This window comes from Acidovorax sp. YS12 (assembly GCA_021496925.1).
In the GTDB taxonomy this organism is placed as follows: Bacteria; Pseudomonadota; Gammaproteobacteria; order Burkholderiales; family Burkholderiaceae_C; genus Paenacidovorax.
Window position 1 is genome coordinate 3,617,971 of the sequence record CP053915.1, and the last position, 230,686, is coordinate 3,848,656.

The following is a 230,686-nucleotide window of genomic DNA, read 5'->3' on the forward strand; positions in this document are numbered from 1 at the left end:
GGCCATGAACAGGGGCACGCCCACCAGCGCGGTGATGATGCCGATGGGCAGCACCACGCCGGGCACCAGCGTCTTGCTGAGGATGGACGCGCCCGAGAGCATCAGCGCCCCGGCGAGCGCGCTGCCCGGCAGGTAGTAGCGGTGGTCCTCGCCCAGCAGCAGCCGCGCCATGTGCGGCCCCACCAGGCCGACGAAGCCGATGGTGCCGACGAACGACAGCGCCGTGGCCGCGAGCAGCGACACGCGCAGCAGCGTCACCAGGCGCAGCCGCTCCACCGCGATGCCGAAGCTGCGCGCCTGGTCCTCGCCCGCGCGCAGCGCCGTGAGCAGCCAGGCGCTGCGTGCCGACCACAGCGCGCACAGCAGCAGCACGCAGGCCACCAGGCCGATCTTGTTCCAGGTGGCGCGCGCCAGGCTGCCCATGGACCAGAACACGATCTGCTGCAGCGCGTTGCTGTCGGCGATGAACTGCATGAGCCACAGCAGCGCCTCGAAGGAAAACAGCAGCGCGATGCCGAACAGCACCACCGTGTCCACCGTGGCGCCGTAGCGCCAGGCGAGCAGCTGGATCAGCAGCGTGGCCGCCGCCGCGCCGGCGAAGGCCGAGAGCGGCACCGCCAGGTTCTCGCCGAAGGCCATGAGCGTGAAGCCGCCCACCACCGCCGCCGACGCGCCCACGGCGGCTGCGGCCGACAGGCCGAGCGTGAACGGGCTGGCCAGCGGGTTGTTCAGCGCCGTCTGCATCTCCGCGCCCGCCAGGCCCAGCGCCGCGCCGACCAGCAGCGCCATCACGGCGTAGGGCAGGCGCACCTCCCACAAAATGATGCGCTGCTCCAGCGGCAGCGCGGCGGGCCGCAGCAGCCCGGCCGCCACGTCGGCCAGCGGCATGCCCGAAGGGCCGGTGGCCAGGTCCAGCGCCAGCGTGGCGCACAGCGCCGCGGCCAGGGCGGCCAGCAGCCAGCGGCGCAGCGCGGCGAAGCGGCGGTAGCGCGCGGCCAGCGTCATGGCCGCAGCGCCGTCCAGTAGGTGCCTTCGAGCGCGATGGGCTGGAAGCGCTCGTACATCGTCTGCAGCGTGGCGCGCGGGTCGAGCCCGGCGAACAATTCGGGGTGCAGCCACTTGGCGAAGGCCTGCACGGCCACCACGTTGAACGGCGAGTTGTAGAAGTGGTGCCACATGGCGTAGGCGCGGCCTTCGCGCACGGCTTCGAGCTGCGCGATGCCGCGGCGCTGCACGGCGCGCGCCAGCGAGGCCTGCGCCGCCTCGGGCGTGGCGTCGGCGCCGAGCACCACGCGCAGCGGCGTCTTGTGCGCCGTGGCCAGCGCGCCGATGCCGGTGCCGATGTAGTAGCGCGGCTGGCGCGCGATCAGGAACTCGGGGTTCAGCGTGCCGGCCTCGCCGGGGATCAGGCCCTGGGCCACGTTGCGCGCGCCGGCGGCGTCGAGCAGCTTGCCCACCAGGCCGACCATGGTGTCGCAGCAGCCTTCGGACAGGCCGACGCGGTTTTCCAGGAACACCGTGGGCGCCTCGGGGCGCGCCTGGGCCAGGCGCTGCGTCACCAGCGCGAGCTGCGCGCGCCAGAACTGCACGAAAGCCTCAGCCTCGGCCCGCTTGCCCAGCACCTCGCCCAGCAACAGCATGCTGCGCGGCGTGTTCACCAGCGGGTCGTGGCGGAAGTCGATGAACACCACGGCCACGCCCGCGGCCTCCAGGCGTGCCAGGGTCTCGCGGTCGCGCTCGCTCGGGCCGTGGCCGCCGGCCAGGCCAAGGATGGCCACCTGGGGCCGCAGCGCGATGGCCTGTTCGTCGCTGAAGCTGCCGCTGCTGCCCCGGCCGACGCGCGGCACCTTGTCCACCTGCGGAAAGCGCCGCGCCCACTGCGCGTAGCCGGGCGCGTCCAGTTGCTCGAACTCGCCCATCATGGCGACGACGCGGCGCACCGGGTCGTCCTTGTCGAACACGGCCAGCGCGGGCAGCAGGCGCCCCTCGCCAAGCAGCACGCGATCGACCTGCGCGGGCACGCGCACGGTGCGGCCCGCGAGATCGGTGACGGTGACGGCGGCCGGCTGGGCCTGGGCCGTGGCGGCCAGCGCCAACAGGGCGCCGCTCAACCAGCGGCGCGCATGGAGCAAGAGAGAAAGCATGGCGGTAGACGGTGTTGCAAATCCGTCATTCTATTGAGAATGATTTGTATTAATTGGCATGGATTGCTAGCATCGCAGGTTTTGCCGCCGCCGGTGTTTGCCGCGCCAACGAAGATGTTTGTGCCGCCTGCACGCACCGTGCGCCGCGTTTGCCATGCCCGCCTTGTCCCCTCCCATGCCTGCCGACGTTCCCCAGCCTCCCGCGGATCCGGCGCTGCGCGCGCACCTGGCGCGCCTGCGCGAGCTGCGGCCCGGCCTGTGGCTGCACTGCGACGACGCGCACGACCCCTGCGACCTGACGGCGCAGGCCGAGATCGGCGTGGGCCTGCGCATGGTGGTGCTGCTCGACGGGGCGCTGGACGTGTCCTACGGCACCGCGCGCGTGGCGCTGTCGCACCACCGCGCTGGCGCCAGCGCGGCGCTGGTGGCCGTGGCCGAGCCGGACCGCTTCACGCGCCGCACGCGCCAGGGCGTGTACTCGCGCCGCATCAGCCTGGGGCTGTGCGGCGACTGGCTGGCGCAGGCCGGCGGCGACATGGCGGCGCCCGAGCTGGGGCAGTTCATGCGCCGCCACCTGGCCACGCGCCGCTGGCAGCTCTCGCCGCGCGCGGCGGCGCTGGCCGAGCAGATCGTGCGCCCGCCGCCGCTGGTGCCGCTGCTGCAGCACATGTACCTGGAAAGCCGCACGCTGGAGCTGGTGGGCGATGCCCTCGGCGCGCTGTGCCAGCATGCCGCGCCCGCCCCGGCGCTGCGCCCGCGCGAGCACCAGCGCCTGCGCGAGCTGCATGCCTTCCTGGCCTCGGGCCGGGCCGACGCGCTGTCGCTCGACGACATCGCGCGCCAGGCGGGCGTCAACGCCAACACCCTGCAGCGCCAGTTCCGCGCCGTCTATGGCACCACGGTGTTCGAGCACCTGCGCGAAGGCCGCCTGCAGCGCGCGCGCCAGGCGCTCGAGCGCGACGGCGTCACCGTCGGCCAGGCCGCGCTGGTGGCGGGCTACACCAGCGCCGCCAACTTCGCCACTGCGTACCGGCGGCGCTTCGGCACCCCGCCCAAGCTGGCGCGGGCGCGGGTGTAGAGGCCATTCACCCGCGCCTGCTGCGCGCCGCCCGGGGCGCAGACCGCGCCGCACGCGGGCTGGAGCTGCTGGACAAGGCGGCCGGGCGAGACGGATGCGGGATTTGGGGCGGCGAACGTGGGTGTCTGGCGCACACCGCCGTGAAGCCCTGCGCCGCCATAATCCGGCCATGCAGATCGCACCGCCCCTCCAGTCCCGCATTGCGGACATCTGCCGGCGCTACCACGTCCGCCGGCTGCAAATGTTCGGTTCGGCCGCCGTAGGGCAGGAGCGCCCCGACAGCGACGTGGACCTGCTGGTGGAGTTCATCCCTGGCGAGGCACCCAGCGGCTTTGCGCTGGTGGATATGCAGGACGAACTGTCCGCCGCCTTCGATGGCCGCCGGATCGACCTGGCGTTCCCTTCCGTGCTCGACAACCCGTTCCGGCGCCGTGCCATCGAGCCGCAGTTGCGTCCCCTGTTCCAATGATGGTGGATCGCACACCCGCGCATCTGGCCGACATGCTGCGATTCACGCAGGAGCTTCGCTCGCTCGCCACGGCACAGACGGCGGAAGATTTCGCGCGGCAACGCATCGTGTGCCTGGCGGTGGAAAAGCTGTTCATCAACCTGGGCGAGGCTGCCTGCCGCATCGATGCCCGGCGTACCGGGCAGATGCCGGACATTCCCTGGCGCAAGGTGATCGGCCTGCGCAACATCCTGGCGCATGGCTATGAACAGGTGGCGCACGAAATCCTGTTCAAGACCATTACCGATGACCTGCCCGCGCTGGAAGCCGCGCTGCGGCACGCGCTGGCCGCGCACTGAGAGCGGACGCCAGCGCTCGGCGCACGCGCGCCTTCCGTGATGCTCCTGAAAAAAGAGCTGCTGGCGCGCTCTGCCAAACGGTTTTCAAAGGATTTCACGCCTAAACCCTTACCAGCCAAGCGCCAGCAGCTCACTTTTCCATAGTTCCCCCGGGGTACGCCCCGCAAACATCTTTGTTGGCCGCGCAAACACGGGGGGCGGGTGAAGATGGAATCATTCGCATGCATGCGCCATGCACCCCTGGCATGCCGGAGCGGGGCATGGCGCTTCGCTGTTTTCAACTTTCTCGTTCATCCATGAAGCCGTTTCACCCCAACACCCTGTGCGCTGCCATGGCGCTGGCCCTGAGCACGCCGCTGTGGGCGCAAGAGCGCCACCTGGAGCAAGTCACCGTCATCGCCAACGGCGAGGAACAGGTGGAGGCCACGGGCGGCGCCGTGGTCACGCGCGAAGACCTGGAGCGCCTGCAGCCGCGCGACACGGCGGGCATCTTCCAGCGCGAGTCGGGCGTGTCGGTCAGCGGCGGCGCGCAGGTGGCGCAGCGCGTGTATGTGCTGGGCTTCGAGCAGTCGATGCTGGCCGTGACCATCGACGGCGCGCGCCAGCCCGGCACCGCCTGGCACCACGCGGGCAACATCCTGGTGGACCCCAGCTTCCTCAAGCGCGTCGAGGTCGAGGCTGGCGCCGCCGCCGCCGACGCGGGCTTCGCCGCCGCCGTGGGCGCGGTGCGCTACGAGACGGTGAACGCGCTCGACCTGCTGCAGCCCGGCCAGGCCCTGGGCGCCCGCGCGCGCCTGGGCTACGGCAGCAACGGCACTGGCTTCACCACCAACCTCTCGGCCTATGGCAAGAGTGGCGCGGTGGACTGGCTGGTGATGGGTGCGCGCCAGAACGGCAGCGACTACCACGACGGCAGCGGCGCCGCCGTGCTCGGCACGGCGCCCAAGCTCACCTCCGGCCTGGCCAAGCTCGGCCTGCAGCAGCCCGAGGGCCACCGCTACGAGCTGACGCTGGAGCAGAACCGCGACGACACCGAGCGCACCACGCGCATGAACATGGACAGCGCCGGCGGGCGCGCCAACACGCCGTACCCGCTCAAGCTCGTGCGCAGCACCGCCACCGTGCGCTACACCACCACGCAGCCCGGCGGCAACTACGACCCCGAGCTGGTGCTCTGGTACAACCAGAGCGACATGGAGCGCCCCAACGCCATGGCGGGCGCCAACAACACCGACTTCAACAACTGGGACAAGGCCTGGGGCCTGAAGGCGCAGAACACCTTCCGCGTCGACGCCGGCAAGGTCACCGTGGGCGTGGACGCCAGCCACACCAGCGTGGACGTGGAGCGCTACGACGACGGCGTGAACGCGCCCAAGGGCCACATCCGCGAGCACGACAGCCAGCAGGGCCTGTACGGCCAGGCGCGCCTGCGCTTCGGCGCGCTCGGCCTGTCCGCCGGCGCGCGCTACGACCGCCACGCCATGACCCTGCAGGACGGCGCCCGGGCCAGCGACGGCGGCCTGAGCGGCAACGCCACGCTGAGCTACCTGCTGGGCGAGCACGCCGAGGCCTACGTGGCCGCGTCGCGCACCTTCCTGGGCTACCAGTGGTCGCAGACCGGCTACTACCACGCGCGCAACTACGCCACCGCGGCGGACTACGCGCCCGCCACCGCCCACAACCGCAAGCTCGGCCTGAACGTCTTCGGCGAACAGTGGAAGGCGGGCATCGGCTACTTCGACACCCGGCTGCTCGCCCCCACCGTGCTGAGCGTGGAGGCCAACAACCGGGGCCTGCGCACCAACGGCCCGCGCCTGCGCAGCCACGGCTGGATGCTGCACGCCCTGTACCAGTGGCAGCGCACCACGCTGGGCCTGAACGCCACGCTGGCCAGGACCAGCAAGGGCGTGCCCGACACGCTCGAACCCGACGGCGGCGACCTCATGCCCGTGGGCGACACCGCCACGCTGTTCGTCGAGCACCAGTTGCCCGCCTGGCACACCCGCCTGGGCGCCACCCTGCGCTACGCCGGCAAGCAGAGCTACGCCGGCGCCGTGCGCGCCGCCGGCTACGTGGAGCAGCCGAGCTACACCGTGGTGGGCCTGTCGGCCGACTGGAATCCCGGCGGCCGCAAGGACCTGACGCTGCGCCTGGGCGTGGACAACCTGTTCGACCGCCAGTACTACAACCGCGGCAGCTACCCGCGCCACCAGATCCGCAGCGTGGTGCCCATTCCGGCCGCCGGCCGCAGCGTGCAGGTGGGTGTGACCTGGACGTTCTGACCGTGCCGCCAGCGGGCGGCTCCAAGGTATTCGGCCTGCGCTGCGCAGGCCGTTTTTTTGCCGCCTGAGGAGCCTTTTCGCTCAGGTCCCGCCCACGTAGGGATTGCTGCGGCGCTCGCGCCCGAAGGTGCTCTCCGGCCCGTGGCCGGGGATGAACACCGTCTCGTCGCCCATGGGCCACAGGCGCTGCGTGATGCTGTCGATCAGCTGCATGTGGTTGCCCTGCGGGAAGTCGGTGCGCCCGATGCTGCCCGCGAACAGCACGTCGCCCACGAAGCAGCGCTGGATCTGCGGTGCGTGGAACACCACGTGGCCCGGCGTGTGCCCGGGGCAGTGGCGCACGTGCACCGTCTCCTGGCCGATGGCCACCGTGTCGCCGTCGTGCAGCCAGCGCGTGGGCGCGAAGGGCAGGGCGGGCGGAAAGCCGAACATCGCGCTTTGCTGCGGCAGGCCGTCGATCCAGAACTGGTCGCCCTCCTGCGGGCCGACGATGGGCAGGTCCAGCTCGCGCGCCAGCGCGCCCGTGCCGCCGGCGTGGTCGATGTGGGCGTGCGTCAGCCAGATGGCCTTGAGCGTGATGCCCAGGCGCTGCGCCTGCGCCAGGATCTGGTCGAGGTCGCCGCCGGGGTCGATGACGGCCGCTTCCTGGGTCTGGTCGCACCAGACGAGCGAGCAGTTCTGCTGGAAGGGCGTGACGGGGATGGTGTGGTAGTGCAGCATGGCCCGATGGTTGGGTGTTACTAACAGAGATCGAGAGATCGAGAGATTGGCGATTGCAAGCCTGGATTTGCATTGCCTTCGCCCGCCAGGAAGCGCTGGGTGACCGCTGCCCGGAAGCAGCCCTGCCCCTCTAGTCTTGACCTGCCGGGGCTTCTTCGGGAAACGCCCCCGAATGAGACATTCTGACGGGCTTCAGGGGACTGTTGGCGATGCGCTCTGCGCTGTTTGCATCCAGTCCCAGTCCGCGCAGAGCGGCAGCGGTGCTCTGCTCCGCGAAGTCGGGCTCGCAGTCAGGCTCCAGCATGCGAATCGTCGCGCCAAGGCTGGCACCGGTCACGATATTGAGGGCCAAGGCGATGGGCATCTGCGCGAACCGCCCTTGACGGATGCCTTCCTCCAGATCCCGTTTCACGAAATCGAGCAGCAAATGCGGACTTCGAGAGTCCGGCCAGCCGAGGCGCGCGAGGAATGCTGCTGCCAGCGGGCGCTCGATAGCGAGCCTGGAGACGATGCGCAGGCCGACAGCGACCCGCTCCGCCGGATCGGCGTAGCTCTGCACGGCGGGTTCGGCCATCTGTATCAACGCATTGGCGATCTCGACCGCCAGGTCCCGGATCAAGGCGTCAGGGGACGGGAAGTATTTGTAGAACGTTCCCCGTGACACCTGGGCCGCGGATATCACGTCATCGATCGATGTCGCCCCAGGCCCCTTCTCGGCGATCAGCTTCATCGCACTTGCATACAGGCGGGCGCGCATTCGGTCGCGTCGCTCGGCGGCGACGCGCTGACGGTGATCGGATGTCGGCGTGGTCGTGGGAGGCATGTGCGGATTGTGCCTTGCCGGTTTGCATAGGTGTAAACGATAGGTTTTCAATAGTGACGATCGTGTCATGATGACAATTAGTTCACTGAACATTGATCAAACTCATCATTTACCTTCCTCAAAGGACTTCACGATGTCTGGATGCTCTGAACGCTGCCAACTCCTGGCGGCGCTCGCTGTGGTTTTTATTCATGCCGATGCGGTTGCGGTCAACGGCGCGCTGCCCGGCGGCTATGGCATCAAGAATGCGTCCATGGGGGGCGCGGCGATCGCGCTCCCGCTGGATGCCGTGGCTGCAGCCAACAACCCTGCGGGCATGGCTTTTGTGCCGGCTTCCACGACATTTGGCCTTCAGGTGTTCCGCGGAAACTCTTCTGCCAACTACGCCATGCCAGGCAACCATCTTGAGAACAGCCAAACCGAGCTGGCTCCCGAGGGGGGAGTGAACTGGCACATGAGTCCCCAGATCACACTGGGACTGAGCATCGCGGGCTCCGGGGCCGGATCCGATTACGGCCGGCCTGCCCTGCCCGTGCCCGGCGCCGGCACAGCCCAGTCGACGCTGCGCGTTGCCGAGATCATCCCCGCCGTGGCCTGGAAGCCCCGGCCTGATCTGGCCCTGGGCGTGGGCCTCACCTTGGCGCGGCAACAGTTTGACGCCGATGGCGTCGTGGTGCCCGCGCCGGTGCCGGGCGGCCTGATGCCGCTGTCTGGCCATGGACGGCAGACCGCAATGGGCGCAGGCGTTCGGCTCGGCGCACTTTGGAAAGCGACGCCCGATTGGTCGATTGGCATCAACGTGAAGTCCCGGACACACATGGGCCGTCTCAAAGGGTACGACCGGGACTTGCTGGCCTACAGCGACGGACGCCTGGATGTGCCTGCGCAGTATGGCGTCGGCGTTGCCTGGCAGGCCACGACACGGCTTCTCCTAGCGGCCGACTGGCTTCGCATCCAGTGGGGCGATATCAAGGCCATGCAGGATCCAGGCGGCTTTGCCTGGCGCAACCAATCGGTCTTGCGCTTTGGCGTGGCCTGGACGCTGAATGACCGCTGGACCTTGCGCGCCGGGTACAGCCGCAACCGAGGCCAGATCGACAGCTCGCGCGCCGCGCAGAACCTGCTTGTACCGTCGATCCATGAAGAAGCCTACACGGCAGGCGTGAGTTGGCGACTCACGCCTCGTTCCGAGCTGAATGCCGGCTACGAGTTGAACCCGCGCACCACGCTCACAGGCACGGGGCCCAGCGCGGGAACCGCCCTGACGAGCAAGGTCCAGATGCTTCTGCTCGGCTTTCACCACACGTTCTGAATCAGGGGGCCGTAGTGAACAACGCGACTGTGCTTCGGCAGGCCGAATCGATTCCGGAAAGCCGGTTGCCTGCCCACATCCAGGCGGTTGCCCGTCCGCCAGCGCTTGGCCGGGCCATTGAGCTGGCTTTCCTGCGCTGGGAAAAGCGCCGGCTGGCCGCCACGGAACGTTTCTGGCGCGACTTCGGCTTTCATCTCGTCAGCGCTGGGCCGCAGCGCCTGATCGCACGCGGCACGGGGACGGCGCCCTGCATCGCCATTGCCGACGCGGGCGCCCGCGATCGATTCGTCGGCCCCGCATTCCTCATGTCCGAGGACACCGATCTGCACCGCTACGTTGAGCAGATGGGCGCGCGCTGGCTGACGCCCGACCAGTTGCCCGCAGGCGGCCGTGGTATCGAGCTGTTCGACCCCAGCGGACGCAGCGTCTGGCTGCTGCAGGACCAATTGCGCGTGCAGCCGCTACCGCAGCGTGCATCGGTGACTCCCAGCACCAACACAGCCTGCGACAGCCCCCGCGTGAACCGCACCGTGCGCACGCCCATCGAGGCCGCACGCGTCGTGCGAATCGGCCATGTGGTGTTGCAGACGGTGGGCTTCGCCTGCATGGCGCAGTGGTACATGCGCGTGCTGGGGGTGATTCCCACGGACGTGCAATACCTTGCCGACGGCAGTCCGAACCTCGCGTTCTGCCGCCTGGATCTGAAGGATCAGCCTGCGGATCACCACACCCTCGTGATCGTGGGCGGCATCGAGGAAAAGATCGAGCACAGCGCTTACGAGGTGCTGGACCTGGATGCACTCGGGCAGGGGCAGCAGGTGCTGCGGGCACAGGGCCATCGCCACATGTGGGGTATCGGCCGCCACTTGCTCGGCAGCCAGTTGTTCGATTACTGGCTCGACCCCGACGGATTCGAGTACGAGCACTACACCGATGGCGACCTTTTCACCGCCGATGTGGAGACCGCCTACTCGGCACTCGAATTTGGCGGCATCTGGGCGTGGGGCGACGACGCGCCTGCCTCCATGAAGCCCAGGAAGAACCTGCACACGCTGTTCCACGTGCTCCGGCTCATCAGGAAGAAGGCGATCACACCGCAACGATTGAAGCTGCTGAGCGCTGCACTCGATGCACCGGCGCGCCCCTGGCTGTAACCCTTTTTTCAATCACATTCATGCCACGATCCATCATCCGTTATGCCGACGCCGGCACACCCCGCTGGGGCGTTCAGTTCGAGCGCCATATCGCTCCCCTGGACATCGACGCAGCCACCACTGGCGACCTGCTGTCCGCGCACTGGGACCTGCTGTGGTCCATCGAGCCAGAGCATGCAACCGTGCCCCCGGAGCGCGTGCGGCTCCTCTCGCCAGTCACATCGCAGCAGCAATTCATCTGCCAGGGCGTCAACTACAGCAGCCACATTGCTGAGTCAGGGCTGCGCGTCGAGAACTTCCCCTTCAACACGATCTTCACCAAGGCGCCCTCCAGCATCACGGCGGCCGATGCGCCGGTGGCATGTCCCGCACACGTGCATCTGCTCGATTACGAAATCGAATTGGGCCTGGTGCTGCGCAGGCCTCTGCCGGCAGGCATCACGGTTGGCTTGCAGGATCTGCACCAGTGGCTGGCGGGCGTGACGATCGTCAACGATCTCTCTGCCCGCGACGTGCAATTGCCCCAGGGCCAGTTCTACAAGGGCAAGAGCTACCGCGGCTTTGGCCCGGTGGGGCCTGCCCTGGTTTTGCTGACCCCGCAGGAGTGGGCGCGCTGGCCCGAACTGCACATGCGCCTTGCCGTCAACGGCCAACTGCGGCAAGACGCCTATTGCGCCGAAATGCTTCATGGGCCCGCCGCCACGCTGACGGAACTGGCAGCGCTGCAAGACCTGAACGCGGGTGATCTCATTGCCACTGGCACGCCCGCGGGCTGCGCGGCACGTGCCCCTGGCAAGTTGACGATGTTCATCCTCAAGCACTTCATGAGCGATGCAGGCAAGTGGCGCGCCTTCATCGGGAAAGGCCGTTCCAACCCTGCTTATCTGCGTCCAGGGGACCGCATCAGTGCGTCGATCCGAACCGATGACGGCGCAATCGACCTTGGCGAACAGACAACCTCCATCGTTGCACCATGAGAACATCATCTTCGGAAGCCGCGGCACGGGCAATCGACACGGACGTCCTGCTGGTTGGCCTTGGCCCTGTCGGTGCGGCGCTGGCCAATCTGCTGGGCCGCTACGGCGTGAACGTGCTGGCGATTGACAAGGCCACGGCCATCTTCGAGAAGCCGCGCGCCATCGCCCTGGACAATGAGGCCTTGCGCATTCTTCAGCTGGCTGGCGTACACGAAGGCGAGCTCGATACGGTGGCCATCGCGCAGGTGCACTACCAATCGCCCATGTTCGGCCGCTTCGCGCGCATCAACAGCGCTGGCATCGTCGACGGTCACCCGGCGCTCGTCACCTTCTTCCAGCCGCAGCTGGAGCAACTGCTGCGCTCCAAACTGGCGCAGTTTCCTGGCGTCGAAGTTCGGCTGGGTGTCGAACTGGAGGGTTTCGTGGACGACGGCCAATCCGTCAGCGCCCGGCTGAAGGACGCTGCCGGACAGCAGATCCAGGTGCGCGCGCGCTACCTCGTCGGCACCGATGGGGCGAGTTCGCTGGTGCGGCGTGCGCTTGGTCTGGAGTTCGAAGGCCGCAGTTTCCAGCAGGACTGGCTGATCGTCGATGCCCTGGACGTCCCCGATCCGATCGACCATATTGAGTTCTGTTGCGATCCGAAGCGCCCCACACCGCGTATGGTGGCGCCCGGCGGCAGGCAGCGGTGGGAGTTCATGCTGCGTCCCGGCGAGAACCCGGAAGAAATGGAGCGGCCGGAATCGGTGCGGCGGCTGCTGGCTCCCTGGTGCGACAGCGAGCGCATCCGCATCGAGCGCACCGCGGTTTACCGTTTCCATGCGCGCGAGGCCCGGCAGTTCTCCAAAGGGCGTTGCTTCCTCGCGGGGGATGCTGCGCACATTACACCGCCCTTTGCCGGCCAGGGACTGGTGGCGGGACTGCGCGATGCCGCGAACCTGGCCTGGAAGCTCGCGGCCGTGGTACGAGGGCAGGCAGGCCCCCAACTCCTTGCCAGCTACGACGCCGAGCGCAGGCCCCACGCCAGGAAGATCATTCGCCTTGCGCTCCAGCTCGGTGCCCTGGTGATGCCGCAGAACCGGGCGAAGGCATTTGCCGTGCATGGACTCATGAGCCTGTTGCGTTTGCTCCCTGCTGGACGTGCGTTGTTCGAAGATTTGAAATTGAAGCCGCAGAACACCTTCGATGAAGGCTTGTTCTGGCGCCAGCACGGCCGCGAGCGGCTGCGGGCGGGCGCCATGCTGCCGCAAGGCTGGGTGCGCCCGGCCCGAGGTGACCGGCCGATACTCAGCGATGACGCCTTGGGCCTGCAGTGGGCGCTGATCGGCTTTGGCGTCGATCCGTCCGCGGGGCTGCCGGCCGAGTTGCTTCAGCGCTGGCAGGCGCTTGGCGGCCGGGTGTGGCAGTGGTGCCATCGCGCCCAGCGGCAGCATCTTGGCGCACCCGGGATCCGGTTGGAAGCGCTTGATGAGACATTGCTGCCACGCAAGGTCCCCCTGGGCTGGGTGGCCATCGTCAGGCCGGACCGCTGTGTGCTGTGTGAAGGGCCGGCCGCAGAGGTCGAGACGATGCTGAAGCAGGCGCTTCAGCGCGTCGCGCCGCCCGAGGCCACAGCGCCGGAGGCAATCACGTCCCTTCCGAAAGAACGGTATGCGGCGTGAGCTGGTCTGCACCGAGGCGGCCTCGCCGCCGCACCTGTTGGTGCGCACGGTCCAGCGGCCTCGCCCCGGCGCCACCGAAGTCCTGGTGCGCGTGGAGGCCACCTCTGTCAACCCGATCGACGCCAAGCGCGCGGAGGGCTATGGGCGGCGCCTGCTGGGGCTCAAGGGCGCGGGGCGCTTTCCGCTCGTGTTGGGCAACGATGTCGCGGGCGTGGTCGAGGCTGTCGGCGCTGGCGTAAGGGGCTTTGCGCCGGGGCAGCGCGTATTCGGGCTGATCGGCACCGGGCGGGCAGGCGGTGCGCATGCGTCGCACGTCGTCGTTCCGGAGAAACAGTTGCTGCCCGCAGCGGATGGCGCCGATTCGCATGCGCTGGCTGTGCTGCCTTACTCGTTCACGACGGCATGGCTCGCGCTGCGCGGCATCGGTATCGGCGCGCACAACATGCGGGGCATGAAAGTACTGATCCATGGTGCCACCGGAGGGCTGGGGCGCTTGGCGATGCAGGTGCTTCAGCCTGGGGGCAGCCGGATCACAGCGATCTGCGGCAAAGGCCAATGCCAGGCGGCGCTGGATCTTGGCGCCGAAGTCGCAGTGGAGCGCGGGCCCGCGTGCATTCCATCCTTGCCCAGCGACTTTGATGCGATCCTGAACTTTGCCGCTTGGGACGACGATGCGCTGCTGGCCTCCCGCCTGGGCCCGCGCGCGCTGGGCCAGGCGACCACGGTGCACCCCTTGCTGGCCCACTTCGACCGCCGGGGATGGCCAGGCGGTGCATGGGCCTGCCTGCGCGACCGGCGGCATGTCCGCGCCATCGTCACCTCCCGCGCCCCCAGGGCGCGGTATGGCTGGGTCGTTTTCAGGCCTGATCTGCAGGCGCTATCGGTGCTCGGCCAGATGGTTCACGCGGGCTCGGTCTCGCTGCCTGTTGGCATCTGCACCTCCTTCGACAACGCCATCGCGGCGTTCAACCACGTTTGCGCGGGCCGTCCTGGCCGCGCCCTCCTATGGCCGTAAGGCCGTTCTTTGTAACCGCACGCCACCATGAACGGAATCTCCTCCATCGCCGATGTGCTTGCTCTCGAAGCCGCCCCCGCTCCACGGCTGCCCGGCAGTACCTATGAGCTGATCGGCGCTGCTGCCCAGCGGCATCCCGATGCACCTGCACTCTCTTTCTTCCAACGCATCGAAGACCATGCGAAGCCACAGGTCTGGTCCTACCAGGCGCTGTTCTCGCACATCACGGCGACCGCCAATTTCCTGCATGAACTCGGCGTTCGCAGCGGCGACGTGGTTGCCTTCGTGCTCCCCAACCTGCCGCAAACCCACCTCGCGATCTGGGGCGGGCAGGCGGCTGGCATCGCCTTTGCGATCAACCCCATGCTGGAGCCTTCCGCCATCGCCGATCTGCTGGCAGCAGGCGAAGCCCGCGTGCTGATCACGGTGGCGCCCGTGCCCGGGATGGAACTGTGGGCCCAATTGCAGCCAGCGCTTGAGCGCGTCGGCAGCTTGCGGCATGTCGTATTGATCGACATGGCCGGGCACGCTCCGGCGGCAGTGCGCCAGGAACTGCATGGCGAGTCAGGCGGGTACGAGGTGCACGACTTCGCCCAGGGCCTTGCACGGCAGCCCCAGGATCACCTGGTCAGCCGCCGAACCATCCAGCCCAGCGACCAGTCGTCCTACTTCTGCACGGGCGGCACGACCGGGGCGCCGAAGATCGCCATGCGCACGCACGCCAACGAGGTCTTCAACGCCTGGAGCGTCGGCCAGTTCATTGGCGATGGCATTGCGCAGGGCAAGACGCTCTTTTGCGGCCTGCCGCTGTTCCACGTCAATGCAGTGCTGGTGACCGGCCTGCTGCCGTTTCTGCGTGGCGCCCATGTGATTCTCGGCACGCCTTCAGGGTACCGAGGCGCGGGTGTCATCCAGCGCTTCTGGGAGTTGGTGGAGCACCACCGCATCAACTTCTTCAGTGCTGTTCCGACGGTCTATGCAGCACTCATGCAGCAACCGATGCAGGGGCATGACCTGCGCTCGCTGGAGTACGGCCTGTGCGGCGCTGCGCCCCTGCCGCAGGAGCTGATGCGATCGTTCCAGGATTCAACGGGCCTGAAAATCCTCGAAGGCTACGGCCTGACTGAGGGAACCTGCGTCAGCACCTGCAACCCCCCGCTGGGCGAGCGGCGCGTGGGCTCCATCGGCCTGCGCCTGCCGCTGCAGGCCATGAAAGCGGTCGTGCTGGATGAGTCTGGCGCCTATGTGCGCGACTGTGCGGTGGGCGAGCCTGGCGTGCTCGTGATCAGCGGCCCCAACGTGTTTGCCGGCTATCGCGATGAATGCCAGAACGCCGGCCTGTGGCTGGAGCTGGGCGACGGCCGTCGCTGGCTGAACACTGGTGATCTGGGCCTGCAGGATGCGCAAGGCTACTTCTATCTCACGGGCCGGAAAAAGGAACTCATCATCCGGGGCGGCCACAACATCGACCCCGCCAGCATTGAAGAGCCGCTGCACCGGCATCCGGCCGTGCAGCTCGTGGCAGCGGTGGGCCGACCCGACGTCTACGTCGGAGAACTGCCGGTCGCCTATGTTCAGCTGCGGCCTGGCATGGCGGTGACTGAAGATGAGCTGATGTCTTTTGCGCGCGAATACATCGGTGAGCGTGCGGCGATGCCGAAGGCGATCCGGCTCGTCGCGGCCTTGCCTTTGACTGGGGTGGGCAAGATATTCAAGCCCGACCTCAAGCAGCGCGAGACCCTGGACGCCCTTGGCGCGGCGCTGAACGAGGCAGGGATACCGATCTTCCGCCTTGGGGTTGCCAATGACCCACGCCTCGGAACCTGTGTGGAGGCCATCGTGGGGGAGGAGCGCTTTATCGACCGTGCGCGGGACGTTCTTGGCCAGTTTCCATTCCGTTTCGAGGTTTCATCGACAGGGCGTGCGTAGGCATCCGTGCCCATGGCCGGTGCAGGCCTCGGCATGCGCCTGAACAGGGGGGTCAGAACTGCGCCACCCCGTTGAGCTCGTAGGCATTGGGCTTGCCGCTGCCGCGCTCTGCGATCAGGCGGCCGATGTGCTGGCACGCCACCAGGTCGAAAAACGCCGTGGCGTGGCCTGCCGCCATGAAGCGGCGCGCGAACGCCTGCTCGAAATGGCCCGCGCCCTCGTCGAAGGCGCCCAGCGCCTGCAGCTTGCGCGCGTCCATCAGCGAGGGCTGCAGGGAGAAATGCGGCCACCACATGTTGCTGCGCGCGCCCTGCGGCTGGCGTGCGAAGAACGCGGCGTGCCCCTCGGGCGGCACATGCTCGTGCAGCACGTAGCGCTGGCCCGTGGCCGGGTGTTTGCGCGCCAGACCGCCGGCCAGGGTGCGGTCGGGCAGGGTTTCGGCGTAATTGCGGTTGAACAGCACCTGGGCCACGCCCGGCTCGGCCTGCAGGATGCCGATGGCGCGGCCGACGTAGGGCAAGGGGGCGAGGAATTCCCAATCGTCCTCCAGGTGCAGCCAGTAGGGCGTCTGCACGGCGTCGCGCAGCAGGTTCATGCTGCGCGCGTGGCCCTTGTCCTGCGGTCCCTTGAAAATGAAATCGAAGAACGGGTAGCGCTGCCGCATGCGCGCGCGGTCGGCCTCGCTGGAGTTGTCGTCCACGCACACGAAGCGCTGGATGCGGTGCAGGTCCTGGCAGCAGTTCAGGAACGAATCCATGGTGCGCTCGAACAGGTCGAGCCGCTTGCAGGTGGTGACGGTGAGTGTCGCCTCGCCCGTGGCCTCACCCTCGGCAGGGCCCGCCTGACGCCTTGCCGCCAACTGCTGCACGATGCCGGCGGGGTACTGCGTGGTGCGTGCCGCCACGGCGGGCGCGGCGAAGTCACGGTTGGCCTCCACGCGCGCGCGTTCGCCCTCGGGCAGCAGGTCGCCGTCGAGCAACTGCATGCACAGCCGGAAGCTCTCCAGATGGTCGCCCAGCCAGTAGGCGGCGATGGCAGCCTCGTCCAGCGCGCCCCAGCGGTACGCGCCCTCGTCCATGAACAGAATGTCGGCGGGCCGGGGCAGGCCCACGGCCGCGCGCGCGTAGAGCTGGGCCATGGCCCACTCCTGGCGCTGGTTGTGCCAGCGCGCCAGCGCCACCAGCGGCTCGGCGCGCGCGGGGCGGTATTGGTAGGCAGCCAGGTAGGCGGCCTGCACCTCGGCCGCGGGGTGCTGCAGGCGCTCGGCCAGCACGGCGGCCTGGTAGAGCGCATACCACACCTCCTCGGCCCAGCCGCCCATGGCCGCGCGTGCCAGGTAAGCCTGGCGGGCCTTTTCGGGCTCGCCCGCATCGCGCCAGCTTTGCGCCAGGTAGAAGGCGTAGCGCGCGTTGCCGGGTTCCTGGCGCAGCGCGTCTTCCAGCAGGGCGGCGTCCTTGCGGAACGTCAGCGGGTCGCGGCTGCGCGCACCCTCGTGGCGCCGCTCCACCCAGGGGCCGTCCAGCGTTTCGATGGTGTGGGGCGCGTCGGTGGCCAGGTATTCGTGCAGCACCCCCACCCAGCGCCAGGGCAGCGCGTCGCGCACCAGCAGGCACTGCCGGTAGCGCGTGCCGCTGCTGTCCACCTGCAGGTGGTAGGCCGGGGCAGCGAGGGCGGGCCAGGCCCAGCCGGGGGGCGCGTGGAAGAGGTTGTCTGCATCCATCACCAGCACGTAGTCCGCCCGGCCGCGGGCCAGCGCCAGTGCCTCGCTGCGGTTGTGGCCGAAGTCGCGCCAGGGGCGTTCGTGCAGCGCGCCGGGCACATCCGCCATGAAGCGGCGGATGATGTCCTGCGTGCCATCGGTGGAGCCCGTGTCCACGATGACCCAATGGGTGACGAAGGGCTTGACCGAGGCGAGGCAGCGTTCGATGACGCTGGCCTCGTCCTTGACGATCATGTTCAGGCAGATGGACTGCGGCATGGCGCCTGGGGTGGCGGGCCGACGTCTGCCATGCATCATGGGGCGCAGATGGCCTGTGCCGTTATTGTGGGAGCTACTCCTGGATCCATGTAGTAGTCGCAAGCCCATTTGTTGGCGCTGGAGCGATAGCCGCCAAAGAATGAGCTGTTTGTAGGGTCGCTGATCCTGCATCCCCCACCGATGGCGATTTTTGGGGCGCAGTCGGCCTCGACAGTCGATACCAAACCTGCACCGGCAACTAGCACGGGATTTTCGGCAATCGAGATAGACCCGATGCCCCCAGTGGGCCCGATTGGCCCGGTATCTCCCATGGGGCCTGTGGGGCCCGTAGGCCCGGCGCTGCCCGTAGGGCCTACAAATCCCAGCAGGCCTTGCGGGCCTTGCGGGCCTTCGGCCCCGGTGGCCCCGGTGGCCCCGGTGGCCCCGGTGGCTCCAACCGCGCCCGCTGCTCCGGTCGGGCCGATCAGGCTCACGCTGCTTCCAGGCCAGGTGCCCGCTGCCTTGGGTCCATAGACGGCGGTTGCCGCACTGTCGAAGTAGAAGTCGCCATCCTGGCCCTGTGCGTTGCTGGGCGCGCCGCTGCCGGTCAGCATGCCAGCACCCGTCGGCCCGATTGGGCCGGTTGGGCCCGCCGGACCTGTGGGGCCCGCGGCGCCGGTAGCGCCAACCCCTGCAGGCCCGGTTGCGCCCATTGCGCCCGGTATCCCTTGTACGCCCTGTATGCCCTGTGGCCCTGTTGGTCCGGCCGGCCCGGTGGGGCCGCCTGGTCCTGTGGGCCCGGTTGCGCCCTGTGCGCTTGCGCTGCAGGGGCCGAGCTGGCCGGTGCCCGCGTCGAAGCAGGCGGCCGTGCCCTGGGGCGCAGCGCTGCCCAGCGCGGGCACCAGCACCGTGCCGCTGTCGGTCACGCGCAGGCGGTTGGTGCTGTCGGCGGCATCGCGCACGGCAAAGCCGCCGCTGGCGGGCGGCACGACGGTGACGTCGGCGGCCATGCCGGTGTGGGACAGGGCGCCCAGGCACAAGGCCATGAGCAGCCGCGAGGGCGTGGTGGTGGGGGAGTGCATGGAGGGTTCTCCGCGGTGCTGAAAGAGAAAAGGAAAGGAACGGAAGCCGGGTGGCGTGGGCCGGTGTGCAATGGTTTTGATAGCTGCTGGCGCTTGATTGGCAAGGGCTGGAGGCCCAAAACCCTTCAAACCTGGCGCCGCCGCGCGTTGCGCAGGCCCAGGGCGGCAGCCAGCAGTGACAGCAGCGCCAGGCCCCATTGCGACAGCGTGGGAATGCGGGCGGGCGTGCTGGGCGGCGCGGGCGGTACAGGGCCGAGCTGCACGTTGCCACCCACGGTGGCGTTGGATCGAACGACCTGGGCGCCCGGCCCGAGGTTGACGACGGCGGTGCCGCCGCCGGAAGATTGCAGCGTGATGGGATTGCCCGGCGCGCCTTGCAGTGTCAGCGTGCCGTTGACGGTGATGTTGCTGCCTTGGGGCAGCACAAAGGTGCGGCCGCTGTTGCTGCGCAGCGTGAGGTTGTTGAAGACGGTCTGGCCCGAGAGGGTGATGGGGCCTGTGGCGCAACCATCGTCGAAAATGACGGACCCGCTGCCTGCAACGAAGGTGCCCGCGTTGGACCAATTGCCGCTGACATGAATGGTGCTTGCTCCACCGTTCACGCCACCGCCGGATTGGATCAACACCCCTCCCGCGTCGTTGACCGTGCTGGCGGTGAGGTCGAAACTGCCGGATACATCAAGCCTGACGCAGGCCAGATTGAGGGAACTGCCGGGCGGCGCATTCATGCTGGCGCCGGTGGGGACGGTGAATTGCGCCCAGGTGGCGGGGGCTGCCGATGCCATCAGGGCGGCTACGGCTGCGGCCCTTGCTGTGTGCGTGAAGTCCATTGTGGTTCCCTCGTTGGAGGGTGGTTTTTACAATGGTTGACATTCTTTGCATAGCGCAAAGTGCGCATCGTTGCTATGGCGCCAATCAAATGATGGGCGCGGGCGTGCCGCCCGGGCGGCTACAGCGCCAGCGCGTAGCCGATGGTGATGGGCGCGTGGTCCGAGAACTTCTGGCTTTTGTAGATGGCCTCGGTGCGCGCCAGCCGGGCCAGCGCCGGGGTGGCCAGGTGGTAGTCCAGGCGCCACCCCACGTTGTTGGCGTAGGCCTGGCCGCGGTTGCTCCACCACGTGTAGCAGGCGTCGGTGGTGGTGGGCTGGAGCTGGCGGTAAACGTCCACCATGCCGCCGTCTGGCGCATTGTTGTCTAACAACTTTGTCATCCAGGCCCGCTCTTCGGGCAGGAAACCGCTGTTTTTCTGGTTGCCGCGCCAGTTCTTCAGGTCGATCTGCTGGTGCGCGATGTTGATGTCGCCGCACAGGATGAATTCGCGCTCGGCCTTCAGGCGCATCAGGTGCGGGTGGATGGCGTCGAGGAAGCGGTACTTGGCCTGCTGGCGTTCCTCGCCCGAGCTGCCGCTGGGAAAGTAGGCGCTGATGAGCGAGAGCTTGCGCGCGGGGGTGTCGAAGCGCAGTTCCACGTAGCGGCCCTCGGCGTCGAATTCGGCGGGGCCAAAGCCCGTGAGCACGTCGCTGGGCAGGTGGCGCGTGTAGATGCCGACGCCGGAGTAGCCCTTCTTCTCGGCGAAGTGGAAGTGCCCGGCCAGGCCGGCCAGTTCCTCGAAGCGGCCCGCCATGTCGGCGGCCTGGGCCTTGATTTCCTGCACGCAAATACAATCGGGCCGCTCGGCAGCCACCCAGTCGTGCAGGCCTTTGCTGGTGGCGGAACGGATGCCGTTGAGATTGAGGCTGGTTAACTTGAACAAGGAATTTCCCATGGTGGATGTTGGTGCGCAGACCCCGGAGCAGGCCCGTCTGGCGCAGGAGTTCGTGCGGTTCGCGGTCGAGTCCGGCGTGCTGCGGTTCGGGGAGTTCAAGACCAAGGCCGGGCGCATGAGCCCGTACTTCTTCAACGCCGGGCTGTTCGACGACGGCGCCAAGATGGGCCGGCTGGCGCAATTCTATGCACAAGCCATCGTCGCCAGCGGCATCGAATTCGACATGGTTTTCGGCCCCGCGTACAAGGGCATTCCGCTCGCGGCCACGGTGGCCGTGGAGCTGGCGCGGCTGGGGCGCAACGTGCCTTTCGCCTACAACCGCAAGGAGGCCAAGGACCACGGCGAGGGGGGCACGCTGGTGGGCGCGCCGCTGCGCGGGCGCGTGCTCATCGTGGACGATGTGATGAGCGCCGGCACGGCGGCGCGCGAGTCGATCGCGCTGATCCGCGCCGCCGGCGCCACGCCCCACGCCGTGGCGATTGCGCTGGACCGCCAGGAGATGGCCACGGAGAATGGTCAGGACGTGGCGTACAGTGCCGTGCAGTACGTGCGCGGCCAGCTCGGCATGCAGGTTTGCGCGATTGCCAAGCTGGCCGATTTGTTGCTTTACTTGGAGGCCAGCGGGGGCGATGCCATGCAGGCCCACCATGGGCGCGTGCTGGCCTACCGCCAGCGCTACGGAGTAGACGGAGGGACATGATTTGACACAGGCGGCACGCATCATTGCAGTGGGGCTCTGGCTGGCCAGCCTGGGCATGGGGGCGCAGGCGCAGAAGGCGGCGCCGGCCGGCCCTTCCAGTATCTACAGTTGCATCGATGCCAGCGGCCGCCGCATCACGGCCGACCGCCCGATTCCCGAGTGCGCCGACCGCGAGCAGCGCGTGCTCAGCCCCTCGGGCATGGTGCGCGAGCGCCTCGGGCCGGTGCTGACCGACCAGGAGCGCAGCGCGCGCGAGGCGCAGCGCCGCAAGGAGGCCGAGGAAAACGCCCGCGTGGCCGAGGAGCGCCGCCGCGAGCGCGCCCTGATGGCGCGCTACCCGAACCAGGCCGCGCACGACGCCGAGCGCACCGCCGCGCTGGAGCAGGTGGACCAGCTCACGGCCGTGGCCGAGAAGCGCATGGTGGAGCTGCAGGTGCAGCGCAAGAAGTTCGACACCGAGATGGAGTTCTACGCGCGCGACCCGAACAAGGCGCCCATGCACCTGCGCCGCGCCGTCGCCGAGAACGACGACGCCATGGCCGAGCAGCAGCGCTTCGTGGCCGGGCAGGCGCAGGAAAAGCGCAACGTGCACCAGCGCTTCGACGTTGAGCTGGCACAACTGCGCAAACTGTGGGCGACGCGCGCCGCGCCGCCGCCGGAGCCGGCGGACGGCACGGGCAAGCCCTAAACAATCCCCGGATTTTTCAGCGAACCTGCCGCACCGCGAACGTCTCGGGCGGGTGCACGTAGGCCTCTTGCGCCTGGATGAGCTGCAGCTCGCGCGCGCCCGACTGGTGCGTCATCCGCAGCAGCGCGAACACGCTGGCGGTGGTGCGCGCCAGGGCCGTGGCGGCGCTGCCGGTGGTGCGGTAGTGGGCGGTGAACAGCGCCGCCGTCACGTCGCCCGAGCCATTGGCCTTGAACGGCAGGTGGGGCGTGGCCACCAGCCAGGCGCCGTGGGCGTCGGCCGCCAGCATCTCCAGCGTGCCGGGCGCGCGCTCCGGGCGCTCCACGCTGGTCACCAGCACGGTGTGCGGGCCCATGGCCATCACGGCATCGACGGCCTGCAGGGTGGATGCGAGCGTGCTCGCCTCGCACCCGGCCAGGGTGCCGAGCTCGAACTGGTTGGGCGTTACCAGGTCGGCGGCGGGCACCACGCGCTCGCGCAGCAGCGCCGGAATGGCCGGGTTGACGAAGCAGCCGGATCGGGCGTTGCCCATCACCGGGTCGCAGGTGTAGCTGGCACGCGGGTTCAGCGCCTTGACGCGCGCCACGGCGTCGAGGATGGCGCCGGCAATGTCGGTGCCGCCCTGGTAGCCGCTGAGCACCACGTCCACCTGCGCCAGGGCGCCGCGCGCTTGCATGGCGTCGATGATGGCCGTCACCTCGCTGGCCGCGATGGCCGAGCCGCCCCAGGCGCCGTAGCCGGTGTGGTTGGAGAAGTTGACGGTGTGCACCGGCCAGACTTCGTGCCCCAGCCGCTGCAGCGGAAACACCGCCGCCGAGTTGCCGACGTGGCCGTAGGACACGTGGGATTGGATGGAGAGGATGTTCACGCCGGGGTCCAGTTGCTATTGAATGGGTAGCTGCAAGCGCTTGCCAGGTGGGCGTTTTAGCCCAGTTTGGCTTTCAACAGCTCGTTCACCTGGCCCGGGTTGGCCTTGCCCTTGCTGGCCTTCATGGCCTGGCCGACCAGCGCGTTGAACGCCTTGTCCTTGCCGGCCTTGTACTGCTCCACGTTCGCGGGGTTGGCGGCGATCACCTCGTCGATGATCTTCTCCAGCGCGCCGCTGTCGTTCATCTGCTTGAGGCCCTTGGCGTCGATCACGGCGTCCACGTCGCTGCCTTCGCCGCTCCACAGCGCCTCGAACACCTGCTTGGCGGCGTTGTTGCTGATGGTGTTGTCGGTGATGCGGCCGATCAATGCAGCGAGCTGGGCGCTGCTCACCTTGACCGCCTCCATGCCGATTTCCTCGGTGTTCAGGCGGCGCGAGATCTCGCCCATCACCCAGTTGCTGGCCAGCTTGGCCTGGCCGCAGGCGCGGGCGGTGTCCTCGAAGTAGGCGGCCATGGCCTGGCTTTGCGTCAGCGTGGTGGCGTCGTACTCGGGCAGGCCGTAGTCGGCCACGAAGCGCGCGGCCATGGCGCGCGGCAGCTCGGGCATGGCGGCCTTCACGCGCTCCACCCAGTCGGCGCCGATCACCAGCGGCGGCAGATCCGGGTCGGGGAAGTAGCGGTAGTCGGCCGCGTCTTCCTTGGTGCGCATGGCGCGGGTTTCGCCGGTGTCGGGGTCGAACAGCACGGTGGCCTGCTGGATGGCGCGGCCGTCCTCGATTTCCTCGATCTGCCAGCGGATCTCGTAGTCGATGGCGATCTGCATGTTCCTGAACGAGTTCAGGTTCTTGATCTCGCGGCGCGTGCCCAGCGGCGCGCCGGGTTTGCGCACCGAGACGTTGGCGTCGCAGCGGAACGAGCCTTCCTGCATGTTGCCGTCGCAGATGCCGATCCAGGTGACGATCTGGTGCAGCGCCTTGGCGTAGGCCACGGCCTCTTCGGTGGAGCGCATGTCGGGCTCGGTCACGATCTCCAGCAGCGGGGTGCCAGCGCGGTTCAGGTCGATGCCGCTCATGCCGTGGAATTCGTCGTGCAGCGACTTGCCGGCGTCTTCCTCCAGGTGGGCGCGCACCAGGCGCACGGTCTTCTTTTCGTCGCCGAGGTAGAAGCTGACTTCGCCGCCCTGCACCACCGGGATCTCGAACTGGCTGATCTGGTAGCCCTTGGGCAGGTCGGGGTAGAAGTAGTTCTTGCGCGCGAAGATGCTCTCGGGCGCGATGTGGGAGCCCAGCGCCAGGCCGAGCTTGATGGCGCAGGCCACGGCCTCGCGGTTCATCACCGGCAGCGCGCCGGGCAGGGCCAGGTCCACGGCGCAGGCCTGGGTGTTGGGCTCGGCGCCAAAGGCGGTGCTGGCGCGGCTGAAGATCTTGCTCTCGGTGGCGAGCTGGGCGTGCGTCTCGAAGCCGATGACGACTTCGTAGCCCTGGATGAGGGATGGAGTGCTCATGGGTGCAAATGTTGTAGCTGGGCCTTGTCCAGGATGTTCTGGGTCAGCGTTTGAAAATCGGTGTAGGCCGTGCGCACCGTGGTGATTTGGGAGCCGCTGACGCCGTCCGCGCTTTTGAGGTTGAACATGGGCTTGCGTGCTTCCTGGCTGATGGGAACGATGCTTTTGTAATGCCGGAGCAATGCCAGGCAGTAGGGGTCGTTCTCCACCTCCGGAACAGTGGGCGGATTTTCATTCAGTACGTAGGTTCGGTAGTCCTTGGGGATGCGGTCGATCCATTGGCGGTAAGCCCTGACCGGACGGTACAGCCGCTCCTGATGCTGCATGGCGACGTAGCCCAGCATGTTCATGTCGCCAGCGGGCAGTGCGTAGTCGGAAAAGGGCTTGTTGCGGCGCGTTTGCCACGATTTTTGCCAGGAGCGCAGCGAAGCGCCGATGTTCTGCAACCCCCGCAGCGAAAACAGATCGGCACCGAGGACGGCGATGATGTGATCGGTTCCCAGCAGTACGGAGCGATTGATGGCGCCCAGGTTGGGGCCGATGTCGAAGATTACGAGGTCGGCCTGGCATGACTGCGCGCTTTGCTGTGCGCAGCGCCAGAAGGCGGTCAGGATGTCCAACGCGCGCCCATAGGTGTCTTCGGAATCGGAGTTCGCGTTGTTCCACTGCTCGGACAACTGATCCTCGAAGGAGGACAGCAACAGATCGCCGACGAGCAGGTGAAGCCGGTCGTTGATGGCGGTGAGCTGCGGTGGCGCGTAGTCGCCCCTGCGTACCATGGGCTGTACGCTGCGATAGATGGTCGTGGTGTGCTGCGTGTCGTTCCACAGCTCTTCGAGCGTATCGTCGGGCAGGAAGGCTGCGCTGAGATTGGCCTGTGGATCGCAGTCCACCACCAGGACGCGAACGTCCAACTGCGCCAGCATGTGCGCGACGTGGTAAACCAACGTGGTTTTGCCGACGCCGCCTTTGTTGTTGAAGAAGGTGAAGGTGGGGATGTTCATGCCTGAACCCGGGGAATGGTGGCAACCACCATGGTCTGGCTTGGTTCGAACCGGGGTTCGCCATTGCCGTTGTCGGCGAGGAGCTTTCGGGCATTCTGGATGCCGAACCCGAATTTTTGTACGAACTTCAGGTTGAACAACACCTCTGCCACCACAGGGTTCCGGTAGTCCGTGGCATAGGGTTTGCCGAAATTGTCCACGGTCACCGCGCCGTAGGGGCCGCCGGGGTTGGCAATTTCGATGCGGTCGTCAAACCAGTACACCCGCACGGGCGCATTGGTGCCTTCGTAGTTGCGATGCAGGATGGCATTGCGGAAAAGCTGCTGCAAGGCCGCCAGTGGATAGTCGGCCTGGCGGCGTTCGCGATCCTGCCCGGTAATGTGCACGGCGGTCTGGATATGGGCCTTGAAAATCGCCTCGGTGCCGTTGATGACATCCTCCAGATTGCCGGTGATGCGTTTTTCGTCCACGATGTCGCCGCCATGCTCGATACCGGCATAGCGGATGAACTGCACATAGGCGCCCGCCAGCCAATCCTGGGGGGACAGCGCGGTGGTCAAAAGGCCTGCGACGGTGGGAATGACCGGCGCCATGCCAATGGCCATGCGCGTGGCGACAAGCCGCTCTTCCCATGTCCGTCCGTTGGCGTCCAGCATGTCCTGCGCGACGGCCTGTGGCAGATAGGTCGATTCGAAATAGGTGCGATTGAGATCCCTGAGCGATGCCTGTGGCACGCCCTCGCTGTCAAATGACCGGCCGCTGGCGGCACGGCGCCGTTCAGCCAGCAGCCGTTCGTCTTCCTTGCTGGCCAATTGGGTGGAGGCGGCCATGCGCACCCAGATACGCCCGTCATAGGCCACGGGCGGCAGGGACGAGGGGGCGACAACCAGCGCAATGAGTGCCTTGCCCTCGTGCATGATCTGGCGCACGGTCAGGCTGGGCAGCGGCTGGATTTTCCCTTCCGCCTTGATTTGGTCGATTTTTTGCAGCAGCGTGTCGGTAGCGTCCAGGCCTGCAACCCGTCCATCGTCGGCGATGCCTAGCCACAAGAGCCCTGGCTTGCGCGTGTTTGCTAGGTCATTGGCGAATGCGCAGAGGGTCTTGCAAATCTTGTCCTTGTCGGAAAAGGAAGCCTTTCGCTCCAGGCCGGCGGATTCTGGCGCCGATACCAATGAGGCAAGCTGGTCGTCGGTGTAGGACACGGGCTGTTCTTTCAAACAGGGCTGCGCTGGTGCCAGTCCGTGGTTTGCTGCAGCCGGTGCGCGGCATTGAGCAGCCGCGCCTCGCCGAAGTAGTTGCCGATGAGCTGCAGCCCCACGGGCAGGTTGCCTGCGCCGAAGCCCACGGGCACGCTCATGCCCGGCAGGCCGGCGAGCGAGGCGGGCAGGGTGTAGATGTCGGCCAGGTAGTTGGTTACCGGGTCGGTGTGGCTGCCGAGCTGCCAGGCGGTGGTGGGCGCCACGGGGCCGGCGATCAGGTCGCACTGCTGGAAGGCGGCCTGGAAGTCGTCGGCGATCATGCGGCGGATCTTCTGCGCCTGCAGGTAGTAGGCGTCGTAGTAGCCCTCGGACAGCACGTAGGTGCCGATCATGATGCGGCGCTTGACCTCGTCGCCAAAGCCTTCGGCGCGGGTCTTCTTGTACATGTCGAGCAGGTCGGAATACTGATTGGCGCGGTGGCCGTAGCGCACGCCGTCGAAGCGCGACAGGTTGGACGATGCCTCGGCCGGCGCCAGGATGTAGTACACCGGCACCGACAGCTCGGTGCGCGGCAGCGCGATGGGCACGAGCCGGGCGCCGAGCTTCTCGTATTCCTTCAGCGCGGCATCGACGGCGGCGCGCACGTCGTCGGCCAGGCCCTCGCCGAAGAACTCGGCCGGCACGCCGATGCGCAGGCCGTCCAGGCCGTCGTTCAGCGCGCGGCCGAAGTCCTCGGCCGGGCGGTCCAGGCTGGTGGAGTCGCGGTCCGGGTCGGGGCCGCACATGGCCGAGAGCAGCAGCGCGCAGTCCTCAGCCGAGCGGGCCATGGGGCCGGCCTGGTCCAGGCTGGAGGCGAAGGCGATCATGCCGTAGCGGCTGGCGCGCCCGTAGGTCGGCTTGATGCCGGTGATGCCGCAGAACGATGCGGGCTGGCGGATCGAGCCGCCGGTGTCGGTGCCGGTGACGGCGGGCGCCAGGCGCGCGGCCACGGCCACGGCCGAGCCGCCCGAGGAGCCGCCGGGCACGCGCGTGGTGTCCCAGGGGTTGCGCACGGGTTGCGGCGCGTCGAAGCCCACGGGGGCCGCGGCGGAGTTCTCGTTGGTGCCGCCCATGGCGAATTCGTCGCAGTTGAGCTTGCCCAGCGTCACGCAGCCGGCTTCGGCCAGCCTGGCCACCACGGTGGCGTCGAACGGCGAGCGGTAGCCCGCCAGCATGCGGCTGGCGGCGGTGGTGGGAAAGTCGCGCGTGACGAAGATGTCCTTGTGCGCGATCGGCACGCCCGCCAGCGGCGCGGCGGTGCCGGCGGCGAGCGCCGCGTCCTGCGCGCGCGCCTGGGCCAGCGTAGCGTCTTCGTCGATGGCCACGTAGGCGCCCAGGGCCTGGTGCTGCCTGGCGCGGTTCAGGAAGTGCTGGGCCGCCTCGGCGGCGCTCACCTGCTTGGCGCGCAGCGCGGCCGCGAGCTGGGCCACGCCCAGGTCATGCAGTGCAGTGGAAGTCATGCTCATTCGATCACCTTCGGCACGAGGAACAGCCCGCGCTCGACGGCGGGGGCGCTTTGCTGGTTGGCTTCGCGCTGGTTGGGCTCGCTGGCGACGTCGTCGCGCAGGCGCAGCTGCACCGGCTCGATGGCCGCCACGGGGTGCGGCAGGGGCTTGATGCCGGTGGTGTCGACGGCCCGCATTTTTTCCACGATGCCGAAAAAGCCGTTGAGCTGCGTGAGCATGCGCTCACCTTCAGACTCGGACAGCTCCAGCCGCGCCAGGTGGGCGATGCGCGCGATGTCCTGGGGAGTCAGTGCCATAGGATGAAAAATCAGGGGGGAAAGTCTAGATGTAAAAGCTGTGTCCCGCCCCGGTGGAGCGGGAGTTATTCACAGGGGATGCGGTATTATCCCGGCTTTGCCGCATTGCCCCTGCATGCGTCGGCATTTGCGCGGAAAAAGCTCCCAAAACACCCCCTATTCCTAACCCCGGCGACGGCCCAGCCGGTGCGCGAGCCGTGCCCCAGAGGACTTTTTGCATGTTCGGTTCCTTCCGTCGGTACTTCTCCACCGACCTCGCCATTGACCTTGGCACCGCCAACACCCTGATCTTTGCCCGCGACAAGGGCATCGTGCTCGACGAACCCTCGGTCGTCGCCATCCGCCACGAGGGCGGCCCGCACGGCAAGAAAGTCATCCAGGCCGTGGGCCACGAGGCCAAGGCCATGCTCGGCAAGGTGCCCGGCAACATCGAGGCCATCCGCCCGATGAAGGACGGCGTGATCGCCGACTTTGTCATCACCGAGCAGATGATCAAGCAGTTCATCAAGATGGTGCACCCGCGCTCGCTGCTCACGCCCAGCCCGCGCATCATCATCTGCGTGCCCTGCGGCTCGACCCAGGTCGAGCGCCGCGCCATCAAGGACGCGGCCGAGGCCGCCGGCGCCACCGCCGTCTATCTGATCGAGGAGCCCATGGCCGCCGGCATCGGTGCTGGCCTGCCGGTGAGCGAGGCCTCGGGCTCGATGGTGGTGGACATCGGCGGCGGCACCACCGAGGTCGGCGTGATCTCGCTCGGCGGCATGGTCTACAAGGGCAGCGTGCGCGTGGGCGGCGACAAGTTCGACGAGAGCATCATCAACTACATCCGCCGCAACTACGGCATGCTGATCGGCGAGCCCACGGCCGAATCCATCAAGAAGAACATCGGCTCGGCCTTCCCCGGCTCCGAAGTCAAGGAGATGGAAGTCAAGGGCCGCAACCTTTCCGAAGGCGTGCCGCGCAGCTTCACCATTTCTTCCAACGAAGTGCTGGAAGCGCTGACCGAGCCGCTGAACCAGATCGTCTCTGCCGTGAAGAACGCGCTGGAGCAAACCCCGCCCGAACTCGGCGCCGACATCGCGGAGCGCGGCATGATGCTCACCGGCGGCGGCGCGCTCCTGCGCGACCTGGACCGCCTGCTGGCCGAGGAAACCGGCCTGCCGGTGCTGGTGGCCGAGGAGCCGCTGACCTGCGTGGTGCGCGGCTGCGGCATGGCGCTGGACAGCCTGGACCGCCAGGGCAGCATCTTCACCAGCGACTGAAACACCTTCTGAGCGCGTTCGCCCATGGCCCTTGGCACCCTGGAGCGCAGTGCGCCCTCGTTCTTCAAGCAGGGCCCGTCGGCGCTGTCGCGCTGGGCCGTGTACGGCGCGCTGGCGCTGTTCCTCATGGTGGCCGACGCGCGCTTTCACCTGACCGACCCGCTGCGCAAGGCCGTCGGGGTGGTGCTCTATCCGGTGCAGTGGCTGATGCTGCAGCCGGTGGAGCTGATCGGCCGGGGCGCGGGCTACTTCGAGGCGCTGCAGCGCGCCCAGCAGGAGGCCCAGCAGGCGCGCGAGCGCATGGTGCAGCTGGCGCAGCGCGCCAACCAAGCCGAGGAGCTGCTGCAGGAAAACGCCCAGCTGCGCCAGCTGCTGGCGCTGCGCGAGCGCCTGGCGCCGCCCTCGCAGGCGGCGCAGGTGGTGTACGACGCCGCCGACCCGTACACGCGCCGTGTGGTGGTCGATAAAGGCCAGGTGGCCGGCGTCGAGCTGGGCTCCCCGGTGCTCGACGAACTCGGCGTGCTGGGCCAGGTCACGCGCGTGCTGCCCTTCGTCAGCGAAGTCACGCTGCTGGTGGACCGCGACCAGGCCATTCCCGTGCTCAACCCGCGCACCGGCGCGCGCAGCGTGGCCTACGGCGACCCGGTGGCGGGCCACGGTGGCAGCATGGAGCTGCGCTTCATGCCCAGCAACGCCGACGTGCAGGAGGGCGACCTGCTCACCACCAGCGGCGTCGATGGCCTGTACCCGCCGGGCCTGCCCGTGGCGCGCGTGCGCCGCGTGGACCGGCGCGCCGACTCGGCCTTCACCCGCATCTATTGCGACCCCGTGGCCCAGGTGCATGGCGCGCGCCACGTGCTGCTGCTGCAGCCGCTGGCGGGGCTGAAGCCCGAGCGCCCCGAGCCCGCGCCGGCCCCGGCGCCCGCGCGCAAGGGCGCGCGCAAATGAAGGCCATGAAGGAGTTGTCCGCATGATGATGCCGCGCGGCCAGGAGCTGCTGCAGCCGGTCAACCCGGCGTTCATCGTCGTCAGCCTGCTGGCGGCGCTGGCCATCAACCTGCTGCCGCTGGGGCGCGTGGTGTGGCTGCCCGACATGGTGCTGCTGCTGCTCGCCTTCTGGGGCGTGCACCAGCCGCTGCGCGTGGGCATGGGCATCGCCTTCGTGCTCGGGCTGTGTATGGACGTGCACCAGTCGGCCCTGCTGGGCCAGCATGCGCTGGCCTACGCCACGCTGATGCTGGGCACCAGCCTGATCCACCGGCGCCTGGCCTGGCTGGGCCTGTGGGAGCAGGCGCTGCAGATGCTGCCGCTGCTGGCGGCGGCCCATGCCGTGGCGCTGCTGGTGCGCATGGCCTCGGGCGGCATCTTCCCGGGCCTGGGGCTGCTGGCCGCGCCGCTGATCGAGACGCTGCTGTGGCCGCTGGCCAGCTGGGTCCTGCTGGCGCCGCAGCGCCGCCCGCCCGACCGCGACGAGAACCGTCCCTTGTGAAGCAATGACCGAACTGCGCAACAGCGAGCGGGACGCCTGGCGCTTTCGCGTGCGCGTGCTGGCCATGGGGCTGGTGGTGTTCCTGGCCTTCGGGCTGATCGTGGCGCGCCTGCTGGTGCTGCAGGTGCAGCGCCACGAGGACCTGGCCGACCAGGCCGAGAGCAACCGCACGGCGGTGGTGCCCATCGTGCCCAACCGCGGGCAGATCCTCGACCGCAACGGCGTGGTGCTGGCCACCAACTACTCGGCCTACACGCTGGAGATCACGCGCTCCAAGCAGGGCGACCTGGACGACACCATCGAGGAGCTGTCCAAGGTGGTGGACATCCAGCCGCGCGACAAGCGCCGCTTCAAGCGCCTGATGGAGGACGCGCGCAGCTTCGAGTCGCTGCCTATCCGCACGCGCCTGACCGACGAGGAGGTGGCGCGCTTCGCCGCCCAGCGCTACCGCTTCCCGGGCGTGGACATCAAGGCGCGGCTGTTCCGCACCTACCCGCTGGGCGACGTGGGCGGCCACGCCATCGGCTACATCGGCCGCATCAACCAGCGCGAGAAGGAGCGCATCGACGACTCCGACGACGCGCCCAACTACCGTGGCACCGAATACATCGGCAAGCTCGGCGTGGAGCAGTCCTACGAGCAGCAGCTGCACGGCACCACCGGCGTGGAGCTGATGGAAACCTCCGCCGGCGGCCGCGTGGTGCGCAAGCTGCACAGCCGCCCGGCCACGCCGGGCCACAGCATCATGCTGTCCATCGACATCAAGCTGCAGAAGCTGGTGGAAGACCTGTACGGCGAGCGGCGCGGCGCGCTGGTGGCCATCGACCCGCGCAACGGCGAGATCCTGGCGCTGGTGTCCAAGCCGACGTTCGACCCGAACCTGTTCGTCGAAGGCATCGACCAGGAAAACTGGCAGGCGCTCAATGAATCCATCAACAAGCCCCTGCTGAACCGCGCGCTGCGCGGCACCTACCCGCCTGGCTCCACCTACAAGCCCTTCATGGCGCTGGCGGCGCTGCAGTTGAACAAGCGCTCGCCCAGCCTGGTGGTGAACGACCCGGGCTACTACAACTTCGGCGGGCGCACCTTCCGCAGCCACGAGGGCGGCCTGGGCGGGGTGGACATGGTGCGCGCCATCCAGTTCTCCAGCAACACCTACTTCTACTCGCTGGGCGTGGAAATGGGCGTGGACACCATCCACGACTTCATGGCGCCGCTGGGCTTCGGCCAGGTCACCGGCATCGACCTGGGCGGCGAACTGCGCGGCGTGCTGCCCAGCACGCAGTGGAAGCGCCAGGTCAACAAGCGCCCCGAGGCCAGGCGCTGGTTCCCGGGCGAAACCGTGTCGCTGGGCATCGGCCAGGGCTACAACAACTTCACCATGCTGCAGCTCGCCCTGGCCGAGGCCACGCTGGCCAACGGCGGCACGCGCTACCGCCCGCACGTGGCCAAGGCGGTGCGCGACCCGGTCACCGGCGCCGTCACCGAACTGGAGCAGCCGCCGGGCGAGAACCTGGGCTACCTGCCCAAGAACGTCGACGTGGTGCGCCGCGGCCTGGTGGCCGTGAACGAGGCCGGCACCGGGCGGCGCGTGTTCGCCGGCGCGGCCTACAGCTCGGGCGGCAAGACCGGCACGGCACAGGCCGTGAGCCTGGGGCAGAACGTCAAGTACAACGCCAAGGCGCTGGAGGAGCACAAGCGCGACCACTCGCTGTTTGCCGCGTTCGCCCCGGCCGACAACCCGCGCATCGCCGTGGCGCTGATCGTGGAGAACGCCGGCTTCGGCGCGGCCAGCGCCGCGCCCATCGCGCGGCGCGTGTTCGACTACTGGCTGCAGGGCCTGTACCCGAGCGAGGAAGACATCGCCGCCACGAGCAAGGGCCAGACGGCCGCGCCGGTCGGCCCGATGCGCCAGGCCGCCGAGGTGCCGCTGCGCATTCGTGACCGGCCGGGGCTGGAAGCCAACTGAGCCGCTGCGCGAATCCTGCGGCGTTTGCTCATTTTTTGCTAGCTGCTCGCGCTTGATGAGTAAGGGATAGATCCCATTTCCATGCCGAGCCTGACAGGCGGCGCAGCAGATCGACGGCCAGTTGCGCGGTCTGCCCGTTCCGGTCGCGCAAGGGGTTCAGCTCTACCAGATCGACCGAGCCGACCGCGCCGCTGGCGGCCAGCAGGTCCATGCACTGCCGCATGGCGCCGGCGCCGAGGCCATCGGGCGCGGGCGTGCTCACGCCCGGGGCCAGGGCCGGGTCCAGGCAGTCGAGGTCGAGGCTGACGTGCAGGTGGTGGGTGCCGGCACCGATGCCGCGCAGCACCTGTGCCATCGTCGCTTCCATGCCCAGCGCCCGCACCTCGGGCATGCGCCACACGGGCAGGCCGCGCTGGCGCAGGTAGCACTGCTCGCCCGCATCCACGCTGCGTATGCCGACCAGGCGCAACTGCGCCGGCTGCAGTGCCGGCGGCCCGCCGGCCAGCGCCGTGAGCGCGGCCGGGCCATCGCCCAGCAGGCAGGCCACGGGCATGCCGTGCAGGTTGCCGCTGGGGCTGGTAGCGGGGGTGTTGGCGTCGGCGTGGGCGTCGAGCCAGAGCACGCACAGCGCCTTGCCGGCCTGCCGGCAGTGCCGGGCCACGGCGCTGATGGAGCCCACGGCCAGGCTGTGGTCGCCGCCCAGCAGCACGGGCAGGCGCCGCGCCGCCAGGATGCCGGCCACGGCGTCGTGCACCGCGCGGCTCCAGGCCGTTACGCAGGCCAGGTGGTGCGGGCCGTGGCGGGCCTCGTGCGCGGGCGTCGGCGGGCCGGCGAGGTTGCCCAGGTCCTGCACCGCATGGCCTTGCGCGCGCAGCGCCTGGGCCAGGCCCGCGCCACGCAGCGCATCGGGCCCCAGGTGGGCCCCGGCCACGCCTGCACCCGCGTCGGTGGGGGCGCCCAGAAGGGTCAGGTGCCACATGGCCATGTCACTTCAGAAAGGCGTCGTAGCCCGTCTTGAGGATGAGCACGCTGACGACCAGGATGAAGATGGCGCGCACGAAGCCCGTGCCGTGGCGCAGCGCCATGTAGGTGCCCAGCATGCTGCCGGCCACGTTGGCAGCAGCCAGCGGCAGGGTGAAGTGCCACCAGATGTGCCCCTTGGCGGCGAACAGGATCAGCGCCGACAGGTTGGTCGCCAGGTTCAGCAGCTTGGCCGAGACCGAGGCGTTGAGGAAGTCGTAGCCCAGCAGGCGCACGAAGGCGAAGACGAAGAAGCTGCCGGTGCCGGGGCCGAAGAAGCCGTCGTAGAAGCCGATGACCGCGCCAATCGCGCAGGCCGCCAGCGCCTCGGCGCGGCCGCTCCAGCGCGGCTGGTGGTGCAGGCCCAGGTCCTTCTTGAGCAGCGTGTAGGCCAGCACGGCCACCATGACCAGCGGCAGCAGCTTGCGCAGGAAGTCGGGCGAGGCTAGCGTGACCGCCCAGGCACCGAGAAAGGCCCCGGCGAACCCCGCGCCCGCCGCCGGCAGCATGGTGCGCCAGGGAATGCGCACGCGGCGGCTGAACTGCCAGGTGGCCATGGCCGTGCCCCAGACCGAGGCGCTCTTGTTGGTGCCCAGCAGGGTGGCGGGCGGGGCGCTGGCGAAGGTGGCGAACAGCGCGGGCAGCAGGATCAGCCCGCCCCCGCCCACGATCGCATCCACGAAACCGGCCAGCAGCGAGGCCAGCGAGACGAGCATCCATTCCATCGGTGCGATTCTCGCCCGTGCGCGAAAACCTTGGGGCATCCGGCATGAATGCACAACAAAAAGGCGCCGGGGGTGCCGGCGCCTTGTGCAAAGAGGCATCTCATGACGGATGCTGTTTTTATGGATTGGTTGTGGTTGTCGAGATGTCTCCTCGGGCTCCTCTCATGCACACCGCAGTGCGCTATAGAGTGGCGTGACTGTAACGGCTCGCACTTGCTTGGTGCATTGGTGGTTTCCCGCCCCCCCGGATCGGGGCGATCGGCCCCTGATGTGGCTGGCATGCCTCTTGCGGAATCTTCTGCGTCAGCAACCAGAACAGGAGAATGCACCATGCGGGAGGTGCCACGCAGGATTGGGGCAGCAGGGGCCATGTGGCTGGGCGCGCTGGCGCCGGGGTGGGCGCAGGCGCCGCAGGGCGGCACGGCCGCGCCCACGGCGCCCGCGCTGGTGCCGTTCGATGCCATCAGCGGGGCCGACACGGCCTGGCTCATGACCGCCACCGTGCTGGTGCTGCTGATGACGCTGCCGGGCGTGGCGCTGTTCTATGCCGGCATGGTGCGGCGCAAGAACGTGCTCAACACCATGGCCAGCGTGGTGGCCATCGCGGCCGTGGTGAGCGTGTGGTGGTTCGTGGCGGGCTACTCCTGGGCCTTCACGCCGGGCTCGGCCTGGATAGGCGGCATCGGCCGCATGGGGCTCGCGGGCCTGGACTACGACCTGGGCGCGCGCCTGGTGGCCGTGAGCCACATCGCGCCGCACGTGCCGGAGGCGGTGTACGCCATGTTCCAGCTCAGCTTCGCGGTCATCACCGCGGCGCTGGTGGTGGGCGCCTTCGTCGAGCGCATGCGCTTTTCCGCGTTGGTGATTTTCATCAGCCTGTGGACGCTGTTCGTCTACGCGCCCGTTGCGCACTGGGTGTGGGAGCCCGGGGGCTGGCTGGCGCGCCTGGGGGCGCTGGACTTCGCGGGCGGTGCCGTGGTGCACGTGAACGCGGGCATGGCGGGGCTGGCCTGCGCGTGGCTGCTGGGCAAGCGGCGCGGCTATGGCAGGGAGCCTTTCGCGCCCTACAACCTGGGCTGGACCATGGTGGGCGCGGCGCTGCTCTGGGTGGGCTGGTTCGGCTTCAACGCGGGGTCGGCGCTGGCGGCCGACGGGCGCGCGGGCCTGGCGCTGGCGGTGACGCACATCGCCGCGGCGGCGGGGGCGCTGGGCTGGATGGCCGGGGAATGGGTGGTGCGCGGCCGCGCCTCGCTGCTGGGGCTGTGCTCGGGCCTGGTGGCGGGGCTGGTGGCCATCACCCCGGCCGCCGGCTACGTGACGCCGCGCGCCGCGCTGGCCATTGGCGTGGTGGCCGGGCTGGTGTGCTACTGGGGCGCCACGGGCCTCAAGCGCTGGCTGCATACCGACGATTCGCTCGACGTGTTCGGCGTGCATGGCATCGGCGGCGTGGTGGGCTCGCTGCTCACGGGCGTTTTCGCCAGCCGCACGGTGTCGGGCGTGGAGGCGAGCGTGCTGACCCAGGCCGTGGGCGTGGGGACGGTGATGATTTTCAGCCTGGTGGGCACGGCGCTGCTGCTGTGGCTGACCGGGAAAGTGGTGCCGCTGCGGGTGGATGAAACCAGCGAACTGGAGGGGCTGGACATCGCCGAGCACCGCGAGCACCTGGGCAGTTGAACGAAGGAGGTGGATTGCCATGAACAACCATGCACCGGCCGAGGGCAGGCTGGCCATTGCTGCCCACCTGCACGTGCTGCTGCGCCGCAAGACCGGGCGCGTGACCGACACCGAATGGATGGCCGCGAACGCCGAGTACGCCCAGGCCATCGTGCGCTTCGCGCGCCAGCGCGGGCTCGCGGATGGCGCGCCGGAACTCGTCGAGTGGGCCGACAAGCTGGCCCACGCCATGGGCGAAGGGGCCGCGCCGGCGCAGCAGCCGCCCGTGCCGCCGCCCCGGCCCGCGCGCGCCGCGCCTGGGGTGCCGCGCTACGTGGGCGGCATTCGCTGATGCGTTGATGCGCTGACGGCTACGCGCCCGCCTGCTGGTCGGCGCGGATCCACTCGGCGGCCTTTTCCGCCAGCATCAGCGTGGGCGCGTTGGTGTTGCCGCTGGTGATGGTGGGCATGGCGCCCGCGTCCACCACGCGCAGCCCGGCGATGCCGCGCACGCGCAGGCGGCTGTCGAGCACGGCCTGCGGGTCGCCGTCGCGTCCCATCTGGGTGGTGCCCACGGGGTGGAAGATGGTGGTGGCGATGTCGCCCGCCAGGCGCGCCAGGTCCTCGTCGCTCTGGTACTGCACGCCGGGCTTCCATTCCTCGGGCTGGTACTTGGCCATGGCGCCCTGCGCGACGATGCGGCGCGTCACGCGCAGGCTGTCGGCGGCCACCTTGCGGTCCTCCTCGGTCGAGAGGTACTGCGGCGCGATGGCCGGCGCGTCCTCGAAGCGCGGGCTGCGCACCTGCACCGTGCCGCGGCTCGTCGGGTTGAGGTTGCACACGCTGGCCGTGAAGGCCGGGAAGCCGTGCAGCGGCTCGCCGAAGGCGTCGAGCGACAGCGGCTGCACGTGGTACTCGATGTTGGGGTAGGGCTGGCTGGGGTCGGAGCGCGTGAACGCGCCGAGCTGCGACGGCGCCATGCTCATCGGCCCGCTGCGCGAGAGCAGGTACTGCAGCCCGATGCGCGCCTTGCCCCACAGCGAATTCGCCATGGTGTTCAGCGTGGGCACGCCGCTGACCTTGTAGACCGAGCGGATCTGCAGGTGGTCCTGCAGGTTGGCGCCCACGCCGGGCAGGTCGTGCACCACGTCGATGCCGTGCTGGCGCAGCAGCGCCGCCGGGCCGATGCCCGAGAGCTGCAGCAATTGCGGCGAGTTCACCGCGCCCGCGCTCAGGATGACCTCGCGCGCCGCCCGCGCGTGCACCAGTTCCTGCCCGGTCCACACATGCACGCCGGTGCAGCGGCGGCTGCCGTCGGGCTGCGTCTCGACCACCAGGCGCGTGGCCTGCGCCAGGGTCCACATCTCGAAGTTGGGGCGGCCATAGCAGGTCGGGCGCAGGAAGGCCTTGGCGCTGTTCCAGCGCCAGCCGCTTTTCTGGTTCACCTCGAAGTAGCCCACGCCCTCGTTGCTGCCGCCGTTGAAGTCCGTGGTGGCCGCGATGCCGGCCTGCTGCGCCGCCAGGGCGAAGGCGTCGAGCACGTCCCAGCGCAGGCGCTGGCGCTCCACGCGCCACTCGCCCGTGCTGCCGGTGGCGCGGTTGCCGTGCAGGCGCCTGAAGGCGTCGTCCGCCGTCCCGGGCTGGTCCAGGCGCCAATGGTCCTCGTGGCGGCGGAAGGCGGGCAGCACGTTGTCCCAGCGCCAGGTGTCGTCGCCGGTGAGTTGGGCCCACTGCTCGTAGTCGCGGGCCTGGCCGCGCATGTAGATCATGCCGTTGATGCTGCTGCAGCCGCCCAGCACCTTGCCGCGCGGGTAGCGCAGGCGCCGCCCGTTCAGGCCGGCGTCGGGCTCGGTCTGGTAGAGCCAGTCGGTGCGCGGATTGCCGATGCAGTACAGGTAGCCCACGGGGATGTGGATCCAGTGGTAGTCGTCCTTGCGTCCGGCCTCGATGAGCAGCACGCGGTTGCGCGCGTCGGCGCTGAGCCGGTTGGCCAGCAGGGCCCCGGCGGTGCCGCCGCCGATGATGATGTAGTCGAAGTGGGTGTCGCTCATGGGGTGCCGAAGGGAAATGGGAGTGCCGCGCCATTGTGCAAAGCAGCGTGCGGCTGTCGAGCGGGTAATCCCAGGATGCTATTGTTTAAATAGCTGCTGGCGCTTTATTGGCGGGCGCTACGGCCATTTTTGATATTAATTTCACGCGCCGCGCGCACTTTCGTGCTTGCCAGCATGGCCGCCGGGGCGGTTATCCTGCGCACCTTTGGCACTCTGACCGGCATGCATATTCCCCTTCCCCAACTGCTCCGCACCGACACGCCCGACGGGCCGTGCGCCGTGCTGCAGGGGCGCTGGGGCGCCGCCGAACTGGGCCAGCGCGCGCAATGGCGCGTGCTGCGCCGCCAGCTGGCCGCGCTGCCACCCGCGCCTGGGCTGGGCTGGGACCTGAGCGGCCTGCAGTGGCTGGACCACGTGGGCGCGCAACTGCTGTGGAACCACTGGGGCCGCGCCTGGCCCGAGCGCCTGGTGGCCGGCGACGCGCACCGTGCCATGCTGGAGCGCGTGGCGCGCCTGAGCGTGGCGCCGCCGCCGCCGCGCCCCCCCTGGCGCCTGATGGACCAGGTGCACCGCCTGGGCGAGCTGGTGCTGCACGCCATGGAACACCTGCGCTTTTTCGTGCAGCTCGTCGGCCAGCTCGGGCTCGACGTGCTGCGCCTGGCGCGCGCGCCGCGGCGCGGGCCGTGGCGCGACCTCTCCGGCCACCTGTACCGCATGGGCACCACGGCGCTGCCCATCACCGCGCTGGTGGGCTTTCTCATCGGCGTGGTGCTGGCCTACCTCATGGCGCTGCAGCTGCGCCAGTTCGGCGCCGAATCGTTCATCGTCAACATCCTGGGCATCTCGCTGATCCGCGAGCTGGGGCCCATGCTCGCGGCCATCCTGGTGGCGGGGCGCTCGGGCTCGGCCATCACGGCGCAGATCGGCGTGATGCGCGTGACCGAGGAGCTGGACGCCATGCGCGTCATGGGCATCCCGCAGGGCTTTCGCCTGGTGCTGCCGCGCGCGCTGGCGCTGATGCTGGCCATGCCGCTCATCAGCGTGTGGACCACGCTGGCCGCGCTGGCCGGCGGCATGCTGGCGGCCGACCTGACCATGGGCATCACCCCGGCCTACTTCGCCCAGGCGCTGCCGCGCGCGGTGCAGGTGTCCAACCTGTACCTGGCGCTGGGCAAGTCGGCGGTGTTCGGCGTCATGATCGCCCTCATCGGCTGCCACTGGGGGCTGCGCGTCAAGCCGAATACGCAGAGCCTGGGCGAGGGCACCACGGCCTCGGTGGTCAACGCCATCACCGTGGTCATCCTGGTCGATGCGCTGTTCGCCATCCTCTTCAAGAACGTAGGAGTCTGAATGCAGGCGTCCTCCGAACCCGTGGTGCGCATCGAGGGCCTGTGGTCCATCTTCGGCAAGGGCGAGTCGGCCTTCGCCGTGCACCAGGACCTGATGCTCACCGTGCAGCGCGGCGAAATGCTCTCGCTCGTCGGCGGCTCGGGCACCGGCAAGACGGTGCTGCTGCGCCAGATGCTGGGCCTGCTGCAGCCCTCGCGCGGCAGCGTCACGGTGCTGGGCCGCCCGGCGGCCGAGATGAGCGGGGAGGGCGCTGCTGCCCGCGTGGGCATGCTGTTCCAGCAAGGCGCGCTGTTCTCGGCCTTCAACGTGCTCGACAACATCGCCTTCGCGCTGCGCGAGCTGGGCACCCTGCCCGATGCGCTGGTGCGCGACGCCGCCATGGCCAAGCTGCAGCTCGTCGGCCTCAAGCCCGAGCACGCCACGCGCATGCCGGCCGACCTGTCGGGCGGCATGGTCAAGCGCGTGGCGCTGGCGCGCGCGCTCATCATGGACCCGCCGCTGCTGCTGCTCGACGAACCCACCGCAGGGCTCGACCCCAACAGCTCCGATGACTTCTGCGCGCTGCTGCGCGAGCTGCACGCGCAGCTCGGCCTCACCGTGGTCATGGTCACGCATGACCTGGACACGCTGTTCGCCCTCTCCACCCGCGTGGCCGTGCTGGCCGACAAGCGCGTCATCGTCGACGGCGCGCCGCTGGAAGTGGCGCAGTTCGACCACCCCTTCATCCACCATTTCTTCCAGGGCGAGCGCGGCCGCCGGGCCATGGCGCCCGTGCATGGCGCCGTGCCGCCGGAGGCTTGAACCATGGAAAACAAGGCCCATGCCCTGGCCGCGGGCACATTTCTCATCGTGGTGACGGCGCTGCTCGCCGCGCTCGCTCTGTGGCTCACGCGCGACAACACGCGCTACACGCTGTACGAGCTGTCGAGCAAGGAAAGCGTCAGCGGCCTGCAGCCCCAGGCCAGCGTGCGCTACAAGGGCGTGGCCGTCGGCAAGGTGACGGATATCGGCTTCGACCCGCTGGTGCACGGCAATGTGCTGATCCACATCGCCGTCAACGCCGACGCCCCCATCCGCCCCACCACCTTCGCCGTGCTTGGCTACCAGGGCGTGACGGGCCTGGCCCACGTGCTGCTCGACGATGCCGGGCAGCCCCTGCCGGTGCAGCCGACTGGCCCCAGCGGCGTGCCGCGCCTGCCGCTTCAGGCCTCGTCGTTGACCAAGATGGCCGAACAAGGCCCGGCCGTGGTGGCGCAACTGCAAGCCGCCGCCGAACGCATCAACCGCCTGCTCGGCGACGAGAACCAGGAACGCTTCAGCCTGGCGCTGGACAACATTGGCAGCGCTGCCGGGCAGATCGCGCAGCTCGGCCAGCGGCTTGACGCCACCGTGCGCCTGCGCCTGGACCCAGCCCTGGCCGCCGTGCCCGGACTGGCGCAGGACGCGCGCGCCACGCTGCAGGCGCTGCAACAGGCTGGCCAGAGCGCATCGGCAGCGGCCGACGGCCTGGGCCAGACCACGCGCCGCCTGTACGCGCCGGGCGGCTCGCTGGAACAGATCGAGCAAAGCACCCGCGCCCTGGCGCGTGCGGCCGACAAGTTCAGCGACGCCACGCTGCCGCGCGTGAACCGCGCCAGCGATGAGGCTGCGCGCGCCGCGCGCCAGTTCGGCCGCGTGGCCGACGGCATGGCCGACAACCCGCAATCCCTGCTCTACGGCCCGGGCACGCCGCAGCCGGGCCCGGGCGAGCCTGGTTTCAAATGAAGCACCCCCTGAGTCGCCTTCGGCGCCTTCCCCCTCTCTCGCAGCGCTGCGCGCTGCGGGAGGGGGACGCAGCCAGCGGCCTGGCAAAGCCAGCTCCGCGGCTGCCTGGCCTGGGGCGCGCCAGTTTTAGGCGCTGCGGGTGGCGCGCAGCGCCGTGGAAAACTGACATCGAAGGAACCGCTCCATGAAAACTCATCTTTTGATAGCTGTTCGCGCTTGCTGCATAAGCGCTGCGGCCGTTTTTTGCACTATTTTCATGGCCGGCTGCGGCGCGCTGCCGCAGCCCCCGGCGCGGCCCCAGCTCTACGACCTGGGGCCCGGCCCCGCCACGGCGCCCGCCGCGCCCGCCACGGGCCTGCCCGCGTTGGCCCTGGCCGACATGGAAGCACCCGGCGGGGCGGGCAGCGGCACCGCCGTGGTGTACCGCCTGGCCTATGCCGACGCGCAGCAGCTACGGCCCTACCAGCTGGCTCGCTGGAGTCAGCCGCCCACGGCCCTGGTGCTGCAGCGCCTGCGCGAGCGCCTGGGCGAGCAGCGCGCCATCGTCCAGCCGCTGGATCGCCCGCTGGCCCCGGGTTCTGACAAACCGCCCGTGGTGCTGCGCCTGGACCTGGAGGAATTCAGCCAGGTCTTCGCCAGTCCCGAGCGCAGCAGCGGCCTGCTGCGCTTGCGTGCCACCCTGGCCGAGCCGGTGCCCGGCGGCGAGCGCCTGCTGGGCCAGCGCGTGTTCGTGGTGCAGCGCCCCGCGCCCAGCGCCGATGCCGGCGGAGGCGTGCGCGCCCTGGCCGAAGCGGCCGACCAGGCCGCCGGGGAACTGGCGCAATGGTTGCAGGGGATGGAACGCTGAGGCTTGTGGCTGGGGACGCATAAAAAAGGCCGCTGATGCGGCCTTTTTTGCAGGGCACTGACGGCGCAGGGGCCGAGGGGGGTTACACCCCGGCGGCGTGTGCCTGCTGGTCGGCGTGGTAACTCGACCGCACCATGGCGCCCACGGCGGCATGGGAGAAGCCCATCTGGTGCGCCTCGGCCTCGAACATCTTGAAGGTGTCGGGGTGCACGTAGCGGCGCACCGGCAGGTGGCTGTTGCTGGGCGCGAGGTACTGGCCGATGGTCAGCATCTCGATGCCGTGCGCGCGCATGTCGCGCATCACCTGCAGGATTTCCTCATCGGTCTCGCCCAGGCCGACCATCAGGCCGCTCTTGGTGGGCACTTGCGGCACCAGGGCCTTGAACTTCTGCAGCAGGCTCAGCGAGAACTGGTAGTCGGCGCCCGGGCGCGCTTCCTTGTACAGGCGCGGCACGGTTTCCAGGTTGTGGTTCATCACGTCGGGCGGCGCGTCCTTGAGGATGGCGAGCGCGCGGTCGTCGCGGCCGCGGAAGTCGGGCACCAGCACCTCGATCTGCGTGCGCGGCGATTGTTCGCGGATCTGCTGGATGCAGGCGGCGAAGTGGCCCGCGCCGCCGTCGCGCAGGTCGTCGCGGTCCACGCTGGTGATGACGGCGTATTTCAGCCGCATCTGGGCGATGGTGCGCGCCAGGTTGCCGGGTTCGTCCTGGTCCAGCGGGTCGGGGCGGCCGTGGCCCACGTCGCAGAACGGGCAGCGGCGCGTGCACTTGTCGCCCATGATCATGAAGGTGGCGGTGCCGCTGCCGAAGCATTCGCCGATGTTCGGGCACGAGGCTTCCTCGCAGACGGTGTGCAGCTTGTTGGCGCGCAGGATGTCCTTGATTTCGTAGAAGCGCGTGGTGGGCGAACCGGCCTTGACGCGGATCCACTCGGGCTTCTTTAGCACCTCGCCGCGCTCGACCTTGATCGGGATGCGCGAGAGCTTGGCGGCGGCCTTCTGCTTGGCCAGCGGGTTGTAGTCAGCGGTGGATTGCGCTTCGCGCACGACGTCGGAGGTGCTCATGGCCTTGGCGGTTCAGGGGGACAGGCGCGTGGCGAGCTGGTGGCCCAGCCGTGCGGCGGCTTCGTCCCATGTGGTGTGGACGCCGATTGTAGAAAGATCGACCGTGGCCAGACCCGCGTAGCCGCAAGGGTTGATGCGGGCATAGGGCGCCAGGTCCATGGCGACGTTCAGGGCCACGCCGTGGTAGGTGCGGTGCTGGCTGACCTTGATGCCCAGCGCGGCGATCTTGCCCAGGCCGGTGAAGTCCGGCGCGGGGGGGGCGAGCGCACCCTCACGGCGTTGCGGGCGCTGGGGCAGCATGGCGTGGCTGCCCGGGTCGTCCAGGCGCACGTAGATGCCCGGCGCGCCGGCCACGCGGTGGCCCGTGACGCCGTAGGCGGCCAGGGTGCGGATCACGGCTTCCTCGATGCGGTAGACGTATTCCTTCACGTAGTAGCCAGCGCGCCGCAGGTCGATGAGCGGGTAGGCCACCACCTGGCCCGGGCCGTGGAAGGTGACCTGGCCGCCGCGGTTGGTGGGCACCACGGGAATGGCTCCGGGGTTCAGGATATGGTCGCTTTTGCCCGCCAGGCCTTGTGTGTAGTGCGGTGTGTGCTCGCAAATCCAGAGCGTGTCGGGGGTATCGTCGGTGCGCTCCGCAGTGAAGTCCTGCATGGCCTGCACCGTGGCGCGGTAGTCGGTGCGGCCCAGGATGCGGATGTCCATGGTCAGCTCAGAGGACGACCTTGACCAGCGGGTGCGCGGTGAGCGCGCGGTACAGGTCGTCGAGCTGTTCCCGGCTGGTGGCGGTCACGGTGATGGTGACGCCCAGGTACTTGCCGCCGCTGCTGGGGCGCAGCTCGATGCCGCTGGCGTCGAACGTGGGGTCGAAGCGGTGGGCGATGTCGGTCACGGCGTGCACGAAGCCGTCCTGCTGCAGGCCCATCACCTTGATCGGGAACTGCGAGGGGTATTCGATCAGCGAATCCTTGCGCGGATCGGGGGCGGAGCCGTTGGCGGTGGAGGGGGCGGAGGTCATACGTGCTTTCAAATCAATAGCTGCTGGCGCCCGTGGATTGTGCGCCAACGGGCGATTGGGCTGCATGCGCGGAGGCGCACCGGGGGCGGGCAGCGGCGGGCACCGCAAGCGTGGTGCGCAGGCATGTGGCGCACCGGCGTTGTGCGGGCGCGCCAAAACCTTGCCGAGCGTCTCGGGTTTTTACTTATAATCGCGCGGTTTTGTCGTTTCGGTCTGATACAAGCGTGGGCACCAAGAAGATGAACAACCTTGCCCATGAGACTGAAGCTGAGGACGAAGAACCTGACTTCAAGCCCCTGACGGCCCAAGAGGCCCAGGAATGGCGCCGCCGCAATCCGCCGGTTTCCGTTTGGCGCATCGTGGCAGGTCAGGCGCTGGTGGGAGTGGCCGTCGCCGTCTTGGCGTGGCTGTTCTCCGGCAAGCCTTCCGTGGCATGGTCCGCTGGCTATGGCGCACTCTCGGTAGTGGTTCCCGCTGCCCTGTTTGCGCGTGGCGTGGCGCGCCAAAGCGGCTCCGCCAACGCGGGGGGCGCCATGGCAAGGTTCTTCGTGTGGGAGCTGGCCAAGCTCGTGCTCACCGTCGCCATGCTGGCGGCGGCGCCGCGGCTGGTCAGGGATTTGAGCTGGCTGGCCTTGCTGGTCGGCATGGTCGTGACGATGAAAACTTACTGGGTGGCGCTGAAGGTGCGGCCCGGTGTCCGAAAAACCGATTGATTTTTTGAGAGAAGAGTAAGCAATGGCCGCAGAAGCGCACGGACCGACTGCCAGTGAATACATCGTTCACCACTTGCAGCACCTCCAGAACATCAAGCAGAAGTCCATCGTGGATTTCTCGGTCATCAATTACGACTCCATCGCCGTCGGCCTGATCCTGGGCCTGCTGGCGCTGTTCGTGTTCTGGCGCGCCGCCAAGAGCGCCACTTCCGGCGTGCCGGGGCGCTTCCAGGCCGCTGTCGAGATCCTTGTCGAAATGGTGGACAACCAGGCCAAGGCCAACATCCACAACGCCGAGAGCCGCAAGTTCATCGCGCCTCTGGCCCTCACCGTGTTCGTCTGGATCTTTTTGATGAACGCCATGGACATGCTGCCCGTCGACCTGCTGCCCCTGCTGTGGCAAGGCGCCCAGGGCGACCACCACGCCTACCTGCGCGTCGTGCCCACGGCCGACCTCTCCACCACGCTGGGCCTGTCCTTCGCCGTGCTGATCCTGTGCTTCTACTACAGCCTGAAGATCAAGGGCGTGGGCGGCTGGGCGCACGAACTGGTGACCGCGCCGTTCGGCACCAGCAAGAATCCCGTCTTCGCCCTGATCCTGGGCGTGGTCAATCTGCTCATGCAGATCATTGAATACGTTGCCAAGACCGTGTCGCATGGCATGCGGCTGTTCGGCAACATGTACGCTGGTGAGTTGGTGTTCATGCTGATCGCCCTGATGGGTGGCGCGGCTGCCATGTCGCTTTCCGGTGTGTTGCTCCCCGTGGGGCACATCATTGCAGGCTCGATCTGGGCGATCTTCCACATTCTGGTGATCACCCTGCAAGCCTTCATTTTCATGATGCTTGCGCTGATCTACCTCGGCCAGGCGCATGAAGCTCACTGATCCTTCCTTTCCTTTTTTCAACCTTTCTTTTCATCCCTAGGAGTCATCATGGAAAACATTCTCGGTCTCGTCGCTCTGGCTTGTGGTCTGATCGTGGGTCTGGGCGCTATCGGCGCTTCGATCGGTATCGCTCTGATGGGCGGCAAGTTCCTGGAATCTTCCGCTCGCCAGCCTGAGCTGATCAACGAACTGCAAACCAAGATGTTCATCTTGGCCGGTCTGATCGACGCCGCTTTCCTGATCGGCGTGGCCATCGCCCTGCTGTTCGCGTTCGCCAACCCCTTCCAACTGGCTGCCTAAGCACTCCGATCAACGCCAACGATAGAAAGGTGTTGCCGTGAGTATCAACGCGACCCTGTTCGTTCAGGCCATCGTCTTCCTGATCCTGGTGTGGTTCACGATGAGCTTCGTGTGGCCCCCGATCGCGAAGGCGCTGGATGAGCGAGCCCAGAAAATCGCCGATGGTCTCGCCGCTGCCGACAAGGCCAAGTCCGAACTCGCCGCTGCCGACCAGCGCGTGAAGAAGGAACTGGCAGCCGCCAGCAACGAAACCGCCACGCGCCTGGCCGATGCCGAGCGCCGCGCACAGGCCATCATCGAAGAGGCCAAGGCCCGCGCCAGCGACGAAGGCAACAAGATCGTCGCCGCGGCCCGCGCCGAAGCCGAGCAGCAAGCGATTGCCGCCCGCGAAGCCCTGCGCGAGCAGGTGGCGGTGCTGGCAGTCAAGGGCGCCGAGCAGATTCTCCGCAAGGAAATCAACGCCGGTGTCCATGCCGATCTGCTGAACCGCCTCAAGACCGAGCTGTAAGGAACGCAACATGGCTGAACTCGCCACCATTGCACGCCCTTACGCCGAGGCGCTGTACAAGGCTTGCACTGGCGCCGCCGGTGCCGACCTGAACGGCGCCGCCGCCTGGGTGGACGAGCTGGCGGCGATTGCCGCCAACCCTCAATTGCGCCAACTGGCAGACAACCCCAAGGTGACTCCCGAGCAGGTGCTCGGCGTTATCACGGGCGTGGCCCGCACGGCTCTGCCGGAGATGGCCAAAAATTTCCTGCGCACCGTGGTCGACAACGGCCGCGTGCAGGCGCTGCCTGAAATCGCAGCCCAATTCCGCGCGCTGGTGAACCAGAGCAATGGCAGTTCCGATGCCGTGGTCTACAGCGCTTTCCCGCTGGATGCCAATGCCCTGGCCGAGCTGGGCGCCACGCTGGACAAGCGTTTTGGCCGCAAGCTCAACCTCACCGTGCAAACGGACGAGGCGCTGATCGGCGGTGTCCGCGTGGTGGTGGGCGACGAGGTGCTCGACACCTCGGTCAAGGCCCGTCTGGAACAAATGAAAGCGGCCCTCACGGCCTGAGCGGCTGGAGGTCTGGGCTAATTAAAGAAAGAAGGAAAGAGTCATGCAACTCAATCCCGCAGAAATTTCTGAACTCATCAAGAGCCGCATCGAAGGGCTGGCCGCCAGCAGCGACATCCGCAACCAGGGCACCGTGGTGTCCGTGACGGACGGTATCGTGCGCGTGCATGGCCTGTCCGACGTGATGCAGGGCGAAATGCTGGAATTCCCCGCCGGCAGCGACGGCCAGCCGAGCTTCGGCCTGGCACTGAACTTGGAGCGCGACTCGGTCGGCGCCGTGATTCTGGGCGAGTACGAGCACATCTCCGAGGGCGACACCGTGAAGTGCACGGGCCGTATCCTGGAAGTGCCCGTGGGCCCCGAACTGGTGGGCCGCGTGGTGAACGCCCTGGGCCAGCCGATCGACGGCAAGGGCCCGATCAACGCCAAGATGACGGACGTGATCGAGAAGGTCGCCCCTGGCGTGATCGCACGCCAGTCCGTGGACCAGCCGCTGGCCACCGGGTTGAAGTCCATCGACTCCATGGTGCCGATCGGCCGTGGCCAGCGCGAGCTGATCATCGGCGACCGCCAGACCGGCAAGACCGCCGTGGCCATCGACGCCATCATCAACCAGAAGGGCCAGGGCGTGACGTGTATCTACGTCGCCATCGGCCAGAAGGCGTCGTCGATCAAGAACGTGGTGCGCGCCCTGGAACAGGCCGGCGCCATGGACTACACCATCGTCGTGGCTGCATCCGCATCGGAATCCGCCGCCATGCAGTACGTGTCGGCCTACTCCGGCTGCACGATGGGCGAATACTTCCGCGACCGCGGCCAGGACGCGCTGATCGTCTATGACGACCTGTCCAAGCAGGCCGTGGCCTACCGCCAGGTCTCGCTGCTGCTGCGCCGCCCGCCGGGCCGCGAAGCCTACCCTGGCGACGTGTTCTATCTCCACAGCCGCCTGCTGGAGCGCGCTGCCCGTGTGAACGCCGACTACGTCGAAGCCTTCACCAAGGGTGAAGTCAAGGGCCAGACCGGCTCGCTGACCGCGCTGCCGATCATCGAAACGCAAGCCGGCGACGTGTCCGCGTTCGTGCCGACCAACGTGATCTCGATCACCGACGGCCAGATCTTCCTGGAAACCAGCCTGTTCAACGCCGGTATCCGTCCTGCCATCAACGCCGGTATCTCGGTGTCCCGCGTCGGCGGTGCAGCGCAGACCAAGCTGATCAAGGGCCTGTCCGGCGGTATCCGTACCGACCTGGCGCAGTACCGTGAACTGGCTGCGTTCGCGCAGTTCGCTTCCGATCTGGACGATGCCACGCGCAAGCAGCTCGACCGCGGTGCCCGCGTGACCGAACTGCTCAAGCAGCCGCAGTACAGCCCGCTGCCCATCAGCCTGATGGGTACCACGCTGTTCGCCGTGAACAAGGGTTTCCTAGACGATGTGGACGTGAAGAAGGTTCTGTCCTTCGAATCCGGCCTGCACCAGTTCCTGAAGACCAGCCACGCCGCCCTGCTGGAGCGCCTGGAAAGCAACCGCGCCTTCGACAAGGAAGGCAAGGACGAGGCCGAGCTGACGCAAGCCATCACGTCGTTCAAGAAGACGTTCGCTTAAACCGGACGAGGAGCCCTCATGGCAGCAGGCAAGGAAATACGCGGCAAGATCAAATCGGTGGAAAACACCAAGAAGATCACCAAGGCCATGGAAATGGTGGCCGCGTCCAAAATGCGCAAGGCGCAAGACCGCATGCGCGCTGCTCGTCCCTTTGCCGAGAAGGTGCGCAACATTGCCGCCCATCTCGGCGAGGCCAACCCCGAGTACGTGCATCCCTTCATGAAGACGAACGACGCCAAGGCGGCGGGCGTCATCGTGGTGACGACGGACAAGGGGCTGTGCGGCGGCATGAACACCAACGTGCTGCGCGCGGTGACGACCAAGCTGCGCGAACTGCAGGCCCAGGGTGTCGAAACGCAGGCCGTTGCCATTGGCAACAAGGGCCTGGGCTTCCTGAACCGGGTTGGCGCGAAGGTGGTGGCCCATGTCACCAGCCTGGGCGATACGCCGCATCTGGAGAAGCTCATCGGCCCCGTCAAGGTGCTGCTGGACGCTTACGCCGAAGGCAAGATCAACGCGGTGTACCTGAGCTACACCAAGTTCATCAACACCATGAAGCAGGAGTCGGTGGTGGAGCAACTGCTGCCGCTGTCCTCCGAGCGGATGCAGGCCGACAAGTCCGGCCCGAGCTGGGACTACATTTACGAGCCCGATGCGCAGGCCGTGATCGACGAGTTGCTGGTGCGTTATGTCGAGTCGCTGATCTACCAGGCAGTGGCGGAGAACATGGCCTCCGAGCAGTCTGCCCGCATGGTGGCCATGAAGGCCGCCACCGACAACGCTGGCAACGTCATCAACGAGCTCAAGCTGGTCTACAACAAGACGCGCCAGGCCGCGATCACGAAGGAACTTTCGGAGATCGTCGCGGGTGCCGCAGCCGTCTAGGCCGCCTCGCGGTCTCGGTTTAAATTTTTGGAGCAAATCAAATGGCTCAAGTGCAAGGCAAGATTGTTCAATGTATCGGCGCCGTGGTGGACGTGGAGTTTCCGCGCGACCAGATGCCCAAGGTGTACGACGCCCTCAAGCTCGACGGCTCGGCCCTGACGCTGGAAGTGCAGCAGCAGCTCGGCGACGGCGTGGTGCGTACCATTGCCCTGGGGTCGTCCGACGGCCTCAAGCGCGGCATCATGGTGACCAACACCGCCAACCCCATCACCGTGCCCGTGGGCAAGGCCACCCTGGGCCGCATCATGGACGTGCTGGGCAACCCCATCGACGAGCGCGGCCCCGTGGACCAGGCCCTGACGGCTTCCATCCACCGCAAGGCGCCCGCCTATGACGAGCTGTCGCCCTCGCAGGAACTGCTCGAAACCGGCATCAAGGTGATCGACCTGGTCTGCCCGTTCGCCAAGGGCGGCAAGGTGGGCCTGTTCGGTGGCGCGGGCGTGGGCAAGACCGTGAACATGATGGAGCTCATCAACAACATCGCCAAGGCGCACTCGGGTCTGTCCGTGTTCGCCGGCGTGGGCGAGCGTACCCGTGAAGGGAACGACTTCTACCACGAAATGGCCGATTCCGGCGTGGTGAACCTGGAGAGCCTGGGCGATTCCAAGGTGTCCATGGTCTACGGCCAGATGAACGAGCCCCCGGGCAACCGTCTGCGCGTGGCGCTGACCGGCCTGACCATCGCCGAGTCGTTCCGCGACGAAGGCCGCGACGTGCTGTTCTTCGTGGACAACATCTACCGCTACACGCTGGCCGGTACCGAAGTGTCCGCCCTGCTGGGCCGCATGCCCTCCGCCGTGGGCTACCAGCCGACGCTGGCCGAGGAAATGGGCCGCCTGCAAGAACGCATCACCTCCACCAAGGTCGGCTCGATCACTTCCATCCAGGCCGTGTACGTGCCCGCCGATGACTTGACCGACCCGTCGCCCGCCACGACCTTCGCCCACTTGGACTCCACCGTGGTGCTGTCGCGCGACATCGCCGCCCTGGGTATCTACCCCGCCGTGGACCCGCTGGACTCCACCAGCCGCCAGCTCGACCCGCAAGTGGTGGGCGAAGAGCACTACAAGGTGGCCCGCGACGTGCAAGGCACGCTGCAGCGCTACAAGGAACTGCGCGACATCATCGCCATTCTGGGCATGGACGAACTGGCGCCCGAGGACAAGCTGGTCGTGGCCCGCGCCCGCAAGATCCAGCGTTTCCTGTCGCAGCCGTTCCACGTGGCCGAAGTGTTCACGGGCTCGCCTGGCAAGTACGTGCCGCTGTCGGAAACCATCCGTGGCTTCAAGATGATCGTCAACGGCGAGTGCGACCACCTGCCCGAGCAGGCCTTCTACATGGTCGGCACCATCGACGAAGCCTTCGAAAAGGCCAAGAAGCTGGCGTCCTGATGCAGCAGGCCGCCGGGTTGGTTCCTGGCGGCCGGCACATCGAACCCAGTCCCCGCTTTTTCTGAGGAGCAACGATGAATACCCTCCACGTCGATGTGGTCAGTGCCGAAGAGTCCATCTTCTCCGGCCAGGCGCGCTTTGTCGCCCTGCCGGGCGAGGCTGGCGAGCTGGGCATCCTGCCCAAGCACACGCCCCTGATCACGCGTATCAAGCCCGGCTCGGTGCGCATCGAGATGGCCGACGGCAGCGAAGAATTCGTCTTTGTGGCCGGTGGCATCCTGGAAGTGCAGCCCGATTGTGTGACCGTTCTGTCCGACACCGCCATCCGCGGCAAGGATCTGGACGACCAGAAGGCCCGCGAAGCCAAGGCTGCGGCCGAGGAAGCGCTCAAGAACGCCAAGAGCGAGATCGACCTGGCGCGCGCCCAGTCCGAGCTGGCCATCATGGCAGCCCAGATTGCCGCACTGCGCAAGTTCCGCCAGAAGCGCTGAAAAGCCCGTTGCGCCGTGCGTGCGCACGGTTGCCAAGGAAGAACCCGGCCCAGGCCGGGTTTTTTCATGGCAAATCGGGCTCAAAGCCAATACTGGCAAGCGCTAGCAGCTATCAAATGAGAAGCGTGTCGCGCCCTTGTGCACAATAGCGTCCATGGATGACATCGTGAAACAGGCACTGGCCAAATGGCCGAATGTGCCGGACTGCTATGGCTGGCTCGGGCTGGATGCGCGCGGGCATTGGTATCTGCGCGATGCCGCCACCCAGGCCAGTGGCCCGTTTGCCCAGGCCAGGGGCCAGAAGCTGGCGCATGAGAAGCTGATCGGCTTCATTGGGCGCAACTACGATGCCGATGCGCGCGGTTGCTGGTTCTTTCAGAATGGCCCGCAGCGCGTGTATGTCGAGCTGGAGGCAACGCCCTTCATCTACCGCATTGGCTGCGATGGCGTAGTGCGGGCCCATACCGGCCAGGAGGTAGCGCCGGATCGCTGTTTGCTGGATGAGGAAGGGCGGGTCTACTTGGTTTCGGCGCTGGGCGTTGGCTTGGTGCATTCCCTGGACGTTCCTGCCTTCGCGCAGGCACTGGAGCAAGGGCGCTGGCTGGCGCCCATCGACGTGGCGGCGTCAGACTTGCCGGGCCATTACGGCTTTGTGCGCAGTCCCGAAGCCTTGCAACGGGCGTAAAAAAGCCGGCGCTTGGCCGGCTTGGGAATTTTGCGCGTGCCAGCGATTATTTCGCGGCGGCATCGCCCTCTGCGGCCGGAGGTGCCGGCTCGGTGAAGCTAGCACCTGCGGCGTTGGCCATGTAGGCCACGCCACGGGCAATTTCGGTGTCGTTGAAGTCCCCGCCACCCTGCGGGGCCATGGCGCCCTTGCCCTTGAGTGCGGAATGCACCAGGGCGTCGAAGCCGGTGGCGATGCGCGGTGCCCAGGCTGCGGCTTCGCCAAACTTCGGGGCACCTGCTGCGCCGGTGGCATGGCAGGCGGCGCACTGGCCCTTGAACACCTCCTCGCCGGTGCGCAGCGGCCGGTTGGCATTGCGGATTTCCACCATGCCGACCTTCTGAAGGCGTTCGGCCTTGGCCTTTTCCGCATTCACCCCGCTGGGCGCGGGTTTGTCACCGGAGACGACGAACGTCACCAGGGCGATGATGACGAAGATGGGAACCACGAAAGAGAAGAAACCTGCCAGCAGGACTTGTTGTGGCGACTTGATGGGGCCGGTGTGCGCACCCTCTTGCTGTGGGTCTGTCATGGTTTCCTCTGTGATCGGGGGCGTTTTTGTAACAGCCTTTGATTATATCTGTGCCCCGCGCAGCCCTTTCAGGGCCGCGCGGGCTCAGGAGGCGCTTTTCCCCGCGGGAGCCGTCTCGCGCCAGCCGCCACCCAGGGCCTTGTAAAGCTGCACCTGGTTCTGCAGCTGCGCCAGGCGCACCTGCACCACGGCTTGCTCCAACGCGAACAGCGAGCGCTGCGCATCGAGCAGATCGAGGTAGCTGGCCACGCCATTCTGGTAGCGCAGGTCGGACAGGCGCAGCCGCTCTGCCTCTGCAGTGGTCTGGGCTTGCTGGGCGCGCGATTGTTCGGCCAGCAGGCTTTGGCTGGCCAGGGCATCGGACACTTCCCGGAAGGCGCTTTGAATGGCTTTCTCGTACTGGGCCACCGCCATCTCGCGGCCGGCCTTCGCGGCCTCTAGTGCGGCTTGGTTGCGTCCGGCATTGAATACCGGGAGCAGTGCCGACACCGTCGGCGTGAACGCCCAGGTTCCGCTCTTGAACAGATCCGATAGCTCGGTACTGGCCGTGCCTGCCTGGGCCGTGAGCGTGATGCTGGGGAAGAAGGCCGCGCGCGCCGCGCCGATGCTGGCGTTGGCCGCGATCAACTGCTGCTCGGCCTGCCGGATGTCCGGCCTTTGGGTGAGCAAGTCCGAGGGCAGCCCCGCAGGCAAATCGGCCATGGCCGGCGTGGCGGCCAGGCGGCTGCCCGCCAGGCTGGCGCGAATGTCGTCGGGCACCGGCTGCCCCAGCAGCAAGGCCAGGGCGTTTTCGTCGAGCGCGCGCTGGCGCTGCTGCTGCGCCAGCGTGGCACGCGCGGCTTCGGTCAGCGACTCGGCCTGGCGGTAGTCCAGGTCCGAGGCCAGGCCGACGTCACGGCGCATCTTGGCCAGCGCCAGGGAGTCCTCGCGCGTGGCCAGGGTACGGCGCGAGATGTCGAGCAGCTCTTCGTCCGCCTGCAGCGCGAGCCAGCCATTGGCCACGCCGGCCACGAGGCTGACCTGCAAGGCCTTGCGCCCTTCTTCGCTGGCCAGGTATTGCGCAAGGGCCTGCTCCTTCAGGCTGCCCAGGCGGCCGAAGAAGTCCAGTTCCCAGGCCGACAGCACGCCGCCAACGCTGTAGGTATTGGTGAGCGTGCCCGTGCTGGCACTGGGCGCGCGGGAGGCCGTGGCGCCCACGCCGACCGATGGCCATTGCGCTGCCCGCTGGATCTGGAACTGCGCGCGCGCCTGCTCGATGGCCAGGGCAGCGACGCGCAGATCGCGGTTGTTGGCCAGGGCGGCGTCTATCAGCCGCTGCAGGCGCGGGTCGGTGAAATAGTCCTGCCAATCCGTGCTGGCCGCGGCGGCGGCGGATGCGCCGGCATGGGCGTAGGACGCGGGCACCGGGGCTTGCGGGCGCTCGTAGGTGGGGATGAAGGAGCAGCCGCCCAGCAGCAGGGCTGCCAGGGCGATCGGGGCGACGAGGGTTTTATTCATGGGCGGAAATCCCCACTTCTTCGGCATGACGCCGGTTCAGTTCCTGCTGGCGTGTGCTGCCCTTGAAGAGCGAGCGCACGATGACGAAGAACACAGGCACGAAAACGACGGCCAGCACGGTCCCCGTGAACACGCCGCCGAGCACGCCGGTGCCGATCGCGCGCTGGCTTGCGGAGCCGGCGCCCGATGCGATCACCAGCGGCAGCACGCCGAGGCCGAAGGCGAGCGAGGTCATGATGATGGGGCGGAATCGCAGATGCGCCGCTTCCAGCGCCGAGGTGATGACGCTCTTGCCTTGCGCTTGCAGGTCTTTCGCGAACTCGATGATCAGAATGGCGTTCTTCGCGGACAGGCCAATCACGGTGATCAGCCCCACCTGGAAGTACACATCGTTCGAGTAGCTGCGCAGCAGCGTCGCCAGCAGCACCCCGAGCACGCCCAGGGGCACCACCAGGATCACGGCGAGCGGAATCGACCAGCTCTCGTAGAGTGCCGCCAGGCACAGGAACACGGCGAGCACGGCGAAGCCGTAGAGGATGAGCGCTTGCGCGCCCGCGAGCTTTTCCTCGCGCGACTGTCCTGACCATTCGAAGCCGAAGCCCGCCGGCAACTGGGAAGCCAGCTTTTCCATTTCGGCCATGGCGGCGCCGGTGCTGTAGCCAGGGGCTGGCGCGCCGGCAATGCGCATCGCGGGGTAGCCGTTGTAGCGCACGGTCTGCTGCGCGCCCTTGATCCAGCGGACGCTGGCGAACGAGGACAGCGGCACGAGCTGGCCTTGGCTGTTGCGCACGTTGATCTGCAGCAGGTCTCCTTCTTGCATGCGTGCGGGGGCGTCAGCCTGCACCACGACGCGCTGCAGGCGGCCCTGGTTCGGGAAGTCGTTCACATAGCTCGAACCCAATGCCGTGGAGAGCGCCGAATTGACCGAATCGAAAGGCACGCCCAGGGCGTTGGCCTTGTCGCGGTCGATGTCGATCTGCAACTGCGGCGCGTCTTCCAGCCCGTCCGGACGGACCTGGGTGAGGATCTTGCTCTGCGATGCCATGCCCAGGAGCTGGTTGCGCGCGTTGACCAGCGCTTCATGTCCCGCGCCGCTGCGGTCCTGCAGGCGGAAGGTGAAGCCGGAAGCCGCGCCCAGCTCAGGAATGGGCGGTGGGCTCAGCGCGAAGATGAAGGCGTCGCGCACACCCATCAAGGCACCCATGGTGCGGCCCGCCAGGGCTTCGGCAGAGTGCTCGGGGCCTTTGCGTTCGGCCCAGTCCTTGAGCGTCACGAAGGCCAGGGCGGCGTTCTGGCCTTGGCCAGAGAAGCTGAAGCCCAGCACGCCCACCATGCTCTTGACTTCCGGCTGCTTGAGGACGAAGCCTTCCACCTGCTGCATCACGGCCAGCGTGCGCTCCTGGGTGGCGCCTGGAGGCAACTGCACGTTGACGATGATGTAGCCCTGGTCTTCATTCGGCAGGAACGAAGTCGGCAGGCGCGTGTAGACGACGGCCACGGCGCCCACGATGGCGGCGTAGATCACCAGGTAGCGCACGGCCCGCTGGAGTATGCGGGCCACCATGCCCTCGTAGGTTTTCGCGGTGCGGCTGAAGCCCCGGTTGAACCAGCCGAAGAAGCCTTTCTTTTCGTGGTGATGGCCTGCTTCCACGGGCTTGAGCAGCGTCGCGCACAGCGCCGGTGTCAGCGACAGCGCCATGAACGCCGAGAAGCTGATCGAGGCCACCATCACCGTGGAGAACTGGCGGTAGATATTGCCGGTGGAGCCGGCGAAGAAAGCCAGCGGCACGAACACGGAGATCAGCACCACGGTCACGCCGATGATGGCGCCCGAAATCTGGCGCATGGCCTTGCGCGTCGCTTCCAGCGGGGGCAGACCTTCTTCGCTCATGATGCGTTCGACGTTCTCGACCACCACGATGGCGTCGTCCACGACGATGCCGATCACCAGCACCATGCCGAACATGGTCAGCACGTTGATCGAGAAACCGAGTGCCAGCAGCACGGCGAAGGTGCCCAGCAGGGCAATCGGCACGACGATGGTTGGAATCACCGTGTAGCGCCAGTTCTGCAGGAACAGGAACATCACGAGAAACACCAGCGCCACGGCTTCCAGCAGGGTGTGCACCACCTGGGTGATGGAGATGTCGACGAAATTCGAGCTGTCATAGGGGATGGACCATTCCACGCCCTTGGGGAAATAGTGCTCTAGCTCCTTCATCTTGGCGCGAACGTCCTTCGCGGCCTGCAGGGCGTTGCCGGTGGGGGAGAGCTGCACGCCAATGCCCACCGCAGGCTCGCCATTCAGGCGGGCAGAGGTGGCATAGGCCTGGCCGCCCAGTTCGATGCGCGCCACATCCTTCAGCCGGACGGTGGAACCATCGGGGTTGGCACGCAGCACGATGTCGCCAAACTGTTCCACCGAGGTGAGCTGGCCGTTGACCACCACCGTGGCGGAGATGCCTTGCCCTGCCACGTTGGGCAGATCGCCGATGGTGCCGCTGGCCACCTGCGCGTTCTGGGCGCGGATCGCCGCCGTGACATCCGCCGGGGTGAGCTGGTAGCCCGTCAGCCGCGTCGGCTCGATCCAGATACGCATGGCGCGTTCCGCGCCGAACAGCTGTGCTTGCCCGATGCCAGGCAAGCGCTGCAGTTCGGGAACGACGTTGCGTGCGCCGTAGTCGCCCAGCGCGACGGTGTTGAACGCCGGATCCTTGGACGACAGCATGGCGAACAGCAGGAAGTTCGAGCGCGATTTGTCAACGCGCACCCCTTGCTGCGTCACCACCGCCGGCAGGCGCGGGGTGGCCCGCGAGAGCCGGTTTTGCACGTCCACCTGGGCCAAGTCGGCGTTGGTGCCGGGCTGGAAGCTCAAGGTGATGCTGCCGGAGCCGTCCGCCTGAGCAACCGACTCCATGTAGATGAGCCCGGGCGAGCCATTCATTTCGCGCTCGATCACCGACAGCACGCTGTCTTCGAGCGTCTGGGCCGAGGCGCCAGGATATGCCGCGCTGACCACGATGGTGGGCGGGGCGACAGGAGGGTATTGCGCGATCGGCAATTGTTTGATCGAAACAATGCCGAGCACGATGATGAACAGCGCGATCACCCATGCAAAGATGGGGCGGTCAATAAAGAACTTGGCCATGGAGCGGGCCTCTGTTTATTGGGCGGTAGCCGACGCGGTTGCGGCGGGGGCTGCTGCGTTCGCGGGTGCGGTAGCGCCCGGCGGTTGCCAAGGCACGGCCTGCACGGGGGTGCCCGGTGGCAGCATCATCAGCTTCTGGAAGCCATCGACCATCACCTGCTCGCCGGCCTGCAGCCCTTCCTGGACGAGCCAGCGGTTGTTCTGGGCCATGGTGACCTTCACGTTGCGTGGCGTGACCTTGCCATCGTCGCTGACCACGTTCACGCTGTCGCCTTGCTGCGTGCGTGTCACGGCCTGTTGCGGCAAGGTGATAGCGTTCGACGCCTGTGCTTGCTCCACGCGCACGCGCACATACAAGCCGGGCAGCAGCTCGCCCTTGGGGTTGGGGACTTCTGCGCGCAGCGTGACCTGGCCCGTGGTCGGATCCACAGACAGGTCAGTGAACAGCAGCTTGCCCGGCAGCGGGTACTCGCTGCCGTCGGCAAGCATCACGCGCACGCTGGCTGCCTGGGCGCCTGCGGCACGCTTGAGCTGGCCAGCCTCCATGGCGCGGCGCAGGTTCAGCACGTCGGTGGAGGATTGGGTGAAATTCACGTACACCGGATTGATCTGCTGTACCAACGCTAGTTGGGTTGCTTCTCCCTGTCCCACCAAGGCACCCTCTGTCACCATCGCACGGCCGATGCGCCCGCTGATCGGGGACGTCACGGCGGTGTAGCTGAGGTTGATTTCGGCTTGCCGAACGGCTGCCTTGCCGGCTGCCACGTCGGCCAAGGCAGCCTTCTGCGACGCTTCGGCGTTGACGAAGTCTTGCTTGCTGACGGCATTGGCCGCGACCAGGGGGCGCAGGCGCTCAAGCTGGGCCGAGGCCTGGGTCCAATTGGCCTCGGCGCGCGCCAGGGTGGCGCGGGCGCTTTCCAGTGCTGCGGTGTAGGGCGCTGCATCTATCTTGAAAAGCAGCTGGCCTGCCTTGACCTCGCTGCCTTCGCGGAAGAGGCGTTCTTGCAGGATGCCTGCGCTCCGGGCGCGAATTTGCGCCGTGCGCACGGCCTCGACGCGGCCGGGAAGCTCCGTGACCAGCCCCACATCACCCGGGGTGGCTTTCACGACGCCGACCTGAACGGGAGGCATCTTGGGGCCGCCACTTGCCGCCGGGGCATCGCCCTTGCCGCCGCAGGCCCCCAATGCCATAGCGCATGCAAGGGCAAGAAGGGTGTATTTCAGGTGGTGGACTGTCGTCGTGTCTTTGTCTGCAGGGGCGCGCGTGCTGTGCATGGAGAGTCCTTCCGTTAGGGCCGCATATCGTCAGGTGAGCTGCTATGCGGCGCTGGCCTGGCGGGGAATGGTGCTGCAAAAAAGTCTGGCATTATACATACATTCATGAATGTATAATGCAGGACTGCACAGGGTCCATGGTGTTTTCTGAATGTGACAGGGAGGTGATTGCGATGGTGCGCAGAACCAAGGAGGATGCGGTAGCTACGCGCAATAGCCTGCTGGATGCGGCGGAGCAAGTCTTTTATGACAAAGGGGTTTCCCGTGCTTCGCTTGGTGACATTGCGCAGGCTGCTGGTGCCACCAGGGGGGCTATCTATTGGCACTTCAAAGACAAGGCGGACTTGTTCAATGCCATGATGGACCGCGTCACGCTGCCATTGGAGTGCGCTTATGGGCTTGGGGGCGTGGATGTGGAGGAGGGGGCGTCTCTGTGGCGCCTGCGGGGGGCGGTGCAGGGGGTGTTGCGTGCGGTGGCGACGGATGAGCGGGCCCGCCGTGTATTCGAGATCGCCATGTACAAGGTCGAGTACGTTCAGGAGCTGGGCGCAGTGCGTGACCGCCATGTAATGGCGTGCGAGGGGTTTCGCGCGAAGCTTCGGGAGGATGTGGCCTCCGCTGCGAAGGCCCAGGAGCTGATGCTGTCCATGTCGGCGGATGTCGCGGCGATGGGGCTCTGGGCGTTGTTTGACGGGCTGTTGCAGGGCTGGATGCTCAATCGCGGGGGCTTCGATCTGCTGGAGGTGGGGCGGGTTACGGTGGATGCTTACCTCAGGGGGTTGGGTTTTGAGTTGGGTGTGGACTGACGCTGCGGCGGGCTGGTCCATGCGATAATCGCCGACTCGCTCCATTGCGGGGTATGCGGCTGTAGCTCAGTGGATAGAGTATTGGCCTCCGAAGCCAAGGGTCGTGGGTTCGATCCCCGCCAGCCGCGCCACACGCTGTTCCTGTTGAGAAATCTCCGGATCTTGTGTGCGGTAAAAATGCTGCTATACTTCGAGTTTCTCCGGAGGGATGCCCGAGTGGCTAAAGGGGGCAGACTGTAAATCTGTTGGCTTACGCCTACGCTGGTTCGAATCCAGCTCCCTCCACCAGAAATGGTGTGGAGAAGTTCTCAAGGTTTTCCTTGGGTTAAGCACGATCTGTGCGGGAGTAGTTCAATGGTAGAACCCCAGCCTTCCAAGCTGATGACGCGGGTTCGATTCCCGTCTCCCGCTCCAGGTTTGCTTGAGTGAAATTTTCCGGTCTGCATTCGTGGATTGGGTATGCCCTTGTGGCTCAGTGGTAGAGCACTCCCTTGGTAAGGGAGAGGTCGCGGGTCCGATTCCCGCCAAGGGCACCAGAATTTGGGCGCACTCCATGCTGGGGTGCGCCCATATTGTCGAGTTGGGTTAGTAGTTTTTTTCGGAGTCGAAAAAATGGCAAAAGGTAAGTTCGAGCGGACCAAGCCGCACGTCAACGTAGGCACGATCGGCCACGTGGACCATGGCAAGACCACCCTGACGGCGGCAATCGCCACCGTGCTGTCCGCCAAGTTCGGCGGCGAAGCCAAGAAGTACGACGAAATCGATGCGGCCCCCGAAGAAAAGGCCCGCGGCATCACCATCAACACCGCCCACGTCGAATACGAAACGGCCAACCGCCACTACGCCCACGTGGACTGCCCCGGCCACGCCGACTACGTCAAGAACATGATCACCGGTGCTGCCCAGATGGACGGCGCCATCCTGGTGTGCTCGGCCGCCGACGGCCCGATGCCCCAGACCCGCGAGCACATCCTGCTGGCCCGCCAGGTGGGCGTGCCCTACATCATCGTGTTCCTGAACAAGTGCGACATGGTGGACGACGAAGAACTGCTGGAACTCGTCGAAATGGAAGTGCGCGAGCTGCTGTCCAAGTACAGCTTCCCCGGCGACGACACCCCATCATCCGCGGCTCCGCCAAGCTTGCCCTCGAAGGCGACAAGGGCCCCCTGGGTGAGCAAGCCATCGACAAGCTGGCTGAAGCACTGGACACCTACATCCCCACGCCCGAACGCGCCATCGACGGCGCCTTCCTGATGCCCGTGGAAGACGTGTTCTCCATCTCCGGCCGCGGCACCGTGGTGACCGGCCGCGTCGAGCGCGGCATCATCAAGGTCGGCGAAGAAATCGAAATCGTCGGTATCCGCGACACGCAAAAGACCACCTGCACCGGCGTGGAAATGTTCCGCAAGCTGCTCGACCAAGGCCAGGCCGGTGACAACGTCGGCCTGCTGCTGCGCGGCACCAAGCGCGAAGACGTCGAGCGCGGCCAGGTGCTGTGCAAGCCCGGCTCCATCAAGCCGCACACGCACTTCACCGCCGAGGTGTACGTGCTGAGCAAGGACGAAGGCGGCCGCCACACCCCGTTCTTCAACAACTACCGTCCGCAGTTCTACTTCCGTACCACCGACGTGACCGGCTCCATCGAGCTGCCCGCCGACAAGGAAATGGTGATGCCCGGCGACAACGTGTCCATCACCGTGAAGCTGATCAACCCCATCGCCATGGAAGAAGGCCTGCGCTTCGCCATCCGTGAAGGCGGCCGCACCGTGGGCGCCGGCGTCGTGGCCAAGATCATTGAGTAAATTTGCTCATTCGTAGGGGTATAGCTCAATTGGCAGAGCGTCGGTCTCCAAAACCGAAGGTTGTAGGTTCGATTCCTACTGCCCCTGCCACCTAAAAGTGGCAACCAGAAAGCCCGCCAGAGTCTGGCGGGCTTCAGTGTCTTGTGCATGGCACCTTCAGTGCCAATAACGATCCGATATGGCCACTACTCAGATTGATACCGTCAGCACGGGTGCCGACAAGGCAAAGCTGGCCGCCGTCGTTGCATTGGTGGTGGCATCCCTCGCTGGTTTTTACCTGTTGGGCAAGCAGGGTGCTTTCGTCCAATGGGCCGTGCTGCTGGTGGGGCTGGCAGCTGCGGTGGGTGTGTTTCTCACGTCCGAGTGGGGGCGTCAGTTTGTCGGCTTTGCGCGTGATGCCGTCAAGGAAGTCAAGAAGGTTGTATGGCCGACACGCAAGGAAACCTTGCAGATGACGGGCTATGTGTTCGCCTTCGTTGTGCTGATGGCGCTTTTTCTCTGGTTGACCGACAAGACCCTGGAGTGGGTGTTGTACGACTTGATTTTGGGCTGGAGGAAGTGATGAGCGAATCCCTCGTGACAGGTGGATCGCAGGCACCCGAGGCTGCGGGTTCGACTGTGAATCCAGATCTGCGCTGGTACATCGTGCATGCCTATTCGGGTATGGAAAAGGCGGTCGAGCGCAACATCACGGAGCGCATCATGCGTGCAGGGATGCAGTCCAAGTTCGGGCGCATTCTTGTCCCGACCGAAGAGGTCGTGGAGATGAAGAATGGCCAGCGCAAGACGACGGAGCGCCGCCTGTTCCCGGGATACGTCTTCGTCGAGATGGTCATGGAGGACGACACCTGGCACCTCGTGAAGCACACGAGCAAGGTCACGGGCTTCGTGGGCGGTGCCAAGAACCGTCCGGCACCGATCTCCGAGGAGGAGGTGCAGAAGATCGTCAGCCAGATGCAGGAAGGCACGGACAAGCCGCGCCACAAGGTCGAATTCATGGTGGGCGAGATGGTTCGTGTCAAGGAAGGCCCGTTCACGGACTTCAATGGCACGGTGGAAGAGGTCAACTACGAAAAGAACCGTCTGCGTGTTTCCGTGATGATCTTTGGCCGTTCCACGCCCGTGGAGCTGGAATTCGCCCAGGTGGAAAAAACCTGAGCTGAACCAAGGGATAGCCGTCCCTGAGAGAATCTCGCGCTTTTCGACTCGGCGCAAATCACATCAATGAGTCGGTAACCCCGGGGAGCCTGTCGCGTTTTGCGGCGTGGCGTTTGTACCCGCAAGGAGCTTTCAATGGCGAAGAAAATCGTCGGCTTCATCAAGCTGCAAGTGCCAGCTGGTAAGGCCAATCCCTCTCCCCCGATCGGTCCCGCGCTGGGCCAGCGCGGTCTCAACATCATGGAGTTCTGCAAGGCGTTCAACGCGCAGACCCAGGGTGTCGAGCCGGGCCTGCCGCTGCCCGTGGTGATCACGGCATTTGCCGACAAGAGCTTCACTTTTGTCATCAAGACGCCGCCGGCCACCGTGCTGATCAAGAAGGCGATCAAGCTGGACAAGGGCTCTTCCAATGCGCTGAGCACCAAGGTCGGCAAGATCACGCGCGCACAGCTCGAAGAGATCGCCAAGACCAAGCTGAAGGACATGAATGCCGCGAGCGTGGACGCTGCCGTGCGTACGCTGGCTGGCTCTGCCCGTTCCATGGGCGTGACGGTGGAGGGCCTCTGAAATGGCGAAGCTGACCAAGAAGCAAAAGGCCCTGCAGGGCAAGGTGGACTCCACCAAGCTGTATCCCTTCGCCGAGGCCGTGGTGCTGGTGAAGGATGCCGCGACCGCCAAGTTCGATGAGTCCATCGACGTGGCCGTGCAACTGGGCGTGGACGCCAAGAAGTCCGACCAAGTGGTGCGTGGCGCCGTCGTGCTGCCGCACGGCACTGGCAAGACCACCCGCGTGGCTGTGTTCGCCCAGGGTGCCAAGGCCGAGGAAGCCAAGGCCGCAGGCGCCGACATCGTCGGCATGGACGACCTGGCTGCCCAGGTCAAGGCCGGTGACATGCCCTTCGACGTGGTCATTGCCGCACCCGACGCAATGCGCGTCGTGGGTACGCTGGGCCAGATCCTCGGCCCGCGCGGCCTGATGCCGAACCCCAAGGTCGGCACGGTGACGCCCGACGTCGCCACGGCCGTGAAGAATGCCAAGGCGGGTCAGGTGCAGTTCCGCGTCGACAAGGCCGGCATCATCCACAGCACGATCGGCCGCCGTTCTTTCGACAACGAGAAGCTGCAAGGCAACCTCGCTGCGCTGATCGACGCGTTGAACAAGGCCAAGCCGGCCACGAGCAAGGGTCTGTACCTGCGCAAGGTGGCTGTGTCCTCGACCATGGGTGTCGGCGTTCGCGTCGACACGCAATCCATCGCAGCCTGATTGCGGTGAATCTTGAGGCGCTCGCAAGAGTGCTTCAGTGGTGGGCTGGTGCGGCGTTGCCGCATCGGGCCATCCAAGACCGCTGGTGTGCAGTTGGCTGCACTTAAATCCACAGAGCCAGCGCAGATGGCGATCCCGCTGCAGATGGAATGCATGTTCCGAAACAGTTGGTCGCTGCTAACCAAGAGCGCGCACGGAGGCTTGCCCGAAGTGCGCATATGAAGGAGTAGACCTTGAGTCTTAATCGCAGTGAGAAAGAAGCGGTCATCAACGAAGTGACCAGCCTCGCCGCTAAAGCTCAAACGCTCGTGATCGCGGAGTACCGTGGCATCACGGTCGCCGACATGACCAAACTGCGCGTTGCCGCACGCAGCCAAGGCGTTTCCCTGAGTGTTCTGAAGAACACCCTGGCACGCCGCGCTGTGGCAGGCAGTCAGTTCGACGTGGTGGCCGACCAGATGACCGGTCCCTTGATCTATGGCTTCTCCGAAGACGCTGTGGCCGCCGCCAAGGTGGTGGCCGATTTCGCGAAAACCAACGACAAGCTGGTGATTCGCGGTGGCGCTTTCGGTGGCAAGGCCCTGGACGTGAACGGCGTGAAGCAACTGGCCAACATCCCTTCCAAGGAAGTGCTGCTGGCCCAGCTGTGTGGCTTGCTGATGTCGCCGATCTCCCGCACCGCCGTGGTGCTGGGTGCCCTGGCGGCCAAGAAAGGCGAAGGCGAACCTGCTGCCGCTTGATGCGGCCTGGCAGACGTCCCCCTCTTAAACCAATTGTTAGGAAATCAAAATGGCATTCGATAAAGACGCATTCTTGACCGCGCTGGACAGCATGACGGTCCTGGAACTCAATGACCTGGTGAAGGCCATTGAAGAGAAGTTCGGTGTGAGCGCTGCCGCCATGGCTGCTCCCGCTGCCGCCGGTGGTGGCGCCGCCGCTGCTGCCGCCGAAGAAAAGACCGAGTTCAACGTCGTGCTGACCGAAGCCGGCGCGAACAAGGTGTCGGTCATCAAGGCCGTGCGCGAAATCACCGGCCTGGGCCTGAAGGAAGCCAAGGACCTGGTGGACGGCGCGCCCAAGAACGTCAAGGAAGGCGTTGCCAAGGCTGATGCCGAAGCCGCCGTCAAGAAGCTGGTGGAAGCCGGCGCAAAGGCCGAACTCAAGTAATTGGGTTTTCGTCGCCGGGCTGGAGGTCTTGTCAAGGGCCTCCAGCCTTTGGTGCTTATGGGTCATGCGATGGGCATGCGTCCCCAGAGCACACCAAAAAATGGCCCCGGGGCTATTTTTTAGTGTCTTCTGAACCGTCCGACAGCGGAAGACGCCTTGGTTCGGGCGATGTGCAATGCATCGCCGTCCGCCATGGTTGGTAGTGGCCAACCGCCAAGCCCGCAGAGCATGCCGTTTCTGTGGGGCAGTCGTCGAAGACCTCATTCCATGTCTTTGCCCGGAGATCTCATGGCCCAAACATCCACGTACAGCTACACCGAACGCAAGCGCATCCGCAAGAGCTTCGGTAGCCGTGACAGCGTGCTCGAAGTGCCTTACCTGCTGCAGATGCAGAAGGACGCATACACAGCCTTCCTGCAGGCCGACACTCCTCCCAAGAAACGCAGCGGCGATGGCCTTCAGGCCGCGTTCAATTCGGCATTCCCGATTGTCTCGCACAACGGCTTCGTGGAAATGAAGTTCGTCGAGTACAACCTGGCCAAGCCCGCGTTCGACGTGCGCGAGTGCCAGACGCGCGGCCTGACCTTCGCCTCGGCCGTACGCGCCAAGGTGCAGCTCATCATCTACGACCGCGAGTCTTCCACGTCGCAGTCCAAGGTGGTCAAGGAAGTGAAGGAGCAGGAGGTCTACATGGGCGAGGTGCCCCTGATGACCGACAAGGGCTCGTTCATCATCAACGGCACCGAGCGCGTGATCGTCTCGCAGCTGCACCGCTCGCCCGGCGTGTTCTTCGAGCACGACAAGGGCAAGACCCATAGCTCGGGCAAGCTGCTGTTCAGCGCGCGCATCATTCCCTACCGTGGCTCGTGGCTGGACTTCGAGTTCGACCCCAAGGACATCCTGTATTTCCGCGTCGACCGCCGCCGCAAGATGCCGGTGACGATCCTGCTCAAGGCCATCGGCCTGAATCCCGAATCGATCCTGGCGAATTTCTTCGTCAACGACAACTTCCGCCTGATGGACAGCGGCGCGCAGATGGAGTTCGTGGCCGATCGCTTCAAGGGCGAAGTGGCGCGCTTCGACATCACCGACAAGTCGGGCAAGGTCATCGTCGCCAAGGACAAGCGCATCACCGCGCGCCACACGCGCGAACTGGAACAGTCGGGCACCACGCACGTGAGCGTGCCGGAAGATTTCCTGATTGGCCGCGTGCTGGCGCGCAACATCATCGACGGCGACACCGGCGAGATCATCGCCAAGGCCAACGAGGAACTGACCGAGGCGCTGCTGAAGAAGCTGCGCGCCGCTGGCGTGCAGGAAATCCAGTGCATCTACACCAACGAGCTCGACCAGGGCCCGTACATCTCGCAGACCCTGCGCATCGACGAAACTGCCGATGAGAACGCGGCGCGCGTGGCCATCTACCGCATGATGCGCCCCGGCGAGCCGCCAACCGACGACGCCGTGCAGGCGCTGTTCCAGCGCCTGTTCTACAGCGCCGACACGTACGACCTGTCGCGCGTCGGCCGCATGAAGTTCAACGCCAAGATCGGCCGTGACGAGTCCACGGGCCCGATGGTGCTGTCGAACGACGACATCCTGGCCGTGGTGAAGATCCTCGTGGACCTGCGCAACGGCAAGGGCGAGGTCGATGACATCGACCACCTGGGCAACCGCCGCGTGCGCTGCGTGGGCGAACTGGCCGAGAACCAGTACCGCACGGGCCTCGCGCGCATCGAGAAGGCTGTGAAGGAACGCCTGGGCCAGGCCGAGCAAGAGCCGCTGATGCCGCACGACCTGATCAACTCCAAGCCGATTTCCGCGGCGCTCAAGGAGTTCTTCGGCGCCTCGCAGCTGTCGCAGTTCATGGACCAGACCAACCCGCTGGCCGAAATCACGCACAAGCGCCGTGTGTCCGCACTGGGCCCGGGCGGTCTGACGCGCGAGCGCGCCGGATTCGAGGTGCGCGACGTGCACGTCACGCACTACGGCCGCGTCTGCCCGATCGAAACGCCGGAAGGCCCGAACATCGGCCTGATCAACTCGCTGGCCCTGTACGCGCGCCTGAACGAGTACGGCTTCATCGAAACCCCGTACCGCCGCGTGGCGGATGGCAAGGTGACGATGGACATCGACTACCTGTCGGCCATCGAGGAAGGCAAGTACGTCATCGCCCAGGCCAACGCCACGCTGGACGCCGAAGGGCGCCTGACCGGCGAGCTGGTGTCGGCGCGCGAGAAGGGCGAATCGACGCTCGTTTCCGCCGATCGCGTGCAGTACATGGACGTGTCGCCGGCGCAGATCGTGTCGGTGGCGGCGTCGCTGGTGCCGTTCCTGGAGCACGATGACGCGAACCGCGCGCTGATGGGCGCCAACATGTCGCGCCAAGCCGTGCCCGTGCTGCGTCCCGAGAAGCCCCTGGTGGGCACAGGCATCGAGCGCGTCGCGGCCGTGGACTCCGGCACCGTGGTGACGGCCAAGCGCGGCGGCGTGGTGGACTACGTCGATGCGACCCGCATCGTGATCCGCGTGCACGACGCCGAGGCAGTGGCCGGCGAAGTGGGTGTGGACATCTACAACCTCATCAAGTACCAGCGTTCCAACCAGAACACCAACATCCACCAGCGCCCCATCGTCAAGCGCGGTGACGTGCTAGCCAAGGGTGACGTGATCGCCGACGGCGCATCGACCGACCTGGGCGAGATCGCCATCGGCCAGAACATGCTGATCGCGTTCATGCCCTGGAACGGCTACAACTTCGAGGACTCGATCCTGATCAGCGAGCGCGTGGTGGCCGAAGACCGCTACACCTCGATCCACATCGAGGAACTGGTGGTGATGGCGCGCGACACCAAGCTGGGCGCCGAGGAAATCACGCGCGACATTCCGAACCTGTCGGAACAGCAACTGAACCGCCTGGACGAGTCCGGCATCATCTACGTCGGCGCCGAAGTGCAGCCCGGCGACACGCTGGTCGGCAAGGTCACGCCCAAGGGCGAGACCACGCTGACGCCCGAAGAGAAGCTGCTGCGCGCCATCTTCGGCGAGAAGGCGTCCGACGTGAAGGACACCTCGCTGCGCGTGGACCAGGGCAGCTCGGGCACCGTGATCGACGTGCAGGTGTTCACCCGCGAAGGCATCCAGCGCGACAAGCGCGCGCAGCAGATCATCGACGATGAACTCAAGCGCTTCCGCCTGGACCTGAACGACCAGCTGCGCATCGTCGAGGCCGATGCCTTCGACCGTATCGAGAAGTTGCTCGCCGGCAAGGTGGCCAATGGCGGCCCGCAGAAGCTGGCCAAGGGCACCAAGATCGACAAGGCCTACCTCGACGGCGTGGAAAAGCACCACTGGTTCGACATCCGCCCAGCCGATGAGGCCGTGGCCGCGCAGCTCGAATCCATGAAGAACGCCATGGAGCAGACGCGCCACAGCTTCGACCTGGCCTTCGAGGAAAAGCGCAAGAAGCTCACGCAAGGCGACGAGCTGCCGGCCGGCGTGCTGAAGATGGTCAAGGTCTACCTGGCCGTCAAGCGCCGCCTGCAGCCCGGCGACAAGATGGCCGGCCGCCACGGCAACAAGGGCGTGGTCTCCAAGATCACGCCCGTGGAAGACATGCCCCACATGGCCGACGGCACGCCCGCCGACATCGTGCTGAACCCGCTGGGCGTGCCCTCGCGCATGAACATCGGCCAGGTGCTGGAAGTCCACCTGGGCTGGGCCGGCAAGGGCCTGGGCCAGCGCATCGGTGACATGCTGCGCGACCAGGCCGCCGCCGCCGAGGTGCGCCAGTTCCTCGAAGAGGTCTACAACACCCGCGGCCGCAAGGAAGACCTGAGCCAGCTGTCCGACGCCGAAGTCATGGCCATGGCCGGCAACCTGACCCACGGCGTGCCGTATGCATCGCCGGTGTTCGACGGTGCCTCCGAGGCCGAGATCAAGGACATGCTCAAGCTGGCCTATCCCGAGGACCTGAAGGCGCGCAAGGGCCTGACCGAGACGCGCACACAAGCCTACCTGTACGACGGCCGCACGGGCGATCGCTTCGAGCGTCCGACGACCATCGGCTACATGCATTACCTGAAGCTGCACCATCTGGTCGACGACAAGATGCACGCGCGCTCCACCGGCCCGTACTCGCTGGTCACGCAGCAGCCGCTGGGCGGCAAGGCGCAGTTCGGCGGCCAGCGCTTCGGCGAGATGGAAGTGTGGGCGCTGGAAGCCTACGGCGCGTCCTACGTGCTGCAGGAAATGCTGACGGTGAAGTCCGACGACGTGCAGGGCCGTACCAAGGTGTACGAGAACATCGTCAAGGGCGAACACGCGATCGAGGCAGGCATGCCCGAGTCGTTCAACGTGCTGGTCAAGGAAATCCGTTCCCTGGGCCTGGACATCGAGCTGGAACGTTCCTGAGCAGGATCGAGTTTTTAAAAAAGTGAGCGGCTGGCGCTCGCCACATCTTGGTTTGCAAGTGTTTTGTGTTGCGAACCCTTATGCAGCAAGCGCCAGCAGCTATGTTTTTAGGTGAAAAGGAAAGAGTCACATGAAATCGCTACTCGACCTGTTCAAGCAATTCACACCCGATGAGCATTTTGATGCCATCAAGATCGGCCTGGCATCGCCCGAGAAGATCCGTTCCTGGTCCTTCGGCGAGGTGAAGAAGCCCGAGACCATCAACTACCGCACGTTCAAGCCCGAGCGCGACGGCCTGTTCTGCGCCAAGATCTTCGGCCCCATCAAGGACTATGAGTGCCTGTGCGGCAAGTACAAGCGCCTCAAGCACCGCGGCGTGATCTGCGAGAAGTGCGGCGTCGAAGTCACGCAGACCAAGGTGCGCCGCGAGCGCATGGGCCACATCGACCTGGCCGCGCCCTGCGCGCACATCTGGTTCCTCAAGTCGCTGCCGTCGCGCCTGGGCCTGGTGCTGGACATGACGCTGCGCGACATCGAGCGCGTGCTGTACTTCGAAGCCTACGTGGTGACCGACCCCGGCATGACCCCGCTGAAGAAGTTCAGCATCATGAGCGAGGACGACTACGACGCCAAGTGCCGCGAGTACGGCGATGAATTCGTCGCCAAGATGGGCGCCGAGGGCATCAAGGACCTGCTCGAAGGCATCGACATCGACACCGAGATCGAGCGCCTGCGCGGCGACCTGACCGGCTCCGAGGTCAAGGTCAAGAAGAACGCCAAGCGGCTCAAGGTGCTCGAAGCGTTCAGGAAGTCTGGCATCAAGCCCGAGTGGATGGTGCTCGACGTGCTGCCTGTGCTGCCGCCGGACCTGCGTCCGCTGGTGCCGCTGGATGGCGGCCGCTTCGCCACGTCGGACCTGAACGACCTGTACCGCCGCGTCATCAACCGCAACTCGCGCCTCAAGCGCCTGCTGGAGCTGAAGGCGCCCGAGATCATCGCGCGCAACGAAAAGCGCATGCTGCAGGAAGCCGTGGACAGCCTGCTGGACAACGGCCGCCGCGGCAAGGCCATGACGGGCGCGAACAAGCGCGCGCTCAAGTCCCTGGCCGACATGATCAAGGGCAAGAGCGGCCGCTTCCGCCAGAACCTGCTGGGCAAGCGCGTCGATTACTCCGGCCGTTCGGTGATTACCGTGGGCCCGACGCTCAAGCTGCACCAGTGCGGCCTGCCCAAGCTGATGGCGCTGGAGCTGTTCAAGCCCTTCATCTTCTCGCGCCTCGAAGCCATGGGTATCGCCACGACCATCAAGGCCGCGAAGAAGGAAGTGGAAGCCGGCACGCCCGTGGTGTGGGACATCCTGGAAGAGGTCATCAAGGAGCACCCGGTGCTGCTGAACCGCGCGCCCACGCTGCACCGCCTGGGCATCCAGGCGTTCGAGCCCATCCTGATCGAAGGCAAGGCCATCCAGCTGCACCCGCTGGTGTGCGCGGCGTTCAACGCCGACTTCGACGGTGACCAGATGGCCGTGCACGTCCCCCTGTCGGTGGAAGCGCAGATGGAAGCCCGCACGCTGATGCTGGCCTCCAACAACGTGCTGTTCCCGGCCTCGGGCGAGCCGTCCATCGTGCCCTCGCAGGACGTGGTGCTGGGCCTGTACCACGCCACGCGCGACAAGATCAACGGCAAGGGCGAGGGCCTGGTGTTCGCCGACACCGGCGAAGTCCAGCGCGCACTCGACGCGGGCGAGGCCGAGCTGCACGCCAAGATCAGCGTGCGCCTGACCGAGTGGACCCGCGACAAGGCCACGGGCGAATTCGTGCCCGAGACCAAGCTCGTGGACACCACCGTGGGCCGCGCGCTGCTGAGCGAGATCCTGCCCCGCGGCCTGCCCTTCAGCAACCTGAACAAGGCGCTGAAGAAGAAGGAAATCTCCAAGCTCATCAACGCCAGCTTCCGCAAGTGCGGCCTGAAGGAAACCGTGGTGTTCGCCGACAAGCTGCTGCAGAACGGCTTCCGTCTGGCGACGCACGCCGGCTTCTCGGTGGCCATCGACGACATGCTGGTGCCGCCGCAGAAGGCCGACATCCTGGCCCGCGCCGAGGCCGAGGTGAAGGAGATCGAGCAGCAGTACGTCTCCGGCCTGGTCACGTCGGGCGAGCGCTACAACAAGGTCGTGGACATCTGGGGCAAGGCCGGCGACGACGTGTCCAAGGTGATGATGGACCAGCTCAAGGTGCAGAAGACCATCGACCGCCACGGCAACGAAGTCAACCAGGAGTCGTTCAACGCCATCTACATGATGGCCGACTCGGGCGCGCGGGGTTCTGCCGCCCAGATCCGCCAGCTCGCCGGCATGCGCGGCCTGATGGCCAAGCCGGACGGCTCGATCATTGAAACGCCTATCACCGCGAACTTCCGCGAAGGCCTGAACGTGCTGCAGTACTTCATCTCCACCCACGGCGCCCGCAAGGGCCTGGCGGATACGGCGCTGAAGACCGCGAACTCGGGCTACCTCACGCGCCGCCTGGTGGACGTGACGCAGGACCTGGTGGTGAACCAGGAGGACTGCGGCACCAGCAACGGCTCGCTGATGCGCGCCATCGTCGAGGGCGGCGAGGTGATCGAGTCGCTGCGCGACCGTATCCTGGGCCGCACCACGGCCGAGGAAGTGCTGCACCCCGAAACCCGCGCCGTGCTCGCTCCGGCGGGCCGCATGCTCGATGAAGACCTCATCGAGGAGCTGGAAGCCGTGGGTGTGGACGAGGTCAAGGTGCGCACCGCGCTGACCTGCGAAACCCGCTTCGGCCTGTGCGCCAAGTGCTACGGCCGCGACCTGGGCCGCGGCGGCCTGATCAACCTCGGCGAAGCCGTGGGCGTGATCGCCGCGCAGTCCATCGGCGAACCCGGCACGCAGCTGACCATGCGCACGTTCCACATCGGCGGCGCTGCTTCGCGCGCCGCCATCGCGTCGAGCGTGGAAGCCAAGTCGAACGGCCTGGTGGCCTTCAACGCCACGATGCGCTACGTCAGCAATACCAAGGGCGAGCTGGTGGTGATCGCGCGTTCCGGCGAGATCATCATCCAGGACGACCATGGCCGCGAGCGCGAGCGCCACAAGGTGCCGTACGGCGCGGTGCTGACCGTCAAGCCCGACGAAGCCATCAAGGCCGGCAAGATCCTGGCCAACTGGGACCCGCTGACGCGCCCGATCATCACGGAATTCGCCGGCCAGGTGAAGTTCGAGAACATCGAGGAAGGCCTCACCGTGGCCAAGCAGGTGGACGACGTGACCGGCCTGTCCACGCTGGTGGTGATCGACCCCAAGCGCCGCGGCTCCGCCAAGGTGGTGCGCCCGCTGGTCAAGCTGGTGGACGCGAACGGCCAGGAGGTGAAGATCCCCGGCACCGACCACTCGGTGGCCATCGGCTTCCAGGTGGGCGCGCTGATCCAGGTGCGCGACGGCCAGGACGTGGGCCCCGGCGAAGTGCTGGCGCGCATTCCGGTCGAAGGCCAGAAGACGCGCGACATCACCGGCGGTCTGCCGCGCGTGGCAGAGCTGTTCGAGGCCCGCACGCCCAAGGACAAGGGCACGCTGGCCGAGATGACCGGCACCATTTCCTTCGGCAAGGAAACCAAGGGCAAGGTGCGCCTGCAGATCACTGACCCGGACGGCAAGGTGTGGGAAGAGCTGATCCCCAAGGAAAAGAACATCCTGGTGCACGAAGGCCAGGTGGTCAACAAGGGCGAGCACATCGTGGACGGCCCGGCCGACCCGCAGGACATCCTGCGCCTGCTGGGCATCGAGGAACTCTCGCGCTACATCGTCGATGAAGTGCAGGACGTGTACCGCCTGCAGGGCGTGAAGATCAACGACAAGCACATCGAGGTGATCGTGCGCCAGATGCTGCGCCGCGTCGTGGTCGAGAACCCGGGCGAGTCCAGCTACATCGGCGGCGAGCAGGTCGAGCGCAGCGAGATCCTCAACACCAACGAGGCGCTGCAGGCCGAGGGCAAGATTCCCGCCACGTACTCCAACGTGCTGCTGGGCATCACCAAGGCGTCGCTGTCCACCGACTCGTTCATCTCCGCCGCGTCGTTCCAGGAAACCACGCGCGTGCTCACCGAGGCGGCCATCATGGGCAAGCGCGACGAGCTGCGCGGCCTGAAGGAAAACGTCATCGTGGGCCGCCTGATCCCGGCTGGCACGGGCCTGGCCTACCACCAGGCGCGCAAGGTCAAGGATGCCATGGACGACGCCGAGCGCCGCGCCATCGCCGAGGCCGAAGCCGCCGAGATGGCTGCCGTCACCGAAGGCGCCGATGAGCCCGAGGTGAACGCCCACGCGGGCGACGCCGCGGACTAAGCCACCGCGGCGCTACGACGCTGCGATGCTCCCGCCCTGCCTGGCAGGCCGGGAGCTTTTTTTTTGCCATCCACGACGCCATGCCGACCTCTCCCGTTTTCTGGGGCCTGTGCGCCCTGACGCTGTTCTGGGCCGTTGGCGCCTACAACCGCCTGGTGCGGCTGCGCTCGGCGGTGGTGCAGGCGTTCGGCGGGCTCGATGCCCACCTGGTGCGCCTCCTGGCCCTGCTGGCCGAATGCGGTGCCGCCCACGAGGCCGCGCACCCGGCCGCGCAGGGCGCCGTGGGCCAGGCGCGCACCGCGCTGCAGGCCGCTGCCACGCAGTTCGGCGCCTCGCTGGCGGTGGCGCGGGCGCGGCCGCTGCAGGCCGACGCTGCCGCCGCGCTGGCCGCCGGGCGCGAAGTGCTGTCTGCCGCCTGGCAGGCCTTGCTGCGCGTGCGCGAGGACGAGGACGGCCCCGCCGCCTGCGCCCCGTGGCGCCAGCAGTGGGATGCGCACCAGGCGCAAAACCTGCTGGCCCTGCAGCAGTTCAACGACGCCGTGGCGTGCTACAACGCCGCCATTGCCCAGTTTCCGCCATGCCTTCTGGCCTGGCTTTTTGGCTTCAAGCCTGCGCGGCCGCTATGAATCCTTCCCCGCCCTCCACGCCTTCCTCCGTGCCGCTGTGGCAGCAACTGGCGGCCACCGCTGCCGCGCTGCAGGCCGTGCGCGCCGGGCAGTCGGCCACTGCCGCGCTGGACGCGCACGGCGGCCCGCTGCGCCCCGGCGTGCAGGCCCTGCTGTTCCAGGTGCTGCGCCAGCTGGGCCGCGCCCAGGCGCTGCGCCGCCAGCTCGCGCCGCGCAACCCGCCGCCGCGTGTCGATGCGCTGCTGTGCACCGCGCTGGCGCTGGCCTGGGACGAAGGCAGCGCGCCCTACGCGCCGTTCACCTTGGTCAACCAGGCGGTGGAGGCCGCCAAGCGCGGCGCCGCCACGGCCCAGGCCGGGTTCGTCAACGCCTGCCTGCGCCGTTTCCTGCGCGAGCGCGATGCGCTGGTGGCCGCTACCGACGCCGACCCGCAGGCGCGCTGGAACCACCCCGCGTGGTGGATCGAGCGCCTGCGCCAGGACTGGCCGCAGCACTGGCAAGCCATCCTGGAAGCGAACAACGCGCATGCGCCCATGGCCTTGCGCGTCAATCAGCAAAAAGTGGCTCCAGCCCAATACCAGCAAGCGCTGGCAGCTATCAACATAGAAGCGCATGCGGTGGGCGCCTGCGGCCTGCTGCTGCGCCAGGCCGTGCCGGTGCAGCAGTTGCCCGGCTGGAGCGAGGGCTGGGTGGCGGTGCAGGACCTCGCGGCCCAGCGCGCCGCGCCGCTGCTGCTGGACGGCCTCCAGCGCCCGGCCGGGCGGGCGCTGCGCGTGCTCGATGCGTGCGCGGCGCCGGGCGGCAAGACGGCGCATCTGCTCGAATGCGCACGCCCCGATGCGCCCATCGCCGTCACGGCGCTGGATGTCGATCCGCAGCGCTGCGAGCGCATCCACGGCACGCTGCAGCGCCTGGGCCTGCAGGCCCAGGTACTGGCGCGGAACGCGGGGCGCCCGCAGGACTGGTTCCAGCCGCACTGCGGCGGTGTGCCGTTCGACGCCATCCTGCTCGATGCGCCATGCACGGCCTCCGGCATCGTGCGCCGCCACCCGGACGTGCGCTGGCTGCGACGTCCCGGCGACGTGGCGCAGCTCGCTGCCGTCCAGGCGCGCCTGCTCGACGCCCTGTGGCCGTTGCTGGCGCCGGGCGGGCGCCTGCTGTACGCCACCTGCTCGGTGTTCAGGGCCGAGGGCGATGCGCAGGTCCAGGCGTTTGTTGCGCGCAACACCGATGCCCGGTGGCGGCCGTCTCCTGGCCATTTGTTGCCCGGCGGCGGCGGCGCGGGCGGCGCAGTCCGGGACAATCCAGCCTGTGACCACGACGGCTTCTACTACGCACTGCTGGACAAAGCGCCCGCCTGAGCCCGCCACGGCGCGGGCCTGGCTGTGGGCCGCCCTGCTGTGCCTGCTGCTGGGCTGGGCCGCGCCCGCCCCGGCCCAGGTGCCGGGCGAGGTGGTGCAGATGCAGCTCGAACGCACCGACGAGGGGCTGCTGCTCAGCGCCAGCCTGAACTTCGAGCTGCCCGAGCTGGTCGAGGACGCGCTGCGCAAGGGCATTCCCATGTATTTCACCACCGAGGCCGAGGTGCTGCGCGAGCGCTGGTACTGGTCGGACAAGACCGTCGCGCAGGCCCACCGCTACCTGCGCCTGTCGTACCAGCCGCTCACGCGCCGCTGGCGGCTGCAGGTGGCGTCCGCGCCGTTCACCAATGCCGGCCTGGGCGTGGCGCTGGCGCAGCACTTCGACGACTACGACGAGGCGCTCGCGGCGATGCAGCGCATCGCGCGCTGGAAGATCGCCGAACCCTCCGAGCTGGATGGCGGCGTGGGCCATGTGGTGCAGCTGCGCTTCCGGGTGGACATGTCGCAGCTGCCGCGCCCGCTGCAGATCGGCGCCCTGGGCCCGCGTTCGGGCTGGAACCTGCTGGTGGCGCGCAGCCAGCGCCTGCCTGCGGAGCATGCCCCATGAGCGAGCTGCCGCCCGCCGATTCCCACGGCGCTGCGCGCCCTTCGCGCACCGTGCGCTGGGCGCTGGCCGTGGGCGTGGCCGTGATGTGCGCCATCGGCCTGGTGCTGCTGTTCCTGCTCACGCTGGCCACCAACAACCGCGCGCTGTACGAGCACAACTACGCCTGGCTGTTCGGCGTCAACGTGCTGGTGGCGGCCTCGCTGCTGGGCGTGCTGGTGTGGGTGGCGGCGCGCCTGGCGCTACGCCTCAAGCGCAAGCGCTTCGGCAGCCGCCTGCTGGTCAAGCTGGCCGGCATTTTCGGGCTGGTGGGGCTGGTGCCGGGGCTGCTGATCTACGTGGTGTCGTACCAGTTCGTCTCGCGCTCGATCGAGAGCTGGTTCGACGTCAAGGTCGAGGGCGCGCTGTCGGCGGGCGTGAGCCTGGCACGCGTCACGCTCGACACCATCGCCACCGACATGGCGAACAACACGCGCCAGGCCAGCGCCCAGCTCAGCCAGGTGCCCGATGCCGCCGCCGGCCTGGTGCTGGAGCGCATCCGCGACCAGCTCGGGGCCACGGACCTGGTGCTGTGGAACGCGGCGGGGCAGGCCGTGGCCGGCGCGGGCCAGTCGCGCTACACCATCAGCCCCGAGCGCCCCAGCCCGCAGCTACTGCGCGCGGCGCGCCAGCAGAGCCAGGTGTTCCAGATCGAAGGGCTGGACGACACCACCGACCCGGCTGCGCTGCAGAACGCCCGCGTGCGCACCCTGGTGCAGGTCAGCAGCACGCAGGTCGGCCTGCTGCCCGAGCCGCGCTTCCTCCAGGCCACGCTGCCCCTGCCGGCGGCCCTGGTGGCCAACGCCGTGGCGGTGCAGGAGGCCAACCGGGAGTACCAGGAGCGCGCGCTGGCGCGCGGCGGGCTGCGGCGCATGTACATCGGCACGCTCACGCTGAGCCTGTTCCTGGCGGTTTTCGGCGCCGTGCTGCTGGCCGTGCTGCTGGGCAACCAGCTGGCGCGCCCGCTGCTCGTGCTGGCCGAGGGCGTGCGCGAGGTGGCACAGGGCAACCTCAGCCCCAAGGCCGTGCTCCAGGGCCGCGACGAGCTGGGCGGCCTCACGCGCTCGTTCGCCCTGATGACGCAGCAGCTCGCCGACGCCCGCTCGGCCGTCGAGCGCAGCATGCGCGACGTCGACGCCGCGCGGGCCAACCTGCAGGCGATGCTCGACAACCTGACGGCGGGCGTGGTGGTGCTGGATCCCCTGGGCATCATCCAATCGGCCAACCCCGGCGCCACGCGCATCCTGCGCGCGCCCATGGCCGCCTACGCGGGGCGCGGGCTGGGCGAAGTGCCCGAACTGGCCGAGTTCGCCGCCGCCGTGCAGCAGCAGTTCGATGCCTTCGCCGCCGACCGCAGCGTGCTGCATGGCCTGGACCACTGGCAGCAGTCCTTTGTGCTGCACGCGCCGCCCGGCGGCAACGCGCACAGCGGCACCAGCCTGGTGGTGCGCGGCGCCGAGCTGCCCGATGGCTCGCGCCTGCTGGTCATCGACGACATCACCGAGATCGTCTCGGCCCAGCGCACCCAGGCCTGGGGCGAAGTGGCGCGGCGCGTGGCGCACGAGATCAAGAACCCGCTCACGCCCATCCAGCTCTCGGCCGAGCGGCTGCAGATGAAGCTGACCGGCAAGCTGCCCGAAGCCGAGGAGGCGGTGCTCGCCAAGTCGGTGCGCACCATCGTCGACCAGGTCGGCGCGATGAAGCGCCTGGTCAATGAGTTCCGCGACTATGCGCGCCTGCCTGCCGCCGAGCTGCACCCGCTGGACCTGAACGCCCTGGTGGCCGACGTGCTGCAGCTGTACGGCAGCGAAAACGCCACGGTGCCCGTGGCGGTGGAGCTGGATCCGCGCTGTCCGCCGGTGGCGGGCGACGCGCAGCAACTGCGCCAGGTGGTGCACAACCTGCTGCAAAACGCCCAGGACGCGACCGAAGAGGCCGCACGCAAGGGCCAGGCGCCGGCCGAGCCGGTGCGCATCGGCACGCACTGGAGCGAATCGTCGCGCCGCGTGCGTCTCACCGTGAGCGACAGCGGCAGCGGCTTCGCGCCGAACATCCTGCAGCGCGCGCTGGAGCCCTACGTCACCACCAAGTCGGGGGGCACGGGCCTGGGGCTGGCGGTGGTCAAGAAAATCGCGGACGAGCACGGCGCGCGTGTCGATCTCGTCAACCGTATGGAAAACGGCATGGTGCGAGGTGCCCAAGTGTCGCTATCATTCGCGCCTGAGCGCGCGGTGGCGCTTTAACAACACCGCATCGCAAGACAAGGCGCTTCACAGACATGGCAAACATATTGGTGGTGGACGACGAGCTCGGCATTCGGGATCTGTTGTCCGAAATCCTCAACGATGAGGGGCACAGCGTGGACCTCGCCGAGAACGCGACCCAGGCCCGCAGCGCCCGCACGGACGCCACCTACGACCTGGTGCTGCTCGACATCTGGATGCCTGACACCGACGGCGTCACGCTGCTCAAGGAGTGGGCCGCGACGGGGCTGCTGACGATGCCCGTGATCATGATGAGCGGCCACGCCACCATCGACACCGCCGTCGAGGCCACGCGCATCGGCGCCTTCTCCTTCCTGGAAAAACCCATCACCCTGCAAAAGCTGCTCAAGGCCGTGGAACAGGGGCTGGCGCGCAGCCAGGCCAACGCCGCGCCCGCCGCGCTGGCGGCGCACAAGCCCCTGGCCGCGCTGGGCGATGGCGCGGTCGCTAGCCTTCCCCTGCACAGCCCGGTGATGCCTGCCGACATGGGGCCGCTGGCACACCAGGGGTTCGACCTGGACCGTCCTTTGCGCGAGGCGCGCGATGGCTTCGAGAAAGCCTATTTCGAGTTCCATCTGGCACGCGAAGGCGGCTCCATGACGCGCGTGGCCGAGAAAACGGGCCTGGAGCGCACCCACCTGTACCGCAAGCTGCGCCAACTGGGCGTGGAACTGGGGCGCAACAAGCGCGGATAAATTTCGTGTGGAGAATCAGAGGCGGTTTTTTCTGGCTATAATTGAAGTCTTGGCTCGGTAGCTCAGTTGGTAGAGCAGCGGATTGAAAATCCGCGTGTCGGTGGTTCGATTCCGCCCCGAGCCACCAGGTTCAAAAGCCCCAAGCTCTCCAGTTTGGGGCTTTTTTATTGCCTTCTCCCTGGTGGCATATGCTTCTGAATCAATAGCTATCAGCGCTTGCTGAATAAGCGCTGAAGCCGTTTTTCATGGAGTATCGCCGTGCTTCAGCGCCAGCGCTGCGGCGTACAGGGCGTTGCGGGGTTCGCCTGTGATCTCCGCAGCCAGGCGCACGGCGGTTTTTACGGGCAGCTCCTGCAGCAGCAGGCGCAGCGCGCGCAGGCCCTCGCCAGCGTCGCCCTCCGCGGCGGCTGGGTGCAGCAGCACCACGAATTCACCGCGCGTGCGCTGGGGCCCGCCGGCGAGCCAGGCGGGCAGCTCGCACGCGGGTTGTGTCACGACTTCCTCGAACTGCTTGGTCAGCTCGCGACCGAGCGTGACCGGGCGCGGGCCGAGCGTTGCCAGCGCCTGCGCCAGCTCGGCGATGCGGTGCGGGGCCTCCAGCAGCACCACGCAGCGCGGCTCCTGCGCCAGCGCTGCCACGGCCTGGGCCCGCTCACCTGGCTTGGTCGGCAGGAAACCAGAGAACACGAAGCCCGACCCCTCGACGCCCGGGGCCACCGCGCCCGCCACGCTCAGCGCGGTGGTCACGCTGCTCGCGCCGGGCAGCGGCAGGGCGCGCAGGCCTGCGGCGCGCACTGCGGCCACCAGGCGCGCGCCGGGATCGCTCACGCCCGGGGTGCCAGCGTCGCTCACGTAGGCCACGCGCTGGCCGGCCTGCAGGCGCAGCACCACGGTTTGCGCGGCCTCCTGCTCGTTGTGCTGGTGCACGGCCAGCAATTGGCTACCCGGGCGTTCCAGCCCGTACGAGCGCAGCAGCGCCTGGGTGTGGCGCGTGTCCTCGCAGGCAATGGCATCGGCGAGCTGCAGCACGTGCAGCGCGCGCAGCGTGATGTCGGCCAGGTTGCCGATGGGCGTGGCCACGACGTACAGCGCCCCTTGCGGATAATGCTGCGCAGCCGCCGCCTCGCGGGCGGCGCCAAGGGCGGAAGCGAAAGAGGCGCTCAATGGATTTCCTTGAAAAAATGGGGCTGCGCGGCCGCACCACGCGGGCCGTGGGGCAGGCGGCCGAAGACCTGGCGCTGGCTCATCTGCAGGCGGCGGGCCTGCGCCTGCAGGCGCGCAATTATCGGACGCCCGGGCGCGGCGGCGGCGAGATCGACCTCGTGCTGCGCGCGCCCGACGGCACGCTCGTTTTCGTCGAGGTGCGCAGCCGCGCCCAGGCCAGCCATGGCGGCGCCGGGGCGAGCATTGGCGCCGCCAAGCGCCGGCGCATCGTCCTGGCCGCGCGCCACTACCTGCTGCGCTGGCCATCGCCGCCGCCGTGCCGCTTCGATGCCGTGCTGGTGGAAGGCGGCCAGGTGCAGTGGCTGCGCGCGGCTTTCGACGCCGACGGCTGACCGGCATGGCCGGGTGCCAACGCTTTGCTACAGGGCCTGTAGCAATGGGCCGCTATCATTGCCGCCCATGCTTGAGCAACGCATCCAACAGCATTTCATCGACAGTGCCGACCTGAAGTACCAGGCCGCGCAGGCGCTGAGCCAGCCCATTGCGGCGGCCGTGCAGGCCGTGCTGGCGTGCGTGACCAGCGGCGGCAAGCTGCTGGCCTGCGGCAGCGGCCCGTCCGCCGCGCAGGCGCGGCAGTTTGCCGCCCTGTGCGTGGCGGGTTTCGAGCGCGAGCGCCCGGAATTGGCGGCGCTGGCGCTCAGCGCAGACGCGGCGCTGCATGTCTCGCCTTCGGGCCAGATCGACGCGGAGCAGGGCCTGGCACGGCAGGTGCGCGCCCTGGGGCAGGCGGGAGACGTGCTGCTGCTGCTGTCGGTGGCGGGCAACGATCCCGCGCTGCTGGCGGCCGCCGTCGCGGCGCACGAACGCGACATGAGCGTGGTCGCCCTCACGGGGCAGGCGGGCGGCGATCTGGCGGCCCTGCTGCGCGAGACCGACGTATGGATCGCCGTGCCGCACGAGCGCGCCGCGCGCGTGCGCGAGGTCCATGGCCTGGCGCTGCACTGCCTGTGCGATGGCGTGGATGCGCAACTATTGGGTGAACAGGAGGTACCGTTATGAAGTCTGAACGAAACCGCAGCGTCTGCATGCTGCTTGCCGCGGCCGCGCTGGCGGGGGGGCTGTCGGCCTGTGTGCCGCTGGTCATGGGCGGCGCCGCCGTCGGCACCCTGGTGGCGGTGGATCGCCGCACCTCGGGCACGCAACTGGAGGACGAGGGCATCGAGTTCCGCTCGGCCAACCGCCTGCATGGCATGTACGGCGACCGGGCCCACGTCAACGTCACGAGCTGGAACCGCCAGGCGCTGCTGACCGGCGAAGTGCCGACGCAGGAGGACCGCCAGAAGGTCGAGCAGACCGTGCGCGAGGTGGAGAACGTGCGCTCGATCGTCAACGACCTGGTGGTGGCGCCGCCCTCGTCGCTGTCGCAGCGCTCGAACGACACCCTCATCACGGGCAAGGTCAAGGCCAGTTTCGTCGATGCCAAGGACCTGACCAGCCCCGCCTTCAAGGTCGTGACCGAGCGCGGCGTGGTCTACCTCATGGGCCGCGTGACCCAGCGCGAGGCGACACGCGCCACCGAAATCGTGCGCGGCGTCAGCGGCGTGACCAAGGTGGTGCGCGTGTTCGAGATCATTTCCGAAGAGGAGCTGAGCCGCAACTTCGCCAACCCCCAGCCCGCGCCGGTGGTGCGCGACCCCGACCCGCTGACCCGCGCGCCCTGAGCGGGGCTCACTTCGTCAGGCGCGCGATCAGGCTCGACGTGTCCCAGCGGTTGCCGCCCATGCGCTGCACGTCGCCATAGAACTGGTCCACCAGCGCCGTGACGGGCAGGCGCGCGCCGTTGCGCTGCGCCTCGGCCAGCACCAGGCCCAGGTCCTTGCGCATCCAGTCCACGGCGAAGCCGAAGTCGAACTTGCCTTCGGCCATGGTCTTGCCGCGGTTGTCCATCTGCCAGCTCTGCGCCGCGCCCTTGCCGATCACGTCGAGCACCAGCGGCATGTCCAGGCCGGCCTGCATGCCGAAGGCCACCGCTTCGGACAGCCCCTGCACCAGCCCGGCGATGCAGATCTGGTTGACCATCTTGGTGAGCTGGCCCGCGCCGCTGTCGCCCATGCGCGTGAAGGCGCGCGAGAACGCCATCGCCGTGGGCCGCACGGCCTCGAAGGGCGCCGAGTCGCCGCCGCACATCACCGTGAGCTGGCCGTTCTGCGCGCCCGCCTGGCCGCCCGAGACCGGGGCATCGACGAACTGCAGGCCCAGGGTGCGCGCGGCGCGGTACAGCTCGCGTGCCACTTCGGCCGATGCCGTGGTGTGGTCGACGAAGATGGCGCCCGGCTCCATGCTCGCGAACGCGCCATCGGCGCCGAGCGTGACGGCGCGCAGATCGTCGTCGTTGCCGACGCAGCAGAAAACGATGTCGACCCCCCGCGCGGCTTCACGCGGTGTCGCGGCCTGTGCATGGTTTTGGCCTCCAGCGCCCGCGTATTCAGCGCACCAAGCTATTGATTTGATAGCGGTGCGGTTGTACACCGTGACCTGGTGCCCGGCCCGTGCCAGATGGCCCGCCATGGGGGAGCCCATCACCCCCAGGCCAAGAAAGGCCACCTTGCGTGCGGGCGTGGGTTCGTAGGTGCGGGAAGGGGTGCTGGACATGGCGGGCTTTCAGGGGGGGGAAGGAAAGGAGAAAGGAAAACGCCCCTTGCGGGGCGCGGCGTGCGGGGCCTGGAGGGGGGGCTCAAACGATGGCGAAGTTCTCGGTACCCGACGCCAGGTCGATGGTCTTGGCGCGCTGGCTGCTGAGCTTGATCTGCAGCCGCAGGTCGTTGAGCGAGTCGGCGTTGCGCAGCGCGTCTTCGTAGCTGACGATGTTGGCCTCGAACAGGTCGAACAGCGCCTGGTCGAAGGTCTGCATGCCGAGGTTGCGGCTCTTCTTCATGATCTCCTTGATCTCGACGACCTCTCCCTTGAAGATCAGGTCGGCGATCAGCGGCGTGTTCAGCATCACCTCGACCGCTGCGGCGCGGCCCTTGCCGTCCTGCTTGGGCAGCAGGCGCTGCGACACCATGGCGCGCAGGTTCAGCGACAGATCCATCAGCAACTGCGCGCGGCGCTCCTCGGGGAAGAAGTTGATGATCCGGTCCAGCGCCTGGTTGGCGCTGTTGGCGTGCAGCGTCGCCAGGCACAGGTGGCCGGTCTCGGCGAAGGCCACGGCATGCTCCATGGTCTCGCGGTCGCGGATCTCGCCCATCAGGATCACGTCGGGCGCCTGGCGCAGCGTGTTCTTCAGCGCCGCCTCCCAGCTCTCGGTGTCCAGCCCCACCTCGCGCTGCGTGACCACGCAGTTCTTGTGCGGGTGCACGAATTCGATCGGATCCTCCACGGTGATGATGTGGCCGAACGAGTTCTCGTTGCGCCAGTCCACCATGGCGGCCAGCGTGGTCGATTTGCCCGAGCCCGTGGCACCCACCAGGATGCACAGGCCGCGCTTGGTCATGGAGATTTCCTTCAGCACCTGCGGCACGCCCAGGCCGTCGACGGTGGGCAGGGTCAGCGGAATCGTGCGCAGCACCATGCCCACGCGGCTCTGCTGGATGAAGGCGTTGACGCGAAAGCGCCCGATGCCCGAGGGCGAGATGGCGAAGTTGCACTCCTTGGTGCGCTCGAAGTCCGCCACCTGGCGGTCGCTCATGATGGAGCGCGCCAGCGTCATGGTGTGGGCGGGCGTGAGCGGCTGGGGCGACACCTTGGTCACCTTGCCGTCCACCTTGATCGCGGGGGGGAATTCCGCCGTGAGGAACAGGTCGCTGCCGCCTCGGCTCACCATGAGTTTCAGCAGGTCATTGATGAACTTGCTGGCCTGGTCGCGTTCCATCAGCGCTTCTCCGTGGGGTGCCCTGGGGGCGGGTTATTGGCGGTGCTCGCTCAGGCGCGCGCTCACGACGCGCAGGCGCAGCGACAGCTTGCGGGCCAGCAGCGCGATCAGGCTCGCGGCAAGCTGGGGGTCCTTGCTCATCATGTCGTCCATGGCTTCGGCGGAGAGTACGGCGATCTCGCAGTCGGTCAGCGTGGTGCAGGCCGAGAAGCGGATGCCGCTGTCCAGCAGCGACATCTCGCCCAGGATGTCGCCGGGCCGCGTCTCGGCCAGGCGCAGGTGCTCGCCCCAGGGCTGCACGCGATCCACGGCGATGGTGCCGGTAAGCAGCACCACCATGAAGTTGCCGTATTCGTCCTGGCGGATCACGTCGCGGCTCGGCGGTATGGCGGCGAACTCGAAGAAACGCTCCATGCGCTCCACGGCGTCCTTGTCCAGGTGCGCCATGTACTTGTCCTTGGACCACAGCGCCTGCAGCAGCTTGCCGCCGCGGCTGGTGGGCAGGCGCTTGGCGCCGACTTCCACGGCGCGCGCCTCCCAGGGCACGAGCAGCGAGTCGTCCACGCCCTGTCCGGCGAAGGCCGTGGTGAAAAAGACCGAGTCGCCGCTCTCCTCGGAGGGCTTGTGCGCCGAGGTTTTCGAGCGCAGAAGGCTCAGAATGCCTTTCATAGGATGCTCCTGGGCGGCCGCCGGGGCCGCGGTAAGGGGTGAGTCAGGCTCAGCCGGGGAAGTTTTCCGGGATCTTGGCCTTGCTGCGGGCCTCGGCGGGGCTGATGATGTTGCGGCGCACCAGATCGGTGAGGTTCTGGTCCAGGGTCTGCATGCCCATGCTGTTGCCGGTCTGGATGGTGGAGTACATCTGCGCCACCTTGGCCTCGCGGATCAGGTTGCGGATGGCGCTGGTGCCCAGCATGATCTCGTGCGCGGCCACGCGGCCCGAGCCGTCCTTGAGCTTGCACAGCGTCTGCGAGACCACCGCCTGCAGCGATTCGGACAGCATGGCGCGCACCATCTCCTTTTCTTCCGCCGGGAACACGTCGATGATCCGGTCGATGGTCTTGGCCGCGCTGCTGGTGTGCAGCGTGCCGAACACCAGGTGGCCCGTTTCGGCGGCGGTCATGGCCAGGCGGATGGTTTCGAGGTCGCGCATTTCGCCCACCAGGATGGCGTCCGGGTCCTCGCGCAGCGCCGACTTGAGCGCGGCGGCGAACGACAGCGTCATCGGCCCCACCTCGCGCTGGTTCACCAGGCACTTCTTCGACTCGTGCACGAACTCGATCGGGTCCTCGATGGTCAGGATGTGGCCGTACTCGGTCTCGTTCAGGTGGTTCACCATGCCCGCCAGCGTGGTGGACTTGCCCGAGCCCGTCGGGCCCGTCACCAGCACCAGGCCGCGCGGCTTGAGCGCCAGGTCGGCGAAGATCTTCGGCGCGTTGAGCTGTTCCAGCGTCAGGATCTTGCTCGGAATGGTCCGGAACACGGCGGCCGCGCCGCGGTTCTGGTTGAAGGCGTTGACGCGAAAGCGCGCCAGGCCCTCGATCTCGAAGGAGAAGTCCACCTCCAGGAATTCTTCGTAGAGCTTGCGCTGGGCGTCGCTCATGATGTCGTACACCATGGCGTGCACGGTCTTGTGGTCCAGCGGATCGACGTTCAGGCGGCGCACGTCGCCGTGCACGCGGATCATGGGAGGGAGCCCGGCGGACAGGTGCAGGTCGGAAGCCTTGTTCTTCACGCTGAAGGCCAGCAGTTGGGTAATGTCCACGAAATCCCTCTATCGTTTGCTACGCTGCCGAACATTATGACCACGATTGCCAACAACCTCCAAAAGGTTCTGGGCCGGATGGCGCAGGCCTGCCAGGACGCCGGTCGCGCGCCCGCGGGCGTCGCGCTGCTGGCCGTTTCCAAGACCTTCGGCCCCGAGGCAGTGCAGGGCGCGGCGCTTGCCGGCCAGCGTGCCTTCGGCGAAAACTACATTCAGGAAGCCGTGGAAAAAATGGCCGCGCTGCGCGCGCTGGCACCCGAGCTCGCGGCCGGGCTGGAATGGCACTGCATCGGCCCCATCCAGAGCAACAAGACGCGCCTGGTGGCCGAGCACTTCGACTGGGCGCAGACCGTGGACCGCCTCAAGACCGCGCAGCGCCTGTCCGACCAGCGCCCCGCGCACCTGCCGCCGCTCATGGTATGCATCCAGGTGAACGTGGACGGCGGCGCCACCAAGTCGGGCGTGGCACCCGACGAGGCCGTGGCGCTGGCCGAGGCCGTGGCCCGGCTGCCCCGGCTGGTGCTGCGCGGCGTCCTGAGCATTCCGGACGATGCGCCGGGTTTTGAAGCGCAGCGCGCGCTCCACGCCAGGGCCGCGGCCGTTTTCGAGCGCATCAAGGCGCAGGGCTTCGCGGGGCTGGAGCGCTTCGACACCCTGTCCATGGGCATGACCGGCGACCTGGAGGCTGCCGTCGCCGCCGGCAGCACCATGGTGCGCGTGGGGCGGGGCATCTTCGGCGCGCGCACGTATCCGTGAGCGCCGCCGCTCAGGTGCCGCCCAGCGCCTGGTACAGCGTGGCGTGGTTGACCAGCCGGTTGAGCCGGTTCTCGGCCAGCGCGATCTCGGCGTTGCGGCGCTTTTCCTGGGCGTCGAGCCAGGGCTTGAGCGCCACCGCGCCGGCGCGGTAGCGCACCTCGTACAGGCGCTCGGCGCGGCGCGCGTCGGCCAGCGACTGTTCCAGTTGCGTGGCCTGCGCGGCGTACTGGCGGCGTGCCGAGAGGGCGTTGTCCACGTCCGCCAGCGCCTGGTACAGCGTCTGGCGGAAATTGACCACCGCGCGCTCGTAGTCGGCCTGGGCGATGGCGGCGTTGGTGCGCATCTCGGTCTGGTTCAGGAACGGCAGCACCAGCCCCGCGCCCAGCGTGGCCACGGGGTTGGCCAGCACGCTGCCGAGCGCGCTGCTGCTGCCGCCGAGCGCACCCGTGAGCGACAGTTGCGGGTAGTACGCCAGCCGCGTGGCGTCGCCGCTGGCCAGCGTGCCGCGCAGCCGCAGCTCGGCCGCGCGCAGGTCGGGGCGGCGCGCCAGCAGTTCGGCGGGCAGGCCGGGGGCCACGCCGGGCAGCGCGCCATCGGGCAGGGCCTGCGGTGCGCGCCAGCCCGGCGCGGCGGGGCCGGTGGCGGCGCTGTCGAACAGCAGCGCGAGCGCGTTGGCGGTTTCCACGGCCTGCTGCTGCAGTTGCGCCAGGGCGGCGCGCTGGCTCGCCAGGCTCTGGCGCGATTCGGCCAGCTCCAGCGGCGAGACCGCGCCCGCCTCGTACTGCGTCTGCACCAGCGCGAGCGTGCGCTCGGCGTAGCCGATGCTCTCGGCCGCCAAGGCCAGGCGCTGCCGGGTGTAGGCCAGCCGCCAGTACAGCGTGGCCGTGGTGCCCGCCAGGGCCTGGGCCGTGGCCTCGCGGTCCTCGGCGCTGGCCTGGGCCTCCCAGCGCGCGGCGTCGTGCGCGGCGTCCAGGCGGCCCCACAGGTCCAGCTCGTAGCTCACGCCGAGCGAGGCGCTGTTGGCGCGCGTGATGCCGGCGCCGCCTTCCAGGGCGCGCCCCGCGCTGGTGCTGAGGCTGGCGTTGACGCTGGGCCGGTGCTCGGCCAGCCGCGCCTGCAGCTGCGCGCGCCGCACCTGCAGCGCGGCCGCGGCCAGGTTGTTGTTGTGCGCCAGCGCGGCATCGACCAGGCTGTCGAGCTCCGGGTCGCCGAAGGCGCGCCACCAGCCGCCGGTGGCGCTGTGCGCGTCGCGCGCGCCGGCCTGGGCGTGCGGCCACTGGGCGGGCACGGCCACGGCGGGCGCCTCGTAGGGCGTGCGCGGCGTGGCGCAGCCGGCGAGCGCCAGGGCCAGGGCCAGTGCGGCGGTGCGAAGGTGTGCGGTCTGTGTCATGGGCGGTCAGCGGAAAATACAAGCCAAATCGGCCTCCAGGCCAATACCATAAAGCGCTGCCAGCTATTGAAAAAATAGCTATTCACGCGCCAGCGCCTGCACCGGGTCGAGCCGCGCGGCGCTGCGCGCGGGCAGGAAGCCGAAGACCACGCCGATCAGCGTGGCGCAGGCGAAGGCCGCCAGCATGGAACTGGTGGAGTAGGCCATCTGGAAGTCCTTGCTGGCCTGCGCGAACACGGCGCCGAAGGCCAGCGCCAGCAGGATGCCGAGCACCCCGCCGATCAGGCACACCAGCACCGCCTCGATCAGGAACTGCTGCTGGATGTCGCCCTGGCGCGCGCCCACGGCCATGCGCACGCCGATCTCGCGCGTGCGCTCGGTCACGCTCACCAGCATGATGTTCATCACGCCGATGCCGCCCACCACCAGCGAGATCACGGCGATCGAGGAGACCAGCAGCGTCATGGTGCGCGTCGTGGCCTCGATGGTCTGGCGGATGCTGTCGGTGTTCAGCACGAAGAAGTCCTTGCGCCCGTGGCGCCGCTCCAGCAGCTGGTTGATGCCCTGCTCGGCGGCGTCGGTGGGCGCGTCGTCGCGCACGCGCACGGTGATGGAGCGCAGGTAGTCCTGGTTGACGATGCGGCTCATGGCCGTGGTGTAGGGCACGAAGACGTTCAGCGCCTCGCTGTTGCCGAAGGCCGAGTCGCTCTTCGCCGCCACGCCGATCACGCGCACCGGCACGCTGCCCAGCAGCAGCACCTCGCCCACCGGGTCGGGTGTGCCCGGGAACAGGGTCTTGCGCGTGTTGTCGTCGATCACGGCCACCTGGTCGCGGCGCGTCACGTTGTCGGCGTCGAAGGCCGTGCCCTGGGCGATCTTCACGCCCTTGACGCGGAAGTACTGCGCGCCCGCGCCCATCACCGTGGCCGAGGCCTCGACGTTGCGGTAGCGCGCCGTGACGGCGCTGCTGAGTGTGGGCGTGACGCTGTCCACGTAGCCCTGCTGCGCGAGCGCGTCGGCATCGGCCGGCACCAGGGTGCGCACGGCGGCGGCGCGCCGGTCGCCGAAGCCCGCGCCCGAGAACACCTCGATGGTGTTGGTGCCGATGGCGCTGATGTTCTTCAGCACCTGCTGGCGCGAGCCCTCGCCCAGCGCCACCACGGCCACCACCGAGGCGATGCCGATGATGATGCCGAGCATGGTCAGGAAGGTGCGCAGGCGGTGCGCGTTCATGGCGATCAGCGCCATCTGGAAGGCTTCGAGGAAGCGGTCGCGCCAGGCGCCCAGGCCACTGCGCGCGGCGGGGCGTGGCTGGGGCGCGGCGGGCGGCGGGGTGGCCGCGCGCGCCGTGGGCCGGTCGCCGATGATGCGGCCGTCGCGGATCTCGATGATGCGCTCGGCGTGCCCGGCCACGGCCATGTCGTGCGTCACGAGGATGATGGTGTGGCCCTCGGCGTGCAGCTCCTGCAGGATCTTCATCACCTCCTCGCCGCTGGCGGTGTCGAGCGCGCCGGTGGGTTCGTCGGCCAGGATCACGCTGCCGCCGTTCATGAGCGCGCGCGCGATCGACACGCGCTGCTGCTGCCCGCCCGAGAGCTGGCCGGGGCGGTGCCCCATGCGGTCTTCCAGGCCCAGCCGCGCCAGCAGCGCGGCGGCGCGCGCGTGGCGCTGCGGCGCGGGCACGCCGGCGTAGACGGCCGGCACCTCCACATTGCCGCGCGCCGTCAGGTCGCCCAGCAGGTGGTAGCGCTGGAAGATGAAGCCGAAGTGGCCGCGGCGCAGCGCGGCGAGCGCGTCGGCGTCGAGCTCGCGCGTCTCGCGCCCGCCCACGCGGTAGCTGCCGGTGGTGGGCCGGTCCAGGCAGCCCAGGATGTTCATCAGCGTGGACTTGCCCGAGCCCGACTGGCCGACGATGGCGACCATCTCGCCGGCGCGGATGTCGAGGTCGATGTCCTGCAGCACGGCGATGGTGCCCTCGCCAGCCGGAAACTCGCGGCGCAGCCCGCGCAGTGCGAGCAGCGCCGGGCTTGTGGCAGAGGTGGCGGCGGTGCCGCCCAGGGTGGAGGAGGGGAATTCCTGCTTCATCGCGCCGGCCTCACAGGCGCATGGGCGGGCGCGGCATGCCGCCCTGCGGCGGCGCGCCCGCCGCGGCCTCGCCCAGCACCACCTTGTCGCCTTCGGCCAGGCCCTCGGTGACCTCGGCGGTCACGTTGTTGTTGATGCCCACGCGGACCTGGCGCGGCGTGGGCTGGCCGTCCGCGCCCAGCACGCGCACGCTGTGGCGGCCGTCCTTGCCGCGCGGGCCCAGCGCCGACGCGGGGATGGTGACCGCGCCCTTGGCCTGCGCGCGCACGATGGAGACCTGCGCCGTCATCGAGATGCGCAGCTGGTTGTCCGGGTTGGGCACGTCGAACAGGCCGTTGTAGTAGATGGCCGTGGTGGTGCTGGTGCCCGTGCTGCTGGACGACGCGCCCGTGCCCTCGGTGAGGATGGCGTCGGTCGCGGGCTCGATGGTGCGCAGCTGGGCGTGGTAGCGCTGGTCGGGCTGGCCCAGGATGGTGAAGTACACGGGCAGGCCGGGCTGCACCTTCACCACGTCGGCCTCGGAGATCTGCGTCTTCACCGTCACCGTGTCGAGCTGCGCCACCTTGATGATGGTCGGCGTGGTCTGGTTGGCGTTCACCGTCTGGCCCTGCTGCACCACCAGGGCCACGACGATGCCGTCGATGGGCGAGACGATCTTCGTGTAGCCCAGGTTCACCTTGGCCGTGTCGGCGGTGATCTCGGCCTGCTTGATCTGCGCCTGCAGCGCGGCGATGTTGGCGCGCGTGGTGGCGAGCTGGGCCTCGGCGGCCTCGTAGTCGGCGCGCGCGCCCGCCTCGTTGTCGAGCAGGTGCTTCTGGCGCCGGTAGCCCAGTTCGGCCTGGACCAGCGCGGCCTTCTGCGCCGCGAGCTGCGCGCGCACGTTCTCCAGCGCCGCCTCGGCGTTGCGCACCGTGTTCTGCTGCGTGGTGGAGTCGATCTCGGCCACCGGCTGGCCCTTCTTCACGCGCTGGCCCAGCTCGACGAACAGCGTCTTCACCTGGCCCGACACCTGCGCGCCCACGCTCACCTGCTTGAAGGCCTGTACCGTGCCCGTGGCCAGCACGGCGTCCTCCAGATCGCCGCGCGTGGCGGTGGCGGTGACGAAGCGCGGCGCGGGCGGCGCCGAGAAGAACAGCAGCTTGGCGCCGATGGCGGCCGCGGCCAGCACGGCCGCCAGGGCGGCGATGCGCGCCGGGGTGAAGGACTTGCGGGTCAGGGGCATGGTGCGAAGGAGGAGGGCGAACAAAGCCAGGACGCCCGGAGTGTGCCAAGGCCGCGCGGACAGGCTGTGGCGCAGGGGTAAAGTTCCGGTAAACCCCTGGGGTTTACCCGTGTGCCCTGGCGGGCCGCAGCCCCAGCACGCGGCCTGCGAGCTGCGTGAGCTCGCGCACCACGGCGTCGGGCGGCAGGCGCCCGTCGGGCCGGTACCAGGCGTACAGAAAGCCGGGCAGGCTGCAGGCCGCCTGGGCCGTGATGCGCGTCTCGCCGAAGTCGAAGGTCCCGGCGCGGCGCCCCTCTTCGAGCAGCGCGCACAACTGTGCGTAGAAGTGGTTGGCCAGGCGCTTTTGCGCGGCCAGGTACTCCGGCCGGTACACCTGCGGCTCGCGGTAGGGAAAGAAGGCCGCAGGGTAGTGCGCGATGGTCGCGCGGATGAGCCGCTCCAGCCCCTCCATCACCTTCTCGTGCGCGGGCCGCGCGTCGTCCGGCGCGAAATCCATGGCCGTGAAGCAGGCCACCGCGGGGCGCCAGGACAGCACCTCGAAGATGTCGCGCTTGTCGCGGAAGTAGTAGTACACGTAGGGCTTGGTCACCCCCAGCGCCTGCACGATCTGCTCCATCGTGGTGTGGGCGTAGCCTTGGGCGGCGAACAGGCCCTGCGCCACCTGCAGGATGCGTTCGCGCTTGGCGTCCGAGCCCGGCGTGGCGGTCCGCTGGCGCCCCCGGGCGGGCGCCGGGCGGGCCGGAGTGTCTGGCCTGGCGCCAGGTGTCGCGTTGGTTATACCCATAGGTATGATTGTTCTACCAAACGGTATATGCTGGCAAGGCCATGGCACGGCGCCGCGCGGGCGGCACCGGCGCCCGCGGCGGCAGAACACCTCCAGGAGACAAGGCCATGAACGCTTTCGCACCGGCGCAGGACGCGCCGGCCTCGCCCTACGCCCCCGCCGTGCCCTTGCACGACCTGCTGCGCCAGCACGCGCGCGCCACGCCCGGGCGGGCCGCGTACCTCTGGTACGGGCGCGCCATCACCTGGGCCGAGCTGGACGCCGCGAGCGACGCCTTCGCCGCCCGGCTGCAGGCGCTGGGCGTGCGCCCGGGCGAGCCCGTGGCCCTGTTCATGAACAACTGCCCGCAGTACCTGATGGCGCACTACGGCATCCAGAAGATGGGCGCCATCGTGTGCCCGTGCGGCCCGCTGAACAAGGAGCACGAACTCGGCCACCAGCTCGGCGACCTGGGCGCGCGCGTCATCGTCGCGGCCGACACCTTGCTGCCGGTGGTGGAGAAGGTGCGCGCCTCCACCGCGCTGGCGCACGTGTTCGTGGTGCGCCATGCCGACTGGCTGCCCGAGGGGGCGCCGGCCATCGACGTTCCCGCCGAACTGCTGGCCCAGCAGGGTGCGGCGGCGCCCGTGCCCGCGGGGTGCGAGGACTTCCGCGCCGTGGTGCAGGCCGGCGGGCAGCCGCGGCCCGTGGCCATCGGCCTGGACGACGTGGCCCTCATGACCTACACCTCCGGCACCACCGGGCTGCCCAAGGGCGCGATGCTGAGCTACGCCAACGCGCACTTCAAGACCGCCGCGTCGGCGCTGTGCAACGACGTGCAGGCCAGCGACGTGCTGCTCGCCGTGGCGCCGCTGTACCACATCGCCGGCATGGTGATGGGCGTGAACCTGCCCGTGTTCACCGGCGCCACCTGCGTGCTGCTCTACCGCTTCGACCCGATGGCCGTGGCCCAGGCGCTGGAGCGCCATCGCGTGACCTGGTGGTACAGCATCGCCCCCATGAACGGCGCGCTCATGCAACTGCCCGGCGCGCGCCAGATGGACTGGAGCGCGCTGCGCCGCAACCCCGTCACGAGCTTCGGCATTACGTTCACCGAGGCGCTGGCGCAGCAGTGGCGCGGCTTCGCGCCCCACTGCATCGCGCACGAGGCCGCCTACGGCCTGAGCGAGACGCACACCGTGGACACCGCCATGCCCGCGCAGGCCATCCGCTGGGGCAGCCAGGGCAAGGCCGTGCCGGGCAACGAGATCCGCATCATCGACCCGGCCAGCGGCGCCCCCCTGCCGCCCGGCGAGGCGGGCGAAATCGCCATCCGCGGCCCCGGCAACTTCAAGGGCTACTGGAACAACCCCGAGGCCACGGCGCAAACCCTGCGCGACGGCTGGGTGCACACCGGCGACATGGGGCGCCTCGACGCCGACGGCTACCTCACCTTCATGGGGCGCTTCAAGGAGATGATCAAGGTCTCGGGCTACAGCGTGTTCCCCGAGGAAGTCGAGGGCATCCTGGCACGGCACCCGGCGGTGGCGCAGGCCGCCGTCATCGGCGTGCCCGACCCCGTCAAGGGCGAGGTGGTGCGCGCCTTCGTGGTGCGCCGGCCGGGCCAGGCAGCCGATGCCGAGGCCCTCGCCGCCTGGTGCCGCGACAGCATGGCGCCCTACAAGGTGCCGCGCGAGGTGCACTTCCTCGACGCCCTGCCCGCCACCGGCGCCGGCAAGGTGCTGCGCCGCCTGCTGCGCGACATGGGGTGAAAATCCACTCCAACCCTTTTCCAGCAAGCGCTGGCAGCTATCGAATCGGAAGCACTATGTTCCAAAGAGTCTTGGTCGCCAACCGTGGCGAAATCGCGCTGCGCCTGGTGCGCGCGCTGCAGGAGCTGGGCGTGGCCAGCGTCGCCGTGTACGCGCAGGACGACGCCGGGGCCCCCCATGTGGCCGCCGCCGACGTGGCCGTGCCGCTGCAGGCCAGTGGCCCCGCCGCCTACCTCGACGGCCGGCAGCTGCTGCGCATCGCCACCGCCCAGGGCTGCGACGCGCTGCACCCGGGCTACGGCTTCCTGAGCGAGAACGCCGCCTTCGCCCAGGCCTGCGCCGGCGCGGGCGTGCGCTTCATCGGCCCCACGCCCGCGCAGCTCGCGCTGCTGGGCGACAAGGCGCGCGCCCGCGCGCTGGCGCAGGAATGCGGCGTGCCGCTGATGCCCGGCAGCGCCGAGGCCGTGACGCTGGACGAAGCCCGCGCCTTCCTCGCCGCGCAACTGGCCGAGGGCGCCAGCGGCATCATGGTCAAGGCCGTGGGCGGCGGCGGCGGGCGCGGCATGCGCGCGGTGCGCAGCGCCGCCGAGCTGCCCGCCGCCTACGCGCGCTGCCGCAGCGAGGCCAGCGCCGCCTTCGGCGTCGATGGCGTGTACGTCGAGCGCCTCATGGCCGGCGCGCGCCACATCGAAGTGCAGGTGCTGGGCGACGGCAGCGCACGCCCCCTGGCGCTGGGCGAGCGCGAATGCACGCTGCAGCGGCGCTTCCAGAAGCTGGTGGAAATCGCCCCCAGCCCGAGCCTGCCGCAGGCGCTGCGCGCGCGCATCACGCGCGACGCCCTGCGCATGGCCGCCGCGCTGCGCTACGAAAGCCTGGGCACCTTCGAGTTCCTCGCCGACCTCGCGTCCGAGGCGCTGCCCTACGTCTTCATCGAGGCCAACCCGCGCCTGCAGGTCGAGCACACCATCACCGAGGAGGTGTTCGGCGTCGATCTGGTACAGGCGCAGATCCGCCTGGCGGCGGGCGCGTGCTGGGCCGACCTGGGGCTGGACCCCCAGGCCCCGCCCGCGCCGCGCGGCTACGCCATGCAGTGGCGCATCAACGCCGAGACGCTGGCGGCCGACGGCAGCGCCCAGCCCGGCGGCGGCCGCATCGGCGCGCTGGCCTGGCCCGCCGGGCCGGGCATCCGCATCGACAGCCACGCCGCGCCCGGCGCCAGCCCCTCGCCGCACTACGACACGCTGCTGGCCAAGCTCATCGTGCACAGCCCGGCGCCGCGCTTCGGCGACGCGCTGCGGCGCGCGCGCCGCGCGCTGGCCGAATGCCGCATCCCCGGCCTGGCCACCAACCTGGCGCTGCTGCGCGCGCTGGCCGCGCGGCCCGAGATGGACACCCAGGCCGTGCACACGCGCTGGCTCGAAGAGGTGCTGCCGGAACTGCTCGATGCTGCACAAACGATAGCTGCCAGCGCTGACCAGGAAAGGGCCGAGGCCACTTTGGAGGAGAAATCCGAAGCGGCAGCCCCGGCGCCCGAGGGCGCCGTCACCGCCCCCATGCCCGCGCGCATCGTGCAATGGTCGGTGGCCGAGGGCGCGGTGGTCGCCGCCGGGGCCGAGCTGGGCATCCTCGAAGCCATGAAGATGGAGCACGTGCTGCAGGCCCCGCAGGCCGGCGCCGTGCAGGCGCTGCTGGCGCCGGCGGGCAGCTACGTGGTCCAGGGCCAGCCGCTGCTGGTGCTGGCCGCCGCGCCGGGCGAGGGCGCGCAGGCGCAGGCGCCGGAGGCGGCGCCCGATCCGGCGCACATCCGCGCCGACCTGCAGCGCGCCATCGACCGCCATGCCTTCACGCTCGACGCCGCGCGCCCCGAGGCCATGGCCAAGCGCCACGCCCAGGGTAGCCGCAGCGCGCGCGAGAACATCGCCGACCTGTGCGACGCGGGCAGCTTCATCGAGTACGGCGCGCTCGCCATCGCCGCGCAGACGCGCCGGCGCAGCATCGACGACCTGGTGGTCAACACGCCGGCCGACGGCATGGTCACCGGCATCGGCGCCATCAACGGCGCGCAGTTCGGCGAAGAGAAGTCGCGCGCCGTCGTCATGGCCTACGACGCCACCGTGCTCGCCGGCACGCAGGGCCTGCGCAACCACGCCAAGACCGACCGCATGCTGGGCATCGCCCTGGCGCAGAAGCTGCCCGTGGTGCTGTTCGCCGAAGGCGGCGGCGGGCGCCCCGGCGATACCGACGTGCCCGTGGTGGCGGGCCTGCACGTGCACACCTTCGCGGCCTACGCCGCGCTGTCCGGCCAGGTGCCGGTGGTGGGCATCGCGCACGGGCGCTGCTTCGCCGGCAACGCGGCGCTGCTGGGCTGCAGCGACGCCATCATCGCCACGCGCGCCAGCACCATCGGCATGGGCGGCCCGGCCATGATCGAGGGCGGCGGCCTGGGCGTGTTCGCGCCCGGGCAGGTCGGCCCCAGCGGCGTGCAGCACGCCAATGGCGTGATCGACATCCTGGTGGACGACGAGGCCCAGGCCGTGGCCGCGGCCAGGCAGTACCTGGCCTTCTTCCAGGGCCGCAGCGCCGGCTGGGCCGCGCCCGACACGCGCCTGCTGCGCCAGGTGGTGCCCGAGAACCGCCTGCGCGCCTACGACACCCGCGCCGCCATGGCGCACCTGGTGGACGCGGGCAGCCTGCTGCCGTTGCGCACGGGCTTTGGCGTGGGCATCCACACCGCGCTGGCGCGCATCGAGGGCCGCCCGGTGGGGCTGCTGGCCAACAACCCGGCGCACCTGGGCGGCGCCATCGACGCCGACGCGGCCGACAAGGCTGCGCGCTTCATGCAGCTGTGCAACGCGCACGGCCTGCCGCTGGTCAGCCTGGTCGACACGCCCGGCTTCATGGTCGGCCCCGACACCGAGAAGACCGCCCAGGTGCGCCACGTCAGCCGCCTGTTCGTCACCGCCGCCAAGCTGCGCGTGCCGTACTTCAGCGTGGTGCTGCGCAAGGGCTACGGGCTGGGCGCCATGGGCATGGCGGCCGGGAGCTTCCACGCCCCGGTGTTCAACGTGGCCTGGCCCACGGGCGAGTTCGGCGCCATGGGGCTGGAGGGCGCGGTGCGGCTGGGCTTTCGCAAGGAGCTGGAGGCGCTGCCCGAGGGCGCCGAGCGCGACGCGCTGTTCCAGAAGCTGCTGGCGCGGCAGTACGCGCACGGCGAGGCGCTGCACATGGCCAGCACGCTGGAGATCGACGCCGTGATCGACCCGGCCGACACGCGCGCCTGGCTGGCACGCGGGCTCGCGGGGAGCCGGGTGCGCGAGGCGGGGGCGGGGTTTGTCGATACCTGGTGAGGTGGTGCTTTTCCGGTTTGGAGCCTATGCCTTTCAAGGTTGTTGGCTGCTCTCGTTTTTGTCTTGCTGTGGGTTTGCTTCCCGGGGCCGGGACTCGCCCCGGCGGGCGACTCCCTTTTCTTGCTCGTGCAAGAAAAGGAAGCAAAAGAAGCACGCCCCTGCTGCCCGTATCCCCTGCGCTTCGCTCCGGGGCAGCCTGCGGTGCTCGGGCATGGGGCGGTGCCGCGTAACTCACTGCGCGCTGCGCGCTCCGTTCAAACAGACGCGGCAAGTCAGATCACGAAGCGCGTGTGTCCTGCGGCACACGCGCCCGCCCCACGCCCTGCGCTCCTCGGTACGGCCAGAAGGGGTTTGAAGCCCCGCACGGGCCATCGCTACGCTCGGCCCCCAACACGCAGGCGCGACGCGCCGCGCGCACCAGGCCGAGCGTAGCGATGGCCCGTGTCGGTCTCCACCCCCTTTCAGGCTGCGCCTGGGGCGAGGCGGTGGCGGGGTGGCATGCGCGAAGTCGCGCATGCTTCGTGAACTGACTCGCTGCGGTTGTTTGAGCGCAGCGCCGCAGGCGCGCAGCGAGTTCCGCAGCGCACCTCGCCAGCGTCTCGCCCCAGGTGTGCCCCCACGCGCAGCGTGGGGGTCGCAGACTGCGGGGCGCGTTTCTTTGGGTACTTTCTTGCCGCGCGGCAAGAAAGTACCTCGCCCGCCGGGGCGAGTCCCGGCTCCGGGAAGTAAACCCACCACAAGCATAAAAACAGCCAAAAACCCTTACCAGTAAAGCGCATCCAGCTACACAAACAGTAGCGATTGCCAGCGAGTAAGTGATAACGGTTAGCATCGCCCCATGTCCCAGCCCTCCATCCGGCGCCTCGCGGCCTCCGTCCTCCCCCTGGCCCTGCTGTGCGCCTGCGCCACCCCCACGCCGCTGGATACGGCCTGGCTGGCCGCGCTGAGCGCGCAGCCCCCGACACCCTTGCTGCTGCTGGGCGAGCAGCACGACGCGCCCGAACACCAGCAGTGGGAACAGGCCACGGTGCAGTGGCTCGCCCAGCGCGGCCAGTTGGCGGCGCTGGTGATCGAGATGGCCGAGGCGGGCACCAGCACCGAGGGCCTGCCGCCCACGGCCAGCGAGGCCGAGGTGCGTGGCGCGCTGCGCTGGCCCGACGGCACCTGGCCCTGGGCCGACTACGGCCCGGTGGTCATGGCGGCGGTGCGGGCGGGCGCGCCGGTGCTGGGCGGCAACCTGCCGCGCGCCAGCCTGGCCAGCGCGCGGCGCGACGTGGCGCTCGAAGCCCGGCTGCCGCCCGAGGCGCTGGCGCGCCAGCACGCGGACGTGCGCGAGGGCCATTGCGGGCTGCTGCCCGAGGGCCAGATCCCGGCGATGGCGCGCATCCAGCTGGCGCGCGACCAGAGCCTGGCACAGACCGCGCAGCGGGCCCTGCGCCCGGGCCGCACCGTGGTGCTGGCGGCGGGCCACCAGCATGTGCAGCGCAGCCTGGGCGTGCCCGCCTGGCTGCCCTATGGTTTGGACTACAAAGTGGCCATAGCCCAGGCAGGACAAGCGCGAACAGCTATCGAAAAAGAAGCGGACTACATCCAGAAAACACCCGCCTTGCCGGCCCGCGACTACTGCGCCGAACTGCGCGCGCAGTGGTCGTCCGTGCCGGCTCCGGCGGCTACGCCGGCATCTGCGCCTGCTGCTGCAGCAGCGCCGTGAATTCAGGCGCTGGCAGCGGGCGGCTGTACAGGTAGCCCTGGTAGGCGTCACAGCCGCGTTCGCGCAGAAAGGCGAGCTGCTCGGCGGTCTCCACGCCCTCGGCCAGCACCTGCAGGCCCAGGCTGTGGCCCATGGCGATGATGGCGGCACTGATGGCCATGTCGTCGGCGTTGTGCGGGATGTCGCGGATGAAGCCCTGGTCGATCTTCAGCACGTCGATGGGGTAGCGCTTGAGGTACGACAGCGACGAGTAGCCCGTGCCGAAGTCGTCCACCGCCGTGCGCAGGCCGAGCTGCTGCAGGCGCAGCAGCACCTGGCGCGCTTCTTCGGGGCGCTCGGCCAGCGCGGTCTCGGTCAGCTCGAACTCCAGGCAGCGCGGCGGAAAGCCCGAGTCCGCCAGCGCCTGGGCCGCGCAGCCGGCCACGTCGGTCAGGTGGAACTGGCGCGGCGAGATGTTCACCGCCAGCGTGATTTCGGGCAGGTCGGCATCGCGCCAGCGCTGGCCCTGCTGGCAGGCCTCGCGGATCACCCATTGCCCCAACTGGCCGATGACGCCCGAGCTCTCGGCCACGGGAATGAAGCGCCCGGGCGAGATGACGCCTTCCTCGGGGTCGATCCAGCGCACCAGCGCCTCGGCACCCACCAGGCGGCCCGTGGCGATATCCACCTGCGGCTGGTAGTACAGCTGCAGGTGCCCCTGCGCCAGCGCCACGCGCAGGCGCGCCTCCAGCTCCAGGCGCTCGCGCGCGGCCTGGGTCATGTCCTCGTTGAAGAAGCACCAGGCGCCACGTCCGCGCGCCTTGGCGCCGTACACGGCGGCGTGCGCGCCCTGCAGCAGGCCCTGGGCCGAGTCGGCGTGCTCGGGGAACATGCAAATACCCACGCTCACCCCGGCCACCACCTCGATGCCGTCGGGCGATGTCCAGGGCTGGCCCACGGCGGCGATGAGGCTGCGTGCCACGGCCGCGGCGCCGTCGGAGTGGCGCAGATTGCGCGCCACCACCGCGATCTCGTCGCCCGCCATGCGCCCCACCAGGTCGCCCGGGCGCAGGGCCGAGCGCACCTGGCGCGTGATGTGCTTGAGCACCTCGTCGCCCACGGCGTGGCCGTAGCTGTCGTTCACGTCCTTGAAGCGGTCCAGGTTGAGCAGCAGCACTGCCATGGTCTCGCCGCCGGCCTGCGCCTGCTCGACGCTGGCGCTCAGTTGCTGGCCAAACCACAGGCGGTTGGACAGGCCGGTGAGCGGGTCGTAGTGCGCCAGGTATTCCAGGCGTTGGCGCTGCGCTTTTTCCTCGGAGATATCGGTGAACATGCACACGTAGTGCGTGATGTCGCCCTTGGGGTCGCGCACCGCCGACAGCGACATGTGCTCTGGGAACACCTCGCCGTTCTTGCGCCGGTTCCAGATTTCGCCCTGCCAGTGGCCGGTGCGTTGGATGCACTCCCACATGGCCTGGTAGAACGTCTTGTCGTGGCGGCCCGACTTGAAGACGCGCGGCGTGAGGCCGCGCAGCTCTTCCTCGGTGTAGCCCAGCAGGCGCGTGAAGGCGGCATTCACCGACAGGATGCGGTTCTCCGCGTCGGTCACGACCACGCCCTCGGTGGTGTTGTCCACCACCGTGGCGGCCAGGCGCTGGCGCTCCTCGGCGGCGCGGCGGTCGGTCAGGTCGGTGAGGATGCCGGAAAAGCGTTCGGGCTCGCCCTGCGTGTTCAGGTGGCGCTGGCCGCGTGCCTGGAACCAGCAGTATTCGCCGTCAAAGCACTGCAGGCGCGCTGTCTCGTCGAAGGGCTGGCCCGTGGCCAGCGAGCGCTCGACGGCGCGGCGTACGCGCTGGCGGTCGTCGGGGTGCAGGCGGCGCAGCAGGTGCAGGCCATGGGACAGCTCGCCGCCCTTGTAGCGCAGCAGGCGCACCAGGCCCTGCGAGTAGGTGGAGCGGCGCTGCGCCAGGTCCCAGTCCCACATGCCGCTGCCACTGCCGTCCAGTGCCAGGCGCAGGCTGTTCTCGCTGCGCACCAGCGCCGCGCGCGTGGCGCCGACCTCGCTCATGTCCAGCAGCAGGCACACCAGGTGCGCCGGCGTGCCGCCGGTGGCGGGCACGTGGCTGACGTTGCACAGCACGGGCAGCGGCGGGCGGCCGTCGGCGCGCAGGCACAGGCGCTCGGCCTGGTAGTAGTTGATGCGGCCGTCGAGCAGCTGTTCGAGCTGCTGCTGCGCCCGCGCCTGGTCGTCGGGCACCACCCATTCGCGGAAGCTCGCCTGCAGCGCCGCCTCGGGCGGCATGGCCAGCCACTGGCACAGGCGCTCGTTGGCCCAGAAGATGCGCAGCGTGCCCAGTTCCACGCGCGCGATGCCCGCGGGCGCATGGCCGGCGATCTGCGCCAGCTCCTGCGACAGCGCCCAGCGCGCGGCCTCGGCCGTGCGCATGCGCCGCAGCAGCCACCATGCCAGCACGCCGGTGAGGAGCACGTAGAGCCAGCCCTTCATGGTCTGGCCGCGCGCCAGCCACAGCGGGTCGGTGATGAGCACGGCCAGCAGCGCGTCGCCCACGGCCACCCAGACCGCGCCCACCGCCAGGTAGAGCACCATGCCCCACCATGGCGCCATCCGCAGCCTGTGCTCCGGTGTGTTGATTTCCATTGATTCGCTCCGCTGGGAGCCCGAAGACGGCGCTGCCCCACCCCACCACACGATACGCCCTGGCCGCCTTCCCGCCCGCGCGCGCCCCACCGCCGCCGCAGGCCCGGCGGATGCCCGGCAGCCCCTGGAGGCTGCTGCGACAATCCGCAACCATGACCCAAACCTACATTCTCACCCTGTCCTGCCCCGACCGGCTCGGCCTGGTGCACGCCGTTTCCGGCTTCCTGCTGGAGCACGGCTGCAACATCGAGGAAGCCGCCCAGTACAACGACCACGCCACCGGCCTGTTCTTCATGCGCGTGCAGTTCGCCTGCGCCCAGCACGACGGCCCGGCCCTCAAGGGCCAGCTCGCGCCGTTCGCCGAGGGCTTCCAGATGCGCTGGAGCCTGCACCCGCGCGCCGAGGCCATGCGCACCGTGCTCATGGTCAGCCGCGAAGGCCACTGCCTCAACGACCTGCTGTTCCGCGTCAAGAGCGGGCTGCTGCCGATCGACATCCGCGCCATCATCAGCAACCACCGCGACTTCTACCAGCTCGCCGCCAGCTACAACATTCCCTTCCACCACATCGCGGTGACCAAGGACAACAAGGCCCAGGCCGAAGCCCGGCAATACGAGATCATCGAGGCCGAAGGGGCCGAGCTGGTGGTGCTGGCGCGCTACATGCAAGTGCTGTCCAACGACCTGTGCACCAGGCTGGCGGGCCGGGCGATCAACATCCACCACAGCTTCCTGCCCAGCTTCAAGGGCGCCAAGCCCTACTACCAGGCGCACGACCGGGGCGTGAAGCTCATCGGCGCCACGGCCCACTACGTCACCGCCGACCTCGACGAGGGGCCGATTATCGAACAAGATGTTACACGTGCCGACCATACCGACACGGTGGAGGACCTGACGTCGCGTGGCCGCGACACCGAAAGCCTGGTGCTGGCCCGCGCCGTGAAGTGGCACAGCGAGCACCGCGTGCTGCTCAACGGGCACAAGACCGTGGTCTTCCGCTGAAGGCGGCGCACCGGGTGGTGCTATGAAGAACATAGCTGCTCGCGCTTGATAGGTAAAGGTTCAATGCATAAAAGGCATTGAAACCTTTGCGCAGCAAGCGCCAGCAGCTTTGCTTTCGATAGCGGCCGTTCAGCCGCCCGCGTGCGTCCAGCGGCGGCTCAGCAGGCGCGCCAGCGCATCCAGCGCGAAGCCCAGCACGCCCACGGTGAGGATGCCGGCCGTCAGCTCGTCGTAGGCCAGGCGGTCGCGCGTGTCGAGGATGAAGTAGCCCAGCCCGGCCGACACGCCCAGCATCTCGGCCGGCACCAGCACGATCCAGACGATGCCCAGCGCCAGGCGAAAGCCCGTGAGCACGTGCGCCACGATGCCCGGCAGCACCACGCCGCGCACCGTCTCCCAGCGCGTGGCGCACAGGCTGGCCGCCAGGCGGAGCCAGGCCGCGTCGAGCGCCGCCACGCCGGCGGCGGTGTTCAGCATCACCGGCCAGACGGCGGCGAACGCCAGCAGGAACACCACCGGCGCCTCGCCCACGCCCAGCGCCATCACGGCCAGCGGCATCCACGACAGCGGCGACACCATGCGCAGGAACTGGAACACCGCGCCCGTGGCGCGCGCGAAGCGCGGCGACAGCCCGAGCCACAGCCCCAGCGGCACGCCCAGGGCCAGCGCCAGCCCCAGCGCCAGGGCCACGCGCTGCAGGCTGACGGCCATGTGCGGCCACAGGCTGCCGCCGTGCAGCAGCCGCGCCCAGGCGGCCAGCCCGGCCTGGGGCGAGAACGCCGTGCGGATCGCCTCCACGTCGGAGAGCTGGCGCGCGCCCAGCGCCCACAGCGCCAGGGCCACGGCAAAGCCCAGCAGCGGCCAGCCCAGACGGGCGCCCCAGGCGCGGATGGCGGGCGCGGCCATCAGACGGCGATGGTCTCGGTGCGCGTGAACCCCGCCGGCTGGCCGAACGCCGCCAGCCCGCCGACCTGCGCCAGCGCCGCCTTGACGAAGCGGTCGTCCACCAGGTCGCGCGCGGCGAAGGCCGGATCCAGCCGCTGCAGGAAGGCCGCGTCGCCCTCCACCTGCGTGGTCTGCAGCGCGCGCACCAGCGCCTCGGTGTACGACGGGTAGGGGTAGGGCTGGAAGTCGATGCGCCGCTGCGCCCAGTCCGCGTGCCGCACCACGCCGGAGCGCTCGTAGCCGGCGTAGTCCGACGCCGCCAGCACCTTGGAGAGCACCGGCAGCCCGTGCGGCGTGTACTTGCCCTCGCCGGTGCTGGCCAGCAGCTTGGCGGTTTCGAGCTGGTTGTTGCGCGTCCACAGCTGCGCGCGGACGATGGCGCTGGTCACGCGCTGCGCCCACTCGGGGCGCTCCACGGTGTCGCGCTCGGCCAGCGTCACCAGGCAGCAGGCGTGGTTCTTCCAGACGTCGCCGACGAAGCGCAGCACCTTGCCCGCCTGGAGGTTCTCGGCCGCCGCATTGAACGGCTCGGCCACGATGTAGCCTGCCACCGACCGCGCGGCCAGTGCCGACACCATCTCCGCCGGCGGCAGCACCACCAGGTTCACCTCGCGCGGGCCCAGCGCGGCGCTGCGCGGGCGGCTCACGGGCGTCAGCCCCTGGGCGCGCAGCAGTTGCTGCAGCACGATGTTGTGGATCGAGTACCAGAACGGAATCGCCACCGTCTTGCCGCCCAGCTCGGCCACGCTGCCGATGTCGTTGGCCACCGTGAGCGCCGAGCCGTTGATGTGGTTCCACGCCACCACCTTGGCCGGAAATTTCGACCCATAGCGCACGAACAGCGTGGTGGGCGAGAGCAGGTGCACCACGTTCACCTGGCCCGCGATGAAGGCCTCGACGATCTGCGCCCACGAGCGGAACAGGCGCGGCTTCTCGGTGCGCAGGCCCTCGGCCTCGAACAGCTGGCGCGCATGCGCCACCAGCAGCGGCGTGGCGTCGGTGATGGGCAGGTAGCCGATGCGCACCGGCACGTCGTCGCCATTGAAGGCCTGGGCGCGCGCGTCGCCCGCGCGCAGCAGCGGCACGGCGGCCGCGCCGCCCAGCGCGGCGATGCGCAGCCAGTCGCGCCGCGACATGCCGCAGCCGCACTGGCTGGAGGCGCAGAGGTGCCGGTAGGAAACCCGGTCGCTGGAGGGGGTGGGCATGGGGAACGCGCCTTTCTTTGCTTCTTACGTCGTCGAGGGAATGGCGTGCACGTCGTGCAGCGCCTGCAGGATGTCCAGGTGCAGCGCCGTGGCCGCGGCCGGGTGGGCGTGGCGCGGACGCGCGATGTCCACGCGCCACTCGCGCACCACGCCGGCGGGCTGGCCGGCCACGCCGTCCTGCGGCCCCATGAGGAGGATGCGGTCGGCCACCAGGATGGCTTCGTCGATGTCGTGCGTCACCAGCAGCGCGGCGGTGTGCCAGCGGTGCACCACGTCCACCAGCAGCGCCTGCATGCCGGTGCGGGTGATGGCGTCGAGCGCGGAAAAGGGCTCGTCGGCCAGCAGCAGGCGCGGCTCGCGCGCCAGCGCCCGGGCCAGCGCCACGCGCTGCGCCATGCCGCCCGAGAGCGCCGCCGGGTACAGGTGCGCCTTGCCCGCCAGCCCCACGGCTTCCAGCGCCGCCTGCACGCGGGCCTGCAAGGCGCTGCGCGTGGCGCGCGGCTGGTGCGTGAAGCCGAGCCCGAAGCCGGCGTTGGCCGCCACGTCGAGCCAGGGCAGCAGGCTTGGCTGCTGGAACACCACGGCCGCGCGCGGGTGCGGCGCGGCCAGCGGCGTGCCCAGGAACTCCACCTGCCCCTGCGTCGGCGCCTGCAGCCCGGCCAGCGTGCGCAGCAGCGTGGACTTGCCGCAGCCGCTGCCGCCCAGCAGGGCCACGATCTCGCGCGCGCCGATGTCCAGCGACACGCCGGCGAACACCGGCGCGCCCTGGCCATAGCGGCAGCCCAGGCCGCGCCCGCGCAAGGCCACGGCGTCGGGCGCTGTTGCCTGCGCCGTTGCCTGTGCCGTCACGCCGGGGCCTCCAGCGCCACGCCCGCCTGGGCCAGCGCCGCCTGCAGCTGCGTCAGGCTGGGGGTGATGACGGGGATGAAGGCCGCCTCGCTCCAGCGCCGGCCGAAGTCGGGCGCGCGGTCGCGCAGGTAGGCGCGCCCGCCGGTGGCGAGCAGCTCCAGCTGCAGGGCCTCCTGCACCAGCGCCGCCAGGCGCAGGCGCACCTGGAACAGCGGCACCGGCTGGTGGGCGAATGTGCCTTCTGCCAGCCCCTGCTCCATGGCCTGCACGGCCGCCTGCAGCGCCGCGTGCGCCGCGCGCAGGCGCGGCTCCAGCACCCCGCGCGCCTCGCCCATGTGCGCCGCCGCCGCGTCCAGCGCCGCCTGCGCCAGCCCCACCGACATGCCGCACTGCATCGCCAGGAAATGCGGCCGCGCGGCGCGCAGGAACTGCGGGCCGTCGAGCGCCAGCACGGCATCGTCGGGCACGAAGGCGCGCTCCAGGTCGATGGCCGCGGTGTGGCTGCCGCGCAGCGCCAGCAGGTCCAGGTCGGCGCTGCGGCGCACCCCGGCGCTGGCGCTGTCGAGCGCCACGATGAGCGGGGCGCTGCTGCCCGCCACGCGCGCCGCCGCCGCGACGGCGAAACCGTCCACGTGCAGGTTGGTCACCCAGTGCATGCGCCCGCTGACGTGCCAGCCGCCCGCGCCGCGCTCGGCTTCGAGCTGCAGCGGCTCGATGCACGAGAGGTATTTCATGGCGTTCGACAGGCCCGTGGCCCCGGCCTGGCGCCCGTCCAGCAGCGCCGCCAGCCAGTGCGCGCGCGGGCCCGGGTTCTCGCTTTGCAGCACGAAGTCGATGAAGCAGCGCTGGCCCCACAGCACGAAGGCCGCCGCCAGCGACAGCCGCGCCACCTCGGCGATGGCCTGCGTGGCATCGCGCGCGTCGCCGCCCGCGCCGCCCAGCGCGGCGGGCACACCCACGCGCAGCAGCCCGGCCTGGGCGAGCTGCGCCAGCACCTGCGGGGCCAGGGCGTCGCTGGCGTCGAGCGCGGCGGCGTGCGTGCGCAGCCAGCCGCGCGTGTCCGCCGGCACCCAGCGGTAGGCCAGTCCGGCGCTCATGCGGCGAAGGTGCCGCGGGCGAACGGCAGCAGTTGCGGGTTGATGGCGCTGCCCGCGAGGTTGTTGGCGAAGTTGCACAGCGTGGCCAGGCTCACGCCCAGCACCACCTCCAGCGCCTGCGCGTCGCCGTAGCCGGCGCCGCGCCATGCGGCCAGCGCCGCGTCGGGCACGGCGCCCCGGTGGGCGATGACGGCAGCGGTGAAGGCGGCCACGGCGTCCAGCCGGGCGTCGCCCGTGGGCTGGCCGTGCTGCAGCGCCAGCACCTGGGCTGCGGGCAGCCCGGCCTTGCGGGTGGCCACGGCGGTGTGCCCGGCCACGCAGAAGTCGCAGCCGTGGATGCGCGCCGCCGTGAGCTGCACCACCTCGCGCTCGGCCAGCGGCAGGCTGGCGCGGGCGTTGATGCCGCCGACGGTGAGGTAGGTCTCCAGCGCCACGGGCGCGCCAGCCAGCACGCCGATGAGGTTCGGCAGGAAACCGTTGTTGGCGATGGCGCGCTCCACCAGCGGGCGGCTGGCGGCGGGGGCGTCGTCGGGTGTGTGCAGGGGAAGTCGGCTCATGGTGCGCCATCAGGCAGTGAAGGGATGCGGTCGATTGTGGGCGCCGCCGTGCGCCGGCGGGCGCCCCAGCGTCGCTGGTTTATGCCCGGGCGTCTCTGCTTAGTGGGGCGGTGTGGCACCAGGCTGCGCGCGCTGGCGCTGCCAGGTGCCCGGCTGCAGGCCGGTGGTCTTCTTGAAGGCGCGCGAGAACGCCGCGTACGACAGGTAGCCCACCTGCTCGGCGGCGCGCGCCACGCTTTCGCCGCGCTCGATGCGCTGCGCCGCCACCTGCATGCGCAGCGTGGTCAGGAACTGCCCCGGCGCCTGCCCGCAGGCGCCCTGGAATTCGCGGAAGAAACGCGCGCGCGACATGTGCACCACGGCGGCCATGTCCTGCACGCTCCAGGCCTGGCCCGGCGCGTCGAGCAGGCGCGCCAGCAGCGGCGCCAGCGCCGGGTGGCGCAGCAGCCGCCACAGCCCGGCGGGCACCTCGGCCGCGCGCACGGCGTGGCGCACCACGTAGAAGAACAGCAGGTCGGTCAGCCGCGCCATCACGGGCGAGGTGGCGGCATCGCCGCCCGCGCCGGCCTCGGCCTCGGCCTCGCGCAGCATGCACTCCACCAGGGCGGCGGCCGGGGCGGCGCCGTCGGCGGCGCGCAGCACCAGCACCTCGGGCAGGGCGCGCACCATCATGTGGCTGAGCGCGCCGCTGAACTGGAAGAAGCCGCAGGCCAGCCCGGTGCCCCGTCCGTCCCCGGGAAGCAGGGGCGCCATGGCCTGGGGCGCGCACAGCGCGGCGTCGCCGGCCTGGGCCGTGAGGCTGTGCGGCGTGTCGCCCAGCAGGAACACGCCGTCGCCTGCCGCCAGCGCCACCGGCGCCCGGCCCGGCCGGTGCAGGTGGCACTGGCCCTGCAGCACGATGTGAAAGCCCGCCAGCGCGTGCCCCGCCGTGGAGGCGCGCCAGCGCTCGCCGCAGTAGCGGCCCACGTGGAACACCGTGGTCTGCCACTGCAGGCCGGCGAGCAGGCGGTCGATGGTGCGGTCCAGTTCGGCGGGGGCGATGGCGGTCATGGCGTGCGGCCGGAGCGAAAAGACGAAAAGGGGCCCATGCTCGCCGCCGCCGTCCGGCGCGTGAACTGCTTTGTTCGCATATGCTTTCTCGGATTCCGCCCGCCACTGCCACCCGCCTTGCCATGCCCGCGCTCCCCCACCTGACCACGGCACGCCGCATTCCGCCCATCCAGTGCCTCATCACCTTCGAGGCGCTGGCGCGCCTGCGCAGCGTGACGCAGACGGCCGACGAGCTGTGCGTGACGCCCAGCGCCGTGAGCCACCGCGTCAAGCAGCTCGAACACATCCTGGGCACGCGCCTGTTCGGCCGCAGCGACTTCTCCCTCACGGCCGACGGCAGCGGCTACCTGGGCCAGGTGCGCGAGGGGCTGGCCGCGCTGCAGCGCCTGCCCGGCGCTGCCGTGGCGCCGGGGCGCAAGCGCCTGACGCTGGCCGTCACGCCCACCTTCGCGCGCGCCATCCTGATTCCGCGCCTGCGCCAGTTCACCGAGGCCTACCCCGAGATCGACCTGGCGCTGCAGGTCTCGGTCCCGCTGCTCGACGGCGTGGCCGAGGACGCCGACCTGGTGGTGCGCTTCGGCCCGGGCCACTACGCCGACATGGAGCACGTGGAGCTGGCGCGCGACGTGCTCACGCCCCTGGCGTCGCCCGGCTTCGTGCGCGAATACGGCCCGTTCGAGCGCCCCGGGGATCTGGAGGGCCAGCCCCTGCTGCGCAGCCCGCTGGAGCCCTGGCGCACCTGGTTCGCCGCCGCCGGGCTGGACTGGGGCGAGCCGCGCGAAGGCTCGCAGTTCAACGACGTGGGCCTGATGTGCGACGCCGCGGCCGCCGGCATGGGCGTGGCGCCCGTGCGGCTCAAGCTGGGCGCGCCCTGGCTGGAGCGCGGCACGCTGGTGCGGCTGTTCGACACCGTGGCGGCCAGCCCCTACGCGCACTACCTGTGCTGGAAAACCGGCACCATGGAGCGCTGGGAGTGCGCGGCCTTCGCCGAGTGGCTGCGCCGCGCCATGGTGTGAACACGGTTTTCAATCAAAACAGGCCCCAGCCCTTATCCAGCAAGCGCAAGAAGCTATCAAAACATGAGTAATCCGCCCAGCCCCTCCGAACGCGCCGCGCGCCAGCGCGAGGTCGTCCAGGCCCTCTCGGCCTGCGTGCCGCCGCACGCCCTGCTGTGGCAGGCCGAGGACACCACGCCCTACGAGTGCGACGGCCTCACCGCCTACCGCCAGCGCCCGCTGGTGGTCTGCCTGCCCGAGACCGGGGAGCAGGTGCAGGCCGTGCTGCGCGCCTGCCACCGCCTGCAGGTGCCCGTGGTGGCGCGCGGCGCGGGCACCGGCCTGTCGGGCGGCGCCATGCCGCACGCGCTGGGTGTGACGCTGTCGCTCGCCAAGTTCAACCGCATCCTGCGCGTCGATCCGGCCAGCCGCACCGCCACCGTGCAGTGCGGCGTGCGCAACCTCGCCATCAGCGAGGCCGCCGCCCAGCACGGCCTGTACTACGCGCCCGACCCGAGCAGCCAGATCGCCTGCACCATCGGCGGCAACGTCGCCGAGAACTCGGGCGGCGTGCACTGCCTGAAGTACGGCCTGACGGTGCACAACGTGCTGCGCGTGCGCGGCTACACCATGGAGGGCGAGCCCATCGCGTTCGGCAGCCACGCGCTCGACACGCCGGGCCTGGACCTGCTGGCCGCCGTGATCGGCAGCGAGGGCATGCTGGCCGTGGCCACCGAGGTCACCGTGCGCCTCATCCCCCGGCCGCAGCTGGCGCGCTGCATCATGGCCAGCTTCGACGACGTGCGCAAGGCCGGCGACGCGGTGGCGGCGGTGATCGCCGCGGGCATCATCCCGGCGGGCCTGGAGATGATGGACAAGCCCATGACCGCCGCCGTGGAGGACTTCGTCAAGGCCGGCTACGACCTCGCGGCCGAGGCCATCCTGCTGTGCGAGAGCGACGGCACGCCCGAGGAGGTGGAGGAGGAAATCCAGCGCATGAGCGCGGTGCTGCGCGGCGCGGGCGCCACGGCCATTTCGGTCAGCCAGGGCGAGGAGGAGCGCCTGCGCTTCTGGAGCGGGCGCAAGAACGCCTTCCCGGCCAGCGGCCGCATCAGCCCCGACTACATGTGCATGGATTCGACCATCCCGCGCAAGCGCCTGGCCGACATCCTGCTGGCCATCGCCGCGATGGAGAAGAAATACGGCCTGCGCTGCGTCAACGTGTTCCACGCGGGCGACGGCAACCTGCACCCGCTGATCCTGTTCGATGCCAACGACCCCGACCAGCTGCACCGCTGCGAGCTGTTCGGCGCCGACATCCTGGAGACCAGCGTGGCCATGGGCGGCACCGTGACCGGCGAGCACGGCGTGGGCGTGGAGAAGCTCAACAGCATGTGCACCCAGTTCACCGCCGAGGAGAACGCGCAGATGGCCGCGCTCAAGCAGGCGTTCGACCCCGCCGGGCTGCTCAACCCCGGCAAGGTGGTGCCGACCCTGCACCGCTGCGCCGAATACGGAAAGATGCTGGTGCGCGGCGGCCGCATCGCGCACCCGGACTTGCCACGGTTCTGAGCGAAAAAGGGCTCCAGCGCCTGTCCAGCGTGTGCTGGCAGCTATTTCATTGATAGCGAATCACTGGTCGCGCTGCGGTGTGCGCCGTGCCGCGGCTGCTTCCTGGTGCTCCTGCTCCCGCAGCTCGCGCAGGCGCCGCACGTTGGCCAGCATGGCCTCGCGCTGCGCACGCGTCAGCACCGGCACGCGGAAGGACGCGGGCATGCCGTCTTGCGGCGCGTCCGCCGCGGCGGGCGGCGGCAGGCCGGGGGGAGGAAACGGGGAACGCTGGGACATGTGCGCAACTCCAAGATCGGCTCCCGGACCCGCAACTTCCGCGCGCTGGCGCGCTGCCATGGCCCGGGGAGCATTTCACCAAGAAACGTAACTGTTACGCAATCATACTACGTGACTATTTTCGCGAATCAACCTGCTGTGCCACCGCATCCCTAGTGTGACTGCATGCAGGAAGCAAGAACCCACTTTGCGCAACGGTTACGCGATGCCATGGCCGCGGCGGGCTACGATGCCAAGCCGTCGGTGCTGGAGCGCGAATTCAACACGCGCCACTGGGGCAAGCCGATGACCCTGCACGGCGTGCGCCGCTGGCTGCTGGGCGAGACCATGCCGGACCACAAGAAGCTCGTGACGCTGGCCGAGTGGCTCGGAACCAGCGTGCAGGAGCTGGGCTACGGCGAGCGCGCGGCGGCGCCCCAGGCTGCCCGTTCGCAGCCGCTGTGGCATGCCGGCATGGGCTACCAGGACCGCGAGCTGTTCGAGGTCTACCTGCGCCTGCCCGTGCCCCAGCGCCGCCTGGCGCGCGATGTGATCCTCGCCATCGCGCGCGCCCACGCGGCCGAGGAGGCGGAGCGCAAGGCCCGCTGACGCACGCACCAAAGCACAAAGGCCACCCGCAGGTGGCCTTTGTGCTTTGGGCGATCCGGGCGTGCCGTCAGCCGCGCGGCGCCACCTTGTCCAGCGCGTCGCGCAGGTGCCCCACGGTGCGCTCCACGTTGTGCCATTTCTCCAGGCCGAACAGGCCGATGCGGAAGGTCATGAAGTCCGCGCCCTCGTCGCACTGCAGCGGCACGCCCGAGGCGGTCTGCAGGCCCACGGCGGCGAACTTGCTCGCGTTCTGGATGCCCGGGTCGGTGGTGTAGCTCACCACCACGCCGGGCGCCTTCCAGCCCTCGGCGGCCACGCTGGGAAAGCCGCGCGACTCCAGCAGCGCGCGCACCTGGGCGCCCAGGGCGATCTGTTCGTCGCGCACCTTGGCGAAGCCGTAGGCGCGCGTCTCCAGCATCACGTCGCGCAGGCGCACCAGCGCGTCGGTGGGCATGGTGGTGTGGTAGGCATGCTGGCCTTTTTCGTAACCTTCGGCGATCTGCATCCACTTCTTCAGGTCGCACGAGAAGCTGCTGCTCTGCGTGCCGTCGATGGCTTCACGCGCGCGCGCGCTGAGCATCACCATGGCGCAGCAGGGCGAGCCGCTCCAGCCCTTTTGCGGGGCGGAAATCAGCACGTCCACGCCGGTGGCCTGCATGTCCGCCCACATGGCGCCCGAGGCCACGCAGTCGAGCACGAACAGCGCGCCCACCTCGTGCGCCGCAGCGCTCACGGCGCGCAGGTAGTCGTCGGACAGGAGGATGCCGCTGGCCGTCTCCACGTGCGGCGCGAACACCACCTTCGGCCTTTCGGCGCGGATGGCGGCCGCCACTTCGGCGGCCGGGCAGGGCGCCCAGGGGGCCTGCGGGCCATCGCCCTGCTTGCGCGCCTTGCACACCACGGCGCCGCCACCCAGGCCCTTGTCGGCGTCGAAGATCTGCGTCCAGCGGTAGCTGAACCAGCCGTTGCGCACGATCAGCACCTTCTCGCGGTTGGCGAACTGGCGCGCCACGGCCTCCATGCCGAAGGTGCCGCTGCCGGGCACCAGCACGGCGGTGTGGGCGTGGTAGACCTCCTTGAGCGTGGCCAGGATGTCCTGCATCACGCCGGTGAAGCGCCTGGACATGTGGTTGAGCGCGCGGTCGGTGTAGACCACCGAGAATTCGAGCAGGCCATCGGGATCGATATCGGGCAGGAGTCCAGGCATAGGGGGGTGTTTCCGTCGGTCAAAGGGACCGGGGCATTGTGGCACGCCCCCCCGGGGTGCGGCGGGTGGCGTTGGCTACACTCGTGCGCGAAACCACCATGCCTTCCGCCCCAAGATCTTCCGCCGGCGTGGCGCTGGAGGGGAAGCTCCACCCCCCCAGGCTGGCGCCCGGCAGCATCCCGCGCCACAAGCTGCTGGCCCTGCTGGAGCAGGCGCCGCACTGGCGCGTGCTGCTGCTGCGCGCCCCGGCGGGCTACGGCAAGACCACGCTCATGGGCCAGCTGTTCGCGCAGCTGGCGTGCCAGCCCGGCACCTCGTGCCACTGGCTGACGCTGGACCCGCGCGACGACGACCCGCTGCACCTGCTCACGCACCTGCAGGCCGCCATGGACCGCCATGGGGATGGCGCGGACGGCGCGGCCGATGCGCCCGTGCCCGACCTGGGCCTGTGGCTCAACACGGTGGCGCGCCGCGGCGGCGGCGCGGTGCTGTTCCTGGACGAATTCGAGTCGGTGCGCGGGCAGGCCACGGTGCAGCTCATCCACCAGCTGCTGCGCTTCGCGCCGGCCAACCTGCGCGTGGTCGTGAGCACGCGCCCGCACGCGCGGCTCGCGCTGCACCGCCTCAAGGCCAGCGGCTGGCTGCTGGAGTGGGACGCGCGCCAGCTGCGCTTCGACGACGAGGAAACCCGCGCCCTGCTGCGCCACGGCGACGCCGCGCGCGCGCCCGCCGCCTGGCTGGAGCTGCTGGCCCAGCGCTGCGAGGGCTGGCCCGCCGCGCTGCGCCTGGGCACGCTGGCGCTGCACCACGGCGAGGCGCCGCCGCGCTTCCTCGACACGCTGCACGACGGGGGCTCCGACCTCGCCAGCTACCTGGCCAGCGAAATCCTGGAGCAGCAGCCGCCCGCGCACCGTGACTTCCTGCTCGACACCAGCATCCTGCGCTACCTGCTGCCGCCGCTGTGCGACGCGCTGTGCGAGCGCGGCGGCAGCGCCGCGCTGCTGGAGGACATGGGCCGCCAGCTGCAGTTCCTCACCCCGCTGGGCCCGAGCCAGGGCGGCGCCTGGCGCTGCCACTCGCTGCTGCAGGACTTCCTGCGCAAGCGCCTGGACGCGCTGCACCCCGGCCGCGCCGCGCTGCTGCACCGCAAGGCCGCCGCCTGGCTGGAGGCCGAGGGCCTGCTGATCGAGGCCATCGGCCACGCGCTGGACAGCGGCGACGCGGCCTTCGCCGCCGCGATGGTGGCGCGCGCCGCCCGGCCGCTGGTGCGCAGCGGCCACCTGGCCACGCTGCAGCGCTGGATCGCGCGCCTGCCCGCGCACATCGCCGACGGCCATCCCGGCATCGTGTGGGCCGCCGGGCGCGCCCACACCTACTTCCACCAGTTGGAGGAGGCGCGCGCGCGCCTGCGCCAGCTGCTGGCGCTGTCCACGCAGCAGGACTTCGACCGCCTCACCTGGGAGGACTACCTGGCGCTGGAGGCGCTGCTCGCGGCCGCCGAGGACGACGTGGCGCAGACCATGCAGGTGACGCAGCGCAACCTGCCCCAGGCCCGCGGCGACTATGCGCGCGGCATCATGCTCAACGTGCGCGCGCACGGCGAGATCGCGCAGCACCATTTCGACGCCGCGCTGGCGCTGCTCGACCAGGCCGACCTGCACAACCGCAAGGCCTCCAACCTGTTCGGCCTGTCGGCCGCGCTGGGGCTGCGCGCCGCCATCTGGAGCTCGCGCGGCGCGCTGCAGCGCGCCCTGGCCTGCTACAGCGGCATGGGCACCGACGGCCAGCACGCGCAGCATGCCGCGCTGGGCTCGGGCCTGCGCTGCGAGCTGCTGTACGAGACCGACCAGCTCGACGCCCTGCAGGCCCTGCTGGCGCTGCACGCGCCGCACGCCGACGACTACCTGGCCACCGACCTGGTCATCGGCGCCTACCTGGCGGCGGCGCGGCTGCAGTTTGCGCGCGGCGACGGCGGCGGCGCGCAGGCCATCCTCGACGAGGCGCTGGCGCGCTCGCTGCAGCGGCGCTTTCACCGCCTGGAATTCGCCTGCCGCTGGGAGAAGGTGCGCCTGGCCACGCTGGCGGGCCAGCTCGCGCAGGCGCGCGCGCTGGTGCCCGCCGCCCTGCCTGGGGAGGGCAGCTTTCACTTCGCCACCGACACCGAGGCCTGCGACATCGCATGGCTGCGGCTGCAGGTGCGCGACGGCCAGGCGCGCCAGGCGCTGCCCGCCATCGCGCAGCACGAGCACCAGGCGCGCGCCACGCAGCGCGGCTGGCGCGCGCTGAAGCTGTCGGTCCTGCGCGCCTGCGCGCTCGGCGCGCTGGGCGACGCCCCGGCCGCGCATGCGGCGCTGGCCGCCGCGCTGGCCGAGGGCAGCCGCCACGGCTTCGTGCGCAGCTTCGCCGACGAAGGCGCGCCCGTGCTCGGCCCCATCGCCGCCTGGCTCGCGCCGGGCGCCGCGCTGCCGGCCGGCGTGCCACGCGAGTACGCGCAACAGGTGCTGGCGGCCGGGGCGTTGCCGCCCGCCGCACCGGCCGCCGTGGACGCGGACGAGGGCTTCAGCGCGCGCGAACGCGCACTGCTGCAGGCACTGGCCCAGGGCCAGCAGAACCGGGAGATCGCCAGCCGCCAGGGGCTGGCGGAAAACACGGTCAAGTGGTACCTCAAGCGGCTGTACCTCAAGCTCGACGCGCGCAACCGCGCCCAGGCCATCGCCCAGGCGCGGCGCCTGCGCCTCATCGACTGACGCCTGGGCGACTGCTTGGCGTAGCGACAAACCCTAGCTCCACCCGAACAGGTGGTGACGCGCCGCGCCCCCGTTTCCTAGACTGCCCCGCACAACAACGACGGAGACACCGCCCCCCAGGGCGGCTGGCAGACACGATGACCACAGCCTTGGCAACCCGCCCCGCGGCGGATGTGACACTGGACGAAAAATACGAGCTGGCGAGCGGCTGGACCTTCATGTCCGGCACGCAGGCGCTGGTGCGCCTGCCGCTGCAGCAGCGCCTGTGCGACGTGGCCGCGGGGCGCAACACGGCGGGCTTCATCAGCGGCTACCGTGGCTCGCCGCTGGGCCGCTACGACATGGAGCTGTGGCGCAACGCCGAGCGGCTGAAGGCGCACCACATCCACTTCCAGCCCGGCGTGAACGAGGACCTGGCGGCCACCGCCGTGTGGGGCTCGCAGTACGTGGGCATCTTCCCCGGCGCGCGCTACGACGGCGTGTTCAGCATCTGGTACGGCAAGACGCCCGGCGTGGACCGCAGCGCCGACGTGCTGCGCCACGCCAACGCCGCGGGCACCGCGCCCTGGGGCGGCGCGCTGGCGCTGTGCGGCGACGACCACGCGGCCAAGTCCTCCACGCAGGCCGCGCAGTCGGACCAGATCCTGATCGCCACCGGCATCCCCGTGCTCTACCCGGCCAACGTGCAGGACATCCTCGATTTCGGCCTGCACGGCATCGCCATGAGCCGCCATGCCGGCTGCTGGGTCGGGCTCAAGCTGGTGACCGACGTGGTCGAGTCCTCGGGCAGCGTGCAGGTGGGCGTGGGCCGCCCGCACACCACCGCGCCCGCGCCGCTGCCCACGCAGCCGGCCGACGGGCTGAACATCCGCCGCTTCGACGGGCCGCTGCCGCAGGAGGCGCGCCTGTACGAGCACAAGCTGCACGCCGCGCTGGAGTACGCGCGCGCCAACGGGCTCAACCGCGTGGCGCTCGACAGCGCCGCGCCGCGCCTGGGCATCGTCGCGGCGGGCAAGAGCTATGCCGACGTGCGCCAGGCGCTGCTGGAACTGGGGCTGGACGAGGCCGCCGCCAGCGCCCACGGCATCCGGCTGCTGAAGGTCGGCATGGTCTGGCCGCTCGATCCGCACGCCATCGAGGACTTCGCCCAGGGCCTGCAGACGCTGCTGGTGGTGGAGGAAAAGCGCAACGTGCTGGAGGACCAGATCAAGGCCATCCTGTTCGACGCGCCGGGCCTGCGCGGTGTGCGCGTGGCCGGCAAGTACCACGGGGCCAACGGGTGGGCGCGCACGCGCGGCGCGCCGGGCCTGCCGTCGACGGGCGAGCTGGCGCCGCCGGCCATCGCCGCGCTGGTCGCGCGGCTGCTCGGCCTGCCGGGCTGCGAGGGCGCCGCCCCGGCCGCCGTGCCCAAGGGCGGGCCGGTGCGCCTGCCCAACTTCTGCTCGGGCTGCCCGCACAACACCTCCACCCAGTTGCCCGAGGGCAGCCGCGCGCTGGCGGGCATTGGCTGCCACGCCATCGCCTCGCTGCAGCGGCCGCAGACCACCGGCACCATTTCGCACATGGGCGGCGAGGGCGTGATGTGGGTCGGCCAGGCGCCGTTCACCGACGAGCCGCACGTCTTCGCCAACCTGGGCGACGGCACCTACTTCCACTCGGGCTTCCTGGCCATCCGCCAGGCCGTCGCGGCCAAGGTGCGCATCACCTACAAGCTGCTGGTCAACGGTTTCGTCTCCATGACCGGCGGTCAGCTGGTGGACGGCGAGCTGTCGGTGCCGCAGATGGCCGCCGAGCTGCTGGCCGAGGGCGTGGGCCGCATCGTGGTGGTGGCCGACGACCCGGGCCGCTACGACGGCGTGGCGCTGCCCCCGGGCGTGGCCGTGGAGCACCGGCGCGCGCTGGAGCGCGTGCAGCGCGAACTGCGCGAATTCACCGGCGTGTCGGTGCTGATCTACGACCAGGTGTGCGCCACCGAGCGCCGCCGCTTGCGCAAGCGCGGCAAGGTCCCCGACCCGGACCAGCGCAGCTTCATCAACAGCGCCGTGTGCGAGGGCTGCGGCGACTGCAGCGCCAAGTCCAACTGCATGTCCATCGAGCCGCTGCCCACCGAGCTGGGGCGCAAGCGGCGCATCAACCAGTCGTCGTGCAACAAGGATTTTTCCTGCGTCGAGGGCTTCTGCCCCAGCTTCGTCACCGTGCACGGCGCCACGCCCCGGCGCGGCAAGGCGCGCGCGCTGCCCGAATCGGACCTGGCGCTGCCCGAGGCCGCCTTGCCCGCGCTCGACGGCGCGCGGCCCTACGGCGTGCTGGTCACCGGCATCGGCGGTACGGGCGTGGTGACGGTGGGCGCCATCCTGGGCATGGCCGCGCACCTGGACGGCAAGGCCGCCAGCACGCTCGACGTGACGGGCCTGGCGCAGAAGTACGGCGCCGTGATGTCGCACATCCGCATCGCCGCCGACGCGGCGCAACTGCAGTCCACGCGGCTGGCGGCGGGCGAGGCCGACCTGCTGGTGGGCTGCGACCTGGTGGTCAGCGCCGGGGACGAGGCGCTGTCCAAGTTCCGCGCCGGGCGCACCCGCGCCGTGGTGGACACCAGCGTGGCGCCCACCAGCGAATTCACGCGCAACCCCGACTGGCAGCTCGACGCGCAGGCGCTGCAGCAGCGCATTGCCGCCGCCGCGGGCGGCGGCGCGCAGCTCGCCCTGGTCGAGGCCACGCGCCTGGCCGTGGCGCTGATGGGCGACACCATCGCCGCCAACCTGTTCCTGCTGGGCTTTGCCTGGCAGCGCGGCTGGCTGCCGGTGGCGCGCGCGGCCATCGAGCGGGCCATCGCGCTCAACGGCGTGAGCGTGGACTTCAACCTCAAGAGCTTCCTGTGGGGCCGCCGCGCCGCGCACGACGGCGCCGCCGTGCAGGCGCTGGCCGAGCCCGCCGGCACGCAGAAGGTGGTGCAGTTCCAGCCGCGCCTGGCATGCCTGGCCGACGTGCTGGCCGACCGTGGCGCGCGCCTGGCCGCGTTCCAGAACCCCGCCTACGCCGAGCGCCACGCCCGCCTGGTGCAGCGCGTGGCGGCGGCCGAGCAGGCCGCCGGCGGCGGCGAGCGCCTGGCCACCGCCGTGGCGCGCTACTACTTCAAGCTGCTGGCGTACAAGGACGAGTTCGAGGTGGCGCGCCTGTACAGCACGCCCGAATTCCGCGCCGAGCTGGCGCAGGCCTTCGAGGACGGCTACCGGCTGCACTTCCACCTCGGCGCCTGGCCCTTCGCAGGCAAGGACCCGGTGACGGGCCTGCCGCGCAAGCGCGAACTCGGGCCCTGGGCCTGGCAGGCGCTGCGCCTGCTGGCGCGCCTGCGCGGCCTGCGCGGCACGGTGCTGGACCCGTTCCGCCACAACGCCGAACGGCGCCTGGCGCTGCGCCTGATCGCCGACTACGAGCAGGACGTGGAGCGCCTGGTCGCCGGCCTCACGCCCGAGCGCCTGGCGCTGGCCATCGAGACGGCGCAGTGGCCCGAGCAGGTGCGCGGCTTCGGCCACGTGCGCGAGGCCAGCGTGCAGAAGACCGGCGCGCTGCGCGCCGCACTGGCGCAGCGCTGGGCGCAGGCCGACGCGCCCCAGCAGGCGCGCGCGGCCTAAGCTATTAAAAAAAGAGCTGCTTGCGCTTTCTGCAAGCCATTTCCATGGCTGTTTCATATCGAAAACAGCCATGGACAAGCGCGAGCAGCTATCAATTCAGTAGTCCACCCACCACCGACACCAAGGAGCGAGACATGACGCACATTCCCCACTTCACCCGCCGCGCCGCGGTCCTGGCCGCCGCGCTGGGCGCCACGCTGGGCGCCGCGCCCGCCCGCGCGCAGGGCGAGCCGCCGATCAGGATCGGCATCAGCACGGCGGTGCAACTGCAGATCGGGCGCGACACGCGCGACGGCGCGCAGCTCGCCATCGACGAGATCAACGCCAAGGGCGGCCTGCTCGGGCGCAAGCTGGCGATGGTGGTGGCCGACGAGACCGAGGACCCGGAGAAGGGCATCAGCGCCATCAAGAAGCTGACGGCCGACGAGAAGGTGGACGCCATCGTCGGCGGCTACACCTCGGGCGTGGTGCTGGCGCAGCTGCCGCACATCGCGGCGGCCAAGACGGTGTACATCAACGTGGGCGCGGCCTCGCCCGCCATCAACGCCAAGGTCAAGCAGAACTACGAAGCCAACAAGTACATCTTCCGCATCGGCACGCTCAACTCGCTGCACCTGGCGGGCGGCCTGGTGAGCTACATGACCGACTACCTGCACGGCGAGCTGGGCATGAAGAAGTTCGCCATCGTCGGCGAGAGCGCCAAGTGGGTGCAGGATCTGATCCCCGTGCTCAAGCGGGGCGCCACGGCCAAGGGCCTGGACGTGGTGATGGCCGAGACCTTCGACACCGGCACCACCAACTTCTCGCCGCTGCTGTCCAAGGTGAAGAACAGCGGCGCCGAGTACATGGTGGTGATCCTGTCGCACGCCTCCAGCGACGTGCTGGCCAAGCAGTGGTACGACGCGCGCATACCCGTGCCCTACGGCGGCATCGACGTGAAGGGGCAGGACACCGATTTCTTCGAGCGCGTGGGCGGCAAGGCCGTCACCGCCGTGGCGGGCAACTACATCGTGCGCGCGCCGCTGTCGCCGCGCACCCTGCCGTTCCTCGACGCCTTCAAGGCGCGCTACAAGCGCGAAACCGTGTACACCGGCGCGGGCGCCTACGACGCCGTGCACGCCTGGGCCGACGCGGTGGCGCGCGCCAATTCGGTTCAGGCCGACGCCGTCATCAAGGCGCTGGAGAAGGTGGACATGCCCATCACCACCGGCCGCCTGCAGCTCGACGACACGCACGACGTGAAGGCCGGCCCCGGCCTGGTGAACATGCTGTGGGTGCAGTGGCAGGAGGGCGGCAAGCGCGTCATCCTCTGGCCCAGGGAGGCGCGCACCGGCGACTTCGCCAAGCCGCAGTGGATGCAGTGAAGCAGGCCCGGGCATGACGGACATCCTGGTTCACGGCGCGGTCACCAGCGCCATCTACGCCATGCTGGCGGTGGGCTTCACGCTGGTGTTCGGCGTGGCGCGCATCCTCAACCTGGCGCACGGCGCGTTCTACATGCTCGGCGCCTACTTCACCTACCTGTTCGCCACGCTGCTCGGCCTGCCGCTGGCGCTGGCGGCGCTGGCCGCCATCGCCGCCACGGCGGGCCTGGGCTGGGCCGTGGAGCGCTGGTTGATCCGGCCGCAGCGCGACTCCAGCATGGCGGTGATGATGGTCACCATGGCCTTCCTGCTGGTGGCCGAGCAGGTGCTGCTGGTGACCTTCGGCTCCGAGGTCGTCAACGTGCCGGCCTTCGCCGACGCCAAGTTCAGCCTGGGCGGCGCCGACATTGGCGGCCAGCAGCTGCTGACCCTGGCCACGGCGGTGGCGGCGCTGGCCGTGCTGTGGCTGCTGATCCAGCGCACGCGCGCCGGCGCGGCTATCCTGGCGCTGTCGCAGGACCCGCTGGCCGCGCAGTACATGGGCATTCCCACCGACCGCGTGTACGGCCGCGTGGTGGCCCTGTCGGCCGCGCTGGCGGCGCTGGCCGGGGTGATGGCCGGGCCCTTCCTGTCCACCTCGCCGCACATGGCCATGCCCGCGCTGACCAAGGCCTTCGCCATCGTCATCGTCGGCGGCCTGGGCTCGCTGCCGGGCAGCATCCTGGCGGCCATCCTGCTGGGCTACGCCGAAACGGCAGTGGCCTACCTGGTGTCCTCCTCGTGGACCGAGGTGGTGTCGCTCGCCGCCGTGTTGCTGACGCTGCTGCTGCGTCCCGCCGGCCTGCGCGGAAAACGCGCCGCTTTCTGAGACCATGCCCATGAAAATCACCCTTCGACAATCCCTGGCGCTGGCCGCCGCGCTGGCGCTGCTGGCCGCCGTGCCCTGGCTGGGCAGCGCCTACATGACGGGCGTGTTCACCGTCTGCCTGATCTACGCCATCTGGGCCATGGGCTGGGACTTCTTCTCGGGCCTGACCGGGCGCGAGAACTTCGGCTACCCGCTGTTCATCGGCATCGGCGCCTACGCCACCGGCTACCTGGACGCCAACCACGGCCTCTCGCCCTGGCTCGGCCTCTTCGTGGCCATGGGCATGTCGGCGCTGCTGGGCCTGGCCATCGGCTTTCCCACGCTGCGCCTGAAGGGCCCGTACTTCGCGCTGGCCACGCTGGCGGCGGCGGCCATCGCGCAGCGCATGCTGCTGATCCTGTGGGACATCACGGGCGGCGAGGAAGGCATCCAGGGCCTGACGCCGCTGGTGCTGGACACGGTGCGGTACTACTACCTGGTGCTGGGCGTGGCGCTGGCCAGCGGCGCGGTGCTGGTCGGTCTGTCGCGCTCGCGCTGGGGGCTGCTGCTGCGCGCCATCCGCGGCGACGAGGCGGGCTGCCAGGCCGCGGGCATCAACGTCACGTTCTACAAGATCGCCGCGCTGGTCATCAGCGCCGTGTTCGCGGGCCTGGGCGGCGCGCTGTACGCCAGCTACCAGATGCAGGTCAGCCCGCAGATCGTCTCGGTGCTGATGCTGGTGGCCGTGGTCACCATGGTCTACGTGGGCGGCATCGGCTCGGTCTACGGCGCGGCGGGCGGCGCCATCGTGCTGTCGCTGCTGGGCGAGATGCTGCGCAGCGCGGGCGAGTACCGGCTGCTGGTCTATGCGCTGCTGCTCATCGTGGTGATCTTCTTCCTGCGCGGCGGCCTGGTCGCGCCGCTGTGGCGCAGGCTGGGCAAGGGGGCCACGCCATGACCGCGCTGCTCGACATCCAGGGCCTGACCAAGCGCTTCGGCGGACTCACCGCCGTGCAGGACATGGCGTTCTGCGTGGCGCGCGGCGAGATCCTCGGCATCCTCGGCCCCAACGGCGCGGGCAAGACCACGCTGTTCAACCTGCTGACCGGCTTCATCCGGCCCGACGCGGGGCGCGTGCTCTTCAACGGCCAGGACCTGGCCGGGCGCACGCCCGCCCAGGTGGTGAACCAGGGCCTGGCGCGCACCTTCCAGCTGTGCCGCCCCTTCGTGGGCATGAGCGTGGCGGAAAACGCCATGGTGGCCTGCTACTCGCCGCGCGGCCGCGCCACCGGCGAGGCGCCGCGCGAGCGCGCGCTGCGCATGCTCGACGACGTGGGCCTGGCCCACAAGGCCGAGACCCCGGCCGAGCTGCTCTCCTACGGCGACCAGCGGCGCCTGGAGATTGCGCGCGCGCTGGCCACCGACCCGCTGCTGCTGCTGCTCGACGAACCCTTCGCCGGGCTGGGCGCGAGCGAGATTGAGCCGCTGTCGGCGCTGATCCGCCGCCTGCACGCCGAGCGGGGCCTGAGCATCCTCATCATCGAACATAAGCTGCGCGAATTCATGCAGCTGGTGCAGCGCGTGGTCGCCATCGACTTTGGCGAACTGATCGCCATCGGCGACGCGCAGGACATCGTGCGCCACCCCAAGGTGGTGCAGGCGTACATCGGAAAGACGGAGGCCGACCTTGCCACTGCTTGACATCCAGGGGCTCGCCGCCTCCTACGGCAAGGCGCTGGCCCTCGAATCCGTGGACCTGCACGTGCAGCCCGGCGAACTGGTGGGCGTGCTTGGCCCCAACGGCGCGGGCAAGACCACGCTGCTCAAGGCCATCTCGCGCAGCCTCGCGTCCAGCGGCACGCTCAACCTGGACGGCCAGCCGCTGCACGGCCACGCCGCACACGCGGTGGTGGGCCTGGGCATCTGCCACTGCCCCGAGGGGCGGCGCCTGTTCACCGAACTCACGGTGCGCAAGAACCTGGAGCTGGGCGCGTACCTGAACCCCTCGCGCGACGGCGTGCAGGCCACCATGGAAACGGTGTTCGCGTTGTTCCCCATCCTGCGCGAGCGGCTGGAGCAGACCGTCTCCACGCTCTCGGGCGGGCAGCAGCAGTTCGTGGCCATCGGCCGCGCGCTCATGGGGCGACCGCGCCTGCTGCTGCTCGACGAGCCCTCGGTGGGCATCGCGCACCGGCTGAAGATCGAGATCTTCGACGCCATCCGCGCCATCGCCGCCTCGGGCGTGGCCGTGCTCATGGCCGAGCAGGACGCGCAGAACACGCTGCGCGTGGCGCAGCGCGTGTACGTGCTGGAAAACGGCCGCATCGCGCGCCACGGCAGCAGCGCCGAGCTGGCGGGCGACGATTACATCCGCCGCATCTACCTGGGCATCTGAATGGACACCGACACCTTGCGCGCGCACCTGCGCGACCTTCTGGGCGAGGCCGGCGTCGTGGACGCCGCCGACGCGGCCCAGCGCCCCGCCGGCTTCATGCGCCAGGACACGGTGCAGTGCCGCCTGCTGGCGCGTCCGCGCAGCACCGGGGAAGTGGCCGCCGTGCTGCGGCTGTGCCATGCGCAGCGCATCCCCGTCGTGCCCCACGGCGGGCGCACGGGCCTGGTGCACGGGGCCGACGCCACGCCCGCGCAGCTCGTGCTGTCGCTCGAACGCATGAACGCCATCGAGGCCATCGAGCCGCGCCAGCGCGTGGCCGTGGCGCAGGCCGGCGTCACGCTGCAGGCGCTGCAGGAGGCGGTGCAGCCGCATGGCCTGGCCTTCCCGCTCGACCTGGGGGCGCGCGGCTCGGCCACGCTGGGCGGCAACGCGGCCACCAACGCGGGCGGCAACCGCGTCATCCGCCACGGCATGATGCGCGAGCGCGTGCTCGGCCTGGAGGCGGTGCTGGCCGACGGCACCGTGGTGTCCTCGCTGAACCGCATGCTCAAGAACAACGCGGGCTACGACCTCAAGCAGCTCTTCATCGGCTCCGAGGGCACGCTGGGCGTCATCACGCGGCTGGTGCTGCGCCTGGCCGAGCTGCCCGCGAGCCAGAACGTGGCGCTGGTGGCGCTGCCCCATTTCGACGCCGTGGCCGCCCTGCTGGGCCACATGGACCGCGCGCTGGGCGGCGGCCTGTCGGCCTTCGAGGTGATGTGGGGCGCGTTCTACGAACTCGTGACCACGCCGCCCGCCGCCAGCGCGCCGCCGCTGGCGCACGGCCAGCCGTTCTACGCACTGGTCGAGTCGCAGGGCGCGGACCAGGCGCTGGACGGCCCGCGCTTCGTCGCCGCGCTGGAAGCGGCCATGGCGCAGGGCTGGATCGTGGACGCGGCCGTCGCCGGCTCGGCGCGCGAATGCGCGGCGCTGTGGGCGCTGCGCGACGACGTGATGCAGACGGCGCGCCACGGCTGGCCCTTCACCTTCGACGTGTCGCTGCCCATCGCGGCCATGGAGGGCTACGTGGCCCAGGTGCAGGGCGCCCTGGCTGCGCGCTGGCCGGCGCACCACTGCTGGGTGTTCGGCCACCTGGGCGACGGCAACCTGCACGTGGTCGTCCACACCGGCGCCGACGGCGACCGCGCGGCGGTGGAGCAGATCGTCTATGCCCCGCTGGCGCCGCTGCAGGGCTCGGTCTCGGCCGAGCACGGCATCGGGCTGGAGAAGAAGCCCTACCTGCACCTGTCGCGCAGCGCGGCAGAGATCGCGCTGATGCGTACGCTCAAGCAGGCGCTCGATCCGCTGCAACTGCTCAACCCAGGCAAGGTGCTGCACGACTCTTGAAGGGGATTTGCCCCGGCTCCTACACTGGCGCCATGCGCAAGAAGCCATCCCTTTCCACCAAGCTGCTGGCCCTGGGCGTGGGCTTCCTGCTCATCGCCCTGGCCTCGATCGGCCTGACGCTGTGGGTGACCTGGCAGCTCGAAGGCGGCGCGGCCGCCGTGAACGAGGCCGGGCGCCTGCGCATGAACATGCTGCGCATGGTGATCGCGCAGCAGAACGAGTCGCCCGAGCGCGTGGCCGCGCTGGAGCGCCAGTTCGACGACAGCCTGGAGCTGCTGCGCACCGGCGACCCGGCGCGCCCGCTGTTCGTGCCCCGGGCCGAGGAAACGCGCGAGCGCTTCGAGCGCGTGCGCAGCGAATGGCGCATCCTGCGCTCGCACTGGGGCGAGGTCATGCCCGTGCAGGCCGTGGAGCGTGCCGACGCCTTCGTGCTGCACGTCAATGCCTTCGTCGAGTCGATCGAGACGCAGATCGCGCGCTGGACGGCGGTGCTGCACCTGTTCCAGCTGCTCATGGTGGCGCTGGCGATTGCCGCCGCCGTGACCTTCATGGCAGTGAGCTACCTGCTGGTGCTGCACCCGGTGGCGCGCCTGCAGCAGGCGCTGGCGCGCTTGCGCCAGGGCGACCTGGGCACGCGCCTGGTGGTCGATACGCCCGACGAGTTCGGCCAGCTCGCGGCGGGCTTCAACCTCATGGCCCATGCGCTGCAGGCCTCGCACGAGGACCTGGAGCGCAAGGTGCGCGACAAGACCGCCAGCATCGAGGAGCAGAACCAGCGCCTGGCCGCGCTGTACGCCGTGAGCGCCCTGGGCGCCGAGGCCGGCAGCCTGGAGGCGCTGGCCCAGGGCTTCGTGCAGCAGATCCGCCAGGTGGCGGGCTGCGACGCGGCCGCCGTGCGCTGGTCCGACGAAGCCAACGAGCGCTACGTGCTGCTGGCCGCCGACGGGCTGCCGCAGGCGCTGGCCGAGCAGGAGCACTGCCTGGCGGCGGGCAGCTGCGACTGCGGCCAGGCGCAGGAGACGGCGCAGATGCGCATCATCCCCATCACGCCGGTGTCGGCCCAGCAGCTGCCGCACTGCCGCGAGGCCGGGTTCGAGACCGTGGTCAGCATTCCCGTGCGGCTGCAGCAGCGCCTGCTGGGCGAGGTGTCGCTGTTCTTCCGCAACACCCGCAGCCTCTCGCAGGACACGCGCGGGCTGCTGTCCACCATGGCGCACCACCTGGCCAGCTCCATGGAGAGCCTGCGCGCCACGGCGCTGGAGCGCGAGGCGGCGGTGGCCGAGGAGCGCAGCCTGATCGCGCGCGAGCTGCACGACTCCATCGCGCAGTCGCTGGCCTTCCTGAAGATCCAGACGCAGTTGCTGCGCGATGCCATCGCCAAGGACAACGCGCAGGTGCGCGAGCGCAGCCTGGCCGAGCTGGAGACCGGCGTGCGCGAGTGCTATGCCGACGTGCGCGAGCTGCTGGTGCATTTCCGCACGCGCACCAGCGACGAGGACATCGAGACCGCGCTGCGCGCCACGCTTTCCAAGTTCGAGCACCAGACCGGCGTGGCCACCCACCTGAGCATGGGCGGCCACGGCCTGCCGCTGGCGCCCGACGTGCAGATCCAGGTGCTGCACATGGTGCAGGAGGCGCTGTCCAACGTGCGCAAGCACGCCCAGGCGCGGCGTGTGGAGCTGCGCGTGGAGCGCCACCCCTGGCGCTTCGAGGTGCGCGACGACGGCTGCGGGTTCGACCCCGCGCGCGTGGCGCCCGATTCGCTGCACGTGGGCCTGGGCATCATGCGCGAGCGCGCCCAGCGCGTGGGTGCCGAGGTGCGCGTAGACTCTGCGCCCGGTGGCGGCGGCACGTGCGTGTGCATCGCGCTGCCCGCCGCTTCCACCGTCGCCCCCGCCGCCCCCGCGCTTGCATGACCGCTCCCATCACCGTTTTCGTCGTCGATGACCACACCCTGTTCCGCCGCGGGCTGATCGCGCTCATCGGCCTGGACGAGGGGCTGCGTGTGGTGGGCGAGGCGGCCGACGCCGCCGAGGCGCTGCGCCTGGTGCCCGGCCTGCAGCCGCAGGTCATCCTGCTGGACAACCACCTGCCCGGCGTGCTCGGCGTTGATGCCATCGGCGGGCTGCGCGAGGCCGCGCCCGGCTGCCGCGTGGTCATGCTCACGGTGAGCGAGGACGGGCAGGACCTGGCTGCCGCGCTGCGCCACGGCGCGCAGGGCTATCTGCTCAAGACCATCGACGGCGCTCTGCTGAGCGAAGCCATCCGCCGCGCCGCGCGCGGCGAGCCCGTGGTCAGCCCCGAGATGATGGGCAAGCTCGTGGCGGCCTTCCAGAGCCAGGGCGTGCCCGTGCCGCCGCCCGTGGCCGAGCCCGAGGCGGCCTCGCCGCTGTCCCCGCGCGAGGAAGACGTGCTGCGCGAGATCGCCCGGGGCGCGAGCAACAAGGAGATCGCGCGCACGCTCGATATCGCCGAGACCACGGTGAAGATCCACGTGCAGCACATCCTGCGCAAGCTCGGCCTGAGCTCGCGCGTGCAGGCGGCGGTGTACGCCTCGGACCGCCAGCGCTGACGAACTCTCTTTTTGATAGCTGCCAGCGCTTGATGGACGGGCGCTGAGGCCATTTTTCGCTTGAAATCTGCAGGGGCGGCATAGTTCTTTCGGACGATGGCGCCATCGTCCTTCTGCCGCGCCGCGGGCCCTCCAGAGACGGATGGGCAAGGCGCGCGCCCTGGGCGACCATGGCAAGGCATTCGCAAGAGAGGACACAAATGCCTTCCCCGTCACACCACGCAGCAGAAGACCCGCGCCATACCCGCCAGGCCTGGTCGGTGCTCATCGTGAGCACGCTGGCCTTCACCGTCTGTTTCATGGTCTGGATGATGTTCGGCGTCATCGGCATCCCGATCAAGAAGATGCTGAACCTGAACGCCACCGAGTTCGGCCTGCTTACCGCCATGCCCGTGCTCACCGGCTCGCTGGTGCGCGTGCCGCTGGGCATCTGGACCGACAAGTACGGCGGCCGCATCGTCATGGCGGTGCTGCTGGCCCTCACCGTGCCCGCCATCTGGGTCATGGGCTACGCCACGCAGTACTGGCACTTCCTCGTCATCGGCCTGTTCGTGGGGCTGGCCGGGGGCGCGTTCTCGGTCGGCACGCCCTACGTGGCGCGCTGGTTCCCCAAGAGCCGCCAGGGCACGGCCATGGGCGTCTATGGCGCCGGCAACTCGGGTGCGGCGGTGAACAAGTTCGTCGCCCCGGTGATCTTGGTGGCCTTCGGCTGGCAGGCCGTGCCGCACGTCTATGCGGCCATCATGCTGGGCACGCTGGTGCTGTTCTGGATATTTTCCTACAGCGACCCAACGCACCTGGTGTCGAGCAACGTCAAGTTCACCGACCAGCTCAAGGCGCTGAAGGATCCCAAGGTGCTCAAGTACTGCCAGTACTACAGCATCGTGTTCGGCGGCTACGTGGCGCTGGCGCTGTGGATGGTGCAGTACTACGTGGGCGAGTACGGGCTGGACATCCGCGTCGCCGCGCTGCTGGCCGCGTGCTTCTCGCTGCCCGGCGGCGTGCTGCGCGCCATCGGCGGCGTGCTGTCGGACAAGTACGGCGCGCACAGCGTGACCTGGTGGGTGCTGTGGGTGAGCTGGATCTGCCTGTTCCTGCTGTCGTACCCGCAGACCGACTTCACCGTCCTTACCGTCGATGGCCCCAAGGTGTTCCACATCGGCCTGAACGTCTACGTGTTCACCGCGCTGATGGCCGTGCTCGGCGTGGCCTGGGCCTTCGGCAAGGCCAGCGTGTTCAAGTACATCAGCGACGACTACCCCGGCAACATCGGCACGATCAGCGGCATCGTGGGCCTGGCGGGCGGCATGGGCGGCTTCATCCTGCCGATCATGTTCGGCGCGCTGATGGATTGGACGGGCATCCGCTCCAGCGCCTTCATGCTCATGTACGGCGTGGTCTGGGTCTCGCTGATCTGGATGTATTTCACCGAGGTGCGCCGCACCGACGTGATGGATCACTGAAACCTTCTGAAAGGTGCCTTCCATGTCAACCCCCGCATCGCACGCCGGCGCCCGCCAGGGCCGCCTGCTCACGCTCTGGACGCCCGAGGACAAGCAGTTCTGGGAGCGCGAGGGCGAGGCCGTCGCCAAGCTCAACCTGTGGATCTCGGTGCCCGCGCTGTTCCTGGCCTTCGCCATCTGGCAGGTCTGGAGCGTGGTCGCCGTGAACCTGCCCGCTTTAGGCTTCAAGTACTCGACCAACCAGCTGTTCTGGCTCGCCGCCGCGCCCGCGCTCTCGGGCGCCACGCTGCGCATCTTCTACTCGTTCATGGTGCCGGTGTTCGGCGGGCGGCGCTGGACGGCGCTGTCCACCGCGTCGCTGCTGATCCCGGCCATCGGCATCGGCTACGCGGTGCAGGACAACACCACCAGCTACCCCACCATGCTGGTGCTGGCGCTGCTGTGCGGCCTGGGCGGGGGCAACTTCAGCTCCAGCATGGCCAACATCAGCTTCTTCTTCCCGAAGGAGCGCAAGGGCTCGGCGCTGGGCGTGAACGCCGGCCTGGGCAACCTGGGCGTGTCGGTGGTGCAGTTCCTCAGCCCGCTGGTGGTCACGGTCGGCGTCTTCGGCATCTTCGGCGGCGACCCGCAGACCATCGTGAAGAACGGCGAGCACATCCAGGTGTGGACGCAGAACGCCGCCTTCGTCTGGGTGCCGTGGATCCTGCTCACGTCCATCGCTGCCTGGTTCGGCATGCACGACATCGCCGACGCCAAGGCCAGCTTCGCCGCGCAGGCCGCCATTTTCCGGCGCAAGCACAACTGGCTGATGTGCGTGCTGTACCTGGGCACGTTCGGCTCGTTCATCGGCTACGCGGCGGGCTTTCCGCTGCTCATCAAGAGCCAGTTTCCCAACGTCAACCCGCTGGCCTACGCCTGGCTCGGGCCGCTGGTGGGCGCGGTGGTGCGGCCCTTCGGCGGCTGGCTGGCCGACAAGCTCGGCGGCGCGCGCGTGACGCTGTGGAACTTCATCGTCATGGCGCTGGCCGTGGTGGGCGTGGTCTGGTTCCTGCCCTCGGGAAGCTCGGCGGGGCAGTTCGGCGGTTTCTTCGTGTGCTTCCTGGTGCTGTTCCTTACCACCGGCATCGGCAACGGCTCGACCTTCCGCATGATTCCGGTCATCTTCCTGAGCGAAGCCATGCGCGGCGTGGACACCCGCGACGCCGCCGCCGTGGCCCAGGCCAACAAGGAGGGCAACACGCTGGGCGCAGCCACGCTGGGCTTCACGGCGGCCTTCGCGGCCTATGGCGGCTTCTTCATTCCCAAGAGCTACGGCAGTTCCATCGCGCTCACGGGCGGCCCCCAGGCCGCGCTGTGGGCCTTCGTGGCGTTCTACGCCATTTGCATCGTCATCACTTGGTGGTACTACGCGCGCAAGAGCGCCGAGATGCCCTGCTGACCCTGTCCCTCCCTGTCCTCGACCCCGACAACGATTTCCAAGGAGCCCCACGATGAGCCATTTCCTCGACCGTCTCTCGTACTTCGCGCAGCCGCGCGAGACCTTTTCCGACGGCCATGGCCAGACCAACGGCGAAGACCGTACCTGGGAAGATGCCTACCGCGACCGCTGGGCGCACGACAAGATCGTGCGCTCCACCCATGGCGTGAACTGCACGGGCTCCTGCTCGTGGAAGATCTACGTCAAGGGCGGCATCGTCACCTGGGAAACCCAGCAGACCGACTACCCGCGCACGCGCGCCGACCTGCCCAACCACGAGCCGCGCGGCTGCGCGCGCGGCGCCAGCTACAGCTGGTACCTCTACAGCGCCAACCGCGTGAAGTACCCCATGGTGCGCGGGCGCCTGCTCAAGCACTGGCGCGCGGCCCTGGCCGTGGCCAAGAGCCCGGTCGATGCCTGGGCCGCCATCGTCGAGAACGACGGCGCGCGCCGCGAGTGGCAGAAGCAGCGCGGCCTGGGCGGCTTCGTGCGCAGCACCTGGGACGAAGTCAACCAGATGATCGCCGCGGCCAACGTCTACACCATCAAGAAGCACGGCCCGGACCGCATCATCGGCTTCTCGCCGATCCCGGCCATGTCGATGATTTCCTACGCTGCCGGCTCGCGCTACCTGAGCTTGATCGGCGGGGTGTGCATGAGCTTCTACGACTGGTACTGCGACCTGCCGCCGTCCAGCCCGCAGGTGTGGGGCGAGCAGACCGACGTGCCCGAGAGCGCTGACTGGTACAACTCCAACTTCATCATCGCCTGGGGCTCGAACGTGCCGCAGACGCGCACGCCCGACGCGCACTTCTTCACCGAGGTGCGCTACAAGGGCGCCAAGGTCGTGGCCGTCACGCCCGACTACTCCGAGGTGGCCAAGCTGGCCGACCTGTGGATGCACCCCAAGCAGGGCACCGACGCCGCCGTGGCCATGGCCATGGGGCACGTGATCCTGAAGGAGTTCTACTTCGACAAGCGCTCGGCGTACTTCGACGACTACGCGCGCCGCTACACCGACCTGCCGCTGCTCGTGGTGCTGGAGCAGAAGACGCTGCCCGACGGCCGCACGGTCATGGTGCCGGGCCGCTACGTGCGCGCCAGCGACTTCGACGGCCACCTGGGCCAGGCCAACCACCCCGACTGGAAGACCGTGGCCTACGGCACCGACGGCCAGGTGGCGCTGCCCAACGGCTCCATCGGCTTCCGCTGGGGCAAGGACGGGCGCGACGACCAGGGCCTGTGGAACCTCGAATCGAAGGAAGCGCGCACCGGCAACGACGTGCAGCTCAAGCTCTCGGTGCTCGAAGACGGCGCGCAGGCGCATGACGTGGCCGACGTGGCCTTCCCGTACTTCGGCGGCATCGCCACGCCCAACTTCAGCGCCAACGACCAGGGCGGCGACGTGGTGGTGCGCCGCGTGCCCGTCACCCACCTCGACCTGAGCGGCGAGGGCGTGCAGGGCCGCGTGGCCGTGGCCACGGTGTTCGACCTGCAGGCGGCGCAGTACGGCATCCACCGCGGCCTGCCCGGCGAGGGCGCCTACGAGGGCTATGACGCCAACGCGCCCTACACCCCGGCATGGCAGGAGCGCATCACCGGCGTGCCGCGCGACCAGGTGATCGCCATCGCGCGCCAGTTCGCCGACAACGCCGACAAGACGCATGGCAAGTCCATGGTCATCATCGGCGCGGCCATGAACCACTGGTACCACTGCGACATGAACTACCGCGGCATCATCAACATGCTGATGATGTGCGGCTGCGTCGGCCAGAGCGGCGGCGGCTGGTCGCACTACGTGGGCCAGGAGAAGCTGCGCCCGCAGACCGGCTGGACGGCGCTGGCCTTCGCGCTCGACTGGATCCGCCCGCCGCGCCAGATGAACAGCACGAGCTTCTTCTACGCCCACACCGACCAGTGGCGCTACGAGAAGCTGGGCGTGGAGGAAGTGCTCTCGCCGCTGGCCGACCCGAAGGCCTACCAGGGCGCGATGATCGACTTCAACGTGCGCGCCGAGCGCATGGGCTGGCTGCCCAGCGCGCCGCAGTTGCAGACCAACCCGCTGCAGGTGGTCAAGGACGCGCAAAAGCGCGGCATGGACCCCAAGGACTACGTGGTGCAGTCGCTCGAAGACGGCTCGCTCACCATGAGCTGCGAGGACCCCGACCACCCCGCCAACTGGCCGCGCAACATGTTCGTGTGGCGCTCCAACATCCTGGGCAGCTCGGGCAAGGGGCATGAGTACTTCCTCAAGCACCTGCTGGGCACCACGCACGGCGTGCAGGGCAAGGACCTGGGCCCGCAGGACGCCAAGCCCGAGGAAGTGCAATGGCACGCCCAGGCGCCCGAAGGCAAGCTGGACCTGCTGGTCACGCTCGACTTCCGCATGAGCACCACCTGCCTGTACTCCGACATCGTGCTGCCCACGGCCACCTGGTACGAGAAGAACGACCTCAACACCAGCGACATGCACCCGTTCATCCACCCGCTGTCGGCGGCCGTGGACCCGGCCTGGCAGGCGAAGAGCGACTGGGAGATCTACAAGGGTTTTGCCAAGGCCTTCAGCGAAGTCTGCACGGGCCACCTGGGCGTGGAGAAGGAAGTCGTGCTCACCCCCATCATGCACGACACCCCGGCCGAGCTGGCGCAGCCCTACGGCGTGAAGGACTGGAAGAACGGCGAGGTGGAGCTGATCCCCGGCGTGACGGCGCCGCAGATCGCGGTGGTCGAACGCGACTACCCCAACACCTTCAAGCGCTTCACGGCCCTGGGCCCGCTGATGGACCGCATCGGCAACGGCGGCAAGGGCATCGGCTGGAACACGCAGACCGAAGTCGAGCAGCTCGGCGACCTCAACGGCCGCGTGCGCGAGGAAGGCGTGACGCAGGGGCGTCCGAAGATCGTCAGCGACATCGACGCCACCGAGGTGGTGATGATGCTCGCGCCCGAGACCAACGGCCACGTGGCCTGCAAGGCCTGGGAGGCCCTGGGCAAGCAGACCGGGCGCGACCACGTGCACCTGGCGCTGCACCGCGAGGACGAGAAGATCCGCTTCCGCGACATCCAGGCGCAGCCGCGCAAGATCATCAGCTCGCCCACCTGGAGCGGGCTGGAGAGCGAGAAGGTCAGCTACAACGCGGGCTACACCAACGTGCATGAGCTGATCCCATGGCGCACCCTCACGGGCCGCCAGCAGTTCTACCAGGACCACCCGTGGATGCGCGACTTCGGCGAGGGCTTCTGCGCCTACCGCCCGCCGGTGCACCTGAAGGCGCTGCACGAGGTCGAGGGCAAGATGCCCAACGGCAACCCCGAGATCGCGCTGAACTTCATCACGCCGCACCAGAAATGGGGCATCCACAGCACGTACAGCGACAACCTGCACATGCTCACGCTCAACCGCGGCGGCCCGGTGATCTGGCTCAGCGAGGACGACGCCCAGCGCGGCGGCATCGTGGACAACGACTGGGTCGAGCTGTTCAACGCCAACGGCGCCATCGCGGCGCGCGCGGTGGTGAGCCAGCGCGTCAACCCGGGCATGGTGATGATGTACCACGCGCAGGAAAAGATCGTGAACACCCCGGGCTCGGAAATCACCGGCACGCGCGGCGGCATCCACAACTCCGTCACGCGCGTGGTGCTCAAGCCCACGCACATGATCGGCGGCTACGCGCAGTACAGCTACGGCTTCAACTACTACGGAACCATCGGCACCAACCGCGACGAGTTCGTGCTGGTGCGCAAGATGCGCCGCATCGACTGGATGGACGAGGAAGCTTCGGCCCCGGCCGCCGCACATGCCTGAGCGACAAGGAGAAACACGATGAGAGTACGCGCACAAATCGGCATGGTGCTGAACCTGGACAAGTGCATCGGCTGCCACACCTGCTCGGTCACCTGCAAGAACGTCTGGACCAGCCGCCCCGGCGTGGAATACGCCTGGTTCAACAACGTGGAGACCAAGCCCGGCATCGGCTACCCCAAGGAATGGGAGAACCAGGACAAGTGGAACGGCGGCTGGACGCGCCTGGCCGACGGGTCGATCGTCCCGCGCCAGGGCGGCAAGTGGAAGCTGCTCATGCGCATCTTCGCCAACCCGAACCTGCCGCAGATCGACGACTACTACGAGCCCTTCACCTTCGACTACGACCACCTGCAGTCGGCGCCCGAGATGAAGGCCGCGCCCACCGCGCGCCCGCGCAGCCTGATCACGGGCCAGCGCATGGAGAAGATCGAGTGGGGCCCGAACTGGGAGGAAATCCTCGGCGGCGAGTTCGCCAAGCGCAGCATCGACGTGAACTTCGAGCAGGTGCAGAAGGACATGTACGGCCAGTTCGAAAACACCTTCATGATGTACCTGCCGCGCCTGTGCGAGCACTGCCTGAACCCGGCGTGCGTGGCCTCGTGCCCCTCGGGCTCGATCTACAAGCGCGAGGAAGACGGCATCGTGCTGATCGACCAGGACAAGTGCCGCGGCTGGCGCATGTGCGTCTCGGGCTGCCCGTACAAGAAGATCTACTACAACTGGCAGACCGGCAAGGCCGAGAAGTGCATCTTCTGCTACCCGCGCATCGAGGCGGGCCAGCCCACGGTGTGCTCCGAGACCTGCGTGGGCCGCATCCGCTACCTGGGCGTGCTGCTGTACGACGCCGACCGCATCGAGGAAGCCGCCAGCGTGGAGCGCGACCGCGACCTGTACGAGGCGCAGCTCGGCATCTTCCTCGACCCGAATGACCCCGACGTCATTCGCCAGGCGCGCGCCGACGGCATTCCCGACGCCTGGCTCGAAGCCGCGAAGAACAGCCCGGTCTACAAGATGGCCGTGGACTGGAAGATCGCGCTGCCGCTGCACCCCGAGTACCGCACGCTGCCCATGGTCTGGTACGTGCCGCCGCTGTCGCCCATCACCTCGGCGGCCAACGCCGGCCACCTGGGCGTGAACGGCGAGATCCCCGATGTGGCGCAGCTGCGCATTCCCGTGCAGTACCTGGCCAACCTGCTCACCGCCGGCGACACCGGCCCCGTGGTGCGCGCGCTGGAGCGCATGCTCGCCATGCGCGCCTACCAGCGCGGCCTGCACGTGGACCGGGTGGAGAACCTGGCCGTGCTGCAGCAGGTGGGCTTGAGCGCGCACGACGTGCAGGACATGTACCAGGTGATGGCCATCGCCAACTACGAGGACCGCTTCGTCATCCCCTCGGCGCACCGCGAGTACGCCGAGAACGCCTTCGACCTGCGCGGCGGCTGCGGCTTCTCGTTCGGCAACGGCTGCTCCGACGGCGCCACCGACGTGAGCATGTTCGGCGGCAAGAAGCGCCGCACCATCCCCATCAAGGCCACGGTGTAAACCGCCAGGGAGAACCAGTCATGTTCAAGAAAACCCCGGAATCGCTGCGCCTGACGCTGCGCGCTCTGGCCCGCCTGGTGGGCTACCCCCACGCCGAGCTGCGCGCGCAGATGCCCGCGCTGCTCGACGCGCTGCGCCTGGAGCAGTCGCTGCCGCCCGAGCGCATGCTGGAGATTGAGGCCCTGTGCCGCCAGCTCTGCGCCATGGAGCCCATGGAGGCCGAGGCGCGCTATGTCGATACCTTCGACCGCGGCCGCCAGACCTCGCTGCACCTGTTCGAGCACGTGCACGGCGACTCGCGCGAGCGCGGCCCGGCGCTCATCGACCTGCTGCAGACCTACGAGCAGGCCGGCCTGCGCTTCGAGGCGCCGGAGCTGCCCGACCACCTGGGCGTGGTGCTGGAGTTCGCCTCCACCCAGCCGCCCGCCGTGGCGCGCGAGTTCCTTGCCGAGATGGCGCACATCCTCAACGCGCTGTTCACCGCGCTGGCCAACCGGGGCAACCCCTACGCCTGCGTGATCGCCGCCGTGCTCGAGGTCACGGGCCAGCGCGTGCAGGCCGTGGCCATCACGCCCGAGCCGGGCCTGGATGAAACCTGGGCCGAGCCCGAGGCCTTCGACGGCTGCGCCACCAAGGGGCAGAACCGCCCCGGCCAGGCCCAGCCGCTGCATTTCGTGCCCGCATCGCAAAAGACGACGCGCGCTTCCTCTTCTTCCCAAGGAGTCTCGCCATGACCGCCTGGATCGACACCTTCCTGTTCGGCCTGTACCCCTACATCTGCCTGGCCGTGTTCTTCATCGGCAGCTGGGCGCGCTTCGACCGCGACCAGTACACCTGGAAAAGCGACTCCTCGCAGCTGTTGCGCCAGGGCAGCCTGCGCTGGGGCAGCAACCTGTTCCACGTCGGCGTGCTGTTCCTGTTCTTCGGCCACAGCGTGGGCATGCTCACGCCGCACTTCATGTACGAGCACTTCATGACCGCTGGCGCCAAGCAGATCATGGCGATGGTCTCGGGCGGCATCGCCGGCACGCTGGCCTTCATCGGCGTCACGCTGCTGCTGCACCGCCGCCTGTCGGACGCGCGCATCCGCGCCACCAGCAAGACCAGCGACATCGTGCTGCTGTGGCTGCTGTGGGTGCAGCTCGCGCTCGGCCTGGCCACCATCCCACTGTCGGCCCAGCACCTGGACGGCTCGGTCATGATGCTGCTGGCCGAATGGGCGCAGCGCATCGTCACCTTCCGCACCGGCGCGGTGGAGCTGCTGGCCAACGTGGGCTGGGTGTTCAAGGTGCACATGGCGCTGGGCATGACCGTGTTCCTGGTCTTCCCCTTCACCCGCCTGGTGCACGTGTGGAGCGGCTTCGGCACGCTGGCCTACGTCGTGCGGCCGTACCAGCTGGTGCGCGCCCGCCGCCTGAACCTGCCCGCCGGCCACAACCAGCCCGGCAGCCGTGGTGCTATGAACTAAGTAGCTGCCAGCGCTTGCCACGCAATGATTTCAGCATTAAATCAATCTGAAATCCTTGTGTGGAAAGCGCCAGCAGCTATCAAAACAGGAGAAACCCCATGACCGCCACCGCCCAGATCCCCGTCGCCCGCATCAACGGCGTGGCCCTGCACCCGCAAGGCGTGCTGCTGCCGCCCGAGGCGCTGCGCCAGCGCGCCTGCACCGAGCTGCTGCGCCAGCAGGCGCAGCGCGCAGGGCTGCTGGCGGCCGCCGACGCCCCGGGCCTCGACGGCGCCACCAGCGCCGCGGCGGGCGAAGCCATCGAGCGCCTGCTGGAGCAGGCGCTGCAGGTGCCCGAGCCGTCCGAGGACGCCTGCCGCCGCTACCACGCCGCCCACCCCACGCTGGGCGGGCAGGGCGAGCGCGTGCGCCTGCGCCACGTGCTGTTCGCCGTCACCCCCGGGGTCGATGTCAAGCAACTGCGCCAGCGCGCCGAGGCCCTGCTGCTGGAGCTGCGCTGCGCCGACGACGGCGGCGCGCGCTTCGCCCAGGCCGCGCGCCAGTGGTCCAACTGCCCCAGCGGCCAGGAGGGCGGCGAGCTGGGCTGGCTCACCACCGAGGACTGCGCGCCCGAATTCGCGCGCGAGATCTTCGGCACGCAGGAGGTGGGCGTGCTCTCGCGCCTGGTGCACAGCCGCTTCGGCCTGCACGTGGTCGAGGTGTGCGAGCGCCAGCCCGGCCAGGCGCTGCCCTTCGAGCAGGTGCACGCCAGCGTGGCCCTGCTGCTGCGCCAGCAGGCCTGGGTGAACGCGCTGCGCCAGTACCTGCAGGTGCTGGCCGGCAGCGCCGAAGTCGAAGGCGTGCAGCTCGACGCGGCCGACACGCCGCTGGTGCAGTAGCGGCCCCGTCGCCAGGAAGCTGCCAGAAAGTGCCCCATGCCTGACGACGAACTGCTGCAGCGGCTGCGCCGCTTCCACGACGACGCCTTTCCCCACTACCGCGAGCAGTTCCAGACGCTGGTGGATGACGGCCAGCACCCCACCACGCTGTTCATCGGCTGCTCCGACTCGCGCCTCGTGCCCTACCTGCTGACGGGCGCGGGGCCGGGCGAACTCTTCCTGGTGCGCAACGTGGGCGCGTTCATCCCGCCGTACGACGGCTCCCACGGCCACCACGGCACCACCGCCGCGATCGAATTCGCCGTGCTCAACCTGCACGTGCGCCGCATCATCGTCTGCGGCCACAGCCACTGCGGCGCCATCAAGGCGATGTACGGCGAAGTCTCGCCCGAGGCCCCCAACCTCGATCGCTGGCTCGACCTGGGCCGCGAGGCGCTGCTGCCGGTGCAGCCCGGCCCCGAGGCCCTGCGCCGCACCGAACAGCGCGCCGTGGTGCTGCAGCTCGAACGCCTGATGGAGTACCCCATGGTGCGCAGCCGTGTGCAGACGGGCCAGGTCAGCCTGCACGGCTGGCACTACGTCATCGAGGACGGCGAGGTGCACGTGTTCGACGTGCAGACCGGCGGCTTCGTGCCCGCATCCCGGGCCGACAACAGCGGCACCGGCCCCTACCACCCCTACGTGGAGCACGACGGGCAGGTGCTCGTCGATTGATCGCCGGGCTTGCCAAGGCGCGCGGCCGTGCTACATTCGGCCGCGCATGGGCGGCCCTGCCGCCACATGCGCCCTTCAGCCAGCCCAGTGCGTCCCCGGTTCTACTGGCCAGCCAGCAACGCTTGCACGCACTGGCCCTATGAACCACTGCCCTGCCTCCCTGGCTGCCGCCCTGCTGGCGGCATTCGCCTCTCCCGCCCTCTTCGCCCAGGCCTCTGCGGCCGAGACGGCCCTGCCCGAAGTGACCATCCAGGGCAGCGGCGAGCCCGCCTACAGCTCCGCCGAGGCGGGCGCCGCCACCAAGATCGACGTGCCGCTGCGCGACGTTCCGCAAACGGTGAACGTCATCACGCGCGAGCTGATGCGCGACAGGGGCGTGCAGTCGATGGAGGACGCGGTGAAATCCGTGCCCGGCATCAACCTGTCGCACGGCGACGGGCAGCGCGACCAGGTGGTGATCCGCGGCTTCAGCGCGCTGGGCGACCAGTTCGTGGACGGCTTCCGCGACGACGCCATGTACTACCGTGACCTGTCGAACGTGGAGCGCATCGAGGTCGTCAAGGGCCCGGCTTCCGTGCTGTACGGCCGGGGCTCCTCGGGCGGCATGATCAACCGCGTCACCAAGAAGCCCGGCATCGACAAGAGCGAGGTGGGCCTGCAACTGGGCAGCTGGAACCAGCGCCGCGGCGAATTCGACATCGCGCGCAACGTCAGCCAGAACGTCGCGGTGCGCGTGACGGGCGCCATCGAGCGCGCGGACAGCTTCCGCGACCAGCAGTTCCTCGAACGCGAGGCGTTCGCGCCCTCGGCGCTGGTGAAGTTCAGCCCCGACACCAGCCTGCTGCTGCAGGCCGAGTACCTGCGCGACAAGCGCGTGACCGACTGGGGCATCCCGTCGTGGCAGGGCCGCCCCATCGACGTGGCGCCCGGCACCTACTACGGCGCGGCCAACGCGCGCCAGGCCGACACGGCGGGCTCCACGGTGAGCGCCGCCAGCGCCACGCTGGAGCACCGCTTCAACAGCGCATGGTCCCTGCGCAACGCGCTGCGCTACTACGACTACCAGCTCGACCGCTACATCACCTCGGCGGGCGCGGTGACGGCGGACGCCAACCTCGCGCTCTACCCCTCGGGCTTGCGGGTGGCACGCAGCCGCAGCGCCATCGCGCGCAGCGAGCACGGCGTGTTCAACCAGACCGAGCTGACCCAACGCGCGGCGCTGGGCGGCATGGCGCACCAGATCCTCTACGGCGTGGAGCTGGGCGTGCAGGACCGCTGGCAGTCCAGCCGCTCCGGCAGCGCCGGGCCGGTGGACGCCTACCGCCCGGCCGCGCCCGACGCCAACCCCGTGCTCACGGTGAACTCCGGCAGCCCCAACACCGGCAGCGGCACCGTCGCGGCGGCCTACGTGCAGGACCTGGTGTCGCTCTCGGCGCAGTGGAAGGCGCTGCTGGGCATCCGCTACGACCGGTTCCGGCAAGAGGTGGACGTGGCCGCCATCCCCAACCGCACCGACACCGCCTGGAGCCCGCGCGCGGGCCTGGTGTGGCAGCCGTCGGCCTCGCAGTCGTACTACGTGTCCGTGAGCAAGTCGTTCCAGCCCGCGGGCGAGAACTTCAATCTGAGCGCGGGCAACGCCACGACCGAGCCGCAGGAAACCACGAGCAAGGAGATCGGCGCCAAGATCGACCTGCTGGACGGCAGGGCCACCGCCACCGCCGCGCTCTTCAACCTGGAGCGCACCAACATCATGACCAGCGACCCGGCCAACCCGGCCTTCTCGGTGCCCGTGGGCACGCAGCGCACCCACGGGCTGGAGCTGACGTTCGCGGGCGACCTCCCGGGCGGCTGGCGGGCCTCGGCGGGCTATGCCTACATGGATGCGAAGGTCAGCCGCTCCCTCAACCCCGCCCTGCAAGGCCGGAGAGCGACCCTGACGCCCGAACACGGCGCCAGCCTGTGGCTGACCAAGGCGCTGGCGCGCGGCTGGCAGGCCGGTGCGGGCATGAACTACGTGGGCGCGCGCTTCGCCGACCCGGCCAACACCACCACCTTGCCGGCCTACGCCACGGTGGACGCCATGCTGGCCTACCGCATGGGCAAGGTGGACCTGCAGCTGAACCTGTACAACCTGTTCGACCGCCGCTACATCGCCTCGGCCCACGGCAGCGTGGCCAATTCCCTGCTGCCGGGCGCGCCACGCTCGGTGCGGCTGACCACGCGCTACGCCTTCTGACGCCGCCGCGCAATGGTTTCGGCATGAAAACCATCTGAAACCATTGCCAGGCCAGCGCGGGCAGCTATCAAAACCATGGGCTCGCGAACAATAGAGGCACTGCTGGCGGCCGAGTCTTGATGGAACGCAAGACCCTTCTGGTGTCAGGCCTCCTACATTTCCTACCCATGAAGCGCGAACCCCAACCTACCCTGGCCTCCACCATACAGCCCATCAGCCTGGACGTGCTGCGCGAGAAATACCTCAAGGCGGGCGAGACCCGCGCCGAGGAGCTGTACGCGCGCGTGGCGCGCGCCCTGGCCTCGGCCGAGGCCGAAGACCGCCGCGCCGAGTGGGAGGAAAAATTCCTCGCCAACCTGCAGGCCGGTGCCATCGGCGCCGGCCGCATCATGAGCGCCGCGGGCACCGACATCCAGGCCACGCTCATCAACTGCTTCGTGCAGCCCGTGGGCGACTGCATCCAGGGCGTGGACGACGCCGGCTACCCCGGCATCTACGAGGCGCTGCGCGAGGCCGCCGAGACCATGCGCCGCGGCGGCGGCGTGGGCTACGACTTCTCGCGCATCCGCCCGCGCGGCGCGCGCGTGCGCGCCACGGGCTCGCTGGCCTCGGGGCCGTGCAGCTACATCAACGTCTTCGACCAGTCCTGCGCCACCGTGGAGAGCGCGGGCGCGCGCCGCGGCGCGCAGATGGGCGTGCTGCGCATCGACCACCCCGACGTGCTCGACTTCATCACCGCCAAGCGCACGCCCGGGCGCTGGAACAATTTCAACGTCTCGGTCGGCGTGACCGACGAATTCATGCAGGCCGTGGTGCAGGACACCGCCTGGGAGCTGGTGCACCGCGCCGAGCCCGGCGGCGAGCTGCGCCAGGGCCCCGGCGTGCGCCAGCGCGCCGACGGGCTGTGGGTGTACGAGACGCTGCGCGCGCGCGAGCTGTGGGACACCATCATGCGCTCGGCCTACGACTTCGCCGAGCCCGGCATCCTGTTCCTGGGCCGCATCAACGAAGACAACAACCTGCAGTACTGCGAGCAGATCGCCGCCACCAACCCCTGCGGCGAGCAGCCGCTGCCGCCCTATGGCTGCTGCGACCTCGGCCCCATCATCCTCACGCGCTTCGTGCGCCACCCGTTCGGCGTGGCCGGCACGCCCGCGTTCGACTTCGACGCCTTCACCCAGGTGGTGGCCACCCAGGTGCGCGCGCTCGACAACGTGCTCGACGTGACCTACTGGCCGCTGCAGCAGCAGCGCGACGAATCGGCGGCCAAGCGCCGCATCGGCGTCGGCTTCACCGGCATGGGCAACGCCCTGGCTATGCTGTGCCTGCGCTACGACGCGGCCGACGGCCGCGCCATGGCGGCGCGCATCGCCGAATGCATGCGCGACGCGGCCTACGCCGCCTCCATCGCCCTGGCGCAGGAAAAGGGCGCGTTCCCCAGGTTCGACGCCGCAGGCTACCTGGCCCCCGGCACCTTCGCCAGCCGCCTGCCCGCCGCGCTGCAGGACGCAATCCGCGCGCACGGCATCCGCAACAGCCACCTGCTGTCGGTGGCGCCCACCGGCACCGTGAGCCTGGCCTTTGCCGACAACGCCTCCAACGGCATCGAGCCGCCGTTCTCCTGGACCTACACGCGCAGGAAGCGCGAGGCCGACGGCAGCCGCAGCGAGTACCAGGTGGAGGACCACGCCTGGCGCCTGTACCGCGACATGGGCGGCGACGTGCAGAACCTGCCCGCGTACTTCGTCTCGGCGCTGGAGATGTCGGCGTCCGACCACGTGGCCATGATGGAGGCGGTGCAGCCCTTCGTGGACACCTCGATCTCCAAGACCGTCAACGTCCCGGCCGACTACCCCTACGAAGACTTCAAGCACCTGTACCTGCAGGCCTGGCAGGCGCGCCTCAAGGGCCTGGCCACGTACCGGCCCAACGCCATCCTGGGCGCCGTGCTGGAGGCCACGCCGGCGCCCGCGCCCGCGCCCGTGGCGGCCCCGGCGCCCGCCGAGGAGCGCGCCGTCCTCGACCCCATGCGCACCGTGATCGAAAGCCGCCCCAAGGGCGCGCTCTCGGCCGTGGCCGAGAAGATCGAGTACTGGACGCAGGACGGCCACCAGCGCCTGTACCTCATCGTCTCCTTCCTGCCCGTGCCCACCGGCGTGGGCAAGGGCACGGTGGACCGCGCCATCGAATTCTTCATGCCCGTGGGGCAGAACAGCGAGTCGCAGCAGTGGATCACCTCCAGCATGCGCCTGCTGTCGCTGGCCGCGCGCGGCGGCTTCCTGGAGCGCGCGCTGTCCGACATGCGCAAGGTCGCCTGGGACCGCGGCCCGGTGCGCCTGGGCAGCCACGAGAAGGCCGACGGCACGCGCGTGCCGCTGTGGCACGACTCCGAGGTGGCCGCCGTGGCCTACGCCATCCAGAACATCCTGGCGCGCCGCGTGCAAGATCCGGTGCAGCAAAGCCTGCCGCTGGACGACCCCGGGCAGGACGGCGCCAGCGACACGCCCCCGCCCATGGCCGGTAAGAAATGCCCCGAGTGCGGCGCGCACGCCATGATCCGCAAGGACGGCTGCGACTACTGCACCCAGTGCGGGCACATGGGTTCTTGCGGGTAGCCATGGGGGGCTGACATGGATCGTCCCCGGCGGCCCGTGATTCCGGTGCGGCCGGTGGCCGGGCGGCCGCCGGCCGAGGCGCTGGCGCGCATCGACTGGCGCTGGCACTGGGCCACGCTGGGCTGGGCGCCGCACCGGCTGGGCTTCTTCCTGGCCCTGGGGGTGCTCGGTGCGTCCAGCCTGTGGTGGGCCGGGGTGCAGGCCGCGCCGCTGGCGCCGTTCCTGGTGCCCCCGGCCGCATTGCCGCCTGCCGTGGCGCATGCGGCGGTAATGGTGTTCGGCTTCATGCCGCTGTTCTTTGCCGGTTTCGGCTTCACGGCGCTGCCCAAGTGGCTGGAGGTGCAGCCCTGGCCGGTGCGCGTGCTGTGCGCGCCGCTGGTGCTGCAGGCGCTGGGCTGGCTGGCCTGGCTCGGCGGCGCCATGGCGGCCCCGGCGCTGGCCTGGGCGGGCCTGGGGGCGGCCTGGCTGGGCCTGGGCGGGACCGGCGCCCTGCTGGCCTGGCTGGTCTGGTGCAGCCCGCTGGCCGACCGGCTGCACGCGCGCCTGATCGTGGCCGCCTGGGGGCTGGGCTGGCTGTGCCTGGCGGCGCTGGGCCTGGCCGCATGGCGCGGTGATTTCGCCCAGGCGCAGGCTCTGGCGCGGGCCGGCCTGTGGGGCTTCGTGCTGGTCGTGTTCGCGGCGGCGCTGCACCGCATGATTCCGTTCTTCACCTCCAGCGCCATGCCCGGCATCGCGGCGCGGCGGCCGTTCTGGGTGCTGGCGCTCATGGTGGGCGCCGCCTGGGGCGAGGCCGGCGCTGTGCTCGCGGGAGCGTGGTGGCCCCTGTCCGCGCCGGTGCTGCTGCTGCGCGGCGTGCTGGAGCTGGCCGTGGGCGCCGTGCTGCTGTGGCTGGCGGGCGTGTGGTGGCGCGTGCTCGGGCTGAAGAACCGCCTGCTCGCCATGCTGCACGCGGGCTTCGTCTGGCTGGGCCTGGCCTGGGTGCTGGGCGGCGCGGCGCATGCCTGGCACGGCTGGCAGGGCGCGGCGGTGTGGCCGCTGGCCATGCTGCACGCGCTGGCGCTGGGCTGCATGGGCGCGCTGATGCTGGCCATGGTGTCGCGCGTGTCTTGCGGCCATGGCGGGCGCCCGCTGGTGGCCGACGGGCCGCTGTGGAGCCTGTTCTGGCTGTTGCAGGGCGCGGTGCTGCTGCGCCTGGCCGCTGCGCTGTGGCCCGCGTGGGGCGCGGCCCTGCTGCCCTGGGCCGCGCTGCTGTGGGCCGTGGCGGTGCTGGCCTGGGGGCTGCGCATGGGCCGCTGGTACGGCCGCCCGCGCGCCGACGGACGGCCGGGGTGAGGATTCTGGTATTCATGCAAAAAATGGCTAAAACCCTTACCCATCAAGCGCGAGTAGCTACTGAAAAATGAGTGATCCCTTGTCCTCCGATGCCCTGGCCGCGCTGCTGCAGGCGCGCCAGACCGTGCTGCCCAAGCGCCTGGGCGCGCCGGGGCCGGATACGGCGCAACTGGCCGCCATCCTCGGCGCGGCGGCGCACGCGCCGGACCATGGCGGCCTGCTGCCCTGGCGCTTCGTGCGCATTCCGCAGGCCGCGCGGCCGGCCCTGGCCGAGGCGTTCGCCCAGGCCCTGGCCGAGCGCGAGCCCGAGGCCACCCCCGCGCAACTGGCGCAGGCGCGCGAGAAGGCCGTGCGCGCCCCGGAACTGCTGGTGCTGGTGGCCGATGGCGCCTGCGGCGGCCCGGCCATCAGCTGGGACGAGCGCCTGGTCTCGGCGGGCTGCGCGGTGCAGAGCGTGCTGCTCATGGCCACGGCGCTGGGCTTCGGCTCGGCGCTGACCAGCGGCAAGGCCCTGCAGTCCGTGGCGCTGCGCGGCCTGCTCGGCCTGCCCGCGCCGTCGCGGGCGCTGTGCTGCATCAGCATCGGCACGGTGCTGGCGCGCAAGCCCGCGCGCACGCGCCCGGTGCCCGCGGCCTATGTGGGAACCCTGGTTCCGGGTGAGGGCATCGCACCGGGGTGGGAGAATCCGTAGTGTGGTGCTCGACGCTATCTGGAACATAAAACCGCGTCTTCGCCGCCCTGGCTAGGCGCAAATCCTCGCGATAGCTACGGCTATCGCGAGGATTTGCGCCTAGCCAGGCCAACGAATCCATCGGTTTTTTTGCTCCATCAAGCGTCGAACACCACACTAGCCATGCAAATCCAGCACTTTGACGACCTGCTGCGCGCCGCGCGCGCCCAGCCCGAGCCGCAGCGCCTGTTGATGGTGTTCGTCGGCACCGAACTGCCCGGGGACGCCAGCCCCGAACAGCGCGCGCGCTTCGCGCAGGGCGAGGGCGGCGCCCTGGTGCCGCTGATGTGCGTGGACAAGACGCCCGAGGAGCTCGACTCCTTCGCCACGCTGGCGCGCGAGGCGCAGCAGTTCGAGCCGCCGCACCAGCCCTGGCGCCTGGTGTTCGCCGCCGCGCTGGCCGGCCGCGGCGGCCAGGCGCCCAGCAGCACGGACGCCGAGCAGCCGCTGCAGCACATGGTGGAGTCGATCAAGGCCGGCCAGTTCGGCCCGCTGCTGCCGTTCGACCGGCAGGGCGAACCCGTCCACTTCAAATGACGGCATTCGCCTCCCTGCCCGGCCTGCATTCGCCCGGCGTCGGTTTCGAGCAGCCCTTCGAGATGCTGCAGGCCTGCCACGAGCGCGTGCAGCGCATGCTTGGCCTGCTGCAGCGCCTGCAGGACTACCTGCACGACAAGCCGTGCGACGACATGGCGCGCCAGGCGGCGCGCGACGTGCTGCGCTACTTCGACATCGCCGCGCCGCTGCACCACGAGGATGAGGAGCTGCACGTGTTTCCGCCGCTGCTCGCGCAGGGCAGCCCGGCGGTCGCGGCGCTGGTGCGCCAGCTGCAGGCCGACCATGCGGCCATGGCGGCGGACTGGGCCCAGGCGCGCGAGCCGCTGCTGGCGCTGGCCGAAGGGCGGCTGGCGGCGTTCAGCGCAGCGCACGAGGCGCTGCTGGCGCGCTTCGCCGCGCGCTATGGCGAGCACATCCGCCACGAGGAGGGCAGCGCCTATCCTGCGGCGCAAGCCCTGCTGCCCGAGGCCACGCAGCAGGCCATGGGCACGGAGATGGCGCGCCGGCGCGGCGCGCGTTGAGGATCAGTGGACGATGACCGGGTTCTGCGCCAGCCCGGTGTAGCGGTCCAGCGTGGCCTCGACTTCTTCCTGCGTGGGCGTGTCGCGCTGCCAGGCCAGGATCTGCTGCTGGAACATTTCGGCCCAGGAACCGTCGAGGTAGACCTCCTTGCCCGAGCGCTTGTCCACGATCTCGAAGCCGTGGCGCGGCAACTGGGGCACCTGCGGCGGCTGCGCGTCGCCGCCGCGTGGCGATTCAAAGGCTTCGGGCAGGATGTGAACCACCACGAAAGAGTCCGAGTCATAGAGCATTTGCATGGCGTTCCTCCTTTCCGCTTGCCTGTCAGATGACGGCCCGCACCGGGAAGTTCAAGGCCCGGCTTCTGCTTTGCAGTATTTCACGAAAGCACTGTCCCTATGGCGTGCTGGTCTCCTTGAGGCGTAAATCGACGAAATCGCCGCTGCTCTGGGTGATGCGCAGGCGCACCGGCAGGTAGTGCACGCTGGGCGCCAGCCACAGGTCGGCGCGCTGGTCGTGTTCGTCCTCGGGCACGCGCTGCAGCTTCAGCGCCGTGATGGTGCCCGCGGGCAGCTCCAGCGGCTCGGTCTGGCCCACGCGGAACACCCAGCGGCCGGCGGCGCGCGCGCTGGCCGTGGTCAGCGCGATCTCGGTGCCCTCGGGGTAGCGCTCGGGGGCGGCAGCGATCAGGGACGCCAGTTCGATGAACACGCTCAGCCGGTCCTGCGCGCCCGGCGCGATTGGCGCCGAGGGCGTGTTGGCGCTGAAGGTGATGCGGCCCTGGTCGAAGTCGAAGTGCGCCGCCTGCTCGCTGCGCACGCGGTCGCCGAAGCGCCGGGGCTGCAGGCCGTGCGCGGTGAGCTGGCCGACGCTGGTCTGCGCGCGCGAGCCGATCAGGAAGGCGCGGATTTCCTGGCGCGCCTCGTAGTGCGTGCCATCGTGCTTCCAGAGCATTTCGGCGCTGGCGCTGTAGTGGAAGCGCTTGACTTCGCCGCTCACCTCGAACGCCAGGCGCGTGGGCGGCGGCACGCGCACGGGCGGCGGCGCGCCGCCGCCGGCCTGGGCGCTGGCACCGCCAGGCAGCGTGATGGCCAGGCCGGGGTCCCGGGGCTCCGGGGGATCGGCCGGCGCGCTGGCGCTCTCCTGCGGCGCGCTGGCGGGTTCCTCGGGGGCCGGGGCCGCGGCGAGCGCTTCGCTCGCGGCGGGCGCGGGCGCAGCCGGTGGTTCCGCGGCCTCGGCGGGCTCCAGGGACGGTTCGATCGGCACGGTGATGTCGCCTGCCGTGGCTGCCGCCAGGGCGGTGGCATCGGCCGGCAGGGCGTCGGCAGGCAGCTCCGGCAGGGGATCGGGGGCCGCCGGGGCCGGCTTGGGTTTCGGCTTGGGCTTGGGCGGCGGCCTGGGGCGCGGCGGCGCGGTGGGAGCGGGCTGGGGCGGCGGCAGGGCGATGCTGCGGGTGCTGAACGCGGCCACCTCGGGGCTGTGCAGGCGCGTCGTGAGGTCAGGCAGGCCCAGCAGCGCCAGGGCGTGCAGGGCCAGCACCAGGGCCGTCAGCAGCAGCAGGGCGCGGCGCGGCATCAGGGCGCGCTCCAGCCCAGGTCGGCGGACAGCTGCCGTGCCGCGGTGCGCAGGGGCGTGGCGACGGCGCCGTCCCAGTCCGGGTCGAAGGTGGCGGCGGGCCCCAGCGTCGTGATGCCCAGCGCCAGGTGGCCGTCGGCGTCGAACACCGGGGCGCAGAAGGCCACGACGCCAGGCAGCAGCGTATCGACCACCCGCGCCAGCCCGTGGGCGCGCACTTCCTGCCACAGCGCCTGGGCCGCCGGGGCGCCGTGGGGCAGGCCGGCGCGCTGCTGGCGCCGGGCCAGCGCCGTTTCGCGCGCCAGCAGCGTGGCCGTGGCCTCGGCGGGCAGGTAGGCGCCGAAGCAGCGCCCGGTGGCCGAGGACAGCAGCGGCATCACGTCGCCCAGGCGCAGGTTGACCGTGACGGCCTGCGGCGCCTCTTCCCAGTGCACGATGGTCGGCCCATGGTTGCCCCAGACGGCCAGCGCCAGGGTGTGGCCGAGCTGCTCGCGCAGCGCCGGCATGCGCTCGCGCGCCAGGCGCACCGGATCCAGCCGCGCGAGGGCGGCAAGGCCGAGCTGGAGCGCGGCGGGGCCGAGGTCGTAGCGGGCGCTGCGCACGTCCTGCGCCACCAGGGCCAGGCGCTGGAAGCTGACCAGGTAGCGGTGCGCCTTGGCCGCGCTCATGCCGGCGCTGGCCGCGAGGTCCTTGAGCATGAGCGGCCCGCTGGCGCGGGCCAGTGCGTCGAGCAAGGCGAAGCCCACCTCCACCGACTGTATGCCCAGGCGTTCCTTGTCCATCTGCACTGAGATCGTCGACACGTTCTAAAATGAATTTTCGATTAGTTGAATGAGTTTACTCACTCGTAATTCGGGGCGGCCCTGCCGTTCCAGGAGACCCGCCATGAAACTTGCCACCTACAAGGATGGTTCGCGCGACGGCCAACTGGTCGTGGTGTCGCGCGACCTGGGCTCGGCCCATTATGCGACCGGCATTGCCAGCCATCTGCAGCAGGTGCTGGACGACTGGAATTTCCTCGCGCCGCAGCTGCAGGATCTGTACGACCTGCTCAACGCCGGCAAGGCGCGCCATGCGTTCCCGTTCGACGCGCGCCAGTGCATGGCGCCGCTGCCGCGCGCCTACCAGTGGGCCGACGGCTCGGCCTACATCAACCACGTGGAGCTGGTGCGCAAGGCGCGCGGGGCCGAGGTGCCGGCCAGCTTCTACACCGACCCGCTGATGTACCAGGGCGGGAGCGACGATTTCCTCGGGCCCTGCGACGACGTGGTGGTGCCCAGCGAGGCCATGGGCATCGACTTCGAGGCCGAGATCGCCGTCGTCACCGGCGACGTGCGCATGGGCGCCTCGCCCGAGCAGGCGCTGGAGGGCGTGCGCCTCGTGATGCTGGCCAACGACGTGTCGCTGCGCAACCTCATCCCGGGCGAACTGGCCAAGGGCTTCGGCTTCTTCCAGTCCAAGCCCGCGACCGCGTTCAGCCCCGTGGCCCTCACGCCCGACGAACTGGGCGGGGCCTGGCAGGGCGGGCGCGTGCACCTGGCGCTGCATTCCACCTGGAACGGCCGCAAGGTCGGCATGTGCGACGCCGGGCCCGAGATGACGTTCCACTTCGGCCAGCTCATCGCCCACATCGCCAAGACGCGCAACGTGCGCGCTGGCGCCATCGTCGGCAGCGGTACCGTGAGCAACAAGGACTGGGCCAAGGGCTACAGCTGCATTGCCGAGAAGCGCTGCATCGAGACCATCGAGCATGGCCAGCCGTCCACCGGGTTCATGCAGTTCGGCGACACCATCCGCATCGAGATGCGCGGCGCCGACGGGCAGAGCCTGTTCGGCGCCATCGACCAGCAGATCGTGGCGCTGCACGAATCTGAATGAAAAGTGGCTCCAACCCTTATGGGGAAAGCGCTGGAAGCTCCTGAAACAGGAGCGACTGCAGGGTTGGGCAAAGCGCGCTACGCTGGGCGTTTTGATCCGGTGGAACGCCCCATGCTGAATTTCGACTTTCAAAACCCCACCCACATCGCCTTTGGCCAGGGCCGCGTGGCCGACCTGGACCACCTGGTGCCCGCGCAGGCGCGCGTGCTGATCCTCGTGGGCGGCGCCAGCGCCGAGAAGAACGGCACGCTGGCCGAGGTGCGCCAGGCCTTGGGCGCGCGCCCGCACGCGACGTTCCCGGGCATCGAGCCGAACCCGAGCTACGAGACAGCGCTGCGCGCCGTGCAGCAGATCCGCGAGGGCGGCTTCGACTTCCTGCTCGCGGTGGGTGGCGGCTCGGTGATCGACGCCGCCAAGTTCATCGCGGCGGCGGTGCACGTCGAGGGCGAACCCTGGAGCATCCTGGAAAAGCGCGGGCGCAACATCGCGCGCGCCATGCCGTTCGGCGCGGTGCTGACGCTGCCGGCCACGGGCTCGGAGATGAACAACGGCTCCGTCATCACGCACCGCGCCAAGGGCGCCAAGCTGCCCTTCAGCAGCGCGCACTGCTTTCCGCGCTTCGCGGTGCTGGACCCGGCCAAGACCTACACGCTGCCGCCGCAGCAGCTGGCCAACGGCGTGGTCGATGCCTTCGTGCACACCACGGAGCAGTACCTGACCTACCCGGTCGATGCGCTGGTGCAGGACCGCTTCGCCGAAGGCATCCTGCAGACGCTGATCGAAGTGGGGCCGCGCATCCTGGCCGCGCCGGAGCCGGTGTACGCCGACCGCGCCAACATGATGTGGACGGCCACGCTGGCGCTCAACGGACTGATCGGCGCCGGCGTGCCGCAGGACTGGGCCACGCACATGATCGGCCACGAGCTCACCGCGCTGCACGGCATCGACCATGCCCGCACGCTGGCCATCGTGCTGCCGTCGCTGCTCAACGAGCGGCGGGTGCCGAAGCGCGCCAAGCTGCTGCAGTACGCCGAGCGCGTGTGGGGCCTGCGCGAGGGTGACGAAGAGGCGCGCATCAGCGCCGCCATCGCGTGCACGCGCGCGTTCTTCGAGAGCCTGGGCGTGCCTACGCGCCTGGGCGCCTATGGCCTGGGGGCCGGGCAGGTCGATGCCGTGGTGGCGCAGCTGGAGGCGCACGGCATGGTCAAGCTGGGCGAGCAGCGCGACATCACGCCCGAGGTGGCCCGCCGCATCCTGCTGGCGGCACTGTAGGCTGCCCTTTTCGCGTCGCTTCAGCGCGCCGCCAGGCGCTCGCGCAGCCGGGCCAGGCGGCGCCAGGCGGCGTCGATGTCGGCCTCGGTCAGCTCGCCGCTGGCAATCGCCTCGCGCACCAGGCTGGCCACATGGCGGCCCATGTCGTAGCGCGGCTGAAAGCCGGGCACGCGCGTGGCCGCCCCCGGGTTGTTCGACAGCACCAGCAGGTCGTTGCCTGCGCGGATGGCGCGCACCACCGCCTCGCGCGGCGTGTGCTGCAGCTGGATGGCGCCCATGTGCAGGTCGTCGGTGACGACCACGCCGTCGAAGCCGTCGCGCGCGCGCAGCAGCGGCTGGATGAAGCGCTGCGAGAGCGTGACCGGCCAGTCCGGGTCGACGCTGCGGTTCACCAGGTGTGCGGTCATCACGGCGTCGGCGCTGCCGCCGCGGATCAGCTGCTGGAACGGCCACTGCTCGATGGGCTGGGCCGTTTGCGTCACGTCCACCAGCCCCAGGTGGGTGTCGCCGGTGGCCAGGCCGTGGCCCGGCCAGTGCTTGAGCGCGGTGAGCACGCCAGCGTCGTGGTGCGCCTGGATGAACGCCTCGGCGTAGCGCACCACCGTGGCCGGGTCGTTGGAATAGGCGCGGTGGAGCTTGCCGATGACGGGCGACACCGCCTGCTGCAGCGGGTCGGCCGGGTCGCCGCGCAGATCGACCACCGGGCCGAAGTTGAAGTTGAAGCCGGCGCCGGCGACCATGCGCGCCATCTGGCCGTAGGTGGCGCGGGCCTGGGCCGGCGTTTGCTGGGCCGCCACGTCCTCGGCCGAGGGCGTGTCGGCGAAGCCGTTGGCGGCGCGCAGCCGCTGCACCAGCCCGCCTTCCTGGTCCAGCGCGATCAGCAGCGGGTAGGGCAGCGGGTTGGCCTGCTGCAGCGCCTGGTTCAGCGCGCGCACCTGCGCGGGGCCGGTGATGTTGTAGCGGTACAGGATGACGCCGCCGAGCTGGCCAGCGCGGATCTGCTGCAGGGCCTCCTGCACGCCGGGGGCGTCGGGCGTGGTGCCGTCGATGCCCATCATCACCATCTGGCCGACCTTCTGCTCCAGGGTCAGCGGCACCGGCGCGCCGCCACCGCCGCCGCAGGAAGCGAGCAGTGCGGCGGCCGCCGCCGCGGCCACGGCGAAGAGGCTTCTGGCGGTGCGGGCCGTGGGGGACAGTGGCGTGCGGAGTGTCGTCGAGGAGGGCATGGGCAAGGGGCGCGCGGGCGCGTGGTGCGGGATTGGCGCCGTATTGTTACCGCTGCCCCATGGCCTCCACCTGCACCGCGCAGTCGTAGAACGTCGGCCCCGCGCCCAGGTCGGTCAGGCGCTGGCTGGTCAGCTCGTTGACGTTGGTGCCGTCCAGCCCCAGCTTGCGCCACCACACGCCCAGGCCGTTGACCACGCCGGGGCGCGCGCGCTCGCTCACGGCCGCGTGGCATGTGTAGCTGCCGCGGTCGTTGAACACGCGCACCACGCAGTCCTCGGCGATGCCGCGCGGGGCGGCGTCGGCCGGGTGGATTTCGAGCAGCGGGCGGCCCTCGATCTGGCGCAGGCTCTGCACGTTCACGAAGGTGGAGTTGAGGAAGTTGCGCGCGGGCGGCGAGATCATCGCCAGCGGGTAGCGCGCCGAGGCGCCCGCCGCCTCGTGGTTCGGCACGTAGCCGGGCAGCGGGTCGAGCCCTTGGGCGGCCAGGCGCGCGCTGTACATCTCGCATTGGCCCGAGGGCGTGGGAAAGCCGCCCTTGGCGAACGGCGCATCGGGCACGGGCAGGCGGGCGTAGCCGTCGTCGAGCAGCTTCTGGAAATCGACGGCCTCGCCATAGGCCTGGCGGCAGAGCGTTTCATCGCTGTCGGCGAAGCACGGCTCGGTGAAGCCCATGCGCGCGGCCAGGTCGCGGAAGATCCGTGCGTTGCTGCGCACCTCGCCCAGGGGGTGAATCGCCGGGCGGTTGAGCAGCACGTCGGTGTGGCCGTAGCTCGCGTGCACGTCCCAGTGTTCGAGCTGGGTGGTGGCGGGCAGGATGTAGTCGGCCCAATCGGCGGTGTCGGTGTGGAAGTGCTCCAGCACCACGGTGAACAGGTCCTCGCGCGCGAAGCCCTGCACCACCTTGGCCGAGTCGGGCGCCACGGCCACGGGGTTGCTGTTGTAGACCACCAGGGCCTCGACCTGCGGGCCGAACGCGGGCGAGGCCAGGCGCAGCAGGTCGTCGCCGATGGTCACCATGTTGAGCGTGCGCGGCTGGCGTCCGGCCAGCAGGTCGGGGCGCGCGAGCTGCGCGCGCTGCACGGGAAAATGCCCCGAGCTGGACAGCAGCACCCCGCCCGCGCGCTGGCGCCATGCGCCGGTGAGCGCGGGCAGGCAGGCGATGGCGCGCGTGGCGTTGCCGCCGCCGTGCGCGCGCTGCACGCCGTAGTTGAGGCGGATGGCGGCGGGCCGCGTCGTGCCGTAGGCGCGCGCCAGGCCGCGGATCTGCTCCACCGGCAGGCCGCAGACCGCGGCCGCGCGCTCGGGCGGCCATTCGAGCGCGCGTGCGCGCAGGCCCTCCCAGCCGAGGGTGTGGCGCGCGATGTAGTCGTGGTCGAGCCAGTCGTGGGCGATCAGCTCGTGCATCAGCGCCAGGGCCAGCGCGGCGTCGGTGCCGGGCAGCAGTTGCAGGTGTTCGTGGCACTTCTCGGCCGTCTCGGTGCGGCGCGGGTCGATGCACACCAGGCGCGCGCCGTCGCGCTTGGCCTGCTGGGCGATGCGCCAGAAGTGCAGGTTGCTGCCGATGGAGTTGCTGCCCCAGATGAGGATGAGCTTGGCCTCCGCAAAGAACTCCACCTTCATGCCGACCTTGCCGCCGAGCGTGTGCACCAGGCCCTCGCCGCCCGCCGTGGAGCAGATGGTGCGCGCCAGCAGCGAGGCGCCCAGCCTGTGGAAGAAGCGCCGGTCCATGCTCTCGCCCTGCACCAGCCCCATGGTGCCGGCGTAGCTGTAGGGCAGGATGGCCTGCGGGTCGCGCGCGGCGATCGCCGTGAGGCGCGCGGCGATGTCCCCCAACGCTTCGTCCCACGAGACGGGCGCGAACCGGCCGCTGCCCTTGGGGCCGGTGCGCTTGAGCGGCGTGAGGATGCGCTCGGCGTGGTGCGTGCGCTCGGCGTATTTCGACACCTTGGCGCACAGCACGCCGCCCGTGGGCGCATGCGCGGGGTTGCCCTGCACGCGCACGGCGCGGCCGTTCTCCACGGTGGTCAGCAGGGCGCAGGTGTCGGGGCAGTCGTGCGGGCAGGCGCCGCGTACTGGGGTGGAGGAAAGCATGGCGAACAGGGGAGTGGGGGCAGGCGCTGCAGTATTCCACGTTCACCAAAGTGCTGTACTAGACTGTGCCAATCCAAGGAAGACTGCCATGAAGACCATCGACGCCATTGCCGCCCAGGCGCCCGCCATCGCCGCGCTGCGCCGCGACATCCACGCCCACCCCGAGCTGTGCTTTGAGGAAGTGCGCACCGCCGACCTCGTGGCGGAAAAGCTGACGCAGTGGGGCATTCCCCTGCACCGTGGCATGGGCAAGACCGGCGTGGTGGGCATCGTGCACGGGCGCGACGGCGGCGCCTGCGGGCGGGGCGTGGGCCTGCGCGCCGACATGGACGCGCTGCCCATGCAGGAGTTCAACACCTTTGCGCACGCCAGCAAGGCGCCGGGCAAGATGCACGCCTGCGGCCACGACGGCCACACCGCCATGCTGCTGGCGGCGGCGCAGCACCTGGCCAGCCACCGCGACTTCGACGGCACGGTGTACCTGATCTTCCAGCCGGCCGAGGAGGGCGGCGGCGGCGCGCGCGTGATGATGGACGACGGCCTGTTCACCCGGTTCCCCATGGAGGCGGTGTTCGGCATGCACAACTGGCCCGGCATGCCCGCGGGCACCATGGCCGTGAGCCCGGGTCCGGTGATGGCCTCGACCAGCGAGTTCAAGATCACCATCCGCGGCAAGGGCAGCCACGCCGCCATGCCGCACATGGGCATCGATCCGGTGCCCATCGCCTGCCAGGTGGTGCAGGGCTTCCAGGCCATCGTCAGCCGCAACAAGAAGCCGCTGGATGCCGGGGTGATCTCGGTCACCATGATCCACGCGGGCGAGGCCAGCAACGTGGTGCCCGACGCCTGCGAGCTGCAGGGCACGGTGCGCACCTTCACCACCGAAGTGCTCGACCTGATCGAGCGCCGCATGCGCCAGGTGGCCGAGCACACCTGCGCGGCGCACGAGGCGCGCTGCGAGTTCGAGTTCGCGCGCAACTACCCGCCCACGGTGAACAGCCCGGCCGAGGCCGCGTTCGCGCGCCAGGTGATGGTGGACATCCTCGGCGAGGACAAGGTGCTGGCGCAGGAGCCCACGCTGGGCGGCGAGGACTTCGCCTACATGCTGCAGGCCAAGCCGGGCGCGTACTGCTTCATCGCCAACGGCGAAGGCGGCCACCGCGACGCGGGCCACGGCGCTGGCCCGTGCACGCTGCACAACCCGAGCTACGACTTCAACGACGCGCTGATCCCGCTGGGCGCGACCTACTGGGTGCGGCTGGCGCAGGCGTGGCTGAATCGCACGCCTGGCTGAATTTCAAGGAAAAAACCGCTCCAACCCTTGCTGGGAAAGCGCTGGCAGCTATTGATTACGTAGCGGGTTGCGCTGCGCTATCACACCTCGCCCCACGGCAGCATCAGCGTCAGCAGCGACAGCTGCGCGAACTCGGGCGTGAAGGCGTCGATGATCTGCTGCGGTGCGGGGCACAGCGCGGTGTCGGTCATCACGCCGAACTGCACGCCGCCGCCGTAGCTGAGGATGGACACGCCCAGCCCGATGTCGCCCGACTGCGGCACCCAGAACATGCACTGCGTGACGCGCGCGCCGCACAGCGTCAGCGCGTCGCGCGGGCCGGGCACGTTGGTCATCACGGCGGTGGTCTTGCGCGCGAACAGGTTCAGCAGCGCGTCCTGCGCGGGCTTGACCAGCATGCCCGCCATCGACAGCATGGCGAAGGCCAGCAGCGGCTGCGTGCTGCCCTTGAGCGCGTTCATGCGCTGGCGCACCTCGTACACGCGCTCGATCGGGTTCTCGATGCCGATGGGCAGCACCAGCGGCACCAGGCCGAAGCGGTTGCCCAGTTTCCAGGCCTGCTCCATGGGACGCAGGTTCACCGGAATCATGGCGCGGATCTCCTGGCCCGCCGGGTCGTCGCCCTGGGCGCGCAGGTAGCCGCCAATGGCGCCGGCCACGCACGACAGCAGCACGTCGTTGACCGAGCAGTTCAGCGCCTTGCCGATGGCCTTGACTTCGTCCAGCGGGATCGGCGGGCACCAGGCCACGCGCTTGGCCTGGCCCGGCTTGCCCTTGAGGCGCGTGGCCGAGTCGTCGGGCATGAGCGCCAGCGCGGCGGCGTCGCTCACCAGCTGGTAGGCCATGCGCGCGGCCTCCACCGAGCCCGCCAGGCCCTGCTCCAGCATCTTCTCGGGCTCGCGCAGCAGGTGCAGCGAATGCGCGGCGCTCTCGCCCGCCATGTCGATGGCCTTCACGGCCATGTCGGTGAAGGGGCGGATCAGCGTGTCGGCCAGCCATTCCTCGGGGCTGCCCGCATCGTGCGCGGGCCTGGCGCGGCGCTGCGGCGGCTCGCTGCCGCCATCGACCAGCGACAGCGTGACCGAGATCAGCGCAATGCCGTCGGCGATGCAGTGGTGGATGCGCACGATGAGCGCGCTGCCCTTCTCGCCGTCGTCGCCCGTGAAGTCCTCGACCAGGTGGAACTGCCACAGCGGCCGGCGCCCGTCCAGCGGCTGCATGGCCAGCTCGCCCACGCGCTGCTGCAGCGCCTGCTGCATGCTCTGGCCCTTGCGGCGCGGCAGCGGCTCGCGCACCACGTGCGCGGCGATGTCGAAGCGGTCGTCATCGACCCAGGTGGCGCCGGCGGCGTCCTGCACCACGCGCTGGCGAAAACGCGGGTACTGCAGCAGGCGCTGCTGCACGCGCTCGCACAGCGCCTGCCAGCCGATGCCGGGCGAGAGCGTCCACACGCCGTTGATCATCATGCGGTTGTGGTCGCTGTCCATGCGCAGCCAGGCCGTATCGACCTTGCTCATGCGCTCGCCCGACAGGCCCAGCATGCCCGTGGCCGCGCGCTGCACGTTCTTGCCGACGATGCGCGCGGCGCGTGCCGCTGGCGCGGGCACGGCCAGGAGGGGGGCGGCGGCGGAGGCGATGCGGGTGACCATGGGGGGCGTGTCCTGTGCGTTGGGTGGTGGAAGGGAGCGCGGATTTTGGGGGATGGCCTCTAGGGAATGCACCCTAGCGGCAAGGGCCGGGCCGTAAGATACACCGGCGCATGCACTTGCCGACACCCGTTTTTTCCCACCTTGCGAGGAGACTCCATGTCCGATCTGAACGCCACCTTTGAAGCTGCCGTGGCCAACTCCAAAACGCTCAGCGAGCGCCCCGACAACGCCACGCTGCTGAAGATCTACGCGCTGTACAAGCAGGCCACCGAGGGCGACAACGAGTCCAAGAAGCCCAGCTTCACCGACATGGTCGGCCGCGCCAAGTGGGACGCCTGGGAAAAGCTCAAGGGCACCGGTGCCGACGAGGCCAAGCAGCAGTACATCGACCTGATCGAATCGCTGCGCTGACCGGCGCGGCACCCTGCCAAGGCGGCCTGCGGGCCGCTTTTTTCATGGTGCGTACCTGTTGCCGCGGCACGACAGGTCGGGCGTTCCCGGGGATTCTGGTTTCTAGAATGGAAACAATTCTTGTTTTTATTCATGAAATCATGACAACCCAACACCCGCGAACCGCACTGTGTCTTGGCCTCGCACTGGCCTTCGGCCTCGCACCCGCCCTGGCCCGGGCCCAGAGCACGGGGGCCCTGCTACCCGAAGTGCGCGTCGATGCGAACGCCGAAAAGGAATCCGCCACCACCACCGGTGGTGGGCTACCGCGCGCGCAACGCGGTCACGGCCACCAAGACGGATACGCCGCTCGCGGAAACCCCGCAATCCGTCACCGTGGTCACGCGCGACCAAATGGTGGACCAAGGCGCGACCACGTTCCAGGAGGCGCTGCTGTACGCGGCGGGCGTGCGCAGCGACGCCTACGGGCTGGACAGCCGTTCCGACAGCGTGCGCGTGCGCGGCAGCTGGCCCGACACCTACCTCGACGGGCTGCGCCAGAACTACAACTGGTACACCAGCACCGTGCCCGCCGACCCGTACGCGCTGGAGCGCATCGAGGTGCTGCGCGGCCCGTCGGGCATGCTCTTCGGCGCGGGCACGGTGGCGGGCGTGGTCAACATGGTGAGCAAGCGCCCGCAGCAGGAAACGCAGCGCGAGGTGGGCGTGCAGATCGGCAGCTGGAACCGCAAGCAGCTGCAGGCCGACCTGACCGGCCCGCTCACGGCGGATGGCGCATGGTCCTACCGCCTGGTGGCGGTGGCGCGCGACGCCGACACGCAGGTGGACCATGTGCCGAACGACCGCCGGCTCATCGCCCCCTCGCTGGCCTGGCGGCCCAGCGCCGCCACGTCGCTGGTCCTGCAGGCCCACTGGCAGCAGGACCGCTCGGGCAGCACGTCGCAGTTCCTGCCGTGGTCCGGCACGCTGCTGCCGAATCCCAACGGCATGCTCCCCGTGGGCCGCTTCATCGGCGAGCCCGGCGACTACTACGACACCGACCGCGAATCCATCGGCTACCTGTTCGAGCACCGCTTCGACGGCGCCTGGACCGTGCGCCAGAACCTGCGCCTGGCCCGCAACGAGAACCGCGGCGGCTACCACTACGCGGACTTTTTCACCATCCCGGGCGGATGGGGCGCCGACCCGGCCAACCAGCGCCTGATCGGCCGCCTGTACGGGCAGAACGCCACGCGCACGCGCATGGCCGCCGTGGACACGCACCTGCAAGGCAACTTCGACGCTGGCGGCATGCGCCACCAGTTGCTGCTGGGCGTGGACTGGAACCGCCAGACCGAGAACAAGACCGAAGCGGGCGATGCGTACAACACGCCCATCGACGCCTATGCGCCCGCGTACGGCAACCGCCTGCGCCCGGCGCTCGCCGCGCGGCCCGAGAACGTGCAGCGCCAGAGCGGCCTGTACCTGCAGGACCAGGTGAAGTGGGGCCCGTGGATCTTCATCGCCGGCCTGCGCCACGACCGCGCCGTGAACAGCCTGGCGGGCGCGCAGGACGACCGCACCAGCGCCACCACCAGGCGCCTGGGCGTGATGTACCAGCTGCCCGGTGGCTGGACGCCGTACGTCAGCTACGCCGAGTCCTTCAATCCCATCAGCGGCACCGACGCCTACGGCCAGCGCTTCAAGCCGCTGGAAGGCGAGCAGGTCGAGGTGGGCGTGAAGTACATGCCCGAGGGCAGCGCCACCCAGTTCACGGCCGCGGTGTACGACCTCAAGGAAAAGAACCAGCAGACGCCCGACCCGGTCAACCCGAACAACGCGCTGCAGGCGGGCCAGACGCGCAACAAGGGCGTGGAGCTCGAATACAAGGCGCGCGTGGCCACGGCCTTCGACCTGACGGCGCACTACAACTACACCGACGTCGATCCCCTGCTCGAAGGCATGCCGCGCCACCAGGCGGCCGTGTGGGGCGTGTACCGCTTCGCGCTGGGCGGCGTGCGCGGCTTTTCCGTGGGCGCGGGCTACCGCTGGCTGTCGTCGTTCCACGACGGCACGGGGCCCCGGGTTCCGGCGGCGGGCGTGGCCGACGCCATGCTGGCCTACGACAGCCAGGACTGGCGCTACGCGCTCAACATCAGCAACCTGGCCGACAAGCAGTACATGAGCACCTGCCTGTCGCGCGGCGACTGCTGGTGGGCCCCGCGCCGCAACGTGGTGCTGAGCGCTACGTACCGCTTCTGAGCGGCGGCCGCTGCCAGCCCCCGGTCAGCCGGCCTTCTTCTTGCCGGTGGATTTGGGCTTGGCCGGCGCCAGCAGGGCGTCGAACTGCGTGTGCAGCTCCGTCTCGATGCGGTGCCTGAACGCGCTGACCAGGAAGCCCAGCCGCGCGTCCAGCTCGAACAGATCGGGGTAGACCTGCAGCGTGCCGTTGACGCCCGCGCGCGTGAAGTGCACCGTGTCCTGGTCGTCGCCCTCCTCGTAGGTGCATTCCATGTCCAGCTTCTGTTCGGCCTTTTCGGCCCAGGCAAAGGCGATCTTGCGCGCGGCTTCAAGGCCGAGCTGGTGGGGGCGGCGGATTTGGATGTGGGACACAGGCGAACTCCTTGGGCGCGGCCGGCTGCAGCGCGCACAGGGCCTGCAGGCGCTGCGCGGCGGGCAGGGCCGCCATTTTTCGTACGGCATCATAAAACCGTGGCCAGTCGCTTTCCTCGCGCCGCAGCAGCACCTCGAACGCATCGGCCCAGCCGTCGTAGGCGGCCTGCGCGGCGAAGGCGGCGTTGTTGGCCTGGGCCACCCAGCGGTCGTAGCCGGCCAGCGTGGGCGCGGCCTGCGGCGCGGCGGCCAGCCACTGCGCGCGCAGCGCCGCGTAGCGCGTGCGGAAGTCCTGCATTGCTTCCGATTTCATAGCTTCCAGCGCTTGACTGGTAAGGGCTGAGGCCGATTTTTGTGCATAAACCTCCGCCAGCCGCTCGCGCGTGGCGCGGGTGAGCTGGCGGAACTGCGCGCGCCGCGCCTGGCTCGCGCGGTCGGCCGCCTGCGCGGTGGCGCTGGCGTGGCGCGACAGCCACAGCGCCCCGCCCACGCGCTCCACGGCGGTGGCGAAGGATTCGTTGAACGGCGTGTCGCCCTCGGCGTAGACCACCTGGTGCGCCAGCTCGTGGAACATCAGGCGCACGAAGTCGCCCTCGGGCCAGTGCACGAAGGTGGACAGCAGCGGGTCGCCGCCGAGCCAGTTCAGGTAGCCCAGCGTGGAGTACGCGGGCACGCCGTACACCGACACCTCCAGCCCCTGCGCGGCCAGCACGCGCGCCTGGGCCTGCGCGCCGGCCTCGCTGAAGTAGCCGCGGTAGCCGATGCAGCCCGTGAGCGGAAAGCACCAGCGGTGCAGCGTCAGCGCGTCGGGCGGCGCGGCCACCACGTTCCACACGGCGGCGGGGCGGCCCAGGTCGGCGTAGCGGCGGTAGCTGGCGTTGTCGGGCAGGTGCAGCGTGTCCACGGCGAAGGCGCGGGCGCGTTGCGCCAGTTCCAGCCGCTCGCGCAGCGCCGCCGGGGTGCCGTCGTCGGCGATCCACGCGGGCAGCGGGCGCGCGGCCTGCATCAATGCCAGGTGGCCGCGCAGGCCCTGCCAGTAGTAGCCGAGCTGGCTGTCCTGCGCGCAGCCGGCCAGCAGCCAGGGCAGCGCGAGCCAGGCCAGGCGCCGCCGTGCAAGGGAATTCGGCCATCGAAGCATGCCCCGACTGTGCCATGGCCCGCCTACACTTGCGGCATTCACCCTCTGTTCACCCTCCGGACTGTCTTGATGGAAATCTTCTCGCTGGCACTGCTGCTGCTTTTCGGCCTGCACCTGCTCAAGTCGCGCGAGCGCGCGGCGCGCGTGGCGCTGCTCGGCGGCTTTCTGGCGCGCTACCAGATCGAGAAGCTCATGGAGTCGCTGACCGAGGGCTACCTGCGCGCGCTGGGCGAGCAGGACGCGCAACGGCGCGCGCAGATCTGGGACCTGCTGGCCACGACCGAGAAGAACCTGGTGCTGCAGTTGCAGTCCCTCGCCGACGACTTCGGCCGCGTGCCGGCCGACGAGGCGCGCGTCAGCACCCTGGCCATCGCGCTGCCCTATGCCAGCCGCTGGCTGCCCTCGGCCACCTTCGACATGCGCGCCATGCTGCAGTTGCATGCGCGCGGCATCGCCGCGGTGGTGGCCCAGGCCGCCGGTGGCGAGGACGGCACGGCGCAGGACCGCAAGCGCCAGGCCTACACCCTGACCGCCGAGCTGTACCTGCTGCAGCACAGCTGCCACTGGTTCTGCCGCTCGGCCACGGTGGCGTCGGTGCGCCTCATCGCGCTGCACCAGACGTCGTACGAACAGGTGCTGGCCGGCGTCTCGCCCGCCACGCGCGTCGCGTACCGGCGGCTTGCCGGAGTTTGATTCCCGAGGTTTCGCCATGCTTTACAAATTCAAGTCCCGCGCCACCGCCGACGTCATCATGCTCGAACCCAATGGCCGCCAGCTGGTGCAGATCATGGGCAAGGAGCCCGGGGCGGGCGGCATCGTCACGGTGGAGCAGATCCCTGCCGCCATCGCGGCCATCGAGGCGGCCATCGCCGCCGAAGACCACGCGCTGGCCCAGGCGGCCCAGGAGCGCGAGGGCGATGGCTCCGAGGAGCGGCCCGATGCCGTGCACCTGCGCCAGCGCGCCGCGCCGCTGCTCGACATGCTGCGCCGCAGCGCCGCCGCCGGGCGCGAAGTGACCTGGTGAGCCAGGGCATGTTCTAAAGAAAAAAGCCTCCAACGCTTGCCAGGCAAGCGCGGGAGGCTATCAAAAGAGGAGTGGAGCGCTTCGAACTGGCGCGCTCCAAGCCAGCGGACGCCGCGCAAGGGCCGCCCCGCCGCGCTGGCGTCGTCCCCCTTCCCGCGCTGCAAGCGCGAGAGAAGGGGGAAGGCGCGTCAGCGCCTCAGGGGGTTGTCACTCATAACTCCGTGCGTCCTCGATCACCTTGCCGTCGTTGGGCAGGCTGCCGGGAGCCACCATCTGCACGTCGCCGCGCAGCTTGGTCACCTCGCGCACGGCCTCGGCCAGTTGCAGGGCCAGGCCTTCGGCGGTTTCGGTGGTTTCCACCTGCAGCACCATCTGGTCGTTGGCCATGGCGCCGCTGACCACCAGGCGCGCGCGCTGCACCTGCGGGAAACGCTTGGTGATGGCCGCCACCTGGCCCGGGTGCACGAACATGCCGCGCACCTTGGTGGTCTGGTCGGCACGGCCCATCCAGCCCTTGATGCGCGTGTTGGTGCGCCCGGTGGGGCAGTCGCCCGGCAGCACGGCCGAAAGGTCGCCGGTGCCGAAGCGGATCAGCGGGTAGTCGGTGTTCAGCGTGGTCACCACCAGTTCGCCGACCTCGCCCTCGGGCACCGGGTCGCCGGTGCCGGGGCGCACGATCTCGACGATCACGCCTTCGTCCAGCACCAGGCCTTCGCGTGCGCTGGTCTCATAGGCGATCAGGCCCAGGTCGGCGGTGGCGTAGCACTGGTAGCCGGCCACGCCGTGCTGCGCCAGCCAGTCGCGCAGCGAGGGCGGGAAGGCCTCGCCCGAGACCAGGGCCTTGGCCAGGCTGGGCAGGGCCACGCCCATGGCCTGGGCCTTTTCCAGGATCAGCTTGAGGAAGCTCGGCGTGCCGATGTAGCCGGCCGGACGCAGCTCGGCCATGGCCTGCACCTGCTGCTCGGTCTGGCCTGTGCCGCCGGGGAACACGGTGCAGCCCAGCGCGTGGGCGCCGGTTTCCATCATCGAGCCGGCGGGCACGAAGTGGTAGGAGAAGCAGTTGTGGATCAGCTCGCCCGTGCGGAAGCCCGCGGCGTGGATGGCGCGCGCCATGCGCCAGTAGTCGCGCCGCGTGCCCTCGGGTTCGTAGATGGTGCCGGGGCTGGCGAACACACGCGGCATCTGCGGGCCGAAGCCGTGCGTGGCGAAGCCGCCGAAGGCGCTCTGGGCGCGCTGCTCTTGCTGGCGCTGCAGCAGCTCGTACTTGCGCGTGACGGGCAGGCGCGCGAGCGCCGCGCGGCTGGTGATGGTGGCCGGGTCGATGTCCGCCAGGATGCTGGCGAACGCGGCCGAGGCCGTGCGGGCATGCTGGATCTGCCGGGGCAGCGCGGCCATCAGGGCGGCTTCGCGTTCGGCGTGGGGGCGGGTTTCCAGGGCGTCGTAGAACTTGCTCATGCCGTGGTCTCCTGTGTGCTTCAGGTTGAGGGCCAAAAAGGCCGCTAGCGCTTACCATATAAGCGCTGGCAGCTACGAAATCAGGAGTGAATCATTCACCTCAGGCGAGCCAGCGCTTGCGGCGCTTGTAGCTCTTGACGTCCTTGAAGCTCTTGCGCTCGCCGCCGCCGACGCCGAGGTAGAACTCCTTCACGTCCTCGTTGCTGGCCAGGTCGCTGGCGGTGCCGTCCATGACGATGCGGCCGCTTTCCATGATGTAGCCGTAGTCGGAGTACTTCAGCGCCATGTTGGTGTTCTGCTCGGCCAGCACGAAGGTCACTTTTTCCTTCTTGTTCAGGTCCTGGACGATGTTGAACACTTCCTCCACGATCTGCGGCGCCAGGCCCATCGAGGGCTCGTCGAGCAGCACCAGGCTGGGGTTGGCCATGATGGCGCGGCCAATGGCGCACATCTGCTGCTCGCCGCCGGAGGTGTAGGCGGCCTGCGAGGTGCGGCGCGTCTTCAGGCGCGGAAAGTAGTTGTAGACCTTCTCCAGGTTCGCGGCGATCTCGCCCTTGCTCTTGCGCGTGTACGAGCCGGTCATGAGGTTTTCCTCGATGGTCAGGTGGGCGAAGCAGTGGCGCCCTTCCATGACCTGCACCACGCCGCGCTTGACCAGGTCGGAGGGCGAGAGGTTGTCGATGCGCTCGCCGCGCAGGTCGATCGAGCCCTTGGTGACCTCGCCGCGCTCGGCCTTGAGCAGGTTGGAGATGGCGCGCAGCGTGGTGGTCTTGCCCGCGCCGTTGCCGCCCAGGATGGCGACGATGCTGCCTTCGGGCACCGACAGCGATACCCCCTTGAGCACGAGGATCACGTGGTTGTAGATCACCTCGATGCCGTTGACGTTCAGAACGATGTTTTTGGAGTCCATGGTGTTGCCTTCGCTGTGCCAATCGGGAGGGCTGCGGGCGCAACCCTTTCGATTGGCGGCTGCCTGGGGGCAACCGCTGTGTCACTGGCCGTTGAGACTGGCGCTGCCGAGGCCGGCAGACGCCGCGCAAGGGCCGCCCCGCAGCGCTGGCGTCGTCCCCCTTCCCGAATCGCGCAGCGATTCGAGAGAAGGGGGAAGGCGCGCAGCGCCTCAGGGGGATGCCCTCAAGACTGGCAGTCCGCCGCGTCGCGGCGCGTCATCTTCTTGTCGGCCAGGTACTTCTCCGAGCCGGACTTGACCAGGGGCTTGAGGATCTGCTCATCGGCCTGGTACCAGTCGGAGGAGAACTTCCACTGCTTGCCGTCCCAGGTGTGCACGCGCGCCCAGGTCGAGCCCATGTGGTCGTTGCAGCTGGTGGACAGCGGGCGCATCAGGTCGGTGAAGCCCAGCGCGTCCAGCTTCTTCTGGTCGAGCGCCAGGTTTTCCATGCCCCAGCGCACCTGCTCGCCGGTCATGACCTTGCCCTTGCCGAAGCGCTCCTGCGCGCGGCGCACGGCTTCCACGCCCAGCATCTGGATGATGACGCCGCGCGTGTACAGCACCGAGCCCACTTCATCCTTCGGGCCCGTGCCCTGGCCCTTCTCATGCACGTGCTTCAGGATGTCCTGGATGACCTTGGACTGCGTGCCGTAGCCGTTGAGCGCCAGCGCGTGGTAGCCCTTGGCGCCTTCGCCCACGTCGCGCACGTCGGGCTCGGCACCGGCCCACCACACGCCGTACATCTTGTCGCGCGGGAAGCCGGTGGCCTGCGCTTCCTTCAGGGCGGTGGAGTTCATCACGCCCCAGCCCCACAGCAGCACGTAGTCCGGGCGGCTCTGGCGCACCTGCAGCCAGGTGGCCTTCTGCTCCACGCCGGGCGCGGTCACGGGCAGCATCTGCAGCTCGAAGCCGTGCATCTTGGAGCGCTCCTGCAGCAGCGGGATGGGCTCCTTGCCGAACGGGCTGTCGTGGTAGACCAGGGCGATCTTCTTGCCCTTGAGCTTGTCCAGGCCGCCGGCGTTCTTGGCGATGTGCTGAATCAGGATGTCGGCGCCGGTCCAGTAGCTGCCCATGTAGGGGAAGTTCCACTTGAACGCCATGCCGTCCTGCGCCACGGACAGGCCGTAGCCCAGCGTCATCAGCGGGATCTTGTCCACGGGCGCCTTCTCGGTCAGCGCGAAGGTGATGCCGGTGGCCTGCGGATCGAACAGCGACACGCCGGGGCGGCTCTTCAGGCGCTCGTAGCACTCCACGCCGCGGTCGGTGGCGTAGCCGGTCTCGCATTCCTCGAACGTGATCTTCACGCCGTTGATGCCGCCGTCGCGCGCGTTGATGAGCTTGAGGTAGTCCTGTTTGCCGTTGGCCCAGGGCGTGCCGTTGGGGGCGTAGGGGCCCGTGCGGTACGACAGCAGCGGGAAGAACTGCTCCTTGGCTTGCGCGAAGGCGCTCGTGGCCACGCCAGAGGCGCCTGCGGCAACGACGGCGGCAGCGATCACGATTTTCGAAAGCTTCATGGTTGTCTCCTAGTCAGAGGTGGGCGAAACGCAGGAACGGGAATCAATGCGGGAAGGGCCACACGCGCAGCTTCTGCTTGGCGGTGGACCACAGCTTGGCCAGGCCGTGGGGCTCGACGATCAGGAACCAGACGATCAGCGCGCCGAAGATCATCAGCTCGGCGTGCGACAGGCCGGCGGTGGAGATCTCCATGCCGAACAGGCCGAAGAGCGCGGGCAGGAACTGGTTCAGGAAGATGGGCAGCACCACGATGAAGGCCGCGCCGAAGAACGCGCCCATGATGGAGCCCAGGCCGCCGATGATGACCATGAACAGCAGGCGGAACGACACCTCGACCGAGAACGCGGCCGGCTCCCACGAGCCCAGGTGCACGAAGGCCCACAGCGCGCCGGCCATGCCGACGATGAAGGAGCTGACGGCGAACGCCGAGAGCTTGGCGTACATGGGGCGGATGCCGATCACGCTGGCGGCCACGTCCATGTCGCGGATGGCCATCCACTCGCGGCCGATGGCGCCGCGCACCAGGTTCTTGGCCAGCAGCGCCACGACCACGAGCAGCGCGAGGCAGAACAGGTACTTGCTCATCGCGCTCTCGATCGGCATGCCCAGCACCTGCAGGTGGCTGACCGAGACCGAGCCCGAGTCGGAGTTGTTCGTGAACCACTTGATGCGCAGGAACATCCAGTCGCTGAAGAACTGCGCCGCCAGCGTGGCCACGGCCAGGTACAGGCCCTTGACGCGCAGGCTGGGCAGGCCGAACAGGATGCCGAAGAAGGTGGCGCACAGCCCGCCCAGGATCAGCGCCGGAATCAGCGGCATGCCGGGGAAGCGCACGAAGAAGTTGAACGCGCCGTAGGCCCCCACGGCCATGAAGGCGCCCGAGCCCAGCGAGATCTGGCCGCAGTAGCCGACCAGGATGTTCACGCCCAGGGCGGCCATCGACATGATGACCAGCGGGATCAGGATGGCGCGGTAGAAGTAGTCGCTGGCCAGCATGGGCACGAGCACGAAGGCCACGGCCAGGAAGGCCAGGATGACGATGCGGTCCTGCGCGATCGGGAAGATCTGCTGGTCGGCACGGTAGCTCGTCTTGAACTGGCCGTTTTCGCGGTAGAACATGTCTTGCTCCTAATTGTTCTGGTGGATGCGGCGGTTCAGACGCGGTCGATGATCTTCTCGCCGAACAGGCCTTGGGGCCGGAACAGCAGGAACACGAGGGCCAGCACGTAGGCGAACCAGATTTCGATGCCCCCGCCCACGAACGGGCCCAGGTAGACCTCGGAGAGCTTCTCGCCCACGCCGATGATCAGGCCGCCGATGATGGCGCCGGGCACCGAGGTCAGGCCGCCCAGGATCACCACCGGCAACGCGCGCAGCGCCACGGTGGTCAGCGAGAACTGCACGCCGAGCTTGGAGCCCCAGATCATCCCGGCCACCAGGGCCACCACGCCGGCCACGCACCAGACGATGACCCAGATGCGGTTGAGCGGAATGCCGATGGACTGGGCCGCCTGGTGGTCGTCGGCCACGGCGCGCAGCGCGCGGCCGGTGCCGGTCTTCTGGAAGAACAGGCTCAGCAGCACCACCAGCGCGGCGGCGATGGCGGCGGCGATCACGTCTTCCTTGTTCACCAGCACGCCGCCCTCGAACATCGACTCGAACAGGAACACCGGCTCCTTGGGCATGCCCACGTCGATCTTGTAGATGTCGCTGCCGAACAGCGTCTGGCCCAGGCCTTCCATGAAGTAGGTGATGCCCAGCGTGGCCATCAGCAGCGTGGCGCCTTCCTGGTTCACCAGGTGGCGCAGCACCAGCCGCTCGATCACCCAGGCGCAGACGAACATGATGGCGCCCGCGATGATGAAGGCCGCCAGGTTGGCCACCAGCATGTTCTCGATGCCGGTCCACTTCGGGATCCATTCCGCGAAGCGCGCCATCGCCAGGGCCGCGAACAGCACCATGGCGCCTTGCGCGAAGTTGAACACGCCCGAGGCCTTGAAGATCAGCACGAAGCCGAGCGCCACCAGCGAGTACAGCATGCCCGCCATCAGGCCGCCGATCAGGGTTTCCAAAAAGAATGCCATGGTTGCTCTCCTGCCTTGCCCTCAGTGTCCTGCGCCCAGATAGGCGCGGATCACGTCTTCGTTGTTGCGCACTTCGTCGGGCGCGCCGTCGCCGATCTTCTTGCCGTAGTCGAGCACCACGACGCGGTCGGAGATGTCCATCACCACGCCCATGTCGTGCTCGATCAGCACGATGGTGGTGCCGAACTCGTCGTTCACGTCGAGGATGAAGCGACACATGTCCTGCTTCTCCTCGACGTTCATGCCGGCCATGGGTTCGTCCAGCAGCAGCACCTGCGGCTCCATGGCCAGGGCCCGGCCCAGGTCCACGCGCTTTTGCAGGCCGTAGGGCAGCTGGCCCACGGGCGTCTTGCGGTAGGCCTGGATTTCCAGGAAGTCGATGATGTGCTCGACGAACTCGCGGTGCGCGATCTCTTCCTTCTCCGCCGGGCCGATGCGCAGCGCCTGCAGCAGGATGTTGCTTTTGATCTTCAGGTTGCGGCCCGACATGATGTTGTCGATCACGCTCATGCCCTTGAACAGCGCCAGGTTCTGGAACGTGCGCGCCACGCCCATCTCGGCCACCTGGCGGCTGTTCATGTGGTCGAAGGTCTTGCCGCGGAAGGTGATGGAGCCCTCGGTGGGCGTGTACACGCCGTTGATGCAGTTGAGCATCGACGACTTGCCGGCGCCGTTCGGGCCGATGATGGAGCGGATCTCGTGCTCCTTCACGTTGAACGAGATGTCCGTCAGCGCCTTCACGCCGCCAAAGCGCAGGCTGATGTTCTTGATGTCGAGGATGACATCGCCGATCTTTTTCTGTGTCATGGCTGTGCGTCCCAATCAGGCTTTGGCGGGGTGGGTTTTGGCATCCACGATGGTCAGGGTCGCGCTCACGCTGCCGGTGCGGCCGTCCTCGAACTTGACCTGCGTCTCGATGAACTGCTCCTTCTTGCCGGAGTACAGGGCATCGACCAGCACGCCGTACTTCTGCGCGATGAAGCCGCGGCGCACCTTGCGCGTGCGGGTCAGCTCGTCGTCGTCCGGGTCCAGCTCCTTGTGCAGCACCAGGAAGCGCGCCACCTGCGTGCCGGCCATGCCGGGCTCGCCCGCCAGGTCGGCGTTGACCTGGGCCACGCAGTCGGCGATCAGCTCCAGCACCTTGGCCTTGGAGGCCAGGTCCACGTAGCCTGCGTAGGGCAGGTTCTGGCGCTCGGCCCAGTTGCCCACGGCCTCGAAGTCGATGTTGATGAAGGCGCACACCTTGTCGCGCTCGTGGCCGAAGCACACGGCTTCCTTGACGTGCGAGAAGAACTTGAGCTTGTTCTCGATGTAGTTGGGCGCGAACATGGCGCCGGAGTTGGTCTTGCCCACGTCCTTGGCGCGGTCGATGATGCGCAACTGGCCCTCGGCGTCGATCACGCCGGCATCGCCGGTGTGGAACCAGCCCTCGGCGTCGATGACCTCGGCCGTGGCGTCCGGGCGCTTGTAGTACTCCTTGAGCACCGACACGCCCTTGAGCAGCACCTCGCCGTTGTCGGCGATCTTCAGCTCGATGCCGGGCGCCGCCTGGCCCACGGTGTTCAGGTTGACCTGGCGGTCGCGCTGCAGGCACACGTAGGCGCAGGTCTCGGTCTGGCCGTAGAACTGCTTGAGGTTGATGCCGATGGAGCGGAAGAAGCGGAACAGGTCCGGCCCGATGGCCGCGCCCGCCGTGTAGGCCACATGGATGCGCGACAGCCCCATGGCGTTGCGCAGCGGGCCGTAGATCATCAGGTCGCCCAGCTTGTACTTGATGCGGTCGAGCAGGCCCACCGGCTTGCCATCAAGGATGTCGGAGCCCACGCGGCGCGCGAGCTGCATGCACTTCTCGTACAGCCAGCGCTTGGACGGCGCGGCGTCCTCCATGCGGATGGAGATCGAGGTCAGCATGCCCTCGAACACGCGCGGCGGCGCGAAGTAGTACGTCGGGCCGATCTCGCGCATGTCGATGCTCACCGTGGCCGCCGATTCCGGGCAGTTGATGGTGTAGCCCGCCACCAGCCACTGCGCCAGCGAGAACAGGTGGTCGCCCACCCAGGCGGGCGGCAGGTAGGAAATGATGCTGTCGTCGGGCCCGAGCTGGTCCACCTCGGTGGCGCCGCGCGCCGCGCCGATGAAGCTGGAGTGCGTCTGGCACACGCCCTTGGGCTTGCCGGTAGTGCCCGAGGTGTAGAGGATCACCGAAACGTCATCGGGCTTGACGGCCGCCACCATGGCGTCCCAGGCCTGCGGGTGGGCCTTGTCCCAGGCGGCGCCCTGCTCCAGCAGCTGCTCCACGCTGATCAGGCCCGGCTGGTCGTAGTTGCGCAGGCCGCGCGGGTCGTCGTAGATGATGGCGCGGATGCTGGGCACGGTCTCGCGCACTTCCAGCAGCTTGTCCACCTGTTCCTGGTTCTCGGCGAAGGCCACGGTGATCTCCGCGTCCTGCATCACGAACGTCATTTCGGCGGCCACGGCGTCCTGGTACAGCGGCACCGGCACGGCGCCCAGCGCCTGGGCGGCCACGAAGCCCATGTACAGGTGCGGCCGGTTGTCGCTGATCAGGGCCAGGTTCTGGCCACGCTGCAGGCCCAGCGCGGCCAGACCGCAGGCCATGTGGCGCACGGTGCGGGCCGTGTCGGACCAGCTCCAGGTTTGCCAGATGCCATATTCTTTTTCGCGCAGCGCCGGGGCATCGGGGCGCTCGGCGGCATGCTTTAGCAGCAGATGCGGAAACGTGGTGCTCATGGACGGTTGTTCCTGTGGTTCACCAAAGAGGGCGGGTTCGGCACGCTCATGCCTCACCTATGAATTTGCAAGCAATGGTAGGGAGAACTTTGACGTCAATATGTCTTGCCAACGACAATTTACGGGAAACTCCCCATCGGGTTAACCTTACTCGACTCCAGGGTTTGCCGCTTCTGGTATCCGACGGCCGCGCAGGGCTGTGCCGGGCCCGGGAAGCGGGGCCCATGCAGGCGTTGCGGGGAACAGGAAATGAAGGCGCGGCGGGCCGGACGCGCCCGCGCACAGGCGCTCAGCGCACGTACTTGCCGTCGCGCCCGACCAGGGTCAGTTCGACGAAGCGCGAGGCGTTGCGCCCCGGCTCGGTGGCGTGGACCTCGAAGCCGCCCAGGTCGAGCTTGCGCAGGCTCCAGGTGGCGTCGATGAAGCTGGCGCGCGTGGGGTTCTTGCCCGCGCGCTGCAGTGCTTCGCAGAACACCCGGGCGTTGATGTAGCCCTCCAGCGCCAGGTGCGAGGGCTCGGTCTTGGCACCGATGGCCTTCCAGGCCTGCACGAATTCGCGCGCCACCGGCACCACCGGGTTGGTGGGCAGCGGCATCACCTGGGTCAGCGCCATGCCTACGGCGTCGGCGCCCAGCGCGGCGATGTTGGCCGACGTGCCCAGCACCGACAGCCCGTACAGCGCCGTGCCGCGGCGCAGCGCGCGGAAGGATTTGACGAACTCCATGGCCGGCTTGCCGGCCAGGCCGATCAGCACGGCCTCGGGCTGGGCCTGGGCGATCTTGGCGGCCGCGGCGGCGGCATCGCTGGCGTTGTTCTCCACCGTGGCCGAAGGGCCCTCGGGCAGGCCCAGCTTGGCCATGGAGCGCTGCGTGGCGTTGAACACTTCCTTGCCGAAGCTGTTGGCCTGGTAGGCGATGGCGATGCGCTTGATGCCCAGCGTGTGCAGGTGCTGCACCAGCTTTTCCGCCTCCTCGGCGTAGCTGGCGCGGATGTTGAACACGTTGCGCTGCGGCACGCGGCTGAGCTGCGCGCCGGTGAAGGGCGCGAAGAACGGTATGCCCGACTCCAGCACCATGGGCAGCATGGCCTCGACGTTGGCCGTGCCCATGCAGTTGAACAGCGCGAAGGTGCTGGGGTCGGCCACCAACTGCCTGGCGTTGGCCAGGCCTTTTTGCACGTCGTACTGGTCGTCCAGCGTGTTGAGCACGATGCTGCGGCCCTGGATGCCGCCGCGCGCGTTCACGGCGGCGAAGGCGGCCTGCGCGCCCTGGTGCATGGCCGATCCCAGCTCGCCCAGCGGACCCGTCAGGTCGGTGCTCTGGCCGAGCACGATCTGGCTTTCCTGCGCGCTGGCCGGGCCCGCCTGCAGCCAGGGCAGGGCCGCGGCGGCGGTGCCGGCGAGCAGGGCGCGGCGGGACAGTCGGGTCTGGAGGGCGTGGGGCATGCTGGAATTCCTCAGGCTGCGGTGAAACGGCGGATATTGCGGTTCCGGCAGATAAAAATCTGTCCGCGCAACGACAATCGGTCACGTGGTATTCCAGTAGATTATGACCACGCCGGGAACATGGATGCCACCTCCGCCATGGCCGCATTCCCGCTTCGCCCCGCGCCGTCCGCCCCATTGCCGTAGCCCCGCCATGAGCCAAGACCTTTCCCTGCACAAGCGCCGCCGCACGCCCTCGCGCGGCGAGCTCGACGGCATTCCCTGGCTGGGCCTGCTCGAGGCCGAGGCGCGCGAGCGCGCGGTGGCCACGCTGGTCGTCGGCGACGCCAAGGCGGGCGACTACGTGTGCCGCGTCGGCCGCCCTGTGACCTACTGGTTCGGCCTGGTGGACGGCCTGCTCAAGATGAGCGCCGACAACGCCCAGGGCGGCACCATGACCTTCACCGGCGTGCCCCCGGGCGGCTGGTTCGGCGAGGGCACGGCGGTGAAGCGCGAGCCCTACCGCTACAACATCCAGGCGCTGCGCAGGAGCGTGGTGGCGGGGCTGCCGATCGACACCTTCCACTGGCTGCTCGACCACTCGATCCCGTTCAACCGCTTCGTCATGAACCAGCTCAACGAGCGCCTGGGCCAGTTCATCGCGGCGCGCGAGATCGACCGCCTGGGCAGCCCCGACGTGCGCGTGGCGCGCAGCCTGGCGGCGCTGTTCAACCCGGTGCTCTACCCCGGCGTGGGCCAGGTGCTGCGCATCACGCAGCAGGAGCTGGCCTACCTCGTGGGCCTGTCGCGCCAGCGCGTGAACGAGGCGCTGGCGGCGCTGCAGGCGCAGGGGCTGATCCGCGTCGAATACGGCGGCCTGCGCGTGCTCGACATCGATGCGCTGCGCACGCTGGTGTGGGCGCCGCCGGCCGAGTTGCTATCCAAACACTAGCTGCTCGCGCTTTCCTGGCAAGGGCTGGAGCCTGTTTTGGCCCGAAGCCGCGCCGTGCAGCACGGCCCGCTTGCGCGCGCCATGCCACACTGGGCCTCCCTTCCTGTTCTGGAGCACCCCATGGCCACACCTCCCGCGTCCCGGCCGGACAAGACCGCGCGCACCGCATTGCGGCAGCTGCGCGCCAGCGACCTGCGCGGCGCGGCGCGCCTGGCCACCCAGGCCACGGCCGGCGTGGCGCGCATCGCCGAGGGCGTGCACCAGTCGGTGCTCGGCACTATGGGCCTGCCCGGCGCAGCCGAGGCGGGCCGCACGCGCGGGCTCACCGGCATGGTCTACCGCAGCATCGAGGGCGTGACGCGCCTGGTCGATGCCGGGCTGCAGGCCGCGCTGCTGCGGCTCGAACCCTTCCTGGAGCGCGCCACGGGCGGCCCGGACGCCGCGCCGCCCGCCGAGCGCGAGGCCGTGCTGTCGGCCCTCAACGGCGTGATGGGCGACCGCCTGGCCGCCGACGGCAACCCGCTGGCCGTGCCGATGGAACTGCGCCAGCAGGGCCGCGCGCTCGACCTGGCGGCGCTGCAGGCCTCGGGCGCGGCCACCGGCAAGGTGCTGCTGCTGGTGCACGGCCTGTGCATGAACGACCTGCAATGGCAGCGCGCGGGCCACGACCATGGCGCGCACCTGGCCCGGGCGCTGGGCTATACCCCGGTCTACGTGCGCTACAACACCGGCCTGCATACCTCGCTCAACGGGCGCGAGCTGGCCGGCCATATCGAGGCGCTGCTGGCCGCCTGGCCCGTGCCGGTGCAGGAGTTCAGCGTGCTCGTGCACAGCATGGGCGGGCTGGTGGCGCGCAGCGCCTGCCGCTACGGCGCCGAGGCCGGCCACCGCTGGCCGGCGCAGCTGCGCCGCATCGTCTTCCTGGGCACGCCGCACCATGGCGCGCCGCTGGAGCGCGCGGGCCATTGGGTGGACGTGCTGCTGGGCAGCACGCCGTACAGCCGCCCGTTCGCGCGCCTGGGCCAGTTGCGCAGCGCGGGCATCACCGACCTGCGCTATGGCCACGTGCTCGACGCCGACTGGCAGGGCCGCGACCGCTTCCGCCGCAGCCCCGACCGGCGCACCCCCGTGCCGCTGCCCGCCGGGGTGGAATGCTTCACCGTGGCCGCCACGCTGGCGGCGCGCCGCTGCCCGCTGGCCGAGCGCCTGCTGGGCGACGGGCTGGTGCCCCTGCACAGCGCCCTGGGCATGCATGACGACCCGGCGCGTGGCCTGGCGTTTGCGCGCACGCGCCGGTACGTGGTGCACCAGGCCGGGCACATGGATCTGCTCAGCCATGCCGGCGTGGCCCGGCAGCTGACCCAATGGCTGGCCGAATAGGAATACAAGCAAAAAGTCGCTCCAGCCCTTGCTAGGCAAGCGCTAGCAGCTCTCATTTTTGATGTTGCTGTGCCATGGGTTGAAACCTGCGCGTCCGCCCCTACATGCACGCTTGCAGGCGCTTAACCGCGCCGCCGTTTTTTGAACCGCATCCGTCCCGTAAAACCTCTATGAGCAAGCAAACCCATTCCTTCCAGGCCGAAGTCGCGCAACTGTTGCACCTGGTCACGCATTCGCTGTACTCCAACCCCGAGATCTTCCTGCGCGAGCTGGTCTCCAACGCCTCCGACGCCTGCGACAAGCTGCGCTTCGAGGCGCTGAACGACGCCGGGCTGTACGAGGACGCGCCGAACCTCGAAGTGCGCGTGGCGTTCGACAAGGAGGCCAGGACGCTCACCATCACCGACAACGGCATCGGCATGAGCACGCAGGAGGCCATCGACCACCTGGGCACCATCGCCAAGAGCGGCACCAAGGACTTCATGGGCAAGCTCTCGGGCGACCAGAAGGCGTCGGCTTCCGAGCAAGGCCAGCTCATCGGCCAGTTCGGCGTGGGCTTCTACTCGGGCTTCATCGTGGCCGACAGGATCACCGTCGAGTCGCGCCGCGCCGGCATGAAGGCCGAGGAGGGCGTGCGCTGGATCAGCGGCGGTACGGGCGACTTCGAGGTCGAGTCCATCACGCGCGCTGCGCGCGGCACCAGCGTCATCCTGCACCTGCGCGACGACGCCGAGGAGTTCCTCAACGCCTGGAAGCTCAAGCAGGTCATCGGCAAGTACTCCGACCACATCAGCCTGCCCATCCTCATGGAAAAAGAGGAATGGAAGGAGAGCGAGAAGGAGGGCGAGCCCGGCGCCATGGCCAAGACCGGCGAGTGGGAGACCGTCAACAAGGCCAGCGCGCTGTGGACGCGGCCGAAGAAGGACATCACCGACGAGCAGTACCAGGATTTCTACAAGGCCATCAGCCACGACTACGAGAACCCGCTGACCTGGAGCCACAACCGCGTCGAGGGCAACACCGAGTACACGCAGCTGCTGTACATCCCGGCCAAGGCGCCGTTCGACCTGTACCAGCGCGACAAGCACGCCGGCATCAAGCTCTACGTCAAGCGCGTGTTCATCATGGACGATGCCGAGTCGCTGATGCCCAGCTACCTGCGCTTCGTCAAGGGCGTGATCGACTCGGCCGACCTGCCGCTGAACGTGAGCCGCGAGCTGCTGCAGGAAAGCCGCGACGTGCGCCTGATCCGCGACGGCTCGGTCAAGCGCGTGCTCTCCATGCTCGAAGACCTGGCCAAGCACGACCGGCACGAAGCCGGCGCCGAAGCCGACGGCGTCACCGACGTGGTGGACGCCGACGACAAGGCCAAGGAAGGCAAGTACACGCAGTTCTACGCCGAGTTCGGCGCCGTGCTCAAGGAAGGCCTGGGCGAGGACTTCGGCAACCGCGAGCGCATCGCCAAGCTGCTGCGCTTCGCCTCCACCAGCGCCGACACGCCGAGCGTGTCCTTCGCCGACTACAAGGCGCGCATGAAGGAAGGGCAGGAAGCCATCTACTACATCACCGCCGACACGCTGGCGGCGGCCAAGAACAGCCCGCAGCTCGAAGTCTTCAAGAAGAAGGGCATCGAGGTGCTGCTCATGACCGACCGCGTGGACGAGTGGGCGCTGAACTACCTGCAGGACTTCGACGGCACGCCGCTGCAGTCCGTGGCCAAGGGCGCGGTGGACCTGGGCAAGCTGCAGGACGAGGCCGAGAAGAAGGCCGCCGAGGAGGCCGCCGAAGCCTTCAAGCCCGTGCTGGCCCAGCTCAAGGAAGCCCTCAAGGACAAGGCCGAGGACGTGCGCGCCACCACGCGCCTGGTCGATTCGCCCGCCTGCCTCGTGGTGCAGGACGGCGGCATGAGCAACCAGCTCGCGCGCCTGCTCAAGCAGGCCGGCCAGAAGGCCCCCGACGCCAAGCCCGTGCTGGAAGTGAACCCCGAGCACGCGCTGGTGAAGAAGCTCGACGGCAGCGTGCACTTCCACGACCTGGCGCACATCCTGTTCGACCAGGCCCTGCTGGCCGAAGGCGGCCTGCCCGAAGACCCGGCGGCCTACGTCAAGCGCGTGAACGCGCTGCTGGCCTGATCTTCCGCTGGCACAGGAGGCGTCCGCGCGCGGCGCGCTGATTGCTCCTGAATGAATAGCGCCCAGCGCTTGCTTGGCAAGCGCTGGGCGCTTCTTTTGGGGCCGATGGCTGGGCGCGCCGCATCTGGTATGCCCCATCGGGCAGCATCTGCTGCTGTTTCTGCGCGGGTGTCCGCGCCATAGTGCGGGGCAGGCGACCGGGGCCCGCAGTGGTGCGGTCCGGTGCCGGTTACGAGGCCCACATGTCCCCCACGAAGCATTCCCACCCAGACGGGAAGCCGCGCAAAGTCATTCCCATCGCCGCCGCTGGCAGCTCGTTCTACGAGGCCCGGCAGAAAATCCACCCCCGCTCCATCCAGGGCGTGTTCGCCAACTGGCGCTGGGCCATGGTATGGCTCACGCAGCTGGTGTTCTACGGCCTGCCGTGGCTGCAGTGGGGCGAGCGCCAGATGGTGCTGTTCGACCTGGAGGTCAAGCGCTTCTACCTGTTCGGGCTGGTGCTGTACCCGCAGGACTTCATCTACCTGACCGGACTGCTCATCATCTCGGCGCTGTCGCTGTTCCTGTTCACGGCGGTGGCTGGGCGGCTGTGGTGCGGTTTCTCGTGCCCGCAGACGGTGTACACCGAAATCTTCCTGTGGATCGAGCACCGCATCGAGGGTGACCGCAGCGCGCGCCTGCGCCTGGACAACGGCGGCTGGACGGCCGAGAAGCTGTGGAAGAAGTCCGCCAAGCAGAGCGCGTGGATCGCCGTGTCGCTCTGGACGGGCTTCACCTTCGTGGGCTACTTCGTGCCGATTCGCCAGCTCGGCGTGGAGCTGCTGGCGCTGCACGGCCCGTGGCAGATGTTCTGGGTGCTGTTCTACGGCTTCGCCACCTACGGCAACGCTGGCTTCCTGCGCGAGCAGGTGTGCAAGTACATGTGCCCGTATGCGCGTTTCCAGAGCGCCATGTTCGACAAGGACACGCTCATCGTCACCTACGACACCCAGCGCGGCGAGCCGCGCGGCGCGCGCAGCAAGAAGGCTGGCGCCCCCGCCAGCCACCTGGGCGACTGCATCGACTGCTCGCTGTGCGTGCAGGTGTGCCCGGTGGGCATCGACATCCGCGACGGCCTGCAGTACGAGTGCATCGGCTGCGGCCTGTGCGTGGACGCCTGCAACAGCGTGATGGACAAGGTGGGCGCGCCGCGTGGCCTGATCCGCTACGCCACGCCCAACGGCATGGACAGCCGCTGGAGCACCGCGCAGATGCTGCGCCGCGTGGCGCGCCCGCGCGTGCTGATTTATACCGGCGCGCTGGTGGTGCTGTGCGTGGCGCTGGTGGCCAGCATGGCGCTGCGCACGCCGCTGAAGGTGGACGTGGTGAGCGACCGCGCCGTGCTGGCGCGCATCGTCTCCGGCGGCCAGCTGGAAAACCTGTACCGCCTGCAGATCATGAACGCCACCGAGGCGCCGCAGCGCTACCGCATCAGCGCGCAGGGGCTGGACGGGCTGGCCGTGGCCGCCGAAGACCGCGATGCCGAGGTCGACGCCACGCAGGCCCGCTGGGTGCCGGTGCGCCTGCGCATTCCCTACGGCGCGGCGCCTGCAGGCTCGCACACGGTGTATTTCACGGTGGAGGCGCAGGGCGGCGTGCCTGCGCGGGTGGTGGAGAAGGCCGCGTTCCAGGTACCGCGCTGAGGGGGACGGCGTTCAGAACGTGAACCAATGGGATGGACGCCCCTACCCTAAACGGCATCAAAGTGCCAAAGTGGAGACGTCAGTTCTCTTCCACTTCAACGAGCAGGAGCGTCCACCATGAAGGTTACAACCATTGGCATCGATCTGGCCAAGAATGTGTTTCAAGTCCACGGCGTTGATGAACACGGTCGGGCAGTGTTCAACAAGCCGCTCAAGCGCAACCAGATAGCGGCATTCTTTGCCAACCTACCCGCCTGTCTGATCGGCATGGAAGCTTGCGCCAGCGCCCATCACTGGGCACGCAAGCTCCAGGGCATGGGCCACACCGTGCGCCTGATGGCCCCGCAGTTCGTCAAGCCCTACGTCAAGACCAACAAGAGTGATGCCGCCGATGCTGCTGCCATCTGCGAAGCTGTTACCCGCCCGAGCATGCGTTTCGTGCCCGTCAAGAACATCGAGCAGCAAAGCGTACTGGCCCTGCACCGGGTGCGACAGGGGTTTGTCCTGGCCCGCACCGCGCAAGCCAATCAAATCCGGGGCCTGCTCGCCGAGTTTGGGCTGGTCATTCCACAGGGCATCGGCCACATCCACCAGCGGGTGCCAGAGCTCATCGAGGATGCTTCCAATGAACTGCTCGGCATGTTCCGCCAGCTCATGAACAAGCTGCTGGAGCACCTCAAGGAGCTTGACCGCCAGGTTCAGGAACTGGAAGCGCAAATCGTCGCCTGGCACCGCCAAAGCGATTTGAGCCGCAGGCTCGAACAGATACCCGGCATTGGCCCCGTGACGGCTTGCGCATTGGTCGCTTCGTTGGGCGATGCCAGGCACTTCAAGGATGGTCGACAAGTGGCTGCCTGGCTGGGCCTTGTGCCACGCCAGCACTCCAGCGGGGGCAAGCAAAACTTGCTGGGCATCAGCAAGCGGGGCGACACCTATTTGCGAACCTTGCTGATTCACGGTGCACGCTCGGTGATCTACCACACGCAGAACAAAGCATCCGACAGTGCGCAATGCCGCTGGGTCAATGGCGTGCTACAGCGGCGCAACAAGAACGTGGCAGCGGTGGCGCTGGCCAACAAGAATGCACGCATCGTGTGGGCCTTGCTCGCGCATGACAGAAGTTACGAGTCAGGCTACACACGGCAAGCAGCCTGAGCAGCCACAGCGCCGCTACGGCAGGAACAACGACGACAGGGAGCAAAACCACCGATTGCTCAAGCAATCATGAAGTGATGGCAAGACAGGTCAGACCGTGGTGGATGCAATCCGATGAGAACGTAGCACTTCGAGTGCGCTGAACCGATAGGAAATCCGCCAGCGAATCCCATCAGGGACCGTGGCTCATGCCACATCAAGTCCGGATATACGGGTGCAATCTTTACCTACTTGACAGCACTGCATGAGGGCTTGGCTTATTCGGGGCGTCCATATACGTTCTCAGGCCGCGCCGTCTTCCGCCTCCAGGCTCTTGACCAGCACCGCCGCCTGCGTGCGGCTGTAGCAGGCGAGCTTCTTCAGGATCGCCGTGACGTGCACCTTGACGGTGTTCTCCGCCAGCCCCAGCTCGGCCGCGATCTGCTTGTTGAGCAGCCCGTCGGCCAGGCACAGCAGCACGCGGAACTGCTGCGGCGTAAGCTGCGCCAGGCGCGCGGCCAGCTCGGCGTCGGCCTCGGAGCGCTCGGCCGCCATGGGCGGAAACCAGCTGCCGCCGTCAAGCACCGTGGCGATGGCCTCGCCCATGGCCTCGGCCGGGGCCGACTTGGGGATGAACCCGGCCGCGCCGAACTGCTGGGCGCGGCGGATGACGCGCGGATGGTCGTTCGACGAGATCACCACCACCGGCAGCTCGGGGTACTCGCCGCGCACGTGCAGCAGCGCCGAGAAGCCGCGCGTGCCGGGCATGCTCAGGTCCAGCAGCACCAGCTCCACCTCGGGGTGCTCCTGCAGCGCCGTACCCAGCGTGGCAGCGCTGGCGGCCTCCAGCGTGCGGAACTGCGGCAGGCGCTCGCGCAGCACGTGCAGCACGGCAGCGCGGAACAGGGGGTGGTCATCGGCGACCAGCAGCGTGGGCTCGGACATGGCACGCAGTCTGCCATGCCCGGCATGTTCTCAGGCGGGCGACACGGGCATGGGCGCGCCGCTGCGGCGCCAGAAGGCGGGCTCGGCGTAGTGGCGCTTGAGGAACTCGATCCACAGGCGCACGCGCAGCGGCATGTGCTTGCGCTGCGGAAAAACGACGAAGATGCCGTTGGGCGGCGCGGCGAACTCCTCCAGCACCGGCACCAGCAGCCCGGCGGCGATTTCCGACTCCACCTCCCAGGTGCTGCGCCAGGCGATGCCCCAGCCGCCCAGGCACCAGTCGTGCAGCACCTGGCCGTCGGAGCAGTCGAGCGGCCCACCCGGCTTCAGGTACACCACTTCGGTGCCACCGCCATCGACCGGCATGCGGAACGCCCAGCCGCGCGTCTGCGAGGCCTCGCTCGACAGCGTGAGGCAGGTGTGCTGCACCAGCTCGCCGGGGTGGCGCGGCGTGCCGTGGCGCTGCAGGTAGCCGGGGGTGGCCACGCACAGGCGCCGGTTGTCGGCGATGCGCACGCTCACCAGCGCGGAGTCGGGCAGGTCGCCCACGCGCACGGCGCAGTCGAAACCCTCGCCCGCCAGATCGACCACGCGGTCGCTGAGGTTCAGCGAAATGGTCACGTCGGGGTGCAGCTCGTGGAACAGCGGCACCAGCGGCGCCACGTGGCGCCGCCCGAAGCCCGCCGGCGCGGTGATGCGCAGGTGGCCCGTGGCCTTCACGCCCCCGGCCGAGACGCTGGCCTCGGCGTTGGCCACGTCGGCCAGCAGGCGCTGGCAGTCCTCCAGGAAGGCGCTGCCCTCGTGCGTGAGCGTGATGCGGCGCGTGGTGCGCACCAGCAGCTTGACGCCCAGGCGCTCCTCCAGCGCATCGAGGCGCCGCCCCATGATGGCGGGTGCCACGCCCTCCACCTTGGCCGCCGCCGTGAGACTGCCGCGCGTTGCCACCGAGACGAAAGACTCGAACGCCTTGAGTTTGTCCATGGCGTGAATTATGTGTGCGGAAGTAAAGAATAATCCAGCTTTGCGCCTGATTACCGCACCATCGCGCAGTACTTCGCCCCGTGCCCTGGGGCTGAAAGGGATTAATGACTTTTCCGTAATGGATAAGTGTTGTTTCCCCATCTTAATGTTCGCGCCGGTATCCAATACAGTCACGCCATGGAATCGCCAGCGGTGCCCCCGGGCGCCGCGGCCCCCCCCTTCATCAACTCCGAGTGAAAGCAAGACCATGACCCAGCGCATTTCCGTGCACGGCCTGCAAGTGGCCGAAAACCTCTACCGCTTCATCGAAGACCAGGTGCTGCCCGGCACGGGCGTGGACGCCGCCGCCTTCTGGCAGGGCTTCGGCGCCATCGTGGCCGACCTCGCGTCCAAGAACGCCGCCCTGCTGGCCGAGCGCGACCGCCTGCAGGCCGAGCTGGACACCTGGCACAAGGCCCACCCTGGCCCGATCCAGGACATGGCGGGCTACCGCAAATTCCTCGAAACCATCGGCTACCTGGTACCCCAGCCGGCCAACGCCCAGGCCACCACCGCCAACGTGGACGCCGAGCTGGCTACGCAGGCCGGCCCGCAGCTGGTGGTGCCGATCCTGAACGCACGCTATGCGCTGAATGCTGCCAATGCCCGCTGGGGCTCGCTGTACGACGCGCTGTACGGCACCGACGCCATCAGCGAGGCCGACGGCGCCGAAAAGGGCAAGGGCTACAACCCGGTGCGCGGCGCCAAGGTCATCGCCTTCGCGCGCGGCGTGCTGGACCAGGCCGCGCCGCTGGCCACGGGCTCGCACCAGGACGCTACCGGCTACCGCGTGGAAGGCGGCCAACTGGCCGTCGCGCTCAAGGACGGCGGCACGACCGGCCTGAAGGACGCGGCGCAGTTCGCCGGCTACCAGGGTGACGCCGCCGCCCCCTCGTCGGTGCTGCTGGCGCACAACGGCCTGCACATCGACATCCGCATCGATCGTGAAACGCTCATCGGCAAGACCGACGCCGCCGGCGTGGCCGACGTGGTGCTGGAAGCCGCGCTGTCCACCATCCTCGACCTGGAGGACTCGGTGGCCGCGGTGGACGCCGACGACAAGGTGCTGGGCTACGCCAACTGGCTGGGCATCCTCAAGGGCACGCTGACCGAGACCTTCGACAAGGGCGGCAAGCCCATGACGCGCGGCCTGAACGCCGACCGCCAGTACACCGGCGCCGACGGCAAGCCCGTGAGCCTGCACGGCCGCTCGCTGATGTTCGTGCGCAACGTGGGCCACCTGATGACCAACCCGGCCATCCTGTGGGGTGCCGAGGGCCGGGAGATCCCCGAGGGCATCATGGACGCCATGGTGACCACCACCATCGCGCTGCACGACCTCAAGGGCCTGGGCGCCAACGGCATCCGCAACAGCCGCACGGGCAGCGTCTACATCGTCAAGCCGAAGATGCACGGCCCGGCCGAAGTGGCCTTTGCCAGCGAGCTGTTCGGCCGCGTCGAGCAGGTGCTGGGCCTGGCCGCCAACACCGTGAAGCTGGGCATCATGGACGAGGAGCGCCGCACCTCGGTCAACCTCAAGGCCTGCATAGCCGCGGCCGCCAGCCGCGTGGCCTTCATCAACACCGGCTTCCTCGACCGCACCGGCGACGAGATGCACACCGCCATGCACGCCGGCCCGATGATCCGCAAGGGCGACATGAAGACCAGCGCCTGGATCCAGTCCTACGAGCGCAACAACGTGCTGGTGGGCCTGTCGATGGGCCTGCGCGGCAAGGCGCAGATCGGCAAGGGCATGTGGGCCATGCCCGACCTGATGGCCGCCATGCTGGAGCAGAAGATCGCCCACCCCAAGGCCGGCGCCAACACCGCCTGGGTGCCCAGCCCCACGGGCGCCACGCTGCACGCGCTGCACTACCACCAGGTGAAGGTGAGCGACATCCAGGCCGAGATGGAGAAGATCGACGCCAACGCCGAGCGCGACAACCTGCTCACCGGCCTGCTCACCGTGCCCGTGAGCAGCAACCCGAACTGGAGCGACACCGAGAAGCAGCAGGAGCTGGACAACAACATCCAGGGCATCCTCGGCTACGTGGTGCGCTGGGTGGACCAGGGCGTGGGCTGCTCCAAGGTGCCGGACATCAACGACATCGGCCTGATGGAAGACCGCGCCACGCTGCGCATCTCCAGCCAGCACGTGGCCAACTGGCTGCTGCACGGCATCGTCAGCGAAGGCCAGGTGCGCGCCACCTTCGAGCGCATGGCCGCCAAGGTGGACCAGCAGAACGCTGGCGACCCGCTGTACCAGCGCATGCACGGCCGCTTCGCCGAATCCATGGCCTACCAGGCCGCCTGCGACCTGGTGTTCAAGGGCGTGGCGCAGCCCAGCGGCTACACCGAGCCGCTGCTGCACGCCTGGCGCCTGAAGGTGAAGGCCGCGGCCGCCGCCTGAAAACTATCAAATCAATAGCTGCCAGCGCTTGCCACGCAAGCGCTGGAGGCCAATTTGATTCACAATGAGAACGGCACCCCTGGGTGCCGTTCTTTCTTTTTTGACGCCCGCCCGCATGCCGCCCGCCACCGACACCCGCCACTGCCCGCTGTGCGGCCAGTCCAACCAATGCGCCGTCGCCGCCGGGCAGCCGGCGCAGGGCTGCTGGTGCATGGCCCAGCCGGTGTCGCGCGCTGCGCTGGCGCGCCTGGCGCCGCAGCAGCGCGGGCAAAGCTGCATCTGCCCGCTGTGCGCGCGCGAGGTGCCGGCCGCCCCTATCATCGAAGCCCCTTCATCCCCCGCACCCTGAGGAACATCCATGCCCACGTACCACATCGAAATGATGGAAGGCCGCACCGTTGAACAGAAGCGCAAGCTGGCCGAGGCAATCACGCGCGTCTCGGTGGAGATCCTCGGCGGCGCGCCCGAGTCGGTGGACATCCTGATCACCGACGTGAAGCGCGAGAACTGGGCCACGGGCGGCCAGCTCTGGCTGGATAAACAGTGAGCAACCCCCTGAGCGGCTGCGCCGCTTCCCCCTTCTCTCTACGCGCTTCGCGCTACGGGAAGGGGGACGCTGCCCGCGCTCTGGGGCGGCCCTTGCGCGGCGTCCGCTGGCCCGGGCCGTGCCGGTTTCAAGGGCCAGGGGCCGTATAGGGCACCGCCATGACCGATTCCGCCGCCGCGCTCAAGGCCCGCTACGGCGAGCGCTACCGCTGGCTGCTGCTGCTCAGCGTGATGGTGGGCACGATGGCCTCCATCATTTCCTCGACCATCGTGAACGTGGCCATTCCCGACATGAGCCACCATTTCGCGCTGGGGCAGGAGCGCGCGCAGTGGGTCACCTCGGGCTTCATGGTGGCCACCACCGTGGCCATGCTGACCACGCCGTGGCTGCTGGCGCGCTTCGGCTACCGCGCCACCTACGTCGGCGCGGTGCTGCTGCTCATGGCGGGCGGCATCGGCGGCGGGCTGGCCAGGGAGTACTGGCTGGTGCTGGCCGCGCGCGTGGCCGAGGGGCTGGCGGCCGGCGTGGTGCAGCCGATTCCGGCGGTCATCATCCTCTACGCCTTCCAGCCGCACGAGCAGGGCCGCGCCAGCGGCATCTTCGGCATGGGCGTGGTGCTGGCGCCCGCCATCGGGCCGAGCATCGGCGGGCTGCTGGTGGACTGGTTCGGCTGGCGCTCCATCTTCTTCATGGTCGTGCCCCTGTGCCTGGCCTCGCTGTGGCTGGCGTACCGGTTCGTGCCGGTCACCGCGCCGGGCGGCGTCGAGGCCGGCGGTGACGGCGCGGGGCTGGACTGGCGCGGCCTGATGCTGGGCGCCGGCGGCACGCTGTGCCTGCTCAACGGCCTGGTGGCGCTGCACGGCGGGCCCGCGGGCGAGTCGGCCGGGCTGCTGGGCGCGGCGCTGGCCGCGCTGGTGCTGTTCGTCTGGTGGCAGCGGCGCCTGCTGGCGCGCGGCGGCAAGCCGCTGATGGACCTGCGCCTGTTCGGCTACCGCCAGTTCGCCATGGGCTGCGTGGTGGCCTTCATCTACGGCACGGCGCTGTTCGGCTCCACCTACCTGCTGCCCGTGTTCATGCAGCTGGGGCTGCAGCTCTCGGCCTCGCACGTGGGCGCCATCATGCTGCCGGCGGGCATCGCGCTGGCGGCCACCATCGCGCTGGTGGGGCGCCTGGCCGACCGGCGGCCCACGCCGCTGCTGGTGGGCACCGGGCTGGCGCTGCTGGCGGCGTCGTTCGCGCTCATGGTGCTGGTGCGGCCGGGCGCGGCGCTGTGGCTGCTGGTGGCCGTGACCATCATCGGGCGCGTCGGCCTGGGCTTCATCCTGCCGTCGCTCAACCTGGGCGCCATGCGCCCGCTGGACAAGGCGCTGATCTCGCAGGGGTCGAGCGCCATCAGCTTCATCCGCATGCTTGGCGGCGCGGCCGGCGTGAGCCTGTGCGGTATCGTGCTGGAATGGCGCCTGGCGGCGCACGGCGCCACGCTGGCCGGCACGGCGGCGAGCGCCAGCCGCAGCGCCGCCTTCGCCGAAACCTTTCTGATGCTCACCGGCCTGTGCCTGGTCGCGCTCGCGGCGGCCTGGCAACTGCGCGAACCCGAACCCGGACGCCCCTCCTGAACCTGACCTGCCCGCCATGTGCCAACTGCTCGGAATGAACTGCAACACGCCCACCGACGTGCGCTTCAGCTTCACAGGCTTCGCCCGGCGCGGCGGGGTCACGGGCGACCACACCGATGGCTGGGGCATCGCCTTCTTCGAGGACAAGGGCCTGCGCCATTTCGTCGACCATGAGCGGGCGGTGGATTCGCCCGTGGCCGAGCTGATCCGGCGCTACCCGGTCAAGAGCCGCAACGTCATCGCGCACATCCGCAAGGCCACGCAGGGCGTGGTGAGCCTGGAGAACTGCCACCCCTTCGTGCGCGAGCTGTGGGGGCGCTACTGGGTGTTCGCGCACAACGGCGACCTGAAGGACTTCCGCCCGCGCCTGCACGCGCATTTCCAGCCTGTGGGCAGCACCGACAGCGAGCACGCCTTCTGCTGGATCATGCAGGAGCTGTCCAAGTCGCACGCGGGCGTGCCCACCATCGACGAGCTCACGCTCACGCTGCGCGAGCTGGCCGCGCGCATCGCGCCGCACGGCACCTTCAACTTCCTGCTCTCCAACGGGCTGGCGCTGTGGGCCCATGCCTCGACGCACCTGCACTACATCGAGCGGCGCCACCCCTTCGCCAGCGCGCGCCTGAGCGACGAAGACCTGCGCCTGGACTTCTCCACCTGCACCACGCCCAGCGACCGCGTGGCCCTCATCGCCACCGCGCCGCTGACCTGCGACGAGCAGTGGACCGCCTTCGAGAGCGGCCAGCTCAAGGTGTTCGTGGACGGCGTGTGCCGCTGAAGCAGGCCATGCAGCCGCCCGCGCCGAAGCGCTACGAGAGCCTGGCGGCCGACATCGAGGCCTCGATCCGCGCCGGCGTGCTGCGCCCGGGCGACCGCCTGCCCTCGGTACGCCACACCTGCGAGAGCCGGGGCATCAGCGCCTCGACGGTGTTCCAGGCCTACTACCTGCTGGAAGCGCGCGGGCTGGTGCGCGCGCGCGAGCGTTCGGGCTACTACGTGAGCGAGGGCGCGCGCAAGCGCCCGCCCGAGCCCGACCACGCCTCGCGGCCCGCCGACGCCTCCATTGCCGTGGACGTGAGCGAGCTGGTGTTCGAGGTGCTGGAGGCCACCCGCACGCGCGACACCGTGGCCTTCGGCTCGGCCTTTCCCAGCCCGCAGCTGTTTCCGCTGGCGCGCCTGGGCCAGTCGCTGGCGGCCATGGCGCCCGCGCTCGACCCGTGGAGCACGGTGGACGACCTGACCCCCGGCAACCCGGCGCTGCGCCGCCAGATCGCGCTGCGCTACCTGGCCGACGGGCTGCGGGTGCACACCGACGAGATCGTCGTCACCAACGGCGCGCTGGAGGCGCTGAACCTGTGCCTGGCTGCCGTTACCCGGCCCGGCGGCGCCGTGGTGGTCGAGTCGCCGACCTTCTACGCCGCGCTGCAGGCGCTGGAGCGCCTGGGCCTGCAGGCCATCGAGGTGCCCACGCACCCGCGCGAGGGCATCGACCTGGCGGCGCTGGAGCACGCCATCGCGCGCCACCGCCCGCAGGCCTGCTGGCTCATGACCACGTTCCAGAACCCGCTGGGCAGCCTCATGCCCGAGGACAAGAAGCAGGCGCTGGTGGCGCTGCTGGCGCGCCACGGCGTGCCGCTGATCGAGGACGACGTGTACGCCGAGCTGTACTTCGGCGACCGGCGCCCGCTGCCCGCCAAGGCCTTCGACCGCGACGGGCTGGTGCTGCACTGCGGCTCGTTCTCCAAATGCCTGGCACCCGGCTACCGGCTCGGCTGGGCCGCGCCGGGGCGCTTCGCCCAGGCCGTGGCGCGCCAGAAGCTGACCACCACGCTCGGCGCCTCGGCCCCGGTGCAGGCGGCGCTGGCCGACTACCTGCAGCGCGGCGGCTTCGACAAGCACCTGCGCCGCCTGCGCCAGACCCTGGCCGCGCGCCAGGCGCGCGTGGCCGAAGCCGTGGCCGCGCACTTCCCGCCCGGCACGCGCGCCACGCAGCCGGCGGGGGGGTACTTCCTGTGGGTGGAGCTGCCCGAAGGCGCCGACACGCTGCGGCTGCACCGCCAGGCGCTGCAGCACGGCATCAGCATCGCGCCGGGCCCGATCTTCTCGGCCTCGCGCGGTTTCGCGCACTGCCTGCGGCTGAACTACGGCCAGGAATGGAACGCGCGCAGCGAAGCCGCGCTGGCCACGCTGGGGCGGCTGGCGCACGCGCTCTGAAGCGGCCCAGGCGCGTTCCGCCTTCATGGCCAAAACGGCCTCCAGCGCTTATACAGCAAGCGCAAGCAGCTATGAATAAATGAGCGGGCCGGCATGCGCATCCTGCGCCCGCGCGCCGGACGGCAGCAGCGTGCCTGTAACCTGATTCCACACCTTCACCCGCCGCGCCATGCGCCGTTGCGGGGCGTGCCTTTGTGAACCCAATAAATTCTTATTGGTATGACCAATTGAAATTTATTTCGATGATTGATTGTTAAATAGGTGTTAACCCTGTCATTGTGGTTTAAATAAAGCCAGAGAATCGCTCCACTTTGTGCTAACGGCTTCATTGGTAATACCAATTTGGTTTTGCCCTTGTGCGCTGCAGCACGAGACGTAGCCAGTCCGCCTCTTGCGCCAGCCGGTGCCCGGGTCCGCCCGACCCGTGCCGCAAGCCACCGGAGGCCGCACCGCCCGCGGTGCGCGACTGGAGGAGACTGACCCCGCAGGCCCACCGGCCCGCACAACGCACTTCGCACAACGGCCATGCAAACCCTCTGGCAACAGAACTACGACCCCGCCGGGAACATCTGGATCTCGGCCCTGGTCGCGCTCATTCCCATCGTCTTCTTCTTCCTCGCGCTGACCCGGCTGCGCCTCAAGGGCTACCAGGCCGGCACCATCACGGTGCTGCTGGCCCTGGGCGTGGCGCTGCTGTTCTACAAGATGCCCGTGAGCGCGGCGCTGGCCTCGGCCGTGTACGGCTTCTTCTACGGCCTGTGGCCCATCGCCTGGATCATCGTGGCCGCGGTGTTCCTCTACAAAATCTCGGTCAAGACGGGGCAGTTCGACGTCATCCGCTCGTCGATCCTCTCGGTCACGCCCGACCAGCGGCTGCAGCTCATCCTGGTGGGCTTCTGCTTCGGCGCCTTCTTGGAGGGCGCGGCCGGCTTCGGCGCGCCCGTGGCCATCACGGCGGCGCTGCTGGTGGGCCTGGGCTTCAAGCCGCTGTACGCCGCCGGCCTGTGCCTGATCGCCAACACCGCGCCCGTGGCCTTCGGCGCCATGGGCATTCCGATCATCGTGGCCGGCCAGGTGTCGGGCGTGGATGCGTTCGCCATCGGCCAGATGGCCGGGCGCCAGCTGCCGTTCATGACCGTGATCGTGCTGTTCTGGCTCATGGCCATCATGGACGGCTGGCGCGGCGTCAAGGAAACCTGGCCCGCCGTGCTGGTGGGCGGCGGCTCGTTCGCGGTCATGCAGTTCCTCACGGCCAACTACATCGGCCCCGAGCTGCCGGACATCACCTCGGCCATCGTGTCGCTGGTGGCGCTGACGGCCTTCCTCAAGGTCTGGCAGCCCAAGCGCATCTTCCGCTTCGAGGCCGAGGGCGGCGCCAAGGCCGTGGCACAGCCTGCCGCGCCCGCCACCCGCCAGCCGCTGACGGCCGGCGCCATCGCCAAGGCGTGGTCGCCCTTCATCATCCTCACCGCCATGGTGACGGTGTGGAGCATCAAGCCCTTCAAGGCGCTGTTCGCCGCCGGCGGCCCGCTGGCCTCGACCATCATCAACATCCCGGTGCCGTTCCTGCACAACCTGGTGGAAAAGGCGCCGCCCGTCGTCGCCAAGGTCACGCCCTACGGCGCGGTCTACACCTTCAACTGGCTGCTGGCCACGGGCACGGCCATCCTGATCGCGGCCATCATCACCATCGCCTTCACGCGCCTGTCGCCCGCCAAGGCGGTGGCCACGCTGGGCGAGACGTTCAAGGAACTGGCCATCCCGATCTACTCCATCGGCATGGTGCTGGCGTTCGCCTTCGTGGCCAACTACTCGGGCCTGTCGGCCACGCTGGCCCTGGCGCTGGCGCACACCGGCCAGGCGTTCACGTTCTTCTCGCCCTTCCTGGGCTGGATCGGCGTGTTCCTGACGGGCTCGGACACCTCGGCCAACGCGCTGTTCGCCGCGCTGCAGGCCACCACCGCGCAGCAGCTGGGCCTGCCCCAGGTGCTCACCGTGGCGGCCAACACCACCGGCGGCGTGACCGGCAAGATGATCTCGCCCCAGTCCATCGCCATCGCCTGCGCGGCCGTCGGCCTGGCGGGCAAGGAGTCGGACCTGTTCCGCTTCACCGTCAAGCACAGCCTGGCCTTCGCCGTCATCATCGGCATCATCACGACGCTGCAGGCCTACGTGTTTACGTGGATGATTCCGGGCCATTGAAACCCTGGAATCTGAGAGCACCCCATGCGCCTGGCCGATCACGTTGTCGAGAAACTCCTTGCCCTGGTGCAGGAACGCGGACTGCAGCCCGGACAGAAGCTGCCCGCGGAGCGGCAACTGGCCGAGGTGCTGGGGGTGTCGCGCACCTCGGTGCGCGAGGCCATCCAGAAGCTGGTCAGCCAGGGCGTGCTCTCGGCGCGGCGCGGCGACGGCACCTACGTGCAGTCGCGCCCCACGGCCCACTGGCTGCAGGAGGCCATGCAGCCCCTGGCCGGCCTGATGGATGCCGACCCGCACTACCGCTACGACGTGCTGGAGACGCGCCACGCGTTGGAGACCAGCACCGCCTGGCTGGCCGCGCAGCGCGCCACCGCGCAGGACAAGGCGCACATCCAGCGCTGCTTCGAGGTGATGCTGCAGCACCAGCAAAGCGGCCACGCCGAGCTGGCGGCGCGCGCCGACGCGCAGTTCCACCTGGCCATCGCCGAAGCCTCGCACAACCTGGTGCTGGTGCAGGTGATGCACAGCCTGTTCACCGTGGTGCTGTCCACCGTGGAGCGCAACCGCCACGACATGTTCCGCCTGAGCGCGCCCATCACGCTGCAGGCGCTTACCGCGCAGCACCAGGCGCTGATGCAGGCCATCCTGGACGGCGACCCGCAGCGCGCGCGCGCATGCATTGGCGAGCACCTGGAGCATGTGCGCACCACCATCCAGCGCCTGGACGAAGACCGCGCGCGGCGCGAGCGTTCCATGCGCCTGCCCCTTGACCTGGCCCCGACGCTGCTGCCCGCAGCCGAGCCGCCCACCCCCGACATGAGACATCCATCATGATCATCTCCTCCAGCGCCGACTACCGCATGGCGGCGCAAAAGTTTCTCCCGCCCTTCCTGTTCCACTACATCGACGGCGGCGCCTACGCCGAGCAGACGCTGCGCCGCAACGTGGACGACCTCGCCGCCGTGGCGCTGCGCCAGCGCGTGCTCAAGGACATGAGCCAGCTCGACACCGGCATCGACCTGTTCGGCGAAAAGCTCTCGATTCCCGTGGCCCTGGCGCCCGTGGGCCTGACCGGCATGTACCGCCGCCGCGGCGAGGTGCAGGCCGCGCGCGCGGCCGATGCGCACGGCATCCCGTTCACCATGTCCAGCGTCTCGGTCTGCCCGATCGAGGAAGTGGCGCCGAAGCTGCGGCGCCCCATGTGGTTCCAGCTCTATGTGCTGAAGGACCGGGGCTTCATGCAGAACGCGCTGGAGCGCGCGCAGGCCGCCGGCTGCTCCACCCTGGTGTTCACCGTGGACATGCCCGTGCCCGGCGCGCGCTACCGCGACGCCCACTCCGGCATGAGCGGCCCGAACGCCGCGCTGCGCCGCTACTGGCAGGCCATGACGCACCCGCGCTGGGCCTGGGATGTGGGCCTGCTGGGCCGCCCGCACGACCTGGGCAACATCTCGGCCTACCGCGGCAGCCCCACGGGCCTGCAGGACTACATGGGCTACCTCAGCGCCAACTTCGACCCCTCGATCTCGTGGAAGGACCTGGAGTGGATCCGCGCCTTCTGGAAGGGGCCGATGGTCATCAAGGGCATCCTCGACCCTGAAGATGCGAAGGACGCCGTGCGCTTCGGCGCCGACGGCATCATCGTCTCCAACCACGGCGGGCGCCAGCTCGACGGCGTGCTGTCGTCGGCGCGCGCGCTGCCGGCCATTGCCGACGCGGTGAAGGGCCAGATCAAGATCCTGGCCGACTCGGGCATCCGCAACGGGCTGGACGTGGTGCGCGCCATCGCCCTGGGGGCCGACTGCGCCATGATCGGCCGGGCCTACATCTACGCGCTGGCCACGGCCGGCGAGGCCGGCGTCAAGCACCTGCTGGAACTGCTGGAAAAGGAAATGCGCGTGGCCATGACCCTGACCAGCGTGGCCAGGGTGGCAGACATCAGCGGTGACCTGCTGGTGCGCGAGGCATGAGCGGCGCCCCCCAAATCGCGCGCGAGGCCCTGCTCGCGCAGTTGCGCGACGCCGTGGGCGCGGCCCACGTGCTGACCGGCGACCAAGCCACGCGGCGCTTCCGCAAGGGCCACCGCACCGGCGAAGGCCCGGTGCTGGCCGTGGTGCGCCCGGGCACGCTGCTGGAGCAGTGGAAGGCGCTGCAGGCCGCCGTGGCGGCCGGGCGCATCGTCATCATGCAGGCGGCCAACACCGGGCTGACCGGCGGCTCCACGCCCGACGGCGCGGACTACGACCGCGAGATCGTGCTCATCAACACCCTGCGCATCACCGGCGTGCAGGTGATTCAGGGCGGTGCCCAGGTGGTCTGCCTGCCCGGCGCCACGCTGGACCGCCTGGAACAGGCGCTGGCGCCGCTGGGGCGCGAGCCGCACTCGGTCATTGGCTCGTCGTGCATCGGCGCCTCGGTGCTGGGCGGCATCTGCAACAACTCGGGCGGCGCGCTGGTGCGCCGCGGCCCGGCCTACACCGAGCTGGCGCTGTACGCGCAGGTGCGGGGGGACGGCTCGCTGGCGCTGGTGAACCACCTGGGCATTGCCCTGGGCAGCACGCCCGAGGAGATCCTGACCCGGCTGCAGGACGGCCGCTACACCGAGGCCGACGTGGCCAGCGACCCGCAGCGCGCCGCCTCGGACACGCGCTACGCCGAAGACGTGCGCGCCGTGGACGAGGACACGCCGGCGCGCTTCAACGCCGACCCCTCGCGCCTGTTCGAGGCTTCGGGCTCGGCCGGCAAGCTGTGCCTGTTCGCGGTGCGGCTGGACACCTTTCCCAAGGAGCCCAGCACGGTGTTCTACATCGGCAGCAACGCGCCCGACGACCTCACGGCCGTGCGCCGCCACCTGCTCACGGCGTTGCCGCGCCTGCCGATCGCGGGCGAGTACATCCACCGCACGGCCTACGACATCGGCGAGAAGTACGGCAAGGACACCTTCCTGCTCATCGACCGCTTCGGCACGGCGCGCGTGCCGGCGGCCTTTGCCCTCAAGAGCCGCGTGGACGGCTTCTTCGAGCGCCTGGGCCTGCGCGGCGTGACCGACCACCTGCTGCAGGCCTTCACCCACCTGCTGCCCAGCCACCTGCCCGCGCGCATGCGCGAATGGCGCCAGCGCTACGAGCACCACCTGCTGGTGCGCGTGTCCAACGACACGGCGGACGCCACGCGCGCCTTCCTCGCGCAGCACTTCGGCGGCAGCGGCACCGGCGGCTGGTTCGAGTGCGACGCCGAGGAAGGGCGCAAGGCCTTCCTGCACCGCTTCGCCATCGCGGGCGCGGCCATCCGCTACCGCGCGGTGCACCGCGCCGAGGTGGAAGACATCGTGGCGCTAGACGTGGCGCTGCGCCGCAACGACCGCGCCTGGGTGGAGGAACTGCCCGCCGACGTGGAGCGCGACACCGTGCACAAGCTGTACTACGGCCATTTCTTCTGCCACGTGTTCCACCAGGACTACATCGTGAAGAAGGGCGTGGACCCGCTGGCCATGGAGCACCGCATGTGGGAACTGCTGGACGCGCGCCGCGCCGAATACCCGGCCGAGCACAACGTGGGCCACCTGTACGTGGCCAAGCCCGCGCTGGCGGGCTTTTACCGCGCGCTGGACCCGACCAACACCTTCAACCCGGGCATTGGCCACACCGCGCGGCTGCGTGGCTGGGAGGAGTGCTGCGAGCAGCGGCCGGGCGGGTGGCCGAAGGGGTATTCCGAGAAGGCTTGATTGCTTCTTTTTTGGTAGCTTCTGGCGCTTTCTGGTATTGGGTCTTTTGCTCTTTTTTTGGCTTTGCTTCCCGGGGCCGGGACTCGCCCCGGCGGGCGACTTCCTTTTCTTGCTCGTGCAAGAAAAGGAAGCAAAAGAAGCACGCCCCTGCTGTCCGTATCCCCTGCGCTTCGCTCCGGGGCAGCCTGCGGTGCTCGGGCGCGGGGCGGTGCCGCGTAACTCACTTCGCGCTGCGCGCTGCGTTCAGACAGACGCGGCAAGTCAGTTCACGAAGCGCGTGTGTCCTGCGGCACACGCGCCCGCCCCACGCCCTGCGCTCCTCGGTACGGCCAGAAGGGGTTTGAAGCCCCATACGGGCCATCGCTGCGCTCGGCCCCCAACACGCAGGCGCTGCGCGCCGCGCGCGCCAGGCCGAGCGCAGCGATGGCCCGTGTCGTCTCCACCCCCTTTCAGGCTGCGCCTGGGGCGAGGCGGTGGCGGGGTGGCATGCGCGAAGTCGCGCATGCTTCGTGAACTGACTCGCTGCGGTTGTTTGAGCGAAGCGCGCAGCGCGCAGCGAGTTCCGCAGCGCACCCCGCCAGCGTCTCGCCCCAGGTGTGCCCCCACGCGCAGCGTGGGGGCGCAGACTGCGGGGCGCGTTTCTTTGGGTACTTTCTTGCCGCGCGGCAAGAAAGTACCTCGCCCGCCGGGGCGAGTCCCGGCCCCGGGAAGCAAACTCACTACACGCATCAAAACAGCCAAAAACCCAATACCAGCAAGCGCAACCAGCTATCAAATTTGAAGATGGCCCCCAGGTCAGCGCATCAGGACGGCGCCCGCTCCTGCAAGCGCAGCAGGGTCTGGCTCATCAGCGCGCGCAGCGCCGGGGCGCGTACCGGCTTGGCGAGGAAGCCCCAGCCGCGCTCGGCAGCCTGGCGGCGCAGCGTGGCGTCGCGCTCGGCCGTGACCAGGATTACGGCGGGCGCCTGGCCCCAGCGCTGGCACAGCGCGGCGTACACGTCGGGGCCGTGGTGGCTGCCCAGGTGCACGTCGAGCAGCACCAGCTGCGGCGCCTGGCCCGGCGCGGCCTGGGCCAGCGCCTCGGGCGCGCCCCCGGCCAGCGGCACCGCGCAGCCCCAGCGCTGCAGCAGGGCCTGGGTGGCGGCGCGGGTTTGCGGGTCGTCCTCGACCACCCAGGCGCTGCTGCCGTGCAGCGGCGCGTCGTCCGCCTGCTCGGGCGCGGCGGGCAGGGCGGCGTGGGCCTGCACGGCGGCCGGGTCGCCCAGCGGCACGCGCACCCAGAACACGCTGCCGCGCCCGAGCTGCGAGCGCAGGCCGATCTCGTGGCCCAGCAGGCGCCCCAGGCGCTCGACGATGGCCAGGCCCAGGCCGGCGCCCCGGTCGCCGTCGCCGCCTTCGTCGAGGCGGCGGAACTCCTCGAAGATCTCGCGCTGCAGCGCCTCGGGAATGCCCGGGCCCTGGTCGTGCACCTCGATGCGCACGTGCGCGCCGTCGCGCCGGCAGCCGACGACGATGCGCCCCTGGCGGCTGTAGCGGATGGCGTTGGAGACGAAGTTCTGCACGATGCGCCGCAGCAGGTTCTCGTCGGTGCGCACCACGTGCTGCGTGGGCACGCAGGACAGCTTCAGCCCGCGCTTGCCGGCGAGCACGCCGAAGTTGTGGCCCAGCACCTGCAGCAGCGGGCCCAGGGGCACGTCGCGCACGTGCACTTCGAGCTGGCCCGACTCCATGCGGGCGATGTCCAGCAGGCTGCCCAGGATGGCATCCTGCGCCGCCAGCGCGCTGTCGATGCTGTCGGCCACGCGGTGCCCGGCGTCGTCGTGCAGGTGGCTGCGCAGCAGCGAGGTGAACATGCGCGCGGCGTTCAGCGGCTGCAGCAGGTCGTGCACGGCGGCGGCGACGAAGCGGGTCTTGTAGCGGTTGGCGCGCTCGGCCTCGTGCCGCGCGGCGACCAGGTCGCGCGTGCGCTCGGCCACGCGGCGCTCCAGCGCGTCGGCCAGCGAGCGCAGCTCGCGCGCCGCGTTCTTGTAGCTGGTGATGTCGGCATAGCTGGTGACGAAGCCGCCCTCGGGCAGCGGGTTGCCGCGGATCTCCAGCACGGTGCCGTCTTCCTTGGCGCTTTCGTGCAGGTGCGGCGTGCCGCTGCGCAGGTGCGCCAGGCGCCGCTCGATCGACTCCTGCAGCGGCCCGTGCCCGAGCAGGCCGCGCCGTGCGTTGTGGCGCAGCAGGTCTTCGATGGGCTGGCCCACGCGCATGAGTTCGGGCGGGTAGCGGAACAGCTCCACGTAGCGCGAGTTCCAGGCCACGAGGCGCAGCGCGGCGTCGATGATGACCACGCCCTGCGGCAGGTGCTCCAGGCTGCGCGAGAGGCCGGTGTCGGCCTGCCTGGCCGCCTGCACGATGCCGTCCTGCGCGGTGCGCAGCTCCTGGGCATGCTGGCGCAGCACGGTCTCCAGCTCCTGGCGGCTGCGCTGGCGCAGCAGCGACAGGCGCTGGCGCTGGCGCGCGAACAGCACCAGCAGGGCCAGCGCCAGCCAGCCGCCGGCGCCCGCAGCGGCGGCCCAGCGGCTTTCCGCCAGGCTGTTGTGCGTCTCGTGCACCAGGTGCAGCTGCCAGGGGGTGCCGGGCAGGGGCTGGGTCTGCCACAGCACGCGGCCGGGCAGGGCGGGCAGGTCGGTGGACTGCACGCGCACCAGGCGCCCGCCGTTGTCCATGCGGCTGTCCACGCGGTACGCCAGCGGGCGCAGCGGCTGGTCGGCGTACTGCCGCGTGGCCTGGAGTTCGCGGCGCCCGGCCTCGTCCAGCGGGTCGAGCAGGCGGTAGCGCCAGGCGTCCTGGCTGGCCAGGAAGACCACGCCGTGCGCGTCGGAGGCGAGCACGATGTCGGGCGTCTGCAGCCACTCGCGCTCCAGCTCCTGCAGCGCGATCTTGATGGCCACCAGCCCCAGCGTGCGGCCGCTGCCGTCGCGGATGGCCTGCGACAGGAAATAGCCCGGCTCGCCCGTGGTCACGCCGATGCCGTAGAAGCTGCCGCGCCCGTGCGCCAGCGCCTGCTGCACGTAGGGGCGGAAGCTGTAGTCCACGCCCACGTTGCTTGTGGCGGTGCGCCAGTTGCTGGCGGCCACGGCCAAGCCGTCGCGGTTGAGCAGGGTCAGCGTGGAGGACTGGCTGGCGCCGTTGGCCTGCTCCAGCTTGCGGTTGAGGGCCTCGACCTCGGCCGGGTCCAGCGGGCGCGCCAGCGCGTCGCGCAACTGCGCGTCCAGCGCCAGCACCTCGGGCAGCGTGCGGTAGCGGTCGATGCGCTGGGCCAGCGTCTGCCCGTACAGCGCGAGCTGGCGCTGCACGCTGGCGCTTTCCTCGTGCAGCGAACGCTGCCAGGCCCCGTACCCGGCGGCGAGCATGCTGCCCGCCATGCCCCCGAGGAGGACCAGCAGGGTCCAGAGTTTGCGGCGGTTGGGTGGGGTCATGGTGGGTAGGTGTTTTCCCTAGGTTTGGGTGGGCATTCTCAGGGAGCCGCCCGCCGACTAATACCAATAGGTTATCGGCGCAAAAAGTTCCCGGCGGTACAAACGGCTCCCTCGAACACCCCACAGGGTGGTTCCCCGCGATTTCTGGAGACCTTGCATGCACGCCATTCCCGCCCACGCGGCCCCTTTGCCCTCGACGCTGCGCCTGCCGTTTTACCGGCAACTGTATTTCCAGGTGGTGGTCGCCATCGTCCTGGGGGTGTTGCTCGGCCACTTCGAGCCCGCCTACGGCGAGGCGCTCAAGCCGCTGGGCGACGGCTTCATCAAGCTGGTGAAGATGATCATCGCGCCGGTGATCTTCCTGACCATCGTCACCGGCATCGCCGGCATGTCGCAGCTCAGCGCCGTGGGCCGCGTGTTCGGCAAGGCCATGGCGTACTTCCTGTTCTTCTCCTCGCTGGCCCTGGTGGTCGGCATGGTGGTGGCCAACGTGGTGCAGCCCGGCGCGGGCATGAACATCAACCCGGCCGACCTGGACCAGACCGCCGTCAAGTCCTACGTGGCCAAGTCGCACGAGATGACCCTGACGGGCTTCGTCATGGACATCATCCCGAAGACGCTGATCAGCCCGTTCGTGGGCGACAACATCCTGCAGGTGCTGCTGGTGGCAGTGCTGTTCGGCATCGCGCTGGCCCTGGCCGGCGAGCGCGGCGCGCCGGTGCTGGACTTCCTCGAAGCGCTGACGGCGCCCGTGTTCAAGCTCGTGGCCATCGTCATGAAGGCCGCGCCCATCGGCGCCTTTGGCGCCATCGCCTTCACCATCGGCAAGTTCGGCCTGGGGTCGCTGGTCAACCTGGCCTGGCTGGTGGGCTCGTTCTACGTCACGTCGCTGCTGTTCGTGGTGGTGGTGCTGGGCACGGTGGGGCGCCTGTGCGGCTTCTCGGTGCTCAAGCTGTGCCGCTACCTCAAGGCCGAGCTGCTGCTGGTGCTGGGCACCTCGTCGTCGGAGTCGGCCCTGCCGTCGCTGATGGACAAGATGGAAAAGGCCGGCTGCGCCAAGTCCGTCGTCGGCCTGGTGGTGCCCACGGGCTACTCCTTCAACCTGGACGGCACCAACATCTACATGACGCTGGCGGCCCTGTTCATCGCCCAGGCCACCAACACCGACCTGTCGCTGGGCCACCAGGTCATGCTGCTGCTGGTGGCCATGCTCAGCTCCAAGGGCGCGGCGGGCGTGACCGGCGCGGGCTTCATCACCCTGGCCGCCACGCTGGCCGTGGTGCCCGAGGTGCCGGTGGCCGGCATGGCGCTGATCCTGGGCGTGGACCGCTTCATGAGCGAGTGCCGTTCGCTGACCAACTTCGTCGGCAACGCCGTGGCCACCGTGGTCGTCTCGCGCTGGGAAAACGCCCTCGACTACCAGCGCCTGCACGCGGCCCTCGACGGCCAGGCCGTGCCGGACGCCGCCGCGGCCGGGCTGCCGGCCGGTGCCGCCACGGCCCAGCCCGCCGCCTGAGCATCGCGGCATTCACGCACAGGGGCCCGCAAGGGCCCCTTGCTTTTTGGGGCCCCTCAGCCTGCGGCGGGCACTGCCGCCAGCAGCGCCGCGCAGGCCAGCGCCACGCCGGCCAGGCCCGCCCAGGCGCGCCGGGCGCTGCGGGTGCTGAACACCCACAGGGCCGCCGCCGCATGGAAGGCAAAACCCGACAGGCTGGCGATGAGCACGCCGTCGGCCCGCGAGGCGGAGGAAATGTGCGGCAGCGCCACGGCCAGCGCCGACGCCAGCAGCGCGGCCGCCGCGTAGCCGCCGAAGGTGGCGGCCGCCACGCGGCTGGCGATGGCCAGCCAGGCACGGGTGCTTGGCGCCCGGCTCATCCCGGGATTCCTTTGCGCAGGGCGCGCCGCACCTGCCAGGCTCCCCAGGCCAGCGCCACGCCAAAGCCCAGGGCCACCAGTTCCACGCCCGCCTGCTGCCAGTCGCCCGCCAGGGCATGGCGCCAGGCCTGCTGGCCCGTGGTCCATTGGTTCAGCAGGGGCAGGGCCAGGCACAGCACGGCGGCGGCCGACAGCTGCTCCACCCAGGCCCGCGCGGCGGGGCGGCACGCGGCGTGCAGCGCGGCAGCCAGCCAGGCGCAGAGAAAGCCGCGGATCTCCCAGGCCTCGCGGCCCGGCAGGTCCGCCGGCAGCAGGCGGTTGCACCACAGGTAGGCGATGCAGGCCACGGCGGTGCCGGCCAGGGCCGCCACGTTCAGGGCCTCGGCCGCGCGGTAGGCCCAGGGCGTGGCCGGGCCGGACTCCTTGCCGACCTTGCGGCGCCGCTTGATGCCAAACAGGATGGTGCCCGTGGCCATCATCGCCGTGCCCGCCAGCCCGCTGAAGAAGTAGAGCCACTTGATCGTCCAGCCGCCGAAGTGCGCCAGGTGCAGCGCGGCCATCACGCCATGCGCCTGGGCACTGGCAGGGGTGGCGCCGGCCAGCGGGCGCTGCACCTGCAGCACGGCGCCGTCCACGCCGTCGAAGGCCACGCTGCCCACGGCCTGGTGCAAGGTGCGCGGGTCGCCGCTGGCGCGGGTGTGGATGCGCACGACCATGGCTGCGTCGCCCGGCTGTTCGACCACCACCAGGCGCGGCGGCTGGCCCGTCAGGGCCTGGGCCTGCGCCAGCAGGGGGGCCAGGCCGTGCAGCGGCGCCGCGGTGCCGCTGCGCGCGCGCCGCATGGGCGGCGCCTGGTGCGTCAGCTCCTGCTGGAAGCGGCCGTGGGCCGCGCCGTCGGCGCCGTAGACGGCCCGCAGGGGCCAGGGCAGGTAGCTGGTGTAGAAGATGGCCAGCCCGGTGTAGACGATCATGAACAGAAAGGGCAGCGCCAGCACGGCCGTGGCGTTGTGCGCGTCCAGCCAGGAGCGCTGGCCCTTGGCCGGCCGGAAGGTGAAGAAGTCGGCAAAGATGCGCCGGTGCACCACCACGCCGGACACCAGGGCCACCAGCATGCCCACCGAGAGCCAGCCGACCAGCCAGTAGCCGGGAACGCCGCCGTGCAGCGTGTAGTGGAACGTCATGAAGTGGCGCCCGCCTTCGGTTCTGCGGCCCCAGGGCGCGGGCAGCAGGGCGCCGCTGGCCGGGTCCAGCGCGGCCGTCTGCGGGCCGCCGCGCGCTCCGGCGGCGGGCGGCCAGGCCAGGCGCAGCGCATCGCCCGGCTCCCGGGGCAGCTCGATGCGCCAGAAGCGTGCGCCCGCCCCGTGCGCGGCGAGGTGGCGCGCGGCGGCCTGCAGCGCCGCGTCGCTGGCGCCGCCGGCTGCGCCGGGCACGCTGGCGGCGGGCGGGCGCGCCTCCATCCAGCGCGTGATGGGCTCGCGGAACACGCTCAGCGTGCCCGTGAGGAAGATGGCGCACAGCAGCCAGCCGCAGACCAGGCCGCACCAGGTGTGCAGCCAGGCCATCGACTGGCGAAAGCCCTGCGGCGCGGGCGCCATGTGGTCAGAAGGCGCCGCGCAGCGTCAGCGTGGCATTGCGCGGCGTGCCGTAGCCGTTGCCGTTGCGGGTGCCGCCGACGAATTCCCAGTAGGTCTTGTCGAACACGTTGCCCACGTTGAGCGACACGCTCCAGGTGGGGCTGATGCGGTAGGACGCGCGCAGGTCGAGGATGGCGCGCCCGGGGTTCTGCACCACGGTCACGTAGCTGCGCGTCTGCGCGCTCAGGTTGGCGCCCACGGTCCAGGCCGACCACTCGCCCGGCAGCGTGTAGCTGGTGGCGGCGCGCAGCAGGTTGCGCGGGGCATCCGCGGTCAGGGGTTCGCCCGCGTCGTCGCGGGTGCTCAGGTAGGTATAGCCGGCGGCCACTTCCCAGCCGGGGGCGAGGCGGCCCGCCACCTCGGCGTCGACGCCCTGGCTGCGCAGCAGGCTGGCGTTGCGGTAGCAGTCGCTGGTGGTGATGCCGGGGCAGCCGCCGACGTGCTCGGTGTCGAGCACGGCCACGTTGCGCTTCTTGGTGTGGAACAGCGCCAGCGCCACGTTCAGGCGCCTGTCCATCAGCTCGCCCTTGATGCCGGCCTCGTAGTTGTCGCCCTCGGCGGGCTTGAGCAGCCCGCCGTTGAAGGACGAGTACTGCGACTGCGGCACGAAGGTGCTGGCGTAGCTGGCATACAGCGACCACTGCGGCCCCAGGTCGTACACCACGCCGACGTAGGGCGTGAGCTGGCCGTTCTGCGCGTAGTCGTTGGTCACCTTGCCGGCGACCAGGTCGTCGGTGTGGTACTTGTACCAGTTGAGCCGCCCGCCCAGGTGCAGGTGCAGGCGGGGCACCACCTCCAGCCGGGCGTTGCCGTACAGCGCCAGCAGGCGGACCTTGTCCTCCAGCTGGCTGGCATAGGCGGGCGTGGCGGGCTCGGGGATGAGTCCGTGCGGGAAATTGAAGATGTCCACGGGGATGTTCATGCTCACCGTGGTCGAGCGGCCGATGGCCTTCTGCTCCGTCCAGCTCGCGCCCAGCAGCGCCTTGTGCGTGCCGCCGAAGGCGTTGAAGCTGCCGGTGAGGCTGGCGTCCAGGCCGGTGGCATCGATGGACCGATCGACGAAGTAGTTGCTGGTGATGCCGAAACCCTTGCCCGTCGCCTTGTCCACCGCGCCGCGCGCCGTGTTCAGCTTCTGCACGATGCCGGTCTGGCTGTGGTTGACGGTGAGCTTGGCGCGCCAGTCGCCAGCGAGCTGGTGCTCCAGTTCGGCGAACACGTCGTCGGTCGTGGCCTGGTGGCGGTTCCAGTATTGGCCCAGCGACGTCGAGCGCGGCAGGCCCAGCGAGGTGGCATCCGTGTACATCGGCAGCTGGAAGATGGTGTAGCCCGTGATGTCCTGTTCCTGGTGCCGGTAGCCGGCCGTGGCCTTGGTGCCGGGGGCCAGGTCGGCGTCGATCACGCCGTAGAGCAGCGGCGCCTTGGTGTGGGCCAGGTCGTAGAAGTAGTCGCGGTCGGTGTAGGCGGCCACCACGCGGCCGCGCACCGTGCCGGCCTGGTTCAGGGCGCCGCCCGCGTCGATCTCGGTGCGGTAGTGGTTCCAGGAGCCGATGCTCTGCGCCACGTCCAGGTGCCCCTCGGCGCGCGGGCGCTTGCGCACCATGTTGACTACGCCGCTGGGGTCGCCCGCGCCCACCGCCAGCGCGCCCGCGCCGCGCAGCACCTCCACGCGGTCGAAGGTCGCGGTGTCCACCGGCACCCAGCCGGTGGGGTTGTAGGCGCCGCCGGGAATGCCGTCGATCAGGAAGTTGGTGTCGGGGATGACGTAGCCGCGCATGGTGTACACGTGCGCGCCGAAGTTGCGCTGCGACTTGGCCGCGCCGGTGGTCTGCTGGACCACGGCCTCGACCGAGGTCAGGTTCTGGTCGTCCATCTGCTGGCGCGTCACCACCGTGACCGACTGCGGCGTCTCGCGGATGGACTGCTCCATCTTGCCGATGGTCAGCGCCCGCGTGGTGTACGAGCCCGTCTGCTCGGTCGTGGGGCTGGCGACGGCCTCGGCCGTCACGCGCACCTCGCCCAGGGTCTGGCTGGCGGCGGGCGTGTGGGCGGCGGCGCTGGCGGCGGCAGGCGCTGCCGGTGCGGCGGGACGCAGGCCCCAACTGCCCGAGCCGGTGCGTACCAGCTCCAGCCCGCTGCCGGCCAGGGCCGCGCGGGCGGCCTGCTCGGCCGTCAGGCTGCCGCGCACGGCGGGGGCGGTGCGGCCGCGCACCAGTTCGGCGTCGATGCTGATCTGCTGGCCGCTGTCGGCGCCGATGCGCGCCAGCGCGCTGCCCAGCGGCTGCGCGGCCAGGTCGTAGCTGCGCACGGCCTGGGGCGCGGCAGCGGGTGGGGTGGATTGGGCGTGGGCGCCCAGCGCGCAGGCCAGGGCGGCGGCGGCCAGGGCGCGCGGGGTCAGGGGGCAATGGAGCGGCATGCGGAAGGTCTCGGCAAGAGGAACGACGGATGAAACGCAGGTTTCCAAGGCTTGTCGAACACGCCGCGAAAAGTGTTCATCTTTTTTGTGCCGAACCCGGCTGGTGCCGCTTTTTGCTATTTGTTTGATAGCTTTTCGCGCTTGATGCTATTGGCCTGGAGGCTAATTCGGCTTCTAATTGCAGCAGGTGCCGTCACTCGATCGCCACCAGCCAGCCGCGCTGGTATACGCGCACCTCGATGGGCAGCGTCTCGGCCAGCGCCGCCAGCGCGCGGTCCGTGTCGTCGAGCGCGTAGCTGCCGTACACGCGCAGCGCCGCCGCGCGCGGCGCGATGCGGATGAAGCCCCGGCGGTAGGCGCGCAGCGCCTGCACCACGTCGCCCAGGGGCTGGTCGTGCGCCTCGAACAGCCCGTGCCGCCACGCGGCGGCCGTGCCTGGGGCGATGGGGTCGGGCGTGATGGCCGTGGGGCTCCAGCGGGCGCTGCGGCCCTCCTGCAGCGTCTGGCGCTGGCCGCTGGCGGTGGTGATCTCCACGCTGTGCTCCAGCATGCCCACCAGGCTGTCGTCCGCGTGCTGGCGCACGATGAAGCGCGTGCCCAGCGCGCGCACCTGGCCGTGGGCCGTGCGCACGATGAACGCGGGGGCCTGCGCGCCCGCGGGCTGCGGCGCGGCGTGGGCCAGCAGCGCGCCCTGGCGCAGGGTGACGGTGCGGCGGCCGGGGCGGAAGTCCAGGTCGGCCGCGGAGCGTGCGTCCAGCGTGACGGTGCTGCCATCGGGCAGCGCGAAGCCGCGCCGCTCGCCCGTGCCGGTGCGCAGGTCGGCGCTCCACTGCGCGAGCGGGGCGTGCCGCTCGGCCAGCAGCGCGGCGCCCGCCGCCACGCCGCCCAGGCCGAGCGCGCCGCGCAGCAGGGCGCGGCGGCGGCGTGCGCGCGCCTCGGCGCGGGCCAGGGCCTCGCCCATGGTGCGGCCGGCGCCCGGCATGGCGGGCGCGGCGTCCCCACGCAGTGGGGCCAGCATCTGCTGCAGCGGCGCGTGCAACTGCTCCCAGGCCGCGCGGTGGCGCGGATCGGCATCCAGCCAGCGCGCGAAGCCGTCGTGTTCCCGCGCGCTGACCTGGCCCGAGTTCAGCGTGACAAGCCAGCCGATGGCGGCCTCGGTGGCCGCGTCGAGCGCGGCGTTTGCGGGCATGGCGGGTTCTTTCACACGTTCTCAGGCCCTGCACGGCGCGGCGATGCCGGCCTGCTGGCGCGCCAGGGCGATGGCGATGCGGCGAAAGCCCTCGGCCATGTGGCGCCGCACGGTGCTCTGCGAAATGTCCAGCTGCTGGGCGATCGCCTCGTAGGTCAGGCCGTCGACCTGGCTCAGCAGGAAGGCCTGGCGCGCCTTCAGCGGCAGGCCTTCCAGGGCGTTGGCGACGGTCTCCAGGGTTTCCAGCAGCACGGCGCGTTCCTCGGGCGAGGGGGCCAGCGCCTCGGGCTGCTGGGCCAGGGTGTCCAGGTAGGCGCGCTCCAGCTCGCGCCGCTGCCACAGCGTGAACAGCAGGCGCTTGGCGATGGTGGTGAGGAAGGCGCGTGGCTCCTCCACCACGCTGGCCTGGCGCGCGGTGAGCGCGCGCAGGAAGGTCTCCGACGCCACGTCCTGCGCCTCGGCCGTGTTGCGCAGGCGCGCCTGCAGGCGCGACAGCAGCCATGCGTGGTGCCCGGCGTAGAGCTGCTGGGCGCGGTGCAGAGGGTCGATGGGCGGGTGCGGCACGGACATGGCGCCATTCTAAATGTCGAATAAGAATGGTTTTCATTATGTGTCTTGAGGCCATTGCAGGCGGGGCGCGCGCGGCCGGGCTACGATCGGGCGCATCGACAGCCACCGCGAAGCGCGCCGCCATGACCACCGAAGCCCTGCTGGCCTATGCCCATTTCCTCGCCATTCTCATGACCGCCACCTTCCTCGCCAGCGAGGCCGCGCTGTGCCGCCGCGAGTGGATGAACGCCGCCGTGGTCGAGCGGCTGGTGCGGCTGGACCTGCTCTACGGCATCAGCGCGCTGGCGCTGCTGGCCACGGGCCTGGCGCGTACCTGGTGGGGCATGAAGGGCGCGGGCTGGTACTGGTCGCAGCCGCTGCTGCACGCCAAGGTCACGCTGTTCGTGGTGATCGGGCTGATGTCGCTCGGGCCGACCATGCGCTTCCTGCGCTGGCGCCGCCAGCTGCGCGCCACGGGCGCGCTGCCCGCCGAGGCCGAGGTGCGCGGCGCGCGCCGCCTGGTGATGATCGAGGCGCACCTGATGGTGCTGATTCCGCTGCTCGGGGCGTTCCTGGCGCGCGGCGTGGGTACGCGCTGAAATTTCAAGCCAGACAGGCCTCCAGCCCTTTCCCAGAAAGCGCTGGCAGCTATGGTTTTTGAGATGCGTTGGCCGGAAACGGCAAACCCCGCGCGCGGTGGGGTTTGGCGGGGTGGGGCTTGCGCGCCGGTGTCAGGCCGCGGGCTTGTTGCTCAGGCATTCCTTCATGAAGGCCTTGCGCTCGGCGCCCTTGAGGTCCTTGGTCTTGGCGTCGGCATTGCAGGTCTTCATCTTCTCCTGCTGCTTGGCCTGCTTGCTGGCGCTCAGGCACTGCTTCATGAAGGCCTTGCGCTCGTCGCCCTTCTTGTCGCCGGCCTCGGCGTTGCACGTGGCCATCCTGGTCTGCTGGGCGGTCTTGGGCTTGGCGGCCTCCTCGGCTGCGTGGGCGGTGGCAAAAGAGAGGGCCAGGCCGGTGGCGGCGATCACGGTAAGCAGCTTGTTCATGGAAATGCGCTCCTGCGAAAGAGGAAGAGGGATGTGTGAAAGCCCGCGTGCGGGCCATTCAGCATAACGCCACAGCCCCCGCGGCGGATGACGCCCGCCCCGTAGAATCGCCCCCATGCTCTCCGTCAAACAGGAATTGCTCGCGGCGCTGGCTGGCGAGCTGGAAAAAATCTCGCCCGGCGCCGGTGCGCGCGCCGCATTCGAGTCGCCCAAGGTGGCCGCGCACGGCGACTTCGCCTGCACCGCCGCCATGCAGCTGGCCAAGCCGCTCAAGGCCAACCCGCGAGCCCTGGGCGAGCAGCTCAAGGCCGCCCTCGAAGCCACGCCGGCCTGCCAGCGCTGGGTCGATGCCATCGAGATCGCGGGCCCCGGCTTCCTCAACATCCGCCTCAAGCCCGCCGCCAAGCAGGAAGTGGTGCGCGAGGTGCTGGCCGCGGGCCAGCGCTTCGGCTACCAGCAGGACAACGGCGGGCGCGTGCTGGTCGAGTTCGTCTCGGCCAACCCTACCGGCCCGCTGCACGTGGGCCATGGCCGCCAGGCGGCGCTGGGCGACGCCATCTGCAACCTGTTCAGCACCCAGGGCTGGAACGTGCACCGCGAGTTCTATTACAACGACGCGGGCGTGCAGATCGACACGCTGACCAAGAGCACGCAGCTGCGCGCCAAGGGCTTCAAGCCCGGCGACGACTGCTGGCCCACCGACGCCGACAACCCGCTGGCCAAGAACTTCTACAACGGCGACTACATCGCCGACATTGCCCAGGCGTTCCTGGCCAGGGAAACGGTCAAGGCCGACGACCGCGAATTCACTGCCAACGGCGACGTGGAGGACTACGACAACATCCGCCAGTTCGCCGTGGCCTACCTGCGCAACGAGCAGGACAAGGACCTGCAGGCCTTCAACCTGAAGTTCGACGAGTACTACCTGGAGTCCAGCCTGTACACCAGCGGCCGCGTCGAGGCCACGGTGAACCGGCTCATCGCCAACGGCAAGACCTACGAGCAGGACGGTGCGCTGTGGCTCAAGTCCACCGACTATGGCGACGACAAGGACCGCGTGATGCGGAAAAAGGACGGCACCTATACCTACTTCGTGCCTGACGTGGCCTACCACATCGCCAAGTGGGAGCGCGGCTTCGCCAAGGTCGTCAACATCCAGGGCACGGACCACCACGGCACCATCGCGCGCGTGCGCGCCGGCCTGCAGGCGGCCGACGTGGGCATTCCCCAGGGCTACCCCGACTACGTGCTGCACACCATGGTGCGCGTGGTGCGCGGCGGCCAGGAGGTGAAGATCAGCAAGCGCGCCGGTTCCTACGTCACGCTGCGCGACCTGATCGAGTGGACCAGCAAGGACGCGGTGCGCTTCTTCCTGCTGAGCCGCAAGCCCGACACCGAGTACACCTTCGACGTGGACCTGGCCGTGGCGCAGAACAACGACAACCCGGTGTACTACGTGCAGTACGCGCATGCGCGCATCTGCTCGGTGCTGCGGGCGTGGCAGGAGCAGGGCGGCGACGTGGCTTCGCTACAGGGCGCGGATCTGTCGGCCCTCGAAGGCCCGCAGGCCCAGGCGCTGATGCTGCAGCTCGCCAAGTACCCCGAGATGCTCACCGCCGCCGCCGAGGGCGAGGCCCCGCACGACGTGACCTTCTACCTGCGCGACCTGGCCGCGGCATACCACAGCTACTACGATGCCGAGCGCATCCTGGTGGACGACGAAGCCGTCAAGCGCGCGCGCCTGGCCCTGGTTGCCGCCACGGCGCAGGTGCTGGCCAACGGCCTGGCGGTGCTGGGCGTATCGGCTCCTGAACGAATGTAAGCCTCTACTGCTATGAAAACACGACAACGCGGCGGCACCATCGTCGGCTTCATTTTCGGTTTGATCGTCGGGCTGGGGGTGGCGCTGGCCGTCGTGGTCTACGTGATGAAAGTGCCCGTGCCCTTCATCACCAAGGGCGGGCTGCGCGGCCCCGAGCAGGACGCGGCCGAGGCCGAGAAGAACCGCAACTGGAACCCCAACCAGGCACTGGCGGGCAAGCCGGCGCCCGCGCGGCCCGCCGAGCCCGCCGCCCCGGCGGCGTCCGAGCCCGTGGCGCCGGCGCCGTCCAAGGTGGCGGAGCCCAAGCCGGACGCCAAGGCCGACGCCAAGGAAGCGGTGGCGAAGAACCCCAAGGACAAGGACGCCAAGCCCGCGGCCTCGGCCGATCCGCTGGGGGACTTCGCCAAGGCCAAGGCCTCGAATGCCACGGTGGAGCCGTTCGAGTATTTCGTGCAGGCCGGCGCGTTCAACACCCAGCAGGATGCCGACGCGCAGCGCGCCAAGCTGGCCATGCTGGGCTGGGAGGCGCGCGTGAGCGAGCGCGAGCAGAATGGGCGCGCCTACTTCCGCGTGCGCGTGGGGCCGTTCGCCAAGCGCGATGACGCCGAGCAGCTCAAGGACAAGCTCAAGGGCGCGGGCGTGGAATCGACCCTGGTGCGCGTCCAGCGGTGATGCCCTGCCAGGCGCTGCGCGCCCGGCAATGAACTTTTCACGGGGGCGCCGCTCCCATCGCTATTCCGATCAAGGAGATTGACGAAACATGAAACGCCGCGAGTTTTCTCTCACCGCTGCCTCGGCCCTGGCCGTGGGTGCCATTTCCCTGCCCGCCATGGCCCAGCCGCGCGAAGGCAAGGACTACCGCAAGCTGGCCAAGCCCGCAGCGACCGAAGCGCCTGCCGGCAAGGTGGAAGTGATCGAGTTCTTCTGGTACAGCTGCGGCCATTGCAACGCCTTCGAGCCGGCCTTCGCCGCCTGGCTGAAGACCGCGCCCAAGGACCTCGTGGTGCACCGCGTGCCCGTGGCGTTCAACGGCAGCTTCGTGCCGCAGCAGAAGATCTATTACGCGCTCGAAGGCCTGGGCAAAACCGAGGAAATCCACGCCAAGGTGTTCCGCGCCATCCATGTGGACCGCCTGAAGCTCACCAAGGACGAGGAAATCTTCGACTGGATGGGCAAGCAGGGCGTGGACGTGGCCAAGTTCAAGGAGATGTACAACTCCTTCACCGTGTCGAACCAGGTGCGCAAGGCCACGCAGATTCAGGACGCCTACGGCGTCGAGGGTGTGCCCTCGATGGGCGTGGCCGGCCGCTACTACACCGACGGCACCATGGCCGGCAGCATGCAGAACGTGCTGCAGGTGGTAGAGCAACTGGCCGCCCAGGCGCGCAAGGGCGCCTGAGCCCTTTTTCCCCCCGGACCAGCAGCCCGCCCGTGCGGGCTGTTTTTCTTTCTCCCGGCCGGTCGCTGCGCTGTAAGGATGGCAAAGGCTTGCCTTCCTAGAATGCGCCGCCCATGCTGCACTGCAGCATGCGGCAATCGGTGCCAACAATCCAGGGAGAAAAATGTCCAATCCACTCTATGACAACATCAAGCGCGACCCGCGCTACGCGCAGCTCGTGCGCGAGCGGGCGCGCTTCGCGACGACGCTGGCGCTGCTGGTCATCGGCGTCTTCTTCGCCTTCGTGCTGCTGGTGGCCTTCGTGCCCGGCGTCATCGCCCAGCGCCTGTCGGAAGGCAGCAACCTGACCGTGGGCATTGCCCTGGGGTTTGCGCAGTTCGTGTTCTTCTGCGCGCTTACCTGGGTGTACGTGCGCCGCGCCAACCGCGATTTCGATCCCCGCAACGCACAGATCGTGCAAGACGCCCTGAGGAAGTCGTGATGCGCATGCCTTCCTCCTTCTCCTCCTCCTCCTCGCGCGCGCTGCTGGCGCTGTCCCTGCTGCTGCCGGCCCTGGCCTGGGCCGGCCCCGATCTGGGCGTGGCCCAGAAGCAGCCGCTCAACTGGCACGCCATCGGCATGTTCTTCGTCTTCGTGCTGATGACGCTGGGCATCACCTACTGGGCCGCCGGGCGCTCCAAGTCGGCGTCCGACTTCTACACCGCCGGCGGCGGCATCACCGGCAAGCAGAATGGCCTGGCCATCGCGGGCGACTTCATGTCGGCCGCCACGCTGCTGGGCCTCACCGCCATGATCTACGGCGACGGCGTCGACGGCTACATCTACATGGTGGCCTTCTTCGTCGGCTGGCCCATCATCCTGTTCCTGATGGCCGAGCGCCTGCGCAACCTGGGCAAGTTCACCTTTGCCGACATCACCGCCTACCGCCTGCGCCAGGGCCCGGTGCGCACCATGGCCGCCGTCAGCTCGCTCACGGTGGTGTGCTTCTACCTGGTGGCGCAGATGGTCGGTGCCGGCCAGCTCATCAAGCTGCTGTTCGGCCTGGACTACAACGTGGCCCTGGTCGTCGTGGGTGCGCTGATGCTGGTGTACGTGATCTTCGGCGGCATGGTCGCCACCACCTGGGTGCAGATCATCAAGGCCTGCATGCTGCTGGCCGGGGGCACCGCCATCATGCTGCTGGCGTTCTCGCAGTTCGGCTTCAGCTTCGAGACCCTGACCACCAAGGCCATGGAAGTGCACAAGCTGGGGCAGAACATGCTCTCGCCGGGCAAGCTGCTGGCCGACCCGGTGACCGCCCTTTCCATGGGCCTGGGCCTGATGTTCGGCATCGCCGGGCTGCCGCACATCCTGATGCGCTTCTTCACCGTGACCAACGCGCAGGAGGCGCGCAAGTCGGTGTTCTACGCCTCGGGCATCATCGCCTTCTTCTTCAACGTCATCGCCATCATGGGGCTGTGCGCCATCGTGCTGGTGGGCACCAACCCCGAGTTCTTCGAGGGCGGCCAGGTCGGCGGCAAGCTGGTGGGCGGCGGCAACATGGTGGCGCTGCACCTGGCCAAGGCCGCGGGCGGCAACCTGCTGCTGGGCTTCCTGTCGGCCGTGGCGTTCGCCACCATCCTGGCCGTGGTGGCCGGCCTGGCGCTGGCGGGGGCCTCGGCCATCTCGCACGACCTGTACGCCCGCGTCATCATGAAGGGCCAGGCCAGCGAGGAGAAGGAGATCCGCGTCTCCAAGATCGCCACCCTGTGCCTGGGCGTGGTGGCCGTGCTGCTGGGCATGGCGTTCGAGAAGATGAACGTGGCCTTCATGGTGGCGCTGGCGTTCGGCGTGGCTTCCTGCGCCAACTTCCCGGTGCTGCTCATGTCGATGTACTGGAAGGGCCTGACCACGCGCGGCGCCCTGGTGGGTGGCTACACCGGGCTGATCAGCTCGGTGCTGTTCGTGCTCTTCTCCAAGTCGGTGTGGGTGGATGTGTTGGGCCATGCCGCGCCGCTGTTCCCCTACACGCAGCCGGCGCTGTTCGCCATGCCGCTGGCGTTCCTGGCCATCTACGTGTTCTCCAAGCTCGACACCAGCGCCGAAGCGCAGGCCGAGCGTGCTGCGTTCGACGACCAGTACGTGCGCGCCCAGACGGGCGTGGGCGCTGCCAGCGCCGCCGCGCACTGAGCGCGCCATGCTGCTGGGCCTGGCAGGCCGCACGGGCCCGGCAGCCTGCCAGGAGGCAATGGGCTGGCTACAATGAACGCAAGATTCGTGCCCCTCATGATGAAACGCCTCCTCCCCCTCCTCCTGGCTTCGGCCCTGATCGCCTTGGGCGGCGGCGCGCATGCCGAGCGCGCCGACCGCAACAAGCCCATGAACATCGAGGCCGACGCGCTGCACCATGACGAGCTGCGGCAGACCAGCGTGTTCACCGGCCGCGTGGTCATGACCAAGGGCTCCATCGTGCTGCGCGGCGAGCGCCTCGAGGTGCGCCAGGACCCGCAGGGCTACCAATCGGGCACCGTGGCCGCCGCGCCCGGGCAGCGCGCGTTCTTCCGCCAAAGGCGCGATGCCGCGCCGGGCCAGCCCGAGGAATTCATCGAGGGCGAGGGCGAAACCATCGAATACGACGGCCGCGCCGACACGGTGAAGTTCATCCGCCGCGCCGAGCTGCGCCGCTACCGTGGCGCGGTGCTGGACGACGAGATCACCGGCGCCGTCATCGTCTACAACAACCTCACCGACCAGTTCTCCGTGGACGGCCAGAAGGCGGCCGCCAGCGCCGAGGGCGGCAAGGGCCGGGACGGCCGCGTGCGCGCCATGCTGGCGCCCAAGGAGCAGGCCGCCAGCCCCGCCGCGGCGGCGTCGGGCGCCGCGCCCGCGCTGCGCCCCAGCACGGCCATCGACGGAGGCCAGTGAGTGCGCGCCGCTGACAACGGCTGCGACGGCAGCTGCCTCGAAGTGCTGCACCTGGCCAAATCCTACGGCAGCCGCAAGGTGGTCAAGGACGTATCGCTCTCCGTGCGCAAGGGCGAGGTCGTCGGCCTGCTCGGGCCCAATGGCGCGGGCAAGACCACCTCGTTCTACATGATCGTCGGCCTGGTGCGCAGCGACGGCGGCGACATCCTGATCGACGGCCAGTCGGTGGCCAACATGCCGATCCACCGGCGCTCGCGCCTGGGGCTGTCGTACCTGCCGCAGGAGGCGTCGATCTTCCGCAAGCTCAGCGTGCAGGACAACGTGCGCGCCGTGCTGGAGCTGCAGACCGACGAGCGCGGCCAGCCCCTGCCCAAACCCGTGATCGAGGAGCGCCTCACGGCGCTGCTGGAGGAGCTGCGCGTGCAGCACCTGCGCGAATCGCCCGCACTGGCGCTGTCGGGCGGCGAGCGCCGCCGCGTGGAAATCGCCCGTGCCCTGGCCACGCAGCCGCGCTTCATCCTGCTGGACGAGCCGTTCGCCGGCATCGACCCCATCGCCGTGATCGAGATCCAGCGCATCATCGGCTTCCTGAAGGAGCGTGGCATCGGCGTGCTCATCACCGACCACAACGTGCGCGAGACGCTGGGCATCTGCGACCACGCCTTCATCATCAGCGACGGCGAGGTGCTGGCCCGGGGCACGCCCTCGGAAATCGTGGACAACGCCGAAGTGCGCCGGGTCTACCTGGGCGAACACTTCCGCATGTAGATGCAGCCCAGCCTGTCGCTGCGCGTTTCGCAGCATCTCGCCCTCACGCCGCAACTGCAGCAGTCGATCCGCCTGCTGCAGCTGTCCACGCTGGAGATGGCCCAGGAAGTCGAGCAGATGCTGGGCGACAACCCGTTCCTGGAGCGCGAGGACGACGAGGGCCCGCCGCACGAGGCGCCGCCCGAGCCCCCGCGTGCCAGTGCCGCCGCCACGGAGGCCGATGATGCTCCTGTTTCAGGAGCTGCCGACGCGCTCCCGGCAAGCGCTGAAGGCCAAAATGACGACTATGCGCCGAGCGACTGGGAAGGCGATGGCGGCGTCGATGCCGCGCACAGCGACGGCGAGTGGGGCGGCGAGTCCGCGCCACGCACGCGCGGCCAGGACGACGATGGGCTCGACGTGTTCGAGCGCGCGCGCAGCCACGAGTCGCTCACCGCGCACCTGCACCGCCAGGCCCTGGGCCTGCGCCTGCAGGAGGCGGATCGCGCGGCGCTGTACTTCCTGATCGAGTCGCTCAACGACGACGGCTACCTCGAAGACACGCTCGAAGACCTGGCCGAGGGCCTGGCGGGCAGCGAGGACCTGGAGCAGCGCGAGGAGCTGCTGCACCACTTCACCGTGGCGCTGCGCCTGCTGCAGAGCCTGGAGCCCACCGGCGTGGGCGCGCGCGACCTGACCGAATGCCTGGTGCTGCAGCTGCGCGCGCTGCAGGACGCCGAAGAGGCCGACCCCGCCGTGCTGCAGACCGCGCTGGCCCTGTGCGCCCAGCCGCTGGAGCTGCTGGCCCGGCGCGACGTGCGCCGCCTGGCCCAGGCCAGCGGCGCGGGCGAGGAGGGCACGCGCGCCGCCATGGCGCTGATCGCGCGCCTGGAGCCGCGCCCGGGCCGGCGCTTCGCCGACGTGCAGCGCAACATCGTCGTGCCCGACGTGATCGTGAAGAAGGCCGGCCAGGGCTTCAGCGTGCAGCTCAACCCCGACGTGATGCCGCGCCTGCGCGTGCACGAGGTCTATGCCAGCGCCCTGCGCGGGCAGCGCGGCCAGGACGGCCACCAAGCGCTGCAGGCGCGGCTGCAGGAGGCGCGCTGGTTCATCAAGAACATCCAGCAGCGCTTCGACACCATCCTGCGCGTGTCGCAGGCCATCGTGCAGCGGCAGAAGAACTTCTTCGTGCACGGCGAAATCGCCATGCGCCCGCTGGTGCTGCGCGAGATCGCCGACGAGCTGGGCCTGCACGAATCGACCATCTCGCGCGTGACCACGGCCAAATACATGGCCACGCCGCAGGGCACCTACGAGCTGAAGTACTTCTTCGGCTCGGGCCTGGGCACCGATACCGGCGGCAACGCCTCCAGCACGGCGGTGCGTGCGCTCATCAAGCAGTTCGTCGCGGCCGAGAACCCCGCCAAGCCGCTGTCGGACAGCCAGATCGCCGAGATGCTCAAGGAGCAAGGCATCGAGTGCGCGCGCCGCACGGTGGCCAAATACCGCGAGGCGCTGAAGATCGCGCCCGCCAACCTGCGCAAGACCCTCTGAACATGGCCCGCATCGTCTGTGACCTTCCGCCGCGCTTCGGCTTCGCCACCGAAGTGCAGGTCTACATCAACCACGTCAACCAGGGCGGCCACCTGGACAACGCGCTGCTGCTCACGCTGGTGTCCGAGGCGCGCGTGCGCTTCTTCCGTGCGCTGGGCCATTCCGAGGCCAACGTGGGCGGCCTGCCCATCGTCGTGGGCGACATGCAGGCGCAGTACCGCAGCGAGGCCTACCACGGCGAGACGCTGCGCGTGGAGATGATGCCCATGGACCTCGGCCGCTGCGCCTTCGACCTGGTGTGGCGCATCACCGAGGCGGCGCAAGGGCGCGAGGTGGCGCGCGGCAAGAGCGGCATCGTCTTCGTCGATGGCGCCACGCGCCGCGCCGCCACCATGCCCGAGGCGGTGCGCGCGCAGCTGCTGGCGCTGTAGCGCGCCTGCGGCAGGAATTTATAAGAAATCAGGCTCAAACGCTTGACTGGCAAGCGCTGGAAGCTATCAATTCAGGAGTCTGTGCGCCCCGGCCGGCGGCAGCTTGAAGCCCGCCACCACCTCGGCCAGGTCGTGCGCCTGCTGCTGCAGCGCGTGCGCCGCCGCCGAGGCCTGCTCGACCAGCGCGGCGTTCTGCTGCGTGGCCTGGTCCATCTGCGACACGGCGCTGCCGACCTCGGAGATGCCCGTGCTCTGCTCCTGGCTGGCGTTGCTGATCTCGTTGACGATGGAGGTCACGCGGCGGATGCTCTGCTCCACCTGCTCCATGGTGGCTCCGGCGTCCTTCACCAGGCGGCTGCCGGCATCGACCTGGGTCACCGAGTCGTCGATCAGCCCCTTGATCTCCTTGGCCGCCGAGGCGGCGCGCTGCGCCAGGGTGCGCACCTCGCCCGCCACCACGGCGAAGCCCCGGCCCTGCTCGCCGGCGCGCGCGGCCTCGACGGCGGCGTTCAGCGCCAGGATGTTGGTCTGGAAGGCGATGCCGTCGATCACCTGGATGATGTCCACGATCTTGCGCGATGCCGCGTCGATGCCGCCCATGGTCTGCACCACCTGCTGCATCACGCTGCCGCCCTGGCCGGCCACCTGCGAGGCGCTGGCGGCCAGCTCGTTGGCCTGGCGCGCGTTGGCGGCGTTCTGTTGCACCGTGGCGGTGAGCTGCTCCATGGCCGATGCGGTTTCCTCCAGCGAGCTGGCCTGCTGCTCGGTGCGCCCCGACAGGTCGTTGTTGCCCGAGGCGATCTCGGAAGACGCCAGGCGCACCGACTCGGACGCGTCGCGGATGCGCTGCAGCACCGAGGCGATCTTGCCGGTGAAGGCATTGAACGACTGGCCGATCTGCGCCAGCTCGTCATGCCCGTGGGCGTCCATGTGGCGCGTCAGGTCGCCCTCGCCCGAGGCGATGTCCTGCAGCGCGTCGCGCACGGCCACCAGGCGGCCCAGCATGCGCCGCACCACCGCCGCCATCACCAGGGCGGCGGCGATCACGCACAGCACGGTGCTGGTCAGGGCCACCTGGCCCAGGCGGTCCAGGGCCGACAGCGCATCGGCCCGCTCGGCGGCCACGGCCAGCACCCAGGGCGTGCCCGCCACCTTGGCGGCGTAGAGCAGGTGGTCCTTGCCGCCCAGGCGCACCACGGCGTGCCCGGTGGTGCCGGACAGGCCCGCGAGCAGGCCTGCGTCCAGCGCCGGGTCCAGTTCCTTCGCGGGCTTGAGCAGCAGGGATTGGTTGGCATGCGCCAGGATGTTGGACTGGCCGTCCAGCAGGAAGGCGAAGCTCTTGCCCGTGGGGTGGATGCTGTTGACCTTGTTCGCCACCGTGTCCAGGTGCACGTCGGAGCCCACCACGGCCACCGTCTTGCCGCCCGACTGCACCGGCTCCACGAAGCTGATGGTGAGCTTGCCGGTGCTGGCATCGACATAGGCCGGCGTGAGCGTGGCCTTGCCCTCCTGCTCGGCCTGCTTGTACCAGGGGCGCGCCGTGCCGTCGTAGCCCTCGGGCATGGGGTGCGAGAACACGTTGCGCTTGTCGGCATGGACGAAATAGGCGTCGTCGAAGCCCCCCGCCTGCTTGGCCGCGAGCAGGGCCGGAACCGGGTCGGGCAGATCGACAGCGGCCTTGAGCGAGCCGGTGACGCGCTGGTTGTCCTTGACCCACTGCGCCAGGTCGGCGGCGTACAGCTGCGTGACGCCGCCGATGCGCTCGTCCAGCGCCTGCAGCAGGTTGGCGCGCACGACCAGGAAGGCCACCAGCGACAAAACGATCAGGGACAGGGTGGCGATGGCGACGCTGACACCTGTCAGCCGGGCGCGCAAGGTTTGGAACATGGTGGCTTCTCCTCGGTGTGAAACATTGTGTGCGACCTTGTGTGACCTTGCTACCACGGTGTTTTTGGCGCAACAGGGGCAAACCAGCGCTTGCCAAAGCGTATGCTCCACCTGCTTTATGAACACCCTGCAACTTTTCCTGCCCTGCGCCGCTGGCGTCGAGGGCTTCCTCGCCGACGAGGTGCACGCGCTCACCGGTCTGACGGGGCACGACCTGCTGGTCGGCCGTGGCGGCGTGATGCTGGCCGCCTCCTGGCGCGAGGCCCTGCACCTGAACCTGCACAGCCGCCTGGCCCAGCGCGTGCTGGTACAACTGCAGCAGCGTCCCTACCGCAACGAAGGCGACCTGTATGAGCTGGCCAGCGACGTGGCCTGGGAGATCTGGTTCGCGCCTCAGCAGAGCTTCAAGGTCGAAGTCACGGCGCAGCACAGCCCGCTCAAGAGCCTGAATTTCGCCGCGCTGCGCGTGAAGGACGCCGTGGCCGACCGCTTCCGCGCCAAGCGCGGCGCGCGCCCCGACGTGGACACGCAGCGCCCCGACGTGCGCGTGCACCTGCACCTGACGGCACAGGACGCCACCCTCTACATCGACACCTCGGGCGAGCCGCTGTTCAAGCGCGGCTGGCGCGTCGACAAGGGCGATGCGCCGCTCAAGGAAACCCTGGCCGCCGCCATGATCGCCGCCACGGGCTGGAACCCGCACGGCGATGCCCCCCTGCCGCTGTACGACCCCTGCTGCGGCAGCGGCACCGTGCTCATCGAGGCGGCGCAGATGGCCTGCCGCATCGCCCCCGGGCTGCTGCGCCGCTTCGCCTTCGAGCAGCTCCTGCCGTACCAGGCCCATGTCTGGCGTGCCATCAAGGAAGAAGCTGCTGGCGCAGCCACCACGGGCGCCGTGCCCATTTTTGGCAGTGACGTTGCGCACCGCATGGTGGACTTCGCCCAGCGCAACGCCGAGCGCGCCGGCGTGGCCGCCAGCGTGCAGCTGCGCGGCGGCGACGCGCTGCAGCGCATGCCGCCGTGCGAGCAGCCCGGCGTGATGCTGCTCAACCCGCCGTACGGCGAGCGCATCGCCGCCGCCGGCACCGCCGGACGCAGTGCGCGCGAGCGCATGACGGTGGCCACGCGCGCGGGCCGCGAAACCGCGCAGGCCGGCGACGGCGTGGACTTCTTCGCCCAGCTCGCCAGCCACTGGAAGAAGCACTACGCCGGCTGGCAGGCCTGGATGCTCACGCCCGACCTGCAACTGCCCGGCAAGATGCGCCTGAAGGAGTCGCGCCGCGTGCCGCTGTGGAACGGGCCCATCGAGTGCCGCCTGTTCCGCTTCGACATGGTGCAGGGCGCCGTGCGCCAGCGCGCCCCCGCCGGGTCCCCCGATGCGGCCTGAGCTGCACCTGCCCGCGCAGGACAGCGCCACCGCGCGCGCCGTGGTGGTGGACACCAACATCGTGCTCGACCTGCTGCTCTTCGCCGACCCTGCCGTGGCGCCCTTGCGCGGCCTGCTCGCGCAGCAGCGCCTGGACTGGATCGCCACCACGCCCATGCGCGACGAACTGGCCTGCGTGCTGCGCTACCCGCACCTGCAGCCGCGCATGGCCGCCGCTGGCCTGGCGCCCGAGGCGCTGCTCGCCGCGTTCGACGCCCAGGCGCGCCGGGTGGACGCGGCGCCGCGCGCGCCCTGCGTCTGCAAGGACGCCGACGACCAGAAATTCATCGACCTGGCCGTGGCGCACGGCGCCATCCTGCTGTCCAAGGACCGCGCCGTTCTTTGCTTGCGAAAAAGGCTGCTGGCCCAGGGTGCGCAAGCGGCAGCAGCTATCGTTATTGAAGCAACGGAAGGATTTTCCCCATGACCGACACCCCACTGCCTCGCAGCCTGAGCAGCGACGAGCTCGATGAGCTCGACCAGATCCTGAGCGACCTGGGCGAGCGCGCCGAGGAAATCCCGCAATGGGAGTTCTGCGACGGCTTCCTCACCGCGCTGGTGTGCATGCGCCGGCGCGTGGAGCCGGCCGAATACCTGCCCATGCTGCTGGACGATGGCGCCGTGCTGGACGTGGAGGCCGGCGCGCCGCTGCCGCTGCTGCCTGCCTTCCAGGACGCGGCGCAGCAAGAGCGCTTCCTGCAGCTGTGGCAGTGCCGTTGGGACGAGGTGGCACACCAGCTCGCCGCCGACGTGCAGGCGCTGGACGACGAGCAGACCTACCAGCCCCACGCGCTCGACATGCGCGGCGCCGTGGCCATGCTGTCCGAGGCCGAGCGCGCCGAGCTCGAAGGGCAGGAGCTGCCCTCGCTGGGGCAGATCTGGGCCCTGGGCTTCATGTTCGCCGTGGAGAACTGGCCCGAGGAATGGGCCGCACCGCGCGACAAGGAGGCGGCGCAGTGGATCGACGCCGCCTTGGAGAGCATCGTCGCGCTGACCGAGGACGACCTCGGCCCGCCCAGCACCAACCTGTACGACGAGGAAGGCCCGGCCAGCGTGAGCCAGGACCGCATCGAGCTGCTGGGCGAGGCCATCTGGGCCGTGTACGACCTGCGCCAGGTCTGGAAAAGCCTGGGCCCGCGCATCGAGCCCGTGGTGCGCGCGCAGCAGCCCGGCCGCAACGACCCGTGCTGGTGCGGCAGCGGCAAGAAGTTCAAGAAGTGCCACGGCGCCTGATTGAGGCAAAAATGGGCTCCAGCGCCCGCCCGTAAAGCGCTGGAAGCTCCTTGATTCGTAGCGAAATGCCGTTGGGCGTGCATGCGGCACTGCGTGTTTGAGCTGCATCAAGCCACGTTGGATGCAAGCGGTTTCAATGGCGGGTTGCCTCCGGTTCCACCCATGTCCGCCCCCCTTGCCGTCCCCCCCGCCTGGCGCCCCGTGCTCGACCGCCTGGGCCGGGTCGCGCCGCGCCTGGCGGAGGCACTCCTGGTCTACGCGCTGGCCCTGGCCGTGGGGCAGGTGGCCTTCATGGGCTGGTCCGGCGCGCTGCTGTGGCCGCTGAACAATGCCTACTGGATGTTCCTCTTCGTGGCCTGGGCGGGCGTGCGCCTGGGGCTGGGCGGCACCACCGTGCTGCTCGGCCTGGTGGCCCTGCAGGCCGGCTGGGGCACGCTGCTGGGGCGCGGCTTCTTCGCGCAGGACCTGCACAGCGCCGGGCTGGGCTACGCCTCGTACATGGCCATCCTGGCGCTGGTGGGCTGGTCGCTCGCCGGCTACCTGGCGGCGCTGGAGCGCCGCAAGGCCGACGCGCGCATCGCCGCCATCGCCTTCGAGTGCCAGGAGGGCATGCTCATCACCGACGCCCAGGGGCGCATCCTGCGCGCCAACCGCTCGTTCCAGCACCTGAGCGGCTACGGCGCGCAGGAGGTGCTGGGGCGCGTGCCCGCCTTCCTGCTGGCGCATGGCGGCACGCCGCTCGAGCCCTTGCCGTGGAGCGCGCAGCAGCGCCAGGAGTGGCACCGGCGCAAGTCGGGCGAGCGCTACCCCGTGTGGTTCACGCGCACGCCCGTCACCGGCGAGGGCGGGCGGGTCACGCACTACGTGCTCACCATGACCGACCTGAGCGACTGGCGTACCCAGCGCGCCCAGCGCCGCCAGCGCGAGCTGCAGCACCGTGCGGCGCTGGTGCGCGAGGTGCACCACCGCATCAAGAACAACCTGCAGGGCATCTCCGGCATGCTGCAGGCGCTGGCCCTGCGCCACCCGCAGCTGCAGGCGCCGCTGGCCGAGGTCACCGGGCAGGTGCAGAGCATCGCCGTGCTGCATGGCCTGCAGGGACGCAGCCAGGCCGAGCAGGTGCTGCTGTGCGAGCTGGTGCGCGAGGTGGCGCAAGGGGTGGGCGCGCTCTGGGGCCTGGCGGTGGCGTTCACCCCGCCGCCACGGCCGCTGGCGTGCACGCTGCAGGCCGCCGAGGCGGTGCCCCTGGCGCTGATCGTGCATGAACTCATCGTCAACGCCGTCAAGCATGGCGGGCTGCGCCACCAGGACGTGCGCGTGGCCCTGTGCCCCGGCGTGCAGAAGGGCGAGGTCTGCATCGCCATTTCCAACCCCGGGCACTGGCCCGCCCAGGGGCCCGATGCCACCCAGGTCGGCCTGGAGCTGGTGGCCGCGCTCATGCCGCGCAGCGGCGCCGCGCTGGCGCTGGTGCAGCAGGGCGAGCGCGCGCTGGCGCGGCTGTGCCTGCAGCCGCCGGTGCTGCAGGCCGGACAAGGAGAACCCAACCATGCAATTCACTGAAGCCCAAGAACCCGCCGGCGCGCCGCGCCTGCTGCTGGTGGACGACGACCGCCTGGTGCTGGGCACGCTGGCCCAGGGCCTGCGCCACATGGGCTACGCGGTGGATACGGCCGAATGCGCCGAGGATGCCGAGGCGCAGCTCACCGGCGGCCTGCGCCCCGACCTGGCGCTGATCGACGTGCAGATGCCCGGCGCCGGCGGCCTGTGGCTGGCGCAGCGCCTGGCGCAGCTGGAGCACGTGCCCTTCGTCATGTTCAGCGCCTACGGCGACGCCGCCACCGTCGAGCAGGCCACGCGCTGCGGCGCGCTCGGTTACCTGGTCAAGCCGCTGGCGCTGGCGCAGATCCAGCCGGCCATCGAAACCGCGCTGCAGCGTGCACGCGAGCTGGACGAGTTGCGCCGCACGCGCGCGCAGCTCCAGGCCGCGCTGGACGCCGACCGTGCCATCAACGTGGCCACGGGCATCACCATGGTGCAGTACCGCCTGACGCGCCAGCGCGCCTTCGAGACGCTGCGCGGCGCCGCGCGCACCCAGCGGCGCAAGCTCGCGGCCGTCGCCAGCGAAACGGTGCAGGCCTGCGAACAATTGTTTCTTTGAGTTACATCAGACAAATGCTGCGTGCGGCACCGATCTCGGGGTTGAACCGTATACAGCGGACACGGCCCTGTTGAAGAATGCCCCTCGCCCGCGCGGCCCTGCACCGCCGCGCTGCGGCATTCCCGGGGCCCTGATCCTGCCTTCGTTCGTGTCCGGCATCGTGCCGGGCTTGTATTCCATGCACGAAGCAGGGTGCGCCGATGCCAGGCTCTTCCACCGATCTCCATGCAGCAGCTGCGGCCACCGAGCCCCTGGGCCGGATCGCGGGCCTGCTCGCGCACCTGCGCATCCGCACGCGCATCGGGGCGCTGATGCTGCTGGCCGCGCTCGTCGCCGCGCTGCTGGCGGCCATGGGCATTCGCGGGCTGGCGGCCTCCAAGGAAAGCCTGCGCGTGGTCTACGAAGACCGCATGGAGCCTGTGCGCAGCCTGTCGCAGATTTCCCGCCTGATGCTGGCCAACCAGCTGCAGATGCAACTGGCGCTGGCGCGCACCAGCGCGCAAGGCGGCATCGTGCGGCTGGAGCGCATTGCGGCCTGGCAGGCGGCCGAGCAGATCGAGCAGAACGTGGCCGCCATCGACGAGCTGTGGCACGGCTACCTGGCGGTGCCGCGCAGCGCTGCCGAGCAGGCCCTGGCGCAGCAGTTCGGCGCACGCCGGGGGCGCTACCTGCGCGAGGCCGTGGCGCCGACGCTGGCGGCGCTGCGCGGGCTCGACTACCCCGGCACGCAGCGCCTGGCGGCCAATGCGCACATGCTCTACGAGCAGGCCTACCCCGATATCCAGACGCTGGTGAGCCTGCAGTTCGATCAGGCGCAGGCGGCCTACCGCGCGGGCGTGCAGCGCTACGAGCGCACGGGCTGGCTGGCCCTGGTGTCGCTGCTGGCGGCCATGGCGGTGCTGGGGCGGCTCGGGCAACTGCTGATCCGCTCCATCGCCCAGCCGCTGCAGCAGGTCATTGCGCTGTGCCAGCGCATCGCCGCGGGGCGGCTGGACAACCCCATCGCCGTGCGCGGCCGCGACGAGATCAGCGAGGTGTTCCGCGCCCTGCGCACCATGCAGAAGCAGCTCGGCGACGGTGCGCGCGCCATCCACCAGCTGGCCTACTTCGACCCGCTGACCGAGCTGCCCAACCGCACCCAGCTGCGCCAGCACATGCAGCGCGCGCTCGAGGGCCGGGCCTCGCCCCGCCATGGCGCGCTGCTGCTGGTCGACCTGGACAATTTCAAGACCATCAACGACACCCTGGGCCACGAGGTGGGCGACCAGCACCTGCAGCACGTGGCGCGCAACCTGCGCGAGGCGGTGGGCGGCCAGGCGCTGGTGGCGCGCCTGGGCGGCGACGAATTCGTGGTGCTGGCCGATGCGCTGCATGCCGACGAGGTTCAGGCCCAGGAGCAGGCCCGCGCCCTGGCGCTGCAGGTGCTGACGGCGGTGGCGCGGCCCGTGCGCCTGGCCGGGCGCACGCTGCTGACCAGCGCCAGCCTGGGCGTGTGCCTGTTCCGTCCCGGCGCGGGTTCGGCCAAGGATCTGCTCAAGCGCGCCGACACCGCCATGTACCAGGCCAAGGCGGCCGGGCGCAACGCCTACCGCTTCTACGACCCGGTGCTGCAGGCACAACTGGAGGCGCGCACGGCGCTCGAGGCGGCGCTGCGCGGCGCCATTGCCGCGCAGCAGCTGGCGCTGCACTACCAGGTGCAGGTGGACGCGCAGCGCCAGCCTGTCGGTGTGGAGGCGCTGCTGCGCTGGCACCACCCGCACCACGGGCCGGTGTCGCCGGCACAGTTCATCCCCATCGCCGAGGACTCGGAGCTGATCCTGGAGCTGGGCGACTGGGTGCTCGACGCCGCCTGCGCCCAGTTGCGCGCCTGGGCCGACATGCCGCACATGAGCGCGCTGACCGCCTCGGTGAACGTGAGCGCGCGCCAGTTCGCGCACCCGCACTTCGTCGAGCACGTGCAGGCGGCGCTGGCGCGCTCGGGCGCGCGGGCCGACCTGCTGATCCTGGAGCTGACGGAAACCATGGTGCTGCAGGACGTGGCCGACACCGTGCGCAAGATGCAGGCGCTGCGCCGCCAGGGCGTGCGTTTTGCGCTCGACGACTTCGGCACCGGCTACTCCAGCCTGTCGCAGTTGCAGCGCCTGCCGCTGCACCAGCTCAAGATCGACCGCAGCTTCATCCAGTACATGGGCGTGCAGGCCAACGACACCGTGATCGTGCAGACCATCGTCGGCATGGCGCGCAACCTCGGGCTCGACGTGGTGGCCGAGGGCGTGGAGACCGAAGCGCAGCGCCAGGCCCTGGTGCAGCTGCAGTGTCCCGGCTTCCAGGGCTACCTGTTCGGCGCGCCGCAGACGGCGCAAGCCCTGCAGGCCGTGCTGGGCGGGCCGGGCGTGGCGCCGCGGCGCACCCTTTCCGTGGCCTATCCCTTATCTGACAGCATGCAGGAGAAGACGGCATGAACCGCTTCAAGATTTCCACCCGCGTGGCCGTGATGGCCGGCGCTTTGTCTTTGCTGGTCCTGGCCATGGGCCTGATCGGCCTGTGGGGCACCGCCCAGGCCAACGCGGCGCTGCGCGTGCTGTACGAGGAGCGCCTCATGGCCACGCAGCAGATAGGCCAGATCCAGGGGCTGCTGCTGCGCAACCGGCTGGCGCTGGCCGTGGCCCTGGTCACGCCGGTGCCCGAGCAGATGCGCGCCAGCGCCGACGAGGTGGAGGCCAACATCGCCGCCATCACCGGCATCTGGGCGGCCTACCAGCGCAGCACCATGGACGCGCAGGAACGCGCGCTGGCCGAGCGCTTCGCCGCGCACCGCCAGCGCTTCGTGCAGGAGGGGCTGGTGCCTTCCGTGGCGGCACTGCGCGCGCAGGACCTGGATCGGGTGCGCACGCTGGTGCTGGAGGCCGTGCGCCCCCTGTACCAGCCGGTGGGCGAGGACATCGCCGCCCTGGTGGAATTCCAGCACACGGCGGCGGGCCAGGCGCACGCCGACGCGCAGACGCGCTACGGCGTGCTGCGCGCCTTCGCCATCGGTGCCATCGGCAGCGGGCTGCTGTTCGCGCTGCTGTTCGGCACGGCGCTGGTGCGCGGCATTGGCGCGTCGCTGGGGCAGGCCGTGCAGGCGGCGCAGCGCGTGGCCAGCGGCGACCTGGCGCGGCCCATCGAGGTGCACGGGCGCGACGAGGCCGCGCAGGTGCTGCAGGCGCTGGCCGCCATGCGCGAGCAACTGGCCGCGGCGGTGCACGGCATCCGCGGCGGCAGCGAGAGCGTGGCCAACGCCGCCGTGCAGATCGCCGCGGGTAACCAGGACCTGGCCGAGCGCACGACCGCGCAGGCCAGCGCGCTGGAGCAGCAGGCGGCCGCGCTGGAACAACTGGGCGCCACCATGGAGCACAGCGCCGCCAACGCGCGCGAGGCCCAGCAGATCGTGCTGCGTGCCAGCGACGCCGCCACCCAGGGCGGCGAAACCATGGCGCACGTGGTGCGCACCATGGGCGAGATCCAGGCGCAGTCGGCGCGCATGGCCGACATCATCGGGCTGATCGACGGCATCGCCTTCCAGACCAACATCCTGGCGCTGAATGCCGCCGTCGAGGCGGCGCGCGCGGGCGCGCAGGGCCGGGGCTTCGCCGTGGTGGCGACCGAGGTGCGCAGCCTGGCGCAGCGCGCGGCCGATTCGGCCAAGGAAATCCGCCAGCTCATCGACACCAGCGTGGCGCGCGCCACCGAGGGCGCAGCCCAGGTGGACAGCGTGGGCCGCACCATTGCCGACGCGGTGGACGCCATCCGCCGCGCCGCCCCGCTGATGCAGGAAATCAGCAGCGCCAGCGCCGAGCAGAGCGCGGGCATGGCGCAGATCGGCGCCGCCGTGCAGCACATGGACCAGGGCACGCAGCGCAATGCCGCGCTGGTCGAGGAAATCGCCCACGCCGCCGAAGGCCTGCGCCAGCAGGCCCAGGCCCAGGTGGCGGCGATTGCCGTGTTCCGCCTGGCCGACATGCCCGCCACCCCCGTGGCCGCGCTGGAACCGCAGCCCCGGCCCCAGGCGGCGGCAGGTCCGGGGCCGCGGCCGCCGCAGCCGCCGCGCCTGCCCCAGCCCGCCGCGCGGCGGGCGTTGAAAGCGGCTTGAGCCTGGCCAGGGGAACTACGCGGCGGCCAGCAGGCCGTGCAGCCGCTGCAGCGCGTGCTGCACCGTCTGCGCGCGCACGGCGGCGCGGCCGCCGTCGAAGTGGCGGCATTCGCTGAACGTCTGCGCGCCCACGCGCCAGCCGAACCAGACCAGGCCCACGGGCTTGTCCGGCGTGCCGCCGCTGGGGCCGGCCACGCCGGTCACCGCCAGGCTGGCCTGGGCGTGCGCGTGCGCCACGGCCCCCTCGGCCATGGCGCGCGCCACGGGCTCGCTGACCGCGCCGTGCGCCGCGATCAGCGCGGCGGGCACACCCAGCAACTCGGTCTTGGCGGCGTTGGAGTAGCTGACGAAGCCGCGCTCGAACCACTGGCTGGAGCCCGCCAGCGCCGTGCAGGCGCCCGCGATCAGCCCGCCGGTGCAGCTCTCGGCCGTGGCCAGCATCCAGCCGCGCGCCAGCAGGTTTTCTGAAATTTTGGTCAAAATCGCCTCTAGCCCTTGCCCATCAAGCGCTACTAGCTCCTGAAATGAGAGCGTCATGCGTAGAACCTCCAGACCGCGAGCACGAACAGCGTGCAGAACGCGGCGACGAAATCGTCGAACAGGATGCCCCAGCCGCCGCGCCAGCCCATGCCCTTGAAATGCGCGTCGGCCCAGCCCACAGGGCCGGGCTTGGCGGCGTCGAAGAAGCGGAACAGCGCGAACGCCGCCGCCTGCCCCCAGAACCCCATGGGCATGGCCAGCCACAGCACCAGCCAGAAGGCGACGACCTCGTCCCAGACCACGCAGCCCGGGTCGGCCACGCCCAGGTGGCGCGCCGTCAGCGTGCAGGCCCACCAGCCCAGCGGGATCGACACGGCGATCACCACGCCGATGCCCGCGGGCAGCAGCAGGTGCTGCAGCAGCAGGTACGCCAGCCAGGCCCACAGCGTGCCCACCGTGCCGGGGGCCTTGGGCGACAGGCCGCTGCCGAAGCCCAGGGCGATGAGGTGGGCCGGATGGGCGAGCAGGAAAGCGCGCGTGGGGCGCGGCGCGAAGTGGGCGGCGGTGGTCATGCGGTTCAGCGCCGCTCTTGCAGGCGCAGGTCCTTGGCGTGGCGGATGGTGTGGCTCGCGCCGAAGCGCGCGGTGGCGCCTGCGGCCAGGGTCTGGCTCCAGGCGATGGTGCCGGCCTGCTGGTTCCAGGCGCTGTCGGCGGGGGGCGGATCGTAGCGCGACTGCACGCTGATCTGCTCGTTCTGCGAGACCGGCGCGGCGTCCAGTACCTGCAGCGCGATGGGCTTGTCGTGGCGGTTCTCCACCGTGTAGGCGCGCTGGACCTGGCGCTCGGTGGTGGAGCCGGTCAGGCCAGCGCTGGCGCTGTGCTCGCGCGGCGCCTCGGCGCGCACCAGCACGCGCTCGTCGCGGCCAAAGGACAGGCCCGTGCGCGCCAGCTCGGCGCCGTCCAGCCGGCCGTTGCCCACGAAGGCGCCGTCGCGGTACAGCGCCACGGCCGCCGCGGGCCACACGCCCGCCGGGGCCGCGAACTGCGCCACCAGGTAGGCCGCTTCTTCCACGGCCGGCACGGCGCGCGTGAGCAACTGCGCGCGCACCTCCTGCTGGCCCAGCGCCAGCGTGACGCGCGGCCCGCCCGAAGGCACGGTGATGCGCTGCGGCACGCTGAACTCGGTGGCGTAGGCGGTGTCGAGCACGCCGACATCGAAGCTGGGCAGCGGCTCCGGCGCCGCTTCCGCCAGGGGCTGGCTGCGCGCCAGCGCAGCCGGGGCCGCGGCGGCGGCATAGGCCGGGGCTGGCGCCGGGGCGGCGGGCAGGGGCGGCGGCGCCACGTCCAGCCGCCAGGGGCGCGGCAGCCCGCCCGCCGTGGCGCGCGCGGGCTGGCCGGTGGAGAGGGTCAGCGCCACGCCGCTCCAGTCCTCACCCGTGGCCTGCGCCACCAGGGCCAGGCGCTCCAGGCGCACCGTGGCCGTGGCGCTGTCGAGCGTGGCGCGGTAGCTCGGCGCCCAGCCCGGGCCGCGCACCTGGTAGGACAGGCGCAGGTCGGCGTCGCGCTCGGTGGCCAGCGTCACCGTCACGGTGCTCACGCGGGCGCGCGGGCCGGCCAGGCGGTCGCGCTCGGCGCCCACGGCCTTGAGCGCGAGTTCCGCCGCCTCCAGGCGGCGCTGCGCCTGGTGCTGGCGCTGCAGGTTGTCCTGCGCGCCGCGGCGCAGGGCTTCGGTGGTGCTGGCGATGAGCGCCGGCGCCGGGGGCGCCTTGCCGTCGGGCGCGCCGGCGGCGGTGGCCTTCAGGTAGCTTTGCGCCAGTTCCAGCGCCTGCACCTCGGCGCGGGCGCTGGCCACTTCGTCCTGGGCCTGGCGCCAGCGTTCGTCGAGCGGGCTGGCGCAGCCGCCCGCGCTGCCGGCGATGTCGCGGTCCTGCACCTGCACGCTGCTCTCGCCGATGCGCACGGCCGCGTCGGCGCTGACCTGCAGGCTGGCCGCGTCCAGTCCCTGTGGCAGGCACTGGAAGGTGTAGCTGCGGCTGCCCGCAGGGATGCGCGCCACGCGCTCCACGGTGGCGCTGCCGGGGTAGACCTTGACGCTGGCGATGCGCGACGGCGCATCCGCCCAGGCGTCCGCGGGGATGCACAGC

At 69.4% G+C, this 230,686-nt stretch carries 192 protein-coding genes, 6 tRNA genes and 1 pseudogene (2 of these 199 running past the window's edge); 128 read left to right on the plus strand and 71 right to left on the minus strand.

Annotated features, from left to right (window positions below; genetic code table 11):
- Positions 1-1,005 carry the 5' portion of an iron ABC transporter permease gene (locus tag YS110_16265; GenBank protein UJB66198.1) on the minus strand. The gene continues 30 nt to the left of window position 1, outside the view, so only the first 1,005 of its 1,035 coding nucleotides appear in the window; its start codon is at positions 1,003-1,005; the stop codon falls past the left edge of the window.
- Entirely contained in the window at positions 1,002-2,144 is a 1,143-nt protein-coding gene (locus YS110_16270; protein ID UJB66199.1) for an ABC transporter substrate-binding protein, read from the minus strand. The genes YS110_16265 and YS110_16270 overlap by 4 nt, the downstream gene beginning before the upstream one ends.
- 175 nt (positions 2,145-2,319) lie before the next feature.
- Between YS110_16270 and YS110_16275 the strand changes: the two genes are divergently transcribed.
- The 4 genes from YS110_16275 (at position 2,320) to YS110_16290 (ending at position 6,311) form a co-directional block, all read left to right on the plus strand.
- The gene (locus YS110_16275; protein ID UJB67490.1) at positions 2,320-3,222 is read left to right on the plus strand and encodes a helix-turn-helix transcriptional regulator; all 903 of its coding nucleotides are present in this window, start codon (positions 2,320-2,322) and stop codon (positions 3,220-3,222) included.
- A 169-nt stretch (positions 3,223-3,391) separates the two neighbouring features.
- Positions 3,392-3,691 (plus strand): nucleotidyltransferase domain-containing protein, encoded by a 300-nt coding sequence (locus tag YS110_16280; GenBank protein UJB66200.1) that lies wholly within the window; start codon positions 3,392-3,394, stop codon positions 3,689-3,691.
- Between the two features lie 32 nt (positions 3,692-3,723).
- The gene (locus YS110_16285; GenBank protein UJB66201.1) at positions 3,724-4,029 is read left to right on the plus strand and encodes a DUF86 domain-containing protein; all 306 of its coding nucleotides are present in this window, start codon (positions 3,724-3,726) and stop codon (positions 4,027-4,029) included.
- Positions 4,030-4,325: 296 nt separating this feature from the next.
- Positions 4,326-6,311, plus strand: coding sequence for a TonB-dependent receptor (locus YS110_16290; protein ID UJB66202.1), 1,986 nt, complete (start codon positions 4,326-4,328; stop codon positions 6,309-6,311).
- Positions 6,312-6,392: 81 nt separating this feature from the next.
- On the opposite strand, the gene YS110_16295 is transcribed toward YS110_16290, so the two are convergent.
- Positions 6,393-7,031 (minus strand): MBL fold metallo-hydrolase, encoded by a 639-nt coding sequence (locus YS110_16295; GenBank protein UJB66203.1) that lies wholly within the window; start codon positions 7,029-7,031, stop codon positions 6,393-6,395.
- A gap of 130 nt (positions 7,032-7,161) precedes the next feature.
- Positions 7,162-7,854 (minus strand): TetR/AcrR family transcriptional regulator, encoded by a 693-nt coding sequence (locus YS110_16300; GenBank protein UJB66204.1) that lies wholly within the window; start codon positions 7,852-7,854, stop codon positions 7,162-7,164.
- A gap of 67 nt (positions 7,855-7,921) precedes the next feature.
- Here YS110_16300 and YS110_16305 point away from each other — a divergent pair, with 67 nt between their 5' ends.
- From YS110_16305 to YS110_16330, 6 genes are read left to right on the plus strand one after another with little or no spacing between them, the layout of a single operon-like run.
- Positions 7,922-9,166, plus strand: a complete 1,245-nt coding sequence (locus tag YS110_16305; GenBank protein UJB66205.1) for an outer membrane protein transport protein — start codon at positions 7,922-7,924, stop codon at positions 9,164-9,166.
- 14 nt (positions 9,167-9,180) lie between these two features.
- Positions 9,181-10,320, plus strand: coding sequence for a VOC family protein (locus tag YS110_16310; GenBank protein ID UJB66206.1), 1,140 nt, complete (start codon positions 9,181-9,183; stop codon positions 10,318-10,320).
- Positions 10,321-10,340: 20 nt separating this feature from the next.
- Complete coding sequence (locus YS110_16315; protein ID UJB66207.1) at positions 10,341-11,297, plus strand: fumarylacetoacetate hydrolase family protein; 957 nt, start codon at positions 10,341-10,343, stop codon at positions 11,295-11,297.
- Positions 11,294-12,958 (plus strand): bifunctional 3-(3-hydroxy-phenyl)propionate/3-hydroxycinnamic acid hydroxylase, encoded by a 1,665-nt coding sequence (locus YS110_16320; GenBank protein ID UJB66208.1) that lies wholly within the window; start codon positions 11,294-11,296, stop codon positions 12,956-12,958. Before YS110_16315 ends, YS110_16320 begins: the two co-directional genes overlap by 4 nt.
- Positions 12,948-13,973 (plus strand): alcohol dehydrogenase catalytic domain-containing protein, encoded by a 1,026-nt coding sequence (locus YS110_16325; GenBank protein UJB66209.1) that lies wholly within the window; start codon positions 12,948-12,950, stop codon positions 13,971-13,973. Before YS110_16320 ends, YS110_16325 begins: the two co-directional genes overlap by 11 nt.
- A gap of 27 nt (positions 13,974-14,000) precedes the next feature.
- Entirely contained in the window at positions 14,001-15,902 is a 1,902-nt protein-coding gene (locus tag YS110_16330) for an acyl-CoA synthetase (GenBank protein ID UJB66210.1), read from the plus strand.
- A gap of 52 nt (positions 15,903-15,954) precedes the next feature.
- On the opposite strand, the gene YS110_16335 is transcribed toward YS110_16330, so the two are convergent.
- The 4 genes from YS110_16335 to xth form a co-directional block, all read right to left on the minus strand.
- Entirely contained in the window at positions 15,955-17,880 is a 1,926-nt protein-coding gene (locus YS110_16335; GenBank protein ID UJB66211.1) for a glycosyltransferase, read from the minus strand.
- A gap of 35 nt (positions 17,881-17,915) precedes the next feature.
- A complete protein-coding gene (locus YS110_16340; GenBank protein ID UJB66212.1) occupies positions 17,916-18,941 on the minus strand; it encodes a collagen-like protein in 1,026 nt (341 codons plus the stop codon).
- A 125-nt stretch (positions 18,942-19,066) separates the two neighbouring features.
- Positions 19,067-19,726, minus strand: coding sequence for an IPTL-CTERM sorting domain-containing protein (locus YS110_16345; protein UJB67491.1), 660 nt, complete (start codon positions 19,724-19,726; stop codon positions 19,067-19,069).
- 164 nt (positions 19,727-19,890) lie between these two features.
- The gene (xth, locus tag YS110_16350; GenBank protein ID UJB66213.1) at positions 19,891-20,694 is read right to left on the minus strand and encodes an exodeoxyribonuclease III; all 804 of its coding nucleotides are present in this window, start codon (positions 20,692-20,694) and stop codon (positions 19,891-19,893) included.
- Positions 20,695-20,704: 10 nt separating this feature from the next.
- Between xth and pyrE the strand changes: the two genes are divergently transcribed.
- Positions 20,705-21,406, plus strand: coding sequence for an orotate phosphoribosyltransferase (pyrE, locus tag YS110_16355; protein ID UJB66214.1), 702 nt, complete (start codon positions 20,705-20,707; stop codon positions 21,404-21,406).
- A 55-nt stretch (positions 21,407-21,461) separates the two neighbouring features.
- The gene (locus YS110_16360; GenBank protein ID UJB67492.1) at positions 21,462-22,094 is read left to right on the plus strand and encodes a DUF4124 domain-containing protein; all 633 of its coding nucleotides are present in this window, start codon (positions 21,462-21,464) and stop codon (positions 22,092-22,094) included.
- Positions 22,095-22,110: 16 nt separating this feature from the next.
- Here YS110_16360 and pdxY read toward each other — a convergent pair whose 3' ends face one another.
- The 6 genes from pdxY to gatC are packed head-to-tail and all read right to left on the minus strand — an operon-like array spanning position 22,111 to position 28,471.
- Entirely contained in the window at positions 22,111-22,974 is an 864-nt protein-coding gene (gene pdxY / locus YS110_16365; GenBank protein UJB67493.1) for a pyridoxal kinase PdxY, read from the minus strand.
- Positions 22,975-23,018: 44 nt separating this feature from the next.
- Positions 23,019-24,467: an Asp-tRNA(Asn)/Glu-tRNA(Gln) amidotransferase subunit GatB gene (gatB, locus tag YS110_16370; GenBank protein ID UJB66215.1), complete on the minus strand. Its 1,449-nt coding sequence runs from the start codon at positions 24,465-24,467 to the stop codon at positions 23,019-23,021.
- Positions 24,464-25,471 carry a ParA family protein gene (locus YS110_16375; GenBank protein UJB66216.1) on the minus strand — a complete coding sequence of 336 codons (1,008 nt, stop codon included), beginning with the start codon at positions 25,469-25,471 and terminating at the stop codon, positions 24,464-24,466. The genes gatB and YS110_16375 overlap by 4 nt, the downstream gene beginning before the upstream one ends.
- Positions 25,468-26,673 (minus strand): putative DNA binding domain-containing protein, encoded by a 1,206-nt coding sequence (locus tag YS110_16380; GenBank protein UJB66217.1) that lies wholly within the window; start codon positions 26,671-26,673, stop codon positions 25,468-25,470. Before YS110_16380 ends, YS110_16375 begins: the two co-directional genes overlap by 4 nt.
- Before the next feature lie 11 nt (positions 26,674-26,684).
- Positions 26,685-28,169, minus strand: coding sequence for an Asp-tRNA(Asn)/Glu-tRNA(Gln) amidotransferase subunit GatA (gatA, locus tag YS110_16385; protein ID UJB66218.1), 1,485 nt, complete (start codon positions 28,167-28,169; stop codon positions 26,685-26,687).
- A gap of 2 nt (positions 28,170-28,171) precedes the next feature.
- The gene (gene gatC, locus YS110_16390) at positions 28,172-28,471 is read right to left on the minus strand and encodes an Asp-tRNA(Asn)/Glu-tRNA(Gln) amidotransferase subunit GatC (protein ID UJB66219.1); all 300 of its coding nucleotides are present in this window, start codon (positions 28,469-28,471) and stop codon (positions 28,172-28,174) included.
- Between the two features lie 218 nt (positions 28,472-28,689).
- On the opposite strand from gatC, the gene YS110_16395 reads away from it, so the two are divergent.
- From YS110_16395 to mrdA, 4 genes are read left to right on the plus strand one after another with little or no spacing between them, the layout of a single operon-like run.
- Complete coding sequence (locus YS110_16395) at positions 28,690-29,733, plus strand: rod shape-determining protein (GenBank protein ID UJB66220.1); 1,044 nt, start codon at positions 28,690-28,692, stop codon at positions 29,731-29,733.
- A gap of 24 nt (positions 29,734-29,757) precedes the next feature.
- Positions 29,758-30,681, plus strand: a complete 924-nt coding sequence (mreC, locus tag YS110_16400; protein ID UJB66221.1) for a rod shape-determining protein MreC — start codon at positions 29,758-29,760, stop codon at positions 30,679-30,681.
- Positions 30,682-30,703: 22 nt separating this feature from the next.
- Positions 30,704-31,222 (plus strand): rod shape-determining protein MreD, encoded by a 519-nt coding sequence (gene mreD, locus YS110_16405; protein ID UJB66222.1) that lies wholly within the window; start codon positions 30,704-30,706, stop codon positions 31,220-31,222.
- Positions 31,223-31,226: 4 nt separating this feature from the next.
- On the plus strand, positions 31,227-33,191 hold the full coding sequence (gene mrdA / locus YS110_16410; protein ID UJB66223.1) for a penicillin-binding protein 2: 1,965 nt from the start codon (positions 31,227-31,229) through the stop codon (positions 33,189-33,191).
- 28 nt (positions 33,192-33,219) lie between these two features.
- Here mrdA and rocF read toward each other — a convergent pair whose 3' ends face one another.
- Together rocF and YS110_16420 are read right to left on the minus strand one after the other, a co-directional pair.
- Positions 33,220-34,170 (minus strand): arginase, encoded by a 951-nt coding sequence (gene rocF, locus YS110_16415; protein UJB66224.1) that lies wholly within the window; start codon positions 34,168-34,170, stop codon positions 33,220-33,222.
- Between the two features lie 7 nt (positions 34,171-34,177).
- Positions 34,178-34,936: a TSUP family transporter gene (locus YS110_16420; protein ID UJB66225.1), complete on the minus strand. Its 759-nt coding sequence runs from the start codon at positions 34,934-34,936 to the stop codon at positions 34,178-34,180.
- 330 nt (positions 34,937-35,266) lie between these two features.
- Here YS110_16420 and YS110_16425 point away from each other — a divergent pair, with 330 nt between their 5' ends.
- Both YS110_16425 and YS110_16430 read left to right on the plus strand, forming a co-directional pair.
- A complete protein-coding gene (locus YS110_16425) occupies positions 35,267-36,610 on the plus strand; it encodes an ammonium transporter (GenBank protein UJB66226.1) in 1,344 nt (447 codons plus the stop codon).
- A 19-nt stretch (positions 36,611-36,629) separates the two neighbouring features.
- The gene (locus YS110_16430) at positions 36,630-36,941 is read left to right on the plus strand and encodes a hypothetical protein (protein ID UJB66227.1); all 312 of its coding nucleotides are present in this window, start codon (positions 36,630-36,632) and stop codon (positions 36,939-36,941) included.
- Positions 36,942-36,960: 19 nt separating this feature from the next.
- Here the strand turns inward: YS110_16430 and YS110_16435 are convergent, their stop codons facing one another.
- Positions 36,961-38,640 carry a GMC family oxidoreductase N-terminal domain-containing protein gene (locus YS110_16435; GenBank protein ID UJB66228.1) on the minus strand — a complete coding sequence of 560 codons (1,680 nt, stop codon included), beginning with the start codon at positions 38,638-38,640 and terminating at the stop codon, positions 36,961-36,963.
- A gap of 222 nt (positions 38,641-38,862) precedes the next feature.
- On the opposite strand from YS110_16435, the gene YS110_16440 reads away from it, so the two are divergent.
- The 4 genes from YS110_16440 (at position 38,863) to YS110_16455 (ending at position 42,601) form a co-directional block, all read left to right on the plus strand.
- Positions 38,863-39,990 (plus strand): ABC transporter permease, encoded by a 1,128-nt coding sequence (locus YS110_16440; GenBank protein UJB66229.1) that lies wholly within the window; start codon positions 38,863-38,865, stop codon positions 39,988-39,990.
- The gene (locus YS110_16445) at positions 39,991-40,791 is read left to right on the plus strand and encodes an ATP-binding cassette domain-containing protein (protein ID UJB66230.1); all 801 of its coding nucleotides are present in this window, start codon (positions 39,991-39,993) and stop codon (positions 40,789-40,791) included.
- 3 nt (positions 40,792-40,794) lie between these two features.
- Positions 40,795-41,754: an MCE family protein gene (locus YS110_16450; GenBank protein UJB66231.1), complete on the plus strand. Its 960-nt coding sequence runs from the start codon at positions 40,795-40,797 to the stop codon at positions 41,752-41,754.
- 184 nt (positions 41,755-41,938) lie between these two features.
- Entirely contained in the window at positions 41,939-42,601 is a 663-nt protein-coding gene (locus YS110_16455; protein UJB66232.1) for a membrane integrity-associated transporter subunit PqiC, read from the plus strand.
- Between the two features lie 82 nt (positions 42,602-42,683).
- Here YS110_16455 and lipA read toward each other — a convergent pair whose 3' ends face one another.
- Genes lipA through YS110_16470 form a run of 3 tightly spaced genes read right to left on the minus strand, consistent with a single transcriptional unit; the run spans position 42,684 to position 44,682 of the window.
- Complete coding sequence (lipA, locus tag YS110_16460) at positions 42,684-43,664, minus strand: lipoyl synthase (protein UJB66233.1); 981 nt, start codon at positions 43,662-43,664, stop codon at positions 42,684-42,686.
- 12 nt (positions 43,665-43,676) lie between these two features.
- Complete coding sequence (lipB, locus tag YS110_16465) at positions 43,677-44,369, minus strand: lipoyl(octanoyl) transferase LipB (GenBank protein ID UJB66234.1); 693 nt, start codon at positions 44,367-44,369, stop codon at positions 43,677-43,679.
- A gap of 7 nt (positions 44,370-44,376) precedes the next feature.
- On the minus strand, positions 44,377-44,682 hold the full coding sequence (locus YS110_16470; protein ID UJB66235.1) for a DUF493 family protein: 306 nt from the start codon (positions 44,680-44,682) through the stop codon (positions 44,377-44,379).
- Positions 44,683-44,921: 239 nt separating this feature from the next.
- Between YS110_16470 and YS110_16475 the strand changes: the two genes are divergently transcribed.
- The 10 genes from YS110_16475 to YS110_16520 all read left to right on the plus strand — a co-directional run bounded on the left by YS110_16475 (position 44,922) and on the right by YS110_16520 (position 52,757).
- Positions 44,922-45,395 carry an ATP synthase subunit I gene (locus tag YS110_16475; protein ID UJB67494.1) on the plus strand — a complete coding sequence of 158 codons (474 nt, stop codon included), beginning with the start codon at positions 44,922-44,924 and terminating at the stop codon, positions 45,393-45,395.
- Between the two features lie 22 nt (positions 45,396-45,417).
- Positions 45,418-46,281 carry a F0F1 ATP synthase subunit A gene (gene atpB, locus YS110_16480; protein UJB66236.1) on the plus strand — a complete coding sequence of 288 codons (864 nt, stop codon included), beginning with the start codon at positions 45,418-45,420 and terminating at the stop codon, positions 46,279-46,281.
- 48 nt (positions 46,282-46,329) lie between these two features.
- Entirely contained in the window at positions 46,330-46,581 is a 252-nt protein-coding gene (atpE, locus tag YS110_16485) for a F0F1 ATP synthase subunit C (protein ID UJB66237.1), read from the plus strand.
- Positions 46,582-46,618: 37 nt separating this feature from the next.
- Complete coding sequence (locus YS110_16490) at positions 46,619-47,089, plus strand: F0F1 ATP synthase subunit B (GenBank protein UJB66238.1); 471 nt, start codon at positions 46,619-46,621, stop codon at positions 47,087-47,089.
- 10 nt (positions 47,090-47,099) lie between these two features.
- Positions 47,100-47,642 carry a F0F1 ATP synthase subunit delta gene (locus tag YS110_16495; GenBank protein ID UJB66239.1) on the plus strand — a complete coding sequence of 181 codons (543 nt, stop codon included), beginning with the start codon at positions 47,100-47,102 and terminating at the stop codon, positions 47,640-47,642.
- Positions 47,643-47,685: 43 nt separating this feature from the next.
- Complete coding sequence (locus YS110_16500; protein UJB66240.1) at positions 47,686-49,245, plus strand: F0F1 ATP synthase subunit alpha; 1,560 nt, start codon at positions 47,686-47,688, stop codon at positions 49,243-49,245.
- A gap of 18 nt (positions 49,246-49,263) precedes the next feature.
- Positions 49,264-50,130 (plus strand): F0F1 ATP synthase subunit gamma, encoded by an 867-nt coding sequence (gene atpG, locus YS110_16505; GenBank protein UJB66241.1) that lies wholly within the window; start codon positions 49,264-49,266, stop codon positions 50,128-50,130.
- A 41-nt stretch (positions 50,131-50,171) separates the two neighbouring features.
- The gene (gene atpD / locus YS110_16510; protein UJB66242.1) at positions 50,172-51,581 is read left to right on the plus strand and encodes a F0F1 ATP synthase subunit beta; all 1,410 of its coding nucleotides are present in this window, start codon (positions 50,172-50,174) and stop codon (positions 51,579-51,581) included.
- Positions 51,582-51,655: 74 nt separating this feature from the next.
- The gene (locus YS110_16515; GenBank protein UJB66243.1) at positions 51,656-52,072 is read left to right on the plus strand and encodes a F0F1 ATP synthase subunit epsilon; all 417 of its coding nucleotides are present in this window, start codon (positions 51,656-51,658) and stop codon (positions 52,070-52,072) included.
- 154 nt (positions 52,073-52,226) lie between these two features.
- Positions 52,227-52,757 (plus strand): DUF2946 family protein, encoded by a 531-nt coding sequence (locus YS110_16520; protein UJB66244.1) that lies wholly within the window; start codon positions 52,227-52,229, stop codon positions 52,755-52,757.
- A 46-nt stretch (positions 52,758-52,803) separates the two neighbouring features.
- On the opposite strand, the gene YS110_16525 is transcribed toward YS110_16520, so the two are convergent.
- The 4 genes from YS110_16525 to YS110_16540 all read right to left on the minus strand — a co-directional run bounded on the left by YS110_16525 (position 52,804) and on the right by YS110_16540 (position 59,248).
- Positions 52,804-53,328, minus strand: a complete 525-nt coding sequence (locus YS110_16525; protein UJB66245.1) for a cytochrome c5 family protein — start codon at positions 53,326-53,328, stop codon at positions 52,804-52,806.
- Between the two features lie 84 nt (positions 53,329-53,412).
- Positions 53,413-54,825 carry an efflux transporter outer membrane subunit gene (locus tag YS110_16530; protein UJB66246.1) on the minus strand — a complete coding sequence of 471 codons (1,413 nt, stop codon included), beginning with the start codon at positions 54,823-54,825 and terminating at the stop codon, positions 53,413-53,415.
- Complete coding sequence (locus YS110_16535) at positions 54,818-57,973, minus strand: efflux RND transporter permease subunit (GenBank protein UJB66247.1); 3,156 nt, start codon at positions 57,971-57,973, stop codon at positions 54,818-54,820. The genes YS110_16530 and YS110_16535 overlap by 8 nt, the downstream gene beginning before the upstream one ends.
- 15 nt (positions 57,974-57,988) lie before the next feature.
- Positions 57,989-59,248: an efflux RND transporter periplasmic adaptor subunit gene (locus YS110_16540; protein ID UJB66248.1), complete on the minus strand. Its 1,260-nt coding sequence runs from the start codon at positions 59,246-59,248 to the stop codon at positions 57,989-57,991.
- A gap of 173 nt (positions 59,249-59,421) precedes the next feature.
- Between YS110_16540 and YS110_16545 the strand changes: the two genes are divergently transcribed.
- The 21 genes and pseudogenes from YS110_16545 (at position 59,422) to YS110_16645 (ending at position 79,937) form a co-directional block, all read left to right on the plus strand.
- Positions 59,422-60,054 carry a TetR family transcriptional regulator gene (locus YS110_16545; GenBank protein ID UJB66249.1) on the plus strand — a complete coding sequence of 211 codons (633 nt, stop codon included), beginning with the start codon at positions 59,422-59,424 and terminating at the stop codon, positions 60,052-60,054.
- A 55-nt stretch (positions 60,055-60,109) separates the two neighbouring features.
- Positions 60,110-60,185: transfer RNA gene (locus YS110_16550), tRNA-Arg, on the plus strand.
- 71 nt (positions 60,186-60,256) lie between these two features.
- Positions 60,257-60,342, plus strand: a tRNA-Tyr gene (locus YS110_16555).
- Between the two features lie 52 nt (positions 60,343-60,394).
- A tRNA-Gly gene (locus tag YS110_16560) sits at positions 60,395-60,468 on the plus strand.
- Between the two features lie 47 nt (positions 60,469-60,515).
- A tRNA-Thr gene (locus YS110_16565) sits at positions 60,516-60,590 on the plus strand.
- Positions 60,591-60,666: 76 nt separating this feature from the next.
- Positions 60,667-61,856 (plus strand): annotated as a pseudogene (gene tuf / locus YS110_16570) (elongation factor Tu).
- Positions 61,857-61,870: 14 nt separating this feature from the next.
- Positions 61,871-61,946 (plus strand) — tRNA-Trp (locus YS110_16575).
- An 88-nt stretch (positions 61,947-62,034) separates the two neighbouring features.
- Positions 62,035-62,418: a preprotein translocase subunit SecE gene (secE, locus tag YS110_16580; protein UJB66250.1), complete on the plus strand. Its 384-nt coding sequence runs from the start codon at positions 62,035-62,037 to the stop codon at positions 62,416-62,418.
- Positions 62,418-63,014, plus strand: a complete 597-nt coding sequence (gene nusG, locus YS110_16585) for a transcription termination/antitermination protein NusG (protein ID UJB66251.1) — start codon at positions 62,418-62,420, stop codon at positions 63,012-63,014. Before secE ends, nusG begins: the two co-directional genes overlap by 1 nt.
- A 135-nt stretch (positions 63,015-63,149) precedes the next feature.
- Complete coding sequence (gene rplK, locus YS110_16590; GenBank protein UJB66252.1) at positions 63,150-63,581, plus strand: 50S ribosomal protein L11; 432 nt, start codon at positions 63,150-63,152, stop codon at positions 63,579-63,581.
- Position 63,582: 1 nt separating this feature from the next.
- Positions 63,583-64,278 carry a 50S ribosomal protein L1 gene (rplA, locus tag YS110_16595; protein ID UJB66253.1) on the plus strand — a complete coding sequence of 232 codons (696 nt, stop codon included), beginning with the start codon at positions 63,583-63,585 and terminating at the stop codon, positions 64,276-64,278.
- Between the two features lie 233 nt (positions 64,279-64,511).
- Complete coding sequence (gene rplJ / locus YS110_16600; GenBank protein UJB66254.1) at positions 64,512-65,018, plus strand: 50S ribosomal protein L10; 507 nt, start codon at positions 64,512-64,514, stop codon at positions 65,016-65,018.
- A 49-nt stretch (positions 65,019-65,067) separates the two neighbouring features.
- On the plus strand, positions 65,068-65,445 hold the full coding sequence (rplL, locus tag YS110_16605) for a 50S ribosomal protein L7/L12 (GenBank protein UJB66255.1): 378 nt from the start codon (positions 65,068-65,070) through the stop codon (positions 65,443-65,445).
- Between the two features lie 288 nt (positions 65,446-65,733).
- On the plus strand, positions 65,734-69,858 hold the full coding sequence (gene rpoB, locus YS110_16610; protein UJB66256.1) for a DNA-directed RNA polymerase subunit beta: 4,125 nt from the start codon (positions 65,734-65,736) through the stop codon (positions 69,856-69,858).
- A gap of 130 nt (positions 69,859-69,988) precedes the next feature.
- Positions 69,989-74,221 carry a DNA-directed RNA polymerase subunit beta' gene (gene rpoC, locus YS110_16615; GenBank protein ID UJB66257.1) on the plus strand — a complete coding sequence of 1,411 codons (4,233 nt, stop codon included), beginning with the start codon at positions 69,989-69,991 and terminating at the stop codon, positions 74,219-74,221.
- Between the two features lie 80 nt (positions 74,222-74,301).
- Positions 74,302-74,847: a LemA family protein gene (locus tag YS110_16620; protein ID UJB66258.1), complete on the plus strand. Its 546-nt coding sequence runs from the start codon at positions 74,302-74,304 to the stop codon at positions 74,845-74,847.
- Positions 74,844-76,208 (plus strand): 16S rRNA (cytosine(967)-C(5))-methyltransferase RsmB, encoded by a 1,365-nt coding sequence (gene rsmB, locus YS110_16625; protein ID UJB66259.1) that lies wholly within the window; start codon positions 74,844-74,846, stop codon positions 76,206-76,208. Before YS110_16620 ends, rsmB begins: the two co-directional genes overlap by 4 nt.
- A 100-nt stretch (positions 76,209-76,308) precedes the next feature.
- The gene (locus YS110_16630) at positions 76,309-76,815 is read left to right on the plus strand and encodes a DUF4390 domain-containing protein (protein ID UJB67495.1); all 507 of its coding nucleotides are present in this window, start codon (positions 76,309-76,311) and stop codon (positions 76,813-76,815) included.
- The gene (locus YS110_16635; GenBank protein UJB66260.1) at positions 76,812-79,094 is read left to right on the plus strand and encodes a HAMP domain-containing protein; all 2,283 of its coding nucleotides are present in this window, start codon (positions 76,812-76,814) and stop codon (positions 79,092-79,094) included. Before YS110_16630 ends, YS110_16635 begins: the two co-directional genes overlap by 4 nt.
- Positions 79,095-79,129: 35 nt before the next feature.
- Positions 79,130-79,810 carry a response regulator gene (locus YS110_16640; protein UJB66261.1) on the plus strand — a complete coding sequence of 227 codons (681 nt, stop codon included), beginning with the start codon at positions 79,130-79,132 and terminating at the stop codon, positions 79,808-79,810.
- 51 nt (positions 79,811-79,861) lie between these two features.
- Positions 79,862-79,937, plus strand: a tRNA-Phe gene (locus YS110_16645).
- A 116-nt stretch (positions 79,938-80,053) separates the two neighbouring features.
- Here YS110_16645 and rsmI read toward each other — a convergent pair.
- Positions 80,054-80,974: a 16S rRNA (cytidine(1402)-2'-O)-methyltransferase gene (gene rsmI, locus YS110_16650; protein ID UJB66262.1), complete on the minus strand. Its 921-nt coding sequence runs from the start codon at positions 80,972-80,974 to the stop codon at positions 80,054-80,056.
- Between rsmI and YS110_16655 the strand changes: the two genes are divergently transcribed.
- The 3 genes from YS110_16655 (at position 80,974) to YS110_16665 (ending at position 82,695) form a co-directional block, all read left to right on the plus strand.
- The gene (locus tag YS110_16655) at positions 80,974-81,366 is read left to right on the plus strand and encodes a YraN family protein (GenBank protein UJB66263.1); all 393 of its coding nucleotides are present in this window, start codon (positions 80,974-80,976) and stop codon (positions 81,364-81,366) included. The two genes, rsmI and YS110_16655, sit on opposite strands and share 1 nt — an antisense overlap.
- A 67-nt stretch (positions 81,367-81,433) precedes the next feature.
- Entirely contained in the window at positions 81,434-82,033 is a 600-nt protein-coding gene (locus YS110_16660) for an SIS domain-containing protein (GenBank protein UJB66264.1), read from the plus strand.
- A complete protein-coding gene (locus YS110_16665) occupies positions 82,030-82,695 on the plus strand; it encodes a BON domain-containing protein (GenBank protein ID UJB66265.1) in 666 nt (221 codons plus the stop codon). The genes YS110_16660 and YS110_16665 overlap by 4 nt, the downstream gene beginning before the upstream one ends.
- A gap of 7 nt (positions 82,696-82,702) precedes the next feature.
- Here YS110_16665 and YS110_16670 read toward each other — a convergent pair whose 3' ends face one another.
- The 4 genes from YS110_16670 to YS110_16685 all read right to left on the minus strand — a co-directional run bounded on the left by YS110_16670 (position 82,703) and on the right by YS110_16685 (position 86,607).
- On the minus strand, positions 82,703-83,626 hold the full coding sequence (locus YS110_16670; protein UJB66266.1) for an NAD(P)-dependent oxidoreductase: 924 nt from the start codon (positions 83,624-83,626) through the stop codon (positions 82,703-82,705).
- Between the two features lie 82 nt (positions 83,627-83,708).
- A complete protein-coding gene (locus tag YS110_16675) occupies positions 83,709-84,845 on the minus strand; it encodes a PilT/PilU family type 4a pilus ATPase (GenBank protein ID UJB66267.1) in 1,137 nt (378 codons plus the stop codon).
- A gap of 33 nt (positions 84,846-84,878) precedes the next feature.
- Positions 84,879-85,514 (minus strand): cyclic nucleotide-binding domain-containing protein, encoded by a 636-nt coding sequence (locus tag YS110_16680; protein ID UJB66268.1) that lies wholly within the window; start codon positions 85,512-85,514, stop codon positions 84,879-84,881.
- Between the two features lie 49 nt (positions 85,515-85,563).
- Positions 85,564-86,607, minus strand: coding sequence for a type IV pilus twitching motility protein PilT (locus YS110_16685; protein UJB66269.1), 1,044 nt, complete (start codon positions 86,605-86,607; stop codon positions 85,564-85,566).
- Positions 86,608-86,643: 36 nt separating this feature from the next.
- Here YS110_16685 and YS110_16690 point away from each other — a divergent pair, with 36 nt between their 5' ends.
- Entirely contained in the window at positions 86,644-87,363 is a 720-nt protein-coding gene (locus YS110_16690) for a YggS family pyridoxal phosphate-dependent enzyme (protein UJB66270.1), read from the plus strand.
- A gap of 10 nt (positions 87,364-87,373) precedes the next feature.
- On the opposite strand, the gene YS110_16695 is transcribed toward YS110_16690, so the two are convergent.
- The 4 genes from YS110_16695 to YS110_16710 all read right to left on the minus strand — a co-directional run bounded on the left by YS110_16695 (position 87,374) and on the right by YS110_16710 (position 92,844).
- Complete coding sequence (locus YS110_16695) at positions 87,374-88,753, minus strand: efflux transporter outer membrane subunit (GenBank protein ID UJB66271.1); 1,380 nt, start codon at positions 88,751-88,753, stop codon at positions 87,374-87,376.
- Positions 88,754-88,831: 78 nt separating this feature from the next.
- Complete coding sequence (macB, locus tag YS110_16700) at positions 88,832-90,772, minus strand: MacB family efflux pump subunit (protein UJB67496.1); 1,941 nt, start codon at positions 90,770-90,772, stop codon at positions 88,832-88,834.
- A gap of 76 nt (positions 90,773-90,848) precedes the next feature.
- Positions 90,849-92,060, minus strand: a complete 1,212-nt coding sequence (locus YS110_16705; protein ID UJB66272.1) for an efflux RND transporter periplasmic adaptor subunit — start codon at positions 92,058-92,060, stop codon at positions 90,849-90,851.
- A gap of 103 nt (positions 92,061-92,163) precedes the next feature.
- Positions 92,164-92,844 carry a TetR/AcrR family transcriptional regulator gene (locus tag YS110_16710; GenBank protein ID UJB66273.1) on the minus strand — a complete coding sequence of 227 codons (681 nt, stop codon included), beginning with the start codon at positions 92,842-92,844 and terminating at the stop codon, positions 92,164-92,166.
- A 107-nt stretch (positions 92,845-92,951) separates the two neighbouring features.
- Between YS110_16710 and YS110_16715 the strand changes: the two genes are divergently transcribed.
- From YS110_16715 to YS110_16725, 3 genes are all read left to right on the plus strand, one after another.
- Complete coding sequence (locus YS110_16715) at positions 92,952-94,595, plus strand: AMP-binding protein (protein ID UJB66274.1); 1,644 nt, start codon at positions 92,952-92,954, stop codon at positions 94,593-94,595.
- Positions 94,596-94,651: 56 nt separating this feature from the next.
- On the plus strand, positions 94,652-97,942 hold the full coding sequence (locus tag YS110_16720) for a carbamoyl-phosphate synthase large subunit (protein UJB66275.1): 3,291 nt from the start codon (positions 94,652-94,654) through the stop codon (positions 97,940-97,942).
- Positions 97,943-98,780: 838 nt separating this feature from the next.
- On the plus strand, positions 98,781-99,653 hold the full coding sequence (locus YS110_16725; GenBank protein UJB66276.1) for a ChaN family lipoprotein: 873 nt from the start codon (positions 98,781-98,783) through the stop codon (positions 99,651-99,653).
- Here YS110_16725 and YS110_16730 read toward each other — a convergent pair.
- Positions 99,613-102,240 carry an EAL domain-containing protein gene (locus tag YS110_16730; GenBank protein ID UJB67497.1) on the minus strand — a complete coding sequence of 876 codons (2,628 nt, stop codon included), beginning with the start codon at positions 102,238-102,240 and terminating at the stop codon, positions 99,613-99,615. The genes YS110_16725 and YS110_16730 overlap by 41 nt on opposite strands.
- Positions 102,241-102,443: 203 nt before the next feature.
- Here YS110_16730 and purU point away from each other — a divergent pair, with 203 nt between their 5' ends.
- Positions 102,444-103,292, plus strand: a complete 849-nt coding sequence (gene purU / locus YS110_16735) for a formyltetrahydrofolate deformylase (protein ID UJB66277.1) — start codon at positions 102,444-102,446, stop codon at positions 103,290-103,292.
- 129 nt (positions 103,293-103,421) lie between these two features.
- On the opposite strand, the gene YS110_16740 is transcribed toward purU, so the two are convergent.
- The 6 genes from YS110_16740 to YS110_16765 all read right to left on the minus strand — a co-directional run bounded on the left by YS110_16740 (position 103,422) and on the right by YS110_16765 (position 108,995).
- Positions 103,422-104,198 carry an ABC transporter permease gene (locus YS110_16740; GenBank protein ID UJB66278.1) on the minus strand — a complete coding sequence of 259 codons (777 nt, stop codon included), beginning with the start codon at positions 104,196-104,198 and terminating at the stop codon, positions 103,422-103,424.
- Positions 104,198-105,442, minus strand: a complete 1,245-nt coding sequence (locus YS110_16745) for an ABC transporter substrate-binding protein (GenBank protein ID UJB66279.1) — start codon at positions 105,440-105,442, stop codon at positions 104,198-104,200. The genes YS110_16740 and YS110_16745 overlap by 1 nt, the downstream gene beginning before the upstream one ends.
- 24 nt (positions 105,443-105,466) lie before the next feature.
- Positions 105,467-106,291, minus strand: a complete 825-nt coding sequence (locus YS110_16750) for an ABC transporter ATP-binding protein (protein ID UJB66280.1) — start codon at positions 106,289-106,291, stop codon at positions 105,467-105,469.
- The gene (locus YS110_16755; protein UJB66281.1) at positions 106,288-107,388 is read right to left on the minus strand and encodes an acyl-CoA/acyl-ACP dehydrogenase; all 1,101 of its coding nucleotides are present in this window, start codon (positions 107,386-107,388) and stop codon (positions 106,288-106,290) included. The genes YS110_16750 and YS110_16755 overlap by 4 nt, the downstream gene beginning before the upstream one ends.
- Positions 107,385-107,945: a carboxymuconolactone decarboxylase family protein gene (locus tag YS110_16760; protein UJB66282.1), complete on the minus strand. Its 561-nt coding sequence runs from the start codon at positions 107,943-107,945 to the stop codon at positions 107,385-107,387. Before YS110_16760 ends, YS110_16755 begins: the two co-directional genes overlap by 4 nt.
- Positions 107,946-108,044: 99 nt before the next feature.
- Complete coding sequence (locus YS110_16765; GenBank protein ID UJB66283.1) at positions 108,045-108,995, minus strand: AraC family transcriptional regulator; 951 nt, start codon at positions 108,993-108,995, stop codon at positions 108,045-108,047.
- Positions 108,996-109,075: 80 nt separating this feature from the next.
- Between YS110_16765 and YS110_16770 the strand changes: the two genes are divergently transcribed.
- Together YS110_16770 and YS110_16775 are read left to right on the plus strand one after the other, a co-directional pair.
- Entirely contained in the window at positions 109,076-110,011 is a 936-nt protein-coding gene (locus YS110_16770; protein UJB66284.1) for a LysR family transcriptional regulator, read from the plus strand.
- Between the two features lie 63 nt (positions 110,012-110,074).
- Entirely contained in the window at positions 110,075-111,562 is a 1,488-nt protein-coding gene (locus tag YS110_16775; protein UJB66285.1) for an FAD-binding protein, read from the plus strand.
- A gap of 60 nt (positions 111,563-111,622) precedes the next feature.
- Here YS110_16775 and YS110_16780 read toward each other — a convergent pair whose 3' ends face one another.
- Positions 111,623-111,838 (minus strand): hypothetical protein, encoded by a 216-nt coding sequence (locus tag YS110_16780; GenBank protein ID UJB66286.1) that lies wholly within the window; start codon positions 111,836-111,838, stop codon positions 111,623-111,625.
- Between the two features lie 165 nt (positions 111,839-112,003).
- Between YS110_16780 and YS110_16785 the strand changes: the two genes are divergently transcribed.
- A complete protein-coding gene (locus tag YS110_16785; protein ID UJB66287.1) occupies positions 112,004-112,426 on the plus strand; it encodes an XRE family transcriptional regulator in 423 nt (140 codons plus the stop codon).
- Between the two features lie 67 nt (positions 112,427-112,493).
- Here the strand turns inward: YS110_16785 and YS110_16790 are convergent, their stop codons facing one another.
- Complete coding sequence (locus YS110_16790; protein ID UJB66288.1) at positions 112,494-113,633, minus strand: alanine--glyoxylate aminotransferase family protein; 1,140 nt, start codon at positions 113,631-113,633, stop codon at positions 112,494-112,496.
- A gap of 98 nt (positions 113,634-113,731) precedes the next feature.
- On the opposite strand from YS110_16790, the gene YS110_16795 reads away from it, so the two are divergent.
- The 24 genes from YS110_16795 to YS110_16910 all read left to right on the plus strand — a co-directional run bounded on the left by YS110_16795 (position 113,732) and on the right by YS110_16910 (position 147,918).
- Positions 113,732-116,380, plus strand: coding sequence for a hypothetical protein (locus YS110_16795; protein ID UJB66289.1), 2,649 nt, complete (start codon positions 113,732-113,734; stop codon positions 116,378-116,380).
- Between the two features lie 137 nt (positions 116,381-116,517).
- Positions 116,518-120,015 carry an indolepyruvate ferredoxin oxidoreductase family protein gene (locus tag YS110_16800; GenBank protein UJB66290.1) on the plus strand — a complete coding sequence of 1,166 codons (3,498 nt, stop codon included), beginning with the start codon at positions 116,518-116,520 and terminating at the stop codon, positions 120,013-120,015.
- A gap of 134 nt (positions 120,016-120,149) precedes the next feature.
- A complete protein-coding gene (locus YS110_16805; GenBank protein UJB66291.1) occupies positions 120,150-121,379 on the plus strand; it encodes an ABC transporter substrate-binding protein in 1,230 nt (409 codons plus the stop codon).
- A 13-nt stretch (positions 121,380-121,392) separates the two neighbouring features.
- Positions 121,393-122,247: a branched-chain amino acid ABC transporter permease gene (locus YS110_16810; protein UJB66292.1), complete on the plus strand. Its 855-nt coding sequence runs from the start codon at positions 121,393-121,395 to the stop codon at positions 122,245-122,247.
- A gap of 10 nt (positions 122,248-122,257) precedes the next feature.
- On the plus strand, positions 122,258-123,184 hold the full coding sequence (locus YS110_16815; GenBank protein ID UJB66293.1) for a branched-chain amino acid ABC transporter permease: 927 nt from the start codon (positions 122,258-122,260) through the stop codon (positions 123,182-123,184).
- Positions 123,181-123,927 carry an ABC transporter ATP-binding protein gene (locus YS110_16820; GenBank protein UJB66294.1) on the plus strand — a complete coding sequence of 249 codons (747 nt, stop codon included), beginning with the start codon at positions 123,181-123,183 and terminating at the stop codon, positions 123,925-123,927. The genes YS110_16815 and YS110_16820 overlap by 4 nt, the downstream gene beginning before the upstream one ends.
- Positions 123,914-124,621 (plus strand): ABC transporter ATP-binding protein, encoded by a 708-nt coding sequence (locus YS110_16825; protein ID UJB66295.1) that lies wholly within the window; start codon positions 123,914-123,916, stop codon positions 124,619-124,621. The genes YS110_16820 and YS110_16825 overlap by 14 nt, the downstream gene beginning before the upstream one ends.
- Positions 124,622-126,007: an FAD-binding oxidoreductase gene (locus YS110_16830; protein UJB66296.1), complete on the plus strand. Its 1,386-nt coding sequence runs from the start codon at positions 124,622-124,624 to the stop codon at positions 126,005-126,007.
- Between the two features lie 32 nt (positions 126,008-126,039).
- Positions 126,040-127,923, plus strand: coding sequence for a type IV pili methyl-accepting chemotaxis transducer N-terminal domain-containing protein (locus tag YS110_16835; GenBank protein ID UJB66297.1), 1,884 nt, complete (start codon positions 126,040-126,042; stop codon positions 127,921-127,923).
- Positions 127,920-128,579, plus strand: a complete 660-nt coding sequence (locus YS110_16840; GenBank protein UJB66298.1) for a response regulator — start codon at positions 127,920-127,922, stop codon at positions 128,577-128,579. The genes YS110_16835 and YS110_16840 overlap by 4 nt, the downstream gene beginning before the upstream one ends.
- A gap of 200 nt (positions 128,580-128,779) precedes the next feature.
- Entirely contained in the window at positions 128,780-130,042 is a 1,263-nt protein-coding gene (locus tag YS110_16845) for a NarK/NasA family nitrate transporter (protein ID UJB66299.1), read from the plus strand.
- Positions 130,043-130,064: 22 nt separating this feature from the next.
- On the plus strand, positions 130,065-131,480 hold the full coding sequence (locus YS110_16850; protein UJB66300.1) for a NarK family nitrate/nitrite MFS transporter: 1,416 nt from the start codon (positions 130,065-130,067) through the stop codon (positions 131,478-131,480).
- A gap of 52 nt (positions 131,481-131,532) precedes the next feature.
- A complete protein-coding gene (locus YS110_16855; protein ID UJB66301.1) occupies positions 131,533-135,324 on the plus strand; it encodes a nitrate reductase subunit alpha in 3,792 nt (1,263 codons plus the stop codon).
- Between the two features lie 18 nt (positions 135,325-135,342).
- Positions 135,343-136,866 (plus strand): nitrate reductase subunit beta, encoded by a 1,524-nt coding sequence (gene narH, locus YS110_16860; GenBank protein UJB66302.1) that lies wholly within the window; start codon positions 135,343-135,345, stop codon positions 136,864-136,866.
- A 20-nt stretch (positions 136,867-136,886) separates the two neighbouring features.
- Entirely contained in the window at positions 136,887-137,600 is a 714-nt protein-coding gene (gene narJ / locus YS110_16865) for a nitrate reductase molybdenum cofactor assembly chaperone (protein ID UJB66303.1), read from the plus strand.
- The gene (gene narI, locus YS110_16870; protein UJB66304.1) at positions 137,597-138,334 is read left to right on the plus strand and encodes a respiratory nitrate reductase subunit gamma; all 738 of its coding nucleotides are present in this window, start codon (positions 137,597-137,599) and stop codon (positions 138,332-138,334) included. Before narJ ends, narI begins: the two co-directional genes overlap by 4 nt.
- Positions 138,335-138,432: 98 nt before the next feature.
- Positions 138,433-139,212, plus strand: coding sequence for a peptidylprolyl isomerase (locus tag YS110_16875; GenBank protein UJB66305.1), 780 nt, complete (start codon positions 138,433-138,435; stop codon positions 139,210-139,212).
- Positions 139,213-139,248: 36 nt separating this feature from the next.
- Positions 139,249-139,926, plus strand: a complete 678-nt coding sequence (locus YS110_16880; protein ID UJB66306.1) for a carbonic anhydrase — start codon at positions 139,249-139,251, stop codon at positions 139,924-139,926.
- A gap of 139 nt (positions 139,927-140,065) precedes the next feature.
- Positions 140,066-142,162, plus strand: a complete 2,097-nt coding sequence (locus YS110_16885; protein UJB66307.1) for a TonB-dependent siderophore receptor — start codon at positions 140,066-140,068, stop codon at positions 142,160-142,162.
- Between the two features lie 167 nt (positions 142,163-142,329).
- On the plus strand, positions 142,330-144,777 hold the full coding sequence (locus YS110_16890) for an adenosylcobalamin-dependent ribonucleoside-diphosphate reductase (GenBank protein UJB66308.1): 2,448 nt from the start codon (positions 142,330-142,332) through the stop codon (positions 144,775-144,777).
- Between the two features lie 15 nt (positions 144,778-144,792).
- Positions 144,793-146,109 carry an NnrS family protein gene (locus YS110_16895; protein UJB66309.1) on the plus strand — a complete coding sequence of 439 codons (1,317 nt, stop codon included), beginning with the start codon at positions 144,793-144,795 and terminating at the stop codon, positions 146,107-146,109.
- Between the two features lie 67 nt (positions 146,110-146,176).
- Positions 146,177-146,800 carry a nitroreductase family protein gene (locus YS110_16900; GenBank protein ID UJB66310.1) on the plus strand — a complete coding sequence of 208 codons (624 nt, stop codon included), beginning with the start codon at positions 146,177-146,179 and terminating at the stop codon, positions 146,798-146,800.
- Positions 146,801-146,962: 162 nt separating this feature from the next.
- Positions 146,963-147,376, plus strand: coding sequence for a ribonucleotide reductase subunit alpha (locus YS110_16905; protein ID UJB66311.1), 414 nt, complete (start codon positions 146,963-146,965; stop codon positions 147,374-147,376).
- The gene (locus YS110_16910) at positions 147,373-147,918 is read left to right on the plus strand and encodes a hemerythrin domain-containing protein (protein UJB66312.1); all 546 of its coding nucleotides are present in this window, start codon (positions 147,373-147,375) and stop codon (positions 147,916-147,918) included. Before YS110_16905 ends, YS110_16910 begins: the two co-directional genes overlap by 4 nt.
- Before the next feature lie 3 nt (positions 147,919-147,921).
- Here YS110_16910 and YS110_16915 read toward each other — a convergent pair whose 3' ends face one another.
- The 3 genes from YS110_16915 to YS110_16925 all read right to left on the minus strand — a co-directional run bounded on the left by YS110_16915 (position 147,922) and on the right by YS110_16925 (position 150,273).
- Positions 147,922-148,215 (minus strand): DUF3567 domain-containing protein, encoded by a 294-nt coding sequence (locus YS110_16915; GenBank protein ID UJB66313.1) that lies wholly within the window; start codon positions 148,213-148,215, stop codon positions 147,922-147,924.
- A gap of 97 nt (positions 148,216-148,312) precedes the next feature.
- Positions 148,313-149,491, minus strand: a complete 1,179-nt coding sequence (locus YS110_16920) for a DUF3108 domain-containing protein (protein ID UJB66314.1) — start codon at positions 149,489-149,491, stop codon at positions 148,313-148,315.
- A complete protein-coding gene (locus YS110_16925; GenBank protein UJB67498.1) occupies positions 149,491-150,273 on the minus strand; it encodes an IclR family transcriptional regulator in 783 nt (260 codons plus the stop codon). Before YS110_16925 ends, YS110_16920 begins: the two co-directional genes overlap by 1 nt.
- Before the next feature lie 103 nt (positions 150,274-150,376).
- Here YS110_16925 and YS110_16930 point away from each other — a divergent pair, with 103 nt between their 5' ends.
- Both YS110_16930 and YS110_16935 read left to right on the plus strand, forming a co-directional pair.
- Complete coding sequence (locus YS110_16930) at positions 150,377-151,369, plus strand: fumarylacetoacetate hydrolase family protein (GenBank protein ID UJB66315.1); 993 nt, start codon at positions 150,377-150,379, stop codon at positions 151,367-151,369.
- 111 nt (positions 151,370-151,480) lie between these two features.
- The gene (locus YS110_16935) at positions 151,481-152,641 is read left to right on the plus strand and encodes an iron-containing alcohol dehydrogenase (protein ID UJB66316.1); all 1,161 of its coding nucleotides are present in this window, start codon (positions 151,481-151,483) and stop codon (positions 152,639-152,641) included.
- A gap of 20 nt (positions 152,642-152,661) precedes the next feature.
- Here YS110_16935 and YS110_16940 read toward each other — a convergent pair whose 3' ends face one another.
- Together YS110_16940 and YS110_16945 are read right to left on the minus strand one after the other, a co-directional pair.
- The gene (locus tag YS110_16940; protein UJB66317.1) at positions 152,662-153,867 is read right to left on the minus strand and encodes a glycoside hydrolase family 3 protein; all 1,206 of its coding nucleotides are present in this window, start codon (positions 153,865-153,867) and stop codon (positions 152,662-152,664) included.
- A gap of 46 nt (positions 153,868-153,913) precedes the next feature.
- Positions 153,914-155,959 (minus strand): molybdopterin oxidoreductase family protein, encoded by a 2,046-nt coding sequence (locus YS110_16945; GenBank protein ID UJB66318.1) that lies wholly within the window; start codon positions 155,957-155,959, stop codon positions 153,914-153,916.
- A gap of 88 nt (positions 155,960-156,047) precedes the next feature.
- Between YS110_16945 and YS110_16950 the strand changes: the two genes are divergently transcribed.
- A complete protein-coding gene (locus YS110_16950; protein UJB66319.1) occupies positions 156,048-157,253 on the plus strand; it encodes an amidohydrolase in 1,206 nt (401 codons plus the stop codon).
- A gap of 80 nt (positions 157,254-157,333) precedes the next feature.
- On the opposite strand, the gene YS110_16955 is transcribed toward YS110_16950, so the two are convergent.
- Positions 157,334-158,902: a wax ester/triacylglycerol synthase family O-acyltransferase gene (locus YS110_16955; protein UJB66320.1), complete on the minus strand. Its 1,569-nt coding sequence runs from the start codon at positions 158,900-158,902 to the stop codon at positions 157,334-157,336.
- Positions 158,903-159,058: 156 nt separating this feature from the next.
- Here YS110_16955 and YS110_16960 point away from each other — a divergent pair, with 156 nt between their 5' ends.
- Positions 159,059-159,313: an acyl-CoA-binding protein gene (locus YS110_16960; GenBank protein ID UJB66321.1), complete on the plus strand. Its 255-nt coding sequence runs from the start codon at positions 159,059-159,061 to the stop codon at positions 159,311-159,313.
- Positions 159,314-159,571: 258 nt separating this feature from the next.
- Entirely contained in the window at positions 159,572-161,554 is a 1,983-nt protein-coding gene (locus tag YS110_16965; GenBank protein ID UJB66322.1) for a TonB-dependent siderophore receptor, read from the plus strand.
- A gap of 24 nt (positions 161,555-161,578) precedes the next feature.
- Here YS110_16965 and YS110_16970 read toward each other — a convergent pair whose 3' ends face one another.
- Both YS110_16970 and YS110_16975 read right to left on the minus strand, forming a co-directional pair.
- A complete protein-coding gene (locus YS110_16970; protein ID UJB66323.1) occupies positions 161,579-161,905 on the minus strand; it encodes a polyhydroxyalkanoic acid system family protein in 327 nt (108 codons plus the stop codon).
- Entirely contained in the window at positions 161,862-163,043 is a 1,182-nt protein-coding gene (locus YS110_16975) for an aminopeptidase (protein ID UJB66324.1), read from the minus strand. Before YS110_16975 ends, YS110_16970 begins: the two co-directional genes overlap by 44 nt.
- 69 nt (positions 163,044-163,112) lie before the next feature.
- Here YS110_16975 and YS110_16980 point away from each other — a divergent pair, with 69 nt between their 5' ends.
- Both YS110_16980 and YS110_16985 read left to right on the plus strand, forming a co-directional pair.
- On the plus strand, positions 163,113-163,736 hold the full coding sequence (locus YS110_16980) for a hypothetical protein (protein UJB66325.1): 624 nt from the start codon (positions 163,113-163,115) through the stop codon (positions 163,734-163,736).
- Between the two features lie 16 nt (positions 163,737-163,752).
- Positions 163,753-164,067 carry a DUF1840 domain-containing protein gene (locus YS110_16985; protein UJB66326.1) on the plus strand — a complete coding sequence of 105 codons (315 nt, stop codon included), beginning with the start codon at positions 163,753-163,755 and terminating at the stop codon, positions 164,065-164,067.
- Positions 164,068-164,274: 207 nt separating this feature from the next.
- On the opposite strand, the gene YS110_16990 is transcribed toward YS110_16985, so the two are convergent.
- The 8 genes from YS110_16990 to YS110_17025 form a co-directional block, all read right to left on the minus strand.
- Positions 164,275-165,522, minus strand: coding sequence for an AMP-binding protein (locus YS110_16990; protein ID UJB66327.1), 1,248 nt, complete (start codon positions 165,520-165,522; stop codon positions 164,275-164,277).
- Between the two features lie 100 nt (positions 165,523-165,622).
- Complete coding sequence (locus YS110_16995; GenBank protein UJB66328.1) at positions 165,623-166,432, minus strand: ABC transporter ATP-binding protein; 810 nt, start codon at positions 166,430-166,432, stop codon at positions 165,623-165,625.
- Positions 166,433-166,656: 224 nt separating this feature from the next.
- Entirely contained in the window at positions 166,657-167,985 is a 1,329-nt protein-coding gene (locus YS110_17000) for an ABC transporter substrate-binding protein (protein UJB66329.1), read from the minus strand.
- Between the two features lie 43 nt (positions 167,986-168,028).
- A complete protein-coding gene (locus YS110_17005) occupies positions 168,029-169,105 on the minus strand; it encodes a branched-chain amino acid ABC transporter permease (protein UJB66330.1) in 1,077 nt (358 codons plus the stop codon).
- A 35-nt stretch (positions 169,106-169,140) separates the two neighbouring features.
- Complete coding sequence (locus YS110_17010; GenBank protein UJB66331.1) at positions 169,141-170,070, minus strand: branched-chain amino acid ABC transporter permease; 930 nt, start codon at positions 170,068-170,070, stop codon at positions 169,141-169,143.
- 21 nt (positions 170,071-170,091) lie between these two features.
- Positions 170,092-170,877 carry an ABC transporter ATP-binding protein gene (locus tag YS110_17015; protein UJB66332.1) on the minus strand — a complete coding sequence of 262 codons (786 nt, stop codon included), beginning with the start codon at positions 170,875-170,877 and terminating at the stop codon, positions 170,092-170,094.
- A gap of 15 nt (positions 170,878-170,892) precedes the next feature.
- Positions 170,893-172,818, minus strand: a complete 1,926-nt coding sequence (locus tag YS110_17020; protein UJB66333.1) for an AMP-binding protein — start codon at positions 172,816-172,818, stop codon at positions 170,893-170,895.
- A gap of 289 nt (positions 172,819-173,107) precedes the next feature.
- Positions 173,108-174,262 (minus strand): ABC transporter substrate-binding protein, encoded by a 1,155-nt coding sequence (locus YS110_17025; protein UJB66334.1) that lies wholly within the window; start codon positions 174,260-174,262, stop codon positions 173,108-173,110.
- Positions 174,263-174,455: 193 nt separating this feature from the next.
- Here YS110_17025 and YS110_17030 point away from each other — a divergent pair, with 193 nt between their 5' ends.
- The 5 genes from YS110_17030 (at position 174,456) to YS110_17050 (ending at position 181,542) form a co-directional block, all read left to right on the plus strand.
- Positions 174,456-175,193, plus strand: coding sequence for a Crp/Fnr family transcriptional regulator (locus tag YS110_17030; GenBank protein UJB66335.1), 738 nt, complete (start codon positions 174,456-174,458; stop codon positions 175,191-175,193).
- Positions 175,194-175,313: 120 nt separating this feature from the next.
- On the plus strand, positions 175,314-176,573 hold the full coding sequence (locus YS110_17035) for an alpha/beta hydrolase (GenBank protein ID UJB66336.1): 1,260 nt from the start codon (positions 175,314-175,316) through the stop codon (positions 176,571-176,573).
- 170 nt (positions 176,574-176,743) lie between these two features.
- Positions 176,744-178,705: a molecular chaperone HtpG gene (htpG, locus tag YS110_17040; GenBank protein ID UJB66337.1), complete on the plus strand. Its 1,962-nt coding sequence runs from the start codon at positions 176,744-176,746 to the stop codon at positions 178,703-178,705.
- A 242-nt stretch (positions 178,706-178,947) separates the two neighbouring features.
- Positions 178,948-180,387 (plus strand): cytochrome c oxidase accessory protein CcoG, encoded by a 1,440-nt coding sequence (gene ccoG, locus YS110_17045; GenBank protein ID UJB66338.1) that lies wholly within the window; start codon positions 178,948-178,950, stop codon positions 180,385-180,387.
- Between the two features lie 117 nt (positions 180,388-180,504).
- Complete coding sequence (locus YS110_17050) at positions 180,505-181,542, plus strand: IS110 family transposase (GenBank protein UJB66339.1); 1,038 nt, start codon at positions 180,505-180,507, stop codon at positions 181,540-181,542.
- Positions 181,543-181,824: 282 nt separating this feature from the next.
- Here the strand turns inward: YS110_17050 and YS110_17055 are convergent, their stop codons facing one another.
- Together YS110_17055 and YS110_17060 are read right to left on the minus strand one after the other, a co-directional pair.
- Complete coding sequence (locus tag YS110_17055) at positions 181,825-182,466, minus strand: response regulator transcription factor (protein ID UJB66340.1); 642 nt, start codon at positions 182,464-182,466, stop codon at positions 181,825-181,827.
- Between the two features lie 30 nt (positions 182,467-182,496).
- On the minus strand, positions 182,497-183,447 hold the full coding sequence (locus YS110_17060; protein ID UJB66341.1) for a LysR family transcriptional regulator: 951 nt from the start codon (positions 183,445-183,447) through the stop codon (positions 182,497-182,499).
- A 247-nt stretch (positions 183,448-183,694) separates the two neighbouring features.
- Between YS110_17060 and YS110_17065 the strand changes: the two genes are divergently transcribed.
- The 10 genes from YS110_17065 (at position 183,695) to dld (ending at position 196,199) form a co-directional block, all read left to right on the plus strand.
- Positions 183,695-185,896 (plus strand): malate synthase G, encoded by a 2,202-nt coding sequence (locus YS110_17065; protein UJB66342.1) that lies wholly within the window; start codon positions 183,695-183,697, stop codon positions 185,894-185,896.
- 115 nt (positions 185,897-186,011) lie between these two features.
- Positions 186,012-186,245: a cysteine-rich CWC family protein gene (locus tag YS110_17070; protein ID UJB66343.1), complete on the plus strand. Its 234-nt coding sequence runs from the start codon at positions 186,012-186,014 to the stop codon at positions 186,243-186,245.
- Between the two features lie 9 nt (positions 186,246-186,254).
- Entirely contained in the window at positions 186,255-186,443 is a 189-nt protein-coding gene (locus tag YS110_17075) for a 4-oxalocrotonate tautomerase (GenBank protein UJB66344.1), read from the plus strand.
- A 158-nt stretch (positions 186,444-186,601) separates the two neighbouring features.
- Positions 186,602-188,059, plus strand: a complete 1,458-nt coding sequence (locus YS110_17080; protein UJB66345.1) for an MFS transporter — start codon at positions 186,602-186,604, stop codon at positions 188,057-188,059.
- Between the two features lie 16 nt (positions 188,060-188,075).
- Positions 188,076-188,837: a class II glutamine amidotransferase gene (locus YS110_17085; protein UJB66346.1), complete on the plus strand. Its 762-nt coding sequence runs from the start codon at positions 188,076-188,078 to the stop codon at positions 188,835-188,837.
- A gap of 8 nt (positions 188,838-188,845) precedes the next feature.
- A complete protein-coding gene (locus tag YS110_17090) occupies positions 188,846-190,273 on the plus strand; it encodes a PLP-dependent aminotransferase family protein (protein UJB66347.1) in 1,428 nt (475 codons plus the stop codon).
- Between the two features lie 525 nt (positions 190,274-190,798).
- Positions 190,799-192,475, plus strand: a complete 1,677-nt coding sequence (gene lldP, locus YS110_17095) for an L-lactate permease (protein ID UJB66348.1) — start codon at positions 190,799-190,801, stop codon at positions 192,473-192,475.
- A gap of 24 nt (positions 192,476-192,499) precedes the next feature.
- Positions 192,500-193,309, plus strand: coding sequence for a transcriptional regulator LldR (gene lldR / locus YS110_17100; GenBank protein UJB66349.1), 810 nt, complete (start codon positions 192,500-192,502; stop codon positions 193,307-193,309).
- Positions 193,306-194,445, plus strand: coding sequence for an FMN-dependent L-lactate dehydrogenase LldD (gene lldD, locus YS110_17105; protein UJB66350.1), 1,140 nt, complete (start codon positions 193,306-193,308; stop codon positions 194,443-194,445). The genes lldR and lldD overlap by 4 nt, the downstream gene beginning before the upstream one ends.
- On the plus strand, positions 194,442-196,199 hold the full coding sequence (dld, locus tag YS110_17110) for a D-lactate dehydrogenase (protein ID UJB66351.1): 1,758 nt from the start codon (positions 194,442-194,444) through the stop codon (positions 196,197-196,199). The genes lldD and dld overlap by 4 nt, the downstream gene beginning before the upstream one ends.
- Before the next feature lie 803 nt (positions 196,200-197,002).
- Here the strand turns inward: dld and YS110_17115 are convergent.
- Positions 197,003-199,666 carry a PAS-domain containing protein gene (locus YS110_17115; protein UJB66352.1) on the minus strand — a complete coding sequence of 888 codons (2,664 nt, stop codon included), beginning with the start codon at positions 199,664-199,666 and terminating at the stop codon, positions 197,003-197,005.
- A 157-nt stretch (positions 199,667-199,823) separates the two neighbouring features.
- Here YS110_17115 and YS110_17120 point away from each other — a divergent pair, with 157 nt between their 5' ends.
- Complete coding sequence (locus tag YS110_17120; protein UJB66353.1) at positions 199,824-201,182, plus strand: dicarboxylate/amino acid:cation symporter; 1,359 nt, start codon at positions 199,824-199,826, stop codon at positions 201,180-201,182.
- Between the two features lie 56 nt (positions 201,183-201,238).
- Here YS110_17120 and YS110_17125 read toward each other — a convergent pair whose 3' ends face one another.
- The 5 genes from YS110_17125 to YS110_17145 all read right to left on the minus strand — a co-directional run bounded on the left by YS110_17125 (position 201,239) and on the right by YS110_17145 (position 207,347).
- A complete protein-coding gene (locus tag YS110_17125; GenBank protein ID UJB66354.1) occupies positions 201,239-201,541 on the minus strand; it encodes a DUF3649 domain-containing protein in 303 nt (100 codons plus the stop codon).
- Positions 201,538-203,103: a PepSY domain-containing protein gene (locus YS110_17130; GenBank protein UJB67499.1), complete on the minus strand. Its 1,566-nt coding sequence runs from the start codon at positions 203,101-203,103 to the stop codon at positions 201,538-201,540. The genes YS110_17125 and YS110_17130 overlap by 4 nt, the downstream gene beginning before the upstream one ends.
- A gap of 37 nt (positions 203,104-203,140) precedes the next feature.
- Complete coding sequence (locus YS110_17135) at positions 203,141-205,588, minus strand: TonB-dependent siderophore receptor (GenBank protein ID UJB66355.1); 2,448 nt, start codon at positions 205,586-205,588, stop codon at positions 203,141-203,143.
- Positions 205,589-205,781: 193 nt separating this feature from the next.
- The gene (locus YS110_17140; protein UJB66356.1) at positions 205,782-206,777 is read right to left on the minus strand and encodes a FecR domain-containing protein; all 996 of its coding nucleotides are present in this window, start codon (positions 206,775-206,777) and stop codon (positions 205,782-205,784) included.
- Positions 206,778-206,798: 21 nt separating this feature from the next.
- Positions 206,799-207,347, minus strand: coding sequence for a sigma-70 family RNA polymerase sigma factor (locus YS110_17145; protein ID UJB66357.1), 549 nt, complete (start codon positions 207,345-207,347; stop codon positions 206,799-206,801).
- 122 nt (positions 207,348-207,469) lie between these two features.
- On the opposite strand from YS110_17145, the gene YS110_17150 reads away from it, so the two are divergent.
- A complete protein-coding gene (locus YS110_17150) occupies positions 207,470-207,925 on the plus strand; it encodes a DUF2214 family protein (GenBank protein UJB66358.1) in 456 nt (151 codons plus the stop codon).
- Positions 207,926-208,057: 132 nt separating this feature from the next.
- On the opposite strand, the gene YS110_17155 is transcribed toward YS110_17150, so the two are convergent.
- Positions 208,058-208,369, minus strand: a complete 312-nt coding sequence (locus tag YS110_17155) for a phosphate starvation-inducible protein PsiF (protein ID UJB66359.1) — start codon at positions 208,367-208,369, stop codon at positions 208,058-208,060.
- A gap of 115 nt (positions 208,370-208,484) precedes the next feature.
- Between YS110_17155 and YS110_17160 the strand changes: the two genes are divergently transcribed.
- The 9 genes from YS110_17160 (at position 208,485) to YS110_17200 (ending at position 217,226) form a co-directional block, all read left to right on the plus strand.
- Complete coding sequence (locus YS110_17160; protein ID UJB66360.1) at positions 208,485-210,191, plus strand: arginine--tRNA ligase; 1,707 nt, start codon at positions 208,485-208,487, stop codon at positions 210,189-210,191.
- A gap of 12 nt (positions 210,192-210,203) precedes the next feature.
- The gene (locus YS110_17165; protein ID UJB66361.1) at positions 210,204-210,863 is read left to right on the plus strand and encodes an SPOR domain-containing protein; all 660 of its coding nucleotides are present in this window, start codon (positions 210,204-210,206) and stop codon (positions 210,861-210,863) included.
- An 88-nt stretch (positions 210,864-210,951) separates the two neighbouring features.
- On the plus strand, positions 210,952-211,590 hold the full coding sequence (locus tag YS110_17170) for a thiol:disulfide interchange protein DsbA/DsbL (protein UJB66362.1): 639 nt from the start codon (positions 210,952-210,954) through the stop codon (positions 211,588-211,590).
- 163 nt (positions 211,591-211,753) lie between these two features.
- The gene (locus YS110_17175) at positions 211,754-212,071 is read left to right on the plus strand and encodes a DUF485 domain-containing protein (protein ID UJB66363.1); all 318 of its coding nucleotides are present in this window, start codon (positions 211,754-211,756) and stop codon (positions 212,069-212,071) included.
- Positions 212,072-212,076: 5 nt separating this feature from the next.
- Positions 212,077-213,759 (plus strand): cation acetate symporter, encoded by a 1,683-nt coding sequence (locus YS110_17180; protein ID UJB67500.1) that lies wholly within the window; start codon positions 212,077-212,079, stop codon positions 213,757-213,759.
- Positions 213,760-213,855: 96 nt separating this feature from the next.
- On the plus strand, positions 213,856-214,494 hold the full coding sequence (gene lptA / locus YS110_17185; protein UJB66364.1) for a lipopolysaccharide transport periplasmic protein LptA: 639 nt from the start codon (positions 213,856-213,858) through the stop codon (positions 214,492-214,494).
- Positions 214,495-215,262 (plus strand): LPS export ABC transporter ATP-binding protein, encoded by a 768-nt coding sequence (gene lptB / locus YS110_17190; GenBank protein UJB66365.1) that lies wholly within the window; start codon positions 214,495-214,497, stop codon positions 215,260-215,262.
- The gene (locus YS110_17195; GenBank protein ID UJB66366.1) at positions 215,263-216,795 is read left to right on the plus strand and encodes an RNA polymerase factor sigma-54; all 1,533 of its coding nucleotides are present in this window, start codon (positions 215,263-215,265) and stop codon (positions 216,793-216,795) included.
- A gap of 2 nt (positions 216,796-216,797) precedes the next feature.
- Positions 216,798-217,226 carry an acyl-CoA thioesterase gene (locus tag YS110_17200; GenBank protein ID UJB66367.1) on the plus strand — a complete coding sequence of 143 codons (429 nt, stop codon included), beginning with the start codon at positions 216,798-216,800 and terminating at the stop codon, positions 217,224-217,226.
- 66 nt (positions 217,227-217,292) lie between these two features.
- Here YS110_17200 and YS110_17205 read toward each other — a convergent pair whose 3' ends face one another.
- Positions 217,293-219,113: a HAMP domain-containing protein gene (locus YS110_17205; GenBank protein ID UJB66368.1), complete on the minus strand. Its 1,821-nt coding sequence runs from the start codon at positions 219,111-219,113 to the stop codon at positions 217,293-217,295.
- Between the two features lie 118 nt (positions 219,114-219,231).
- On the opposite strand from YS110_17205, the gene YS110_17210 reads away from it, so the two are divergent.
- From YS110_17210 to YS110_17240, 7 genes are all read left to right on the plus strand, one after another.
- Positions 219,232-220,500, plus strand: a complete 1,269-nt coding sequence (locus YS110_17210) for a class I SAM-dependent RNA methyltransferase (GenBank protein ID UJB66369.1) — start codon at positions 219,232-219,234, stop codon at positions 220,498-220,500.
- Entirely contained in the window at positions 220,490-220,966 is a 477-nt protein-coding gene (locus tag YS110_17215) for a putative toxin-antitoxin system toxin component, PIN family (GenBank protein UJB66370.1), read from the plus strand. Before YS110_17210 ends, YS110_17215 begins: the two co-directional genes overlap by 11 nt.
- Positions 220,963-221,772: a UPF0149 family protein gene (locus YS110_17220; GenBank protein ID UJB66371.1), complete on the plus strand. Its 810-nt coding sequence runs from the start codon at positions 220,963-220,965 to the stop codon at positions 221,770-221,772. Before YS110_17215 ends, YS110_17220 begins: the two co-directional genes overlap by 4 nt.
- A 162-nt stretch (positions 221,773-221,934) precedes the next feature.
- Positions 221,935-223,332, plus strand: coding sequence for a PAS domain-containing protein (locus YS110_17225; GenBank protein UJB66372.1), 1,398 nt, complete (start codon positions 221,935-221,937; stop codon positions 223,330-223,332).
- Positions 223,319-223,930 (plus strand): response regulator, encoded by a 612-nt coding sequence (locus YS110_17230; GenBank protein ID UJB66373.1) that lies wholly within the window; start codon positions 223,319-223,321, stop codon positions 223,928-223,930. The genes YS110_17225 and YS110_17230 overlap by 14 nt, the downstream gene beginning before the upstream one ends.
- A 200-nt stretch (positions 223,931-224,130) precedes the next feature.
- A complete protein-coding gene (locus YS110_17235) occupies positions 224,131-226,392 on the plus strand; it encodes an EAL domain-containing protein (protein ID UJB66374.1) in 2,262 nt (753 codons plus the stop codon).
- Positions 226,389-228,062 carry a Tar ligand binding domain-containing protein gene (locus YS110_17240; protein ID UJB66375.1) on the plus strand — a complete coding sequence of 558 codons (1,674 nt, stop codon included), beginning with the start codon at positions 226,389-226,391 and terminating at the stop codon, positions 228,060-228,062. Before YS110_17235 ends, YS110_17240 begins: the two co-directional genes overlap by 4 nt.
- 15 nt (positions 228,063-228,077) lie before the next feature.
- On the opposite strand, the gene YS110_17245 is transcribed toward YS110_17240, so the two are convergent.
- The 3 genes in view from YS110_17245 to YS110_17255 are tightly spaced (at most 5 nt apart) and all read right to left on the minus strand, a layout consistent with a single transcriptional unit that may run on beyond the window.
- Positions 228,078-228,599 carry a CinA family protein gene (locus YS110_17245; protein UJB66376.1) on the minus strand — a complete coding sequence of 174 codons (522 nt, stop codon included), beginning with the start codon at positions 228,597-228,599 and terminating at the stop codon, positions 228,078-228,080.
- Positions 228,596-229,114 carry a phosphatidylglycerophosphatase A gene (locus YS110_17250; GenBank protein ID UJB66377.1) on the minus strand — a complete coding sequence of 173 codons (519 nt, stop codon included), beginning with the start codon at positions 229,112-229,114 and terminating at the stop codon, positions 228,596-228,598. Before YS110_17250 ends, YS110_17245 begins: the two co-directional genes overlap by 4 nt.
- Before the next feature lie 5 nt (positions 229,115-229,119).
- Positions 229,120-230,686, minus strand: partial view of a DUF4139 domain-containing protein gene (locus tag YS110_17255; GenBank protein ID UJB66378.1) — the 3' portion only. It continues 62 nt past the right edge of the window; only the last 1,567 of its 1,629 coding nucleotides appear in the window; its start codon lies off the right edge, out of view; its stop codon occupies positions 229,120-229,122.

Coding starts and splice junctions, on each gene's coding strand:
- YS110_16270 (UJB66199.1), bottom strand. CDS start 2,144: ATGCTTTCTCTCTTGCTCCATGCGCGCCGCTGGTTGAGCGGCGCCCTG.
- YS110_16275 (UJB67490.1), top strand. CDS start 2,320: ATGCCTGCCGACGTTCCCCAGCCTCCCGCGGATCCGGCGCTGCGCGCG.
- YS110_16280 (UJB66200.1), top strand. CDS start 3,392: ATGCAGATCGCACCGCCCCTCCAGTCCCGCATTGCGGACATCTGCCGG.
- YS110_16285 (UJB66201.1), top strand. CDS start 3,724: ATGCTGCGATTCACGCAGGAGCTTCGCTCGCTCGCCACGGCACAGACG.
- YS110_16290 (UJB66202.1), top strand. CDS start 4,326: ATGAAGCCGTTTCACCCCAACACCCTGTGCGCTGCCATGGCGCTGGCC.
- YS110_16295 (UJB66203.1), bottom strand. CDS start 7,031: ATGCTGCACTACCACACCATCCCCGTCACGCCCTTCCAGCAGAACTGC.
- YS110_16300 (UJB66204.1), bottom strand. CDS start 7,854: ATGCCTCCCACGACCACGCCGACATCCGATCACCGTCAGCGCGTCGCC.
- YS110_16305 (UJB66205.1), top strand. CDS start 7,922: ATGATGACAATTAGTTCACTGAACATTGATCAAACTCATCATTTACCT.
- YS110_16315 (UJB66207.1), top strand. CDS start 10,341: ATGCCACGATCCATCATCCGTTATGCCGACGCCGGCACACCCCGCTGG.
- YS110_16320 (UJB66208.1), top strand. CDS start 11,294: ATGAGAACATCATCTTCGGAAGCCGCGGCACGGGCAATCGACACGGAC.
- YS110_16325 (UJB66209.1), top strand. CDS start 12,948: ATGCGGCGTGAGCTGGTCTGCACCGAGGCGGCCTCGCCGCCGCACCTG.
- YS110_16330 (UJB66210.1), top strand. CDS start 14,001: ATGAACGGAATCTCCTCCATCGCCGATGTGCTTGCTCTCGAAGCCGCC.
- YS110_16335 (UJB66211.1), bottom strand. CDS start 17,880: ATGCCGCAGTCCATCTGCCTGAACATGATCGTCAAGGACGAGGCCAGC.
- YS110_16340 (UJB66212.1), bottom strand. CDS start 18,941: ATGCACTCCCCCACCACCACGCCCTCGCGGCTGCTCATGGCCTTGTGC.
- YS110_16345 (UJB67491.1), bottom strand. CDS start 19,726: ATGGCATCGGCAGCCCCCGCCACCTGGGCGCAATTCACCGTCCCCACC.
- pyrE (UJB66214.1), top strand. CDS start 20,705: ATGGTGGATGTTGGTGCGCAGACCCCGGAGCAGGCCCGTCTGGCGCAG.
- YS110_16360 (UJB67492.1), top strand. CDS start 21,462: ATGGGGGCGCAGGCGCAGAAGGCGGCGCCGGCCGGCCCTTCCAGTATC.
- gatB (UJB66215.1), bottom strand. CDS start 24,467: ATGAGCACTCCATCCCTCATCCAGGGCTACGAAGTCGTCATCGGCTTC.
- YS110_16375 (UJB66216.1), bottom strand. CDS start 25,471: ATGAACATCCCCACCTTCACCTTCTTCAACAACAAAGGCGGCGTCGGC.
- gatA (UJB66218.1), bottom strand. CDS start 28,169: ATGACTTCCACTGCACTGCATGACCTGGGCGTGGCCCAGCTCGCGGCC.
- gatC (UJB66219.1), bottom strand. CDS start 28,471: ATGGCACTGACTCCCCAGGACATCGCGCGCATCGCCCACCTGGCGCGG.
- YS110_16395 (UJB66220.1), top strand. CDS start 28,690: ATGTTCGGTTCCTTCCGTCGGTACTTCTCCACCGACCTCGCCATTGAC.
- mreC (UJB66221.1), top strand. CDS start 29,758: ATGGCCCTTGGCACCCTGGAGCGCAGTGCGCCCTCGTTCTTCAAGCAG.
- mreD (UJB66222.1), top strand. CDS start 30,704: ATGATGATGCCGCGCGGCCAGGAGCTGCTGCAGCCGGTCAACCCGGCG.
- mrdA (UJB66223.1), top strand. CDS start 31,227: ATGACCGAACTGCGCAACAGCGAGCGGGACGCCTGGCGCTTTCGCGTG.
- rocF (UJB66224.1), bottom strand. CDS start 34,170: ATGTGGCACCTGACCCTTCTGGGCGCCCCCACCGACGCGGGTGCAGGC.
- YS110_16420 (UJB66225.1), bottom strand. CDS start 34,936: ATGGAATGGATGCTCGTCTCGCTGGCCTCGCTGCTGGCCGGTTTCGTG.
- YS110_16425 (UJB66226.1), top strand. CDS start 35,267: ATGCGGGAGGTGCCACGCAGGATTGGGGCAGCAGGGGCCATGTGGCTG.
- YS110_16430 (UJB66227.1), top strand. CDS start 36,630: ATGAACAACCATGCACCGGCCGAGGGCAGGCTGGCCATTGCTGCCCAC.
- YS110_16435 (UJB66228.1), bottom strand. CDS start 38,640: ATGAGCGACACCCACTTCGACTACATCATCATCGGCGGCGGCACCGCC.
- YS110_16440 (UJB66229.1), top strand. CDS start 38,863: ATGCATATTCCCCTTCCCCAACTGCTCCGCACCGACACGCCCGACGGG.
- YS110_16445 (UJB66230.1), top strand. CDS start 39,991: ATGCAGGCGTCCTCCGAACCCGTGGTGCGCATCGAGGGCCTGTGGTCC.
- YS110_16450 (UJB66231.1), top strand. CDS start 40,795: ATGGAAAACAAGGCCCATGCCCTGGCCGCGGGCACATTTCTCATCGTG.
- YS110_16455 (UJB66232.1), top strand. CDS start 41,939: ATGAAAACTCATCTTTTGATAGCTGTTCGCGCTTGCTGCATAAGCGCT.
- lipA (UJB66233.1), bottom strand. CDS start 43,664: ATGAGCACCTCCGACGTCGTGCGCGAAGCGCAATCCACCGCTGACTAC.
- lipB (UJB66234.1), bottom strand. CDS start 44,369: ATGGACATCCGCATCCTGGGCCGCACCGACTACCGCGCCACGGTGCAG.
- YS110_16470 (UJB66235.1), bottom strand. CDS start 44,682: ATGACCTCCGCCCCCTCCACCGCCAACGGCTCCGCCCCCGATCCGCGC.
- YS110_16475 (UJB67494.1), top strand. CDS start 44,922: ATGAACAACCTTGCCCATGAGACTGAAGCTGAGGACGAAGAACCTGAC.
- atpB (UJB66236.1), top strand. CDS start 45,418: ATGGCCGCAGAAGCGCACGGACCGACTGCCAGTGAATACATCGTTCAC.
- atpE (UJB66237.1), top strand. CDS start 46,330: ATGGAAAACATTCTCGGTCTCGTCGCTCTGGCTTGTGGTCTGATCGTG.
- YS110_16495 (UJB66239.1), top strand. CDS start 47,100: ATGGCTGAACTCGCCACCATTGCACGCCCTTACGCCGAGGCGCTGTAC.
- YS110_16500 (UJB66240.1), top strand. CDS start 47,686: ATGCAACTCAATCCCGCAGAAATTTCTGAACTCATCAAGAGCCGCATC.
- atpG (UJB66241.1), top strand. CDS start 49,264: ATGGCAGCAGGCAAGGAAATACGCGGCAAGATCAAATCGGTGGAAAAC.
- atpD (UJB66242.1), top strand. CDS start 50,172: ATGGCTCAAGTGCAAGGCAAGATTGTTCAATGTATCGGCGCCGTGGTG.
- YS110_16515 (UJB66243.1), top strand. CDS start 51,656: ATGAATACCCTCCACGTCGATGTGGTCAGTGCCGAAGAGTCCATCTTC.
- YS110_16520 (UJB66244.1), top strand. CDS start 52,227: ATGGATGACATCGTGAAACAGGCACTGGCCAAATGGCCGAATGTGCCG.
- YS110_16525 (UJB66245.1), bottom strand. CDS start 53,328: ATGACAGACCCACAGCAAGAGGGTGCGCACACCGGCCCCATCAAGTCG.
- YS110_16530 (UJB66246.1), bottom strand. CDS start 54,825: ATGAATAAAACCCTCGTCGCCCCGATCGCCCTGGCAGCCCTGCTGCTG.
- YS110_16535 (UJB66247.1), bottom strand. CDS start 57,973: ATGGCCAAGTTCTTTATTGACCGCCCCATCTTTGCATGGGTGATCGCG.
- YS110_16540 (UJB66248.1), bottom strand. CDS start 59,248: ATGCACAGCACGCGCGCCCCTGCAGACAAAGACACGACGACAGTCCAC.
- YS110_16545 (UJB66249.1), top strand. CDS start 59,422: ATGGTGCGCAGAACCAAGGAGGATGCGGTAGCTACGCGCAATAGCCTG.
- secE (UJB66250.1), top strand. CDS start 62,035: ATGGCCACTACTCAGATTGATACCGTCAGCACGGGTGCCGACAAGGCA.
- nusG (UJB66251.1), top strand. CDS start 62,418: ATGAGCGAATCCCTCGTGACAGGTGGATCGCAGGCACCCGAGGCTGCG.
- rplK (UJB66252.1), top strand. CDS start 63,150: ATGGCGAAGAAAATCGTCGGCTTCATCAAGCTGCAAGTGCCAGCTGGT.
- rplA (UJB66253.1), top strand. CDS start 63,583: ATGGCGAAGCTGACCAAGAAGCAAAAGGCCCTGCAGGGCAAGGTGGAC.
- rplL (UJB66255.1), top strand. CDS start 65,068: ATGGCATTCGATAAAGACGCATTCTTGACCGCGCTGGACAGCATGACG.
- rpoB (UJB66256.1), top strand. CDS start 65,734: ATGGCCCAAACATCCACGTACAGCTACACCGAACGCAAGCGCATCCGC.
- rpoC (UJB66257.1), top strand. CDS start 69,989: ATGAAATCGCTACTCGACCTGTTCAAGCAATTCACACCCGATGAGCAT.
- YS110_16620 (UJB66258.1), top strand. CDS start 74,302: ATGCCGACCTCTCCCGTTTTCTGGGGCCTGTGCGCCCTGACGCTGTTC.
- rsmB (UJB66259.1), top strand. CDS start 74,844: ATGAATCCTTCCCCGCCCTCCACGCCTTCCTCCGTGCCGCTGTGGCAG.
- YS110_16630 (UJB67495.1), top strand. CDS start 76,309: ATGCAGCTCGAACGCACCGACGAGGGGCTGCTGCTCAGCGCCAGCCTG.
- YS110_16635 (UJB66260.1), top strand. CDS start 76,812: ATGAGCGAGCTGCCGCCCGCCGATTCCCACGGCGCTGCGCGCCCTTCG.
- YS110_16640 (UJB66261.1), top strand. CDS start 79,130: ATGGCAAACATATTGGTGGTGGACGACGAGCTCGGCATTCGGGATCTG.
- YS110_16655 (UJB66263.1), top strand. CDS start 80,974: ATGGATTTCCTTGAAAAAATGGGGCTGCGCGGCCGCACCACGCGGGCC.
- YS110_16660 (UJB66264.1), top strand. CDS start 81,434: ATGCTTGAGCAACGCATCCAACAGCATTTCATCGACAGTGCCGACCTG.
- YS110_16665 (UJB66265.1), top strand. CDS start 82,030: ATGAAGTCTGAACGAAACCGCAGCGTCTGCATGCTGCTTGCCGCGGCC.
- YS110_16670 (UJB66266.1), bottom strand. CDS start 83,626: ATGTCCAGCACCCCTTCCCGCACCTACGAACCCACGCCCGCACGCAAG.
- YS110_16675 (UJB66267.1), bottom strand. CDS start 84,845: ATGGAACGCGACCAGGCCAGCAAGTTCATCAATGACCTGCTGAAACTC.
- YS110_16680 (UJB66268.1), bottom strand. CDS start 85,514: ATGAAAGGCATTCTGAGCCTTCTGCGCTCGAAAACCTCGGCGCACAAG.
- YS110_16690 (UJB66270.1), top strand. CDS start 86,644: ATGACCACGATTGCCAACAACCTCCAAAAGGTTCTGGGCCGGATGGCG.
- YS110_16695 (UJB66271.1), bottom strand. CDS start 88,753: ATGACACAGACCGCACACCTTCGCACCGCCGCACTGGCCCTGGCCCTG.
- YS110_16705 (UJB66272.1), bottom strand. CDS start 92,060: ATGCCCCTGACCCGCAAGTCCTTCACCCCGGCGCGCATCGCCGCCCTG.
- YS110_16710 (UJB66273.1), bottom strand. CDS start 92,844: ATGGGTATAACCAACGCGACACCTGGCGCCAGGCCAGACACTCCGGCC.
- YS110_16715 (UJB66274.1), top strand. CDS start 92,952: ATGAACGCTTTCGCACCGGCGCAGGACGCGCCGGCCTCGCCCTACGCC.
- YS110_16720 (UJB66275.1), top strand. CDS start 94,652: ATGTTCCAAAGAGTCTTGGTCGCCAACCGTGGCGAAATCGCGCTGCGC.
- YS110_16725 (UJB66276.1), top strand. CDS start 98,781: ATGTCCCAGCCCTCCATCCGGCGCCTCGCGGCCTCCGTCCTCCCCCTG.
- YS110_16730 (UJB67497.1), bottom strand. CDS start 102,240: ATGGTGCTCTACCTGGCGGTGGGCGCGGTCTGGGTGGCCGTGGGCGAC.
- purU (UJB66277.1), top strand. CDS start 102,444: ATGACCCAAACCTACATTCTCACCCTGTCCTGCCCCGACCGGCTCGGC.
- YS110_16740 (UJB66278.1), bottom strand. CDS start 104,198: ATGGCCGCGCCCGCCATCCGCGCCTGGGGCGCCCGTCTGGGCTGGCCG.
- YS110_16745 (UJB66279.1), bottom strand. CDS start 105,442: ATGCCCACCCCCTCCAGCGACCGGGTTTCCTACCGGCACCTCTGCGCC.
- YS110_16755 (UJB66281.1), bottom strand. CDS start 107,388: ATGAGCGCCGGACTGGCCTACCGCTGGGTGCCGGCGGACACGCGCGGC.
- YS110_16760 (UJB66282.1), bottom strand. CDS start 107,945: ATGAGCCGACTTCCCCTGCACACACCCGACGACGCCCCCGCCGCCAGC.
- YS110_16765 (UJB66283.1), bottom strand. CDS start 108,995: ATGACCGCCATCGCCCCCGCCGAACTGGACCGCACCATCGACCGCCTG.
- YS110_16770 (UJB66284.1), top strand. CDS start 109,076: ATGCTTTCTCGGATTCCGCCCGCCACTGCCACCCGCCTTGCCATGCCC.
- YS110_16775 (UJB66285.1), top strand. CDS start 110,075: ATGAGTAATCCGCCCAGCCCCTCCGAACGCGCCGCGCGCCAGCGCGAG.
- YS110_16780 (UJB66286.1), bottom strand. CDS start 111,838: ATGTCCCAGCGTTCCCCGTTTCCTCCCCCCGGCCTGCCGCCGCCCGCC.
- YS110_16785 (UJB66287.1), top strand. CDS start 112,004: ATGCAGGAAGCAAGAACCCACTTTGCGCAACGGTTACGCGATGCCATG.
- YS110_16790 (UJB66288.1), bottom strand. CDS start 113,633: ATGCCTGGACTCCTGCCCGATATCGATCCCGATGGCCTGCTCGAATTC.
- YS110_16795 (UJB66289.1), top strand. CDS start 113,732: ATGCCTTCCGCCCCAAGATCTTCCGCCGGCGTGGCGCTGGAGGGGAAG.
- YS110_16800 (UJB66290.1), top strand. CDS start 116,518: ATGACCACAGCCTTGGCAACCCGCCCCGCGGCGGATGTGACACTGGAC.
- YS110_16805 (UJB66291.1), top strand. CDS start 120,150: ATGACGCACATTCCCCACTTCACCCGCCGCGCCGCGGTCCTGGCCGCC.
- YS110_16810 (UJB66292.1), top strand. CDS start 121,393: ATGACGGACATCCTGGTTCACGGCGCGGTCACCAGCGCCATCTACGCC.
- YS110_16815 (UJB66293.1), top strand. CDS start 122,258: ATGAAAATCACCCTTCGACAATCCCTGGCGCTGGCCGCCGCGCTGGCG.
- YS110_16820 (UJB66294.1), top strand. CDS start 123,181: ATGACCGCGCTGCTCGACATCCAGGGCCTGACCAAGCGCTTCGGCGGA.
- YS110_16830 (UJB66296.1), top strand. CDS start 124,622: ATGGACACCGACACCTTGCGCGCGCACCTGCGCGACCTTCTGGGCGAG.
- YS110_16835 (UJB66297.1), top strand. CDS start 126,040: ATGCGCAAGAAGCCATCCCTTTCCACCAAGCTGCTGGCCCTGGGCGTG.
- YS110_16840 (UJB66298.1), top strand. CDS start 127,920: ATGACCGCTCCCATCACCGTTTTCGTCGTCGATGACCACACCCTGTTC.
- YS110_16845 (UJB66299.1), top strand. CDS start 128,780: ATGCCTTCCCCGTCACACCACGCAGCAGAAGACCCGCGCCATACCCGC.
- YS110_16850 (UJB66300.1), top strand. CDS start 130,065: ATGTCAACCCCCGCATCGCACGCCGGCGCCCGCCAGGGCCGCCTGCTC.
- YS110_16855 (UJB66301.1), top strand. CDS start 131,533: ATGAGCCATTTCCTCGACCGTCTCTCGTACTTCGCGCAGCCGCGCGAG.
- narH (UJB66302.1), top strand. CDS start 135,343: ATGAGAGTACGCGCACAAATCGGCATGGTGCTGAACCTGGACAAGTGC.
- narJ (UJB66303.1), top strand. CDS start 136,887: ATGTTCAAGAAAACCCCGGAATCGCTGCGCCTGACGCTGCGCGCTCTG.
- narI (UJB66304.1), top strand. CDS start 137,597: ATGACCGCCTGGATCGACACCTTCCTGTTCGGCCTGTACCCCTACATC.
- YS110_16875 (UJB66305.1), top strand. CDS start 138,433: ATGACCGCCACCGCCCAGATCCCCGTCGCCCGCATCAACGGCGTGGCC.
- YS110_16880 (UJB66306.1), top strand. CDS start 139,249: ATGCCTGACGACGAACTGCTGCAGCGGCTGCGCCGCTTCCACGACGAC.
- YS110_16885 (UJB66307.1), top strand. CDS start 140,066: ATGAACCACTGCCCTGCCTCCCTGGCTGCCGCCCTGCTGGCGGCATTC.
- YS110_16890 (UJB66308.1), top strand. CDS start 142,330: ATGAAGCGCGAACCCCAACCTACCCTGGCCTCCACCATACAGCCCATC.
- YS110_16895 (UJB66309.1), top strand. CDS start 144,793: ATGGATCGTCCCCGGCGGCCCGTGATTCCGGTGCGGCCGGTGGCCGGG.
- YS110_16900 (UJB66310.1), top strand. CDS start 146,177: ATGAGTGATCCCTTGTCCTCCGATGCCCTGGCCGCGCTGCTGCAGGCG.
- YS110_16905 (UJB66311.1), top strand. CDS start 146,963: ATGCAAATCCAGCACTTTGACGACCTGCTGCGCGCCGCGCGCGCCCAG.
- YS110_16910 (UJB66312.1), top strand. CDS start 147,373: ATGACGGCATTCGCCTCCCTGCCCGGCCTGCATTCGCCCGGCGTCGGT.
- YS110_16915 (UJB66313.1), bottom strand. CDS start 148,215: ATGCAAATGCTCTATGACTCGGACTCTTTCGTGGTGGTTCACATCCTG.
- YS110_16920 (UJB66314.1), bottom strand. CDS start 149,491: ATGCCGCGCCGCGCCCTGCTGCTGCTGACGGCCCTGGTGCTGGCCCTG.
- YS110_16925 (UJB67498.1), bottom strand. CDS start 150,273: ATGGACAAGGAACGCCTGGGCATACAGTCGGTGGAGGTGGGCTTCGCC.
- YS110_16930 (UJB66315.1), top strand. CDS start 150,377: ATGAAACTTGCCACCTACAAGGATGGTTCGCGCGACGGCCAACTGGTC.
- YS110_16935 (UJB66316.1), top strand. CDS start 151,481: ATGCTGAATTTCGACTTTCAAAACCCCACCCACATCGCCTTTGGCCAG.
- YS110_16940 (UJB66317.1), bottom strand. CDS start 153,867: ATGCCCTCCTCGACGACACTCCGCACGCCACTGTCCCCCACGGCCCGC.
- YS110_16945 (UJB66318.1), bottom strand. CDS start 155,959: ATGCTTTCCTCCACCCCAGTACGCGGCGCCTGCCCGCACGACTGCCCC.
- YS110_16950 (UJB66319.1), top strand. CDS start 156,048: ATGAAGACCATCGACGCCATTGCCGCCCAGGCGCCCGCCATCGCCGCG.
- YS110_16955 (UJB66320.1), bottom strand. CDS start 158,902: ATGGTCACCCGCATCGCCTCCGCCGCCGCCCCCCTCCTGGCCGTGCCC.
- YS110_16960 (UJB66321.1), top strand. CDS start 159,059: ATGTCCGATCTGAACGCCACCTTTGAAGCTGCCGTGGCCAACTCCAAA.
- YS110_16965 (UJB66322.1), top strand. CDS start 159,572: ATGCGAACGCCGAAAAGGAATCCGCCACCACCACCGGTGGTGGGCTAC.
- YS110_16975 (UJB66324.1), bottom strand. CDS start 163,043: ATGCTTCGATGGCCGAATTCCCTTGCACGGCGGCGCCTGGCCTGGCTC.
- YS110_16980 (UJB66325.1), top strand. CDS start 163,113: ATGGAAATCTTCTCGCTGGCACTGCTGCTGCTTTTCGGCCTGCACCTG.
- YS110_16985 (UJB66326.1), top strand. CDS start 163,753: ATGCTTTACAAATTCAAGTCCCGCGCCACCGCCGACGTCATCATGCTC.
- YS110_16990 (UJB66327.1), bottom strand. CDS start 165,522: ATGAGCAAGTTCTACGACGCCCTGGAAACCCGCCCCCACGCCGAACGC.
- YS110_16995 (UJB66328.1), bottom strand. CDS start 166,432: ATGGACTCCAAAAACATCGTTCTGAACGTCAACGGCATCGAGGTGATC.
- YS110_17000 (UJB66329.1), bottom strand. CDS start 167,985: ATGAAGCTTTCGAAAATCGTGATCGCTGCCGCCGTCGTTGCCGCAGGC.
- YS110_17005 (UJB66330.1), bottom strand. CDS start 169,105: ATGTTCTACCGCGAAAACGGCCAGTTCAAGACGAGCTACCGTGCCGAC.
- YS110_17010 (UJB66331.1), bottom strand. CDS start 170,070: ATGGCATTCTTTTTGGAAACCCTGATCGGCGGCCTGATGGCGGGCATG.
- YS110_17015 (UJB66332.1), bottom strand. CDS start 170,877: ATGACACAGAAAAAGATCGGCGATGTCATCCTCGACATCAAGAACATC.
- YS110_17020 (UJB66333.1), bottom strand. CDS start 172,818: ATGAGCACCACGTTTCCGCATCTGCTGCTAAAGCATGCCGCCGAGCGC.
- YS110_17025 (UJB66334.1), bottom strand. CDS start 174,262: ATGCCCCACGCCCTCCAGACCCGACTGTCCCGCCGCGCCCTGCTCGCC.
- YS110_17030 (UJB66335.1), top strand. CDS start 174,456: ATGAGCCAAGACCTTTCCCTGCACAAGCGCCGCCGCACGCCCTCGCGC.
- YS110_17035 (UJB66336.1), top strand. CDS start 175,314: ATGGCCACACCTCCCGCGTCCCGGCCGGACAAGACCGCGCGCACCGCA.
- htpG (UJB66337.1), top strand. CDS start 176,744: ATGAGCAAGCAAACCCATTCCTTCCAGGCCGAAGTCGCGCAACTGTTG.
- ccoG (UJB66338.1), top strand. CDS start 178,948: ATGTCCCCCACGAAGCATTCCCACCCAGACGGGAAGCCGCGCAAAGTC.
- YS110_17050 (UJB66339.1), top strand. CDS start 180,505: ATGAAGGTTACAACCATTGGCATCGATCTGGCCAAGAATGTGTTTCAA.
- YS110_17055 (UJB66340.1), bottom strand. CDS start 182,466: ATGTCCGAGCCCACGCTGCTGGTCGCCGATGACCACCCCCTGTTCCGC.
- YS110_17060 (UJB66341.1), bottom strand. CDS start 183,447: ATGGACAAACTCAAGGCGTTCGAGTCTTTCGTCTCGGTGGCAACGCGC.
- YS110_17065 (UJB66342.1), top strand. CDS start 183,695: ATGACCCAGCGCATTTCCGTGCACGGCCTGCAAGTGGCCGAAAACCTC.
- YS110_17070 (UJB66343.1), top strand. CDS start 186,012: ATGCCGCCCGCCACCGACACCCGCCACTGCCCGCTGTGCGGCCAGTCC.
- YS110_17075 (UJB66344.1), top strand. CDS start 186,255: ATGCCCACGTACCACATCGAAATGATGGAAGGCCGCACCGTTGAACAG.
- YS110_17080 (UJB66345.1), top strand. CDS start 186,602: ATGACCGATTCCGCCGCCGCGCTCAAGGCCCGCTACGGCGAGCGCTAC.
- YS110_17085 (UJB66346.1), top strand. CDS start 188,076: ATGTGCCAACTGCTCGGAATGAACTGCAACACGCCCACCGACGTGCGC.
- YS110_17090 (UJB66347.1), top strand. CDS start 188,846: ATGCAGCCGCCCGCGCCGAAGCGCTACGAGAGCCTGGCGGCCGACATC.
- lldP (UJB66348.1), top strand. CDS start 190,799: ATGCAAACCCTCTGGCAACAGAACTACGACCCCGCCGGGAACATCTGG.
- lldR (UJB66349.1), top strand. CDS start 192,500: ATGCGCCTGGCCGATCACGTTGTCGAGAAACTCCTTGCCCTGGTGCAG.
- lldD (UJB66350.1), top strand. CDS start 193,306: ATGATCATCTCCTCCAGCGCCGACTACCGCATGGCGGCGCAAAAGTTT.
- dld (UJB66351.1), top strand. CDS start 194,442: ATGAGCGGCGCCCCCCAAATCGCGCGCGAGGCCCTGCTCGCGCAGTTG.
- YS110_17115 (UJB66352.1), bottom strand. CDS start 199,666: ATGACCCCACCCAACCGCCGCAAACTCTGGACCCTGCTGGTCCTCCTC.
- YS110_17120 (UJB66353.1), top strand. CDS start 199,824: ATGCACGCCATTCCCGCCCACGCGGCCCCTTTGCCCTCGACGCTGCGC.
- YS110_17125 (UJB66354.1), bottom strand. CDS start 201,541: ATGAGCCGGGCGCCAAGCACCCGTGCCTGGCTGGCCATCGCCAGCCGC.
- YS110_17130 (UJB67499.1), bottom strand. CDS start 203,103: ATGGCCTGGCTGCACACCTGGTGCGGCCTGGTCTGCGGCTGGCTGCTG.
- YS110_17135 (UJB66355.1), bottom strand. CDS start 205,588: ATGCCGCTCCATTGCCCCCTGACCCCGCGCGCCCTGGCCGCCGCCGCC.
- YS110_17140 (UJB66356.1), bottom strand. CDS start 206,777: ATGCCCGCAAACGCCGCGCTCGACGCGGCCACCGAGGCCGCCATCGGC.
- YS110_17145 (UJB66357.1), bottom strand. CDS start 207,347: ATGTCCGTGCCGCACCCGCCCATCGACCCTCTGCACCGCGCCCAGCAG.
- YS110_17150 (UJB66358.1), top strand. CDS start 207,470: ATGACCACCGAAGCCCTGCTGGCCTATGCCCATTTCCTCGCCATTCTC.
- YS110_17155 (UJB66359.1), bottom strand. CDS start 208,369: ATGAACAAGCTGCTTACCGTGATCGCCGCCACCGGCCTGGCCCTCTCT.
- YS110_17160 (UJB66360.1), top strand. CDS start 208,485: ATGCTCTCCGTCAAACAGGAATTGCTCGCGGCGCTGGCTGGCGAGCTG.
- YS110_17165 (UJB66361.1), top strand. CDS start 210,204: ATGAAAACACGACAACGCGGCGGCACCATCGTCGGCTTCATTTTCGGT.
- YS110_17170 (UJB66362.1), top strand. CDS start 210,952: ATGAAACGCCGCGAGTTTTCTCTCACCGCTGCCTCGGCCCTGGCCGTG.
- YS110_17175 (UJB66363.1), top strand. CDS start 211,754: ATGTCCAATCCACTCTATGACAACATCAAGCGCGACCCGCGCTACGCG.
- YS110_17180 (UJB67500.1), top strand. CDS start 212,077: ATGCCTTCCTCCTTCTCCTCCTCCTCCTCGCGCGCGCTGCTGGCGCTG.
- lptA (UJB66364.1), top strand. CDS start 213,856: ATGATGAAACGCCTCCTCCCCCTCCTCCTGGCTTCGGCCCTGATCGCC.
- YS110_17195 (UJB66366.1), top strand. CDS start 215,263: ATGCAGCCCAGCCTGTCGCTGCGCGTTTCGCAGCATCTCGCCCTCACG.
- YS110_17200 (UJB66367.1), top strand. CDS start 216,798: ATGGCCCGCATCGTCTGTGACCTTCCGCCGCGCTTCGGCTTCGCCACC.
- YS110_17205 (UJB66368.1), bottom strand. CDS start 219,113: ATGTTCCAAACCTTGCGCGCCCGGCTGACAGGTGTCAGCGTCGCCATC.
- YS110_17210 (UJB66369.1), top strand. CDS start 219,232: ATGAACACCCTGCAACTTTTCCTGCCCTGCGCCGCTGGCGTCGAGGGC.
- YS110_17215 (UJB66370.1), top strand. CDS start 220,490: ATGCGGCCTGAGCTGCACCTGCCCGCGCAGGACAGCGCCACCGCGCGC.
- YS110_17220 (UJB66371.1), top strand. CDS start 220,963: ATGACCGACACCCCACTGCCTCGCAGCCTGAGCAGCGACGAGCTCGAT.
- YS110_17225 (UJB66372.1), top strand. CDS start 221,935: ATGTCCGCCCCCCTTGCCGTCCCCCCCGCCTGGCGCCCCGTGCTCGAC.
- YS110_17230 (UJB66373.1), top strand. CDS start 223,319: ATGCAATTCACTGAAGCCCAAGAACCCGCCGGCGCGCCGCGCCTGCTG.
- YS110_17235 (UJB66374.1), top strand. CDS start 224,131: ATGCCAGGCTCTTCCACCGATCTCCATGCAGCAGCTGCGGCCACCGAG.
- YS110_17240 (UJB66375.1), top strand. CDS start 226,389: ATGAACCGCTTCAAGATTTCCACCCGCGTGGCCGTGATGGCCGGCGCT.
- YS110_17245 (UJB66376.1), bottom strand. CDS start 228,599: ATGACGCTCTCATTTCAGGAGCTAGTAGCGCTTGATGGGCAAGGGCTA.
- YS110_17250 (UJB66377.1), bottom strand. CDS start 229,114: ATGACCACCGCCGCCCACTTCGCGCCGCGCCCCACGCGCGCTTTCCTG.